This is a genomic window from Pannonibacter phragmitetus DSM 14782 (assembly GCF_000382365.1).
GTDB classification, from domain to species: domain Bacteria; phylum Pseudomonadota; class Alphaproteobacteria; order Rhizobiales; family Stappiaceae; genus Pannonibacter; species Pannonibacter phragmitetus.
In genome coordinates, this window is the sequence record NZ_KB908217.1 from 114,465 (window position 1) to 341,030 (window position 226,566).

The following is a 226,566-nucleotide window of genomic DNA, read 5'->3' on the forward strand; positions in this document are numbered from 1 at the left end:
CTGGCTGCGCGGCGCAGCGATCCAGCGTGTCTTCAAGGCCCTGCAGAAAGAGGGCGACGAGGTGCGGGCCGTGGGCGGCGCGGTGCGCAATGCGCTGCTGGGCGAGCCCATCAACGATGTGGACATGTGCACCACGGCGCTGCCGCAGCAGGTGATCGAGCGGGCGGAGGCTGCCGGACTGAAGGCCGTGCCCACCGGGATTGACCATGGCACGGTGACGGTGATCAGTTCCGGGGTGCCCTTCGAGGTGACCAGCCTGCGCGAGGATGTGGAGACCTTCGGCCGCCACGCGGTGGTGCGCTTCGGCCGGGACTGGGCACATGACGCGGCCCGGCGCGACTTCACCATGAATGCGCTCTATTGCGGTGCGGATGGCACGATCCATGATCCGCTGGGCGGGCTGGAGGATTGCCTTGCCCGGAGGGTGCGTTTCATTGGCCGGGCGGAGGACCGTATCCGCGAGGATTATCTGCGCATCCTGCGCTTCTTCCGTTTCCACGCCACCTATGGCGCCGGCCCAACGGATGATGAGGGCCTGTCCGCTTCCGTGCGGCTGCGGGACGGGCTCGGCCAGCTTTCGGCGGAGCGGATCGGCGCGGAGATGAAGAAGATCCTTGCCGTCAGAACCTGCCCGCCGGTGATCGCGGTGATGGAAGGGACGGGCATCCTGCCGCTGCTGACGGGCGGAGTGGCCCGCCTTGCCAGCCTTGCCGCGCTGAAGTCTCTCAGTGATGAACTGCCGGAAGCTCGCTCGCCGATTCTGGCACTTGCCTGCCTCACCGGTTTCGTGGGCGAAGACGCCGGGCGCATCGCCCGCCGCTGGCGCCTGTCCAATCAGGAGCGGAGTGTGATGTTCCGCGCCGTCGAAGGGTACGCTTCCCTGCTGCAGGCGTTAGATCCTGCAGCCTTGCTGAAGGCGCAGATGCTGGCCTGGGGGCGGGAGACGGCGCATGATGCCCTGATTCTTGCACACGCCCGCACCCGTTCGGCTGCCCGCAATGAAGCGGGTTTCGCGGGGCTGCATGGGCTGGCCCGGAGCTGGGACATTCCGGTGTTTCCGGTGACGGGGCATGACCTCATCACCGCAGGGGTGCCGAAGGGCCCGGCGCTGGGCTCTGCGATGGAACACCTGCGCCGCCTCTGGGCCGCCTCGGATTACCGGGCAGCCCGCGAGGAGCTTCTTGCTGCTCTTTCGGGAGAATGAGGCCTCAGGGCCACTTCACCACGGGCGGCATGGAGGACAGGATCGAGGCGACGTTGCCGCCGGTCTTGAGGCCGAAGATCGTGCCGCGGTCGTAGAGAAGATTGTACTCCACATAGCGTCCGCGCCGGATCAGCTGTTCCTCGCGCTCTGCCTCTGACCAGGGCTTTTCGAAGTTCGCCCGCACCAGCTCGGGATAGATGCCGACGAAGGCAAGGCCGACGTCCTTGGTGAAGGCAAAATCCGCGTCCCAGTCGCCGGAGTTCAGATAGTCGTAGAAAATGCCGCCAATGCCGCGCGGCTCGTTGCGGTGCCTGAGGAAGAAATACTCATCGCACCACTCCTTGTATCGGGGGTAGTCAGCGTTCTTGTGCGGGGCACAGGCCTCTTCCATGGCCTTGTGGAAGGCGATGGAGTCCGGGTCCGTCTGGGTGCGGCGGGCATCGAGCACCGGCGTCAAGTCGGCGCCGCCGCCGAACCACTGGCGCGTCGTCACCACCATGCGGGTGTTCATGTGCACCGCCGGAACATGCGGGTTCTGCGGGTGGGCGATCAGGCTGATGCCCGAAGCCCAGAAACGCGGGTCTTCCGAAGCGCCGGGGATCTGGCCCCGGAATTCGGGCGAGAATTCACCATGGACGGTAGAGACATGCACGCCCACCTTCTCGAACACCCGGCCATGCATCATCGACATGACGCCGCCGCCGCCCTTGGCGCCGCTGCTGTCGGTGCGCTCCCACGGGGTGCGGACGAAACGGCCGGCGGGCTGATCCGCCAGCGGTCCGCCTTTCGCGCCGATCTCGTCCTCCAGATCCTCGAACGCCTGGCAGATCCGGTCGCGCAGGCTGGCGAACCACTCGGGCGCAACCGTCTTCTTGGTCTCGATATCTGCGGGCACGGGTCCGCCGCGTGTGGGCTCGGCTGCCTTGGTCATGGGCGCTCCTTCGTCATTTCTGATGCCGCCATGTACTTGAGCAGGCGGCGGCCGAATCTGGCTCTTCTTATCAAGCCCATGCCGTCTTTGGCAAAGCGGTGATGTGTCCTGATCAAGATCAACCTGCCCAGGCTGGAAAGGTTCCTGTCTGGCGCAGGGCTTCGCCCAGCACCATGGCGGCGGAAACCGCGACATTCAGCGAGCGCATGCCCGCAGCCATGGGGATGGTGATCCGCGCATCGGCGCCGTCATGAACGGCATCGGGCACGCCCGCGCTTTCGCGGCCCAGCAGCAGCATGTCGTCCGGCCGGAAGGCGAAATCCGTGTAGGGCAGGGTGCTTTTGGTTGTCAGCAGCACCAGCCGCCGCCCGGCAGCCTTGCGTGCTTCCTCGAAAGCGGCCCAGTCGAGGTGGCGGATGAGGGCGGCCCGCTCCAGATAATCCATCCCGGCCCGCTTGAGGGCACTGCCGGACAGGGGAAAGCCGGCCGGCTCGATCAGGTGCACGCGCACATCAAGGCAGGCGGCCATGCGGATCATGGTGCCGGTGTTCTGCGGGATATCCGGCTGGTAAAGGGCAAGGTCTGGCATGGCCACGCAGTGCCCGGTTTCCCGCCGTTTGTCCAGCGGCTGGAGCGCATCCCTTGCAGCCTGCGGCAAGCCATTACAGCAATTTAAGCCCCTTGCGGCTGGCCATTCCCGGTGCGGGTGCTAAAACCCTGCAAGGGGACACCACGAAACCGGACCAAGCCTTTGAACAGAATTTTACGTTGCCTTGAAGGCTGGATCGACCCCTTCGTTTCTGCGCCCGCCGGAAGACTGCCCGTCACCGCAGGTGCCTATCTCTGGTTCCTCGTGCGCCAGTCGCCCTGGCCCTTCGTGGCCATGCTGCTGCTGGGCGGGGCGACAGCTCTGGTGGAAGCAGGGCTCTACAGTTTCATCGGCATCATCGTCGATCTGCTGCAGACCACGCCGAAGGACGAACTCTTCACGCAGAACTGGCAGCTTTTCGCTGGGATGGCGGCCGTTGTGCTGGTGCTGCGCACGGTGCTGGCCTTCTTCACCGCAGGCGTTGAAGAGCAGACCGTGGTGCCCGGCTTTTATGCCCGCGTGCGCTGGCAGGCGCATCAGCGGATCATGGACCAGAGCATCGCCTTCTTTCACGACGAATTCGCGGGCCGCATTTCGTCCAAGGTCTGGCAGGCCGGGCAGGCGGCGGGCGAGTTCATGGTCACGCTGCTGCAGGTGGTCTGGTACATCGCGGTCTATGCTCTGGCGACGCTTCTGCTGCTGGGTGAACTGAACTGGCGCCTTGGCGCGGCCATCCTTGTCTGGCTGGCGGTCTTCTCGGTGATCGCCCGCTACTATGTGCCGCGCATCCGCAACCATTCCCGCGCCGCTGCCCATGCCGCCTCCGGCGCGACGGGCCGGCTGGTCGACACCTACAGCAACATCCAGACGGTGAAGCTGTTCAGCAGCCGCGAGAGCGAACATGCCAGTGTGCGGGCCATTTTCGAGAGCTACCTTGCGGTGCTCAAACGCTTCACCCGCAACCTGACCGAAGTGCGCTCGCTGATGTCGCTGCTGAGCAGCGTCATGATGGTGAGCATCGGCTGGTTCTCTCTCGTGCTGTGGCAGGGGGACATCCTGACGGCAGGTGATGTGGCGGTGGCGCTGGGGCTGGCCCTCCGGCTCAATCTTCTGCTGGGGCGGATGCTGGGCCAGCTCAACTCCCTGTTCCGCTCCTTCGGCACATTGCAGGACAGTGTCGACATGCTGACGCGTCCCATTGCCGTCACGGACCAGCCTGGCGCTCCGGCGCTGATGGTCAGCGCGGGCGCGATCGTCTTTGACAAGGTCAGCTTCCACTATGGCAAGCGCGGGGGCGTCATCGATGATCTGAGCTTTGCGGTGAAGGGCGGGGAGAAGATCGGCATCGTCGGCCCCTCGGGAGCAGGCAAGTCGACGCTGGCCAGCCTGCTGCTGCGCTTCCATGACGTGGAGAGCGGGCGCATTCTCGTGGACGGTCAGGATATCCGTCAGGTGCCGCAGGCCTCGCTCAGGGCGCAGACCGGCATGGTGGCGCAGGACACCTCGCTGCTGCACCGCTCCATCCGCGAGAACATCGCCTATGGCCGCCCGGATGCCACCATGGCGATGCTTGAGGATGCGGCGCGGCAGGCCCATGCGCTGGAGTTCATCCTGAACCTGAAAGACAGCAAGGGCCGCTCCGGCTTCGAGGCGCAGGTGGGTGAGCGGGGCGTGAAACTCTCCGGCGGCCAGCGCCAGCGCATCGCCATTGCGCGCGTGCTCTTGAAGAATGCGCCCATTCTGGTGCTGGATGAGGCGACCTCTGCCCTGGATTCAGAGATCGAGGCTGCCATTCAGGACAATCTGATCCCGCTGATGAAGGGCAAGACGGTGCTCGCCATCGCCCACCGCCTGTCCACCATTGCGGCCATGGACCGGCTGATCGTCATGGACGGGGGAAAGATCGTCGAGGAGGGCACCCATGACGCGCTTCTGGCGCGCGGCGGGCTCTATGCGGATCTGTGGGAGCGCCAGTCCGGCGGGTTCCTGCCTGCGGGGGAAATGATGGCTGTCGAGGAGGAGTGACTTCCGTCTTGCGTGATCCGGCAGACGTGAAGCCACGTAAGATCTCCCAGAAGGGGGACCTCCGTATGGGCCAGATTATTACCGCCTACCTTGCGACTGCTGCCGTGTTTCTTGCGATTGATGCGGTCTGGCTTGGCAAAGTGGCAACGCGCTTCTATTTCGACCGCATCGGGCATCTGATGATGGACAAGCCCAATCTTGGCGCTGCGGCGATTTTCTATCTTCTTTATGTCGGCGGTCTGGTTTTCTTCGCTGTACTGCCTGCGTTGAAGTCTGAAAGCATCTGGACCGCAGTGATCTGTGGAGCGGTCCTAGGTTTTATTGCGTATGCAACCTACGACATGACCAACTATGCGACCCTCAGGAACTGGCCGCTGGAGGTGGTTTTGGTAGATATCGCTTGGGGCGCCGTCCTCAGTGCCGTGTCTGCGGCGGGAGGATATGCCATCACGCATAAGCTGTTGTCCTGAGCGATTTATCTGATTGCGTGAAGAAAATCTTTACGCTCCCTGACTAGTACTATTCCCCATGGTATCGGACCGAAGAACGTTTCTTCAGACCATCGGGAATGGACATGCACGATAATGTAGGTACGGGCATCCGCCTTTCGATCCTTGGCCGCTTTCTTGTCCTGGTTGTATCGTCGGCCCTGATCATGGTGGCCGGCACGGGATATGCGTTCTATGTCTTCCGCCAGGCGTTGACTTCCGCTCTGGGTGACCCGTCACAGGCGCAGGCCTTTCTTGGCCCGCAGGCCTCCTCCCTTCTGGATGGCCTGATCATCGATCAGATGCTGCAGATCGTTCTTGTCTGCTCGCCCATCGGCATTGCCTTCCTGGCGCTGGCCGTGGTGCTGGCCCTGGGCGTTGCCCGGCCGCTCAACCGGCTGCAGGATGGTCTTGATCTTCTGTCCGAAGGCCAGCTGGATGTCAGTATCGCAGGGGCTCACCGGACCGATGAAATCGGTGCCATTGCGCGCTCGGTTGTCCAGTTCCGTGAAAAGCTCGCTGCCCGTGCCAAGGAGGAAGTTGAACTCCAGGCCGCCCAGCAGACCCAGATCGAACAGGAGCGCCGGGAACTGATGCACGATGTTGCGAGCGACTTCGAGCGCTCGGTCATCAGCGTGGTCGAGGCCCTGACCAGCACGGCAAAGGCTGTGGGCGGCAATGCGATGGACCTGCGCCAGGCGGTGGGCAACTCCTCCCGCGCTGTGGATGAAGTTTCCACCGCAACGGCCGAGGCCGGACAGTCGGTTCGCGTCATGTCCCAGTCGGCGGAAGAACTGGCCGTCTCCATCTCCACCATCGGTACCGATGTGGAAAATGCATCGCAGATCGCCAGCGCAGCCGTGCTTGAAGCACGCCAGACCGATGAAATCGTCGGCCGCCTGTCCGAGACAGGGCGTCAGATTGGCGAAGTCGTCGAACTCATCAGCCAGATTGCCAACCAGACCAACCTTCTCGCCCTGAATGCCACCATCGAAGCTGCCCGTGCGGGTGAAGCGGGCCGTGGCTTTGCAGTGGTGGCAAATGAAGTGAAAGCGCTGGCCGGCCAGACCACCAAGGCAACGGAAGAAATCACCGCGCAGGTGGCCTCCGTGCAGTTCGTCGCTGAGCAGGCCGTGGGTGCGATCCGCTCCATCACTGCGACCATCGAGCAGATCAGCCAGATCTCTGAGGCTGTTCATGGCTCGGTTCAGAGCCAGATGCAGGCGACCGGTGAGATTTCCCGCTCCGTTCACGTGGCCAATGCGAGCACCGAGCGTGTGGGCGGCAACATGAACCGTCTTGCCGACGCAATGCAGGCCAGCACCTCGGCCACGGATGAGATGCACCGTGCAGCGGGTGAACTGAGCAAGCTCTCCAGCAGCCTGCAGACGCAGGTGAGCCAGTTCCTGACCAGTATTCGCGCGGCCTGAGGCTCCCAATCCGAGGGACGAAGACACGCGGCGGATCGATTCTGCCGCGTTTTTTGTCTGCCGGCCTGTGGTATATGCGCCCTGAGGCGGGTCCGGACCCCAAGGTCTTGCTTCCTCAAGGTCAGGTTGCATTGTTGCCTCATGGCAACAGGCGGAAGGCAAAGCATGTTCGAGCCATGCTTGAGGTCTTGCGGTTTCCAGCGAACAGTCTAAGAAAGTCAGGCGCGTTCTGCCGCGCTGTCTTTGCCGTCAACCGAGCTAACAGAGGAGGGGTGTTCATGACCAATATGTCACGTGTCCATATGACCGTAGCCCTTGCTCTCGTGGGCCCGTTTCCCATCTCCTGCCGCCCGGCAGCCTGAGACGGCGTTTCAAACATTCCAGCTGAATAGCGACTGGCTCCAAGCGTAACCGGAACATCCGGTGCTGCGCGTCTTTCATTTGCGCGTTCCGCCAGCCGTGCCTCATCAGTCCGATTCCGTCTGGAGCAGAACCATGTCTGTTCGTTATCCTTTGGATCCTTTCGATCTGCCTTATCCGCCGGACCTGCCGCGTCCGGATGACTTTGGTGCGTCCCTGCCGCGTGTGACGCTGTCCTGGGGCCAGCGCCTGGCCCTTGGCGGGGCGGCTGTTGCCGTCTTTTCCGCCGCAACGGCTGGTGCCGCCGTGCTGATCTTCCTGCCGGTTCTCCTTGCCGACCTCTGGTCGCTGGAGGCTGTGCGGGTTGGCAACGCGGTGCAGAGTGCGGCGCAGTACCGCACGCATCTGATAGAGCTGTTCCTTGGCACGATGGTGCTTGCCGGTGCGCTGGTCAGCTTCGTCTTCTCGCTGGCCTTCGGTGGCCGCCGTCCCTATTGGCAGCGCCTGAAAATCAGGCGGCTGCGCGGTTCTGCCCGGTCCGCGGGTGAGAGCCGTAAGTCTCTGGAGTTGAACAATGTTTTCCAGATTTGAACGTCTGATCGATCCTTTCGCGGACTTTAAGCTGGATGTGCCGCCGAAGGGCTTTGCGGCCTTCTGCTGGTACTACACCAAGCCTCTCTGGCCGCTGCTGGCCGGTGTCGGCGTGCTGGGGGCGATGATCGCGATCTTTCAGGTCGCGGTCTTCGCCTTCCTGGGCGATCTGGTCAACTGGCTGGGCGAGGCCAACCGGGCGACGTTCTGGACCGACAACTGGGTGAAGCTCTCGCTGATGGCCGGTGTCATCCTGCTGTGCCTGCCGCTGACGCAGGCCTTCTGGGAGCTGCTGTTCCATCAGGGCGTGATTGGCACCTATCCCATGTCCGTGCGCTGGCGCGTGCACCGCTATCTGCTGCGCCAGAGCATGACCTTCTACCACAACGACTTTGCCGGCCGCATCGCCAACAAGATGATGCAGACGGCGCTGGCCGTGCGGGAAGTGGTGACGCGGATCGTCGACATGATGGTCTATGTGCTGGTCTATCTGACCAGCGCATTGATCGTCATAGGCGATGCCAATCTCTATCTTGCGGTCCCGCTGGTGGTCTGGACTTTTGCCTATGCCGGCGTGCTGCGCGTCTTCATTCCCCGCCTCAAGGCGATCTCGCAGGAGCAGGCGGATGCCCGCTCGGTGATGACCGGCCATGTGGTGGATGCCTACACCAACATTGCCACGGTCAAGCTCTTCTCCCACGCACGGCGTGAGGAAGAGTATGCCCGCAATTCGATGATGGGCTTCATGAAGACCGTCTTCGGCCAGATGCGCTATGTGACTCTTCTGAACATTTCGCTGAACACGCTGAATACGCTGCTGCTGTTCTCCACGGCCGGCCTGTCCATCTTCCTGTGGCAGCATGAAGTGGTCACCACCGGTGACGTAGCGGTGGCGGTGTCGCTTGTCCTGCGTATCCAGGGCATGTCCCAGTGGATCCTGTGGGAAGTGGCGGGCCTGTTCGAAAACGTCGGCACGGTGCAGGATGGCATCGGCACCATTGCGCGTGAGCGTGAGGTGCAGGATGTGCCGGATGCAGCGCCCCTTACGGTCACCAAGGGCGAGATCGTCTTCGACAAGGCCTCCTTCCACTATGGCAAGGTCAAGGGTGTCATCGATGCGCTGGATCTGACGATCCGTCCGGGCGAAAAGATCGGGCTCATCGGCCGTTCCGGCGCGGGCAAGTCCACCCTCGTCAACCTGCTGCTGCGGTTCTATGACCTTGAAAGCGGTTCGATCCGCATCGACGGGCAGGATATCGCCCGTGTCCGCCAGGATGACCTGCGCGCTCATATCGGTGTTGTTACGCAGGATACTTCGCTGCTGCACCGGTCCATCTATGAGAACGTCGCCTACGGCAAGCCGGAGGCGTCGGAAGCGGAGGTGATCGAGGCTCTGCGCAAGGCCCACGCCCTTGAGTTCGTTCAGGGACTTGAGGACAGGGACGGGCGCAGCGGCCTTCAGGCCCAGGTGGGTGAACGCGGCGTGAAGCTGTCCGGCGGACAGCGCCAGCGGATTGCCATTGCCCGGGTCCTGCTGAAAAATGCTCCCATCCTGCTGCTGGACGAGGCGACATCCGCCCTGGACAGCGAGGTGGAGGCAGCCATTCAGGACAGTCTCTTCGACCTGATGGAAGGCAAGACGGTGATTGCCATCGCGCACCGCCTGTCGACCATCGCGGCCATGGACCGGCTCATCGTCATGGACAAGGGCCGAATCATCGAAGAGGGGCGTCATGAGGAACTGCTGACCCGGGGCGGCCTCTATGCACAGCTGTGGTCGCATCAGTCTGGCGGATTCTTGCAGTCAGCTGCAGAAGTTTGATCCAGATCAAACGATCCGGCTTTTAATTGGGGCCTTTTCAGGGCATCAAAGTGGTGAGGACGGCAACCCAAGCGGTGCGACATATAGCGTTCCGGCGCAAGGTCATCTGGACAATGCGGCGGAACGGTGCAAAAAGACGAGCGCTTGGTATGGTGCGGGCGATTGCCGCACCCGTTTGCCGTTCATGCCCGCGCAGGGCAGCCGACCGTTCCGGAGGGGAGGGCGAGGCTGTCTGTGAGCGGGCATTTGGTATACGTTAAACAGGTTTCGAGAGGACGCGACCTTGGCTCATACGGATTCGGCGGAACCGACCCGCCGTGATTTCCTCTATCTTGCGACCGGCGCCATGGGCGTTGTGGGCGCGGGCGCTGTCGCCTGGCCCTTCATCGACCAGATGAACCCGGACGCTTCGGCTCTTGCTCTGGCCTCCATCGAGGTGGACGTCTCCGCCGTCGAGGTCGGTCAGTCGATCACCGTGAAGTGGCGCGGCAAGCCGGTCTTCATCCGTCAGCGTACGGACAAGGAGATCGAAGAGGCCAAGGCTGTGCCGCTGTCCGAACTGCCGGACAAACTGGCGCGTAACCTCAACCTGTCCGATACCGCCGATGCCTCCGACGCGAATCGCGCGGCCGAAGGCAAAGAAGCCTGGCTCGTCATGGTCGGCATCTGCACCCATCTGGGCTGCGTGCCGCTGGGCAATGCCGGCGACTTCGATGGCTGGTTCTGCCCGTGCCATGGTTCGCACTATGACACCGCAGGGCGTATCCGCCGGGGGCCCGCTCCGGAGAACCTCCTCGTACCGCCGTTTGCGTTTGTTGAAGACGCCAAGATCAAGATCGGTTGACCGGTAGACCCCAGGAGACAGCCATGGCTGGACATTCCAATTACGTTCCGCAGAGCGCGGCGGCGAAGTGGCTTGAGAGCCGTCTGCCGGTCATCTCGCTCGTTCGCGGCTCTTTCGTCGATTTCCCGACCCCGAAGAACCTCAATTACTGGTGGACCTTCGGCGGCATTCTCTTCTTCATGCTGATCTCGCAGATCATCACCGGCATCGTGCTGGTGATGCACTACACCCCCAGCACCACGGCAGCCTTCTACAGCGTCGAGCACATCATGCGTGATGTGAACTTCGGCTGGCTGATCCGCTACCTGCATTCCAATGGCGCGTCGATGTTCTTCATCGCCGTCTACATCCACATCTTCCGCGGCCTCTACTACGGCTCCTACAAGGCCCCGCGCGAAATCTCGTGGATCCTGGGTGTGATCATCTTCCTCATCATGATGGGCACCGCCTTCATGGGCTACGTCCTGCCCTGGGGCCAGATGTCCTTCTGGGGCGCCACCGTGATCACCAACCTGTTCTCGGCGATCCCGATGGTGGGTGAAGCCGTGCGCACCTGGCTGTGGGGCGGCTTTGCCGTCGACAACCCGACGCTGAACCGCTTCTTCTCGCTGCACTACCTGCTGCCGTTCATGATCTTCGGCGTTGTCATCCTGCACGTGTGGGCCTTCCACACCACGGGCAACAACAACCCGACGGGTGTGCAGCCGAAGTCCGGTCAGGACACTGTCCCGTTCCATCCGTACTACACGGTCAAGGACGCCTTCGCGATCGTCGTCTTCATGATCCTCTTCGCCTGGTTCGTCTTCTACGTGCCGAACTACATGGGTCATGCCGACAACTACATCGAAGCAAACCCGCTGGTGACGCCCGCACATATCGTGCCGGAGTGGTACTTCCTGCCGTTCTACGCAATCCTGCGCGCAGTGCCGGACAAGCTTGGCGGCGTTGTGGCCATGTTTGGCGCCATTGCAGTTCTCTTCGTCCTGCCCTGGCTCGACACGTCCAAGGTCCGCTCGGGCGTCTACCGCCCGCTGTTCAAGCAGTTCTTCTGGATCTTCGCAATCAACGCGGTCGCCCTCGGCTACCTCGGTGCGATGCCGGCAGAAGGCATCTACGTGATCCTGTCGCGCATCTGCACGATCTACTACTTCGCCCACTTCCTGATCATCCTGCCGCTGCTGGGCTTCCTTGAGAAGCCGCTGCCGCTGCCGGCCTCGATCTCCGAAGCGGTGCTTGCAAGCGGTTCCGGCAAGCCGGCAGCTGCAGTTGCTGCACCTCAGACGAAGTGACGGAAAGGGTCAGGAGTTTTTGAAATGAGCACCATGATCAAGACCGTCCGCGCCCTTGGCGTTTCGCTGGCCGCAACCCTCGCGGTTGCCATTGCCTCGCCCGCTTTCGCAGCGGGTGAGGGGCCGCACATCCCGCGTGAACAGTGGTCCTTCGCAGGTCCTTTCGGCACCTTTGACCAGGCTCAGCTGCAGCGCGGCTTCAAGGTCTACCGCGAGGTTTGCGCCTCGTGCCACGGCCTGAAGTTTGTGGCCTTCCGCAACCTGGCGCAGCCGGGCGGCCTCGGTTTCACCGAAGACCAGGTCAAGGCCATTGCGGCAGATTACACTGTGGTTGATGGGCCGAATGACGAGGGTGACATGTTCGAGCGTCCGGCTGTTCTGGCCGACCGCTTCCCCTCGCCGTTCCCGAACGAGCAGGCCGCGCGTGCTGCCAATGGCGGCGCCTATCCGCCGGACTTCTCGCTGATCGCCAAGGCCCGTGCTGCCCACCGCGGCTTCCCGTGGTTCATCTTTGACGCTTTCACCCAGTACAACGAGCAGGGCCCGGACTACATCCATGCGCTTCTCGTCAGCTACGACGAGGAAGTGCCGGAAGGTGTGACGGTTCCCGCTGGCCAGCACTACAACCCGGCCTTCATGGCAGGGCACTTCATCGGCATGGCCAAGCCGATCTCCGATGAGCAGGTCGAGTACACCGACGGCACGCCGATGACGGTGGATCAGTATGCCCGTGACATCTCCGCCTTCCTGATGTGGGCTGCCGAGCCGCACATGGAAGAGCGCAAGAAGATGGGCTTCCGGGTCATCATCTTCCTGCTGGTCTTCGCTTCGCTGCTCTACTTCACCAAGAAGAAGCTGTGGCGCAACGTCGAGCACTGATGCCGTTACCCTCCGGGTGACTTCGATCTTGAGGGCCGTCCCATGGGGCGGCCCTTTGTCTTTTCCGGCGCTGCAGCCGGGTTTGACAAGCACCGGCAAACCGGACCTAATCAGGCCGGTCCGATTTGGGGGTGGTGATGACTGAGGCGGTTCTGGGCGTGATTGGCGGATCGGGGATCTATGATCTGCCGGGCCTTGAGGGAGCGGAATGGATCGGGGTTGAAAGCCCTTGGGGCGCCCCCTCCGATGCGGTCCGCATCGGGCATATTGACGGGCTCAAGGTGGTGTTCCTGCCGCGCCACGGCCGTGGACACGTGCACTCGCCGTCGCAGATCAATTACCGCGCCAATATTGATGTCATGAAGCGCTGCGGCGTGACGGATCTCATCTCCGTTTCGGCTTGCGGCTCGCTGAAGGAAGAGCTGGCGCCCGGCACTTTCGTGCTGGTGGAACAGTTCATCGACCGGACTTTCGCGCGGGAGAAGAGCTTCTTCGGCACGGGCTGTGTGGCGCATGTGTCCATGGCCTATCCGGTCAGTCCCCGGCTGGTCGATCACGTGGAAGCGGCTGCGCGGGCGGAGGACCTCAAGTACCGGCGCGGCGGCACCTATCTGGCCATGGAGGGGCCGCAGTTTTCCTCGCTGGCGGAAAGTCACCTCTACCGTGCCTGGGGCTGCGATGTCATCGGCATGACCAACATGCCGGAGGCCAAGCTCGCCCGCGAGGCGGAGATCTGCTACGCAACGGTGGCCATGGTCACAGACTATGACAGCTGGCACCCGGAGCATGGCGAGGTCGATATCCAGCAGATCATCAAGGTGCTGCATGACAATGCCCACCACGCCCAGCAGCTGGTGGCGCGCCTTGCCCGTGATCTGCCGCGCCTGCATGAGCCTTGCCCCATCGGCTCGGACAGGGCCCTCGACTATGCGATCATGACCGCGCCGGACAAGCGCGACCCGGCCTTGCTGGCCAAGCTTGATGCCATTGCGGGCCGGGTGCTTTTCGACAGGGGCTGAGGGCTGCGGCGCATTGGCCGTGGGCAAGGCGGTTATGCCTTTGCCCCCGGCAGCCGCGCCTTGATATAAGATCTGGCAAAGGCCCTGCTGCCGGGGCGCTGCCCTTGGCCTCAATGGCCCCTCAAGACACGACGCGCCCTAAGAGGACAATATGGACATTCCCAGCGTTTCCGACGAGCTGCTGCAGGCCATCCGCACGATCCCGGACTACCCCAAGCCCGGCATTCTGTTCCGCGACATCACCACCCTTCTGGGCAATGCCCGGGCCTTCCGCCGGGCCGTGGATGCGCTGGTGCAGCCCTGGGCGGGGTCCAAGGTGGAGCAGATTGCCGGCATCGAGGCGCGCGGCTTCATCCTGGGCGGCGCCGTAGCGCACCAGCTGTCTGCCGGCTTCGTGCCGATCCGCAAGAAGGGCAAGCTGCCCTGGCAGACGGTGAGCGTTGCCTATTCGCTGGAATATGGCCTTGATGAGATCGAGATGCACAGCGATGCCATCAATCCGGACGACAAGGTGATCGTGGTTGATGACCTGATCGCCACCGGCGGCACTGCTGAAGCTGCCTGCAAACTGCTGCGCGGGCAGGGGGCGGAGATCGTCGCCGCCTGTTTCATCGTTGACCTGCCGGATCTGGGCGGGCGTCAGCGGCTGGAAGCCATGGGTGTGCCGGTGCGCACGCTGCTGTCTTTCCCGGGGCATTGACCATGGCGGGGCAGCACGGGCACGGACCGGATTTTTCCCCTGTGTTCAGGGCTGCCTTTGCCGATCTGCTGCACTGGCGGCGTGATGTGCGCCGCTTCCGCAGGGACAGTCTGCCGGATGGCCTGCTGGATGAGATTCTGGCACTGGCCGACCTTGCGCCGTCCGTCGGTAACAGTCAGCCATGGCGCATCGTCCGGGTGGAGAGCGAAGCCCGGCGGGACGCGGTGACGAGGCTGTTCGAGCAGGAAAACAACCGCGCGCTTGCTGCCTATGAGGGCGAAAAGGCGGAGCTTTACGCAAGGCTCAAGCTGGCTGGCCTGCGCGAAGCGCCGGTTCAGCTGGCGGTGTTCTGCGATCCGGACCCGGAACAGGGCCACGGGCTTGGCCGTGCAACGATGCCGCAGACACTTGCCTTCTCGGCTGTTGGCATGGTCCAGTGCCTGTGGCTTGCCGCGCGCATGCACGGCGTCGGGCTCGGCTGGGTGTCGATCATCGATCCGCAGGCCGTGAAGACAACCCTGGATGTGCCTTCCGGCTGGGAGCTGATCGGTTATCTCTGCCTCGGTTCTCCTGAGGAAGAGCATCTGGTGCCGGAGCTGGAGCGGGAGGGCTGGCAGGCCCGTACACCGCTCGAAGGACGTATTTTCATCCGTTAGGAGGACCCCTTGGCAGTCATCATAAGGCCGATTGAAGACAAGGACCGGGCATCACTTGCACAGCTGCTGGAAGAGCGGTGGGCGGGCGTGGAGATCCTGCTGGATGGCGTCATGGTCGATGCCTCGGCACTGCCGGGCTTTCTGGCTGAGGACGACAGGCAACTCGCCGGGGCAGTCACGGTCATCCGCCGGGAGAGCGAATGGGAGATCCTGACGCTCGATTCCCTCAACCGCTGGGCCGGTACGGGCAGCCAGCTGCTGGATGCCGTGGTCAATGACGCGCGCGGTCATGGCATGACACGCCTCATGGTGCGCACCTCGAATGACAATCTGGACGCCTTCCGCTTCTATCAGCGGCGTGGCTTCCGGCTGGAGCGGATCGTGCAGGGCGTCATCGATGACGAGCGCGAACTCAAGCCGGAGATCCCGCTCATGGGCGAATACGGCATTCCGCTGCATGACGAAGTGGTGCTCGGCCGCAGCCTTTAGGCTTTATACCGAGGCTTTCGATGCTGACGCATCATGCCTTGAAATGGCTCAGGCACCGCACGGGCTTGACCAACTCTTGATGGACCAAGCTCATCGAGAGTTGGTATCAGGCTGCGGCAATACGAGGGTTAAGCCTGCTGCGGCCTGCGCCGGAGGTAGACCTTGCTTTCAAAGCTGAAGACCAGTTCGCCGTTCTGGTTTGTGCCCTCATTGCGGCCGCGCAGCACGCCCCAGTCCGGGCGCTGCGGGATATCGTCCTTGGCAATCACGACGCTGGCGTAGGTGATCGTGTCGCCGGCAAAGACGGGCTTGATCCATTTGAGGTTTTCGAAGCCGGGCGAGGGGCCGCGCTCCACCGGCGTCTCCCCGCGCGCGATTGTGGCAGCGTCCAGTTCCTGCATGGTCAGGATCAGGCGGCGCATGAAGGCGGAAGCCGTATGCCAGCCCGAGGCACAAAGACGCCCGAAATGGGTTGCTGCTGCGCCTTCTTCCGTCAGGTGGAAAGGCTGCGGGTCGAAAGCTGCGGCAAAGCGGACAATGTCTTCTGCTGTGAAATGGTGGGAGCCAAGCTCGACACGCTCGCCCAGCTCCATCTCGTCAAACCAGGTTCTCATGCGCCCGCCTCCGGTGCCGCTTCATGGCAAGTGAAGAGGATCGGGTTCTCCAGCACCATCACGGTGTCCCCGTTCTGGTTTGAGACCGAAAAGGCGAAGGTGACGAGCCCAAGGCCGGGCCGCGAGCGCAAGGGGCGGCTGCTCAGCACCTTGGCCTCTGCTGTCAGCGTGTCGTCCGGATAGACCGGCCGCCGCCATGTGAGGCTGTCGATGCCCGGGGCGCCCTGACCGGCGGACTGCGCCAGTAACCCGTCCACCAGCATCCGCATGAACATGGACGCGGTGTGCCAGCCAGATGCGGCGAGGCCGCCCAGCAGCGAGGCCTTGCCGGCCTCCTCATCAAGGTGAAAGGGCTGGGGGTCGAATTCCGCAGCGAAGGCGAGGATCTCGTCCTTCGTGACGGTCTTCGTGCCGAGGGGAATGATCTCGCCGGGCGAGAAATCTTCGAAGTAGCGGTGGGCGGTCATGGAACTTATTTTATCTTGCCATGACCGCCCGCGCCAGTGGTTGATGGGGCTCATTCCGCTCGCGGCAGATGCTCCTTTTGGCGGAGCTTGCTTGCCTGCAGATCAGATCATGCGCCAGATTTGGGCGGCGGCCGCCCGCTCCGGCGCGCTGGTCTCAGTCGTAATACATCTCGTTGTCGTCCAGATAGACGTTCGAGGCTTCGCAAATGTCGATGGAAACAGGGTCATCCAGCACTTCGCTGCCATCTGCCCCAAGCCAGCCGACCTGGAATGTCTGCTCGCACGGGCCAGTGTTGGCGTGGAACGTGGCACGCACATCGTCGCCCGGAGCCAGACGGTTGCTCAGCCAGTTGTCACTCCAGCCGTCACCGCCATTGGTGTAGAAGCCAACGACCGTGTTTTTGTCCGTGTTGTTGTAGATCTGGAAATAACCTTCCTGCCCGGTCCCAGCCGCCATCAGCGGCGCGGTTGCAGACAGGGTTGCGGCAACTGCCGCTGCAATAAAATTGAAGCTTTTCATCATGCTCCCCACAGAGCCACGGGCAAGTTTCGACTCTTCGCAGCCCGAAGTCTCCAGCAAAAGCAAGACCACTGGTCTGAAAGCGTGTAAAGATGGCGCCAAAAATCGATAATCAATGCATGTTGAGAATATACACTTTTTAAGTGAACATAATAACTTTAATATATCAGGCGTTGCCGATCAGCACACCAGCTGCAAAAACAAGTGATCCGCCAAGGACAACCTGCAGGGCCGCGCGCCAGAACGGCGTGTCCATGTAGCGGTTCTGGATCCAGGCAATGGCCCAGAGCTCAATGAAGACGACGGCTGCAGCGAGGCTGGTCGCCGTCCAGAAATCCGGGATGAGATAGGGCAGGGCGTGGCCAAGTCCGCCCACCGCCGTCATGATACCGGACGAGAGCCCGCGCTTCAGTGGAGAGCCGCGCCCCGACAGCACCCCGTCATCATGCGCGGCTTCCGTGAAGCCCATGGAAATGCCAGCGCCAACGGAGGCGGACAGGCCGACGAGGAAGGTCTGCCAGGTGTCCTGCGTCGCAAAGGCGGCGGCAAAGATCGGGGCCAATGTCGAGACGGAGCCATCCATCAGCCCGGCAAGACCTGGCTGCACATAGGTGAGAATGAACTGGCGGTGGGCCTTCTTGTCTTCCTCGGCCCGCACATCCGTGGGGGTCAGGCTCTCGCTGAGGGCCTCCGCACGGCTCTCGTGGCCGCGTTCGGCCATCGCGAGATCGCCCAGGAGCTTGCGGGTGGCCGCATCGCTGGCGCGCTTTGCAGCTTCCTCATAGAAGCGGGCGGCCTGATCCTCCATCTGCTCCGCCATCGCCCGGACTTTTTCAAGGCCGAGCGGACGCACCAGCCAGTCGGGCTTGCGGGTGTAATATCCGCGCACATGCTCGCGCCGGATCAGCGGTATCGTGTCGCCAAAGCGGTTCTGGAACAGGGCAATCAATTGCTGCCGGTGGCCATTTTCCTCTTGCGCCATGGCATCGAACACGGCGGCAGAGGCCGGAAAATCATCCCGCAGCCCATCGGCATAGGCCCGGTAGATCCGGCTGTCGTCCTCTTCGGACGAGATCGCGAGGGCGAGAATTTCGGCCTCGCTCAGCGATGAAAAGTCGCGGCGGCCAGACGACAGAAACCGGGAGAACATCTGCGCGATCCGATCAGGAAAGGATGAGGGAACTCCCCGCAGTCTAAACCGCAAGATATGTCAAGACCACCCATGATAGGCCTAATGCGTCAAAGTGAGCGAGCAACATGACCTTCCAGCCCCCTTCGGACCTGACCCCTGCCAGAACCTACGAACGGCGCTTTGCCCGCGTCATCGAGCATGTGCATGACCATCTCGACGAGCCGCTTGATCTCGATCAGCTCGCCGATATCGCTGCCATGTCGCGTTGGCACTGGCACCGGGTGTGGCAGGCATGTTTCGGTGAAAGTGTGATTGCCATGGTCCGGCGTCTGCGGATGCAGAGGGCAGCCACGGCGCTCGCCAGAGGCGAGACGGATCTGGAACGGCTGGCACGGGAGGCAGGCTATGGCAGCCTGACCGCCTTCACCCGCGCCTTCCGTCAGTCCTATGGCCTGCCGCCGGCCACATACCGGGACGCGGGTCCGCATCGCCGTTTTGACAAGGACTGGACCCCGCCGGCCCGCAAGCGGCCGTCTGACCTTGGAGCTTCTCCCATGCATGACATCGTCATCCGCCATGAACCGCAGCGCGTGCTGGCCGGCATCGCGCACAAGGGCCCTTACATCGAAATCGGCCGAGCCTTTGAACATCTGGTCGGCAGCCTTGCCAGTCGTGGCCTGATGGACCAGGCAGGCATGTTGATCGGCTTTTACTACAGCGATCCGTCCGTGGTGCCGGAGCAGGAGCTGCGTTCGGCCGCAGCGGTCGAACTGCGGCAGGACATCGCCTTGTCTGCGCCGCTGGAGCGCATCGAGGTTCCGGCTCAGCGCTATGCCGTATTGCGGCACAAGGGCCCGTATGCGGACATGAAGGCCGCCTATGACTGGCTTTACGGCACCTGGCTGCCGGCATCTGGCCATGAGCCGGCGGATGGGCCGGCCATGGAAATCTACCTGAACAACCCCCGTGACACGGCCCCGTCCGATCTTCTGACCGACATCTGCCTGCCGTTGAAATAGGGGTAGATCACCTCGACCAGGCGCGGCGCAAAGCCTTCGCCGCGCGCCGCGATCCGGCCGCCGCAGGCCGCCCGCCCTGGCCATAGGGACCCCCCGAAAGCAACCCCGTCCGGGCGTGGCATTTCGGCCCGGCGGGGGCGCCTATTAGGCTCACACAAGCTCCATTCTCTAGCATTGCGAGAAGAAGCAAACCAATGAGAGTGAAGCAATGAATCGCAAGCAGCGGCGGATTGTGAGCGCACGCAGCAAGAACGATGGGCTCTCTACGCCCAAGGCGCGGTTGCTGGATGCTGCCGTCACAGCGCATCAGGCAGGGCGTCTGGAGGAGGCCGAAACGCTTTACAAGCGAGTCCTGTCGATGGATCCCGCAGACGCCGGTTGCGTTCATCATCTTGGGCTGATTGCGCATCAGCGCCTGAACCATCACGCCGCTATCGAATTGATCCAGAAAGCCATCTCCCTGCGCCCTGACTATGCAGAGGCGCATAGCAATCTGAGCATTGTGCTGGCGGCTGCGGGTGATCTTGCGGCGGCGGTCAGTTCTGCCCGCAAGGCTGTCGCTCTGCGGCCCGGCAACGCTCATTCGCATGCAGCCCTTGGCAGCCTGCTGTTCAAGCAGGGGCATGCTGATGATGCTCTTGGGGCCTATCAGATGGCCCTGCGTCTCGACCCGCAGCGTGCCGAAACACACTTCCTTCTGGGGGAGCTTCTGCGTGATCGTGGAGATGTAAAGTCCTCTGTGGACTCGTATCGGCGGGCGATCCAGTTTGACCGCTCGCACCAGAACGCTCACTTGAGTTTGGGTGAAGCCTGCTCGGCAACGGGTCAGTACGAGGAAGCCCTCTCCGCATATGCGATTGCCCGTCAATTAAGCCCAGGTGACAGCGAGGCAATGTTTGCGCAGGCTTACCTCAAGCGGCAAGTGTGCGAATGGCCGGCGCCAGTTCCCGGCATAGCCGATCCTGAGAGAGCTGAGATCAAGCCTGTTCCGCCCTTCAGCATCCTTGCTGCTGGCGGGGACATGCAGGCTCAGCTGGCATGGGCACGAAAATGGTCCCGCGATCTCGAGGCTGCATGTGAAATGCGTTTCAGTCCGGAACTCGCGGCGGACCGGGCAAAGATCAGGGTCGGGTATCTCTCCGCCGACTTTCACGAGCATGCCACCGCTTATCTGGCCTGCGAATTGTTCGAAATGCATGACCGCAACCGTTTTGAGGTGTACGGATACTCGATTGGCCAGGATGATGGCAGCGGGATGCGCGCAAGGCTGGAACGTGCTTTCGACCACTTCACCGACCTGCGTGGAAAGTCTCATCTTGAGGCGGCGCAGCTCATCCACGGCGACTCAATCGACATTCTGATCGACTTGAAGGGCTATACACGTGGCGCAAGGACGCAGATCCTTGCCTACAGGCCTGCTCCCATTCAGGTGAACTATCTTGGCTATCCGGGCACGATGGGGGCAGGGTTCATCGACTACATCGTCGGTGATGAAACCGTCATTCCCGCTTGCCATGAGCCGTTCTACAGCGAGAAAGTGATCAGGCTGCCAGGAAGCTATCAGCCGAACAGCCATCGCCTGATAGACGATCATATCCAATCGCGGAATATGCATGGCCTGCCGGAAGACGCTTTCGTATTTTGCTGCTTCAACAACACCTACAAGATAACGGAACAGGTTTTCGATGTCTGGATGCGTATTTTGAAGGGCGTGGATCGTGCGGTTCTCTGGCTGTTCGACAGCGGAAGTCAGACCCGGGAAAATCTCCGCAAGGCGGCATTGGAGCGTGGGGTGTCACCGGAAAGGCTGGTGTTTGCACCAAAGCTTCCTCTTGCATCTCACCTTGCGCGGCACATCATGGCGGACCTGTTCCTCGATACTGTGCCCGTGAATGCCCACACCACAGCGAGCGATGCCCTCTGGGCGGGCTTGCCAGTTCTGACGTGCCTGGGGGATACGTTTGCAGGGCGTGTCGCGGCGAGCCTCAACAATGCGGTTGGGCTGTATGAATTGGTCGCACATTCTCTTCAAGAATATGAGGCGCTGGCGATTTCCCTGGCTGAAAAGCCGGATCAGATTGCTGCCTTCAAGTTGCGGTTGGTCGAGGGGCGCAGAACTGCCGCTTTGTTCAACATGGACCGGTACGTCCAGGGCCTTGAAGATGCATTTGCAGAGATGGTTCGTGCCCAAAGGATTGCTCGTTAGAGGGAGTGCGATATCCCGCCTCGGCCAGCCAATTCGGCGTTGACGTTGAACATGCACCCGGTCGCTGCCTGTTTTTTGAACAGAAGTATCCGTGCAACCTGTCTTGCTGGCCGCAGGAAAAAACACCGCATCCAGATCTGCCTATTTGTTTTGCTTTTGGCTTGACGTTGGGCAAACCGGTGCAAGTGCCCGCTTCCATTCATGAAATTATTCTGGCAGTGCTCCCGGTTTTCGATTTGTTAGTGATTTTTGACAGTAATATATTCCTGATTTCAGGCTCTCTGGGGCTGCGCTGCAGGTAGATATTTATATGGATCAGTTGATGGCCGATACGGAGCGTGCCCCGGCGCTGTCCGACATCGTGGAGCGGACCTCAGAGGTGCGGGAGCTGACCACAACGAAGGTCGGTCAGATCCGGGACGTAACGGGGCGGCTGCGGATGCTGGCGCTCAATGCCATGATCGAGAGCGCCCGCGCGGGCGATCAGGGCCGCGGCTTTCTGGTGGTGGCGCAGGAGGTGCGCGAGATTTCCACCGCCGTCGAGGGCATTTCCGGCGCGCTGGCCAAGGAACTTGCGGGCGAAATCGAGGCGCTGGAAACGCTGACGCGCCAGATGGCGCTGCAGGCGCAGGGCTCGCGCCTGACGGATCTGGCGCTCAACGCCATCGAACTGATCGACCGCAACCTCTATGAGCGCACTTGTGACGTGCGCTGGTGGGCGACGGATTCGGCCGTGGCCGGCTGCGCAGAGAACTCCACGCCGGAGGCGGTTGCCTATGCCAGCGAGCGGCTGGGCGTCATTCTCGGGGCCTATACGGTCTATACGGATCTGTGGCTGTGTGATCTCAACGGCCGGGTGATCGCCAATGGCCGCCCGGACCGCTTCAAGGTTGGCGGCGCGGATGTGTCCTCCCGCAGCTGGTTCGGCCGTGGCCGGTCCCTGCGCTCCGGCGACGACTATGTGGCCGACGAAATCTCCCGGGAGCCGCTGCTCGGCAATGGGCAGGTGGCGACCTATCTTGCCAGCGTGCGGGAGGGGGGGCGCAGCAATGGCCGTCCGATCGGTATGCTCGCTGTCCACTTCGACTGGGAGCCGCAGGCGAAGGCGATTGTCGATGGCGTGCGCCTGACACCGCAGGAACGGGAGCGCTCGCGCGTGATGCTGGTCAGCGGCAATGGCCGTGTGCTGGCCTCATCGGATGGCAAGGGCGTGCTGAGCGAGCAGTTTCAGCTCCAGACCGGCGGCCAGGAGCATGGCTTCTATGTGGACCGGGACGGCGCCACCGTCGCCTTTCACAGGACGCCGGGCTATGAGACCTATGCCGGCCTTGGCTGGTACGGTGTCATTCGCCAGATGCTGTGACGGGCCCGCAGGTTGATCACACGACGTCGGCAGTCAGCGGTGCAAAGCCCTCGACGCTGGCCTCCAGCCTGTCGCCGCGCACAACCGGACCGACGCCCGAGGGCGTGCCGGTCAGGATCACGTCACCGGCGGCCAGCGTGAAATAGTCCGACAGATAGGCGATCATTTCCGGGATCTTCCAGATCATCTGGTTGAGATCGCCGCTCTGGCGCAGGGTGCCATTGACGGAGAGCGTGATGGCACCAGCCTGCGGGTGGCCGCAGACGCTTGCCGGGACCACCGGACCGATGGGCGCAGAATGCTCAAAGGCCTTGGCCGTGTCCCAGGGGCGGCCCATGTCCTTGGCGGCGGCCTGCAGGTCGCGGCGTGTCATGTCGAGGGCCACCGCATAGCCATAGACGTGGGAGAGGGCGTCTGCCACCGCAATGCCGCTGCCGCCGGACTTCAGCACCACCGCCAGTTCCACCTCGTGATGCACATCCTGCGTCTTGCCCGGATAGGGGAAGGTGCAGGAGGCGTCGAGATTGTCCGGGTTCTTCTGGAAGAAGAACGGCGGCTCCTTGCTGGGATCGTGCCCCATCTCTACCGCATGGGCCGCATAGTTGCGGCCGATGCAGTAGACCCGCCGTACCGGAAACAGCGCATCAATGCCTGCCACCGGCAGGGCGGGGATCTTCGGAACGTCAATCACAAAGCTGGCCATGGTGTGCTCCGGATGGGGAGTAGGTGACATTCAGACGTGCCGGGCAAGAGGTGGGTTCACCGCCTTGCGTCCGGCCCCTGCGCCCCTCTCCCCCCTTGAGGGGGAGATGCCCCCGGCAGGGGGCAGAGGGGGGTGACAGACTGTCCGTTCATACGTGAGGTGGTGTTATGTCGAAGCGCCGCCACCCCCCTCTGTCTGCTGACGCAGACATCTCCCCCTCAAGGGGGGAGAGGAGTTGGTGCCAGACCGCCCGCCCGGCTTCTCTGTCCTGGATCTCAGGTGTTGAACTTGAACAGCATCACATCGCCGTCCTTGACGATGTATTCCTTGCCTTCGTCACGCGCCTTGCCGGCTTCCTTGGCACCCACTTCGCCGCCGAGGGTGACATAGTCGTCAAAGGCGATGGTCTGGGCGCGGATGAAGCCGCGTTCAAAGTCCGAGTGGATGACGCCGGCCGCCTGCGGTGCCTTGGTGCCGCGGGTGATGGTCCAGGCGCGGGTTTCCTTCGGGCCTGCGGTGAAATAGGTGATGAGGCCCAGGAGGTCGTAACCGGCGCGGATCAGGCGGTCGAGGCCCGGCTCTTCAAGGCCGAGCGTGTCGAGGAATTCCTTTTGCTCTTCATTGTCGAGCTGGGAGATTTCCGCCTCGATGGCCGCGGAAATGACCACGGAACCTGCGCCCTGCGCCTTTGCCATTTCGGCAACCTTGGCCGACAGCTCGTTGCCGGTGCCGGCCGAGCCTTCTTCCACGTTGCAAACATAGAGAACGGGCTTGGAGGTCAGCAGGTTGAGGCCTTGCAGGATCTTTTCTTCCTCGGCATCGGCGAGCTTCAGCGTGCGCACCGGCTTGCCGTCCTGCAGCAGGGCGAGGGCAGCTTCCATGATCGGGGCGATGGCCTTGGCTTCCTTGTCGCCAACCTGCGCCTTCTTCTTCATCGGGGCAAGGCGGCGCTCAAGGCTTTCCATGTCGGAGACCATCAGCTCGGTCTCGACGGTCTCGGCGTCGGAGATCGGGTCGATCTTGCCTTCCACGTGGGTGATGTCGTCATCAACGAAGCAGCGCAGCACGTGGACGATGGCATCCACCTCGCGGATGTTGGCGAGGAACTGGTTGCCAAGGCCTTCGCCCTTGGAAGCGCCGCGCACCAGGCCGGCGATGTCCACGAAGGTGATGCGGGTCGGGATGATCTCCTTGCTGCCGGCAACCTTGGCAATCGCGCTCATGCGCGGGTCCGGCACCGCCACTTCGCCGGTGTTCGGCTCAATGGTGCAGAACGGATAGTTGGCGGCCTGAGCCGCAGCCGTGCGTGTGAGCGCATTGAAGAGCGTGGACTTGCCGACGTTGGGCAGGCCGACGATGCCGCACTGGAAACCCATGGGAGATCGCTTTCGGTTTGATCGAAGATTTGAGCCGCTTCTTGCCCGAGGGGGCGGGCAAGGTCAAGCATTGCGAGGAAAAGACGGGTCAGTCCTGCCTGCCACTCTTGCCCAGCAGCTTCTTCAGCATCTCGGCCATGGGGCCGGAGGCGGGCAGGGCAGGGGCTTTCGGCTGGCGGGCCTGGCGGATGTGGCTCTGCCCCTTGGCGGCTGGGCGCGGTGCGGGCCGGGTGGCTGCGGTGTCCTCTCCGGCTTCGGCGGCCTTGCGCTTTTCCGGGCGCTGCGCCTTTTCCGGCTCCAGCTGCAGGGTCAGCCTGTTGGCGAAGGTGCTGTCCTGACGCTTTGCCAGCAGTTCGGCATGATCGGCAATGCCGCCGAACAGCAGCTCCAGCCACTCGCCATCCACCTTGGCAAAGTCGCCCAGCACATAGTTGGAGACCAGCTTCTTGTCGCCCGGGTGACCGATGCCGAGCCTGAGGCGCCGGTAGGCGTCGCCGATATGGGCGGTGATGGAGCGCAAGCCGTTGTGGCCGCCATGGCCGCCGCCGGTTTTCATGCGGAATTTGGCGGGCGGCAGATCCAGCTCGTCATAGATGACGAGAATATCCGCCGGTTCGAGCTTGTAGAAGCGCATGGCCTCGCCGACGGAGCGGCCGGACTCGTTCATGTAGGTCATGGGCTTCAGCAGCATGACCTTTTCGCCGCCGATGCTGCCTTCGCTCACTTCGCCCTGAAAGCGGGCGCGCCAGGGGGAGAAGCCGGAGTAGCGGCGATGGATCTCGTCCACTGCCATGAAGCCGATGTTGTGCCGGTTGCGGGCATATTGTCCGCCCGGGTTGCCGAGGCCTGCGATGATCTGCATGGCATGTCCGTAGCTGCGCGAACGGGAAATCGGCGCTGGCCTTTGGGCCGCGCGGTGTCTTCGTCCGCTTACAGCAATGGGCCGCCCCTGTCGAGACGGCCCATCGGACTGCTGCGTTCGTATGCCGCTGTGGTTTCAGTCCGTGCCCGGGGGAAGCACGGCCGCTGCCGCGTCAGGTCTTCTCCTCTGTAAGGGCTGTGCGGATGCGGGCCTGTTCGGCGGCCACATGTGGCAGCAGCTCGCTACCGCCCGAGCCCTGCTTTTCCGTCAGGAACTCGGACATGCGGCGGTCCAGTTCGGTCAGTCTCTCATTGCGGCGGTTCGCTGAGCTCTTTGTCCCGAAGCCGCGCATGGCGAACCAGAAGGTTGGCGAACCGGTGCTCATGCGCTTGCCATCCCGGTTCCCCGCGTTTGCTTGTGGAAGAACTCCCGTTCCACCTGCGTGATCTGCTCCTTGAGGCGAAGGCGCAGTTTCTTGAGCGCAGTAAGCCTGATCGCGTCGGTGTGAGGGCGGCGGGCCTCCCGCTCGATCTTGGCATCAAGAATGGCATGGCGGACGCGCAAGGCGACCAGCTTCCGGTGCATGTCTTCCTCCTTTCATTTCCCAGCCACCTTGATATGGGTGATCCATTCGATTGTAAAAATACATAGACTGTATGGCATCAATAGATATTATCTATCTCATGCCTTACCGTCCTTCGCACCGTCAGCTCGAGTATCTTGTCGCCGTTGCCGAGCATGGCCACTTCGGCCGCGCCGCGCGGGCATGCCATGTCTCCCAACCCACCCTGTCGGCGCAGCTGAAGCTGCTTGAGGACCGGTTGGGTGTGGTGCTGATCGACCGGGGCGGGGCCATCGTGCAGCCGACGCCGGCGGGGCATGCGCTGCTGCCCCATGCCAGAACCGTGCTGGAAACGCTGGATGAATTCGTCCGCGAGGCTCAGGCGGCAGACAAGGGGCTGGGTGGGCTGATCCGTCTGGGTGTTGCGCCAACGGCAGGTCCTTATCTTCTGACCGGTGTGATCGAGCTCTTGCAGGAGCGTGTGCCGGGCCTGCAACTCTACATCCGGGAGGAGAGGCCATCGCTTCTGGAAACAGCAGTGCGCGAGGGCACTGTCGACTGCATCCTGACGCCCCTGCCGGTCCGGGAGAGCCGTCTCATCAGTGAGGATCTGTGCGTGGAACAGATTTATCTGGGGCTGCCGCAGCGCCACCCTCTTGCTGCCAAAACCAGCCTGTCCGTGCCGGATCTGCTGGCCGAGCGGATGCTGACCCTCGGGCGCGGGCACCGGCTCTATGATCAGGTGCAGTCCTTGTGTGCAGCTTCTGGCGCCGTGATGAGCGAGGATTATGAGGGGACCAGCCTTGATGCCCTGCGCCAGATGGTCTCCATCGGCATGGGCCTGTCGCTGTTTCCAGCTGCTTATGTGGCTTCCGAATTTGCACGGGAAAGGCAAGTGGTGCTGAGGGAACTGTCCGGCTGGCCCATGCAGCGGCTAATCGTGCTGGCCTGGCGTGAGGGTTCGCCGCGTCAGGCCCATTTCCTGCGGCTGGCGAAACTGGCGCGTGAAGGCATCGCCGCGTCAGGCCTTGAGGGCGTCAGCCTGACGGAGGCTTGAAGCAAAAAAGGGGACGCGATGCGCCCCCTTTCGCAGAGAATTCCGGCGAACCTGAAATCAGGCTTCAGCCGAAGCCTCTTCCTCGTCCTTCGCACCACCGGGAGCGGCGATCGTGGCGATGGTGAAATCGCGGTCGGTGATCGTCGGATGGCAGTTGGCCGGAACCTTGACGGCGGAGATGTGGAGCGACTCGCCGAGCTTGGCTTCAGCCAGATCGATCTCGAGGAACTCCGGAATGGCGTTCGCCGGAACGGTCATTTCAACCGTGTGACGGACGATGTTCAGCATACCGCCGCGCTTGATGCCCGGGCAGGTTTCCTGGTTCAGGAAGTGAACCGGAACGTTGACCACGAGGGTGGTGTTGCCGGACACGCGCAGGAAGTCAACGTGGGTCAGGTCGTCACGGACCGGATGACGCTGGAAGTCCTTGGCGATGACCTGATGCTTCTCGCCGTCCACATCGATGATGGCGATGTGCGTCAGGAAGCCGCCCTTGTGCAGGGCCAGAGTGGTTTCCTTGAGCGGAATCGAAATCGGCAGCGCGGCCTTCTTGTCACCATAGATGACGGCGGGGATGAGACCTTCGCGACGCAATGCACGAGCGGCCCCCTTGCCCACCCGGTTCCGCACAGATGCCTTCAGCTCGTAGCTGGCAGCCATGACAGTACTCCTTCGGATGTAAAAATGGACCGGCGCAACCTCAACCCAGTGGCCGGGGCAGCGGAATCGGTCCCTGCGCCGCCTCCAGGGGTGCGGGCGCGAGCGGGTCTATAGCCGAAAGGCTGGGAAAGCGCAAGCAATGCGCCCCGGATTGCGGGCGTTTTCAGCCCTTCAGGCGCCGGTCGGTGTTTTCCACGAAGGCCGGATCACTCTTGCGGGCAAAGGCATTGCGCCAGCCTTCCGCCAGAACCTCCATGGCTGCCAGTTCTGCGGCCTCTGCCGCATCAAGGCGGGGATTGAAACGGGCCGCAATCAGCCGGCTGAGCGGCCAGTCTGGATGCAGCCGTTCGATGAGGCGGATGGTGCCACCCGCCGTGACGCTGCCTTCCTCCAGAACCCGGTAGTACCAGCCTGTGAAGCCGGTTTTCTGGAAAGCAGGCGCCATGCCGGGCAGGCCGGTGTGCATGTTCAGTTTCCAGCAGGGCTGGCGGCCCTGGCAGATCTGCACCGTGGCGCCATCCATCTTCAGGATGTCACCAAGGTAGAGGTTCGCCTCGGTCAGTCCGTGGCTGGAGATGTTCTCGCCAAAGCAGCCGGGCTGGAAGAACTCCGCCTGCTCCGGCCATGCGGCGGTCCAGTGGGGCATGTGATCGGCAGCATAGTGATGCAGTGCCTTTTCCAGCCCGCCATGAACGGCTGTGTCTGCCTGCTCGTCGCCGGAGAGCCCGGTCTTCGACAGCCAGAGGGTATCCTGGGTGGCCTGCTTGGCAATGGCACTCGGGGCCTTGTCCTCCCAGCGGTCCTGTGCCTTGCCGGTGAAGACGCCAAGGATGGATGCTTCCAGATGCTGGGTCATGTGCTGTTCCTTTCCGGCGAATTGGCGGACAGCCTACTGGCCGTCAGGTCTGGGTGGAAATGAAAAAAAAAGGCACCCGTTTCCGGATGCCTCTTCACGTTGGCCAGAGCTTTTGTCCCGGTCAGTTGAACAGGCTCGACACCGATTCTTCCAGCGCCGTGCGGTTGATCGCCTCGCCCATCAGCGGGGCAATCGAGACGGCACGGATGTTGGCGGCAGCCTTGATGGCGGCGGTCGGCTCGATGGAGTTGGTGATCACCAGTTCCTTGAGCTTGGACGCAGAGACGCGGGCAACTGCGCCGCCGGACAGAACGCCGTGGGTGATGTAGGCCGTCACCGACTTGGCGCCCTTGTTCAGCAGGGCCTCTGCCGCGTTGCACAGGGTGCCGCCGCTGTCGACAATGTCATCGACGAGGATGCAGTCCATGCCATCGACGGTGCCGATGATGTTCATGACTTCCGACTCGCCCGGACGGTCACGGCGCTTGTCGACGATGGCGAGCGGCGCATCGATGCGCTTGGCCAGCGCACGGGCGCGCACCACGCCGCCGACGTCCGGCGATACGACCATCACGTTGTCCGTGGCGTAGCGCTCCTTGATGTCGCGTGTCATGACCGGCGCTGCAAACAGGTTGTCGGTGGGAATGTCGAAGAAGCCCTGGATCTGTCCGGCGTGCAGGTCGAGGGTGAGAATGCGGTCGGCGCCAGCTTCGGTGATCAGGTTGGCCACCAGCTTGGCGGAGATCGGCGTGCGGCCCGAGGCGCGGCGGTCCTGACGGGCGTAGCCAAAGTAGGGGATCACCGCGGTGATGCGGCGCGCCGAGGAACGGCGCAGGGCATCGATGATGATCAGCAGTTCCATCAGGTGGTCATTGGCGGGGTAGCTTGTGGACTGAACCACGAAGACATCCTCGCCACGGACGTTTTCCTGAAGCTCGACGAAAATCTCCTGGTCAGCGAAACGCCGCACCTGGCAGGCAGCCAGAGGAACATCCAGATATTTGGAAATTTCTTCGGCAAGCGCGCGATTGGAGTTGCCCGCGACAATTTTCATGGGCGACTGGTCCTTTTGTGCGACGCGGCAACGCCGGACCCTGAAGGCCCCTGCCTCACGTCTTCAGTTACGCGTCCATGTCACGCACCAGTGCGGTGCGCGGCACCCCGAGTTTTGCTTGTCTCAGGCGGCGGCGTTGTAACAACCCCGCTGCCATACGACAACACCACAAAAGGCTGTGGCAGCGCTTTTTTCTGCTGCGGTGCACCTAAGGCAAATACTTAGGCGTGCAATTGATCCCTTGAGGGCTCAATACGTGTTCACCCAGGCCTTGAGTTCGAGCACCGCGCGTGAAGCAATCTGCTGGAGCGAGGAGGTGCTGACCGACATCCAGGGGTCGCCGCTCACGCCGCCGATGGCCTCTGTTCCCGAGATTCGGGTCAGCCGGACACCATTGGCATCGAAAACGTCAAAGACGAAGAAGACCGATCCGCCCGCAGGCGTGCCGGTGGCGGTCAGGTAGCCCTTCACACGGTAGGTCGGCTTGGCGTCGATGCGGCGAACAAGCTTCAAGCGCTCGATGCTTGCCCGTGTGCCGATCTCCTGGGCCAGTTCGTCTGCCGTGTTTCCCGGAGCGCCGGTGAAGGGCTCGAAAGCAAAGCTTGCCTGATCTGCCGGCACCTTCGGCGCCGGGGTCAGCGTGTGGTTGCCCGGAACGGACGGCGCGACAGTCCTTGGGGTCGGGGCTGTCTGGTTGCAGGCCGCAACGGCGAGAAGAAGGGTTGCGGCGCAAAGCCTCTTGGCCGTGGAGGACATGAGTGTCGTCATCTGTTCCCGAATACCGTTTCTGGTGGCGGCGGCCGCAGTCGCCTGAGCGCCGGAAATCCTGTGTGTGGACAGGTTTAGCTTGCCTTGACCGGAAGGTCGAGAGGCAGTTCCGAAAGAGAAACAGGTCCATCCACGCCAGTGAGATAGGTCCGCCCCAGCGACATGGCCGTTTCCGTACCCGAATCGGCCAGAATCATGTGCATGAAGATGACCATGTTCGGCTCAACTACGGCATCATTGCCGCTGTAGGCCATGGGCCAGTCCATCCAGCTGGGCGTGAAGCGGGCGCCGAGCGAGTAGCCGCAGGCATTGAGCCGGTGCGGCAGCATGTTGCGCGCATCCATGGCGCCGGCATGGGCATCGAAGATCTCGCCAAAGGTGCAGCCGGTCTGAAGCTTGCTCTCAACGGCGGCGAGCGCCTCGCAGCAGGCTTCGTGCATGACCATGTGGCGGGGAGTTGCGGCGCCAACCGCCACTGTGCGCATCAGCGCCACGTGATAGTGCCGGTAGGTGCCGGCCAGTTCCAGCGTGATCTGGTCCTGCGCCGAAAGCTGGCGGCGGCCTGACTTGTAGCGGCACAGCAGGGCATCACGGCCCGAGCCGATGATGAACTCGTTGCCCGGATAATCCCCGCCACCCTCGAAAATGGCCGTATGCATGGCTGCCAGAATGCGCCCCTCATCCGCGCCGGGGCGGATTTCGTCGAGGCCGGCCAGGTAGGCGGCATCTGCGAGTTTTGCGGCCTGCCGCACATAGACCAGTTCTTCGGCGCTCTTGATCGCCCTGAGGCGCGGGATGATGTGCGAGGCATCCGACAGTTCGGCAAAGCTGCGCAGGGCTTCGTCCAGCTCGCGGCCGAGCTTTGCGGTCAGCCCGTGGGTGTCATATTCGATGCCGAGCCGGGCGCCGAGCAGATCCATGTCGAAAAGCATGTCCTTCAGCTGCCCCACCGGGCTGGCGCCGCCCCGGTCGACCCAGATGCGGATGTCGGAGATGTTGGACGTGTGCTTGGCCTGCCGCTCGTCGGCCGAGCGTGTCAGCAGCACCTTGCGTCCGTCAGCGGTAACGACCAGGCACTGGAAGAAGCAGAAGCCGAAGGTGTCATAGCCCGTCAGCCAGTAGGAGCTTTCCTGCGCGAACAGGAGCAAGGCATCCAGCTTCTCCTCAGCCATTCGCGTCTTCAGCCGTTCGAACCGGCTCTCGAATTCCGCATCGGTGAAATGCAGCGCCATCGGGTCAGTCTCCTGTCAGCACGAGTGCGGAAATCTGGCGGCCATAGTCCGGCTCCTTGCGGTGCGTGGTGCGCCGGTAGGAGAAGAAACGGGCCTCATCGGCATAGGTGCACAGACCAAGACTTTCGGCCCGGCCTGTGCCTGCCGCCTGCAGGCGGGCGATGATGAAGGCCTGCAGATCGAACATGAAGTGGTTTTCGCGCCCCGACGTGCCGAAGAAGCGGCCGCAGCCGGGCGCTTCCGCCTCGAAACGCTCGCGGAACTCCGGCCCCACTTCATAGGCGGCGGCCGAAATGCAGGGGCCGAGCACGGCGATGATGTTCTCCCGCCTTGCGCCGAGCTTTTCCATGGCCGCCAGCGTGTTGTCGAGAACGCCGGTCAGCGCGCCGCGCCAGCCTGCATGAGCCGCGCCGATGACACGGGCCTGAGGATCGGCAAACAGCACCGGGCCGCAGTCGGCGGTGGACACGCCGATGACAAGGCCGGGGGTGGCCGTGACCAGCGCATCCGCCGTCCGGTCGTCGCCTTCGCCAAATGGCTTGCTGACGGTGATGACATCGGGTGAATGCACCTGATAGGGCGAGACGAGCTGTTCCGGTCCCGCACCCAGCATGCCGGCAACGCGGGCGCGGTTTTCCAGCACATGCGCCCTGTCGTCATCGGAGCCAAGGCCAATGTTGAGGCTGCTGTAGATGCCGGTGGAAACGCCGCCCTGCCGGGTGAAAAAGCCGTGGCGGATGACGCCGGGCAGGGTCAGAAGGTCAGCGGTAATCATCAAGCCTCTCCGGAATTTGCGCCAGCGTGCGGCGGAAGAGCCTCACTGTCAAACGGGGCCGGAACAAGGCCCGGTTGCGCAATGCACAGCACCTTGAAAAGGCCGCCCATTTCCTGCGGCCCAGCCAGCCGCTCCACTTCGCTGCGGATGCGCTCCTGCGTGGCGGTGTCCTTGCCTGCGCCCAGTTGCCCGGCCCGCTCAAGCAGCCCCATGCGCAGCAGGAATTCGCCTTGTGTCAGCGGCGAGGCTACGGTTGCCCCGCTGCGCCGGGCGGCAGCGGCCAGCACCTCGAAATCCACATGCGCCGTCAGATCGGCAAGGCCGGGTTCGGCCAGCACGTCCTGATAGGCATGGCGGCGCAGCGCCTGCAGCGTGTCGCCGGGCGCAGAGCGCAGGTAGCCGTAGTCGATGAACAGCGCTGCTCCGCCATGCGCCGTGATTCTGGCGGCGGCGTCCTGCGCAACGGCGGCGGAGAGCGGCGAGGTTTCGAGGATGGCGCCAAGCGGTGCGTTTGCAGCGGTGTCAGGAATGGCGGCCAATGGCAGGCGGCCGGGACCCGTGCCAAAGGCAAGGTTTCCGGCTTCATCCAGCCCCACCATCCGCTCGCGCCAGCCCTCTGGCGTCTTCACGTATTGATGGATGGGCAGGGCATCGAAAAACTCGTTGGCGATGAGGATCACCGGCCCTTCCGGGACCTCGCGCAGGCTGGAGTGCCATTGCGGCGCGAGCGGTGCAGTGGCGAGCGCTTCTGCCTGCCGCGCCTTCAGCCGGGGACTGATTTCGACGAGATGCAGGCTGGCAGCGCGCAGGAAGGCCGGGCGCAGGCTTGCCATGCGCAACAGATCCGCCATCAGCGTGCCGCGTCCGGGGCCGGTTTCCACCAGCCGCACGGTCTGTGGCGCGCCCATCGCCTCCCAGGCGGAGAGGACGAAGGCGCCGATGAGCTCGCCGAACATCTGGCTCACTTCCGGCGCGGTGATGAAGTCGCCCTTCGCGCCAAAGGGCTCTGCGGCGGTGGTATAGTAGCCATGCTGCGGATCGGCGAGGCAGGCGGCCATATAGGCTGCCACCGTCATCGGCCCTTCCGCCGCGATCTGGCGGATGAGCTTTTCCTTCAGCGGCGAGGCGGGCAGGGCATCTCTCCTCATGCGGCCCTGGCTCTGCGCCAGCTCCAGACCATCAGGGCGATGCCGGCGATGATCATCGGGCCGGACAGCAGCATGCCCATGGTGAAGCCGCCGGGCAGGAAGCCGATCTGGGCGTCGGGCATGCGGAACTCTTCGGCGATGGAGCGGGTGATTCCATATCCGGCGGCAAAGGCTCCGGCGAGGAAGCCCGGCTTCTGCAGCAGGCCAAAGCGGTGCGACATGAGGCGCAGGACGAGGAACAGCAGCACGCCTTCCAGCGCTGCCTCATAGAGCTGGCTCGGATGGCGCGGGATGTAGCCGCCGGAGGGGAACTCTACCGCCCAGGGCACATCCGTGGGGCGGCCCCACAATTCGTCATTGATGAAGTTGGCGAGCCGCCCGAAGAAAAGCCCGATGGGCGCGGCAATGCCAGCAAGGTCAAACAGCGTCAGTAGCGGGATGCCGCGGGCACGGGCAAACAGCACCATGGCCAGCACGGTTCCGGCAAAGCCGCCGTGGAAGGACATGCCGCCATTCCAGACGGCGAAAATCTCCACCGGATTGGCAAGATAGGTCAGCGGGTCATAGACCAGCACATAGCCCAAGCGCCCGCCCACGATGATGCCGACGGTGCCCCAGGTGACGAAATCGTCAATATCCACAAGGCCGGGCCGGGGAACGGCCTGCCACAGCCTGTCCTTCTGCACAGCAAGGCGCATGTAGCGCCAGGCCAGCAGGATGCCCACGATGTAGGACAGCGCGTACCAGCGCAGTGCGAAGGGGCCAACCTCGAAGATGACCGGGTCAACGGCGGGGAAGGGCAAAGCGAGAACGGGCATGCAGGGTCCAGTGCTGTTGATCCGGGGCGATTTGCCAGCGGCACCAGACCTTGCGCATTCCCCCCGGTGCGTCAAGTCGCTGCATTGCCGCCTTGAACTTGGAGCAAAAGGTCAATACCTGTGTGACACGGCCCGCAGTGCCTCGCCGGATTGGTCCGGAGAGCAAGCGCAAGGGTGGGCCGTCACCATCTTCAGGAGTGCGTCATGACCCAGGGCCCGAACAGGATTTTCGACGATTTCGCCAAGCTCATGACTGACGCCGCCGGTGTGGCGCAGGGAGCCCGCCGTGAGGTGGAGACCGCTTTCCGCGCTCAGGCCGAGCGTTTCCTGGCCGATATGGATCTGGTGAAGCGTGAGGACTTTGACGTCGCCCGCGACATGGCGGTGCGTGCGCTGGACCAGATCGAGGCTCTGGAGGCCCGGATCGCGGCGCTTGAGGCAAAGCTGGCTGAAACCGAGGCAAAGCCTGCCCGTAAGGCCAAGACCGAGGGCTGATCAAGCCCTTGCGGCTGCAATGCAGCGGCGGCGGGAGGCGTTTCCGCCGTCACAATGCCGTGAAACGGCCTGCGCCGGCGCGCAGGAAACAATCGTCCACAGGATTTGATCAAAACCTCAGGGCGGTTTCCTGCTGCATTTGCGAAGGAAGTTTATATACTGATTCCAAACAGGGATTCGCACGCGCCCCGAAATGGGTCCTGTTTTGACCCTGCCGCCACCGGCGGTTTGGCGCGGCCTCTGTTCAGGGGAAGACGCTGGATTTGCGGAAATCCGCCCCTTATCCGGCTCCCGTAAACGGGGAGGATCGCCATGAGCCTCATCGAAATCGACTTTGAACGCCCCGACAATCCCGTCGATCTGATCGAACACGTGGCTGCGCTCAACGAGTGGGCTTTCGAGCGTTCGGATGATGACGAGATCACCATTTCCATCGGCGGATACTGGTGCGACTATCACGTCTCCTTCTCCTGGATGGAGGAGTTGGAGGCCCTGCACCTGGCCTGTGCCTTCGATCTGAAGGTAACCGAGCCGCGCAAGACCGAGGTGATGCGCCTCCTCTCGCTCGTCAACGAGCAGATGTGGATGGGTCACTTCGACCTGTGGAGCAAGGAAAACGTCATCATGTTCCGCCAGTCCCTGCTGCTGGCAGGCGGTGCGGAAGCTTCCGGTGCGCAGATCGAAGGGCTGCTGGCCAATGCGCTGGAAGCCTGCGAGCGCTATTATCAGTCCTTCCAGTTTGTTGTCTGGGCTGGCAAGACAGCTCAGGAGGCGCTGGAGTGCGCCTTGTTCGAGACCGCAGGAGAAGCATGAGTTTTTCAGCTGAGCGCCCGTTCGCCGTTGTCGGCGCGGGCAAGATGGGCGGCGCAATGATCGCCGGATGGATGGCCCGCGGCGTCGATGCCGCCAGCCTTCTGGTCGTTGACCCCGCGCCGTCCGCCGCTCTCGTGGCCCAGCTGGACAGCCACGGCATTGTCCATGCGCCGAAGGTGCCGGAAGGCGTCAAGGCGGGTATGGTGCTGCTGGCCGTTAAGCCGCAGATCATGGGCGATGTGCTGCCGGGGCTGAAGCCTGCGGTGGCTGACGATACGCTGGTGCTGTCGGTTGCCGCCGGCACGCCGGTGCGCACCTTCGAAGCGGCATTCGGAGATATTGCTGTCATTCGCGCCATGCCCAACACGCCCGCCATGGTGGGAAGGGGCATCACCGCGCTTTATCCCAACGCCCGCGTCACGGCAGCACAGCGCGAGACCGCCGGGCAGCTTCTGTCGGCGATCGGTGCCGTCGAGTGGCTGACCTCGGAAGGGCAGATCGATCTTGTTACCGCCGTCTCCGGCTCGGGCCCTGCCTATGTGTTCCTGCTGGCAGAGTGCCTGGCGGAAGCCGGGCGGCGCGCCGGTCTTCCGGCGGATCTCGCTGCACGGCTTGCCGAAGCAACGGTGAGCGGGGCAGGGGAACTGATGCATCAGTCTGACGACACGCCCGCAACCCTGCGGCAGAACGTCACTTCGCCCAATGGCACGACGGCGGCGGCTCTTTCCGTGCTGATGGCTGAAAACGGCCTGCAGCCGCTGATGGACACTGCGGTCGAAGCTGCTGCCCGCCGCGCCCGGGAACTCGCCGGTGCCTGACGGGGCTGCCGCATTGCTTGCCTTTGCCTCTTCCATGCGGACAGGATGTGCCTACCTATAAGGGGAACACATCCTGCCAAGGCATCCAAGAAGGAGGCGGACATGGCACCGGAAGCAGAAGGCACCGCAGGCAAGACCGGGAAGAGCGGACGCAAAGCTGCGCCACGTCCCGATGACAGGACGACGGCTGTCGAGGCTTTTCTCGGGCTGCTCGCCACCCGGTCGTATGCTGAGATTTCCCTGACTGATATCGCCGAAGCCGCCGGGCTGAAGCCCTCTGCTCTCCGGCAGGCTGTTTCCGGCAAGAGCGAGCTTCTGGCTGCCTTCGCCGGGCAGGTGGATGCCGCCGTGCTGGATGGCCGCGATGACAGCATGTTTGACCAGCCGCCGCGTGACCGGCTGTTCGATGTGCTGATGACACGCCTGGATGCGCTGGCCCCCCACAAATCTGCGCTGACCCAGCTGCGTAAGGATGCCATGCGTGATCCGGCGCTGGCCATGTGCCTGAACGGTATCGCCGTGCGCTCGCAAGGCTGGATGCTGGCGGCTGCCGGTGTTTCCATTCCCGGCATCAAGGGCCGTCTGGTGCAGCAGGGGCTCGCGGTTTCCTTCGCCCGTGTGCTCGAAACCTTCCTTGAGGAGGAAGACGAAAGCCTGCCGCGCACCATGGCCGCCCTCGACAAGGAACTGGACCGGGGCGAGGATTGGCTGCGGCGGTTGGGAGCGGTGGAACGGGTGACGCGCCCCGTGGCCTGCGGCCTGATCAAACTCGCCGGAAAGGCGATGTCCCGCCGCAAGTCCCGGCGCAGCGAAGCAGCCCCAAGCGTTGCATCTGAGGCTGGCGGAGAGGCTGCGGCTCAGCCGGTCTAACCGTTATCTGCCTGTCTGCAAGGGCTTGCGCGGTTGCGCCGGGCGCGGCACTGTGAAGATCCTTTCGCATGGATTTTCCGGAGACCTGCCATGACCCCGAGCGCTTCCGCGCAGCCGATCAGTTTTGACGATTTCCTGAAGGTGGATATCCGCGTCGGGCAGATCATCGAGGCTGCGCCCTTTCCCGAGGCGCGGAAACCGGCGATCAAGCTGGTGATCGACTTCGGCCCGGACATCGGCATCAAGAAAAGCTCCGCCCAGATCACCAGACACTACACCCCGGAAGGCCTCGTTGGCCGCCGGGTGCTGGCAGTGGTCAACTTTCCTCCGCGCCAGATCGGCCCGATGCGCTCCGAAGTCCTGACGCTCGGCGTGCCGGATGCAGACGGCGAAGTCGTCCTCATCACCCCCGATCAGGACACCCCGCTGGGCGGACGTTTGTTCTGAGCTTTACCCCGGAATGCGGAAGCGGGCCCTGAGGCCGCCAAGGGCGCTTTCTTCCAGCTGGATGTCGCCGCCATGGCTGCGGGCTATGTCGCGGGCGATGGCAAGGCCAAGGCCGCTGCCGGAGGCGTCCTGATTGCGGGCTTCGTCCAGCCGGTAGAAGGGGCGGAACACGTTTTCCCGCTCTTCCTCCGGAATGCCGGGTCCATCGTCGTCGATGATCACGGTCAGCCAGCCGTCCACATGGCGGCCCTGGATATCGACGCGGCTGGCGTGTCTTGCGGCATTCATGACCAGATTCATGAGGCTGCGTTTCACGGCATTGCGCCGCATTTCCACTTCCGGCTCGCCGGTGAAACTGGAGGAAACGCTGGCGCCGGAAATCTCGGCGGCCTCCTCCAGTTCCTCCAGCATCAGGGTGATGTCCGCCGTCTCCACCGCCTCGCCATTGTCGCCGCGCGTGAAGGCGAGATAGTCCTCCAGCATGTTGCTCATCTCGTCCACGTCACGCTTGAGGCCTTCGGTCTCCGGTGTTTCGGGGATGAGGGCAAGCTGCAGGCGGAAGCGGGTGAGGATTGTGCGCAGGTCATGGCTGACACCGGCCAGCATGGTGGTGCGCTGGTCGATCTGCCGCTCGATGCGCCGGCGCATTTCGATGAAAGCCTGTGCGGCCCTGCGCACCTCGCGTGCCCCGCTGGGGCGGAAATCATCCACCGGCCGTCCCTTGCCGAAGCCTTCCGCCGCATTGGCCAGCCGCTCGATGGGCCGGATCTGATTGCGCAGGAACAGCATGGCAATGGAGATCAGCACCAGCGAGCTGCCGACCATCCAGACCAGAAAGATATGCGAGTTGGAGGCATAGGTCTGGCTATGGCGGGCCACCACGCGCAGCACCTTGTCCTTGAGCTGAATGCGGATCTCGACGAAGCGGGACCGGCCGATGGTGTCCACCCAGAAGGGCTTGCCAATGCGCTGGGAAATCTCGCGGCTGAGATTTTCTGCGACCAGATCGAAGAAGGCCCTGGGCCGGGGAGAGGGCAAGGGCTCGGGCGGCAGGATTGACACGGACATGTCCAGCGTCCGGCTGCCCATTTCCTCGATCAGCCGGTAATCGGCGTCCTGGGGGTAGTTCTCCAGCGTATAGACCAGCGCCGCGATTTCGCGCACCACCGCCTGTGACAGGCGGAAGGTGACCTGCTGGTAGTGCTGTTCCATGATCACGAAAGCGAGCACAGACTGCAGCAGCACCATGGGCGTGACGATGATGAGCAGCGCGCGGGTGAAAAGCCCCTTGGGCATATGTCGGTAGATCCGCCCGGCCACCCGGCCGTAGATGAAGGCGAAGGGGACCAGCAGCGAATGCAGCAGCTTTCCCGCCAGTTTCGCAGCCGGGGCCAGAAATGCGCCAAAGCCTGCGAAAAGGCTGCGGAGGCGGGCGCGCGCTTCAGTCACAGGCCAGCCTGTAGCCGATGCCGCGCACCGTCTGCAGATAGACAGGGTTTGCCGGATCATCCTCGATCTTGCGGCGCAGCCGGTTGATCTGCACATCCACCGTGCGCTCGCCAAGGCCGCTGTCATCACCGACGATCTTGTGGCGCGGCACGGTGGCGCCGGGTTGTTCGGCGAAAATGGTCAGGATCTGGCGCTCGCGGTCGGTCAGGCGGATCTGGCTGTCGCCCCGGCGCAGCTCGCCCCGCTCCGTGACGAAAACGAAGGGGCCAAAGCGGATTTCCGGCTGGCGGTCTATCCGGCGGGTGGCACCGCGCCGCAGGATGGCGGCGATGCGCAGCATCAGTTCACGCGGGTCGAAGGGCTTGGGCAGATAGTCATCCACCCCGGCCTCAAGCCCGGCGATACGGTCTTCCGCCTCGGCGCGGGCCGTCAGCATCAGGATGGGCACAGGGCTGTCCGCCCGCAGCGAGGCGGCAAGATCCAGCCCGTTCTCGCCCGGCATCATGATGTCGAGGATCAGGAGATCAAAGGCGAGGCCAGACAGGCAGCGCCGGGCCTCGGCGGCATTGGCGGCAGTTGTCACCCGGTAGCCGTTTTCCTGCAGCACCCTGCCCAGCAGATCGCGGATGCGGCTGTCGTCGTCAACCAGCAGGATGTGGATGGCGTTGTCGTCCGGCACCCGTGTCATTGCGTCAAGCCTCCGTACCGGCCAGCTCGGGCGCTGGGCCGCTGCTGCCGCTTTGGGGAATGTTGGAGAGCATGCGGGCCACCTCGGGCCGCCGCTCCGGATCAATCATCTGGAACAGGAATTGGCGCACGATGGCCGCATCCTGTCCGGGCAGGGCATCCACCGCTGCATTGATGCGCACTGCCTGCAGGGCATCCAGCTTGCGTGACAGCTTGTGGCCCTTGTCCGTGGTGTGCAGCAGGCGCTGGCGCCGGTCTGTTTCTCCGGGGCGCTGGTCGATGAAGCCCTCATCCACCAGTTGCTTCAGCACCCGGCCAAGGCTCTGCTTGGTGATGCGCAGGATGGCGAGCAGATCCGACACGCGGATGCCCGGATTTCTGTCGACAAAGTGCAGCACCCGGTGGTGCGCACGGCCAAACTCGAGCCCGGAGAGCAGCTGATCGGGGTCTGCGGTGAAATCCCGGTAGGCGAAGAACAGCAGTTCGATCAGGTCATAAGGCGTGGACCCGGTGGTCCCGCTGCCTGAAACGGGGGGGCTGTCTTGGGCCATCTGGGGCGCTGCAGGTGCTGTCTTGAAATTTATGTCAGCCATATTGACTTATTTCTGATCGATTGTTACCTGTAGCGGCACATTGACGAAATGTTCGGTCGCATGCGCCCCCGTGCCGGGTGTTTGTCCGGATCGTACATGGCCCTCATTCCCTTAAGAGAATCCGGGCTGGCAGTCTCCTCAAATGAGGATACTGTTTGTTACGGGTGCATGCAAAACCCCAGTATCAGGCCAAAGGCTGTTCTGGGTGTGCATCCAGAAAAATGGATACAAGAAGCAGATTGCGCCGGGCGACAAGGCGCGGGAGACAAGAACAATGGCTGGTATTCCCTTTGATCAACGCGATGGTGAAATCTGGTTCGACGGGAAGTTCATTCCCTGGGCTGATGCCAAGGTGCATGTGCTGACGCATGGCCTGCACTATGCCAGCGCGGTATTCGAAGGGGAGCGGGCCTATAACGGCCGGATCTTCAAGAGCGCCGAGCACACCGGGCGCCTGCATGCTTCCGCTGAGGTGCTTGGCTTCGAAATTCCCTTCTCTTCCGAGGTCATCAATGCCGCCAAGGAAGAACTGCTGAAGCGGATGAACCTCGTTGATGCCTACCTGCGCCCGATTGCCTGGCGCGGCAGCGAGATGATGGGCGTGTCGGCCCAGCATAACACCATTCACCTGGCCATCGCTGCCTGGGAATGGCCGAGCTACTTCAAGCCGGAAGAGCGGCTGAAGGGCATCCGCCTCGACATGGCAAAGTACCGCCGCCCGGACCCGGCCACGGCGCCGTTCAAGTCCAAGGCGGCCGGCCTTTACATGATCTGCACCCTGTCCAAGCATGAAGCCGAGCGCAAGGGCTATGCCGATGCGCTGATGCTGGACTGGCGCGGACAGGTGGCCGAGGCGACCGGCGCCAATGTCTTCTTCGTCAAGGACGGCAAGATCCACACGCCGAAGCCGGACTGCTTCCTCAATGGCATCACCCGCCGCACGGTGATCGACCTTGCCAAGGCGCGCGGTTTCGAGGTGATCGAGCGGGTGATCATGCCGGAGGAGCTGGACGGTTTCGAGCAGTGCTTCCTCACCGGCACGGCTGCCGAGGTGACGCCAGTGTCCGAGATCGGGCCCCACAGTTTCACGGTGGGCGAGATCACCAAGTCGCTGATGCTGGACTATGACGCGCTGGTGCGCGCGGACCCGGCAGGGCTGAAAGCGGCGGAGTGACGCCTCAACCTGTTTGGTAAGTCATAAAGGGCGGCTGCATCCGGTGCAGCCGCCCTTTTTGATTCTGCCGCCTGTGCTTACCGCCTCAGTGAGGCTTGGCGCCTGACGGATGCTGGGCGTGGAAGAGTTTGCCCTTTTCGGCCAAGAGCACCCAGCCGATGGCAATGACGCCATAGATGGCGCAGGCCAGCGCCATCGGCAGCAGGGTTCCGTCGAAATTCTGGCCGATGATGAAGCCGAGCACGGCGCCGCCCAGCGTGGTGGTGAAGCCGATGGCGGAGGAGGCGGTTCCGGCGATGGCGCCCAGCGGCTCCATGGACATGGCGTTGAAATTCGCGCCCATGAAGCCGAAGCTGGCCATGTTGATGGCCATGCACACGGTGAAGATGGCAAGGTTCTCGACACCCGCCAGCGCCAGGGCGACCTGCAGCAGGCCCATGGCGGTGAAGACCAGCACCGCACCGTGCGACAGGCGCCGCATGCCGATGATCGTGACCAGCCGCGAATTCAGGAACGAAGCCACGGCCATGGTAATGGCGACGGCGGCAAACACGAGCGGGAACCAGACGCCGAGATCGAAGATATCGACATAGATCTGCTGCGCCATGGAGATGAAGGCAAACAGACCGCCGAAAATGAAGGTCGTCGCCATGGTGTAGCCGACGCTGATGCGGGTCGTCGCCACCTTGAGATAGGCCAGGGAGATAGAGCCCGGCGAAAACGACTGACGGGCATCCTCAGGCAGTGTTTCCGGCAGGCGGAAAGCGGTCCAGACCAGCATGAGGATGCCTGCGCCCATGAGCGTGCTGAAGATCCAGTGCCATTCGGCCACCAGAAGAATCAGTTGCCCGATGGAGGGTGCCACGATGGGCACGGCCATGAAGATCATCATCACCAGCGACATGACCTGCCCCATGCGCCGTCCGGAATAGCAGTCGCGCACGATGGAAACCGCGATGACGCGTGTGCCGGCGCAGCCGATGCCCTGCAGAACACGGGCAATCAGCAGCTGGTCCAGATTTGTGCTGAACAGGGCAAAGACGCTGGCTGCGGCATAGAGCGCCAGACCGCCGATGAGAATGGTTCTGCGGCCAAAGGAGTCCGACAGCGGCCCGAAGATGAGCTGCGCACCGCCGAAGCCGATCAGATAGAAGATCAGGATCTGCTGGCGGTCATTCTCATTGGCAATGCCGAGCGCGTTGCCGATGTCGGGCAGGGCGGGCAGCATGATGTCCATCGCCAGCGCATTCAGTGCCATCAGAGCGGCAACCATGGTGACGAATTCGGCGAAGGACAGCCCAGGATGGGGCGTCTGGCTCGCGCCAGTGTTCCGGGCAAGATCGGACATAAACAAACCTTAGGTATGGTGCACAGCAGCCTGAAACGCGGCCCGCAGCCTGCGTTCCAACGTGCAAAAATATCAGTGTTGCCTATCAGTGGTCCAAATTGACCGGTCGGTCAACCCAGGGGCTCCGGGAAATTTCACGCTTTTGGCTGAACGCCGTTCCAGCGATCCAGCGCGGTCTCATCTTCGGCCTTGGCCGCAACCCAGCCGCCTGGTCCACCTTCGCGCAGGATTTCCTTCTTCCAGAACGGGGCTCTGGATTTGAGGAAATCCATCAGGAAATCAGCGGCTTCGAACGCGGCCCGGCGGTGGCGCGAGGCGGCGGTGACGAGCACGATCTGCTCGCCCGGCAGAATGCGGCCATGGCGGTGAATGACGGTGAGGCCGGTCAGCGGCCAGCGAGTCAGCGCTTCGCGGGCGATGCGCTCCAGCTCCTTCTCCGCCATGCCGGGGAAGTGCTCCAGCACCAGCGCTTCCAGCCGCCCGTCCTCGTCACGGCACAGGCCCGTGAAGCTGACGATGGCGCCCACATCGGCGCGGCCTGCGGACAGCTGCCGGGATTCGGCCTCCGCATCGAAGGGGCCGGGCTGGACGATGACGCGCAGGACCGGGCTCATCTTCAGCCCCCGGTCATGGGCGGGAAAAAGGCAATCTCGCGCGCGCCCGCGATCGGAGCGTCATGTTCGGCATGGGTCTGGTCGATGGCGGCACGGATCAGTTCCGGCTCGGCAAAGGCATGGCCATGGGCATCGTCGATGGTCTGCAGCCAGTTGATCAGGCCGCCCACGGTGGTCACGCTGTCCGGAAGGGTGATCTCTTCCTGCTCCACGCCGGTCCGCTCGCGCACCCAGGCAAAGTAACGGATGATCATGTGCCTCTCCTTCTTCGGCAGTCCTTGAGAGACTACTCCTCGATCAGATGGCCGATGCCAGCCCGGAAATAGTCGTAGCCGGTGTAGAGCGTCAGGACAGCCGCAATCCAGAGGGCGACAAGGCCGGACAATTCGGTTCCCGGCAGCACCTCTTCCCCGGCGGGGCCAGCAAGCAGCAGGGCAAGGGCCACGAGCTGCACCGTGGTCTTCCATTTGGCCAGCTTCGTCACCGGCACGCTGACGCGCAGCTCGGCCAGAAACTCGCGCAGGCCGGAGACCAGAATTTCGCGGCACAGGATGATGATGGCAGCGATCAGCGACCAGCCGCCGATATCCCCCTTTGCGACCAGCAGCAGCAGACAGACGGACACAAGCAGCTTGTCGGCAATCGGGTCCAGCATCCGGCCGAGCGCGGACTGCTGCTGCCAGGCGCGGGCCAGATAGCCGTCGAAGAAATCGGTCACGGCGGCGGCGATGAAGATGGTCAGCGCAATCCAGCGCGCCGTGTTGCCCTCGAAATAGAAGCAACCCACCACCGCAGGCACCGCAAGAATGCGGGCGTAGGTCAGGAGATTGGGCAGGGTCAGGGCGACGTGTCTGGCCATGTGAAGTATCTGCTTCGCGTCTCGGGCGGCGGGTCAGCCGGACACAAGCATGAGGGCGCGCGGGTGTCAACGCATCTGGCGGATGAGTGACTTTGACAATGGGGCAGACGGCGCAAACCACCCTGAGTGCCGTCTTTGAACTGGTGCCGGCAAGGATGGAGCGGTAAGCCTGTCACAGCAAGTTGAAGCTGGGAGACCTGAGCGCATGCGCCTGAACGAATTGGGACAGCCGATTGGAGAGCCGGTGAGTGGATGGGCGGGTGCGGCAGCGCCGGTGGCTCAGGTGCTGCAGGGGCGCTGGTGCCGGCTTGAGCCGCTGAGCGCGGAACGCCACGGTGCAGAGCTTCATGCCGCATGGTCCGCTGACGCAGAGAACCGGGTCTGGACCTATCTGGCCTATGGACCTTTCGCCGGAGAGGCGGAGTGCATCGCCTTTCTGAAGACGATGGAAGGCAAGGCGGACCCGATGATGTTCGCCATCATCGATGAGGCCAGCGGCAAGGCCATGGGTGTTGGCAGCTATCTGCGGGTGGAGCCTGCGACAGGCTGCATCGAGGTGGGGCATCTGAACTTCGCCCCGGCCCTGCAGCGCACGCCGCTGGCGACCGAGGCCATGTATCTGATGATGCGCAATGCCTTCGAGGGGCTGGGCTTCCGCCGCTACGAATGGAAATGCGACGATCTCAACGCTCCCTCGCGTGCGGCTGCCGCACGGCTCGGCTTCACCTTCGAGGGGATCTTCCGGCAGGCCACCGTCTACAAGGGCCGCAACCGCGATACGGCGTGGTTCTCCATTCTCGACAAGGAATGGCCGCGGCTGAAAGCCGGTTTCGAGGCCTGGCTCTCACCGGACAATTTCGATGCCGATGGCCGGCAGAAGCGCAGTCTGGCGGAGTGCCGGGGGGACTGAGGGGTTAGGCGGAGCAGACCCAAACTCCGCGCCGCCCCGGCCTTGTGCCGGGGCCTGGTCCATTTCGCGCCGGGTAGAGTTCAGCGGCCTTGCGCCCCTGACAGGTCCCGGATCTTCGCTCCGCTCACGTCCGGGACGGCGCGGAGCCTGTGGGGCGCAAGAGAGAGGTTGTCCCTCTCCCTCAGCTCTTGAAAATCAGATCGCCCTGCTGGTCGATCAGGAGCTTGGCCTTGCGGATGGTGAATTCGGCAGCCTCGTCGCGGGTGGGCAGCTGGTCGGCGCGGATGAAGCGGTGCTCGCGGTCCTCGCCGTCAATTTCCTTCAGGATACGGCCTGCGATCTGCCACTGGCTGCCGGCCTGGCGCGGTTCGGCGATGATGCGGCAGCTCTTGTAGTCTTCGGTGGCCGCTGCGGCCGGGGCGGCTTCAGCGGCTGAACCGCCCTTGAAAAGTGATCCGAACAGTTTTCCCAGCATCTGCCTGTCCCGTCCTTGCGGTTTGATATGGTCTGCGCCCCGTCATGCCAAGGCTTGCGATGCTGAGGCATCGCGCCTTGAAATTGCTCAGTCGCAGCGCGGCCCAAGGTCACGGTCGACCCAATGGCGGCGGCAAAGGGAAACATAGGACTCTTCGCCGCCAATCACCACCTGTTCGCCTTCCTCGACGATCCGCCCGCTGCCGTCAAGCCGTGCAACCATGGTTGCCTTGCGGCCGCACCAGCAGATGGTCTTGATTTCCTTCAGGCTGTCGGCCAGCGCCAGCAGGGCCTTGCTGCCCGGGAAGAGCTTGCCCTGAAAATCGGTGCGCAGGCCGAAGCACATCACCGGCATGCCCAGCCGGTCGGAGGCGTGGGCCAGCTGCCACACCTGTTCCTCGGTGAGGAACTGCGCCTCATCGACAAACACAGCGTCAATGGGGGCGGCTTCATGGGCCTTGCGGATATGGTCCAGCAGGTCATCCCCGGAAAGGAAGATATCCGCCTCCGCCGACAGCCCTATGCGGGAGGAGATGCGGCCGACGCCTGCCCGGTCATCTACGGCGGCCGTCAGCAGCAGGGTGCGCATGCCCCGTTCCACATAGTTGTAGGAGGCCTGGAGCAGTACCGTCGACTTGCCGGCATTCATGGAGGAGTAGTTGAAATAGAGCTTGGCCATCGGTCCCGCGCCGGTCTGTTCGCTTCGGCGGGAATCGGTTCCGCCCTTTGTCACACTCTTGCCATGCAGCCGGTCAGACACAAACGGCAGGCGGCAGGCTGCGGGCATAAACTGTGGAAGGCAGACCCTGACGGGCTTTCTCAGGGAATGGCGATGTCCACGATCAGCGGCACATGGTCCGAGCCCACGTCCCCGCCGATGGCGACATTGCGGATTGTCACCTTGTCCGAGACGGCGGCATGGTCCACCGCCGAGCCCAGGATCCAGCGGAAGCGGTAGTCATAGAAATAGCGTGTGATCACGGGCACAACGGCCGGGAAGCGCACACGCATGCCAGCCTGTTGAAGCAGGTTCTCGAAGTGGTTCGAGAGGGGGGAGGTGTTCCAGTCACCGATCATGATGGCCGGCTCGGAGGCGGGCAGTGCATCAATCACACCGGCGAGTGCAGCAAAATAGTCTTGCCGGGACTGCCAGCGGCAGGGTGAGCGCGGGCTGTCCGGATGCACAGCAATGAAGTTGAGCGGCGAACCATCCACATCGATGATGGCGGAGAAGATTTCCCTGTTGCCATAGCGTCTGGGGCCGCAGGCACCCTCAACCGGTATGACCGTGCTGGATTTGACCGGGTACCGGGAGAAGGCGATCATGCTGCCAAGATCGCCGATTAGGAAATTCTCGAAATAGGGGCCGAGGCCGATCAGGGGCGTGTCGTCGCCCTGCCGCTTCCGGTGGCGCATCTGATAGGGCCATTCGGTTTCCTGAAACACGAGAATATCGGGCTTCAGGCTCTCAAGATAAGCCATGAAGTCCGGATCGCCGAGATAGCGCGTCTCCAGATTGATCGAGACGATCCGCAGATTTTTCGTGGCCGGAACACTCGCGCCGGCCAGACCGGGAGCGACGACCCTGTAGGTATGATAAAGTGCAAGGCCGAGCGCCACGGACAGAACAAGGCCCGTGAACAGAAAAAGCCGCCGCAGTTGCTTGCCTGGACGGGGCCGTCCGGCGAGACGGATGCAGATGGCGGCGAGAAACACGGCTGCAAACCCGCCGCCAATCAGCTGCGGCAGGAAGAAGCTCATGTTGTCGGCAACCCAGATGTCCGGCGCGACGAAGGGCCCGAAGGACAGAAGGCCGAACAGCAGGGCCACCAGCAGGCCCATGACGGAGGCAAGGCGCAGAAGCCGGGAGAAAATCGAGACTTTACCGCCGGTTTGGTCTGTCATCGGGTCTGCCGTCTCCTGTTGCACTGCAGCGCGGGCAGGCCCGTCCTAGCACGGACGGTTATTCGTGGAAATGATCGTAGACCAGCTTTGCGACGGATTCCGAAATACCGGGCACCGCCATCAGATCGTCAATGCCCGCCTTTGAAACGGCCTTTGCCGTGCCGAAGTGGCGCAGCAGGGCGCGCTTGCGGGCGGGGCCAATGCCGGAGATGTCATCCAGCGGGTTGCGGGCGATGTCCTTCTTGCGCTTGGCCCGGTGGGTGCCGATGGCAAAACGGTGCGCCTCGTCGCGCAGGCGCTGCACGAAATAGAGCACGGGATCGCGCTCCGGCAGCATGAAGGACGGGCGGCCTTCCATGAAGAACTTCTCCCGCCCCGCATCCCGGTCCGGCCCCTTGGCGATGCCGACCAGCGGCACATCGGTGACGCCCAGTTCCGTCAGCATCTCCCGCACCGCATTGAGCTGGCCCTGACCGCCGTCGATGAAGACGAGATCCGGCCATGCGGGCATGTCGGCGTTGCCGGCCTGCACGCCATCGTCTTCCTCGTCGTCCTCAAGGCCGGTTTCTCCGTCGCTCTCCGGTGCCGGATCATCTGCTGCGGTCAGCGGCGTGCGCGCGTGTTCCTTCAACAAACGGGAGAAGCGGCGGGTCAGCACCTCGCGCATCATGCCGTAGTCATCGCCGGGGGTGATGTCCTGCGACTTGATGTTGAACTTGCGGTACTGGCCCTTGGCGAAGCCCTCCGGTCCGGCGACGATCATGCCGCCGACCGCATTGGTGCCCATGATGTGCGAGTTGTCGTAGACCTCGATGCGGCGCGGGGCGGCGGGCAGGCCGAACACCTCGGCCACGCCCTGCAGCAGGCGGCCCTGGCTGGAGGTTTCCGCCAGCCGCCGGCCAAGCGCCTCGCGGGCGTTGGTGAGCGCGTGGTCCACCAGTTCCTTCTTTTCGCCGCGCTTGGGAACAGCGATTTCCACCTTGCGCTCAGCCCGCTCGGAAAGAGCCTGCGACAGCAGGTCCATTTCCTCGATCTCATGCGACAGCAGGATCAGGCGCGGGGCGGGCTTGTCGTCATAGAACTGGGCGAGGAAGCTCTCCAGAATGGCCGCTTCCTCGAAAGACTTGTCGGCCTTGGGGAAATAGGCGCGGTTGCCCCAATTCTGGCCGGTGCGGAAGAAGAACACCTGCACGCAGGTCTGCCCGCCCTCCTGATGGATCGCGACCACATCCGCCTCATCGACGGTCTGCGGGTTGATGCCCTGATGCGATTGCACATGCGACAGGGCCGCCAGCCGGTCGCGGTAGACGGCGGCATGCTCGAAGTCGAGCTGCTGGGAGGCCGCCTCCATCTGGGTGGCCAGCTCCTTCTTCACCGCCTGGCTGCGGCCGGAGAGAAAGCCGCGCGCCTCTGCCACAAGCCGGGCGTAATCCTCGTTCGAGCTCTCGCCCGTGCAGGGGCCTGCACAGCGTTTGATCTGGAACAGAAGGCAGGGCCGGGAGCGGTTCTCGAAATAGCTGTCCGTGCAGTTGCGGATGAGAAAGGCCTTCTGCAGCGCATTGATCGTGCGGTTAACTGCGCCAGCCGAGGCAAAGGGGCCGAAATAATCCCCCTTGCGCCGCCTCGCGCCGCGGTGCTTGACGATGGCGGGGGCTGCATGGTCGCCTGTCAGCAGGATGTAGGGGAAGGACTTGTCGTCGCGCAGCAGCACGTTGAAGCGCGGCCGCAGGCGCTTGATCAGGTTCGCTTCCAGCAGCAGGGCTTCGGTTTCCGTGCGGGTGAGCACGAACTCCATGGCGGCGGTGGCCATGATCATCCGCATGATGCGGTTCGACTGCCCTTGCAGGCGGGTGTAGCTGGTGACGCGCTTCTTCAGGCTGCGGGCCTTGCCCACATAGAGCACGTCGCCATTCTCATCCAGCATGCGGTAGACGCCCGGCCCCATGGGCAGGCGGCGCACCACATCGGCAATCACTTCGACACCTTTCTTGCCGCTGGTGTTCTCGTCCTGCGCGGAGGTGAAGGTAACCTCCGGGGCCGCATGGGCCTCAACGGTCTCTTCTGCCTCTTCCGGGCGGTCCATGGCTGAGGGGCGGGATGTCATGATTTCACTATACCTCGGCCAGGCACAAAGGCCCGGCGAATCTGCTCCAACGTGGCGCCATTCTAGACGGCTTGAGCCGTGACGCTAATATGGGTGCGCCCGCTGCCGGTAGAATGGGGGTAAGTTACTCGCCGACGCCGATCACATCGGCGGTTTCCCAGGCCAGATGCTGCCCGCCATCCAGCGCCAGCATTTGCCCGGTGATCGAGCGCATGGCCCAGAAGTGGCGGACAGTCGCGCCAAATTCGTCCGGAGCCGGGCCGCGTTGCAGCAGAACGGCGCGCTGCTGGCGGGCAAAGTCCTCTTCTGTCTGGCGCTCATTGCGGAAGCTGGGGCCGGGGCCGATGGCGTTGACGCGGATGCGCGGGGCCAGCGCCTGCGCCATCATGCGGGTCTGCTCCCACAGGGCCGCCTTGGAGAGCGAGTAGCTGACAAAGCGCGGCGTCGTTTTCCACACGCGCTGGTCGATGATGTTGACCACCAGCCCCTCTTTTCCGGCGGGGAGGGCGCCGGCAAAGGCATCCGTGAGGAACAGCGGGGCCTTCACGTGAATGGCAAAATGTGCATCGAAAAGGGCCGGGTCGAGAGCACCAGCCTCATCGGGCTGGAATATCGAGGCATTGTTGACGAGAAGGTCCAGCTGACCGGCGGACTTTATGGCAGCAGGAATCAGCCCTGCAAGGTCTTCCGCCTGCGTCAGATCCGCCTTCAGGACATGGGCCTTTCCACCATCCGACAGGATCGACTGCTTCAGGGCTTCTGCCCGTTCCAGCCCGTGATGGACATGCAGCACCACCGTCCAGCCATGCGCTGCCAGATCGCGGGCAATCGCTCCGCCAATGCGGCTGGATCCGCCGGTGATGAGTGCCGTTCCGGCCGCCTGTGTCATTTGTGCTTGTCTCTTGTTCGATCAGGTGCTTTGAATACGGCGCATTGCTCAACGCGGATCAACTTTCCGGAGCCGCTGAGTGCCTTGGGTTTCTTGCATTTTGCAACGGCGGGCAGCTTCTGCCGGGTGATTTTACCGGATGCTTACCATCCCGAAAGAACCTCGGGCTTGCCACGGTTTTTCCATATTCTGCCAAATTTTCCGACACAAACGGGGGGCATACCTCAGAGCGGGTGAGGATGGGGATAGCCGCCACGACAATCGGCTGTCTTGCCCTTGAGGCATTGGTCCTCAACTTTGAACCTGTATTGCGTGGAGCAAAAACATGAAGAGTCTCGCAGTTGCTGGTGTGTCCCTGGTTGCGTTCGCCGCAGCGGCTCCGGCATTCGCTGCCGACCTCCCTGCGCCGGCCGCACCGGTGATGTATGATCAGGCTCCGGTTTCGGATGCCCGCTTTGACTGGTCCGGCTTCTACTTCGGTGCGAACGCAGGCTGGGCTTGGGGCGAGTTCAAGAATTCGTCGGCTCTGACGGGTAACGTCAAGAGCAACGTCAATGGCCCGGCCATCGGTATCCATGGCGGCTATAACTACCAGATCACGCCGAACTTCCTGGCGGGTGCTGAAGCTGACTTCCAGTACCGTGATCTTGACAAGCGCAGCTCCGGCAATGGCGTTTCGATCAAGAACTCGTCCAACTGGAACGGCTCGCTGCGCGCCCGTGCCGGTGTCGTGTTCGACCGTCTGATGGTCTACAGCACCGGTGGTCTGGCGATCGCCAACATCGAAACCAATGTTGCCGGTACCAAGCGCGATGAAACGAAGACCGGCTGGGTCCTCGGCGCCGGTGTTGAAGGCGCTCTGACCAACAACATCACCGCCCGCGTCGAGTATCTGCACTCCGACTACGGCCGTGACAACTTCACCGTTGGCGGCGTAAACCAGCGCGTGGAGCTGCAGGACAACGTCACGCGCGTTGGTCTGAGCTACAAGTTCTGATCCCGGTCACTCCGGACGATCAAGATGAAGGCCCGGCGGACATTCTGCCGGGCCTTTTTCATTGCAGTGGCGCCGTCTTGTCAGGCCGGCTGAACCCGCGTTTTGGCGAACATCGGCACATGCGCCTCGAAGCCATCCAGCCAGGTGACGAGATGCGGCGCCTGCTTGCGCCAGGCGCCTTCAAAGCGCAGGTCCAGATAGCCGAGCGCGCAGGCAAGGGCGATCTGGCCGGTATCTACCCCGTTGGTCACCTTGACCGGAGCGGGAGGGGCAGCCTCCAGAGAGGACAGGGCACGGGAGACTTTCTCCGCCTGATAGCTCAGCCAGTCAGCCGAGCGTTTTTCCTCCGCGCGGAAGCGGGTTTCATAAACCTGCAGGATGCTGGCATCCTGCAGGCCGTCCGCCAGCGCCTGCAGGCGCAGAACCTCGAACCGGCCTTCGCCTGCCGGGATAATGCGGCCGCCACCGGCGAAAAAGTCCAGATATTCAACGATCACGCGGCTGTCATAGAGCACTGTGCCGTCTTCCAGGATCAGCGCCGGGATCTTGCCGAGCGGGTTCTGCAGGCGAATCGTGTCCGCCGGATTCGTCGTATCGGTGGCCTGTATCTCGATCTTGTCGAAGATGCCGAGAACGCTTGCGGCAATCTTGCACTTGCGGCCGAAGGGGGAGGCAGGCGAGGAGCGCAGAATGAGCATCGGGCTGAAATCTCCTTTGTGGGGAGAACAGTTGTGCATGCCCTTCGCGCAGGCGCAAGGCCACTGTGCATGCCTTCTGCCGGCCAGGCTCAGCAGCGTTTTTTCCTCTCAGGGAGCCGGAACGTCGAGGCTGGAGGCGCGGCAGCCGCTGCGGTCAACGGAGGGACAGGCCCGGAATTCGAGGTCCTTCGTCAGGCAGATGCGGACTTCCGTCAGGACGCCCCGGTTGCAGGACACTGCCATCCCTTCCCGGGTGAGGCCGGGGTTTGCCGCTGCAAAGGCGGCCTCGGCGCCGTCGGGACTGATCCTGCCGCGGCGTGTCAGACGGGTGAAGGTTTCGGGAATGCGGACCTTTTCGAAGGCCTGGCGGGTCTTGGAAAAATAATCTGACGGCGGCAGGCCGGAGCAGGTGCCATGCTTGCGCCACTGGTGCTGGATGAGGCCCCGGCTGGGCATGATGTCCAGCATGGACCGGATGTCACCAGCCGAGGGCGGAAGGTCACGCGGCAGCGCACAATAATCAGGCCAATCCCGCTCGCGCTGTGGCCAGAGGCCATGGACGATGAAGCGATAGCTCTTGTCATCACCGCATTGCTGCTGGCCGGCGCGCTGCCGGTTCAGTTCGCAATAGGCGGGTGACCATGACAGGGCGAGGACATAGAAATCGAAGGGCTCGGGCGCGCCCCTGTTCTGTGCTGCAGCCGGGGACGGCAGCAGCAGCGCAGGCAACAGGGCGAGCACAAGACAAGCCCGCCGTATCAAGGCGCCGGCCTTTGCCGGAGATGTCTCATGATCGATGGTCAGGGCCGGATTGCCTTGCACTTGCCGTCATATACATGCCACTTGTCCAGCTTGGGCAAGCAGGCCTGCACGCCCCAGGTCTGGCCGAGAAAGCCACGGTCTTCCACGATACGGAAGTAGACCGTCTGCTGCGTGCCATTGGATAAGGCTGCCAGGCCTGAGCAATAGCGCTGGGCGAGGGGGCTGCCGAGCGGCTCGCGGTAAGCGGTCTGCGAAATGCGGTCGATGGCGTGAATGGTGATGCCGTCCCTATAGTCCTTGTCCGCTGCGGCGATACTGGCCATCGCGGCGTTGAGGACGGACGGCGTCTCACAGGCAGGGAGACGGCTTGGCGCGGGGTCCGATAGCGCGGGGGAAGATGCACCCAGCGCTGCAACAAGGCCTGCGGCTGCCAGTATGATGGAACCTGATTTCAGAAATGCGCGCATTTCGCAGAACCTTCCCTTGCAAAACATGCTTAGAAAATCCGCGAAACCTTGCGGGAAGCCTGCGTCTCCGTCAAGCGGTGTCTCTCATCCCGGCTCTTGGTGAACCTGCCGCACGGGGGGCAGCTCAAGCCGGTGCGGCGCAAGTGCAAGACAGTCTGCGCCGGCCGGAAACGTCCTGCTGTCATTCGTCCAAAAGCTGGAAGATCCGGGCAGATGCTCCCGGCCCTTGCGCCAGAACCTCTGCCAGCCAGGGCAGGGTGTTGCGCATTTCGTCCGTCAGTGTGAAGGGCGGATTGATGATGGTCATGCCTGACCCCTTCATCGGACGGTCGGGTGAGCTGTAACCGGCGTTGAGTTCCAGAACCAGCACATCGCGCAGCTCCGCCTCTTCCAGCGTCCGGTGGAAGCGTTCCACACTCTTGCGGTCCTTGAGCGGATACCACGCCAGATACATGCCGCTGCGCCAGCGCTTCCAGGCCTTGATCAGCCCGTCCGCCATGAGTTCGAACTCATTGGTGACTTCGAAGGCCGGATCAATCAGCACAAGGCCGCGCTTCTCCTTGGGCGGTACGAAACTGCCGAGCGCCAGCCAGCCGTCCAGATGGATGGTCTTTACCTGCCAGTCGCCTTCAAACCGGGTGGCGAGTGTTTCGAAATCGGCGGGATGCAGCTCTGTCAGCGTCAGCCGGTCCTGCGGGCGCATAAGGGCACGGGCCAGGGCAGGGGAGCCGGGATACTGGGTGAGTTCGGTGCCCGGATTGAGGCCCTTCACCACATTGAGCCAGTCCGCCAGCACGGGCGCTGCCTTGGCGGGAACGTCAGCCGTCAGCACCTTGGCGATGCCCTGCTGCCATTCGCCGGTTTTCTGCGTCTCTTCGGCGCGCAGATCATAACCGCCAATGCCCGCATGGGTGTCGATGATGCGGAAGGCAGCATCCTTGCGCTGCATGTAGGAGATGCAGCGGGCAAGAACGAGATGCTTGAGGACATCGCCGATGTTGCCGGCGTGGTAGGCGTGCCGGTAATTCATGTGGTGGTCCTCATGTCAAAAAGATGCGGCGCTCGGATGGGCTTTATGGGGAAGAGGCGTGTCTGGCAAGGGGAGCTTCGCGGCCCCTGAGGCTGTAACAGGGGCACAAGGCAGGGCGCTGCTGGCTGCATGGCGCGGCTTGGCACCTCCGGCTCGTCACAACAGCCTGTGCTGGAGCGGCTGTCAGCACAGCAAGACTGCCGCTGAAAAGAAAAACGGTGGCCCTCCGGGGAAGGCCACCGCAATCTCACCGGGCCATAGGTCCGGTATCAGGCCAGATCAGTCGTCGTAGCCTGCGTCGTCGTCCTGGCCGTCCTGCTCGCTGGAGGTGGCTTCACCTTCCAGAGCCTGCAGGTTCACAGCCTTCGGGCCCTTGCCGCGGCGATCGGGCTCGGTCTCGAAAGAGACGCGCTGACCGCTGTCCAGAGCCTGGAAGCCCGAACGCTCCACAGCCGAGATGTGGACGAAGACATCGGCGTCGCCGTTGTCCGGGGTGATGAAGCCAAAGCCCTTGTCGGCCTTGAAGAACTTCACAGTGCCCATCTGGCGCGGGCCACGCTCGACCGGACCGTCGAACTCGGGACGCGGACGGCGCGGGCCGCCATCACCGTCACCGCCGCCACCGAAGCCGCCACGGCCACCGCCGCCGCCGCCATAACCGCCGCCACCGCTGCGTCCGCCGCCGTAGCCGCCGCCGCCGCCATCACGGCCGCCGCCGTAACCGCCGCCGCCGCTGCGTCCGCCGCCGTAGCCACCGCCGCCGCCTTCACGGCCGCCGCCATAACCGCCGCCGCCGCTGCGTCCACCGCCGTAGCCGCCGCCGCCTTCACGGCCGCCGCCGTAGCCGCCACCGCCGCCTTCACGGCCACCGCCGTAACCGCCGCCGCTGCGTCCACCGCCGTAGCCGCCACCGCCATCACGGCCGCCGCCGGCAGAAGCGTATTCCTCGCCACCGCCGTAACCGCCGCCAAATCCGCCACTACGGCGGGGGGCGCTATAGTCACCACCGCCGAATTCACTGCCGCCGCCGCCGAAATCGCTGCCGAAGTCCTGCGGACCGCCGAACTCACGCTTGCCGCCGCGCCGTCCGCGCGAACGCCGGTCCGAATCGCCATCGTGCATTGCTGAAACACCCTATTTGCGTGCCGTCTTCACGGCTCCGACCCATTCCTATCTCTCCCGCACCGAAGTGCGGACGTTCCATGCAGCCTGCTGACCCCGCAAGGCCAACGGACTTGCCACTGCCAACAACATGGTATTGGGAAGAAACAACGCTGCCGCAACCCGATCCAATCCGCCGCAGAATTATCATAGCTGTGAAAAACGGCTCCCGGCAAGCGAATCCTTACCGGACGATGGTCTAAAGGTCACAAATGCCGCAACGTGATTTGGGCGTCGGGGTTCTTGCTGTCAGATTTGCCGGTAAGCGGTTGGCTTCTGCCTTACAATCAGGCATTTCAGGCTGCCTTCTGCCAATCCGGAGGTGCGCCTTCCGGCCTTCCATCTGATCTGCGGCTTGCGGGGCCGGGGGCTGCAGGCTACTGACACTGCAGATGCCAGCTTTCAGGAGCCCGAAATGACTTCAACCGACGGTGAAGCGATGCAGGATGGCCTGCCGCCCGTGCAGATTGCCGTGATCCCGGTGACGCCCTTCCGCCAGAATTGCTCCCTCATCTGGAACCCGCGCAGCATGAAGGGCGTGGTGGTGGATCCGGGCGGCGACGTCGAGATCATTCTGGAGACTGTTGCAGCTTACAAGGTCGAGGTGGAACGCATCCTCATCACGCACGGCCATATCGATCACATCGCCGGCGCTGCGGATCTTGCCGATGCGCTCAAGGTTTCGATCGAGGGTCCGCATCTGGCGGATCAGATGCTGATAGACCGGTCGGAAGGTCAGGCGCAGCAGTTCAACATGCCGCCGTTCCGGAAGATCGAGCCGGCCCGCTGGCTGGACGAGGGGGACACGGTGGATATCGGCGGTCTGGTGTTTCAGGTGCTGCATTGCCCCGGCCATGCGCCCGGTCATGTGGTGTTCTTCAATGCGGATCTGAAGTTTGCGGTGTCCGGGGATGTGCTGTTTGCCGGATCTGTCGGCCGCACCGATCTGCCTGGCGGTGATCATGCCACCCTGATCCGTTCCATCCGCGAAAAGCTGCTGCCGCTGGGCGATGACGTTACGTTCCTGCCCGGACACGGCGACCCGTCTACCTTCGGCCACGAGCGCCTGACCAATCCGTTCCTGCGCTGACATCAGTCAGATATGAAAGAAGGGGCCTTTCGGCCCCTTCGTCATGATCAGAGAAGCGATTTCAGCTTCTCGAGCTTCTCGTTCACGAGCCAGCCGTAGTAGTTTTCCTGGGGCCAGGTGTTGCCGCTGCGGCGGAACTGGGCCGCGCGGCCCCACGGGTCACCGAGATTGTAGAGCGTCGCCGTGATCCCGGGATTGTTGGAAATATCGACATCGCCGACGATCCGGTAGGCCTCGATGGCGTCCTGTATGATCGCTGCCATGTAATGGAGCGAGATGTTCGGATCCATCGTCGCCTGGTAGACGTCGCGGGCATTGTCGGCAGTCAGGCGCTGAAGGCGGCTCTGGCGGGCGACCCGGTCCGTCATCTTCAGCACCGTGAGCGGGCTGAGCTGGCCGAGGCCGAAGCTCTGGCCCGAGAAGAGCGGCTGGAAGAAGGTCTCGTTGAAGTTCGTGCGGGGGTAGCGTGTGCCGTCCACACTCTTGCCGCGGAAGTCGCTGTCCCAAACCCGCTCGTAGCAGGTCCACAGCTTGTGGTTGTTGTTCTGGTAGGCCTCGGTGTTGCAGGCGCTGAACTGCGGCTTCTGGACGAAATCCGTCACGTTGACGCCGCCATGGGCGAAATTCAGGCTGACACCGGCATAGGACAGGGCCTTGACGTAATAGCTCTGGGCGCTGTCGAGGCTGTCATAATTATAAGTGTGTTCGCCGACGATTGCGCCGATCATGTGGACCGGATCAATGTCATACCGGGCGGCAACACGCTTGATGTCGGAGATCAGGGCGGTGTCGCGGCGCAGCACGCCCAGAACGCGCTCGAACTTGGCATCATAGGTCGAGCGCATGGCCGCCGTGCGCCGTGCCGAGGCAAAGGGTATCGCGGGCTGTTCCGCATTGCGGTTGCCCGGAGGCACGCTGCGCGGCGCAGCAGACGCCTCTGCAAATGCACCGAGGAGAACCGATGCCGAAAGGCCAGCCGCTGCGAGCTGACGCGCGGCGAATTTCACGCTGCGTCCCGCCAGACGCAATCCATTAAACATGCTCATGCCTGACTCCAGGCCCCCGCCGGGAGGAATAGACGGGGCTCTCCGCAAGATACAAGTCCAAAACAAGGAAACTCACCGGAGCACACGCGTAACTGGAAGAGTGTTGTTTCCAGTCCACAATACGGTACTCTCAGGCATGCGAACCCATACGCGAGGCCAGCGCCCGAATCAATGTCCACGGGCGTTTATACCGCATCATCCAGAGCTTTGGCGGCAACGTTTCCGGCAGGTGTGGCGGTTTTATATCACGTCCCCTTGAGCCGTAGCGTCTGCCCAGTCTGGGCCTGCATGATACTGCGGGGAATGGATGGGCGGAGACTGCGGTCACCGGCGCGTCTGCCTTGGTCCCATGCGCAGGCGGACTGGTGCCGGCACCTGCAGCAGGTCCAGAAACTCCCGGTGCTGACGCAGGCCGCAGAGCTCACGCTGGATCACCACATGCCAGAGTGCTTCGGCAGCCTCCTCCAGCCGCTCCTGATGACGCGATCGAAGCCTTTCGTCCTCCGGGGCTTCGGCCAGACGCCGGGCGGCTCCCTCCAGCCGGGCCAGAGCCTCGTCCAGCTTGCGGGTCAGGCGGGCGAGTGTTCCGGCCTTCTCTGCCATCACCTCTTGCGCAAGGGCGGCGGCGAGCGGGTCCTTGTCTTCCATTCTGTACTGGCTGGGCGGGCGTACGCTCATGGCTGCCTGTCTCCCGGCAGGTTCATTCTCTATGCCCGGGCAGGGGCGTGACCTGCTGTTTCGCCGTGGGCCAGCAGGGCCGACTTGCGCCAGAGCCATGCCATTGTAGCCAGTTTCAGCAGGCAGGGAACCGCGGCATAGGCAATGCTGAGCGCGACGGCGGTCTGTGCTGTCATCTGTTCTCCCGGCTGGTAGCCGGCCAGACCGAGTGCAGGAAGGGTGAGGCCCGTTGCCAGCGCCAATGCGCCCTTGGTGAACAGCGCCATCACGGCATAAAGACGGCTTGCGGCGCCTTCGCTGCGGCTGCGGGCAATGTGGTCGGCAAGGATCGAGGCCGGCAGCGCCAGATCCGCCCCGAGCGCCAGGCCCGAGAGCAGGCAGATCGCCGTATAGGCTGCGATATCGCCCTCACCGATGAAGATGGCCCAGACGAAGGTGAAGACGCTCAGCCCCATGGAGGCGGCCCAGGCCTGCAGCTTGCCCATCCGCCGGGACAGCACCTGCCACAGCAGCATGGATGCGGCGCCGGACAGGAAATAGGCCAGCAGAAAGAGGCCTGTCAGATCTTCCGCGCCCAGACGGTCGCGGATGAAGAAGATGACCAGTACCGCCGGAATGGCGCTGGCGAACGTGTTGGCCAGATAGATGGCGAAGAAGCTCCGCCGCCACCGGTCACCCGTCACATCCTGCCATCGGAACGCAGGGCTTGTTCCGTCTGCCTCCTGCGCCAGCGGCGCCCGGCGCAGCCAGCGCAGCAGCAGCACCAGAGCAAGTGCCAGAAGCGGCAGATAGAGCCAGGCGAGGCGGGAGAACGCAACTTCCTGGCCTGCCCCCTGATCCAGCACCGTTGGGGCAATGGAGGCCAGCAGCAGGCCGATCAGCCCCAGCGCCTCGCGCCATCCGGCGATCCGGGTGCGCTCGTGTTCTGCGGCAATCCACAACCCGCCGAGGGCCTGCAGGTTGATGGCGACAATGGAATAACCGGTGGTGCAAAGCAGGATGGACAGGGCGAACCAGCCGAGTGCTCCCTCTCCTGCAGGCGGTGTGAACACCATGAAGAAACCGCCGCCCAGCAGCAGGCTGCCCAGCATCAGCACCAGCCAGCGCAGGTGGGAGAAGCGGTCGCTGAGGCTGCCGATCAGCGGATCCTGGACGGCATCCACCAGCCGCAGCAACAGAAGCACCCCGCCGAGACTGGCGAGAGGAACGCCCAGCGTTGCGGCATAGAAATCCGGTGCATGCAGATAGACGGGCAGCCCGGCAAAGGCGAGCGGCAGCGCCATGAAGCCGTAGGCCAGGAGAGCCCCCCTGCCTTTGTGCAGGTCCGCTGACGGCGCCGCAGGCAAGGGGGCGCTCATCAGCGGGCAGATCCGGTCAGGCTGGCCTGCAGGCTCGGGTTTGCCGTGTTGTCACCCAGCCAGATGGCAAAGAAGCGGCGGGAAAAGTCGGCATCATTGATTGTGCCGATCTGCCGGCCATCCTTGTAGAAGACTGCTTTGCCGGAGGCATCGCGGACGCCGGTGATGGACGCACCCTGGGCGACATCCGGGAAAATGGCGCGCATCTGGTCGCCCCATTGCTTCAGCTTGGCCTCGTCCCGCAGGCCCTGACGGCGCATTTCATCGACGGAGCGCTTGGCAATGTCGGAGCCCTTGAAATTGCGCAGATACGTCAGCTTCAGGGCGAAGGGCTTCGACGGTGAATAGCGGCCCTGCGGCGCGTAGAGTTCTGCGTCAAAGACGCGGAAGCCGAAATAGGTCATGCGGCCCTGGCCGACGAGTTCAGCGGACGGAACAAGACGGGCTGCCGGACCGGCGTCGGCTGCTGCCGTGCGGGGCATGGCCGTGACGGCCAGCGCCAGCAGCAGCCCCATGACGAATGCGATGACCACACGGCGGGACTGGGTGCCGGTGAAGCCGCCTGCGATGGCGTGGGACATGCTCCGCGACCGTGCAGCGCGGATGGCGCGCTGCTGATCTTGCGGCGGGGTGATGGGCATGAATTCATCCTCCTGTCTGCCATTCCGTTTCAAGCCTTTACGCAATGCAGCGCGGGCCGGATTGTTCCTTGTTTGAACAAGAGGGCAGATGGAGTTTCACGGCAGCGTGATGCCGGCTCTGCTGCAGCCGGAGCATCGCAGCTCGAAACGGGTCAGATGCCGCACGTGTTTGGCTAGAGACCCTTCTCGAAAATCTCGCGCGCCCTCTGGCCTTCGGATGAGTTCTGAAAGCAGATATGGAAGTCTGGAGTTTCAAGGAGCCGGCTGTTGAACTGCAAGCTCCCGGCTGCGTCCTTCAGATCCTGCGAGTTTGCAGTCAGGTGCTCGAACACCTGAAGGTCAATCACGGCGGCGGCAATCTTGCCCTCGACGAGATTGCGCAGGTTCTGCTCGTCGTTCGTTGTCTCGATTGCGTGGATCTTGCCCGTTGCCACGAGCAGATCAAACATGTCCGAATTGTTGTAGCCGCGCACAGTTCCGATCCGCAGATCTGCGAGATCGCCGACTTTCTCCCAGGTCACCGGCCTGCTGCGGTGCTCGGCGAGACCCAGCGGGCTTGTGCCGAAAGGCTGCGAGAACACGCAACGCTGGCCGCCCGCTTCTGCATCCGCCTTGAGCGAATAATATTCGGGAAAGACGCCCGCATAGGCCTCGTTCTCCGCTGCCAGCGACACCGCCCGGTGCCAAGGGTGGACCTCTATGATCACAGCCCAGCCTGTCCGGCTGAAGGCCTGCCTGACCGCATCTGCCACGGGACCGGAACCATCCGCGAAAATATGGGGTGGCCATTCCAGTGTTGTCAGGCGCAAGGCCGGTCTTGCCTCTGCACCGGCATAGCCCTTGGCCAGCAGTGCAATCAGCACTGCCAAGATGGCGGAGTATCTGAAATACCGCCGTCCCTTGCCCGCCAGACACCCCACCATGTCCCCTCCCACAGTGCCAGATCGCTCGTGCAGCTTGCTCTGTTCCGATTAAGGCCCGGTAACCGGACGATCTACTTTCTCCGGATCTACGGAACTTCCGCTCGCGGCGTCTTTCCAAGTAACTGCAGTGACTGCGAATTCACGAAGATATGAAATCAGCGCATTCAGTAATTTTGACGAGGTGGTCAGAACGCTGAGGCGTAGACCGGAATTCCCGGATGCTGACAATTTATGCAGGGACTGATGGAATGCATCAGCGTCACCTGCAGCAGCTTCAAGGCTCAAATAAAAACGGCGTTAAGTCAACTAGCGCTGCGGAGCAGGCGGGCAGGCCACATCACCCGCTCTTGGCGCCATGCCGCCCCCTGCAATCACGTTGGATGAGCCGCTGGCGATACAGCCTTCCTTTGGCGCCGACAGCCGCACGGCAGGCTGTCCCTCGATGAAAAGTCCCGGCACGGTCTCGAACATGCCCGGCGGGCATCCCGCCACATCTGCCAGCCGCAGCGCCGGCCGGCCGTTGATGAACACCGACCGCGCCCCCGTCACCGCACAGGCGGGCAGTTCCGCCCCTGCTGCCAGAACCGGGGCAGGGATGAGAGAGGGCAGGGCGAGGGCCGCGGCGAGGAGGAGAAGGGATGATGTGTGGTGCATCGGTGGAGGATGGCACGGGGAAGGGGGGAGGGGCAATGGTGGTGAGCTTCAAAGAGAAAGGCTGAAGTGCCCTGAATGCGCGTAGATATGTAGTCACTTACCAGATAAAATGCATGCGCATGCAAATTTGTTGACCTGCTTGCTGGATTGAAATATGTATGCACATGCAATTTAGTGAAGCTGACTTCTGGCGCCCTGATCAGTCTGGACTGCCTGTCCGGGATATTGCTGTTGGGGTGGATTACCTCAGCAGTCTCCAGAACCCGCCAGAGTTTGCAGAAAGAGAGAGATGATGCATTGGATATATCTGGGTGTCGCAGTTGTATTTGAAATCGCGGTTGCGATGTCTGCTGGAAAAGCAAAAGGTTTCACTCACGTGTGGTGGACGGCAGCCACCCTCATAAGCGGGGGAGTTGCAACAGTTTTTCTGAGCTTTGCTCTTCTGACATTTGATGTTGGTGCAGGCTATGCAATGTGGACGTCAATTTCGGGCGTCGGGATCGTCATCCTGGGTGCTGCTTTCTTTGGGCAGCGTTTGAATCTGAACAAGGTAGCCGGGATTGCGCTGGTTATCGGCGGTGTTGCCGGATTGCGAATGAGCGGTGTGGCCTGAGTGCCCATGCCTTCCCGCAAGTTTCCCCAAGAGGATGATGAAATGAAAACTCTTCAAGACAATCAGAGCCAGGGCCGTTCCTGGATCATGCTTTTGCTGGCAGGTCTTTTCGAGATCGGCTACGCGCTTAGCGTTGGTGGGAGTCAGGCCTTTACAGTGCCCGGCTGGTCAGCCGCAGCGGTGATCTTCTTCCTGCTCACTCTGTATTTTCTCAGTGCGGCTCTGAAGGTGATCGATGTTGGCATCGGTTATGCAGTCTGGGCCGGAATTGGCTCCGTAGGGGCTGTCCTTCTGGGCAGCCTTCTGCTGGCTCAGCCGGTTGCAGCTGTTCAGGCATTCTGGCTCTCGGTTATCATTGCCGGTGTGGTCTGGCTGAAGCTGGCTGATAGTCCCCGGTTGCAGGCATAGGCGGAACAGAGGCCTGGCTGTCCTGCATTTGATTGATGCACCTGCCCTCGGCAGCGGCGCTCCCGTTGAGCTCGCCGCTGCCGTTTGCTGCAGGGCGTGGGGCTTGGCCATGGCTTGCTGTCAAAGCCTCCCCGGTTGCAAAGGTTCTTGCATGGGCATACATCCGGAGCACCTGCGGCCCTCAGTCCATTCCGGAGCCTGACCGATCATGTCCAGACGAAGCGATGCCTGGTTGCGTCTCATTTATGATGTTGGCTCTGTTGAAGGGGCTCTCGGCAAGGCCATGCAGGCCCAGTATGGCATCGGGCTGTCCGAGTTCCGGGCGCTGGAGATACTCTCGCAATCCAGCAACAGCGAACTGCGCATGCAGGAGCTTGCCGCCCGTCTGGGGCTCAACCAGAGTTCTGTTTCCCGCATGATCGAGCGGCTGGAGAGGAGCGAGCTTGCTGCACGGGATGTCTGTTCCGATGACAAGCGCGGCGTCTATGCCGTGCTCACGGAAAAGGGGCGGCTGTTTCTGCAGAACGCGAGGTCATCCTATGAGGCTTCGCTGGATGCCGCCATCCGCAGTCATGCCGCGTCACTTTCAGATATAATCCAATTGCTTGGTGAGTGATAGCTCCGGGGCGTGAGTGTGCCTCACTGTCCCGGCCTTCCGGTCTTGCGGGAGCGCCCTTTGCGGCGTTTTTCGTCTGCCGGGTCTTCGTAGGAGCCGATGCCGGTCTTGCCGCGCGGGGTAAGATGCGGGGCGTCCTCTGCCTGGATGACGGGCTTCTTCGGCAGCGGGCCTGCATGGGCCGGCACTTCCGTGCGGCCGACGGTCATTTCGTCCAGCGAGTTCTTGCGCACCTTTGAACTGGGCGCTGGCATGCTTGAGGACTTGGCCGCCCTGGCGCGGTCTGCTGCCGTTTCCTTCTTCTTGCCGCTGGCGCCTTCCTTGGTGCCGCCTGCGCCATAGAGCCGTTCGCCCCGATAGCTGCCGCCTTGCTCTTCCACGTCGGACTGGCGGGCGAGGGGATCGCTGCTGAGGGCAAGTTCGGTTGCCTGCAGGCGGCGGATTTCGTCGCGCAGCCGGGCGGCGGTTTCGAAGTCGAGGTCTGCGGCGGCTTCGCGCATCTGCTTTTCGAGGCTTTCCAGATGGGCCTTGAAATTGTGCCCGACCAGATTGCCGTCCTCGGCAAAGCCCGCATCCACGGTGACGTGGTCCTGCTCGTAGACGCTTTCCAGAATGTCGCCGATGGAGCGCTTCACGCTTTCCGGCGTGATGCCATGCTCGGTGTTGTATGCCACCTGCTTCTCGCGGCGGCGGGTGGTTTCCGCCATCGCCCGCTCCATGGAGCCGGTGATGTTGTCCGCATAGAGGATGACCTTGCCATCCACGTTACGCGCCGCACGGCCGATGGTCTGCACCAGCGAGGTTTCCGAGCGCAGGAAGCCTTCCTTGTCTGCGTCCAGAATGGCGACAAGGGCGCATTCGGGAATGTCGAGGCCTTCGCGCAGCAGGTTGATGCCGACCAGCACGTCAAAGGCGCCAAGGCGCAGGTCACGGATGATCTCGATGCGCTCCAGCGTGTCGATGTCCGAGTGCATGTAGCGCACCCGCACGCCGTTTTCGTGCAGATACTCGGTCAGATCCTCGGCCATGCGCTTGGTCAGGGTGGTGACCAGCGTGCGGTAACCCTTGGCAGATGTTTCGCGCACCTCGCCCAGCAGGTCGTCCACCTGCGAGGAAGCGGGGCGCACCAGAACCGGCGGGTCGATGAGGCCGGTGGGGCGGATCACCTGTTCGGCGAAGACGCCGCCGGATTCATCCAGCTCCCACTTGCCGGGGGTGGCCGACACAGCGATGGACTGGGGCCGCATGGCGTTCCATTCCTCGAAGCGCAGCGGCCGGTTGTCCATGCAGGAGGGCAGGCGGAAGCCGTATTCCGCCAGCGTCGCCTTGCGCCGGAAGTCGCCCCGGTACATGGCGCCGATCTGCGGCACGGTGACATGGCTTTCGTCGAGGAAGACCAGTGCGTTGTCCGGCAGGTATTCAAACAGGGTCGGGGGCGGCTCGCCCGGCTTGCGGCCCGTCAGATAGCGCGAATAGTTCTCGATGCCGGCGCAGGAGCCGGTGGCCTCCAGCATCTCCAGATCATACATGGTGCGCTGTTCCAGCCGCTGGGCTTCTAGCAGGCGGCCATGGGCATGCAGCTCTTCCAGCCGCTGCTTCAGCTCGGCCTTGATGGAGCGGGTTGCCTGCTGCAGCGTCGGCTTGGGCGTCACATAGTGCGAGTTGGCGTAGATCTTGACGCTCTTCATCCCGCCGGACTTCTTGCCGGTGAGCGGGTCAAATTCGGTGATCGACTCCACCTCGTCGCCAAACAGCGTAATGCGCCAGGCCCGGTCCTCAAGGTGGGCCGGGAACAGTTCCACCGTGTCGCCGCGCACCCGGAAGGCGCCGCGCTGGAAGGCCGCGTCGTTGCGCTTGTATTGCAGCGCCACCAGATCGGCCAGCAGCTGGCGCTGGTCGATGCGCTCGCCCACCTCCAGTGCGAAGGTCATGGCCGTGTAGGTCTCGACCGAGCCGATACCGTAGATGCACGAGACGGAGGCGACGATGATCACGTCATCGCGCTCGATCAGGGCGCGGGTGGCCGCGTGGCGCATCCGGTCGATCTGCTCGTTGATCGAGGATTCCTTCTCGATATAGGTGTCCGTCCGCGGCACATAGGCCTCGGGCTGGTAATAGTCGTAGTAGGACACGAAATATTCGACGGCATTGTCCGGGAAGAAGCTCTTGAACTCGCCGTAAAGCTGCGCCGCCAGCGTCTTGTTCGGCGCCAGGATCAGCGCCGGGCGCTGGGTGCGGGCGATGACCTGCGCCATGGTGTAGGTCTTGCCCGAGCCGGTGACGCCCAGTAGAACCTGCGTCTGCTCGCCGCTTTCGAGGCCGGAAACCAGCTCCGCAATGGCCGTGGGCTGGTCGCCGCGCGGCTCATAGGCGGATTTCAGCACGATCGGCACGCCGCCTTCGGATTTCTCCGGCCTTTCGGGCCGGTGCGGCACCCACAGTTCGCCATTCTTGTGCAGCGGATTGCCGCTTTCGATCAGCGCCGAAAGCGCCTGCACGGTGGCCGTGGCGCCCTGATTGCCGGACAGTTCCGGCAGCGCGTTACGGCCCTTCTTCTTGCGGTTGTCCTTGAGATGCTGCTCAAGCTTCTCCGCCTCTTCCAGCGAAATATCGAGGCCTGCCACCGGGTTGAGCCCGCCTGCTGCCCGCTCGCGGGCGCTTTCCGCCTTGCCGATGGAGGTACCGCGCGACGAGCGGCTGCCGGTTTCCGCCTTGCCCTTGCCGCGTGCGGCCTTGCGTGGAGCCGCACCTGCCGCCGCTGCTGCGGGTGGTTCAGCCGGAAGCTTCTCCGCGGCCCCGGCGATCTCTTCCGCCCAGTCGGCAATCGATCCGGACAGGCTGACGCCCGGCAGCGGCGCTCCCTCAAACGCCGTCTGAGGCGCTTCGCCAAAGCCTTCCGGCAGGTTGGAGGAATCCGGAGTGGTGGGGGAGGCAGGCTTCTTGCTCATGCCGTGCAATATGGGCCGAAACCGCAGCCGGGGAAAGGGGTGTTGCGGGTTTGTTCCGAAGATCTGCTGTCCTCCCGGCCCGGATCTGGTGCGCTAGGCGGCGCGAACTGGGGAAAAGAAAACTGTTCATATTTTGTTCTTTTCCTGCTATCCAGCGGCCATGTATGCTTGCGCCAGTGCGGCGCCATGCCGTCTTGAGGATACCGCATGAGGAATCAACTGACATCTCTTGAACTCTGCGCCGGCGGCGGCGGGCAGGCGCTTGGCCTGGAGATGGCGGGTTTCGATCATGCTGCCCTGTTCGAGAATGACCCGCACGCCTGCCAGACGCTGCGGCTCAACCGTCCGGAATGGACGGTTCATGAGCATGACCTGTTTCAGGATTTCGCATTCGAACAGTTCCGGGGCGTGGATCTTCTGGCGGGCGGCTTGCCCTGTCCGCCGTTCTCTGTGGCCGGCAAGCAGCTGGGCGAGAAGGACGAGCGCAATCTCTTCACGCGGGGCGTCGAGATTGCCGAGCGGGTGAAGCCGCGTGCCATCATGTTCGAGAATGTGCGCGGCATGCTGGACCCTTCGTTCCAGTCCTACCGCGAGTTTATCGAGCTGCGTCTGCGCAAGATTGGCTTCAAGGTGTTCTGGAAGCTGCTGCAGGCCTCCGATTTCGGCGTGCCGCAGCTCCGGCCCCGTGTGGTTATGGTGGCGCTGCAGCGTGAATATGCGGATCAGTTTGTCTGGCCAGAGACAAGAGTTGCTGCGGCCACCGTGGGCGAAACGCTGCATGATCTGATGGCCGCAGGCGGCTGGGCAGGGGCTGCGGCCTGGAAGGAGCAGGCCTGCCGCATCGCGCCGACGGTGGTTGGCGGCTCCAAGAAGCACGGCGGGCCGGATCTTGGCCCGACACGCGCCCGCAAGGCTTGGGCGGAGCTTGGGGTTGAAGGACGAACGATTGCCGATGAGTGCCCCGCGCCGGACCACGAGGGCATGCCCCGGCTCACTGTGCGCATGGTCGCCCGGATTCAGGGCTTCCCGGACAGCTGGGAATTTTCGGGCCGCAAGACGGCTGCCTACCGGCAGGTCGGCAATGCCTTCCCGCCGCCGGTCGCCGCTGCTGTTGCCCGCTGCATAGCCGTGGCTCTGGGCATGCCCGCGCTGGAAGCGCTGGCAGGGCGTGAAGCGGCGGAATGACGAGCGATGGCTCCCCGGCGGATCTGCGGCAGCAGGATCAGCAGAAGCTGAAACTGATCGCGGATGAGGTTTTCCGGCTGGCTGGCGGCGAGGCGCAGTTCATCCGGACCTTCCCCGAGCTGATCCGCGAAGCCGTGGAACATGTCATCGATCCTGTGCGCACGGCACGCACGCGGGTCTCGGACCTCGACAACGTGGAAAAGACCTTCATTGGCCTGAAGGTGGAGCATTTCCTGCGCGATTTTCTCGGGGTTCCGAAAGGCTTGCGCGACTTCCGCCTGCTGGGTGAGGACGTGGACGTGAAGAACACCGTCCGCGAAACCTGGATGATCCCGCCCGAGACCTTCCGCAATGCCGAGCCCTGCCTGCTGGTTATGGTGGCAACGGAAGAGCGCCGCTGCTCCATCGGCATCATGATTGCCCGCGAGGACTATCTGAACCAGCCGAACCGGGATGGAAAGCGCAGTGTCCGGCGGTCCAGCTTCGAGCATATTCACTGGATGATCCGCGATGGGCAATTGCCGGACAGCCGCTTTGAAGGGCTGGACATGGAGCGCTTCCGCGCGTTGCGGGCCGTGAATGGCGGCACGAAGCGGGTGGTGCAGTTCTTTCGGGAGAACGCCGGCAAGGTGATCCACCGCACGGTGCTGCAGGCGCTTTTGTTTGACCAGAAGGATTACATGAAACGTGTTCGCGGCAATGGCGGCGCGCGTGATATTCTGATGGCGGAGCGGACGGCGCTGTTTTCAGGCCTGTATCACAGTGCACTCATCGCGGCTCTCGGGCTTCCCGCCTGCGACAGGGAGGAGTTTATTGCGCGCCGCTGCGATGAGGCCGAGTGGGACATGGTGCTTGCAGGCGGATATCTGGCGGCAAAAGATTGAAGTCACGCCAGTTCATGATGAGCCTGGCTCATCGTGAACTGATCAAGCCCGTGCGGCGCATGAGCCTTGGCATCAATGGCAGACAAGCTTTCACCCGAACGGCGGTCGCGCAACATGGCGGCCATCCGGTCGAAGAACACGAAGCCGGAGATGATTGTCCGGTCACTGGCGCACGGGCTGGGCTTCCGCTACCGGCTGCACCGCAAGGATCTGCCGGGCAAGCCGGATCTGGTGTTCGGCCCGCGCCGCAAGGTGATTTTCGTGCACGGCTGCTTCTGGCATCTGCATCCGGACCCGGACTGCAAGGATGCCCGCATTCCCCAGTCCCGCCGCGACTACTGGCTACCCAAGCTGACCCGGAACACCGAACGGGACCGGGAACATGTGCAGCAACTGGAGGCGATGGGCTGGCAGGTTCTGATCATCTGGGAATGCGAGGTCCGCAGGCCGGATGAGCTGAAGGAAAAAATCCTTGCTTTCCTGAGACCGTGAGGACAGCCCGGCGCCGCCCGTCTTATCCCTCGAAGGAGCTTCCACGTATGGGCTTTGGGGGGGGCGGATTTGGTGTCCCGTATGCATCCTGCCGGGGGCGGCCTTGCGTTCTGCTTCTTTTGATTGATGCAATCGTCAATTGCCATTAATACTTGAGGAGGACGGCCGGTTGGCGAGGTAGCTCCTATGGTTTCGCGGCCCCTCTTGTCACTGCAGACCTTTGCCGCCCTTGCCCGCGGCATCGTGGTGCTTGTGGTGTCAGCCACTTTCACCTGGCTGCCCGGGGCGCAGCAGGCTTGGGCGCAAGCGTCTATCGGGGCTGATGAAGGCCAACGGATCGCCGAAATCCGGGTCCGCTTGATGAACCCGTCCCCGGACAAGGCGATCAACGACCGCGCCATAGATCAATTCCGGCGCGGTCTTGCGGTCTATCCAGATGACCATTTCTCCCGGACGCTGGTTGATTTTGCGCTTAACCGGGCCACCCGCGCGGCGGGGCTCGCCAGCGCCAGCTACGACATCGGCTTTGGCTATACCGGCGGCCTGACTCTGACATTCGACCTGACGCTGGGCGATGCCGCCGCCGCAGGGGCGCCGCGCGGCATGCTGGCGACGGGCAAGACATCGGACTTCCCCGTGCTCTATGACAGCGGCGGGACCTACGTGAAGGTGAAAGCCGAGTCCATCGCGCTGCACTATGGCAACGCGGATGCCTGGTACGGCCGGCCCGATCTGATGCTGAATGGCAATCCGATGGTGCAGGGCAAGCCCTCCGGCAAGGGCTATCAGCACTGGGTCGAGGGCATGGTGCACACCGGCCTCTATGGCATCACGCCGCTCAGCGAGCGGTTCTATGTCTTTGGCGGCGCGAGTGTTCTTGCCAGCGGCTCGTATGGCCAGGAGCTGTTCAGCAACCGCACCCGCAGCCATGTGGCGATCGAAGATGCCTTTGCCGGCTTCATCACCGGGGTCACGCGCGAGAACGGGGACCGGCTTCAGCTTGACGCGTCTGCCGGGCGTCAGCGTTTCACGCTGGGCGACGGCTTCCTGATCATCAACACAGCTGCCAATGGCCGGGACCGGGCGGCGCTGCAGGCCAATCCGCGCTGGTCGGCGGACATGGTTGCGCTGGCGCGGCTGCGCTACAACAACACCAAGGTCGAGCTGTTCCGGGTCGATCCGGACGAGCTTCCCATTCTCGACAGCAAGACCGTCATCGATGGTATCAACATCGAGACCCGGCTGAGCAACGGCTTCGAGGCAGCCGCCAGCTTCCTGCGTGTGCCACAGTCCAGCTTCAAGTATTTCACGCCGGCCCAAACCTTTACCCGTGAAGGCCTGCAGGTCTTCGATGCGCGGCTGCGCTGGCAACCCAATCCGGCCGGAACGCCGGGGCCTTTCGTTGCGGCGGAAGCAGCGCTTCAGCGCAATGAAAACTTCGACATGCAGGCCTATGGCTTCTATGGCGAGGCCGGCTGGAGCTTTGCCGGCCTGCCCTGGTCGCCCACCTTCAGCTACCGCTACGCACAGTTCTCGGGCGATGATCCGAACACCTCCACCTTCGAGCGCTGGGATCCGCTGCTGTCGGGCGGCAATGGCGAGCAGTGGGTGCAGGGCATCAATCATTTCAAGGTGGTGCAGGATTCCAACGTCATTGCGCACCGTTTCCAGCTGCGGCTGCGTCCGTCTGCGAAGTTCGAGCTGGTGCCGCAGGTCTGGCTGTTCCGCGCCGACAGCCTGACAAACCTGGGCGGCAATCCGGCCCTGTCGTTCCTGGGATCGAAGGACTACGGTTACGAACTCAACCTGACCGGCAAGTACTTCGCCTCGCGCAATGTCTATGTTCAGGGTCATGTGGCGGCGACGTTCCCGGGGGCTGCCGTCAAGAATGCCTTCAACGCCGATCCCGATCCCTGGCTCAGCACGATGCTCTTCGTGCGCGTGGCCTATTGATACTTTGCGAAAAGGGAGTTTTTGATATGGACCGCAGGGATCTTCTGAAGACGATGGCACTGGCCGCAGCTGCCCCCGCCGCCGCCGGCGCGGTTGCGGGAGCCTCTGCCACGCAGGCTCAGGCCCAGGCTGGAAACCCGATCGCCGCCATGCCGGGACACCATGACGTGACGCCGGTGAGTCCGGACTATTTCATCTCAGACCGCTTTACCGGCAAGACCTGCATCGTGACTGGCAGTGCGCGCGGGATGGGCAAGGTGGCCGCCGAGCGTCTGGCGCGGGAAGGTGCCAATGTCGTGGGCGTGGACTGGATCGCCGACGAGGGCGCCGCTGTCATCGCCGCAATCAAGGCAGCCGGCGGCAAGGCGGAGTTCGTGCCGGGTGACGTCTCCGAGAATGCCATCTGCGATAAGATGGTCGAGGTGGCCGTGTCGGCCTTTGGCGGCCTGGACGGGGCAATCAATAACGCCGGTGTTATGGACGCCATTCCGCCCAGCGAGCCCATCGACTACGACAGGCAGAAGGACCTCGCCTTCAATCCGGTCCATCTCGCCAGCGACGCGTACTGGGACGTGGTCATGCGGGTGAATGCCACCGGTGTGTTCCGCTGCATGCGGGCGCAGCTGCGCCACATGGTCGAGCAGGGGAAGGGCGGCTCGATCGTCAACGTCGCCAGTGTCGCGGGTCTGCGGGGCTTCAGCTCCACGCCGTCCTATGTGGCCAGCAAGCATGCGGTGAATGGCCTGACCAAGAACGCGGCCATCGACTACGCACCCTATGGTATCCGCATCAATTCCGTGAATATGGCCAACACCGACACGCCGATGGTGCAACGGGCCAAGCAACTCGTCGGTGCCCGGATGAAGGCCATGGGCGGGGTGGGCATGGGTACGATCAAGACCCGCAGCCTTCTGCAATATGCCGACACCAGCTACCGCGATGCCACGCCGGAGGAGCAGGTGGCGATCATGCTGTTCCTGCTGTCAGACGAGGGCTCCAACATCACCGGCGCCAATTGGGCGACCGACGGCGGTTTCACCACCTACTGATGGCTGGAGCTGCCCGGACGCTGCGTCCTGTCTGTCCCCGTGCCCCAGGGAGAAAGTTGAGATGACCCTTGATCGTCGTGATGTCCTGAAGGGAATGACCTTGGCCGGTGGCGCCGTTGGCATTAATGCCGCCAGTGGTTTGCAGATGGCACAGGCCCAGACACAGCCTGCCGCTGCTGCCTCACCAGCCGGTGGCGCCGTTGGCATTAATGCCGCCAGTGGTTTGCAGATGGCACAGGCCCAGACACAGCCTGCCGCTGCTGCCTCACCAGCCGGTGGCGGCGGTGGATATGCCGGCGGCCTGGCCATTGCTCCGACTGACCCGGCCTATTTCGTGCCTGACCGTTTCAAGGGCCGCACAGTCATCGTCACCGGTTGTGCGCGCGGCATGGGGCAGGCGGCAGCCGAGCGCCTGGCGCGCGAGGGCGCAAACGTTGTCGGAGTCGACTGGATCGAGGATCAGGGCGCGGCGGTTGCCGACGGGATCCGCAAGGCGGGCGGCAAGGCCGAGTTCGTTCCGGGCGATGTGCGCGATGCCGCCGTCTGCCAAAAGGCGGTCGACGTGGCTGTCACAAGCTTTGGCGGGCTGTCCGGCGCCATCAACAATGCCGGTGTCATGGACGGTGTGTACTCCGGTGACCCGGTCGATTACGCGGCCCAGAAGCCGCGCGTCTTCGCCCCGATCCACGAGGCGACCGACGCGTACTGGGACGCGGTGATGGAGATCAACGCCGGCGGCGTGTTCCGCTCGCTGCGGCCGCAGCTGGTGCAGCTGGTCAAGCAGGGGCAGGGCGGCGCCATCGTCAATGTGGGCTCCATCGCCGGCCTGACGGGTCTTGCCGGCAATCCGGCCTATGTCGCCAGCAAGCATGCGGTGAACGGGCTCACCAAGAACGCGGCCATCGACTATGCCCCCTATGGCATCCGCATCAATTCCGTGAACATGGCTGCTACCGATACGCCGATGGTTGCCCGTGCCGGTGCGCTGGTCGCCGCCAGCATGAAGGACGGCGGCGGCGGCATGGGCCGGATCAAGACCCAGAGCATCCTTGCCTATGCCGATCCGGCGCACCGTCCGGCCACGCCAGCGGAGCAGGTGGCAATCATGCTGTTCCTGCTTTCTGATGAGGCCTCCAACGTCACCGGAGCCAACTGGGCGACGGACGGCGGCTGGACAACCTACTGAGCCGAATTCTACTGCCGGTGCTGCGTGCAGGTTCCTCCCGTCGAAGCGGCAGACATGTCATCGCCCTTCTGAATTTCGCCTCTTGACCTGAAGTGCGCTCCAGCACCTAGGGTCGGTAACTGTTCAGATGGAGACGATGATGACACGGCTTGAACAGTTCTTTTCTTGCCTCGGGTCTGCGGACCTTGAAGGGGCAGGGCGGATGATTGAGGCGGATGCCGAGTTCGTTGCAGTACGGCCCGGCCGCGACGCACGGCTGCCGCTCTATGGCACGTTTCGTGGCGCTGGCGGGTTGGCGGAGTTCTGCCACGGGCTTGCCAGCGCGTTCGAAACACAGGCGTTCGAAATCGGTGACGTGGTCGAGACGCCTTCATTGGCCTATGCCTCGGGGCGGTTTCACCATGTCGTCCGCGCGACGGGATTGCCCTTTGCCAGCGACTTTGCCGTGAGATTGCGGTACCGCGACGGGCTCATCAGGCATTACCAGTTTTACGAGGACACGGCGCGGCTGGAGACGGCATTCCGGTTGGCCGGGCAGGAGTGCGGCCAATGAAGATCGGTGACCTTGCCGCCCGGACCGGGCTGAGCATCGATACGCTGCGCTACTATGAAAAGATCGGGCTGATCCCGGCACCTTTGCGGGATGCTGGCGGCCGGCGTGTCTATGACGCGTCCATCCTGCGCTGGCTGCAGTTTCTGGAGCGGCTGAAGGCAACAGGAATGGGGATCCGCGACCGGCTTGCCTATGCCGAGCTGCGCGTTCGCGGGGCTGAGACAGCGCGGGAGCGGCGCGAAATGCTCGAGCGCCATCGCCAGAAAGTCGCTGCCAGCCTGTGGGAGATGCAGAAGACGCTCGAGCTTCTGGATGAAAAGGTTGAGACCTACCGCAAGATCGAGGCTGGCGAGATCGATGATCCCGGTGCTTTGCCAGCGCCCCGGACCATGCAAGGAGCCCGCGCATGACCTCAGCCCTCGAACGTGGACGCAACATCGTCCTGACGCTGAACTCCGGTCTCGAACAGGTGCTGGCGGAGCGGTACGGCGATCTCGTCGAGGACTTCAGCGAGAGCCTCGTCGAATGGGCCTACGGCCGCCATTACGCACGCCCCGGCCTAGATCTGAAGACGCGGCAGCTCTGCACGGTTGCCGCTCTGACGGTCCTGGGCGGGCAGACCGGGCCGCAGCTCAAGGTGAACATCGCCCATACACTGGCGGCGGGGGCGAGCCGCAAGGAAATCGTCGAGGCGATCTGGCAGATGGCTGTCTACGGCGGTCTTCCAGCCGCGATCAATGGCCTGAATGCGGCCCGGGACGTATTCGCCGAACTCGACCTGGCGGCCTGAGCCAGGTTCCCTGCGGCCAGCACGATGGCCGCAGGGAAAATGCCGGACTCACCGCTTCATCGACACCAGCGAGAACATGGCGCCTTGCGGGTCGAGGGCGTTGACGATCCAGGCGCCGCCGGGGACTTCCTGCGGGCCGTGGATGACCTTGCCGCCGGCCTTGGTGACGCGGGCGACGGCGGCGTCAAGGGCTTCGACGTTGATGTAGTAGGTCCAGAAAGGCTGCGGCATGTCCGGCATTTTGGTCATGATGCCGCCGATGCCCCGGCCGTTCAGGGCGAAGCACTGGTAGGTGCCCATTGGCCCCATGTCGACGGCCATGTCCTTCTCCCAGCCGAACATCTTGCTGTAGAAACTGAAGGCTTCCGCGCCATCTCCGGCATAAAGCTCGTTCCAGCCGAAGGTGCCGGGAAGGCCCATGGCCGGTTCCGGCGGCAGAGGTTCATCCGGCATGTCCGGCTTGAACAGGCTGAGGATGGCGCCGTGCGGATCGGCGACGACGGCAAAGCGGCCCACCTGCGGAATTTCCTCCGCCGGGCGGACAATCCTGCCGCCGCTGGTGGCAAATTCGCTGGCCTTGGCATCCACATCGGCAACGCCCACATAGCCGATCCAATGGGGCGGCACGCCTGAGCCTGCCAGTTCGCCCGGCAGGGCCATCAGGCCTGCGCTGGGCATCGGCTGGCCGGGAATGGTCAGAACCGTGTAGTCGAAGCCCGGCATGCCCGCATCCGAAGCCTGCCACCCCACCACGTCCGAATAGAACGCAGCGGCTGCTTCCGGGTCCGTGGTCATCAGCTCGTACCAGATGAATGTCCCGTTCATGGGAGTCTCCTCATGTCAAAAGGGGGCGGGCCGTCAGGCTGGGGCCAGAATGTGGGTCATGAACTCGCGGAAGGTGCCATCCGGCTGCTGCACGCTGCCGGTAAAGCTGCGTGTGCCGTCCGGCTGGAAGCGGATCACGTCGCGGTAGACGGCGCTTTTGCCCGGCGTGTCGAAATCCGGGCCATCGGCTTCCAGAACCAGCGTTTGTCCCTCGTCTTCCACCCAGCCGCGGTAGACCCAGAGGTAATCCATCATGGAGCCGGTCCAGGTGCCGGTGTAGCGGCCAAGGGCAGGGTCGTAGCCGATGGTCATCAGCATTTCCGCCGGTGCTCCATCGGGCATGGGGCCGCGCGTTTCGATGATGGCCCAGAGATCTCCGAGCATGCGTCCGGTTTCGGTCCAGCGCTTCGCCGGATCCTCCGGATCATAATCCGGGTGACCGGTGGACGAGATCATTCGCCATTCGCCCGCGAGCTTGCGCAGGATCTTGTGATGCTCTGTTGCGGTTGAAGGTTGCATGACGGGCCTCCTCTCCCGGTTGCTGATTGGTATCGTCCGGCATGAGCGCGCTTGCGCGCCGGATCAGGGCGCTCTATCCCCGAAAAGTGCCGATTGACGATATGAGTTGATATCAACATAAATAGACCATGTCAAACACCCCGCCCGTTCCCTATGCCAAGACCCTGCAGGTGAAGGACACCTGCCTGTGCCTTTTCGCCCAGCGTGCCGCCCGTGCACTGGCGCGCCGCTTTGATCTGGCGCTGAAGCCCACCGGGCTGACGAACCAGCAATTCTCCCTGATGATGGCGTTGAACCGGCCGGAGGCTCCGGCGCTGGGGCAGGTGGCCGGGCTTCTGGGCATGGACCGGACAACGCTGACGGCGGCGCTGAAGCCGCTGGCGCGCAAGGGCTGGGTGGAGGTTCTGCCGGATCCGAAGGACAGGCGTGGCAAGCGGCTGCATCTGACGCAAGCCGGGGCGCAGACGCTTGCCGCCGCAGTGCCCATCTGGGATGAGGTACATGGGGCGCTTGAGGCGGGTATGACGGCCGATCCGCAGATCCTGCGGGATGGGCTGGCGGAAATCAGCGGTTAGCCGCCGCTTTTATGCCCATCCGAATGGCCGAGATCCCGATCCGGCCAGACGAGGTTGCGCAGGCGCTGTTTAAGCATCTTGGCCTCGGGGAAGCCGCCGTCCTCCTTGCGCTCCCAGATCTGCGTGCCGTCGCAGGTGATGACGAATACACCGCCGGTGCCGGGGATGAGGGTCACCGAGCCGATTTCCTCGGAGAAGGTGGAGAGCAGTTCCTGGGCCAGCCAGGCGGAACGGAGCATCCAGTTGCACTGGCGGCAGTAGGTGATGGTGATGGCGGGCTTTTCGGTCATGGCGTGAGTATGCGGTGAGTCTGGCACTCCGGGAAGAGGGGCAGGGATACCGTGCTGACGGCTGGCCGCTTGCCGCCGAGCCAAGGATGGAGGAGAAGGGGGGCTCTTTGCTGCCTGCCCCGGTTCCGTGGTTCCTGCTCATGCCTGATCTGTTGCTCCAGCCCTTGCCTGTGCACCTTGCGGCTGCTCTTGCGGCCTGTCCTCCGCTGGGTGATGCGCTGCGCCGGGAGGCGGGAGAACGTCTTCAGGTGACAGCAGTGTCGGGGCTCAGCAATCACGTCTACCGGCTGACGGGGGAGGCGGACAGCTTTGTTCTGCGGGTGGAGCGGGCGGAGAACCGGGGGCTCGTCGACCGCCAGACCGAGGCTGAATTTTCGCGCGTGGCCGAACGGCTGGGATTGGGGCCACGTGTCATTCTGGCGGTGCCGGAGCAGGGCGTGATGCTGATCGAGGCGGTGCCGGATGCCCATCCGCTTGCGGCGGCGGGTGTTGCCGGGGCAGAGCTTCTGGGGGCGCTGCTGGCGCGGCTGCATGGGGCCGCTGCCGCTTTCGGCGGGCTGGCGCGGCCGCCGGTCTTCGTGCCCTCGCAGCGGCTTCAGGAGATGATCCTTGCGGCAGAGGCAGACAGCGCTGCACCGGAAGATCTTGCCTTTCTGCGGGGCGCTGCCGGTGACCTTGCAGCAGTGCCGCAGGTGCTGCCCGCCCCATGTCATTGCGATCTGGTGCCGGGGAATATCCTCGGTGATGGCAAGCGCTTGTGGCTGATCGACTGGGAATATGCGGGCTGGTCCGATCCGGCCTGGGATCTGGCCTATGCGGTGCTGGAATGCGGGCTGGACGCGGCTGCCGAAGCCGCGCTTCTGGCCGCCCATGCCGCTGGCCTTGCCCATGGCGAAGACCCTGACCTGATGCGCCGCCGGGTTGTCGCGATGAAGCCGGTTTGCGATGGCATTTCCGCGCTCTGGGCGCTGGGGCAGGCCGCGCGGGGCAATGATGCGGCGGATTTCAGGGCCTTTGCGGCGGAGCGGCTGGCGCGGGCGCGGCACAGCGCCGGCGCCTGAGCGCTGCGGTTACTGCGGTGGATTGGCCTCGAACTCCTGCTGCACGCAAGCAGCATGGCTGGTGTTCATCTGGCTCAGCAGGCCGGTGTCTTCCGGGTTGGCCAGAAGCGTGTCCCACAGGCCTTCCGATTTCATTGTGCCGAGGGTGCAGGAACAGATGCGCGCACAGGCGGGCTGTTCCACGCCGCCCGCCGTGCAGGTCAGGGTGCAGTTCTCCTGAAAGTCACGGGAGGTTCTGTCCTCGATGACGCCGCTGGCTGCAACGAGCCAGAGGCTGCCGAACAGCACGGGCTGATGGATCAGATAGACCGCCAGCGAGTGGCGTCCGCCCCGGCACAGCAGATGGCTGAATGCGGAGCGCGGCTGCCAGCGGGAGGCCTGTTCCCGAAGGCCGGGCCGCCGCAGCATGTGCCCGGCAGCAACGCCCAGCAGGGTTGCGCCTGCCCAGGGCACCAGCGGCACCCAGTCCACGCTGGAAAAGCCAGGGTCGCCAAGTCCTGTCCAGAGCCACAGCGGCCCATCGAAGGCAGGGCCAGCAACCCAGAAGGGCAGGGAGAAGACCAGCAGTGCAGCTGCGGCTGACACAACGGCCGGCAGGCGGACAAAGGGCAGGGCCAGCAGGCTGGCGGCGGCAATGCAGTGGAGAATGCCGAAGCGCACCATGTTGGCTTCGAGTGCATACCATGTGCCGGCGCTGACAGTGGCTGCTGCCACCAGGATCACGGCTTCCCGCCGCCAGAAGGCGCGCCAGCGGATGCCGCTGCCATGGGCCAGGGTGAGGCTCACACCGGCCAGAAACAGGAAGGTGCCTGCAATCAGCCGGGCATAGGTCTGCCAGCCGCCATCCTCGTTGACGGGCCAGTCCACGATCCCGAACCAGGAAAGATCCCAGGACAGGTGATAGGACACCATGGCCAGCAGCGCGAGGCCACGGGCAAGGTCCAGCCCGTGAAGGCGCAGCGTGGAAGAACCGGTACTTGGGAAACTGGGTGCCGGGCTGGCGGTCATTGCGGAGATCCGTTGAAACTCCACCTGCCGTGCCCGGCGCTTCTGGCAGGCTGCCGGAGCGAGCCGGGCAGGAGCCTGACGGTATGCCTAGCCAAGGAAGGCGGATGCCAGAACGCTGGCAAAGGCTGAAACTGCGATAAAGCCCGCTACATAGGGCCAGGGTGAACGCGGACTGCTGACGAGACCATCGGTATCATAACGATCCTGAATGCTCATCTCAGGGCTCCTCCCGGTTGGGTGTGGTCCATATGTGACGTCCCTAAGAACGTCGCATATGGTTAACGTCTGGTTAAAGCCCTATTTGACCTTCCGGTTCCGTTGTCCTGCATGTTTTTTCTGCGGCTGTGGGCAAGATCCTAAAAGCCCAGTGTTTCCAAGCCATTCTCAAGATAGTCGGCGAGCAGGGGCAGGCCGATCAGATAGCTGGCGGTGCCCTTCATGCCTCTGGCCCGGGCTTCCTCGACGGCCTGTTCGAAGTCGCTGGCATCAAAGTCGCCGCGGCCGACCCAGGCAATGGCGACCAGTTCGGCCGACTCATCCACGTTCAGGTCCGAGATCAGCTCCCGCAGTTCCTCCTCACTGAGGTCGATGGATTCCTCTTCCGCAAGGCCATCGTGCATGTGGAGGTCGGAGAGATGGTCCTCGTCGAAATCGATGCCATTGCCTCGGTCCTCCTCGAAGGCGTCGTTGAGGGCAGCCGACGCGGCACGGGCCTTCTGCACCAGCATGCGGATGGTTTCGGGCGACAGGGTCAGTTCAACGGCCATGGCAGAACTCCATGTGTCTTTCGCAGGCATCATTAAGTCACTGGATGAACAGAGACGCAACGGGGCAGGCCCGGAGGCGGCTGGTGCAATGCGGCACGCGGCCAAGTGTGTGCCGGACATGCGAAAGCCCCGCAGAGCGCGCTCCCGGGGCTTTCGCATGAATACACGACGGATCCAGGCCACGATTCACCCGGAGCGCAGAGCCTGAAGGTGGCGCAGGTCCTTGCCGGCCTGAGCGGGGTGCTGCATGTCTTGCCGGGCGGCGTTGTCCTGTCCGGGCTCATGTGCCGAAGGCGAAGAGCCGAGGAAGGCAACAGCTGCGGCGAGCATGACGCCGAACACAATCGCCATGCCGAGGGGGCGCAGGCTCGCCTCGTCCTCGGGGCGCGTCTTGCGCCCAGTCCTGATGGTGGCCATCGGCGGGGCATCCATCCGGGTATTCCCCGCTTGTGCCTGCCGTTCGGGTTCCGGCGCAGAGGAGCCTGTGGCTGTACGGTCAGCTCCGGTCATCGCAGGTCCTCTCCGTCATGGGGAATGCCTGCCGCAGCGGGCGCGCCTCCAGATCCTGCAGCAGCTTCATGCCGAGGCTGAGGGTCAGGGAGAGCATGCCGGCGAAGGCCGCTGCCAGCGTCAGCATCAGGCCATCTTCTGAGGGGGACGCGGTCACCGCATAAATCGCAACGGCTGCAACGCCAGCACCGCCGGCGGCGGTGAAGGGGGTGAGCCGGAAAATCTCCTTGAAGGAGTTCTGTGGGTCGAGCATCGTCTGATCTACCATTCCAAGGCCCTTTCATCAGCGCCCAGACGGGCTGAAACTGGCCTGAAAATGCGACGGCCTGCGGCCCGGAAACAGGCGGGTTGCAGCATTTTTCATGGCCATTTCGTGGCGGGAAAGTTTCGGTTTGTAACGATCATCTTCACTGGATTTTTGCCCTTGCAGGCGATACCGGAACGTACTGGATGTTTCGGAGCGGGGATGGGCCCGCCGCCGGGGACGGGCAAGAGGCATGAGCGGATCAAGCGAGGCGGCTGCGGCAGTGATGCCCGAGCCGGACCAGAAGCTTTTGCAGACTGCGGCTTCCGCGGTGCCGGATGCTCACGCCGGACCCCATCTCAGTCTCTCCGGTCTTTGGTTTCTGATCGCTGATCCATCCGCCAAGCGGCTGATGTGGCTTGAGACGGCGACCGCCCAGATCGAGGGCAAGGGTGCCGGACTGAAACAGGCCGCCCTGTCCGAGGCGCTTTCTGCGCTTGCACCGCAGACGCAGAAAAACCTTCTCAACCTGTTCAACACAGTCATCCGGAAGGGCAAGTGCGGCCCCATCGATGTGGGCACGGATGCGGAGAGTGGCATTGCCGGCATCAGCCTGACCGGCTGGCGTTACGACGCCGGTGATGGGCGCCAGTTTGTCATCTGCCACCCGTCGACGGTGGCAGCTGGCGGAGAAGGCGGGCATGTGGTGCGCGGCCTTGCGCCGATCCTGAAGCACTTCGTGGAGAATTCAGGCAAGATCGTCATGACGGCGGATAATTTCGGCTATGTCCGCTATGCCAGCCCCGGCTTCTTTCACGCCTTCGGCATTGACGATCCGGCGCTTTGCATCGGCCGCAACATTGCCCACATCCCGAAGCGTGTCGGCAAGACGCTCGCGGCTCTGATCCAGACGGTTCTCGCCCGCTCGTCCAGCGCTTCCGGCAAGGGGCGCTTCAAGATGCCGAATGGCGACACCATGGTGATGCACTATTCGGCCCTGTTCTTCCGTCTTTCAGAGACAGCGGGCGGCGTTGTCTTCACGGCAGAGCCGGATGGCCACAGCGAAGCGGATTTTACCCGGATTTTCGATGTGCTGACGTCGCCGGTGATCGTCGTGGACACGAAGACACGCAAGATGCTGGCCGCCAACAAGGCGGCACGCAAGGCCTTTCAGCTGACCCAGCAGTCGATGGACGAGCATCCCATCACAGAGACCCTGCTGCATCCCAAGAGTTACGGACTGCTGCTCGAAGCCGCAAAGAAGGCTAACAACATTCCCATCGCCGTGGTGGTGAACAGCCTTGACGGTTCGTCCAGAAACAAGCGCATCCGCGCGATCTTCATCGACAACGACGAGGACCCGCCGCATCTGGTGCTGGAAAGCCGGGCCTGAGGGGAAAGGCCCGGCTTTCTCTGCGTCAGCGTGACTTGAGGAAAGCCTCGATCTCGCTGTTGGCCTTCTGCACGCCCTTCACCTTGTCCACCATGCCCATGACGGTCTGGGCCGACATGCGGGTCTTGTTGCTGGCATCCGACACGCTGGAAATGGCGCGGGTCACCTCCTGCGAAGCGGCCTGCTGCTGGGTCATGGCTGCCGCGACCGCGGAAGACAGCGAATCCAGCTCGCGGATCATGTCGATGATCGAGCGAATGGCGGTCATTGCACCGCTTGTCTGGCTCTGCATGGCCTCAATCTGCGCACGGATCTGCTCCGTCTCACGGCTGGTCTGCTCCGACAGCCCCTTCACTTCCGCCGCAACGACGGCGAAGCCCCGGCCAAGCTCACCGGCACGCGCAGCCTCGATGGTGGCATTGAGCGCCAGAAGCTTTGTCTGGTCGGCAATGGACTGAATGGTCCCCATGATGGTGCCGATGGATTCCGACGCATTCTTCAGCGCCTCGATCTGACCGGCGGTGGAATCGGCCTGTTCCGTCGCTGCGCGGGACTTCTGCGCTGCCGTCGTCATGCGGTGCGCAATCTCGGAGAAGGAGGCTGCCATTTCTTCGGCAGCGGAGGACACGGAAGTGGCCTGGCTGCCGGCGGCTTCTGCCGTATGCAGCATGCTGGCGGCGGTGTCGTCCAGCTCGGTGCCGATCTCGTTCATGGTCGTGACAACGCCGCTGATCTGGTCGGTCACATGGGTCTGGTCGGTGATGATCGACCAGCTCAGCATCGGGCCAAGATAGCTTCCGTCCGTGTCCTGAATGGCCGAGACGTCAAGCCGGAGCGTTTCCGGCCCGACCTTGATGTTGGCGCGCCAGGGCAGGTTGGAGGGATCGGACAGGATCTTGCGCTGGTGGCCTGGGTGCTTGTGGAACACGTCAATGGAGCTGCCGAGCAGGTCCTTCACCTTGATGGGCAGGTATTTCTCGACCGTTTCAAGCGTTTTCAGGCTGGTCTGGTTGACGTAATCGATCTCGAAGGTTTTCGGATCACAGGTCATCACGTTGATCGGCATCTTGTCGATCATCTGCAGCAGGCGCTTGGTTTCCCTGTCCGCCCTGTACTGTTCGGTGACAATGCTCCAGACGAGCGAGGCCTTGATATAACGGCCAGCTGCGTCATAGATCGCCGAAATATGCAGGTCGATGACCTCATCGCCGAGCTTGATACGTGCCTTGTGCGGCAGCTTCTTGGGGTCCCCGATGATCCGGCGCTGATGTTCCGGATGCTTGTGGAACACGTCGATGCAGGTGCCGACGATTTTCGAGGGATCCAGATTCAGGATGTGCTTGAGCTTGTCCACCAGGCCGATCGAAGCCTTGTTGGCATAGTCGATGCAGAAGCTCGAAAGATCGCAGGTCATGACGGCAACCGGCAAGTCGTCCAATGCCTGAAGGGCATCCCGGTTTATGCTGCGCTGCATGCTGCCGATGGAGAACAGGCTGGCCATCTGTGGGCACTCCGCTTGGTGTATGTATGCGTTTTTCCACGTACTCATTACTTGAGACTTAAGCTCACTCTGCGGCGTCTTTTCCAAAATGGAAAAATTAAGGTGCTGATACTGATGATTTTTTGATGATCATTGCTATTTGTTTCAGGGGTATTCGCGGTTGCGCCGGTGGGGCCTTGTCGTTTCTGCCGGGTACATGCCTCTGGCCAGATCTGCGAAAAAAAGTTGACGCAAGCCGCCGATCTGCGGGCCTTTGGCCTTGCGGCTGTTCTGTTGTCGGCTTAGGGTCCGCGCGCTCGAAATCACCATGTCTCCTATGGAGGACCCTCATGGGCTTTATTGCCGATGCTCTTTCGCGTGTGAAACCGTCCGCAACGATTGCGGTCACCAACAAGGCGCGTGAGCTGAAAGCCGCCGGCCGGGACGTTATCGGTCTTGGCGCTGGCGAACCGGACTTCGATACCCCGGAAAACATCAAGGCTGCGGCGATCAAGGCCATCAATGAGGGCAAGACCAAATACACCGCCGTGGACGGCATTCCCGAGCTGAAGGAGGCGATCTGCGCCAAGTTCAAGCGCGAGAACGGCCTGACCTACACCCCGGCACAGGTGACGGTCGGCACCGGCGGCAAGCAGGTGCTTTACAATGCCCTCATCGCCACCGTGAACCCCGGCGATGAAGTGCTGATCCCGACGCCGTACTGGGTGAGCTACCCGGACATGGTGGAGCTGGCCGGCGGCACGCCGGTGATCGTGGAGGCCGACAAGAAGACCTTCAAGATCACGGCCGAAGCGCTGGAAGCGGCGATCACGCCGAAGACCAAGTGGTTCATCTTCAACTCGCCGTCGAACCCCTCGGGCGCCGCCTACACGCGCGCCGAGCTGAAGGCGCTCACCGATGTGCTCGTCCGTCATCCGCATGTGTGGGTGATGAGCGACGACATGTACGAGCACCTCGTCTACGACAACTTCGAGTTCACCACCCCGGCGCAGGTCGAGCCGTCGCTCTATGACCGCACGCTGACGGTGAACGGCGTCTCCAAGGCCTATGCCATGACCGGCTGGCGCATCGGCTATGCGGCCGGTCCCGTGCAGCTGATCAAGGCGATGGCGACGGTGCAGTCCCAGTCCACCTCCAACCCAAGCTCCATCGCCCAGTATGCGGCGGTGGAAGCGCTGAACGGCACTCAGGACTTCATCCCGAAGAACAACGAGATCTTCAAGGCCCGCCGCGATCTGGTGGTGTCCATGCTGAACCAGGCCAAGGGTCTCGTTTGCCCGGTGCCGGAAGGCGCGTTCTATGTGTTCCCGTCCTGCGAAGGCTGCATCGGCAAGACCGCGCCGTCCGGCAAGGTCATCGAGACCGACGAGGACTTCGTGACCGAGCTGCTGGAAGCTGAAGGCGTTGCCGTGGTGCAGGGCTCTGCCTTCGGCCTTGGCCCGAACTTCCGCATCTCCTACGCCACCGCAACCGAAGCCCTGGAAGACGCCTGCCAGCGCATCCAGCGCTTCTGCGGCAACCTGCGCTGAGCCGTATCTGACGGTAAGTGATTGAAGAGCCCGCCGGTGAAAGCCGGCGGGTTTTTTGTTTTCGCAGTCGCGCATTTCACCGGGAGCTGCACACAGTGCGGCACCGCTGCGCACATGAAATACTGCCTTGAGCTGGTCAAGCCCGTGCGGCGCCTGAGCAATTTCAAGGCGTGATGCGGCAGTATATCAGCGCCTTGGTATCAGAACCTCCAACGTACAGGCCGCAGGTCCCTAACGGGCCCCGGCACAAGGCCGGGGCGGCGCGGTAATGGTACCTTGGGGGCAGTTGCCCAACTCAGGCAACTGCCGATCATTGATCTCAATCCGTGCTTCCCCACCGCGCCGTCCCGGCCTCCGTGCCGGGACCTGTGAGGAAAGCACTGCCTTCCGCCTCTCTCAGGCCGTCGCCCCGGCCTTTGAGCCGGGACGACGGACAATCAAGGCAAATGGCTCACTTCCCCTTCGGCTTCCCGTAGATATCCCGGTACTCCGGATTGGTGGGGCAGCCGGGCTGGGTGCAGGGCTGGGCCAGTTCCCTGGCCCGTTCGCGGCGGTGTTCGGCTTCGAGCTGCTGGCGCTTGTCGAGGCCTTGCGTCTGCTGCTGCTGGCTTTTGTCCAGAAGCATGCGCCCGGCCTGACCGCGCATGGACGGGGCGGCGGCGGTGCCGTTGTCGCTGGAGCGGCGCAGGGCGGAAGTCTGGGCCTGTGCCTCGGACCATGAGTCAAACGGCAGCAGGGTTGCCGCCAGAAGCAGGGCGGTTGCCACAAGGCCTTTGAGCGTCTGGATCTGCATGCTGACTTCGGCCTTTCGCTGCCTTGTCCGGTTGTCTCTTGCCTTGTTGTGGCCCGCATATGCGGCAGGGGCAAGGCCGTTTGATGCTGCAGTGCCGCACATCTTTTGCTTGCAAATGGCGCCCGCGCGGCGCGACGATGCCTTTAACAGCGACGTGGCGGCGTCAAACGCGCGCGAAGCTGCAATGCTCAAACGCCGCAGGGCCTGGCCCGGCTCCGGAGCGTCCGGACAAGACGGCTCATGTCCCTGCAGCGGGTGGACGGCGCGCAGACGCGGCGTCATCTCCTGCCGCGATCCTCGCGCTGGCAACACAAGCCAACGGGAGACGGCAGCATGAGCGGCATTCAGGAAAGCACCAGCAGCGGCAGACGATCCGGCCCCCGCTGCATCGCGATTGTCGGGCCCTTCGGAAGCGGCAAGACAACCCTGATGGAAGCCATATTGGCGCGCACGGGGGCAATTTCCAGACAAGGCAGCCAGGCAGGCGGCAACATGACGGGCGATGCCTCACCGGAGGCGCGGGCTCACGGCATGAGCATCGAGATGAACATCGCCGGGGCGGAGTATCTGGGGGACCACTATACCTTCCTCGATTGCCCCGGCTCCGTCGAGTTTCTCACCGACACGGAAGGCGCCCTGTGCGGCGCGGATCTGGCGATCGTGGTGGCGGAAGCCGACGAGAAGAAGGTTCCCGCGCTGCAACTGATCCTCAAGATGCTGGAAGAGCGCGGTGTGCCCCGGCTTCTGTTCCTCAACAAGATCGACAAGGCCACCCAGCGGGTGCGCGACGTGCTGCAGATGCTGCAGCCGGCCTCCAGCGTGCCGCTGGTTTTGCGGCAGATCCCCATCTGGAAGAACGGCATCGCCGTGGGCTTCATCGATCTTGCCCTGGAGCGGGCCTTTGTCTACCGCGAGCATGCGGAAAGCCTCGTGATCGACATGCCGGGTGATGAACTTGCCCGCGAGGTGGAAGCGCGCTTCTCCATGCTGGAACGGCTGGCCGACCACGACGATGTGCTGATGGAAACCCTGCTGGAGGACATGGCGCCGGGCCGGGAGCGGGTGTTCACCGATCTCGCCGAAGAAATGCGGCAGGGACTGATCTGCCCGGTCTTCATCGGCTCTGCAGAACACGGCAACGGTATCCAGCGGCTGATGAAGGCCCTGCGCCATGAAGCGCCGGATGTTGGGGCGACGCGTGCTCGGCTGGGCCTGAGCCCCTCCACCGAAGCCGGCGTGGTGGTGAAGACGCTGCACACGCTGCATGGCGGCAAGCTGTCGGTGACGCGGGTGCTGGGCGGCACGGTGGCCGAGGGGCAGGCGCTGTATCTGCCGGAGGGCGGAGCGGAGAAGCCATCCGGCCTGCTTTCGCTGTTTGGCCAGCAGGCGAGCCGCCGGGGCGCGGCAGGAGAGGGGGAAACCGTGGCGCTGGCGAAGCTCGACGGAGCGCAGACCGGCATGCTGCTGGGGCTGAAGGAGCCGATACGCCAGTGGATGCCTTTCCGGCGGCCTGAGCCGGTGATGGGACTGGCCATCTCCACGGCTGACCACAAGGACGACGTGAAGCTCTCCGCTGCCCTGCAAAAATTGACAGAGGAAGACCCCGCTCTGCATGCGCGGCTGAGCGAGGCGACCGGCGAAACCCTGCTGGAAGGACAGGGCGAAATGCACCTGCGTGTCGCACTGGCCCGGCTTAAGGGCAAATATGGCCTGACGGTGGAGGCGCGCGCGCCTCAGATTGCCTATCGTGAAACCATCCGCAAGGGCACCAGCGTGCGCGGGCGGCACAAGAAGCAGTCGGGCGGGCATGGCCAGTTCGGCGATGTGGTGCTGGAAATCCGCCCGCTGGGGCGCGGCGAGGGCTTTGTCTTTGCCGAGAAGATCACCGGCGGCGTGGTGCCGCGCCAGTATATTCCGTCCGTGGAAGAGGGCGTGCGCGATGCGTTGGGCCACGGTGCCCTGGGCTTCCCGCTGGTGGATATCTCGGTCGTGCTGACGGACGGGTCCTATCACTCGGTCGACAGTTCCGATCTGGCCTTCCGCATGGCGGCGATTACGGCGATGCGCGAGGGGCTGCCGGAGTGCAGCCCGGTGCTGCTGGAGCCGATGGACGAGGTGATCGTGGTGTGCCCGTCCGAAGCGACGGCGCGCATAAACGCCATCATCCCGGCCCGGCGCGGCCAGATCCTCGGCTTTGATGCAAGGCCCGCCTGGGCTGGATGGGACGAGGTGCGCTGCCTGATGCCGCAGGCGGAGCTGGACGGTCTGATCGTGGAACTGAGATCCGCAACGGCAGGGGCGGGCAGCTTCCACCGCCGCTTTGACCATCTGGCAGAGGTGACCGGCAAGCTCGCAGATCAGATACTTGCCCGCGAGCGGCAGAAGGCTGCATAAAGGAGGTCTCCATGCAGCCCTTCGGGCTGCTGCCAACAGGAGGGGCGAGGCCGGTGCGGACGGGCGCCGGCCTCATCTTCCTGCCCGAGTTCTTGCCCGAGCTCCTGCCTGATACACGCCTGACGCCCGTCAGATACTCAATCCTGCGTGCGCAGGGGCTCGCCAGACGTCACCAGAGCGTTATTTGCATCTTCAGAATTTCAGGCGTTTGCTGTGGGCGCTGATCAGGAGGACAAGATGCATATCATCCGCAAGCCGGGCTGGGCCCTGCCCGAGCATATGGCAACACCGGAGCACCTGTTCTGGAACCGCCGCGCGGTTCTGGGGGGCATGGCGGGCGCGGGCGCGCTGGCACTGGGGGCGGGGCTGCCATCCGGCGCAAGGGCGCAGGATGGTGCCGCAGACCCGAGCGCCAGCCTCTATCCGGTGAAACGCAACGAGGCCTATACGCTGGACCGTGCGCTCAGCCAGGAAAAGCACGTCACCAGCTTCAACAATTTCTACGAATTCGGCACCAGCAAGAGCATCTCCCGTGCGGCGCAGGCCCTGCCCATCCGCCCGTGGACGGTGACAATCGACGGCATGGTGGACAAGCCGCAGCAGATCGGCATCGATGATCTTCTGAAGGCCATGCCGCTGGAAGAGCGGCTCTACCGCTTCCGCTGCGTCGAGGCCTGGTCCATGGCCGTGCCCTGGTCCGGTTTCGCCCTGTCGGAACTGGTGAAGCTGGCCAGCCCCCAGGCAGGCGCCAAATACCTGCGCTTCGAGACCTTCCAGGACGCGAGCATTGCGCCGGGCCAGAACATGGTCTGGTATCCGTGGCCCTATGTGGAGGGCGTGACCATGGCCGAGGCCACCAACGAGCTGGCCTTCATGGTGACCGGCGTTTATGGCAAGCCGCTGCCCAAGCAGAATGGCGCGCCGCTGCGTCTCGCCCTGCCGTGGAAATACGGCTTCAAGTCGATCAAGAGCATCGTCCGCATCACCTTCACCGATGAGCGGCCAAAGACCATGTGGGAAGCGCTGGGGCCGACCGAATACGGCTTCTGGGCCAATGTGAACCCTGAAGTCGCTCATCCGCGCTGGAGCCAGGCGCAGGAAGACGTGCTGGGCACTGGCGAAACCGTTCCGACGCTGCTCTACAACGGCTATGCCGAGCAGGTGGCTGGCCTTTATAAAGGCATGGAAGGCGAGAAGCTTTTCATGTGAGGCTGTCCGGCTTTAGCGATGCAATGCGGAAGGCTCCGGGGTATCTCCGGGGCCTTCTGCATTCTGGCTGAGGCCTTTCCTGCGCTGCACCGGCCGTAGCGAAGTGGAGAGCCGGGTGACGGAGATTGTGGCAGAACGTCCCTCACAGGTCCCGGCGCAAGGCCGGGACGGCGCGGTGGAGATGCTGTGCGGTGGGCACACAGTTGCCCGTAGCAGGTCCCTGTGCGAACGGAGATCTGTTTTCTACGCCGTCCCGGCCTCCGTGCCGGGACCTGTCATGGGCGCACCGCTTGCCGGAGGTTGCTCTGAAGCCACCCTCTTTTCCAAGCCGCAAGGCAAAAAAAAGCCGGGTCAAAAGACCCGGCAGTTATTTTTGATTTTCCACAGCGTGGAAAATCACCTTCCAGAGGGGAACAGCTGGCTGAATTGGCGTCGCTGGGAGGAGAGTGCGACGCCGCAGAACCAACAGTGATGCTTATATGCAGTGCACAAGCTGATTAAACAAGTGGCACCTGCGCAGGTCAGCCATGCGTTTAAGGAATGACTAATATGTTAGTCCTGCACATTCCCGTCACATTTCGCTCGGGGGAATCATATTTCCTTTTTTGATTCAGAGGCTTGATGTGAGCCTTGTACAGATTTTGACCTAATGGTCAGATTTCGTGCAGTCTCCGAACTTGCCTATTTTCCGTGCAAATTCGTTCTGTTTTGTATTTTGGCGGATAAATGCGCAGGAGCGCACAGCCAGACGCCGGGCGCTGGCCTTCCCGGAAGCGCTAAGAAATCAAAGAGATATGATCTTGGAAGCGTCTTCTGCGGTGCGGCATTCTGTCCAGCGGCGGAACGCCGGTCAGTAGGACCAGCGTTCGGCCTTGGCCAGCAGGAAATCACGGAAAGCGGTGATGCGCGCGGTATTCTTCAGCTCGGACGGATAGACGAAATAGGTGTCGAAGCTGGGGATCTGGTCTTCCAGATGCGTAAGGACCGGCACCACGCCCGTTTCATTCTCGACGATGTAGTCCGGCAGGATGGCGACGCCGATGCCCTGATCCACCGCGCGCTTGATCGCCACCACATTGTTGACGCGCAGCACGATGCGGCGCGGTTCGCCCAGCGGACGGTGCGCCGTTTCCAGCCAGTTCATGTCGCGCAGATAGGCCGGCGCATGCTCGCCAAAGGTGACGATGCGGTGATTGTCCAGATCCTCGATCGTCTTCGGCGTGCCATAGCGCTTCAGATAATGCGGTGAAGCGTAGATGTGAAAGTGCACGGTGAAGAGCTTGCGCTGGATCAGGTCCGGCTGTGTCGGCTGGCGCAGGCGGATGGCCACATCCGCTTCGCGCATGCCAAGGTCCAGCTCCTCGTCATCGAAGATCAGCCGCAGTTCCATATCCGGATAAAGGTCGATGAACTCGTTGATGCGCGCCGTCAGCCAGGTGGAGCCAAGGCCCACCGTGGTGGTGATGCGCAGCACGCCGGAGGGCTTTTCGCGGCTGTCGGTGAGGCGCGTCTGCACGGCCTCCAGCTTCATCAGCACCTCGCGGGCCGTGCGGTAGAGGAGTTCGCCCTGCTCGGTGAGCAGAAGGCCGCGCGCGTGGCGGTGGAACAGCGGGATTCCGAGATCCTGCTCCAGCGCGCTGACCTGACGGCTGACGGCGGACTGGCTCATGTTCAGGCTGTCGCCCGCATGCGTGAAGCTGCCTGCCTGTGCGGCGGCATGGAAAATGCGCAGCTTGTCCCAGTCCATCATGCGCCTGTTTCTCCTCTTCCGCCGCCCGTCCGTGGCGGGTCAGGCCGAATCTGGCCGCTTCAGCCAGCCTTGGCTGCCTCTAGGGCATGTTCAGCCAGAAACTTCTCCGCTTCAAGGGCAGCCATGCAGCCCATGCCGGCGGCGGTCACTGCCTGGCGGTAGATGTCATCCGTTACGTCACCGGCGGCAAAGACGCCCGGCACGGAGGTGCGGGTGCTGTCGGCCTCGGTGAAGATGTAGTCATTCGGCTTCAGCGTCAGCTGGCCGCGGAACAGATCGACCGACGGCGCATGACCGATGGCGATGAAGACGCCGTCGGCCTTGAGTTCGTGCGTTTCGCCGGTCTTGACGTTCTTGAGGAGTGCACCCGTGACGGCCTTGGGCATGCCGCCGCCGAGGATTTCGTCCACAACGCAATCCCAGACCACATTGATCTTCGGATTGGCGAACAGCCGCTCCTGCAGGATGCGCTCGGAGCGGAAGCTGTCGCGGCGGTGCACGACCGTCACCTTGGACGCCAGATTGGCCAGATAAAGCGCTTCCTCGACGGCCGTATTGCCGCCGCCGACCACGATCACTTCCTTGCCGCGGTAGAAGAACCCGTCGCAGGTGGCGCAGGCCGAAACGCCCGCACCCATGAAATCCACTTCCGACGGCAGGCCCAGCCAGCGCGCCTGCGCGCCGGTGGCGATGATCACCGCATCGGCCAGAAACTCGGTGCCGCCATCGGCAACGGCGCGGAACGGGCGCTTCGACAGGTCCACCTCGGTGATGATGTCATGCACGATGCGCGTGCCGACATGCTCGGCCTGAAGCTGCATCTGCTCCATCAGCCAGGGGCCCTGGATCGGCTCGGCAAAGCCGGGGTAGTTCTCCACATCGGTGGTGATGGTCAGCTGGCCGCCCGGCTGGATGCCTGCGACGAGAACCGGCTCCAGCATGGCGCGCGCGGCATAGATGCCGGCGGTGTAGCCAGCCGGGCCCGAGCCAATGATGAGCAGCTTCACGTGTTCCGTCGCCATGTCCAGTTCCTTAAATCTCATGCCTTGCGCGAGGCCAGCTTCGCCCTAATGGCCGCAGCGATCTGCGGGGTGCTGTCCAGCGGCTCACAGGTAGTGGTTTTGAGAGGCCCCGGAAAGGGGTGAATGGCGCCAATCTGGCGCAATCCAGTCAAAAAGAGATCAAGCCGGTGGTGCCCGCCGGATGGCATGAACACATGCACCGGCCGCCCCGCCGCCAGCGCCTCGCCCACCATGTTTGTGCTGTCGCCCGTGACCACGATGGTATCTGCCAGCGCCAGCATTGCCAGCAACGGGTTTTCGCCGCTGCCGTCCCAAAGGAAATGGTTTCCTGTCTCCGCCAGCTGCTCCAGCCGGTGGTTGAGGGCATGGGGCGTACGGCGTGAGGCGGTGATCATCAGGCTGCCGCCCTGCCTTGCCGCATCCGCCAGCCCATCGGCAAAACGGTTGATGTCTTCGGCCGTGAAGGTGTGATGCCGGCTGTTGCCGCCCACAAGCACGGCAATGCGCGGGGAGGGCAGACAGCCAAGGCGCGGGTCCGGCTGCGCTCTTGCTGCTGCCAGCTTTTCCGCCGAATGGCGGTGCGGAGCGGTTGGCGTCACCAGAACATTGGCGCCGCGCAGCCGGTCATGCTCCCCCACCCAGATGAGGTCGGCGGCGCTCGTGCCCGTGCGCGGGTCCTTGAGGAAGACGGTGAAGGTGCGCCCGCCGCTCAGCTTCTTCAGGCGGCGCAGATAGGGCACGGTGCGCCGGCCGGAGGCGATAGCGATATCCGGATAGGGCGGCGCCAGCGGGCTGCCGGGCCGCGTCTCGGCCTCGCGCGGGTCAATCGGCCCCCAGGGCATGGTCCAGACGAAGGGCCTGCGCGGGGCAACGCGGCGGATCTGATAAGGAAGGCCAAGGGCTTCGGCGACGCCCATGCACTGGATTTCGTCGCCCGCCTTGCCATCGGACAGAATCCAGATGCTCCGGTCATCCTCAGCTTTTGCGGTTTCTGGATCTTTCTTGAGCATGGGTGCTTTTGTTATAGTCTTGCGGAAATGAGCAAAAAATCATAAGCCGCAGGGCATTGGGTCTTGCGGCCACACAAGCACGGACAAGCGGCTGGAACAAGGCCGGGGGCGTGCCTGTGAAACGGAACTTTGGGGCAGGCGGCCTTTTTGCCTTGCCCGCCGGGCGCCGCCCGCACTGACTGGAGATTTCCTTGAAAGCACGGCTTGACGCGATCGACTGGCACATTCTGGACGAGCTGCAACAGGATGGCCGGATGACCAATGTGGAACTCGCCCGCCGTGTCGGCATCTCCGCCCCCCCGTGCCTGCGCCGGGTGCGTGCATTGGAAGAGGCTGGCCTCATCCGCGGCTACCGCACGCTGCTGGACGAAAAGCAGCTCGGCTACGAGGTGACGGCCTTTGCCATGGTCGGCCTGCACAGCCAGACGGAAGCAGACCTCAACGGCTTCGAGGAGCGGGTCAACAGCTGGCCCATCGTGCGCGAGTGCTTCATGCTCTCGGGCGAGGTGGACTTCCTGCTGAAATGCGTCGCCCCCGACCTGCAGACCTTCCAGACCTTCATCATCCGCGAACTGACCGCCGCCCCCAACGTCGACAGCGTCCGCACCGCCCTCACCATCCGCCGCACCAAGGATGAACCAACGGTGCCGATCGAACGGTGAGGGGGCGCCCGCTATTGCTGCATCGCTATCGCTGTATGGGGCTGCGGCTCTAGCTTCCGGGTGTTGCGGCTGATCCTGCAAGGATGCCGCCGTCGATCGTCAGCTCTGTGCCGGTCATGTAGGGGGCCTCGTCAGAGGCCAGAAACACGGCCAGCGCCGCAACTTCCTCCGGTCTGCCGAACCGGCGCAGCGGCGTATCGGCCACCATGGCCGCCTCCCGTTTGGCTCTGTCCGGCCCGTTGCCCAGCATTGGCTCCCACATGGGCGTCATGACGGCGGCAGGGTGGATCGAGTTGCAGCGGATCTTCAGGCCTTGGCCTGCACAATAGAGCGCCACGCTCTTTGTGTGGTTGCGTATCGCCGCCTTTGAAGAGGCATAGGCGGCGGCCATCGGAATGCCGACCAGCCCCGAGCGGGAAGAGATGTTGATGATCGACCCGGCGCCCCTCGCCCGCATCGCGCGGATGGCATAGCGGCATCCCAGAAACGTGCCGTCGAGGTTGACGGCATGCACGGCTCTCCAATCGGCAAGCTGTGCGTGTTCAGGATCATGCGCTGGCGGCGCGCCGTTGGTTATGTCCTCAAAGCCGGTGACGCCGGCATTGTTGACGAGAATATCGAGTTCGGGGAACAGGCGCTCCACCCTGTTCCAGTCCGCTTCAGAGGCCACATCCAGATGACAATATGTTCCGCCGATGGCCCCGGCTGTGGCTTCACCGCCTTCGTCGTTGATATCGGTCACAATGACGCTCGCGCCTTCATCGGCAAAGGCCTTGGCAATGGCTGCACCAATACCGCGCGCCGCCCCCGTCACGAGAGCGCGCTTTCCAGAAAGTCTGGGCATGATAAGTCCGTGGATTCCAAAGTGAAGGTGTGTGGCCGCTGGTCATTCCAGCTCTCGGTGAACTGCTTTCATCGAGAGCTGCTCAGGCCCGTGCTGCGCTTGGGCTGCTTCAAGGCTTGATGCGTCAGCATCGACAATCTCGGTCGAAAGCCAAGCCAGTGGCCACGGTTCGGCGAATGTCCGGATTACCGGTTGTGGTTGTCCATGTCCGTCACTCCTCAATCTGAGGTAAAGGGTTACCCGGCAGCAGAGCGGGCGTCAAGGGCGGGACGGTTGGAGGCTTTCAGTGGGGGGTGTTTGTGGCGTTGGTGTGGTGGGGGAGGGCGAGGGGATGGAGTGCTGAGATGCAGGGTGCATGATCTACCAGACCTTCATCATCCACGAACTGACTGCCGTCCCCATCAGGGCCGATAAGCGGACGGACACCCGTCAAGGCCTTCGTCGACGGACTGAAACGCCCCGTAACGCCGCCGGAAAATACGAAAGCAGAGACGCTGACAACTAGACCCAAACAGGCTTCAATGCAGCCAGAGGTCCAAGCCACCTGAACCCGCTTTGAAACGCGGTACTGTCAGGTGAATACCATTTCTGTACACGCTGTACTGTTAGGTAATGCCGTCTTTTTGCAGTATTCGATTAGTATTTTCATGCTCTTACATAAAAAGAAACAAAGAGGCCGCACTTTTTACGTGGGGCGTCACGGCGTTGGAAACGATCGACGGCAGGGTATGCTTGTCCAGCCGGAAAGTCGTGCGTTAATGAGCGTTGAATTTCCGTCTTCTACTTTGAAAAGGCCATCAGTTAGCGGAGAAATCAAGATCGGTTCTCGCTTGGACATTGTTCCAGCTGCGGCGGCTGCCATAAATGAGTTGGCATTGGCGATCCCTTTTGGCCTTGCTCGCGAACTCACAAGCTTTGCAATTGATATTATTTCGAAATTTCCACTTAGGTCGAAATATTTCGTATGATCCTCTGGAAGCAATGTCAATTCGCTGGCGATTTCTGAATCAACGGAGAAGGGCTCCAAGTGTCCGGTTTCGTTAAGCGACAAGAATGAGGTTGACAAAGTGTGATCCTCTCGTGCATTCGAGTGTCAAATGAAGCGCAGTTTAAGTTTTTTTAACTTTTTCGCGCAAGCGTGGTTGTGAAATGTGTGAATCGCCCTAATATCAAAGGGCACGGAGGTAAAAGCATGAGAAGACCAATTTTCCCACCGTTTCATTAATTTTTTGCGGGGCCTAGTGCCCCGCTTCTAGTTTGAGTAAGCGTCTCCACGCCATTCTTGAGTGAAGTTCGAGGAATGCCTCGGCAAGCTCCATGTCATTCTCTTGCACGACTTCAGTGCCTTTTTCGATAAGTTTGATCGCTTTTTTGATCTCCAAAGGATCATTGGAAAAAGCTACAATCATCATTCCTTCAAAGTCGAAAAAGCATGATGGATCAAGAGTCCGCAGAGGTTCGCACTCAGCTACAAGACTCTCAACTTCAGATTTCGTGTCATTGACCGTCGGTGAAATCTCTGGAAGAAAGTATTGTCGTTCCACTATAAAGTTCGCAAGATTCCATTTGACCACTCGATTGCAGTGATCAGATAACATATGAAACCGCTTCAGAATCAATCGACTAATATCTATCGCGCGATCCAAATCTCCGAAGGCGCTGCATGCAAGTGGTGCTGAGAAAATATCATACTGAAGCTGTTCGTCAGCTTCAACGTGTTTGAGGTCAATTTCGCCTAACCAATCATCAATTTTCAAAGCGGCAAAATCGCATACCTGCGAATTACCTGTAATGCTTGCAAGGTAACTAAAAAGAACCCAAAGGTCTCTTGGGAGGTTTTTGCATGCGTTTGCGATAGTTTTTTGCGTATCTCTTAATATCTCACTGCCGCTTGCAGAGCTGACTAGTTCAGTTTTTTTGCTGATCATCATCTCGAGTGCTGCTAAAGCGCCTGGGTCCATCTTTTCTCTAGACGTTACCCAGGCTGGCATCGACTCAAACATCCTGAGCCGAGCAGCCTTGCGCCATAAGGCTTCCGCATGCCAACGTTCAGTGATTAGCTCGCGTAGTGTCTGACTTTGAATCTCGATCGACTCGATGGTGTCCGCAATCACTTGCATCATTCGATCAAGGCGTGGATCAAGTTCACCGCCTGGCTTATAGTTGAGGTCATGCATTTTTGCGGCCCACGCATCATGAAGCATCGTCTTGACCTGCAACTCACAAAACAACCCTAGATGAGGTGGAAAGTCGGAGATTATGTCAACATGCGTTGCATAATAGCCTGGACGCCTAATAAGCTCGCGCTTTGCTATGGAAAATTTGCCTTTCAGATGGTGCTCTAGTTCCGAGAGAAAGATATCTACCTGGTCTGGATATTGCATGACGGCGGTGAGGCCGATGATGTCTGTCACATGCTTTACTGTGTATTCGGAATTTCCTTGTTTGCGTTTTTTAGAAATTTTTTTTGCGATCTTAATGTTTGTCTTGAATAAGTCTCCCTGTTTGGAAGATCGTCCATAGATTGATCGAACTACACTCACGCCAAGCTTTGTTTGAATTTCTTTGCAAATATTCTCGATTGAACTGTGAAGTTCAATATATGCCTTTTTTCGATCTTCTTTCATGTATTCGTTGACTAAAGAGAGAATGCTTGTGTTGCTCATGAACTGCCTCCATTTTTAATCAGATCAGCCGGCTTGACTCTGTCGCTGGACAGCTATGTGGGGGTTAATGCAATTTTTCTACTAAGGGCTGTATTTATTGTCAGTAAATTTTTGCGCGAAAATGGACAATCATGGATCATAGGGAGGTATATACGTCGAAGATAACTCCGGAAAATCAGCAATGACATAAGACAGACAGGTGGGGTTACCTCCTGACCAACTCAGCGCTTTGGCCCGCTTTGCGGGCCGGGAATCCACCCCTTGGATTCACGCGGCAGATTGACCGCTTGGCTAGCAGCTCCGTGCGCTGGCCGTAGGGCCGGTAATGGTTCTCCGCAATGACCGCGCCGCTGCCGTTGGTCATCAGCCGGACCGAGGCGAGGTGATCGCTTTGCAGCCAGTTGAGGGTCCCGGCCATCTGCCAGCCTTTGATGTGTATAGGTCCTCGGCACAAGGCCGGGGATGACGGAGGAGAGGCGGCAGGGGGCCCGAAACAAAAATGCCCGCGTTGTGCGCGGGCATTCTGGGGTTTGGCGGGCGGGAGGGCCCGGGGGTCCATTATCCTGATCAATCTTCTTGATCGGGCCTCTTGATCGGCCCACTTGACCGGTCTCCTGATCAGGCGCGCTGCTCAGAAAGGCCGGTCAGAGACGGATCAGAGGAACTGGACGTTCTCGATCTCGTAGGAGCGGGCGCCGCCGGGGGCGGCGACTTCGACGCTGTCGCCGATCGTCTTGCCGATGAGGGCGCGGGCGATGGGGGAGGAGATGGAGATCCTGCCCTGCTTCACGTCTGCTTCCACGTCGCCGACGATCATGTACTTCTTCTCTTCCTCGGTGTCCTCGTCGATGAGGGTGACCGTGGCACCGAACTTGACGGTGGTGCCGGAGAGCTTGGACACGTCGATGATTTCAGCGCGGCTGAGCTTGTCCTCAAGCTCGGCGATGCGGCCCTCGTTGTGGCTCTGCGCTTCCTTGGCGGCGTGGTACTCGGCGTTTTCCGACAGGTCGCCATGGGCGCGCGCTTCGGAAATGGCCTCGACGATCCGGGGCCGCTCGACCGACGTCCGCTCCTTCAATTCCACCTGCAGCTTTGCGTAGCCGGCGGCGGTCATCGGGATCTTTTCCATTGGCCGTAGACCTTCTGGTTAAGTGGTCCGCTTGCGCGGACGAAACGTCAAAAAAACACAATCCAGCCGGACGTTTCATCGTCTGGCCGGAGTGCGGATGATACAGTTCTGGAGCGTCCTCCGCCCGGGTTCATGATCCGGCCAAGAGAAAACCGCTTCAGATTTAATGCTAAGATCGCATTCTGATCGTGCGGGCCACGAGGGCCCGCACGAGACTATGCTCTAGGCGAAGTAGGACTGCAAGGGCCTGACTTCAAGCCCCCCGCTCTTGTAGGCTTCGATGCCCTTGGAAGCGGCCACGGCGCCGGCCAGCGTCGTGTAATAGGGCACCTTCTGCAAGAGGGCAGCGCGGCGCATGGAGCGGCTGTCCGACATGGCCTGCATGCCGTCCGTGGTGTTGATCACCAGCTGGACCTCGCCGTTCTTGATCACGTCCACGATATGCGGGCGGCCTTCGGAAACCTTGTTGATCTTGGCGCAGGTGACGCCATGCTCCTCAAGGTAACGCTGGGTGCCGCTGGTGGCGATGATGCGGAAGCCGTTGGCGGCAAGGCGCTTGACCGCGTCCAGCACGCCTTCCTTGTCCTGGTCGCGCACGGAGACGAACACCGTTCCGCCCACCGGCACGCCCGTGCCGCCGCCGATCTGCGACTTCGCGAAGGCGGTGCCGAAGTTGGCATCAAGGCCCATGACTTCGCCGGTGGAGCGCATTTCCGGGCCAAGGATGGTGTCCACACCCGGGAAACGGGCGAAGGGGAACACGGCTTCCTTGACGGCCACGTGCTTCAGCGGCTTTTCGCTGAGGTTGAACGAGGCAAGGCTTTCACCGGCCATGACGCGGCTGGCGATCTTGGCCACCGGCACGCCGATGGTCTTGGCAACGAAGGGCACAGTGCGCGAGGCGCGCGGGTTGACTTCGAGCACATAGATCTGGCCGTCGCGGATGGCGTACTGCACGTTCATCAGGCCGCCGACTTCGAGCGACTTGGCCAGCGCGATGGTCTGGCGCTTCAGCTCGGCGATCATTTCGGCCGAGAGCGTGTAGGGCGGCAGGGAGCAGGCGCTGTCACCGGAGTGAATGCCGGCTTCCTCGATATGCTCCATGATGCCGCAGACGAACACGTCCTTGCCATCCGACAGGGCATCCACGTCCACCTCGATGGCGCCATCGAGATAGCGGTCGAACAGCAGCGGGTTGGTGCCGAGCAGGGTGTTGATCTGGCCGGTCTTGTCGTTCGGATACTTGGCGCGGATTTCACCGGGCACCAGCTCCGGCAGGGTGCCGAGCAGGTAGGAGTTCAGCGACTCTTCGTCGCGGATGATCTGCATCGCCCGGCCGCCCAGCACGTAGGACGGGCGCACCACCAGCGGCAGGCCAAGCTGGCTGGCAATGAGGCGGCCCTGCTCGACGGAATAAGCGATGCCGTTCTGCGGCTGCTTCAGGCCGATCTTGGTCAGGAGGCGCTGGAAGCGGTCGCGGTCTTCGGCGAGGTCAATCATGTCCGGCGAGGTGCCGAGGATCGGCACATTGGCCTTGACGAGCGCCTGCGCCAGCTTCAGCGGGGTCTGGCCGCCGAACTGGACGATGACGCCGTGCAGCGTGCCGTTTTCCTGCTCGGTGCGGATGATCTCCAGCACGTCTTCTGCGGTCAGCGGCTCGAAATAGAGCCGGTCGGAGGTGTCGTAGTCGGTGGACACGGTCTCCGGGTTGCAGTTGACCATGATGGTCTCATAGCCCGCTTCCTGCAGCGCAAAGGCAGCATGGCAGCAGCAGTAGTCGAACTCGATGCCCTGGCCGATCCGGTTCGGGCCGCCGCCGAGGATGACCACCTTCTTCTTGTCCGAGGGGCGGGCTTCGCTGGCCAGCTCGCCGGCAAAGGGCGTCTCGTAAGTGGAATACATGTAGGCGGTGGGCGAAGCGAATTCGGCGGCGCAGGTGTCGATGCGCTTGAACACCGGATGGACGTCAAGATCCGCGCGAATCTTGGCGACATCGGCTTCGTCCTTGCCGGTCAGCGAGGCAAGGCGGGCGTCGGAGAAGCCCATGCCCTTCAGCTTGCGCAGCATCACCGCATTGTCCGGCAGGCCGTTGGCGCGGACCTTCTCTTCCATGGCGATGATACCGGAGAGCTGCTCCAGGAACCAGGGATCGATGCCGCAGATGCTGTAGATCTGGTCCAGCGGCGTGCCGAGGCGGATCGCCTGGGCGACGTTGAGCAGGCGCGTCGGCGTCGGCGTCGAGATGGCGGCGCGGATGGCGTTCTTGTCGTCGCCCTGGCCAAGGCCGGGGATTTCCACTTCGTCAAGGCCGGTCAGGCCGGTTTCGAGGCCGCGCAGGGCCTTCTGCAGGCTTTCCGGGAAGGTTCGGCCGATGGCCATGACTTCGCCCACGGACTTCATGGCCGTGGTCAGCACCGGATCGGAGCCCGGGAACTTTTCGAAGGCAAAGCGCGGGATCTTGGTGACGATATAGTCGATGGAGGGCTCGAACGAGGCCGGGGTGGCGCCGCCCGTGATGTCGTTCTCCAGCTCATCCAGCGTGTAGCCGACGGCGAGCTTGGCCGCGATCTTGGCAATCGGGAAGCCGGTGGCCTTGGAGGCCAGAGCCGAAGAGCGCGACACGCGCGGGTTCATCTCGATGACGACGAGGCGGCCGTTCTGCGGGTTCACGGCGAACTGCACGTTGGAGCCGCCGGTCTCAACGCCGATCTCGCGCAGCACCGCAATCGAGGCGTCGCGCATGATCTGGTATTCCTTGTCGGTCAGCGTCAGCGCCGGCGCGACGGTGATCGAGTCACCCGTGTGCACACCCATCGGGTCGATGTTCTCGATGGAGCAGATGATGATGCAGTTGTCCGCCTTGTCGCGGACCACTTCCATCTCATACTCCTTCCAGCCCAACAGGCTCTCGTCGATGAGGATCTGGCCAACCGGCGAGGCGTCGATGCCGGAGCGGGCAATCGTCTCGAATTCCTCACGGTTATAGGCCACGCCGCCGCCGGTGCCGCCAAGGGTGAAGGCCGGGCGGATGATGGCGGGCAGGCCGATCTCGTCCAGCGCCTTCATGGCTTCCATGAAGCCGGCGTTGCGGTCGTAGCCGGTGATCTTGCCGTTGGCATCGCGGATGGCAGGCGACGAGGCAATCGAGGCGCGCGGGTTCTCAAGCCCGATCACATCCATCGCAGCGCGGAACTTCTCGCGGTCTTCGGCCTTCTCGATCACATCGGCACGGGCGCCGATCATTTCCACGCCGAATTTCTCCAGCACGCCGTCGCGCTCAAGGTCAAGCGCGCAGTTGAGCGCGGTCTGGCCGCCCATGGTCGGGAGCAGCGCGTCGGGGCGCTCCTTTTCGATGATGCGGGCAACGACTTCCGGGGTGATGGGCTCGATATAGGTCGCGTCGGCCAGATCCGGGTCGGTCATGATCGTCGCCGGATTGGAGTTCACGAGGATGATTCGATACCCTTCCTCGCGCAAGGCCTTGCAGGCTTGCGTGCCCGAATAATCGAATTCACAGGCCTGACCGATGACAATCGGGCCTGCGCCAATGATCAGGATGGAGGAAATGTCTGTGCGTTTGGGCATCGTGGCTCGCATCGGCCCGCCGCCGCGCTCTGTCGCGCGCGCGCCTAGGCTCGTCCTTGAGGAATGACACTGGTGGCTGAGCGCGCCTTATAGGCAATAAAGGCGAAGGATGAAACCCCGGATCGCCGTCAATCGAGTGCTTTTGCGTTTCCGTCTTCTTCCGGTACGGGAAGCGGCGGCGCAGCGCGGCTGTTCTGGCCATCAAAATCGCCGATTCCCGCCTGCAGGGCATAGCAGGCGAGGCGGACGTATTTGGGGATTTCAACAGGCCGTCCGTCGCGGTTCCCCTTTTCATAATACTGGATCATCCGCTTCTTCAGGCCCAGCCGCTCTGCTGCATCCTTCTGCTTGAGGCCGAGTGCGCGCCGCCAGTCGCGGAACTGCTCCGGTGTCATGCCTGCCGTCTTCTTGCCGCTCATCGCCGCTATCCTGTGAAACCTGTTCGCCTGTCAGGCGGATAGCGCACCTGTTGCGCCCAAGGAAGCCTTCCAGTGCGGCCGCCTGGCAGATTTCTGCTCATCACAGGAGCGCAGGCCGGGTGGAGCACTTGCGTGCCGGTCGTTCACGCATCTTTTGCGCATCATCATGTCTTCACATGCGCGCCATGATTGCGTCTAGCCTTTTTCAGAGATGGTTATCAGGAGGTAAAATACAATTGAGACAAATGACGAAGAAATTTCTTTCGAATTGGTAAGGTTAATATATGACCCAGCGTGATATCTTGTTTTCAAGGTTCTCGTCCGGGTGCGTTGGTGATTATACAGAGGCCCTTCTGGAGCAGATTCCTGCTGGAATTTCATGGATCTGGTCCGGATTTCACTTCTGAAATGTATAGACATGCTGCGCGAGGAAAATTTGGGCTCTTCATCCGGAGTGGCAGAGGTTGCCGGGCAGATCATTGAACCGCTTGTGCGGTACCTGGAACGCAATGGTCTTGCGATTGAAGAGGTGGCGCGCAAGGCTGGCGTCATGCTGCCGCCTGCCGATGGGCGCTATGATCGCTATCTCCCGATGAATGATGTCGCCTGTCTTCTGCAACAGGCGGGCAAGTTGCTGGATGATCCGTTGATCGGCTTGAGATCGTCCGTCATGGAGCCCGTCGTCCCCACGCATGCGCTTGTGCTCGCCTTGCCCTATGCGCCGACATTGCGCCGCCTCTTTGAGGTGCTTGGGGAGGCGCATGCCTCGATTGGTGACCTTGAGGCCTGTGAAGTCCGGGAGGTTCCTGGCCGGATTGAAGTGATCTGGCGCCATGTTCCCCGGGTGGTGCTGCGCGATCAGCTGAATGATTGCATCGCGATGCTGACGTGCATGTTCCTGTCTCTGGCGGCTGGACCTGACTGCTTCAAGAATGTCGCTGTCCGTCTGGAGCGTGGCAAGCCAGAGGACACGCGGCTGCACCGGCAATGTTTCGGGCCAAATGTGCAATTCGACCAGAATCACTCTGCGATCAGCCTGCCTGTGGAACTGGCGGATAAACCGCTGCCTGGGTCATATCCGGTCCTCTTTGATGCCCTGGTGGAACTGGCGATGCGGCGGCTGGCGGATCGTGGGCGCCTGTCAGGGATCACTGCGCTGGTCAGCGAGGAAATCGCCCGGCGTGTCGGAGAGAAAGACCTTTCTCTGGAAAGTGTTGCCCGTGCTGTTGGCGTCAGTGGCCGTGTGCTGCAGCGCCGGCTGAGTGAGCAGGGTGTGACCTTCCACGAACTGCATGACGATGTTCGCCGTGGAATTGCGGCTGACCTGCTGCGCACGACGGGACTGCCTATTTCCGAGGTTTCGTTCCGTCTTGGTTTCTCGGCTGTGGGGAATTTTACCCGCGCTGCCAAACGCTGGTTCGGCGTGACGCCAAGCGAATGGCGCAGGACTGAAGCGCGCCGCTGAAGGCCGGAAGATGGGCGAGTGGGGGCCTCCTGCTGCCCCGGAGCCGCAGCATAAGCGTTACAGGTTTGCCTCGCCGGATTTGACAGGTGCGCCAAGGCGTGTGGCCGGTCAGGCAATGCGGGATGTTCCGCCACGAGCGTGTATGCCTCAGAGACAGATACACGCGCAATTTGTTCTGCCGTCAAACATTCAAGGTCAGGCAAGTAACGAATCGGCCGGGCTTTATTTTTCAGTTCACGCATTGCTGCGTGGTGGCTCGGAACTACTTTCCTGACGCTCTGGCTTCTGAAGCTTCTCGCATTCTGGTTGTGTGATCTTGAGCAAGAGCTGATCGCCTTCTGCAAGGTTTGATGGGCCTCTATCCGTAAGAATTAGATATTTATGTCAATGGGATTGTGGTTTGGCTGTATTGTTTCCGCTTTCAGACTATTGCGTCTTTTGTTATGTATTCTTCATATCTATATATTGATAATTCGTAAATCGCGTTTATTTCTGAGTTGTGTCCTATGTATTATTTGTTATTAGGCTCGGATATGGCCATATATCTGTGTTTTCCGGTGTTTTATATTATTGATTTTTATGTCTCTTTGCGGAATTTAAGTGCTGGCTGATTGAAAAATGGCGTCATATGAGAAGGAGTATACGTGAAATGGGTGGCATATTAGTGCCTGTGACGTAAATGAGCGTTGTGTTTGAAGTGTCTCTTACGGACTGGCTTCTGCACGGTGCGAAATGCGGAAAGTGCTCCAAAAGATCCGGGTTTCCAAGGTGGGAGGTGGCCGGGATCTGCTCTGGCGCATTCATTTGTCACGCCCTGTTCAACCACCAGGCTAGAAAACGATGAACAGCTTAGCACCAAATATGGTCGTCATTCCGGATATCGCAGGTCCGGTCGTGGACGATGGCAGTGAGCCGAAACTCCTCGCGATCTCCGAGATGTCGGAGAACTTCGGCGTGACGCTCCGGACCCTGCGTTTCTATGAGGAAAAGGGCCTCATCAATCCGGTGCGCAAAGGCGCGCGCCGCTTCTATTCCGCCCGTGACGTGGGCCGGATGCGCGTCATCCTCCAGGCCAAGAAGATCGGCCTGACCCTGACCGAAATCCGCCGCGTCCTGAAGCTTGTTGAAAGCAACACACCCCGCCGCAGCCAGCTGGAAGAGCTGCGCGGCATTTGCGCCGGCCAGCAGGACATGCTGCGTGAGCAGCACGCGCTGCTGCAGGAGCAGGTTGCGGAAGTGGATCACGTGATGCAGTCGCTCGACCGGCTGATCGCCGTGTCCTGAGCTGCGGTATTTCCGGATACGAAATGCCGGAGTTGAATGACAACAGGGCCCGGACGGCAAACCGGGCCCTGTTTCTTTTTTGAAAGAGTTCTGTGTGCCGTCGCGGGGCGCCGGATCAAAAAAACGCCCCGGAAGCGCTGCTTGCCGGGGCGTTTTCTTGATCTTCCGTGTGGGCCTGTCAGGCGTTTGCCTGCTTTGCCTCGCGCATCACCTCGGTGAAGCGCTGGAACAGGTAATGGCTGTCACGCGGGCCGGGTGAGGCTTCCGGGTGATACTGCACCGAGAACACGGGCTTGCCCTTGAGGCGGATGCCGCAGTTGGTGCCGTCGAACAGGGAGACGTGGGTCTCTTCAACGTTTTCCGGCAGGCTTTCCTTGTCCACGGCAAAGCCATGGTTCATCGAGGTGATTTCCACCTTGCCCGTGGTGTGGTCGAAGACCGGATGGTTCGCGCCATGATGGCCCTGATGCATCTTCACGGTCTTGCCGCCGAGCGCCAGCGCCAGCATCTGGTGGCCAAGGCAGATGCCGAAGACCGGCAGCCCCTTGTTCACCAGCGCCTGAATGGTGGCGACGGAATAGGTGCCGGTGGCAGCAGGATCGCCGGGGCCGTTGGACAGGAACACCCCGTCCGGGCTCATGGCAAGGATTTCGTCTGCCGGAGTTTCGGCCGGAACAACAGTCACCTTGCAGCCGGCATCGGCCAGCAGCCGCAGGATGTTGCGCTTCACGCCGTAGTCGATGGCGACGACGTTGAATTCCTTGTCCTGCTGCTCGCCGTAGCCTTCGTCCCAGACCCAGGGGGTCTGCGTCCAGTTCTGGCTCTGGCCGCTGGTTACGTCCTTGGCAAGGTCCATGCCTTCGAGGCCCGGCCAGGCGGCGGCCTTGGCCTTCAGCGCATCGATGTCGAACTTGCCATCCGGATGATACGCGATCACCGCGTTCGGCACGCCCAGGTCACGGATGCGGGCGGTCAGGGCGCGGGTGTCGATGCCGCTGATGCCGATAATGCCGCGCGCCTTCAGCCAGTCGTCAAAGCGGCGGGCAGCTCGGTAGTTGGACGGGGAAGTGACATCGGCCTTCAGCACCGTGCCGCGCACACCGGAGGCGGACGCCATGTTCAGCGTCTCGATGTCGTCTTCGTTCGTGCCCACGTTGCCCACATGCGGGAAAGTGAAGGTCACGATCTGGCCGGCGTAGGAGGGGTCGGTCAGGATTTCCTGGTAGCCTGTGATGGCGGTGTTGAAGCAGACTTCTGCAACAGCCTCACCTTCGGCTCCAAGGCCCTGGCCCTCGATCACGGTGCCATCGGACAGCACCAGAAGTGCGGTGGCAGGCGGTATGGCCCACGCGTCTGCAGTCGCGGTCGTCATGTCTTGCAATCTCGGTGTTGTTGATGACATCATGGGCACCGAACGCCCGGATATGCCGAACCCGAGCCAGGCGCTAGCCCCGTGCTTCAAGCGCGGGAATGTAGGGGAAGCGCCCCGGCAGGTCAACATTGGTGTTCGGGAATAAAAAGGCCTTGAATCAAAGGCTTGTTCGCTTGGTACATTGCATGTGGGCAAATGGCCGGGTAAGAGGGCGTCTTTCAGCGGTCATATTCGTGGTTATTAGGGGCAAGACATGCGCGATGACATCAGTGCGTCCTTGAAGGATGCGCTTGAGGCCGGCGACAAGCGCCGCGCTGCCACACTGCGCCTCATCCTGACTGCCATCAAGGACCGTGAGGCCGCTGCCCGGGACAGTGGCCGCGATGGAATCACCGACGAAGAGGTGCATCAGTTCCTCAAGCGCATGCTGGCGCAGCGCGAGGAATCCCGTCAGGCCTATGAAGAGGCCGGACAGGTGGACTTGGCGGTTCAGGAAGAGGAAGAAAGCCAGATCATCCGCGAGTTTCTGCCCCGGCAGATGGGCGAGGATGAAATGCGCCGCATCTGCGCCGAGACCATCGCCGATATCGAGGCGCAGGGCCTGCGTGACATCGGCCGCTGCATGAACTCCCTCAAGGAGCGCTATCCGGGCCAGATGGACTTCGTGCAGGCCTCCTGCCTTGTGAAGGACCTGCTGCGCACCCGGCCCGGGGATAGCTGAAGGGCGCAGGGCCGGACTCCCGGGTTCCTGCCTGGTAAAGACGGCCCGGCCGGCCCGGTTTGCGGGGAGGCCCTTGCAGGCGGCGTCCTCGCACTCTAAGTCACTGCTTCCCTCACAGGGGCGCTCAAGGCTAATGTAATCCACTTGCCGCCATGGCCGGATGCCTCCGGCCCTGCGGGCCATTCCCGGCTTCCGGACAGGTTTCATGCGTTTCGACAACCGGCTACTGGACGAGATCAAGGCACGGCTGAGCCTTTCGGACATCGTGGGCCGGCGCGTGAGCTGGGACCGGCGCAAGACGCAGCCGGGACGGGGGGACTTCTGGGCCTGCTGCCCCTTCCATCAGGAAAAATCCCCGAGCTTCCACGTGGATGACCGGCGCGGGCGCTACAAGTGCTTCGGCTGCGGTGCATCCGGCGATCATTTCCGCTTTCTGACGGATACCGAGGGTCTGAGCTTTCCCGAAGCGGTGGAGCGGCTGGCGGAGCAGGCCGGCGTTGCGCTTCCCGTGGCGGACCCGAAGATTGCCCGGCAGGAGCGCAAGAAGGCCGGTCTTGCGGAGGTCTGCGAGATGGCGGCGCAATTCTTCCAGATGGAGTTCGGCGGCCCGCGCGGCCAGACGGCCCGCGCCTATGTGCAGCGCCGCCAGCTGAGTGCCGAGACCCTGAACGAGTTCCGCTTCGGCTTTGCGCCCGACACACGCGACAGCCTGAAACGCTTTCTGGCGGACAAGGGCGTCGAGGAGCCGGTGATGGTGGAGGCCGGTCTGGTGATCAAGCCGGACGATGGCCGCCCCTCCTATGACCGGTTCCGCGGGCGGCTGATGATCCCCATTCACGACGAGCGCGGCCGGGTCGTTGCTTTCGGCGGGCGCACGCTGGATCCTGACGGTCAGCCGAAGTATCTCAATTCGCCCGAGACGCCGCTCTTCCACAAGGGCGTCATGCTGTTCAACGCCCACCGGGCACGCGAGTCTGCGTTCAAAAGCGGGCAGGCTTTCGTGGTGGAAGGTTATCTCGATGCCATCGCCCTGTGGCAGGCGGGCCTGCGCCATGTGGTGGCGACGCTTGGCACGGCTTTCACCGAAGATCAGGTGCTGCGGCTGTGGAAGCTGGCGGCAGAGCCTGTCGTGTGTTTCGACGGCGATGCAGCGGGTATTTCTGCGGCGCACCGGGCGATTGACCGCATTCTGCCGGTGCTGCGCAGCGGCCATTCCTTCCAGTTCTGCTTCCTGCCGGACGGGCAGGACCCGGATGACCTGATCAAGGCACGCGGGATCGCCGGGTTCCATGAGGAGGCCGCCAAGGCGCAGCCCTTGTTCGAGGCCGTATGGGACCGGGAGATCAGCGCCGCCAATCTGGATACGCCCGAGCGCAAGGCTGCGCTGGAAAAGCGCTTCGAGGATCTGATCGGTAGCATTGCCGACGAGCGGGTGCGCAAGCGCTATCAGCTGGATTTCCGCCTGCGCCTGTCGAACCTCTTCTACGAGCATTCGCGGCGCCAGCGCAGCGCTGCGCAGGGGCAGGGCCAAAGACAGGGCTGGGGGCAGGGCGGAGAACGCGGGCGCGGGCGGCCGGGAGATGCGGCAGTTGCCTTGCAGCTTCTGACGCGCGGGCCGGGCGGTGAGGCCATCACGGCGCCGCAGGGGCCATTGTTCGGCACCGAGCGGCTGGTCTGCGGCATGTGCGTCAAGTTTCCCGATCTGCTCGACAAGCACATCGAACGGGTGGCGAGCCTTCCCTTTGCCGATCCGCTGCATGCGGGCTTCCGCAATGCGCTCTGCCGCGTGGCGCGGGACTTCAACAGCCTGACGGCAGCGCAGCTGGCCGAAGGCGTCGATGACAGCTTCTACAAGATCCTGCATGAGGTGATGACGGCAGATGAAGGCGCGGCGCAGAAGCATGGCGACTTTTCGGGCCTGTTCCAGCGCTTTCCCCTGCTGAAGGTGACGCCGCCGGAGGACTTCATCGAAGCGGCGTTCCTGCATTTCCTCGACCAGATCGAGCTGATGGCGCTGGAGCAGGAACTGAAGCAGGAACTGGCGGCTGCCGAACACGCCTTTGACGAACTGGCCTGGAACCGCATCCGCGGCCTGACGCAGGATCTTTCCCGGCGGCGCGAGGAATGCGCCCGCGAGGAGGGCGAACTGGCTGAACGGGCAAAAAAACTGCGCCATGCGGGCCCGGCGATGGTGCCTGGCCATGGCAATCAGGCGGCCTCATCCCCACATTAACCGGGAGGCAAGCCCTCGGGATGGGCTGGTGAACCCGGCAAAGGACCGCATTCACCGCCCAGACTGCGTTCTGACTGTGGCTATTTCGCGAATCACATTGACGATTCGCGAATCACACTTGCGAATCGGTGGCGTCGAGCTAAATAGGGGAATTCAGGCAGCCCACAGCGTTCATGATGGCAAGTGCCACGAGCGGAACATTCAGTCGCGCTGCATATCCTGAGGAATTGTCTGCCGGTCTGGCTTTTGCCGGAGCGGCGTGGCGTCACTTGTCCGGTTTCCACTCTGCGGCTGCAGGGCTTTCCGGTACGGTTAAGTAGGACTTAAGGGACACCGATTTAAAAGCCGAATCATCGCAAGGTCTTCGAGAGCTGCGCGTTCCCCGCGCGCCGGAAGGCAGTCTGATGGTTCGGATGTGGGCGAACAGCCGGGCACGGCGCCGCAGACATGCGGCGGTTCTGGAGCAGAATATGGTAGCGAAAGCGACGCAGACGGAAGAAACCCAGGAAGCGGCAGCAGAAGGTCAGGATGGCCCGCTGCTCGATCTTTCTGATGCTGCCGTCAAGCGAATGATCAAGGCCGCCAAGAAGCGCGGCTATGTGACCTATGACGAGCTGAATGAGGTGATGCCCTCCGAGCACGTGTCTTCCGAGCAGATCGAAGACACGATGTCCATGCTATCGGATATGGGCATCAACGTGATCGACAGCGACGAGGTGGAAGAGGCGCAGGTCGATGAGGCCGAGGAGGGCGGCGAAATCGCCGTTGCCAGCCCGACGGCGCTTGCCAAGGCCAGCTCCGGCCGCGAGCCGACCGACCGCACCGACGATCCGGTGCGCATGTACCTGCGCGAGATGGGCTCCGTCGAGCTTCTGTCCCGCGAGGGCGAAATCGCCATCGCCAAGCGCATCGAGGCCGGCCGCGAGGCCATGATCGCCGGACTTTGCGAAAGCCCGCTGACCTTCCAGGCCATCATCATCTGGCGCGACGAGCTGAACGAAGGCAAGGTTCTGCTGCGCGACATCATCGACCTTGAAGCCACCTATGCCGGCCCGGATGCCCGTGGCGGCCCGGTGGCGGGCGAGGGCGAAGAGGAAGAGGATGTGGACGGCGAGCCGCGCAGCCCGGCTGCCGGCAGCGCCCCGCGTGAGGACGGCGCGCCTGAGGGTCTGCCCGAGGAAGGCGAGGAGGAAGAGGACGAATTCGAGTCCAACGTCTCCCTGTCCGCCATGGAAGCCGAGCTGAAGCCGAAGGTTCTGGAAACCTTCGACAGCATCGCTGACAGCTACAAGAAGCTGCGCCGCCTGCAGGATCAGCTGGTGGAGAACAAGCTCTCCAACAAGACCCTGTCGCCGAGCCAGGAGCGCCGCTACAAGAAGATCCAGGAAGAGCTGGTCGCCGATGTGAAGAGCCTGTCGCTCAACCAGAACCGCATCGATGCGCTGGTCGAGCAGCTCTATGACATTAACAAGCGCCTGATGGGCTATGAAGGCCGCCTGCTGCGCCTTGCCGACAGCCACGGCGTCGACCGCACGGACTTCCTGCGCCAGTATCAGGGCGCCGAGCTTGATCCGAACTGGCTGCGCAAGGTGGCCAACCTTGCCACGCGCGGCTGGAAGAACTTCGTCGCCAAGGAAAAGGACATGATCCGCGAGCTGCGTCAGGATATCCAGACGCTGGCAACGGAAACGGGCCTCGAAATCACCGAGTTCCGCAAGATCGTGTCCATGGTGCAGAAGGGCGAGCGTGAGGCACGCATCGCCAAGAAGGAGATGGTGGAGGCCAACCTGCGCCTCGTGATCTCCATCGCCAAGAAATACACCAACCGCGGCCTGCAGTTCCTCGACCTCATCCAGGAAGGCAACATCGGCCTGATGAAGGCGGTGGACAAGTTCGAGTACCGGCGCGGCTACAAGTTCTCCACCTATGCGACATGGTGGATCCGGCAGGCAATCACCCGTTCGATCGCCGATCAGGCCCGCACCATCCGTATTCCGGTGCACATGATCGAGACGATCAACAAGATCGTGCGCACCTCGCGCCAGATGCTGCACGAGATCGGCCGCGAGCCGACCCCGGAAGAGCTGGCCGAAAAGCTGCAGATGCCGCTGGAAAAGGTCCGCAAGGTCCTGAAGATCGCCAAGGAGCCGATCTCGCTGGAAACCCCGATCGGCGACGAGGAGGATTCCCACCTCGGCGACTTCATCGAGGACAAGAATGCGGTTCTGCCCATCGATGCGGCCATCCAGTCGAACCTGCGCGAAACCACCACCCGCGTCCTCGCCTCGCTCACCCCGCGTGAAGAGCGCGTGCTGCGCATGCGCTTCGGCATCGGCATGAACACCGACCACACTCTGGAAGAAGTCGGCCAGCAGTTCTCGGTGACGCGCGAGCGTATCCGCCAGATCGAAGCCAAGGCCCTGCGCAAGCTGAAGCACCCGAGCCGCAGCCGCAAACTGCGCTCCTTCCTCGACAGCTGAGGAAACGGCGAGGCAAGACCGTTACAAAAGGCCGGAGCGGCAACGCTCCGGCTTCATTTTTTCATATCTCATCTTCTCTACCCACTATCTCCCATCACCATCGTCATTCCGGCCAAGCGCAGCGCGAGCCGGGACCGGTGAGCCGGGGTGTCTGTTGCTTGCTCTTCGAAAAACCGGTCAGGGGGCACGGATTGTGCGCTGTTGAAAACCTGAGCCGGCAGGCCGTGGCTCGCCTGTCCCGGATCTCCGCTCCGCTCTCGTCCGGGACGACGATGGAGAGGCAGAGGCAGAGGAGCCGCTGCATTTGCCGTGGCAGTTGCTGCATGCAAGCATCCCCACCGCGCGGTCCCGGCCTCCGTGCCGGGACCTGTAAGGGATTTTCTGCCTTGGTGCTTTGGGCGTTTTGCGACGCTCTGGAAGTTCGGCTGGCAGAAGAGGCTAAACGCCCCGCGTCCATAACAGGTCCCGGCCCAGATCCGGATATGGGGGCCGGGACGGCGCGAGGGGTTGGTTTTGTTCGTATCCTTATCCTGATGCGGACACCCACTTCTTCTTCCCAAAAAGATGATCCATCCCCGCACGCCATGCCTCCCTTTTGCCTGCGGGAGCGGGTAGGAAGGGGGCATGGAGCAAGAGGTCAGGGCAGACAAGCTCGCGGCAGACAAGGTCAGGGCCGGCAGAGGCACGGAGCGCAGGGCGGGCGGGCGTGAGGACCGGGATGGTCCGGCGCTGGCGCTGATGCTGTCGCTTGCCCTGCACGGGCTGCTGGCGCTGGTGCTTTTCACCAATGTCAGCGAGCCGTTTCCGGACATGACGCCTGAGCCCGAGGTGGTGGAGGTGGCGCTGGTGCCCCCGCCGCAGGAGGAGGTGCAGCCCGAGCCGGAAGCAACGCCAGAGCCCGAACCTGAGGCAGCGCCCGAACCAGAGGCAGCTCCGGAGCCTGAGCCCGCCCCTGAGCCGGAAGCGGTTGAGCCCGAGCCTGAACCGGAACCTGAAGCCGTGCCGGAGCCTGCGCCGGAAGAGGCCGCTGAAGAGGCCCCTGAGCCTGCCTCTGAAGCAGAGCAGGCGCAGCCCGAACCCGAACCGGAGCCTGAACAGCCGCAGGTGGCCGGGGCGCCTTTGCCCGTGGTGCCGCAGCAGCCCTATCCGGTCTTGCAGCCGGTGACGGAGTTCGGAGAGGAGGATACCGGCCCCGAAGTGTCGCTGGATGGTTCTGCTGCCGAGGCGCCCGAAACCGAGCCGGAGAGGCAGGGTGAGGCTGAGCCGCAGGACGTGCCAGAGTCTGGGCCAGAGTCTGGGCCAGAGTCCGGGCCTGAGGCTGAAAACCAGAGGACCGAAGAAGCCACGGAAGAGGCAGAGGCGGCGCCGGAAGCAGAGACTCAGGCGGCAGAGGCTGATGCGCTGGCAGAGCTGGCCGTGCTGGCGGAAGCCGCGGCCGATGAAGCGGGGCTGGAGCCAGGCCCTGCCGTGGAGGCGCCGGTGGCTGCCGATGGGGAACTGGCTTCCCCTGCGCCAGGTGAGGCAGAAGCTGCACCGGAGGATTTCGGCACCGTTGGCCCGATCGTGGCGCTTGCCGCGCCCCAGCCCAAGCCGCCCGTTGGGGCAGGCAGGGGCGCGGGGCAGGTGGTGGCGGGCGGTGTGCCGCTCAACATGGCGCGCCAGCTTTTTTCGACGCGCAGCAATGGCGGTGTCCGGGCCCAGACGGCCATGCGCGGCATGCCGCGGGAGGAGCGGGCGGATGTGCTGTGCATGACCGAATTGCGCGCCCAGCTGCTGTTTTCCAATCCGCCGCGGGTGCCGGAGCTGCTGCCGTCGTTCCGGCTGGCCACGGGCACTGTGCTGCAGACCCCGCAGACGGCCTTCCGCGAGCGCGGGCAGTGGTACAATCTCGCCCTGCGCTGCGAGCTGGATGCCGGCATCACGCGGGTCGTCAGCTTTGCCTTTGAGGTGGGCGGCCCGGTTCCGCGCGCCGACTGGGCCAAGCGCCGCCTGCCGGTCAATTGAGGCGGGGAAACTGAGGCGGGGCGTGTCCGTTCACACCACCAGCTTCACCGCCAGCCCGGTCATCACCATGGCGATCAGCCCGTCCAGCACCTGCCAGGAGGCAGGCTTGGCAAAGAGCGGCCGCAGCAGCCTTGCGCCATAGCCCAGCGTAAAGAAGAACACGGCGGAGCCAAGGCTTGCCCCGGCGGCAAAGGCCATTTCATGGCCGGGGTAGTTGGTGGCGATGGAGCCGATCAGGATCACCGTGTCCAGATAGACATGCGGGTTGAGGAAGGTGATGGCGAGCAGCGTGGCAAGCGTCGCTCTTAGTGAGGCGCCTTGCCCGATGCCTGCATCCAGCGCATTGCCGCCGCGCCAGGCCGAGCGCATGGACCGCAGCCCATAGGCCAGCAGAAACGCCGCCCCGCCATACCGCAGCACCGGCTCGATGCCCGGCAGCACGGCCGAGATGGCCTTGAGGCTGGTGACGCCCAGCGTGATCAGAAAGGCATCGCAGATGGCGCAGGTGAGGCACACCCAGAACACATGCTCCCCCCTCAGCCCCTGCCGCAGGATGAAGGCATTCTGCGCGCCAATGGCGACGATGAGGCCAAGGCAGAGAAATAAACCGGCAAGGGCAGCAGTCAACAAGGAAGGCTCCGGGATGCAAGGGCGTGTGCTGTTGTTTGACTAGCGGTTTGCGCAGGATTAGAAAATTTAAAGTTTCTGATCCTGATGAAGAGCTTCTAATGCGCCTTGAGGCAAGCCATCTGCAGGCGCTGGCCGCCGTGTTGCGGCTCGGCAGTTTTGAAAAGGCGGCACGTCAGCTCAATCTGACGCCTTCCGCCGTGTCGCAGCGCATCCGCGCGCTGGAAGAGCGGCTGGGCACGGTGCTGGTGGTGCGCGGCCAGCCCTGCCTGCCGACGCCCGCCGGCCAGCGCCTTGCCCGCCATGCGGAGGACGTGGCGCTGCTGGAGCAGGACCTGTGGCAGGACATCGGCAGCAGCCTGCCGGATGCGGGCGGTGGCTCCATGCCGGGCGTGCGGGTAGCCATCAACGCCGACAGCCTTGCCACATGGTTCGTGGCGGCCATGCAGGGCGCCGGGGATCTGCTGTTCGATCTGCAGATCGATGATCAGGACCACAGCGCAGGCTGGCTGCGCCGGGGCGAGGTGCGGGCCGCTGTGAGTGCCGATCCGGCACCGGTGCAGGGCTGCGATGTGGTGCCGCTGGGCGCGCTGGCCTACCGGGCAACCGCAAGCCCGGCCTTCATGGGGCGCTGGTTTGCCGGAGGTGTGGACGTTGAGAGCCTCGCCCGCGCCCCTGCCATGATCTACAATCTGAAGGACGGGCTGCAGGCCGCATGGGTGCGCCAGACCTTCGGTCAGGATGTGGTGCTGCCCGCCCACTACATCGCCTCCACCCATGCCTTTGTCGATGCTGCGGCGGCTGGCATTGGCTGGGGCATGAACCCGGAACCTCTGGTCAGGGCGCATCTCATGGACGGACGCCTTGAGGAACTGGTGCCCGGCACGCCGCTCACCGTGCCGCTCTACTGGCACATCAGCCGCTCCGCCGCGCCGGGCTTGCAGCGGCTGACGCAAGCCGTTCGTGCCGCTGCGGCAGATCATCTGCTTGCACCTGCCAAATGAAACATCTCGATAACGTGAACAGAATGCCGTTCAGGAATGCAATTGCATGCCGAATATGAAACGGTTATGCGTGATTCCAGAGGAATGGCAGGAAGCCATTCGTCAGATACATGCGAGGCACCCATGCGTTTTCTCACCAGCTTTTCGCCTGACCTTCTGAGCGCCTTGCGCATCATGTCCGGTCTTCTTTTCTTGCAGCACGGCACCACCAAATTTCTTAGCATTCCGGCCACGCAGATGAGCGGCGTTTCCGTCACCACCTTGCCGGGAATGGCCGGCGTGATCGAGCTGGTGGGCGGCGCCTTGCTGGTGCTTGGCCTCTTCACCCGCCCGGTTGCCTTCATCGCCTCCGGCACCATGGCGGTTGCCTATTTCCTCGTGCATCACCCCAAGGGCTTCTATCCGATCGTCAATGGCGGTGAACTCGCCGCGCTTTACTGCTTCGTCTTCCTCTATCTGGCTGCGGCCGGTGGCGGGCGCTGGAGCATCGACGCCATGCGCGGCGCGCGCTGAGCCTTTCGCGCCATCCGGATTTTGCAACGCCGCAGCCCCGTGCTGCGGCGTTTGCGTTTGTGCCCATCTTGCGCAACTCCGGCCGATGCGCTCAGATGCGTCAGTCGAATCCTGTCCTCGTGAGTTTTGCCATGACCTCTGCCCGCGTCCAGACCGAAGCCCTGATCAACGCCTATTACGCCGCCTTCAACCGGGGAGAGACGGATGCCATGCTGGCGATGGTGAGCGAGGATGTGGCCCATGACGTGAACCAGGGCTCGCGCCGCACGGGCAAGAAACTCTTTGCCGAGTTCAACGCCCACATGACCCGCTGCTACAGGGAAGAGCTGACGGACATCGTCATCTTCGCCAGCGAGGACGGCACGCGTGCCGCGGCCGAATTCATCGTCAACGGCACCTATCTCAGCACCGATGAGGGCCTGCCGGAAGCTGCCGGTCAGACCTACCGCCTGCCGGCCGGCACCTTCTTCGATGTGAAGGGCGGCAAGATCGCCCGCATCACCACCTATTACAATCTGGAAGACTGGATCGCCCAGGTCGGCGCCTGATCCGCGCCGGAGCCTCATCCCACACACAGACGTGCGGGCAGGGGCCCGCAGGAGAGCGGGACCATGCATGTCATCATCGTTGGCGCCGGTGTCACCGGTCTTTCCACCGCCTGGGCGCTGGTCAAACGCGGTGTGGAGGTGACGCTGATCGAGCAGGGGCCGATCCCCAATCCGCTGTCTGCCTCCGGCGATCAGCACCGCATCATCCGCCGCGCCTATGGCGGGCAGGGCGGCTATCAGCGCCGCATCAGCGATGCCTATGCCGCCTGGGACGAGATGTGGGGCGACTTCGGCGCCCGTCATCTCGTGGACACCGGCTTCATGGTCATCTCGCAGGAAGAGGGCGACGAGGGAGAAGACTACTGGCGCGGCATGGTGGAGGCCGGTTACAGCCTCGACCAGATGAGCCCTGCCGAGGCTTGCGCCCGCTATCCCTTCCTGTCGCCCGAGGGTCTGCGTTTTGTGGCCGTGCATCCGGAAGGCGGCGTTCTGCTGTGCCAGAAGATCGCCGCAGACATGCGGGCCTTCCTGCTGGCAAAGGGCGCAAGACTGCTGGAAAACACGAAGGTGGTGGCCGTTGACCGGGCCGCTGGGCGCGTCACGCTGGAAAGCGGCGAAGACCTGACGGGCGACCGGGTGGTGATCAGTGCCGGAGCCTGGGTGCTGAAGCTCGCTCCGGAGCTTGCGGTTGATCTTGCTCCCTACAGGACGGCGGTCGTCTATCTTGAACCTCCCGCAGACCTGAAGGCTGCCTGGGAAGCTGCACCGGTCATTCTCGATGTTGGCGGCAAGGTGGATGGCTATGTGCTGCCGCCGGTGCCGGGCACGGGGCTGAAGTTTGGTGCCGGCGTCCACAAGGTAAAGAACCCGGATGCGGACCAGAACCGGGGCATCGTGCCGGGCGAGGGCGAGCGCCTGCGCAATCACTTCTCCCCGCCCTTCGGCCGCATATCCGAATATCAGGTGACTGACACCGTAACCTGCGCCTACACCTTCACGGCGGACAATCATTTCTTCGCCCGGGAGGAGGGGCGTGCGGTCATCGTTTCCGCCTGTTCCGGCCACGGCTACAAGTTCGGCGCCGTGGCAGGGCAGAAGATCGCCGAAGGGCTGATTGCGGGGGATGTGGAGACGGCGCGCATCTGGCTGGAAGCGCGCGACTGACGCTGCCAGTCAGGGCGGGCTCATCCGGGCCGGGCTTCTGGCGGGGAAAGCCCTGCACCGGCCGCATGGCAGCTCTGCAAGGCAGATTTCATGCGGGCGGGGGCTTGATTTTGCCGTCCGCGCCCGCATCGTGTGGCCACAAGAACAGACATAAATCATATGGGAGAGAATATGCCGGTCACCGTGAAGAGCCTGACTGGAGGAGAACTTCAGGACGCATTGGACGATCTGGCGCGGCTTCGCATCGAAGTGTTCCGCGACTGGCCCTATCTCTACGACGGGTCCATGGACTATGAGCGCAGTTACATCAGCCGCTATGCCGGCACGCCCGGCGCCCTGATTGTTGCCGCCTTCGACGGAGACCGCATCATCGGCGCGGCGACGGGCGAACCGCTGGCGCAGGAGGTGATCCAGTTCCGCCAGCCTTTCGAGGACCGGGGCCTCAACCTCAAGGAAATCTTCTATCTGGCCGAATCCGTCCTCTTGCCGCAGTACCGGGGCCAGGGCATCGGCCACCGCTTCTTCGACGAGCGCGAGGCCCACGCCCGCAAGCTCGGCTTTGCCAAGGCCAGCTTCTGCACCGTGGTGCGCCCGGCAGATCATCCGGCCCGCCCGGCAGACTACCGCCCGCTCGACGGCTTCTGGAGCAAGCGCGGCTACAAGCCGCTGGAAGGCGCCACCGTCTATTTCCCCTGGAAGGACATGGGCGGCACGGAAGAAACCGAAAAGCCGATGCAGGTGTGGCTGCGCTATCTTTGAGGCTGGCTCATTCCGCTTGAGAGCGGCAGCCGGGACGGCTTGACGCTGTTTCAACAAGCCGAGGCTCCGGCCGTGACCGGAGCCTCACTGTCTTTCAGTCCACCAGTTCGTAAACGATGGTGACGCTCGCATAGAGCGTTTCCTCGCCTGCCATCACCGGCGCCGGTGCCCGGGCATCTTCCATGGCCATGGCCGCCATGCGGTACATCGGGCGCACGCCGCCATCGCCGCCTTCGGAAACGGACATCACCCGGCCGAGCTTTGCGCCGGAGGCCTTGGCGAAGAGTTCCGCCTTGCGGCGGGCATCGGCAACGGCCGCTTCACGGGCAGCATCGCGTTTTTCATTGGCGCCGGTGACTTCGAAGCTGATGCCATTGATGGTGTTGGCGCCGGAGGTGACCATGGTGTCGAGCAGCGGCCCGAGGCGCGTCAGATCATTCACCCGCACGCTGACCGTGTTGGACACCTGATAACCCTCGATCTTCGGCAGGCCGGAAGGGCCCGACTTGGAATAGTCGCCGTAGCGGGGCTGGACCGAGAAGTTGCTGGTCTGAATGTCCTTGGCCTCGACGCCCGCTTCCTTCAGCGCCGCCAGAACCGCATTGAGCGCGGCGGAGTTGCTGGCCAGCGCATCGGCTGCCGTTCCGGCGTCGGTGGTCACACCGCCCGAAAGCGTGGCCTTGTCCGGCACGGCGCTGATCGAGCCAAAGCCCTGGATCGTGATGAAGCGCTCGGTCTTCGCAGCAGCTTCCTGGGCAAAGGCAGGTGCGAGCGGGGCACTGAAAGCGGCAAGGCCCAGGGGCAGCACCAGCGCCAGTGCGGCAGCACGGGAGACGGCGAGCGGGCGGGAAAGCGCTGAACGAAGGGGGCGCGAATGCAAGGTCATGGGTGAAAAAATCCCTTGAGAACCAAAAGGCAGGCCGACATTTGCCCGGAAATAAGGCAGGCACAAGGCGTGAGAAGTCTTCAGAAACAAATCCGGTCTCAGAACCGGTCCGCTCGTGCCATGCCGTAAAGCCATCCGGACAGCACCATGCAAGGCCCTGCTGAAATCCCGGCATGCCTAGCCGCAGGGCTGCGGTGAAGCCTGTCCCTGACCTGATCGCATGCAAGGTTTGAGCAAGGGCAGGGTTTGAGGCGCCTGCATCCCGGGGGCTTGGGCACGAGGCATCAAGCTGCTGACCGGCCCCGCCGGACCTGCCCGCGCTGGTATTTCACAGCTGCTGCGTTAGTAGTTCATATGGACTACAAAAAAATTTGCAGCCCCCGCCTGAGTTGGTATACCACACTCCAGCCCGCACCACGGGCAAGGGCCTGTAGCTCAATGGTTAGAGCCGTCCGCTCATAACGGATTGGTTGGGGGTTCGAGTCCCTCCGGGCCCACCATACCTTACAAGTCATTGATTTTATTTAATAAAATTTTTCAAATCGCTGAAGCGTACACCGGAGCGTACACTGAAACGTACACCGGAATCTGAGCATGTATCTCTGGCGTCGTACTAACGGATACTGTTTTCAACTGAGAGTTCCGAAAAAATACCAGGTTTACCTGAGATCAACACCTTTACGTGTATTTCTCGGCTCGATCGACAAGCGAAGCGCAGCACGAATAGCAACTATCCTTGCTGCTCACGCATTTAAAAGTATGAGTGCGGCTGAGGACATGGACCGTAAGGCTTTGGAAAGCAGCTTAAAAGCTTTAAGTGCAGAGCTTCAGCTTCTTGAGAAGAAAAGACGTATATCTGCTCTGAAAGCACTTCAGCTTCAGACTGATGTTGAGCAATCTCTTATTGATAAGTCGGATTCTAAAACGCACGATTTGTCTGAGTGGAGTCTCAGCGAAGAATCTAAATACGCTCTTCAGTCTGCTGACAAAGAAACAGCACTCAAAAATGCATACGCGGCAACTTTAGAGCGCCTGAATTTCCTGAAAGGCGTTCTGGAAAAAGATCAAATCGCTGCTGAGTCCGAGAAAATCGGCTTGCACAGCGCGCTGCGTACTGTCGCGTCATTGCACACGATGTCGCCAGCCACCACACAGTTGCCGCAGAACGTCCCTCAAGCCGCTGCTGAGGCGCTTTCGGTGACTGAGGATGTGGACGACGGGGAGATAACCGCGAACACGCGCTTAAGCATTGCCGCCGAGGTCGTGTTGTCCGCCCGCCGCCGAGCGAAGGGAGACGGCTCCGCTCCGGATAGGTACCAGGAGCGACTGGAAACGGCCGTTGCAGCATTCATCGACGTTATCGGCGACCTTCCGCTTCGGAAATACCTCCCGATCCACATGCAGGATTTTGCAACGGTAATGGCCGAGATTCCCAGGAATCGCTCCAAGTATCCCGAGTTTAAAGGTGTGCCGCTCCGAAAGATTGCGGAAAAGAATCGGAAGAGGAAACCGTCCCTCCCATGCCTTGGGGTCACGACGATCCAAGGTACGGTTTCGGAAGTCTTGAACCTTTGGGGGAGGGTAACCGCAGGCATCGACGGCGTGAAAGACCTGAAGTCATATCGCATCGTCATGCCGTCAGCTGCGACGAAACGAACCGTGCGCGAGGGACTACCTACAGTGCACCTGAACAAATGGATTACGGCGGCAGCCGCGCAGAAGCCGCGTGACGCGCACAAGAGGTGGTTGCCGATGGTCGGTATGCTAACCGGAATGCGGCTCGGTGAAATCGTATGGCTTCAAGTTTCCGATTTGGCCGAGCTAGACGGACACACCGTCATTGATTTGCGGCGCCCGCTGGTGATCGACCGAAAAGAAGTTGATCGTCGCTTGAAGACTGAGACCAGCCCTAGGATCGTAGGTTTGCCGTCATTTCTTATTGAGGCGGGTTTCGTCGACTACGCTCGGAACGTCCGCAAGCGTGGATTTGTGTTTTCCGCTTTTCACACGGCGGACGACCCAGCTGATGCGGCGTCGAAGCAAATGACGAATTGGATGAAAAAACTCGGGATTCACGAACGGCAACGCCAGACGTTTCACTCTCTCCGACATAACGCTAAGCATTGGTACGCGAACGAGTTCGGTGAGCGGACCGCCGACCGCCAGCTCGGTCACGCCCCGGCGAACGTCAGTCGGAGTTACGGATTCCCGGTCCTTCAGTCAGAAGAAATTGAGAAAATCGCTGCAATGCCTATCCCCCGAGGCTTGGATCTGTCTCCGTTTGGGTCTTGAAGCGGGTGAAGCTGAAGTATGCGATTGATTTAGTGGAATATGGCCAGCATCCCGATTTACTCTTGGTTGATAGAATGTGAATATTAACGCGTTTAGGGTAGGCATTTTGGTGGCCCAAACTCCGGAGGAGTTCGTCTGTACCCCAGTACGTCGTTGTCCTTTTGATGCCGAGGGCTCAGCTAAAAGGTTTGAATTACTGAAGATGTATTTGGAACGACCAAATCAGGGCGAAAAGCTTGAAGCGATCCAAGTGCAAGTAAGCTTGGATGCCACTGCTCACCGAACTGAATTTCCGCCAATTTTCGTATACGACTTTTTCTCGGGCTGTGGCGGGACCAGTGCGGGATTCCGCGCCGCAGGAATGAAACCGATACTTGCTTTGGACATCGATCTGGAGGCACTTTCCACATTTTCGGAGAACTTCAAAGATGCCGCCGTCATCGCGCGGGACGTCCGTAAGCTTTCGACCGCCGATCTGGAGCATCTGTTCGAAAGGGAACGCACGAGTCCGATCCTGTTCAGTGCCTGTGCCCCGTGCCAACCATTCTCAAAACAAAACCGTCAGAAAAAGAGCAATGACGATCGTGCATCCCTCCTGAATGAACTCGGCCGCTTCGTGCGTCGCTTTCGTCCAGAGTTCGTGGTCGTTGAAAATGTTCCGGGGTTGCAGAACATCTCGGAAGATGAGGATGGTCCTCTTCACCAACTGGTAGAGTTACTCGATGAGCTGGGATACTGGCACACGACAAAAATCGTTCAAGCGCTGGACTATGGCGTCCCGCAAAACCGCCGAAGGCTGGTGATGCTGGCGAGCATTTTCGGACCAATTGGCTTTCCGAAGCCAAGGTATGGTGAAGGTCGCAAGCCGATGAAGACAGTTAGGCAGGCAATCGGCCATCTTCCACCAATCGAAGCAGGGACGTCGGATGACACGGTTCCGAACCACTATGCATGTTCGCTCGCTCCTCAGAACCTTGAACGGATCAGGGCGGTCAAGGAAGGCGGCGGGCGTCGTTCTTGGGCCGATCATCTCAAGTTGGAATGCCACAGGGAAGTAAGAGGGTATACGGACGTCTATGGCCGCATGAGCTGGGATAGTCCTTCGCCCGCTCTTACCACCCGGTGCATCAGTCTTTCCAATGGTCGTTTCGGGCATCCAGAGCAGGACAGGGCGATCAGCATTCGCGAAGCCGCATGTATTCAGACCTTTCCAGACGACTTCCTGTTCAAGGGATCAGTAAATGGAATGGCGCGCCAGATAGGAAACGCCGTCCCGCCGAGGCTGGCGGAGGAGATCGGCCGTTACCTGATCGAACACTTTAAAACTTGGAGCGACTCCGATGGCTAAATTCGGGGTTGGTGCGAGAGTAATTGACCTTCTCGGAAAACAGCAGGTCGCGGGGACGCCCACCGCCATATCCGAGTTGTTCAAGAACGCCCACGATGCTTATGCTCGAAACGCCGAGGTGGATTTCTACCGGGTTCGCAATCTCCTCATTTTGCGTGACGACGGTGTCGGCATGTCACGAGAGGATTTCGAAACACGTTGGCTTACGGCTGCGACAGACAGCAAACGCAAGACCGGATACATCCAGCCTCCTGAAACTGATCCAGATCAGGATCCGCGTCCCGTCATGGGCGAAAAGGGTATCGGGCGTTTGGCAATTGCCGTTCTGGGGAAACAGGTCCTCGTTCTCACCCGGAAGAAAACCAAGGACAATTCAGCGCCCGTGATTGCGGCCTTGGTCCATTGGGACCTGTTCAATCTTCCAAACATTCACCTTGGAGATTTGGACATACCACTTCGCGAGTTGCCGCCGGGAAATCTTCCGGACCAATCGGTCGTTAATGAAATGATCGGGGAGGCAAAGGCGAACCTCGCGGAACTTCGATCGAAGACCGATGCCGCGCTAGTTGATGAAATCGAAGCGGATCTTTCCGCATTTGCCGTTGATCCTGCGAAGCTTGCGGACGCAATCGTGCGTGGTCCAGATCTACGAGGAGAAGGTCACGGCACCCATTTCTATATCGCGCCGACGAACGAGACACTTGGGCTCGACATTGACGAGGGCGATGACGACAAGGCGACGCCAATGCAGAAGGCTTTGCTGGGGTTCTGCAATACGATGGCCCCAGGGCACATTCCGCCGCCCATGAGAACCAGCTTTCGCGATCACAAGGGCGAGGGGCTCTGGGAAGATATCATCGGCGAGAACCAGTTCTTCTCACCTGAGGAATTCGAAAAAGCCGATCACCAGGTTTTCGGATCATTTGATGAATACGGACAGTTCTCAGGAACCGTCCAGATTTTTGGCAGTGATCCTAAAGCAATTAGGATTCATTGGCCAAATGAGAGAGGGCAGATTACTCGTTGTGGCCCGTTCAAGATCTCTTTTGCATATGTTCAGGGAACTCGAAGAGAGACGAAACTGCCAAGTGATCTTTGGCAGGATATGAGCGTTAAGCTTAATCGTATTGGTGGTCTCTATTTGTACAGGGATGGAATCCGGATCTTACCTTACGGCGATTCAGACTATGATTTTCTCGAAATCGAACGTCGTCGGACCAAAAGTGCGGGCTACTATTTTTTCTCCTATCGGCGCTTGTTCGGGGTGATTGAAACGACACGCGCTGAAAACGAGAAGCTCGTCGAAAAGGCCGGTCGAGAAGGCTTTCAGGCAAATGCTGCCTACAAGGAATTCAAGCACATATTAGAGAATTTCTTTATTCAACTTGCCGCTGAGTTCTTCAGAGAAGGCGGTACGTCCAGCGACGAGTTCATCGCTATAAAGGAAGAAAATACAAGGAATTTTGAGATTCTTCGGAGGCGTGAACGACAAGTTTCGTCGCAACGCAGAAAACTTTCGGCCGATCTTGATGATTTTTTCTCGAAGTTCAATGAGAGAGCTTATGAGACTTCAGTTCAAGAGTTAATTGAAAGCTTCGACCATAGCCTCTCGGCCCTTTCTGCGAATGCCGCGGATGCTGATGCGTTGATAAAGTTGGAGCGGGATGCGGTCGAAGCGATTGATCGGCTACAGAAAGACTCGCGAGTTGTCCGTCCCCGAGGGGTCGGGCTCACCAAAGAGCAGTCCAGACATTGGGCAAGGTATGAAGTTGAGCGTCAACGTCTGGATAATAACGTGTTCGCGCCTGCCATGGATCGGGTTCGCGCACTCGTTTCCAGCACGCTCGAACGTTTGGGCCTAGCTATTCATGCTCGCAAGATTGCGTACGAAGCAATAACTTCATTTACGAATGATAGCGAGCGGCGGGTGAGGCGTCTCTCCTCCGAAGTCCGGTCTGGTGCGGACGAGTTTCGAGAGCAGGCCGTTCAGCGAACCAAAGACAGCATCCGCACGGTGAAGGAGATCATCGAGGCTAAGCTGATTGAATTCGAGCGGACTGTCGGGTCCGACATGCCTCTGGACGAAGTCGCTCGTGTTCAGTTTGAAATTGAGCGGGAAATCCAATCCACGACCGAAAAGCAATCTGGAGTTCTTCAACGACTTGTCGACCAATTACGTCAATTGTCCGCTGAAGAGGATTGGGACACAAGTGAAATTCTGGCGGCTATGGAAACGGATCTTGAGGACCGGCGGGCGCGCGAGGAGGAAAATCTACAACTGGCGCAAATGGGCCAGGCAATTGGGATTGTGCACCACGAGTTCAATTCGGTGATCCGCTCCGTCCGGAGAAACGTTCGTCGCCTCGAGCCTTGGGCTGAGCGAAATGAGAAGTTGCGCAAGCTCTACAACGAGATCAGTGACAGCTACGCGCATCTGGACAGCTACCTTTCCTTGTTCGCGCCGCTGAGCAGACGGCTTTCTCAGACCAAACGGGTAATCTCAGGAGGTGAGATCGCCAATTATCTTCAGGAACTCCTTGGCGATCGGATGCATCGTCACGAGATTGAGTTTGTCGCGACAGAAGCGTTCAAAGCCGCTGAAGTTGAAGCTTACGTCTCGACGCTGTATCCGGCATTCGTGAATATCGTCGATAATGCCTTGTTTTGGGTTACCCATGGCGAGCATGTCCGGACGACCTCAAGTCCGTTAGGACGGGAGAAAAGAGTCTTTCTCGATTACTCAGATGGTGAGTTCGTTATTTCCGATACGGGGCCCGGTGTGTTGCCCGTTGACGAATTGGCGATCTTCGAAACCGGCTTTTCCCGAAAGCCCAAGGGAAGCGGCCTAGGTTTGAGCATCACACGGGAACTCCTCGACCGCCAAGGGTACCATCTTTCGCTCGATTCCTATCGGGAAGGCCAGGGAGCAACTTTCCGTATCCGCTTGCCCGAAAATGCATTTTGGGATGATGAGAAATGACGTTTCAGGAACAGTGCCGAGAAGCGGCTCGTAAATTTTTACAGACGGTCGTGCTTGTTGATGACCAAGCTGACTACTCTGGCGAGGCAGAAAAAGCAGACAATAATTTCTCTTCTAAACAAGCGCGCGGCGATGTTTCTGAGACAAATTCGGCGATTGATGCGGCCGCAGTGAAGGCCGTTGAAACCGAAGAGGATGCAGATAACGCCAAAGCAGCAGGAGAAACTGCCGTTTCCGTCGTAGAAGACACTGCCGCCTATGAAGTTGAAAATGACATTTCGGAGCCGGACGAGTTCGATTCTGTACAGGAGCGTGACGTAAGGGAAGCTGTCGGGCTTCGCCCAAAAGAGGATTTGGATGCGGGCGCTATAACCAGAGGATTTGCGGAAAGTGGGTTGATTTGCTCAATCCTAAAACCATCAGCATCTGAGCCAATCGAAGACGAGGTTTCGAAGGTCGCTCCCAAAAGTGACGTGATCGTTCTCGACTGGGAAATGGGTGGCGGAGACAGTGGCGACACCACGATCAAAATCATCCAGAAGGTTTTCGATTGCGATAAGAAATCTGGAGAGCGGCTTCGGCTCATAGCTATCTACACAGGTATCCGCGACCTACACTCGATTTCTGAGAGGCTTGATAAGGAATTTGCCGAGTTGCAGATCGGCGCACAAAGTCTTGAGCTCCACAATCAAGCAGGAACCATCAAGGTCGTCGTCTTAGGCAAAGGGTTGGCCGCTGATCATGAAAAAGGCCAGGAAAGACATTGTGTGGAGGAAGACGGCCTAGCCGAGCGCCTTGTAGAAGAGTTCGCTCATTTCTCCGGAGGGCTTCTTCGCAATGCGACGCTTGCGTCTATGGGGCATCTCCGAAGCAATACTCATCGGCTTTTGGCGCGCTTCAACAATCGCCTTGATGGTCCTTTGGTAACTCACTACGCACTATTGGGTTCGCCAGAGGATGCGCAACAATACGTTGCTGATCTGATCCTCCAAGAGATCGAAGCACAGATACCGCTCAGCCGAGTATCCCGCACTTTTGCCGGGTACGAGAGTGTCAAGGCGCTCATGGACGAGAAATTCAGCGAAGAGTTGGAACCACAAATCATTATTGACAAGAAAGGGGACAAGACATTTCCGATCACGACTGCCAACGCAAAGTCTCTGGCGGAAGTCGGCGCTAAGGCCCTCAAGGATCGTCACGAAGATATCGCGAAAGCTCGCCTGGAGGGGGAAGATTTTGAAACGCTAGCTGACGAGGCAAAGGCTGAGAAAATCAAAACGGAAAAGGAACGGGTCGCCAGAGATCTGAATGGTGAAGGCTTGGCTGAGCGTCTGTATTGCCTGTTCGGGGATGAATATTCCGACGGTGTGAAGAACCATGAGGAATTTTCCATCGCGTCCGGGATCAAACGGTCAAACAATCATCTGGACGGATTTGAACAAGAGAACCTCCCTTCGGTGAAACTTGGGACAATCATTCACGATGGGGGGCATTACTATGTTTGCTTGACGCCCGTTTGTGACAGCGTCCGGAGAAAAGATCCTGCGAATTTTCTGTTCGGGCGACTTTTCGAAGACAAGAAGAAGTTCAATGTCGTTCTCGATGACAAGGGGACGAGAAAACGACTCTTCTTAAATCGTAAGGATGCATATCTCAAGACGTTCGAATTGCGTCCATCAGCAGACGGCACTGTCAGAGCTGAGATGAAAGATGGGGATGCCTTTGTCACGTTGGCCTCGGTTGGAAAAGCCGCACCTGCTGAGAAAGGTGAAGACAAACAGCAAGTGGCCGCCGCTGCTGAAGTGGAAACCGTTAGGTGGGTGGCAGAAATGAAACCCATGCAGGCTCAGCGGCTTGTTGGCGCGGTAACCTCCAATCTCTCAAGGATTGGCCTGGACGAGTTTGAATGGCTCCGGATGCTTGCTGATAATTGGTCCGGTTAAACCACTTCAGGCTTGAGCATCTTTTTCAGGGGCATTTCGATTTCGAAGGGGGGGGCGTTTCGCATTCCCATATCACTTGGACCCGCCAGCCCAAGGTTTCCAGTTCTTTCTAGACTCGTTTGTCGCGGTCAATGTTAGCGTTGAACTTGGCTTCCCATAAGTCCGTTCTTGTTGCCGGGATGTCGCATTTTTTGCACCCGCGGTGCCGATGCCAAAAGCATCCATGAACGAACAGCGCCACGTGATATTTGGGGAAGACGAGATCCAGACGGCCGATAAGATCTTTTCTGTGTAGGCGGAACCTGTATCCCATCGCATGGGCCGCCCTATGGACGATGAGTTCAGGTTTCGTGTTCTTCCCGCCGATCTTTGCCATCAACGCGCTTCGCGTTTCAGGCAAATATAGATCCATCGTACCGTCAAGAGATGCTACCGGTCTGAAACGGCATACCGACTCCAGCCCGAAAAATGCAGGGCAATAACTGTCCCAGAACACCATGCCAAGCTCGTGGAAGGCATCCTATGAAAAACCCCCGCCTGAGCGGGGGGCTTCCGTTTGGCACGGTCATCGGCGTCCCCGCCTGTACCGTAAAAAAATTATGCCGCGCCGGCGATGGAAGAACAAGCCCCTTCCGGTTGGCATTAAATATCCCGGGGACCGGGGCAGAGCCCCGGCGGACCGCAGGTCCGAGAGCTGAGCTGGCTGTTGCTTTCATTTTATCCGTACCGTGCGGTACGCATTGACGGCCGGACTGCCGACAAGCAGCGTATAAAGATAGCCCCCGGTCAACGCGGCTGGAACCGCTCGCGGGGGCATCATTGGACGGATTTTATGATCGCATCACGGATCTATTCCGTCAACCAGATTCTGGTTGACGATTGAGCGGGCGGCTCGGCATAGCACCGAGCCAACCGACGCCCCATCAGATCCAAAAAACTTCTTTGTTTTTTGCAATAAACAAAAAACAAGAAACTGCCGACTTTCAAAAAATCTTCGACGCCGCCGCCGCGCCGCAACTCGCTGCGGATCATGTCCGCGCGCTCGCCGCAGGCGCCCCGGCCGCAGGCCGTGGGCTGCTTGGGAATGGAGGAGCTACGTTTCCGCAGAGCGGAAGACCCGCGACAGCGGCCAACGCGTCAGAGAACAAAACATCAAAAAAACAAAGAGATTTTTCTTCAGCCCCAGGGCGTTGGGGGCTATTGCACAAAATCCAAAAGCTGTGCGCTCCTGCGGACATCCTTGGTCGCGGACCGTCGGTCTGCGGTTGCGGCGTCCCGGCCGACGGACCGGCAGCGACTGGCAGCGTCAGTATACATAAGCGGCCGCTGGCCGACGGCCGCACTCAAGCCAGCGCGTCCGGCTTGTACCGCTGTCAATCGCCGTGGCTCTGTCCGGTCTGCGCCCCGCGGAAAGCGCTTGAGCGGCAGGAAAAGATCGCGCGGGCCGTCGCGGCCGCGCAAGACAAGGGGATGCTCGTTGTAGCAATTGCGCTCACAGCGCATCACACCGCTCACGATTCTCTCAGTGATGTGAAGACCCTTATCGACGGAGCCTCACACTCTGCGCGCGGCGGGCGGGAGTGGAAAGACATTCAGCGAGATCACGGTATTCAGGGCGTGATCGTCGGGAAGGAATCGACAATTTCGCGACGTCACGGCTGGCATTACCATCAACATCTACTCGTCATCGTCGATCCGCCGGAAGCAGTTGTTGATGCTGTTGTGCAGTCGGACGGAGACGAGAACGCAGCGCTTTGGAAAGTCGCTCACGACGCCGGGCAAGCGGTTGCAGACCGTTACGCCGCCGCGATCCGAAATGCAGGCGGCTGGCTCTCGAAAGAGCACGGTACGAAGATCCGTGTGTGCGACAATCCGACGATTGCCGGCGAATATGCGGCGAAGGGGTCTGCCGCGTGGGAAACGGCTGGCGGTCCGACAAAAGCAAAGACTCGCAACGACGCTGGGCAGAGCTTGACGCCGTGGGATCTTGCAGAGCTTGCCTATGCGGGCGACCCGTGGGCGAAGCAAAAATGGGCGGAGTATGTGGAGGAAATGCCCGGCACAGTGTCGTGCCGGGTGTCGTGGCAGCTCGCGAAAAAGCTCGGTATCGAGCCCGAACCTGATACCGAAGGCGGCGGCGAGGAGGTGACGGCGGAAGCCGATTATGTCGTCGGATACGTCGAGGTGCCGACGTGGAAAAAATGGCTGCATCGTAATCTTGTCTCTACATTTCTACAGCGCGTCGAGCTTTACGACGCAGCGGATTTTGATCGAGCTGTCTTCGAAACAAGTGCAGACGCCGATCGTATTGACACCTGGCGCGCGCGCCGGGCGGAGGAGGCCCGCTACGCACGCGAGACGGCACGGACTGCACAAGAAGCGGCTGACGCCGAACTGGCGGTGAAATCCCGCTCGCTCTGGGCGTATCGGATCGCTCGCGAACTCGCGGATTCCGGCTCCGGCGGGCGACGTCAGATCGCTGAAGCGATTTCTCGACTTCCAGACTACGCCGTGCCGCCCGATCCCGAAGATGTCGTTGCCGCGCTCGCGAAAATCAGCCGATTGCTCGATCCGGCGAACGACGATCCGCAGCCGCTGGGCAAATTTGACAATGCTGCTAGACACGCAGTCGTGCGGTAAACCGCCGATCATCTGTCATCAGAAAATCACCGGCGAAATCCCTGATTTTTGCCCTTTTCAGGCTCCCGCGGCATGATTTTTGGGGAAGCCAGGCGCGGGCGGCAACTCCGTTGCCCCCCCGATCTGGCAAGGGGGAGGGCTTCGCCCTGCCCCCGTTGACCCCCACCTGCGCCGTGACGGGCGCTGAAAAAAGGAGACGCCGTGACCGAGCCCGACGACACATCCGCCGAGACTGCCGCTCCCCGTCACCGTCGGTCTGAGACCCGACAGCGGACGGCCTCTGTCTCCACTCGTCTCCTGCCCGCCGAGCGCGCCGCGATCGAGCGTGCCGCCGAGGCGGACGGCGCCGCCTTGGCGACGTGGGCGCGTGAAGCGCTTCTCCACGTTGCCGGAGCCCCCGTTCCGCCTCGGCGCGCAACGCGCACCGATCTCGCCCGCGCGGTTGGTCGATGGACCGGACAGGCCGGGCAACTCGGGAACAACCTGAATCAGCTTGCCCGTCATGCGAACTCCGGCGGCCGCGTTGACCCGGATGCACTCGACCGTCTCGCGGCCGAGGTTCGATCCCTTCATACCGCCGTTACTTCGTATGAAAGCGACGGAGGCGGTGAAGCGAGCTCGGCATGATCGCCGGCGCCGGGCGGCACGCAAGGACTCAGCGCGAATCCCGCGCGCTTGTCGCTCATCTCCTGAAAGATGAGAATTTCCCACGCGTGCGCGTCCTCGGCGGCACGCTTGCAACGGATCTTCCCGGCGTCGTCCGGGATATGGAACGCCTGCGGGATGCGTCGAAAGCTGATGCCGCTGCTTTGCATATCTTTCTGTCGCCGTCGCGAGCGATGTCTGACGACGAGCTTGCTCGTGCTGCTGAGATCGTAATCGGCCACTTCGGCGCCGAGGGGCATCCGGCCGGGCTCGTGTTCCATGATAAAAAGCGCCGCGACGGAGACGGTCATTCCCACGCACACCTCGTCCTTGGCCGCGTCTCCCCGTCCGGAACGGTGCTTGAATCCGGATTCGAGAGAATCAAGATTGAGACGGCCGCCCGGATCATTGAGCACGAGCTTGGCGAGGAACCCACCCTCGGCCGGCATCACAAATCCGCCGTGAAATGGCTTCGCCAGCACGGCAGATCGGACGTCGCCGACTGGCTCGAAGCAGCTCACGGTCCCGACCCCGACAAGCCGCGGTCCGCAGCCTCCCCCGAAAAACGGCAGGCTCTCGCCCGGCAGGGTATAGACCTGTCTGAAACCCGCGCCGAGATCCGGGCCGCCTGGAAGGACGGAAGAGCCGAGGCCGTCCGACAAGCCGGATACGACATCGGGCCCGGCCGGAAATCGGGGGTTTGGATTGTGTCCCGTGACGGTTCGGAAATCGGCTCCCTGGACCGGATCGTCGGTGAGAATCGCGCCGCGATCCGGAGTGCGATGGAAGCCACTCCGGATCAGATTTCGCGCAATGAGAGCAAGTCTTGCGCCGCTCAACGCATTAGAAAGCCCGCTGAGAGCGGTTCTCAACCCGCCGTGGGTGATCCTTTATCGGAAAAATCAGAAAGATTCCGTCCTGAGCGATCCGGAGCAATGCGACCGCGCGACGCCCTGGCCGGCCGGAAAAAGTCGGGCGCCGAGCTTGTTTCGCTCGAGATCGGCGAGCAGGCGCTCCAGTTCGCTCAGGGTTTTCGAGATCGCCTGGACGACCGCCTTGCCGTCGCCTCCGCGCACCGCTGGGTAGAAACTCAGCGAGCGGCCTTGAAAAGCCAGATTCTTGAATCCTCGAAGTCTCCCGCTGATGCCGAAGCGAGGCGCGACGTCGCCCAAGTCCGTCGCGAGCTTGCAGTTCTTGACGCCGCCGAAGCGGCTCTTGGGTCAGACCCCAGCCTTGCTTCCGGGGGAGAAAAGGCGCTGATGGGCGCCGCGCGACGACTGCATGCAGAGCAGACGGCAGCGACCCGCAACGAGATCCGGGACGCCTGGACGGCAGGAGGCATCGCCGGCGTCCGGGCTGCTGGCTACGAAATCGCACCCGGCCGGGTCGGAAATTGGCGAGTTTATCGAGGCGACGCGCCAATCGGCCGACTGCACACTCTGATCGAAGTAGACCGCTCCGACATTCAGCGTCTAATGACGGATGAGATAAGTCCCGCCCCCGCGACGGCAGCAAAAGCCGCAGCGGCAGCTGATTTTCTCAATCAGCGTGAACCGGATCTGAGATCGCGCATCGCAGATCTTGCAAAGCCGGACAAGCTCGCAGATCCCGCCGAGCTCATCGCTACGCGCAAGCACCTGGCCGCCAGCGCGCGGACGCTGGCAGCTTGGAACGCGCAGCACGAAAAACAGATATCAGTTTTGCGTGACGTGACGTCCGCTGGTCGTCCGGAAAGCCTTCTCGCGCTTCTGACCGGTCGCACGTCGCGGCACGACGCTGCCGCCCGGGAGTTGTCGAAACTCTACGCTGAGCGCGAGCCGCTGCTTAAGCCGGTCGCGAAAATGCGAAGAGAAATCAAAATTCTAGAGACGGCACAGGAGACCCGGCAAGCAGCACATGACACAGCCCGCCGGACCGAGCTTGTCCGTCTGCAAGGCGAGCTCGCCTTGCTGCGCGACGCCCGCGCGGCTCTGGCCGCTGACCCGGCGATTGCCCAGGGCGGCGGAAAAGCCCTAGCAGATGCCGCGCGGCGTCACCAGCGGGAACGTGAGCTTGAGCAGCAGCGCGATGCAGATCGCCAGTCCTTCCGAAGCCCGACCCTTCGGAGGTGAATCTCCTGATGGCGCTTCCGCCGAAGCGCCGGCCGGCACATCCTGAGATCAGCTTAAGGAGTGCTCAGGATGTCATATTACGACGATGATGAGTTGGTGACTTGCTCAATCTGCGACAATGACCTGCGTCCGCAGGCAGGGAACTGCAATGCGTGGGGGGACTACATCTGCGACAGCTGCGATTTTCAGGATCGCATCGATAGCAATCCGAATGACGACAATGGACCGCTTCCGGATCGAGGGAGCTTCTTTGATCGTTGAACAGAGAGGGAGTGACTTATGCCAGACGAGCGCGGTGAAGAGATCCGGACAAGATCCGTCGACGCCGCTCGACGCCGGATAAGACGGCGCCGCTCATGCCGTGACCGCGCCCGGATGGCCGTCCTCATCCGCCGCCGGCGCGACCCAGGACGCAAACTTTGGGCGATCATATTGAGCGTAGTGCTCAGTCTTGCGCTCAGCACCACGCCCCCGCCACCGCTAATTTTTGCAAGGAGAAAAGAGGATGGCAAAAGATTACAGCCGAGCGTCGATGTCGAGGCTCGTGAAAGACTGCACGTCCGCGAGAAACAGCCGGAGAGGCTATCTGGAACATCCGTCGACCGCCGAGATCTTCCGTCGTTTGCCGATCGACTTGCGGCTCTGGTACGCGAAAATTATGTACGAGATCAGCGACCCTCTTGCACTTCGCGGAGGCCCGATCAACGCCCGCGAAGACGACTATTTTGAGCTCTGGCGCGCAAAAAGGGATCGCTATCATCCGGAGACACACCCGAACTATCGACCGGACAACCGGAAGCGCGATGAAGACGACGATGACGAAGGCGACGGTGGCTCTCCGGTATCTCCTCCTGGTCCGTGAAGTCTGCAAGGAGATTTTGATTTCATTTCGCGACTCACGAAACCGCCACCCGGCCGGAGGTCAGGGGGAGTTCGCTACAGCGCTTGATGGGGAGCGCGCTTCACTCCCCCTTGACCTTCGGCCTACCCAATTGTTCCTTGACCGCACGACAGACAAACGACGCTAGATTGCGCTGGAGGCTTTTCATTATCAGCGGCATCAAGCCTATCCGCTGCTTCAAGATGAGCATACGTGATGTCAATATTTTGCTGATCAAGATCACCAACAGAATTATCAGAGAATCCGTAAACTTCATCCAACTCTTGAATGGCATGTATGAGAGCAGTCTCTTGGCGCTCTAAATCCTCGATTTTATCGAGAGAATCAAAGTAATCACTGATTACAAAGTAGGCAAGTCCGTACTCGTCTTTTGACAAAGACTCGCGCTTAACATTCGTTACATCGATCCTAGCGAGTAGCGTGAGAGCGCTCCTGAGTGAATTTGCAGTACCGCGAACAGCATATGCTTCACGCTGAAGGTACTGAAGTTCAACTCTGAATTCGGTTTTATATGCATCATAGCTCATTCGACACATCTCTTTAGCTTTTCATCTCTTTTATTTCTTCTTCGGGATGCAGACCCGCTTTCCCAGCCTCGGCGAGGACGGACCATTGATCGATCATCGCTTGAACCTCTTCTGGGGTCGGCCTTAGTGCCTCGAAATAGGCGTTTATCACGTCGTCTACTGTCGGCTTTTTCATGTCGATCTCCCGCAAATCGTGACGTCCGACGTCACACCATGTTGCCTGAGGTGAACCGCGCTTTCCGCAGCCCGGCGGGCATCGTCGGCACTGTCCTCAATGCCGACCGCAAGGGTCTTCACGAACCCGTCTTCACCGGGGCCGTCGAGCATCCAGATCCATCTCCGGCCACCTGGATAATCTCGAAGTCGCTCGACCCAGAGCTCGTAGATTCCAGAATCGGCGGAATAGAAATCTGGGCCACCAGGACCGGAGAGAGCTGCCGGGCGGGGAACACCCGGCGTCCAACTGGGTTTCATCGATCGTCTGCCTCACTGCTCTCTGGAGGCCTTCTGAACGTTCGATCAATTAGCACTGAAAGTTCGAGGCTTTTTTTGCGCAAATAGCGGTAGTTAGTTCTGCCGTGCCAATCTGCGAACTTCCGACCTTCCGGAAGAAACTTGGCAATTAAGGGGCCATCCCAGTTTTCCCGCATTCCGTCATAGTTGAGTTCGCTATGATTTATTTCGGAACTCAGTTTGAGTTTTTGCCCCGGATTTGGGAGTCGGCCTTCAATACGCTCGAATATACGGATGAACTCGGCGGGAAGATCCTCGTTGAGGTTTTGAAGATTGTTGATCGCCTGCCTAATTTGATTGAGTAGTTCTACTATCTCTTCGTCCATGGGACATTCACTCCAGTGTCCTGAGGGAGCTGGAAACCCGACTCCCAGCTGTCGAGGGATCAAGCAACGTCTTGGACGTTCGCGAGGCCTGCCTCGCTGTAGATCAATTTCGCGAGCCATTCTTGACCGAAGAACTCAATGACCCCGGCCGCGTCACTTACAACGGCGGCTTGCCGGGTGTTGCGTTCCCCCGCCCAGGCCGTGCAATTTTCGATCACACAAACGAAGTTTCCGGCGGCAGTTCGGTATAGCTCGAGCTCATCCCAGTTGCCGGTCTGACCGCTGTAGAGCCTGCTCTGGCGGTCTTGGCTGGATTCAACGGACGCAATCAACTCTCCCTGAAACCGCAAGTCCGGTCCGTCGTCCCGCTTGATGAGATATTCCCTAAAATCTGCACTCATGAAGCCTCCTGTGCTTTCGAGTTCGTGTATTCGTCGATAAATTCGACCTTCTTATGGTTTTTCGACCAGATCAAAATGTCAATCAAAAAATAATTGTTGACATAAATTTTTTTTAGAAAGGCATTTTAATAAAATTTCTTCTCTGCGAATCCTTTGGAACTACATGAAGGATTCAAGGATTCTGCCTTTAAGGATTCGAATACATTTAAAGGATTCGATTTAACTTCACGAAGGACTCGGTGCGCGGCTTGCGCCCGCTAAGGGCATGGCGCAAGGACTCGTTCAAGGACTCGAGCGCTCGCGAACCCGCCGACAGGGATTCAGAAAGTTGACAAAATGGGGTGGAGCGTACACACAAAGGTGCACGTCGGATCATCCGGCGCCGTTCCGGGTTTCGGGCCGTTCTGAAAAAATAAATGAAATCAATTTATTGCGGGAAGAGGCCCTAGAACTCCCTCCGGGCCCACCATTTTCAAATTCCATGACTGACCAGCCAGCTTTTCTGATGAAGCCTCTTGGATGAGCGCTGGCTTGCCCATGTTGCCAATCCTTGAAGCCGCTATGCGGCGGGTTCGTGGCTGTCTTCATGGATCACAGCCCTATTGGCGTTTATATAACCCATTATGATGGGTTGAATAAACTCAAATAATGCATTATTTGAACCATTGAAGGGGTCAATTAATGCAGCTGACGCTCCAAACTCATTTTGATGGCGGGTGGCATGGCGCCGCCATGCTGGAACTCAAGGACGGCGAGGGCGGTTTCCTGGGGGCGTCGATCGTCGATTACGATCTCGACTATTTCGTCACCGTCGCATCCGCGGACTTTTCTGCTGGAAAAACGGTCCGGGACCATCGCGCCTTATCAGTCCGTTACCCCGTCGATCTCGAAAATCGATACAGCCGCAGCTGGCCGCCCTTCCTCTTGGATCTTATGCCCCAGGGGCATGCACGGCGACAGCTTGCTGGCCATCTCGGTCTTCCTGAGGGCTCGCGGGCTTCCGATTTGCCGCTGCTTCTGCGATCGGCAACGGGCGGCATAGGCAATATCCGGATCAGGGAAGCGGCGGACGCAGAAACGGAACGGCTACGCGGTGTAGAGCGCCAAGGTGTAACAGAGGCGGAAATCCTTGAGCGCTCGGATCGTTTCATGGAAGTTGCCGATCGCTTCGGAATGCTCGCCTCCGGCTCAAGCGGCCTGCAAGGCGAATGGCCGAAGGTTGCGATGACGCAGGCGAATGATGGCCTCTACTATCCTGACAGCTTCGTGGGGGATGATGAGGCCGTACGCCATGTCATCGTCAAGCTGGTTCGCAGCAACGAGCCTGCGGACCGCCTCATTCTTGAAGGCGAAGCCCTCTATTCGCGGATCGCTCAAGCGATTGGCCTGACTGTCAGCGAACCTTCGACCTATTCTGAAGGCGTCCTGATCATTCCCCGTTTCGACCGGAAGAAGAAAGAAGGCGGCGGCACTGTCCGGCTAGGGCAAGAAAGCCTCGTATCTGCGATCGGCGTTGCCGATTTCGGTCATGTCGGCACGCACGAGACCTATATCGGTGTTCTGCGCCAATTTTCGGCCGATCCCTTCGCGGACATTGTTGAATACCTGAAGCGCGATATCGCCAATCTGGCGCTCGGCAATCCCGACAATCATGGCCGGAACTCGGCTCTCAGCAAGCATCAGGACGGCACGATCCGCCTGTCTCCGCTGTTTGACTTCGCACCCATGCGGCTCGCAAAGGAGGGGATCGTTCGCTCCACCCGCTGGGCCATGATGCGGGACGTTGGCCGCGATCATCTTCCCGACTGGAAGCGCATTTGCGCTGAACTGATGCCAGATTCTGCTGAGCAGAAAGCGCTGGCAGCTATGCTTGCCGAGTTTGCCGAACTCCTGCGGCAGGCTCCCGCCATGGCGAAAGAGCTGGGGGCGGCTTCGGACATTCTGGACCGTGCGATGGGGCGCTGTATCGAAATCACCGATAGCGTGCTGGTGGCGTGTCAGTGATGGCGAAGGACTGATAGATGGCTAGATGGAAGAAGCCCACGAAAGAACAAGTCCTCGAGAACCGGCGCATATTGGCAGAACGCGCCCGAACCGGGGAGTTGAGGCTGCCCGGCGCTGTGGCCGAAATCCGCAAGGGCTTTGGTTTTACTCAAGAGGAGTTTGCCAGGATGCTTGGTTTGACCAGACGCCAGATCGCTGAAATAGAAGCTGGCACAGCAAACCCGACGCTGGAGACACTGGAAAAGATCGGGCGCCTGTTTGGGTTCGAGGTTGGTTTCGTGCCGAAGAATGCCCATGTGGAGCGGGCACCTAAACACCTAGATCCTTTGCACCCTGAATGATCTCTCGATACACTGAACTGCGATAATAAAATGTGCCGCCAATTTGGCTCGGCCTATCGGATGACGTGAGAATGCCGCGGCAACCCAGCTCATGGAGCCATTCTTGACATTGGATTGCCTTCACATCTACACCGACTTCTGCGAAGCTGGCGATAAGTTCGGGTGCGTCGATACAGATCCAATATCCATCGCATTCATCTGTAGTCTCGTAGATTTCGAATGCTCGCTCGCAGCGTGAGAGGGCGATCAATACTTCCTTTGGTAACATCTCAAGCTTTGATGCTGCTCGCCCAATCTTGCCAATATCAGGGAGGGTGTCTGTTGCCCGCAGATCGCCTGCTATAAGTTTGGCCAAGACGGATAGATTGTGTTCATATTCACCAAGGCGCACCTGCTCGAAGAAACGGTATGCCGATGGCAAATAATAGTCCCACTTCTCATTGGATAAGGCGTCTACCCCGCTGCTTCTGATCTCTTCCATTAAAAGTGCCTGTCCGGCCTCCAGTCGCTTTCTTATCAAGACATCTGCGCCAGCCTTGAAGGCTGCCAGCGGTGGCACAAGCGTGGTAACAACCGCAGCGGAAATTTCGTATATATCTCTGGCGGACTTGGACGGTTGTGGCAGTTCGGTCAAACGGGTCTCCATTGATTGTATTCCAGCATGGATCATACACTTGTCGTTTGACTTCTAGCCCACCATTTTCCATCAGAAACCAATTCTCGATGAGGCTGGCCCACCGAGAATTGGCATAAGCCCTTGCAGTTCAGGGCTCAAGGCGCAAGCTCCCCGCGTCACTTCTTGCCGAAGTTCGCTCCGAGGCGCATCTGGATGTAGTCGTGGGCGGTCATCGGTTCGTATTTGCCTTCCGGCCCGGCCAGCACGGTGTCCATGTTGGCCTGTGCGAAATAGGCCATGGAGTAGCGCGGGCCCAGATATTCGCCGGGCTTGGGCATGCGCACCCGGTGCAGGTTGGACAGGAGCTTGTCGTCTGACCAGCGCATCAGCATGTCGCCGATGTTGCAGGTGATCACCCCTTCCAGTGGCGGCACGTCGGTCCAGGCGATGGCGCGGCCCATGCTGTCCTTGCCGGGGCAGACCTGCAGGCCGCCTTGACCAGCCTTCTGGTGCAGCAGGGTGAGGCAGTCGAAGTCCGTATGGGCGCCTGCCCGCCAGAACTTGAAGTCCTCCGGTTTGGCGCCTTCCATGCCGAGATAATGGATCAGGCGCAGGGTGGACTGGTATTCGGCCCGGTCGGGATCATGACCATCCGTGAAGAAGCCCGGGCGGAAGTTCAGGCGGCCTGCAAAACAGTCCAGCACCTTCATGGCCAGCGACCAGTTGTGGCGCTCGAAGGCGAGCATGATTTCCTTGAAGCCGTTCAGCTCCTCTCCGGTGGGCCAGAGCTCGCGCATGCGCGGCAGGGTGATCTGGTAGCTTTCCTTGTGGTCCGGAGTGCCGGTGGAGGGGCGTACCTGCGCCTTGTATTCCCAGCCGGAGTTGGTGCCGGGCCGGAGCGGATACTTTCCCTTCACCTCTGCCGGGAGATCGAAAAAGGCTTCGGAAAGGGTGAAGGCCTCGTCAATAAGCGCCTGCGGAATGCCATGCCCCGTCAGCTGGAAGAAACCGATGCCGGTGGCTGCATCCCACAAGGCATCTGCTATCTCTTCCTTGCGGTTGAAGTAGTCCGACATGTCCACGCGGGGAATGTCGCGCTCCACTTCCTCGCCATAGCCGCCGAAACCGGTTTCCTTGTTCAGTTCGGCAAGGCCGTAAGTTTGTGCCGTTGTCATGCTGTAGTCTCCTTTGAGATTGAGGAGCAATGACCCACGCCGGGATGGCGCTGACAGCTTCTACTCCGGGGTAATCCTGTTCTCTCTCCCGGCGGGAGAGGGATCAGGCGGAAAGAGCCTCCTTCTGATTGGCAAGCCGGGCGGTTGCTTCCGCAGCGGCGAGGCCAAGATCCGGAAGGCTGATGCCGGGCAGGCGCCCGTCCTGCACCACCGGCCTGCCGGCAACAAGGCTGTGGCGCACCTGCAAGGGGCCGCAGATCATTGGGGCAAGGGCCGGATCATGCATGCCGAAACAGGCAGGACTGCCCAGATCGAACAGGGTGATGTCCGCCGCCATGCCCGGTGCCAGCAGCCCCGTGCCGCCGAGCCCAAGCGTGCGCGCGCCGCCCTGCGTTGCCCAGTGCAGCACGGCTTCCGGCACAAGCGCCTGCACGCCATGGGCAGCCCGGTGCAGCGCGAAGGCCGTGTACATGGCCATGCCCATGCCGGCGGCCTCGTTGGCGCCGGCCCCGTCCACGGCGAGCGATACGGTGCCTCCGGCTGCATGAAGGGCTGCTGCCGGGGCTATGCCGGAGCCGAGCCTTGCATTGGCCTGCGGGCAGTGGGCCATGGCTGTGCCTGTCTCGGCCAGAAGCGCGACTTCATAAGGGCTAAGGTCAACGAGATGGGCAAACCAGACGTCATCGCCCAGCCAGTCCTTCTTGGCGAGCCAGGGTACAGGCCTCTGCCCGAAATCCCGTAATGTCTGGCTGGCATAGGCTTCATTTTCCGAAAGATGCGCATGCAGCCTCAGGCCAAGGCGCCGGGCCTCCTGGGCAATTTCGGGCAGGGCCTGCGCATCGAAATTGAAATTCGGCGTGGCCGGGGCGCAGGCAACCCGCCTCATCGCCACGTCTGATGGATCATGCCACTGGCTTGCTGCACGGCTGATGCCGTCGAGAAATCCGGTCAGGGTTTCCATGGGGGCGGGCGGTGTGCCGGGCGTGGTGAAGCTGCGCCCGCGTGTCATGCCGCCGCGTGCCAGCACGAAGCGCAGGCCAAACCTTGCCGCTTCCTCGAAGAGAACGGCAGCCGGATCATAGTCATACTGGCTGGAGAAGATGTAGTGATGGTCGCAGACGGTGGTGGTGCCGCTGAGGGCGAGTTCGGCAAGGCCAATGCGCACCGAGATCCGGAAAGTGTCTTCATCCAGCAGTGGCCAGAGCCGGTAGGGCACCAGCGCCAGCCAGTCGTCCAGCGGCACGTTGAGGCCGGCCGGCACGCCCTTCATGACCGACTGGAACAGATGGTGATGGGTGTTGACGAGGCCTGGTGTCACCACGCAGCCGCTGGCATCAATCACCTGTTCGCCCGGCAAGGGGGAAAGATCACCGATGCTGGCAATCTTCTGGCCTTCGATGCGGATGGCGCCGGAGAAGCGGGTTCCGGCGGCGTCGCCGGTCCAGCCATGGGCGATGTTTGTGATCAGCCGGCTCATCTGTCTGCCTTTGCCATGGACCAGGGGAAGAAAAGCCGCTGGACCAGGCTGACCGCCTGAAACAGCAGCAGCGACATGGCAACCAGAACCGCGAGCCCGGCCCAGGCCTGCGGCAGCTTGAACATGGAGGTGGAGAACTGGATGAAGAAGCCAAGCCCCTTTTCGGCCGCGACAAACTCTCCCACGACGGCGCCGATCACGGCCAGTGTGATGGAGATTTTCAGCCCGGCGAAAATATGCGGCGTGGCATAGGGCATGCGGATTTGCAGGATTTCCCTGTGCCGGGGGGCCCGCAGGCTGCGCGACAGCTCGATCAGCTCCGGCGGCGTTGCCATCAGGCCGGTGGTCATGGAAACGACCAGCGGGAAGAAGGTGATCATGAAGGTGATGACCACACGCGGGGCATCGCCCGTGCCCAGAACCACGATGATGATGGGCGCCACGGCGACGACCGGCACCGACTGGATGACCACCAGAAGCGGGTAGAAGGCGCGGGAGGCAAGGCGCGAGCGTGACAGGCTGATGGCAATGGGCAGCGAAATAACGATGGAAGCCGCATAGCCCAGCAGCGCCACCCGCAAGGTGGCCCAGACATGGCCGATCCAGCGCCCGGCATCCAGCGCGGCAAAGCCACCGGCAATGCGGCTGGGCGCAGGCAGGATGTAGCTTGGCACGGCACAGAGCCAGGTTCCCGCCTCCCACAGCGCCAGCAGGGCCGCAAAGGTGATCAGCGGCAGCACGAAAGGCATCTGCACTAGTCTTTCGCGCAGGTGCAGGGCCTGCCGGGCTTGCTGCGCCTCGTGGCGGGCGGCAGGCGCTCTGTCTGCAAGGCTCGTCGTTTCTGCGCTCATGTCAGGCGGCCTCCCGGTGGATCAGCAAGTTGCGCAGATGGGCCATGTAGTCATGCATCTCCGCTGTCCTGAGCGCGTTCTCGTCTCTCGGGCGGCCCATGGGCACGGGCAGATCCGCGATGATGCGGCCGGGGCGGCGGCTCATCACGACCACCCTGTCGGCCAGAAGCACGGCTTCGGGGATGGAATGGGTGATGAAGAGCACCGTCTTCGGGCTCGCCTGCCAGAGGCGCAGCAACTCGTAGCCCATGGCGTCACGCGTCAGGGCATCGAGGGCCGAGAACGGCTCGTCCATCAGCAGGATGTCCGGATTGAGAAACAGGGCGCGGGCGATACCCACCCTCTGCTGCATGCCGCCGGACAGTTCGCCCGGCAGGCGCTTTTCAAACCCTTCCAGCCCTACGGCGGCAATGATGCGCCGTGCCTGCTCGCGGTCCTGCGCATCCACCCGGCCGCGCATGTGCCGGGCGGGAAAGACCACGTTGTCCTCGACATTCGCCCAGGGCAGCAGTGTTGCGTTCTGGAAGACGATGCCGATGTCTTCACGCGGGCCGGTTACTTCCAGCCCGAAAACCGACACGTGTCCGCTTGCAGGCTTCATCAGACCGGCCGTGAGCCGCAGCAGCGTGGACTTGCCGCAGCCTGAGGGGCCAAGAACGGCCACGAACTCATGCTGGTCGATCCTGAGGTTGACATCCTCAAGCGCAACCAGAGGGCCGGAGCCGGTCAGAAAGGTCTGACCGGCCCGCTCGAAGCAGATGGCATCCTTGACGAGGGCCACAGGCGTTACTCCGGCAGGAAGGAGCGGTCTACGACGGTTTCCGGATCAAGGGACGCTGGGTCGAGCCCCTGCGCTTCGGCCACCCGGCTCCAGGTTGCGGCCAGCCTGTCCTTGTCGAAGGTGCCCAGGCCGTATTTCTCCGTGATGCTGTTGAAGGCAAGCTTGGAGGCATCGAGCCAGGAGCCCTTGACGTCCTCAGCCGTCAGTTCCGGCACTACGGCTGCAACGGCTTCTGCCGCCTTGTCCGGGTTGTCATGGGCAAAGATCAGCGACTTCTGGAAGGCTGCCAGGAACCGCTTCGCCACATCGGGCCGTTCGGCAAGGAAGGTATCGGAGGCCACGAGTGAGGCGGAGTAGAGTTCAAGCCCGGCATCGGCCCAGGGCAGAATGACAAGCTCCTTGCCCGCTTCCTTCGCCTGTCCGGTGTAGCGCGACACATCCGTCAGCCAGGCGATGATGGCATCGGCCTGTCCGGTCATCAGCAGCGGGCCAAGGGCGCCGGGGTCGGCCTTGGTCAGGGTGATATCATCTTCCGACATGCCGTTTTCCTTCAGCACCAGCGGCAGGAACACGTTGGAAGAGGTGAAGGGCGAAGTGGCGACCGATTTGCCTTTTACATCCATGATCGAGGTGATGCCGGAGCCTTGCAGCGTGTAGAAGGCATGGGGGCCGGTGTTGAACACATTCATCACCGCCGTCACTGGCACCTTTTCCGTGGCCCGTGCGGCCATCAGGGCTTCGATGCCGGCGCTGCCGATGTCGGAAGTGCCGGTCGCCAGCTTGGTGATGGCTTCGGACGAGCCGCGTCCCGGCTCAAGGGTGACTTCCAGGCCTGCGTCCTTGCAGAAGCCTTCATGGATGCAGACGTAGATGGGGGCCTTGTCGCCGCCCGGCAGCCAGTCCAGCTGATAGGTCACCTTGTCGAGCGCCAGTGCCGCGCCGGACAGGCTGATGCCGGCGAGGAAGGTGCCTGTCAGCATGGCGGAGGCCTTAAGGCCGCGGGCGATGGAAAGGCGGGAAAGTCCTGTCTTGCGCTGTGTCATCGTTCCGTCCTTTGTTGCGCCCAGGGAGGCTGGCGCGTCTTGCCTTTTCACCGGTAGGTCTCGTGTCACCAGAAGCCCTTGTGGGCCTCGGCGATTTCGTCTTCGAGTTCTGGAAAGGGCCCTTCCACCTTCACCTGCCTTTGCCCGGCGGCCAGAACCTGCCGGCAGGGCAGGGACATGGTGAGGTTCTCGGGGTTGCTGCCGGTCAGTTCGCCAAGGCGGGCCTCCGGCATGCCATAGACAAGCCGTCCGATACCTGCCCAGTAGACGCTGCCTGCGCACATGCTGCAGGGCTCGACCGAGGTGTACAGCGTACAGGTTGCCAGAAATTCCGGTTCATAGGCGCGGGCGGCAGCACGGGCGACATTCAGCTCCGCATGGCCGGTTCCCCGGTCCTCCAGATAGGTGTTGCCGCTCGTCAGCAGCACCGAACCATCAGCCGAGGCCAGCAGCGCGCCAAAGGGATGATTGCCTGCCTCGCGCGCCTCGCTGGCGATCCTGATCGTTTCCCGGAGCAGGAGAAGGTCATCGTCAGCCACTGTCATCCGCCTTGCCATCCGTGCTTTCCTTGATGATGGAGGAAGCGTAGCGGCTTGACCGGCGTTAAAAAAAGAACAAAGAATTTTGCATCGTGGAACAAAAAACTTTCCACGCGTCCCTCAGGCAGGCGCCATGTCCGCATTCTCGCGTGAAATCAGATCCTTCATCGTGGTGTCCCAGTCGGATTCCATCCGCGCGGCTGCCGAGCGGCTGAATATTTCTGCGCCCGCGCTGGGCCGGCAGATGCTGATCCTTGAACGCAGCTATGGCGCGCCGCTGCTGGTGCGCAGCACGAGCGGGGTTGCGCTCACGGCCGCAGGCGAGGAACTGCGCAATCAGGCACTGCGCTGGATGGAAGCGGACACCAAGTTCAGTCAGCACCTTCAGCAGTCGAAGCGGGCGATGGATCTGCGCCTGCGCATGGGGGTGATGGAGGGGCTGGTGCCAACACTCGTGCATCCGCTGATGGACCGTCTGGAGGCGATCTTCGGCGCGGTCGAGCTGGAACTGACGGTCGGCACCACGCGGGACATCATAGACAGAGCCGAGGCGCTGGATCTGGATCTGATCGTCGCCTTCAACATGCCCCGGCTGTCCCGCCTCGCCGTGGTGCAGAGCGAGGAATATCATCTGGGCGTCGCCTATGCCCCCGGTTCCGGCCCGGCAGGGGAGGGGCCGGTTTCCCTGTCCGAGGCGCTGCAATGGCCGCTGTGCCTGCCCAGTGCCGCGCTGTCCATGCATACCCGGCTCTTGGCCGAAATCCTGAGCGTGCGCGTCAATCCGCGTGTCAGGTTCAACAGCAATTCCATCGGAGCATTGCTGAACATGCTCCGGCGCGGCAAAGGGATCGGCTTTCTCACCTGGATCGACGTCTGCGCCGATGTCGAAGCCGGCAACCTTGTCTTCCGCCCGCTTGCCAGCCGAAGGCTGACCGAAACCCTCAGCGTCACCATCTGCCGTGGCAACAGCCTTGGCGATGCGACCGGTCCCGTGCTCGCCGAAATCAGCAGTTTGCTGGCCGGGTTGGGGAAGTGATGCCCATCAGCTCCGATGAGCTGGACACATCGGGAGCAGGCCAAGCCTGTACGGCGTCTGAACTGCTTCAAGGCGTGATGCATCAGCACTGGAAGCCTTGGCATGACTGACTGTGTGCTGAACCTCAGCGCGGAAAGTCGTTGGTGTCAAACCTGGGCAGCAGCAGAGGGTCATGACGGCCAATTTCCGCCGTACTGACTTCTGTTGTCAGGCCCAGTGTGCAATTACGGCTTCTGAGGACGTCGAGCAGGCCTTCGTTCCAGCCGCCATAGGGGTAGCACATCACCCAATGGTCATCGACTGGTGAGCCTATGCGGCGCAGAAATGCGAGGCTGCGGTCCACTTCAGCCTCCTGGGTCTCGCGCGGAACGTGGTTGAGCCAGTGATGCGAAGCCCCGTGCGAGCCGAAATACATGCCGCAACTCTGCATCAAACGGGCCTGCTGTTCGCTCATGTAGAGTTCGCCCGCGAAGGCCTTTTCATCCACCGATACGAAATGGGAGAACAGATCGGCGGCAATCCTGTGGCGAAGCGCCTCGGGCAGGGCGGTTTGCAGCATCCGCTTGATGTAGATCGTCTCGGCATCATCGAACCGGCTTGAATGGGCCCATTGCGCGCGGTAGGCCTCGACAGTTTCCAGCTTCCATTCGGCTTGCGCCTCTCGCAGGGCTGCATCCAGTTGCGCCGATATCACTGCCGGATCCCCGCCCTGTGCGGCATTTGCTGCGAGAATGAAATGGATCCGGTTCACATCCAGCAGTTTTCCGTGACAGACCGGATCGACAGGCGCGAAGAACGCGCCTTCCAGCTTGCGTTCGTAAAGCTCGGGAAAGACCAGCGCGTAATGCTCTGCGTAGGCATCGTCAAAAGTCAGGAGCGCCGCATCAGCCGGCAAGCTGCTTTCGCCGCGCTGAGCCGCGACTACATCGCGCACCCGGACGATGGTGTGGCGTGATTGAAGATAGTCCAGCTGACGCCGGAATCCTGCCAGATCCAGCCCTTTTATCCCTGGATAACGGGTCCGCGTGAAATCGCGGATGTAATGGTACATGACAATCGTGAGTGGCTGCACATGAGGCATCATCAAATGGCCTTGTCAAAAGGACTGCTCCATCTGTGCGCGAGTCCGTAAGGATAGACAAGAGCCGGGCAATCGCGAGGCTGGATTTCCAAATGGGGTTTGCTGCTCCGGTCCCCGTTACACTTTTTCTTCCCCCATGCCGTAATGGCAAGCTTCACAAGGGCTTCGGCCTGTCTTACGGTTGCGTGGCACCTTCGAGGGCAGGAGGGGTGCGGATGTGCCAACCGGGGTCTTCAGTTTGCCGCAGCTTGATCTTCTGACCGCCAATGACCGTCCGGGGCATCACCCCTCGTCCTGGTATGCCGCAACCGCGAGCCGGCGGAGTGATCATCCGGTGCTGCAAGGCGCCGTTCAGGCCGATGTGGTGGTGATTGGCGCAGGCTTTACCGGGCTTTCGGCGGCGCTGTCGCTGGCGCAGTCCGGCCATTCGGTGGTGGTGCTGGAGGCCAACCGCATCGGCTGGGGCGCTTCGGGGCGCAATGGCGGGCAGGTGGGCTCGGGCCAGCGGCTCGATCAGATCACGCTGGAGGACATGCTCGGCAAGTCCGATGCCCGGCTGCTGTGGGATCTGGCCGAAGAATCCAAGGCCGTGGTGCAGGACCTGATCCGCGACCATGCGATTGACTGCGACTACCGGCCGGGCATCCTCTATGTGGATCACCGCCCTGACATTGCCCGTGACCACGCGGACTATGCCCGGCATCTGGAACAGGTCTACGGCTATGAGGGCAACGAGGTGCTGGGGCGCGATGCGGTGCGCCAGCGGCTGGCGAGCCCGCTCTATCACGGCGGCATCCTTGATCGCGGCGCAGGGCACCTGCATCCGCTGAATTTTGCGCTGGGCATCGGCGCGGCGGCGGTGGCCGCCGGGGCGCAGATCTTCGAGCGCACCCGGGTGACCGGTTACACGGCCAGCCCGTCCCGCGTTGTGGTGAAGACGGATGCGGGCGAGGTGACGGCCAGCCACATGGTGCTCGCCTGCAACGGCTATCTCGGCCGGCTGGAGCCCAAGGTGTCGGCCCGTGTCATGCCGATCAACAATTACATCATCGCCACGGAGCCGCTGGGGGCGGAGCGGGCGCAATCGCTGATCCGGGACGGTGTTGCGGTGGCGGACAGCAAGTTCGTCATCAATTATTTCCGCATGAGCGGCGATCACCGGCTGCTGTTCGGCGGCGGCGAGAATTACGGCTACCGCTTTCCCTCGGACATTGCCGCCTTCGTGCGCAAGCCCATGGCCAAGGTGTTCCCGCAGCTGGCGGACATCGGCATCGACTATGGCTGGGGCGGCACGCTGGCCATTACGCCCAAGCGGATGCCCTTCTTCGCAAGGCTTTCACCCAACGTGATCACCGCCTCGGGCTATTCCGGCCACGGGGTGGCGATGGCCTGCCTCGCGGGGCGGCTGATCGGCGAGGCCATCAGCGGGCAGACCGGGCGTTTCGAGGTGTTCGAGCGGATCAAGGTGCCATCGTTCCCTGGCGGCTCGCGCTTCCGCTTCCCGCTGCTGGTGCTGGCGATGACCTGGTTCTCCCTGCGCGACCGGCTGGGGTTCTGAACCATGCAGACAGACGGCGGCGGACCCACCGGCAGTTACTGGGAAGACAGCGCTGCCGGTGCCGCCCCGTATGACCATGCAGATCCGGAGCTGGAGGAGGCGCTGGCGGTGGATGTGGCCGTCATCGGTGCGGGCTTTACTGGCCTCAACGCCGCCTTGCGGGCGCAGGCGCTGGGCGCTTCCACCGTGGTGCTGGACCGGCACCATGTGGGCTTTGGCGCCTCGGGGCGCAACGGCGGATTCTGTTGCCTTGGCGGCTCAAAGCTCTCTCCCGAAGACATGGTTCAACGCTATGGCGCAAGGGAGGCCGAGCGCTTCTCCCACATGCAGCGCGAGGCGATTGATCATGTTGCCGCGCTTCTGGACACCCATTCCATTCATGCGGACCGTTCCGGCAGCGGCGAGGTGGTGCTGGCGCACAAGCGCTCTGCCCTGAAGGGGCTGGAAGAGGAAGGTGCCTTCGTCAATGCCCGCTTCGGCCTCGGCACGCAGATGCTGGATGAAACGGCACTGGAGGCGAGGGGGCTGAGGGCGGCGGGCACATATGGCGGGCTGTTCTATCCTCACGGCTTCGGCCTTCATCCGCTGAAATATGTGCGCGGCCTTGCAAGGGCGCTGCGGGAGGCTGGGCAACCGATCTTTGCCCGCTCGCCGGTGACGCATATCCGGCCGGAGCTGGGCCGCTGGCGGCTGGATACGCTGAAGGGCACCGTCCATGCCCGCCGCGTGATCCTTGCCAGCAATGGCTATACGGATGAAAGCCTGCTGCCCTGGCTGGAAGGGCGTCTGCTGCCGGTGCTGTCCAATGTCATGGTCACCCGGCCGCTGACGGGCGTAGAGATGGTGACACAGGGCTGGACCAGCCCGGTGATGGCCTCCGATGCCCGCACGCTGCTGCATTACTTCCGCCTGCTGCCGGACGGGCGGATGCTGTTCGGCATGCGCGGCGGCATTTTCGGCACGGCTGGGGAAGAAGCGCGGCTGCGCCTTGCCATCCGTGAGGGCTTCGACCGGCTGTTCCCGGCGCTTGCCCATGTGGAGGCGACGCATCACTGGTCCGGGCGGGTGTGCCTGGCGCTGGATCTCAATCCCTATATCGGCCCCATACCGGCGTGGCCCGGCGTCTTTGCAGCGCTTGCCTATCACGGCAACGGGGTGGCCATGGGCTCCTATGCCGGGGCGATGGCGGCGGAACTGGCGCTGGAGGCCCGCTCCCCCTGGCAGCTGCCGCTGCCGGTTCACACCCCCTTGCGCCGTTTCCCGCTGCCCGCCCTGCGCCGCCACTACCTGCAGATGGCCTACTGGTGGTACGGGCTGAAGGACCGCTGGGGGTGAGGGGCTGAAAGGCTGTGCCCGGCCTGCTTCCTGTGGGTTGGCTGGCGTGCGCGGCGCAAACCGCGGCCATCCCCGCTTCAAACACCGCCCGGAATCCGGATATCCTTGGTTGTGGATTTATGGGGGCAGGCATGAAGGATGGTGGTTTTGGGGCGGGCTGGCATGCCGGGTCGGCGCTGATTTATTTTCGATTATGGTGATTCTTTTTTAGACGTCTTGCTCATCAATTCATTCAGCTGCCGAGTTATTTCTTCTTTTTCTGAGTCAATTTCCTCCTCCGAAGCGCTTAGACTTGCCTCAATTGAAGAGGCGCCAGAGCCGATACTTATCATTAGATCGTTCGTTAATAAACTGTTTTCAGACTTGGAATTTAGAGCGTTTTCGAGATCTGCTCTCGCTTTGTTGGTTTCTCGTATCGTTTTTGCAGCTTTCGAAATTGTGGCTGCTGCTTTGGAGTAACTTATTGTTGCTGCATAAAAATCTAGGATGTCTGGGTCTGGTCTGTATGCTTCTTCAGCATATTGATTGTTAATAAAATAATTTATTTGAGGGATATCTGTAGTGAATTCTGAAGATGATTTCCTTTGAATTCTGATAAGATTTTGATTCCATTCTCTAAATAACATAATTTTAAGTGAAATTGCCTCAAACTTAGATATTTCTTTCTTGCAATCATTGATGTGTGGTATCAATGAGACGTCGTAATTTGCTTGGATCTGCTCTTGAACTCCTGAATAGGCCTTGTTTGCGGCCCAGATGGCTGCCGCAACCGCTATGATGCCTGTAATGAGCGTTTCCCACTGCCGTACGCACTCGATCAATTTTGGTCCCGCCTCGCTGTGAATGAGCAGAACCAGGGCGAGGCCAGCCGTCATGGCGACGCAATAGGCGATTGCGAAGTGGGAGTTATTGTCCGAATCTTTCATGCCAGTTGTGCCCCTCGTTTAAGACACGCCAGCCTGAATGCTTTCTGTTGTCAACACGCATTGGGGGCATTCCCTCAGTCCCCCATCCCCCCTGCGTCACCCCGGACGAAGCGGAGCGGAGATCCGGGGGCTACTCGCTTGCAGAGCGGTGAGGACGGGCCCCAGCGTGAAGGCTTGCGCAGGTCATGCTGCCTCGCCGCCTCCCACAATCGCGCTTCTTTGCAAACGAGTGGACCCCGGCGCGAAGGCCGGGGTGACGGCCGAGGGTGCCGCAAGGCCTTGCGTTCCTGACAGGTCCCCGCTCAAGGCGGGGACGGCGCGGAGTTGGTGGATGGCTCTTCACCTCCGCCATCCCCTCCGCGTCGCCCCGGACGAAGCGGAGCGGAGATCCGGGGGCTACTCGCTTGCAGAGCGGTGAGGGCAGGCCCCAGCGTGAAGGCTTGCGCGGGTCATGGGGCCTAAATGCCTTCCGCAATCGCGCTGCTCTGCAAACGAGTGGACCCCGGCGCGAGGGCCGGGGTGACGGCTGAGGGGGCGGCATGGCCTTGCGTTCCTGACAGGTCCCCGCTCAAGGCGGGGACAGCGCGGAGGTAGTGGATGCGTCTTGGCTGCCGCCATTTCCTCCGCCTGTGCATCCCCTCCGTACCGTCCCGGCCTTGTGCCGGGACCTGTTAGGGTTTGCCTGCTTGTGACCTTGCGAGCGTGATCAGATGCCCTGTCGCGCTGTGGTGCTCTCCGGATTTTCGGAGGTTCCGTGGCGTCCGGGAGAACTCCGGCTCGCGTTTCGCGCCGCGGGCTTGATTGCCTGCCCCATCGGGTTCACCAACCGCCATTGCCCCGGCCCGCTGCATGGCGTAAAAGGGCGGCCAGTTTCGATCAATTGTCGATCAGATTCCCGGCACAATTCCAAAACGGAGATGCGAGGCCCCATGGCGCGCCAGTTCATCTATCACATGCATGGCCTCAACAAGGCCTATAACGGCAAGAAGGTGCTCGACAACATTCACCTGTCGTTCTACCCGGATGCCAAGATCGGTATTCTCGGCCCCAACGGTGCCGGTAAGTCGACCCTGCTCAAGATCATGGCCGGGATCGACAAGGAGTATACCGGTGAGGCCTGGGCGGCGGAAGGTGCCAAGGTCGGCTATCTGCCGCAGGAGCCCAAGCTCGACGAGGGCAAGACCGTTCTGGAAAACGTGCTCGAAGGTGTCGCCCACAAGCAGGCGATCGTCGACCGTTACAACGAGCTGATGATGAACTACTCGGACGAGACCGCCGAGGAAGGCTCGAAGTTGCAGGACGTCATCGACGCGGAAGACCTGTGGAACCTTGAGAGCAAGGTCGAGATGGCGATGGAAGCCCTGCGCTGCCCGCCCTCCGACAGCCCGGTGGACAACCTCTCGGGCGGTGAGCGCCGCCGCGTGGCGCTGTGCAAGCTGCTGCTGAGCGAGCCGGACCTGCTGCTGCTGGACGAACCGACCAACCATCTGGACGCCGAAACCGTCCACTGGCTGGAGCGGCACCTGCGCGAGTTCAAGGGCTCCGTCCTGATCATCACCCACGACCGCTACTTCCTCGACAACGTGACGGGCTGGATCCTGGAGCTGGACCGCGGCCAGGGCATCCCCTACGAGGGCAACTACTCCGCCTATCTGGAGAAGAAGACCAAGCGCATGGAGCAGGAAGGCCGCGAGAACATGGCCCGCTCCAAGGCCATTGCCCGTGAGCGCGAGTGGATGGGCATGTCGCCGAAGGGCCGCCAGACCAAGTCCAAGGCGCGTATCCGCGCTTATGAGGATCTGGTGGCGGCACAGGAAGGCCGTATGCCGACCATCGAGCAGATCCTCATTCCGGTGGGCGAGCGCCTTGGCGCCAACGTCATCGAGGTGAAGAACGTCTCCAAGGGCTTCGGCGACCGCCTGCTCATCGAAGACCTGTCGTTCAAGCTGCCGCGCGGCGGCATCGTCGGCATCATCGGTCCGAACGGTGCGGGCAAGACCACCCTGTTCAAGATGCTCACCGGCCAGGAAACCCCGGACAGCGGCGAGGTCATCATCGGCGAGACGGTGCATCTGGGCTATGTGGACCAGTCGCGCGACAAGCTGGACCCGAACAAGACCGTGTGGGAAGAAATCTCCGACGGCAACGAGATCATTTATCTCGATGGCAAGGAAATCAACTCCCGCGCCTATTGCTCGTCCTTCAACTTCAAGGGCCCGGCCCAGCAGGCCAAGGTGGGCGACCTCTCCGGCGGCCAGCGCAACCGCGTGCATCTCGCCAAGGTGCTGAAGAAGGGCGCCAACGTGCTGCTGCTTGACGAGCCGACCAACGACCTCGACACCGAGACGCTGGCCGCCCTCGAAGACGCGCTGGAAAACTACGCCGGTTGCGCCGTGGTCATCTCGCACGACCGCATGTTCCTCGACCGCCTCGCCACCCACATGCTCGCCTTTGAAGGCAACAGCCATGTGGAATGGTTCGAGGGCAACTTCGAGGACTACGAGAAGGACAAGGTCCGCCGCCTCGGCGCCCATGCCGCCGACCCGAGCCGCATCAAGTACAAGCCGCTGACGCGCTGATATCTCTGCGTTTCAAACTGCGGTTTTGCAAAAAGAAAGACCCCGGGCCGATGGTCCGGGGATTTTTGTTTTGGGGCGTTGAGTGTGAAACGTGTCCAAAATTATGGACGTGAGAAGCTCTTGCGGCCAGAATTTTGGACGTGGCTTGATGTAGCTCGAAAGATCGGGCAGAGTGTCCATAATTATGAACGCAAAGCCCTTTGTGTTCATTCAAATGAACAAACAGGCGATCTCCATGCCGCGCCAGAGAAGCTATTCAAGGGGTACGCGCCAGGCGCTTGCGATGCTGGGCAAGCTGATCCGTGCCGGGCGCATCGAGCGTGGCATGACGGCGCGGGAGCTGGCGGAACGGGCCGGTATCAGCCGCACGACGCTTTCCAGCATCGAAAAGGGCGCAGCGGGCCCCGAGATAGGCATTGTCTTTGAAGTTGCAGCTCTCGCCGGGGTGCGCTTGTTTGACCCTGATGAGCGTAGTCTGCAGATGGAAAATGCCCGTCTTGACGAGAAGCTGACCCTTCTGCCCAAGAGTGTCCGGCCCAAGGTGAAGGAGCCCGATGATGACTTCTAGGGCAGCAGCGGGCCAAGCCTTTGTCTGGATCTGGCTGCGGGGAGCAACGGAGCCGGTGGTGGCCGGCCGTGTCGATCAGGACGGCGGGCGTCTGTTCTTTACCTATGGCGCCAGCTACCGTGCCCGCAAGAATGCCATTGCCATTTACGAACCGGAGTTGCCGCTTCGGGAAGGGGTGATTGCGCCTGCGGCCGGTCTGCAAATGGCCAGCTGCATTCGCGATGGTTCACCCGATGCCTGGGGCCGCAGGGTTATCATCAACAGGCTGACAGGCATGAAGCCTGACGCGGACGGGGTGCCTGAACTCGGAGAGCTGACCTTCCTTCTTCAGTCAGGATCAGACCGGATTGGTGCTCTGGACTTTCAGGCATCGGCCACGGAGTTTGTTCCAAGGCTTTCTGCCGGGGCTTCGCTCGATGAGCTGATGGAGGCGGCAGTCCTCGTTGAAAAAGGCCGGCCACTGCCTCCTGCGCTTGATCAGGCGCTCCGGCATGGCACGTCGATCGGCGGGGCACGGCCCAAGGCGATGATTGATGACGGGGCGCAGAAGTTCATCGCCAAATTTTCAGCCAGCAATGACACCTACAGCGTGGTGAAAGGCGAATTCATTGCGATGACCCTCGCAAGCGCCTGCGGCCTTAATGCTGCTCCGGTTTCGCTGGCCCGCGCCGCACACAAGGACGTGCTGCTGATCGAACGCTTTGACAGGACTTTCACGAAGGATGGCTGGACGAGACATGCCATGGTCTCGGCTCTGACGATGCTGGGCCTTGATGAGATGATGGCCCGCTATGCGTCCTATGAAGACCTTGCCGAACTGATCCGTCATCGCTTTACAGATCCAAAAGCCACGCTTCGGGAACTCTACGGGCGGATGTGCTTCAATGTGCTGTGCGGCAACACGGACGATCACGCCCGCAATCATGCGGCCTTCTGGGATGGCCGGATGCTGACCCTGACACCGGCCTATGACATTTGCCCGCAGGGGCGCACGGGCAACGAAGCCTCGCAGGCCATGCTGATCAAGGGCGATTCCCGCTCCAGCACGCTGGCCACAGTGCTTGCTGCCGCACCGGATTACCACCTAAGGGAAGCGGAGGCGGTGGCGCTGATCGAACATCAGATCAAGACCATGGCGGCGCGGTGGCATGAGGTCTGCTGCGCAGCAGATCTCAGCCCGGTTGATCGCAAGCTGTTTGCCGGGCGCCAGTTTCTCAACAGCTATGCGCTGGACGGGCTTGAGGGGCACAAGGCCTTGCGGGAGGAGTTCCTGGCCGCAAGGAATGCGCTGCTCGCAAGCGGGCGTTCGTGAAAGCCATCTGATGATCCCCGGGCCGATGGTCCGGGGATTTTTTGTTTGTGTGCCTTAAGGCTCGCTTCAGTTGCCGCTGCTGATGTGCAGGTCCAGCTTGTTGGCAGCGGACCAGACGTTCGGGGAAATGTCGCAGCTGAGGCCCTTCAGATCGCTGAAGTTCATCCCGACCTGATAGTCGCCCTCGACTATGGGGCAACTGCAACTGGTCAGGCCATTCTCGTCCGTCTTGCAAGGGGCTGTCATGCAGCCGGCATAGAGCCCCGAGCAGGACTCGCCGTCTCCCGTCAGCGGATGCTGCGTGGCGTGGGCGAGGCTGAAGGTGGAGACCATGTCCACATCCGGATTGTCCGGGTACAGCGTCGGCTTGGTGCCGTCCGCGATGCTGCCCAGATAGCCGCAGACAGGGGCAGTCTGACAGAAGCCGGCCTTGATGCCTGACATGCAGGTTTTCAGGTTGTCGCCATTCAGGCAGTTTTCCCCGGTTTCGCCGCAGGCCGCGACCGTCTCTTCATGCACCTTCGGATTGAGGATCGAGGTGATCAGCACGAAGTTGTATTGCGGTGTCCCCTTGGCCTCTTCCGTTACGGCGTAGCAGGTGCAGGTGGAGTTGCCCTTTCGGTCTCCCGGCGTCGTGCAGGGCAGGGCCGGGACGCTCTGGGAGGGATCACTGGGGGTAGGCGCATCCGGTCCGGAGTAGAAGCACATGGCATAGGGGTTGCCGGTACAGGCCAGGAATTGGGAGTTCGTGAACCAGCTGTCCGATCTTGGCGGCAGATCCTGCGCCAGAAGCGGGTTCGCCGCCGTCAAGATCATCAGCATTGCAAGCCAGAGTATGCCAGTCAGTCGCAGAGGTTTCATGTGGGCCTCCCATCCAAGGTGGAGGTTCATGGTACGCTAAGTTTGTACTCTCAATAAGGGTGAAAATTGCGAGCGCTCGCGGATTAATTTGACTTCAGGTTGCCTTTTCCTCTTCCATGCCAGCTTGTGCCGCGATCAGCCCTGCATGCGCGCCGGCGGCGGCAGTGGCGGTCTGGGCCGGGGTGGGATTGGGCAGGAGGTTTCCGCTCGCATCGGCGACGCGGACGGTGACTTCCCGGTGGGCGAAACGGATGCCGTTTTTCTCGAACAGGTCCTGCAGCCCGGCATAGACCACCTTGCGCAGCTCGAATTGTTTGCCGGGTTTTGACATGAACTTCACCCGCGCAATCATGGCGCTGTCTTCCATGGAGAGGATGCCCTGCGATTTCAGCGGATCAAGGAACATCGGCCCGTAATAGGGATCATCCAGCAGTTCCTGGCCGAATTTCTTGATGATCTTGCGCATCTTCTCGGTGTCCGTGTCATAGGTGACGCGGAAGGCAAGCTTCATGATGGCCCAGTCGCGCGAGTAGTTCTGCACGTGCTTGATCTCGCCGAAGGGCACAGTCGTCAGCGCGCCGCGATGGTGGCGCAGTTGCATGGAGCGGATGGAGATCTTCTCCACCGTGCCCTTGGCGCTGCCGATGTCGATGTACTCGCCTTTGCGGAAGGCGTCGTCGATGAGATAGAAGGCGCCGGAGAAGATGTCCCGGATCAGCGTCTGCGCGCCAAAGCCGATGGCAAGGCCGACGACACCGGCACCGGCAAAGAGCGGGGCAATGTCGATGCCGATCTGCGAGAGGATCAACATGCCGGAAATCACCACGATGGTGATCAGCAGGAAATTGCGGAAGATCGGCAGGAGGGTGGAGAGGCGGCTGTCGCCGGTGCCGCCAATCTCGATCTCTCCCGCCTCATGGGCATTGCCGCCAAGGCGTTGCATGTCGCGCCGCACGGCTTGGGCCACGGCAATCTCCACCGCCTGATAGGCCATGTAGCCGAGGAAGCCGACGATGGCGACTTCCACCAGATTGCCTAGGATGGAGTTTTGATCATGGATCGATATGCCCCAGACCTTGAGCAGCAGCCAGGCGGAAAAGACGAGGGTGAGGATGGCCGCGCCATGGTCGAAAAGCGCGCGGTAGGGTGCGCGGGCGGCCTCTGCCTCCAGTGCTTCGGCTTCGGCCTGCGAGGCATTGGCGGTGGTGTCGGGTGCTTCTCCGGCGGCTGTCTCGGCGCGGGCAAGGTCATCCATCAGCACGGCCTTGGCCCTGCGCGTGTCGAGGCGCGGCAGCAGCCGGTCGATCAGCAGCATCAGCACCGCTTGCAGCAGCAGCGCCGCCACCAGCACCAGCACAGGCGCGCTGACAAGGCCGGAGGCAAAAGGCCTGTCGAGGAGGATGCGGAAGCTGGCCGTGCCGAAGGCAAAGAGAAAATACAGGATCGCTGCCACGTGCCAGATGGTAGCGATGAAGTGGAGGGCAGGGTGCACCGTGCTTTCGTCTTCTGCGCCCCCCATGATGGCATTGGCGACGCTCTTGCGCCAGACAATGGCAATGGTGGATAGAATGCAGGTCGACAGGGCGGCGGAAAAGACAAGCGCCACCTTGTGCGCGCTGGCCTCCAGCCCGAGGGCGCGCATCCAGATGGAGAGCGAGATGACGATGGCCGACAGGCCGAGCCCGGTGACCAGCGCCGTATTGAGCCTTGCTGCGGATTGATCGTCAAAGGCCAGCATGCGGCAGGAGGGCGTGTCCGGCGCAATGATGTTGAACAGCACCAGCCGGATCAGGCTCCAGGCGGAGAAGCCCAGAATGCCGGTCTGCACGGTCATCCGGGAGGCATGCAGATCCTCATGCAGCAGCACGGCGACCAGCCAGGCGGTGATCAGGAAGACGGCCAGTTCCAGCAGCATCACCGTGCCGCGCCCGAGCAGGAAGGCGACCTTGCCCGCACGGGTTTCGGGTGCCGGGGGAAAGCGGTGCAGATAGACCGCCTCTGCCCAGCGGCGGAACAGGGCCTGCACGGCTGTGCCCGCAACCAGCGCGGCCGCGAGCACGGCAAGGGCGGACCACAGCCAGTCCAGCGAGCCATCCGGCGACATGGCGCGGAGCGTTGCCGCCATTTTCTCTGGCAGGGTGGGCAGTTCTGCGGCCAGTTGCTGCAGCGCGCCGCGCAGCTGGAAGCTCTCCTGCATCGCGTCGGTCATGGCCATGGCAGCGGCGTTGCTGCCTGTTGACGTGTCTTGCGCCGAGGCTGGGTCATAAGCTGCGGCACCAGTGAGGGCGGCGGCCAGCGTCAGGCCGGGGATCATGCCGCAGATACGGCGCGCAGCTGCTGTCAAACCCTGCCCGATTGTGCCTGCAAACGCCATCATTCCACGCCCCTAAGTCCCCACAGGCTGCCTCAGCATGCCGTTGGGGAGTCATGGTAATGCCAGAGTGTTTACGTCTGCTGTCTTTTTGACGGCCTGCCGCAGCACAGGGCAATTGCGGCGGCAGGCGCTGTCTCAACTCGTGGGTTGGGCAGGAGCTGTGGCGCCCGGCACCCATTGCAGGTTCGCAGGCCAGCTGTAGACAGTCTGTCCTTCGTTCCAGCTGCCGGTGGCGTTCAGGCAGTTTCCTGCGGAGATCTGGCCGTTCTTCACCCAGATGTAAGCGCCGGGGCCGGCGCCGGTAAACTGCATCTGAGTCCAGTCTGACAGATCCGGCAAGTAGCCGCCGAAGGCGCCGCCCGGGCTTCCGTCCGTGTTGGGCGATGCCTCATAGACCCAGTTTCCGATGCGTATCGGTCCCAGTGCGCCACTGCCTGCACCGATGCCGAATTGATAGGTGCCGGTCGAGGGCTGGTTGCTGCCTCCGCCCGGATTGTCCGTGTAGCCATAGGCCATGCTGTCGGCGAGGATGGAGACCGTCACCGGCTGGGCCGGATCTGCCTGGATGAGCACCTTCAGATTGCTGTCTGCGTAGGGAAAACCGTAGGAATTGGTGCCGTTGTGGATCGCCTGCGCATAGAGGTTGCCATTCCCGCCGGCGAAAGGCGTCTGGCCCGGAAACTGGCTGGAGTTGTTGGGCCCGGCGGCGGTGAAATAGCCCTCGTTGAAGCCGATCATCAGGTTGCGGAACACCGAGTTGCTGATGATCTGGGAGGCTGGCTGGCCCGATGGATCATTCGTTGAGGTACGGTTCTGCGGCACGACGCGGCCGTTGAATATGACCGTGCCACCATCGCAGCGGTAAATGATCGAGCTGCTGAGATTGATCGCCGTCAACTCGAATGTGTCACCCTGGTCACCCTTCAGGGAGAGGATCACGCCCGTTTTCGGATCGGCTGTCTGGAAGTTGCCGGTAAAGGTCTCGGGAGACCCGCCGGGCGGGGTGTCGGAAACGATGGTGACGGGGGCTTTTGCCTGCACGAGACTCATCACGTAGGGCGTCATGTCGGGATATGCTGACGGCATGATGGTGGGCCCGATCACCAGCTGCTGGCCTGAAAAGGTTGTCACCACTGCCCCCTGACCTGACTTGGTCAGCACCGAATTCTTCATGGTGTTGAGAAGGGTGGGGGTCATCGGGCTCTTGTAGCCGAGCGAAAAGCTGCTTCCCCCTGCTTCCGTGCCCGAGATGCTGAGCGGCAGGCCGAGCAGATCCACATTCGACATGTTGATCCAGAGGTTGTCTACCGCCGTCAGGCAGCTGAACTCGATCCATCCGTAATAGATGCCACCGGTCGGGGTGGGCGGATTGGGAAACTGCCCAAGCCCCGCATAAAGCCTGCCGGAATTGATGGTGGTGAAGCTGATGGCGGCGTTCGTGATCTGCGACAGCGGCGTGACCGTGCCAAGCGTAATGCCGCTGAGCCCGGTCACGTCTTTGCCGGTCAGCAGGATATAGATGTCCTCGTCTGCGGCCGTTGGCGCACCGCGCAGGTTGACGAGATTCATTGTGATGCTGCTGGTGCTCATTCGGATCTCCTTGGAGAGGCCATTCCTCTTCCGGCAGGACGCAGGGCGGCCGTGATTGTGCGCCTTCGGCGTGCAATTTGCGTGATACTCCCTTCAAGCCAATTCATTGGCCGCTCCTACCTGCATGCGCTAAGTATCCCAGCCTTGGGCAAGGTCAGGAAAAGCCGGGAGGCAAGGCGTCATGGATGTGGAAACGGGTGAGGCAGGGCAGGCGGCGCTTGAGGACAGGCTGGCGCGGCTGCAACGGGTGCCCGCGCGCAAGATTTCCGGCAAAGTGGCGGACGTGCTGCGGACGGGGAAGAAGTCAGACTTCGCCACGGTCCCCTGCGCGGCGCTGGATCTTGGCTTCGACGGTATCGAGGGCGACCGGCATGGCGGACGCACCCGGCGGTCGGGCGGGCGCGAGCCCTGGTATCCGCGCGGCACGGTGATGGTGAACGAGCGTCAGCTCTCCATCCTGTCGGTGGAGGAACTGGCACTGATTGCCTCGCGGATGGAACTGGATGCGCTGCCCGCCGGCTGGATCGGCGGCAATGTGGTGACGCAAGGCATCCCCAGCCTCAGCCTGCTGCCGCCGCGCACGCGGCTCGTGTTTGAGAGTGGGGCCGTGCTGCGTGTGGATGGCTACAATTCACCCTGCCGGGCTGCTGGCCGGAAAATCGCGGAGCACGTGCCGGAGCGCGAAGGGCTCGATCTGCTGTTCCCGAAGACCGCGCAATATCTGCGCGGCCTTGTCGCTTTCGTCGAACTGCCGGGGCGCATCCTGCCGGGCGATGCCATTACAGCGCATCTGCCGGAGCACTGGATCTACCCGGGCTGAAGAGGGCAGAAGGGGTCACTTCCCCTTCTCCAGATGCTCGAAGCGCAGGCCGATGGCACTGCCTTGCGGGAAGCCTTCCCAGTAGGTGTGGTCCGCGTTGGGCTTGCCATCCGCATTCATCGACCAGACCCCATCCTCGGCATAGGGCAGGAGCTTGAGGTACTTGCCCTCGTCCGTCTTGCTCTTGAGGTTGATGCTGAGGAAGGCCGTGGTGAAGTGCTGGAGGATGTTGTTCATCCGCACGCTGTCCCACACCGGATCGGCATAATGCTGGAACGGCGGGAAGCCGATGGCCTCGCTGTAGGCGTAGCTTTCGGCTGGCGCGGGCATGGGGGCGGCTGCGTTGTGTCCGGCGTTGACGAAGGTCAGTAGATAGCGGTCGGTGCCCTTGGCCTCTTGCCAGATCTTGCGGATGCCGTCGCTGTAGCCGGAAATCTCGTCCTGATTGCCACCCACGATCAGCGCCGGAACGCGCAGGCCCGCAAGACCGTCCGCATTCATGGCATTGGATTTGCGCGCCCAGGGCCCGACAGACACGATGGCCTTGAGGCGCGGATCGACCAGCGCTTCATGGCTCTCGCTTCCGGCGAGATGGCGCTCAAGGAACGCGCCCTTGCCATCAGCCCATGAAGCCTCGCGGGCAAAATCGGCAAGGCCTGCACCGCCCGAAATCAGCGTGCCGTAACCGCCCATGGAATAGCCGATGAGGCCGGTCCGCTCTGTGGACAGAAGCCCCTCCAGCGGGCCGCCCGGCGTCTTGCCCTGCTCTTCCATGGCGTTGAGCACGAACATCTGGTCCAGCGGCCGGTTGACCAGTGTCGAGATGAAAGCGGCCCTGTTGTCATAGGTGGATTCGGTGTGGTCGATCGAGGCGACGACATAGCCCTTGCTGGCAAGGTTCTCCGCCAGCGGGCTCATCAGGAAGCGGTTGCCCGGATAGCCGTGGGAGATGATGACCAGAGGGTAGGGGGCGCCGCTTCTGTCAGGCTCGGCAGCGCGTGATGAACGGCCATTGAGCTCGATCATCGTGCTGCCGTCCCGCATCATCGCCTCGAGCGGCACGGGCTTCGCGCCGGCGGCGGCCGGATAGAACACCTCGACCGTCAGAGGCCTGTCATAGAGGACAGGCTCCTTGCCAGGCTCCGATTTCAGCACATCGATCTGGCCCGGATTGGTCAGTTCAACCGTGGTCACACCGACCCCATAGCTTCCATAGGCCGCAAGCACGGGCGCATCGGGGCGGATGGTGTCTATTCTGTTGTCGGCCATTGCAGTTCCAGGGGGGACAGCGAGGGAGAGAAGCAGCGGGGCCACTGCCAGCAAGTGCCTGATTTTCATGATGACCTCGAAGGAAATGCAAGCGTGAAAGTGTTCCGGATGCAACTTGTGCAGGGATAGTGCGGCCTCAATGTGCCCGTCCTGTGGCAATGAAAAGGCCGGGCCAAGGAGGCCCGGCCTTTTCAGCCAGAACAGTTGTTCCTGCCCGTCAGGCGGCGCGGACACCGCTGAGGAAGCTTTCCACCTCGGTGCGAAGCGCCAGCGCGTCGCGCGTCACCGCTGCTGCGGCCTGTTCCACACTGTTGGCAGCGCCGCGGGTTTCGCTGGCCGCGTGGGAGACTTCGAGGATGTTGTCCGTCACATCCTGCGTGCCGCGCGAGGCCTGCTCGACGTTGCGGGCGATTTCGCTGGTGGCAGCACCCTGTTCCTCGACGGATGCCGAGATGGCGGCCGCAATGTGGTTCATCTCTTCCACCGTCTTGCCGATGGATTGCACCGCGTCCACGGCCACCCGCGTTTCCGACTGGATGGCCGAAATCTGCGTGGTGATTTCCTCGGTTGCCTTGGAGGTCTGCGAGGCCAGTTCCTTCACCTCGGCGGCCACGACCGCGAAGCCCCGGCCTGCTTCACCGGCTCGCGCCGCCTCGATGGTGGCGTTGAGGGCAAGGAGGTTGGTCTGCTCGGCGATGGCGCGGATGAGGTCGACCACTTCGCCGATCTTGTTGGCGGCGTTGGCAAGGCCCTGGATCTGGCCGTCCGTGCGCCGGGCTTCATCCACCGCCTGCATGGCAATCTGCGACGAACGGGAAACCTGGGACGCAATCTCGGAGATGGAAGAACTCAGCTCTTCCGTGGCGGAGGCAACCGTCTGCACATTGGCAGCAGCCTGCTGGGCAGCCGAGGCAACGGCGGTCGAGCTGGAGTTGGTGCCTTCGGCAATGCGGGCCATGTTGCGGGCGCTGCCCTCCATGCCGGAGGCGGACTGGGTGACCGCCTGCAACAGAGCCGCGGCACTTGCATCGAAGCTGCGGGTCAGCTCCTCGATATGCAGGGCACGCGCCTCGCGCTGGCTCTGTTCGGCCGCCTGCGACTGAGCCAGATCACGGGCGCGGATCATGGTGTCACGGAAGATTTCCGTGGCCTCCGCCATATGGCCGATCTCGTCCTTGCGGCCGGTGCCGGGGATGGTGACGGTCATGTTGCCGTCGGCCAGCTGACGCGTCACGCTGGTGATGGCCTCCAGCGGGCGGGTGATGCTGTTGGAGAGCACGAATGTGCCTGCGGCAATCGCAAGGATCAGCGGCACCATCCACATCAGCATCGTGAAGAGTTCCGAATAGAAGGCAGCGCTGATGTCGTCGATGTAGAGCGCGGATGTGATGGCCCACTGCCACGGGTCATAATTCATGGTGTAGGCAAGCTTGGGAGCTGCCACCGTCTCATTCAGGCGCGGAAACAGGAACTCGGAGAAGCCGCCGCCCTTGCGCCCTGCTTCGATCTCGCCCTGAACAAAGAGATTGCCCGCAGGGTCCTTGGAGTTCCAAAGGTTCTTGCCTTCGACGGCTGCGCTCGGATGCGCCAGAATGAGGCCCTGATTGGCTGGGCTCGCATCAATGGCGAGGAAATAGTCATTGCCGTTGAAGCGCATGGTGCGCAGCACGGCCTTTGCGTTGGCCTGGGCCGTCTCAAGCGGCACACCGGCTGCCTTGGCTTCCTCGGCAATGGCCTTCACGACGCTCTGTGCCGTCTCCACCTGTGAGCGGATCAGATCGCGCCGGTCTTCGAGCATGGTGCTGCGCAGTGAAAAAATCTGTATTAGCCCGGTCAGCAAAACGGCACTGAGTGCCATCAGCGACAAAACGAGCATCTTCTGCTTGATCGTCATTCTTTCGCCCCTCGCGTGAAAGTGTTTCGGATCAAAACATCAGAATCTTTACGTGAAATTAATTGGACGAATTTCCGGTTGTTCGAATTTTGTCTGTAAAATTTGAAAAATACGCAGGGTAATTTTTGAATTCGGCGTGCCATATGAAGTATTTGATTTGGTGAGAAAGAGGGTCGGGCTGCATTCTTTTTGTTTGTGTGCAAACGAAAAAGATCTCTGTCAGTCCTGTTGACGCGTGTCATCCTCTGCAGGCCGGACGGGGGCGGCTGTGTCTGGGAAAATACCGATGATCGCTGCTTCTGGCGGTTCCGTGTCTTGAAGCTGTGCTTGCCGTCCGGGTTCTGCGAAAGTTGTTCCGATGATCCCCGACGCTCCCGTCGCTGGCACGGAGAGAAGAATTCCTGTTAGATCGGCTTGCGGAATGTGTCAGCGGGCATGCCGGACTGTCCGAATGCTGCCGGCGCGGCGGAGAAGATAAGAGACAAAGGACAAGGGGAACTGACTTGCTTCCAATCCATCACATGATTTCCGGCGGGCCGCGGCCCGTGGCGCCGTTCTCCCACGCGGTCGAGGCCGATGGCTGGGTGTTCATCACCGGGCAGATGCCGACGGATCCGGCTGCCCCGGACGCGCCGCTGCCGGAGGGGATTGCCGCCCAGACGGCACGGGTGGTGGAAAACCTGAAGCTGGTGCTGGCGGGCGTTGGGCTCGGGCTGGAGCATGTGACCATGGCCCGTGTCTATCTGACGGACTTCCACCGCGATTATGCGCTGATGAACGAGACCTACAGCAGCTACTTTGAACCGGGCAAACTTCCCGCCCGCACCTGCATCGGCGTGACCGGTCTTGCCGTTCATGCGCTTGTGGAGATCGATCTCGTCGCGCGGCGGCCGTGAAGCGTCAGTGCCCGGGCATCTGATATGAGGCGGGGGCTAGTCCGCGTCTGCTTCGGCGATGCGCAGGCCGGAGCCCCAGTCTGCGAGCTGGTCATTGAGATCCTCCAGCACGAAATGCCGGGCCGAGTCCCGGTCGTAGCCTTCGGCAAGCAGCGCGTCATATTCGGTGGCGGTGTGGCGGATGTGGGAGGTCAGGGCCTGCTGCACGGCAATGGACGGCGGCAGGTGGCGCAGATGCCCGGCCATGGCGCTGGACAAAACGGCCTGCGCATCAAACAAGGGAATGCGCGGGGCCAGCTGGCGCAGCGCCTTGCGCATGTCTTTCTGCCGGCGTGTGCCCCCGGTCTTGGGCACCGCAAGTTCGGTTTCATCCGGCACCGGCCGTCTCTCCTGATCCTCAGTTCAGAGGCAGGGGTACCACACCTGCCGCCGCTACAGGCTGATGATAGTCCGAGTGCTCCAGCCATGAAGCCGCATCCTTGGCGGGCATCGGGCGGGCGATCAGGTAGCCCTGGATATAGCGGCAGCCCAGGCTTTGCAGCCGGTCGCGCTGTGTGTCCGTCTCGATGCCTTCCACCACGCAGTCGAGGGACATGGAGCGGCACAGGGCAATGATCGAAGAGACGATGCCGTGTCCACTCGGGTCATCGATCCCTGACACGAAACTCTTGTCGATCTTCACCCGGTCTATCGGCAAGCGGTGCAGGTAGCCAAGGCTTGAGTATCCTGTGCCGAAATCATCGAGAGCCAGCCTTGCGCCTGTCTGGCGCAGCAGGCGCATGGACTGCTCGGCGCCTTCATAGCTGCGCATGACCGCCGTTTCCGTGATCTCGAATATCACCCGGTGTGCGGGAATGCGGCTGCGTCCAAGCTGTGTCAGCAGGGCGAGCACGGTCTCCTTGCACGTGATGTCATGAGTGGAGAGGTTGAAGGACAGAGACAGATGCGGCGGCAACTGGCTGATCGCCGTCAGTGCTTTGGCAAAAAGGCAAACGGTGAGCCGCCGCATCAGGCCGGAGCGCTCGGCCTGCGGAATGAACTGGTCGGGCGGAACCTGACCGAGCAGGGGGCTGTTCCAGCGGGCAAGAGCCTCGAAGCCTGTCACCCGGCACTTTTGCAGATCAAGAATCGGCTGCAGATAGATCTCGAATTCCTTTTCGAGGTCTGCTCCCTGCAATGCGCTTTCGATGGCCCGGTCGGAGCGGATCTGCCTTTCGTGTTCCACGGAATAAAGCGTCGCCTGACCGCGCCGTCCGGTCTTGGAGTTGTAAAGCGCGTAGTCAGAACGATCGAACAGTTCGTGGACTGTGCGCCCGGCATCCGGGAAAACCGCGAGGCCGCAGGAGCAGCCAATCCGGACAAAAATTCCCTCAATTTCATAAGGGGTTGCGATGATGTCACAGATCGACTGGCCAAGCGCCTCCAGATCCTCAGCCGAAGCCTCGATGATCATGCCGAACTCGTCGCCGCCGAGGCGGCTGATCTGAAGCCTGGTGCTGCTGCTGACGAGTCCCTTCAGCCGGTCACCCGCTTCTGCCAGCAGAAGGTCGCCAAAATGGTGGCCATAGGTGTCGTTCACCGGCTTGAACCGGTCAAGGTCAAGGACGCCGACAGCAAAACTGGTGCGCGTTATGGAGGCGTCCTGGATGCGCTTTTGCAGGGCAGAAAAGAAATGGCGGCGGTTTGGCAGGCCGGTGAGCACATCCGTATGGGCGAGGATGGCATTTTCCTCACTCAGCCGCTCGGTCTCCTGCTGCTTCTGCGCCAGTGCCCGCTGCGCCTGGATCACGTTGGTGAAGGCCTTGTGGCCATTGAACAGCACCTGGATCAGCACAAGGCTGACGAGGAAAATATTCATCGAGATGGCGTGAAAGACCGTCAGATCAAGGCGGCTGTAGTAGACAATGTAGGGCACTGTCACCAGCGCCATCACCAGAAGCGCAGCCTGAGGCAGATTCATCAGGCAGAAGATGCAGCCGACCACCGTGATGGCGATGAAGAGAGCGACATGCCCGCGCTCCAGCGGTCCGCCATAGCTGTCGAGGGCCAGCGACCAGGTCACATATGCAAGCGCCAGAACGCCACTCAGAAAGAGGGTCCGGCGCAGCTGGTAAAGGGCTTCCTCTGGAGACACGGCATCGGCAGACCGGCGCAGCCAGGCCACGGCCCGCACCGAACAGATGATGAAAAGCGGCAGGAGCAGCCAGATCGTCAGATAGTCCGGGGCCAGACCGTAATGTGTAAAAGACACGGCGCCCGCGTTGACCATCAGCAAGGCATAGAGAAGCGGCACCTGCCGGCGCAGTTCCCTGAACTGTGCCAGAAGGATTTCCGGTTGCTGGCCTGACAAAGTCATCCAGTCAAGAAATCGGCGCATCGTTGTCACTCTTCGAACTCTCCTCTGCTGTGGAGTATGAGGTCAAAGTAATAACCTGCATTTAACATGCCCAAGCGTTTTTTGCGATGATGCCGCAAGGGTATATTCATTTTTTGTGGTGGCATTTCTTTGGGTATGCTGAGTGCCGCTGCGCGCTTTTCATCTCCGGAAGAGAAGCGGGAGGCCGCGTTGCTGCTGGATTTCCTCGCGCTGCAGCAATTCACGCATGTCCTGAGGAAGTGCAATGTCGTCAATGAGTTCGGGCGGCAGGTCGCGCAGTTGCCTGTGGCGCCTCAGCCTGCCGGCCGGCCGCAGGATGTGCCTTGCAGCGAAAGCCGCAAGGCTGCAGGCAAACTGGAAAGTACGGCTGGAAAGCATGATGACCTCTAATAAAGAAAGTTTTTTATTTCTAAATTAGATTCCAGAATATGAAAAGTGAAATCTTTTTATATGGCCGGTCCCGTGCTATGTTCAGCCCATGTCAGACAGAACCCGCACCCGTATTCTCAATGCCCTGAAGGCTGGCGGCCCGCAGACTGCGGCCGAGCTTGCTGCATCGCTTGCTGTCACTCCCGTTGCCGTGCGCCAGCATCTGGACGGCCTGCTGCAGGAGGATCTTGTCGCCTTCGAGGACATGAAGGGGGCCGTGGGCCGTCCGCGCCGTGTCTGGGCGCTGAGTGCTGCCGGCCATGCCCGTTTTCCGGACAACCATTCGGCCCTGATCCTGTCGCTGCTGTCCGGATTGCGGGAACTTCACGGGGAGCAAGGCGTGGAGGATCTGATCGCCTTCCGCGAGAAAGAAATGCAGGCGAGTTACGAAAAGGAACTGGCCGGCGCTTCAGCGCTGCCGGACCGGCTGTCCTGTCTTGCGGACCTGCGCAACCGCGAAGGCTACATGGCCGAAGTGGAGCAGGAGACGGACGGGAGCTGGCTCTTCATCGAGAACCACTGTTCCATCTGCGCGGCGGCGTCTGTTTGTCAGGGCCTTTGCCGGTCGGAACTATCGCTTTTTGCCAGTGTCCTCGGGCCGCAGGCCGAAATCGAGCGCTGCGAGCATCTGCTGTCCGGCGGACGGCGTTGTGTCTACCGCATTCGTGAGCGGGCTGCCGCCTGAGAGAGCGCCCTAGTTGTCTTCCAGCGGCGTTGCGGCCACGCCAAGCCCGCTGAGTGTGGCCGCCAGCGTGTCGCGCAGGATCTCGAAGTCCTTGCGGCGTGGGGATGTGCGCCGCCATGCGAGGCCCACCATGCGGGCAGGCTGGGGGTCCTGAAAACGCAGCAGGGCAACGCGGTCGTCGCGCACCTCTACATCGGCGCAGATTTCCGGCAGCAGGGTGACGCCATAACCGGCGGCGACCATCTGCATCACCGTGGCAAGGCTGGTCGCACCCAGCGAGGACCGGCGGCCGGAGGTGACGATCTGGCAGTAGTTGAGCGCCTGATCGCGCAGGCAATGCCCTTCCTCCAGCAGCAGCAGTTCCTCCTGGCGGATCTCGTCAATCCCGATCCGCCGCCGCTCGTCGAGATCGGGCGTGTTGTGGACCGCCAGAAGGAAGCGGTCTTCGAAAAGGGGCAGGGTGGTCAGTTCCGGCTGGCCGAGGGGCAGTGCAGCGATGATGGCGTCAAGCTCTCCGGCCATCAATTCCTGCACCAGCACGTCCGTCAGGGTTTCGCGCAAGGTCAGCCGCAGATCCGGATGGCCGCTTTGCAGTTTCGGCAGGACGCGGGGCAGAAGATAAGGCGCAATCGAGGGGATGATGCCAAGACGCAGAGGCCCGGTGAGCGGCTGGCCCCGGTGGCGCGCATAATCCATCAGATCGCGCACATCGGCCAGGATCCGCCTCCCGCGCCGTACCACTTCCTCGCCTTCCTGCGTCAGCCGCGCAAGGCCGGAGCGCCGTTCGACCAGCATGACGCCCAGGCTTTCCTCCAGCTCCTTGATCTGCATGGACAGGGCAGGCTGTGTGACGGCAACGGCCTCCGCCGCCTTGCGGAAGTGGAGGTGGGTGGCGAGGGCGTCGAGATAGCGAAGCTGGCGAAGCGAGATCATTTGATCAGCTTATCTTATTCGAGGAGCGAATCAATCCTATTAGACCTTATCAACCTGCTTCGGCATCATGGGCAAATGAGTAGTTTCCAGCTACTGGTGCCAGACTGGGCGGTCCTGCGGGCCGCCCTTTTTTATATTTGGTCAATAAATTACGCTACGTAATTTTCCTCTGAGGCGTGTTTTCGCAAGCTTCGCACAAGCTTCAGGGGAGGGAATTTTGCCCGAATTCGCGGTTATATCCAGTCCAAGCTCTTGAACTCACAATCAAATTCGAGTTGATTAAAATTTTACACGATAGTTGGTAAAACAAACTTAGAGAATACGTTTTGCCGTTACTCTTATCTTCAAGAATCGCTATTAGGGTGCTGGCGTGTCCTCGAATGTGGGTTGAGAGATGACAGAAGCGTTGCAGACGGAGCTTGTGAATTTTGGCGGACTATCGTCCGAAGCCAGCGCAGACCGGAAGGCGGAACTCGCCCGTCACGTTGCCGTTCTCTTTTCTCTGACCTCAGACAAGTGCTCCGACGAACAGATCGGCATATATGACGCGGTCCTGTTGCGGCTGGTCAATATGGTGGAAGTGGAAGTCCGGCGCTTCGTTGCCGAGCGGCTGGCCGAACTTCGCAGGGGCCCCGAGCGCACCATCCGCCAGCTGGCGGGCGACGAGATCGAAGTCGCTGAAACTCTCCTGCGCCGTTCCTCCGTGCTGAAGGATCCCGAACTCGCCGGAATTGCCGATGTAAACAGCAACGCCCACCGCCTTGCCATCGCCCAGCGTGAAGTTCTGTCCGAGGAAGTCACTGACGTTCTGGTCCGCCGCGGCGACATCCGCGTCAAGCGCCGCGTGGCCTCCAACCCAGGTGCTGCGTTCTCTCTGGAAGGGTTCGAAGGGCTGCTGGATGCTGCGGCTGAGGACCATGCCTTGCAGCTGGCGCTGAGCGAGCGCCGCGATCTTGCCGACGCGCACATCGCCCAGCTGGTGGAAGTGGCCACCGAGTCCGTCCGGCAGAAGCTGGTGATTGCCGGTGCGCTGGCCGATGCGGAGCAGCTGCCGCAGGCCGCCCGGATTGCCGAACAGCGCATGTCGAATGACTACTGGCTGAGCCGTTACGACTTTGAAGCGGCTCGCACCCGGGTGCTGACCCTGATGCGCGACGGGCGTCTCAACGAAAGCAGCCTGCGCTGGCTGGCGGCCGATGACCGGTTTGCAGAAGCGGTGGTGGCTTTCGCCTCCCTGACCAAGGTCAGCGTCACTGAGGCCAGCAACTGGATGGTCCGCCTTGACGTGGAGCCTTTCCTCGTCGTGGCCAAGGCCAACAATCTGTCGTCACTGACGGTGGCGACCCTGCTGAAGGTCGGCCCCTGGCGCCACCGGCTCACGGTTCAGGCCCGTGCGCAGGCACTGGCGCGCTTCGATGCCATGCGTGTTGACGATGCCCGCCAGCGCTTCGCCCTGCGGTCCGATCTTCCCGCAGACTGAGCTTCTACAGCGCCTCAAGCTGATCTGGCCCGGCTCGCAAGAGATCCGGGCCTTTTTTCAAGGGTTTGGTGGCTGCCGCAGCTTTTCACGCTGTTATGATCCAGGCGCAGTGGCCTTACCAGGCAATGATGCCACGGTGTCATGGTTTCAACGGGCGGCGAATATGTCCCGGGAAAGCCAGTGATGGACCGGAGCTGTTCCAGCCAGAATGGATCCATCCTGCGGAGTGCTGCCCGAAAGTGAGGTCACCAAAGCGCCTGCTTCCTGCGCCAGCAGCTTGCCGGCTGCATAGTCGTAATAGCTCAGGCTATCCTCGAAGTAGCCGTCGAGCCGGCCTGCTGCGATATAGGCAAGGTCGAGTGCAGCCGAACCAAGGCGCCTGACGCCTGCGGCCGTGCTGGTAACCGTATCCACGCCCCGGAAAAATACGTCGCGGCCGACCGCTTTCAGCTGACCCTGAACCGGCATGGAGAGCGAGATGATGGCATCCTCCGGCTGTTTGCCGGTCAGCGCGGGCAGGGCATCGCCGTTCAAACGCGCGCCCTGGCCCCGGATGGCCGTGAACATTTCCTCGCGCAAGGGATCGTAGACCACGCCCAGCAACTCCCCCTGCTTGCCGCAAAGGGCGATGCTGACGGCGAAATAGGGGATGCCCCAGATGAAGTTGGTGGTTCCGTCGAGCGGATCGACGACCCATTGCGTCCCGGCTCCGGCCCGGCTGATGCCCGTCTCCTCTCCCAGGAAGCCGTAACTGTCACCTGCGGTGGCAAGGACTGCGGCGATGGCCTGCTCGGCAGAAAGGTCTGCCTGTGAGGCATAGTCGCCATGCGCCTTCTTCTCGATGGTGTCACGGGATGTGCGGCCGAAGCGGGACGTCAGTTCCTTGCCGCCGACGCGCGCTGCCGCGCAGGCGATGCTCATGAGGCTGTCGAGCGGAAGATCAGTCATGGTCAGGCTCCTGCCGGAAGAAAGGTGTAGCCCTCGAAGCTGAGGCCGGCACGCGCGCCAATTTCGAGCGCGCTGCGGGTCTCTGCCTTGATGATCTGGCCGCTTTCACTGCGCAGGCTTTGCACCCAGGCTTTGCCGACGAACCGCCGGTCCTCGACGGTTGCATCGAGCAGGCCTTCACCGCAGTTCTTGACCAGTACCTGTTCCGGGCGGATCATGAGGGTGGCAGGGCCCGGCTCGCCAGTGCTGCCGAGTGGAAGCATGGGGCCGTCTGCAAGCCGGAACCCCCCATCCTCGTGATGGCCATCGAGGAAGTTGGCACTGCCGACGAATTCGGCAACAAAGCGGTTGGCCGGCCGGGAGTAGATCGTCACGGGATCAGCCAGATGCTGAACGATACCTCCCTGCATGACGGCAATCCGGTCGGACATCTCAAGCGCTTCCTCCTGATCATGCGTGACATAGATCGCCGTGAGGCCGAGGCGCTTCTGCAGGTCGCGCAGTTCGTGCCGCAGCGCGACGCGCAGACGGGCATCGAGATTGGACATGGGCTCATCAAGCAGCAGCAGCGGCGGGTCGATGACCAGGGCGCGGGCGAGGGCGATACGCTGTTGCATGCCGCCGCTCATCTCTGCTGGATAGCGGCCGCCCACTCCATGCAGTTCCACCTGAGCCAGAGCTGCATTGACCCGGCCGGTGATCTCCCTGACCGGCACCTTCCGCAGCTTCAGCCCATAGGCGACGTTGTCGAAGACCGTCTTGTTGGGCCAGAGCGCATAGTTCTGGAAGACGAAACCGATGTTGCGCTCCCATGCGGGGATTGCCGTCACATCGGTGCCGTTGAACAGGATGCGGCCGCTGTTGATGGGGTGAAACCCGGCAATGGCCCGCAGCAGGGTGGTCTTCCCGCAGCCGGAGGGGCCAAGCAGGGTGAAAAACTCGCCCGGCTTGATTGTGAAGTTGATGTCCTTGAGAACGGTTGTGGGTCCGAACGCCTTTGAAACGGCATCGATGACAACGTCACAGCCGCGCGCCGCGGTCTTGGAAGAGGTATCAGACACCTGATTTTCCTTCGGTTTGGCCATACCGTACAATGAAATAGAGCGGGACGTAGATGATCAGCATGAGCAGGATGGTCTGGGCGGCGGAAACGCCGAAGTCGGCATCGACAAGCGTGTTCTCGAAGATGACTGCGGTCATGGGCTTCCACGGCGGACGGTAGAGCACGATGGTGGAAGACAGCTCCGTGACGATGTGGAGGAAGGTAAGCGTTGCGCCGGTGATGGCTCCGGCCAGTACAAGCGGCGCCGTGATCGTTGCGAACACCCGGAAGGGTCTTGCGCCGAGGCTGAGCGCGGCTTCCTCCAGTGCCGGGTGAACGCGGCGCAGGGCCGCTTCCGAGGCCTTGACCGTGAAGGGCAGGTTGCGGATCAGATAGGCCAGCGCAAGGATGAACCACGTGCCGGTCAGTTGCAGCGGCGCCTGATTGAACATCATGATGAGGCCGATGCCGAGCACGGTTCCGGGGATCACGTAGGGCATCATCACGGTCAGCCCGAGAACAGGTGCCACCAAGGCGTAGCGCTTGCGGATCAGCACAAAGGCAATGCCGAGGCCAAGGCCTGTGGCGGCCAGCGTGCCGGCAATGCCCAGTGACAGGGTGACCCAGGCCGGGCCGAGACCCGTGCGCATCATCGTCTCGTAATTTACGAGGGTGAAGCTTGCCCTTGGCAGGCCGACGCGCCACTCCATGAAACTGGAGACAAGCACGGTCAGATGCGGAGTGAAGGCCATCAGCAGGGCGAGCGCGGCGCAGCACAGGGCCAGGGCATGGGCGAAGGGCGACAGGTGCTTGCGCTGCAGCGGGCGGGAGGCAACAACAGCAAAACCCCGCCGCGCCAGATAGATCTGTTGCGCCATCAGGAACAGGCTGGAGATGACGATCAGCACCACTGACCCCGTCGCAGCAAGAGCCGGATTGCGGCCTGCCTCGCTGAGGAAGGACGTATAGATCAGCACTGGCAGGACATTCACATCCAGCCCGATGATGCGCGGTGTTCCGAAGTCGGAGAGGGCGGCCATGGTCGCAAGATAGAGCCCCGTGATGATGCCGGGCAGCGCGAGGGGAATTTCGACCGAAAACCGCACGCGGGAGGGCGCAGCCCCAAGGCTTTCGGCGGCTTCAATGTGACCTGCATCCAGGCTGCGGAATGAGCCGTAGCTGAGCAGGAAGATGATCGGGAACACCAGCCAGGTGATCACCCAGATGACGCCGTGCATGCCCACGATCGACATGTCATAGCCCAGATAGGAGGTTATGACGCCGTTCCGCCCCAAAAGCAGCCGCCAGGCATAGGCGCCAAGGAAGGGCGGCGAGACGGAGGCCATGGTGACAAGGAAGACGATGGCCGTACTTCCGGCAATCTCGTAACGGGCCAGGATGTAGGCGAGGGAAATACCGGCAACCGCTGCCAGTGCCGTCGAAATGAGGGCGATCAGCAGGCTGTTGACCGTCGCTGTCACGGTTGGAGACTGGGTGAAGAAGTCGAAGTAATGCCGCGCCGACAGGGACAGCGCCTTGTTCTCAAAGGTAATGTAGGCATTGGCCGCATGGCTGAGGCGGATGGATGTGGCGGATTGGGGCTCAAGGACCAGCGGTGCCGGTGCCGCCGTTGCAAAAAGACCGCGCGGCGCCTGCTGGGAGAGGCTGAGACTCGTGCCGTCATAGTCGAGCGCTGGTCTGCCCTCCGCATCCTCGCCTGGTGCGAGTGGCTGGCTGCTGGTGATGAGAAGCGACTGTCCGCCCTCAACCGCGACTGTCAGGGCAGCGCCGGAACCCATTGCAATGACGAGGCCATTGGCCTGTGGCGTCACCGCGTAGCCGCCGGTCATCTCCGGCACCACCTGCAGTCCATCCCGGTTATGCAGGAGAGTGAACTGCCCCCCTTCTTCAAGAAGGGAGGCAGCCATCAGGCGGATTTGCGGAATGATGATCGTCAGGCCGCAGAGCATGAGCGCGACGATGGAGAAGAGGAACCAGGTGTCGCGCAGCAGCTTCATTTGCCGCGAGCCTCATGGAAGCGGGCGGTGACGACAGGGCGGGGCTCAACCGCCGAAATGATGTTGAGCGAGCCCAGGTCCGGCAGCACTGAAGGCGGGGTGATGTCCTGGCGGGCCGAGCGGCGCACCGTGGCATCGCGGACGATCTCATGAGCGGCCTTTGTGCCCAGGAAGTCGATGAAGCTCTTTGCGTCTTCCAGATTGGGCGCGCCCTTGACGATTGCCTGCGCGTCGATCTGGCCGGTCACGGCGTCGGTGGGGTAGATGATTTCGATAGGCAGGCCTTCGGCCCTCCACTTGGCGCCCAGATCCTCGTTGATCCAGCCGGCTGCGGCTTCACCATCGCGGACGGCGTTGAAGGCGTCGTCGGAGCCGGGCGCAAGACGTGCGGTCTTGGCAAGCTTGCCTGTGAAGTCCCAGCCAAAGTTGCCTGCGAGTGCCGAAATGATGGTGTAGCCGGTGCCGGACTTCGCTGGATCCGGAATAATCACGCCGCCTGCGGATTCAAAATCTGCGGACAGCATGTCCTCCTGGGTCTTCGGCATCTTGCCGGCCTCAACCCGCTTGGTGCTGATGATCAGGGGCTGAAGCAGCACGGTGAAAGGGTGCCAGATATGATTGGGATCGCTGGTCACCATATCAGCGTCAGAGGGGCTCTGATACGGCTGGAACAGGGCGGCGTTCTCATCAAATGTCTGGGTCGGGCCGCCCCACATGACATCGGCAGACGGGTTTGCCGCTTCTGCGCGCAGGCGTTCGACAATCTCGCCGGTGCCGCCGCGCACCACGGTAACCTTCACATCCGGATGGGCCTGTGCGAAGGCGTCCAGAATGGGTGTGGAGGTTGTTTCGCCATGGGCAGTGTAGATGACGAGTTCGCTCGCCTGCACACTTCCCATAATGGATGCTGATGCCAAGGCTCCTGCCAGAAGCTGCTTTAAGGTCCAAGTCAACATGCCATTCCCTTTCGTTAGCAGAGGAGATGCCGCATTAATTCCATTAAAAGGAATAAATTGACGCGGTCAAGGTGCTGAATAGAGGTATTTTATTGCAGGCTTGTGACGCAATCTCGGGCTGTTTGCGGGAAACTTCTCGCTTCTTGACAAGGTGTATGGCCTTTGTTTATTCTTTTTAATGGATAAAATGGATCGCCATGATGACTCTCGCTGGCAGCAATCACACCTTCTCCGGCCGGTATAACCGGCGGCTTGTATTCGACCTCATTCGAGCTGGGGCGGGGGCGAGCCGGCGGAGCCTTGTCGAGCTGACGGGGTTGAAGCCCCAGACAATGTCCAACATCTGCAAGGAGTTGATCGACCGGAGTCTCGTACTTGAGGCCGTCCGTCAGGAAGGCGCGCGCGGAGCGCCGCTGAAGGAGTTGCGAATCCGGCCGGAGGCAGGGTGCGGCATTGGTGTCCATATTGATCATCATGGCCTGACTGCGATCCTCTGCGACCTGACCGGCAGGGAGCTGGCCCGGGAGGCGGCTGATGTGCGGCTTGATGATCCGGCGGAGACTGCCAGCGTGGTTGCTGCCATCGTGCAGCGGCTGCGCTCTGTGGTGCCTGAGGTTCCTGCCTGGGGGGTGGGTGTTGCCATGCCAACCCTGCAAGAGGCTGAATTCGAGCATTCTGTCGGTCCGCAGGGCTGGGGTGCATGGACTGGTGTTCCCGTTGCGGAGACAATCGAAGCAGCTTGCGGCCTGCCTGTGATCATCGAGAATGATGCAACAGCTGCCGCCTTGGCCGAATTGGGGGCAGGGCGTGGCGCGGGCCTCAGTCACTACGTCCATATTTTCGCAGGTCACGGCCTGGGCGCGGGCATTATCAGCGAAGGAATGCCTTTTCAGGGCTTCATGAACAATGCAGGCGAAATCGGGCTTCTGACCTGGCCAGCAGATCTTGTGAACCCTGAAGCTGAAGGTCTGACCCCTTTCTCGATCGATGAACTGGCGGCCATGCTCGGCCGTGATGCCCGGCACATTGCCGCTCCCGGAGTGCTGGAGCAGCTCTACAGTCAGCGAAACAGTGCGCTGATGCGCTGGCTTGACGTCAACTCCCGGCGGTTGCGGCTGCTGGTGTCCCTGCTTGAAAACATCCTTGATCCGCAGACCATCATCGTTGGCGGGCATTTTCCCTCCATCGTGATCCATTCCCTGATCGACCGGGCCTATCCTCTGCTGCCTTCCGTCAGTGCGCGGGGGCAGCGGGAGATCCCGCGACTGTGTGCGGGGGCGCTCGGACAGGAAGCTGCTGCGGCAGGGGCGGCAATGCTGCCCGTCATTGCCCACGGCAGCCCCAGCTTCCGGCGGCTTTCCCTGATGCGTGGGCGCAGCCGGGAGATCGATTTTGAAAGTTGCTTTGACCGCGTCGCCGGTGCGCCTTCTGAAAAAGACGCTGCGCTCTGAACCGGCCTTTCCGTGAACAGGATACCAGTATGAGAATCGCCGTTGCCGGTCTTGGTTTCCGGCTCGCCAATGTGATCGCGTCTTTCCGCAAGGCGCATGCAGGGCTTGAGCTTGTTGGAGTGGCTGACCCGGCGCCCGCCGGTTTGCCGCAGCTGCTGTCGGCAGGCATGCGCGCCCCGAAAAGTTTCGACTGCGTGCGGGGAATGCTGGCGGAAACGAAGCCGGACCTGCTGATGGTTGGTTCTCCCAATGTGTTCCATCTGGAGCATGTGCGGGAGGGGCTGCGCGCAGGTGTCCGGGTGTTTACAGAAAAGCCCGTGGTAACCGATGAGGCGCAGACGCTGGAAATGGCCCGTCTGCTGGCCGAATATGGCACGCAGAGCGTGCTTGTCGGGCTGGTTCTGCGCTACTCGGACCTCTACCGGGATCTGCGGGCCGCTCAGTCAGCCGGGTATCTGGGGGAAATCACCTCCATCGAGGCCTCGGAACATATCGCCCCCTATCATGGTGCTTTCTTCATGCGCGACTGGCGCAGGCATACGCGCTATGCGGGGCCTTTCATCCTCGAAAAGTGCTGCCATGACATCGACCTCTACGGCAGCATCGCCGGGCGGCGGGTCTCTGCGGTGGCAAGTTTCGGAGGGCGGAAATCCTTTGTGCCTGAAAACCGGCCGGATGAACTGTCCGCCTATCAGGCCGCGCAATACTACATGAAGCCGAGCGGCTGGGAGCGGGCAGAGGCCGTATTCGAGAGCGACGGCGACATCATCGACTACCAGACGGCGCTCGTTGAATATGAGGGTGGCGCCACGATGGCTTTTCACACCAACCTCAATGTGCCGGATCAGTTCCGCCGCTTCTGCATCATCGGCACGAAGGGCATGGCGGAAGGGGATTTCATCCGCAATTATTTCAGCGTTCACTCTGCCGTGTCGGGTGAGAAACTGGCCGGGCGCAGCTATGACGGTCATGAGAGTGATCACTATGGCGCCGACGACCAGATGGCTGCCGACATCTTCCAGCATCTGACGGCAGGAGCCGCTCTTCCGGTCAATATTGTTGCGGCGCTGGAGGCAGGGCTTGTCGCGATCAAGATTGACGAGGCGCGCCGGTCCCGGCGGACGATTGAGCTTGATGAAACCTGGCAGCAGTTTGATGACGCGCTGGGCGCGTGGCACCGTCCGGTTTGAGGAATTGGTAAAAGTGAGTGTAATTCCGGGCTCTTCTGCGTCCTCTGTTTCCATCCGTGCTGTGGCAGTTGCCGATGAAGCCGCGATCCTTGGTATCTGCCTCAAAACATCGGACTGTGGGCGTGACGGGGCGCGGCTCTTCAATGACGGGCGGCTTCCCGGGCTCGTCTGGGCGCTGCCCTATGCAAGGCTGTATCCGTCTCATGCTTTCGTGCTCATGCAAGACGGCGAGGTGATGGGCTACTGCGTGGCAACTCCCGATACGGCTGCCTATGAAGCGCGTCTTGAAGCGGAGTGGTGGCCGGAACTGCGGGCAGAGTTCTGCGGGCGCCGGCCTGCAACGCTGGCGGAAGAGGGCTTGCTCGCCTATATCAAGGCTCCGCAACGGACGGCGGCAGAGATCACAGATGCCTTCCCGGCGCATCTGCATATCAACATACTGCCCCAGATGCAGAAGGGCGGGCATGGCTCGCGTCTGCTGCGACATCAGCTTGAGGCACTGCGGGCTGCTGGCGTGGGTGGTGTTCACCTTGGCATCGATCCCCGCAACGAAAGCGTGACAGCATTCTACCGCAGGTTCGGCTTTACCGGGCTTGTCAGGACGCCTTCCATCATCATGGGCATGAAGCTTGAAACCGTCTGAACTGGCGCGGAATTGCGAGTCGCCAGAGTCACTTGGCCTGGGTGGCTGATGCTCTGAGTCCGCTGCTTCACCTTGCCGCTCACATGAAGCCTTTCTTCACCTTGTGCCGGAACATGAGGCACCTCAGGGCTTGCACGTACGCTGAGCGTGGTATAAAGATATCTTTATATCAAGAAGCGCCGGTTGCGGCGGTATGGTGTGGGCGGCATGAGCGGCGATCAGCATCTCTCCATTGATGACCTGTTGTCGGGCCTGCGGGCTGCCGGCGAGCCGAGCCGTCTGCGGCTTCTGGCGCTGCTTGCCCGCAGCGAGCTGACGGTGAAGGATGCCACCGCAATCCTCGGACAGAGTCAGCCCCGTATTTCCCGGCATCTGAAGCTGCTGGCCGAAGCTGGTCTGGTGCGCCGCTATCCGGAAGGCTCCTGGGTGTTCTACCGGCTGGCGGAAGATGCTGCCGGGGATCTGGCCCGGGATCTCGTTGCCCGCCTCACGCCTTCCGATGATGTTCTGGAAGCCGATGCGGCCCGCTTCGATGCGTTGCGCAAGGCCAAGGCCGAAGAGGCGGCTGCCTATTTCGCCGCCAAGGCGCAGGTGTGGGATCAGGAGCGCTCGCTGCATGTGGCCGAGCGCGATGTGGAAGCGGCCATGCTGCGGGCGCTTGGCAACAAGCCGTTCCAGTCTTTCCTGGATCTTGGCACCGGCACGGGCCGCCTGCTCGAACTGTTTGCCCCGCTTTACACCTCTGCGCTGGGCGTGGATGCCTCGCATGACATGCTGGCCGTTGCCCGTGCCAATCTGGCGGGGCAGGGGCTGACGCAGGCGCAGGTGCGCCATGGCGATATCTATGCCCTCAATGTGCCGCCGGCTTCCTTTGATCTGGTGGCGGTGCATCAGGTGCTCCACTTCCTCGATGATCCGGCCCGTGCCCTTGCCGAGGCCGCCCGGGCGCTGCGCCCCGGCGGGCGGCTGATGATCGTCGACTTTGCCCCGCATGAGCTTGAGTTCCTGCGCGAGGAGCATGCCCACCGCCGTCTTGGCTTCTCCCGCGAGCAGATGGGCCGCTGGCTGCAGGGGCTGGGGCTCGACGTGGAAGACGTCACCGATCTTGTGCCTGCAGCCGCAGGCAATCATTCAGCTCTGACTGTCACCCTGTGGCTGGCGCGCGACCCGAGGGTCGTGACGGACCTGCCGCTGGCTGATCTAACCCGCGAGGTTGCGTAACATGTCCACTTCCTCCGACGCCCGCCGTTCGCGCGGCAGCGAGAGCGCACCGGTCCAGGTGTCCTTCGAGTTCTTCCCGCCGAAGACGGACAAGATGGAAGCGGCCCTGTGGTCCACCATCCAGCGCCTGGAGACGCTGTCTCCGTCCTTCGTGTCGGTTACCTATGGCGCGGGCGGCTCCACCCGCGAGCGGACGCACCGCACGGTCGAGCGCATCCTCAAGGAAACGCCGATGCTGCCGGCCGCCCATCTCACCTGCGTCGGGGCATCCCGCGCGGATGTGGACGCGGTGGTGCAGGATTACTGGGATCTCGGCGTGCGCCACATCGTGGCCTTGCGCGGCGACCCGCAGGAGGGCATCGGCACGGCTTATGTGCCGCGTGAAGACGGCTATGCCTATGCCAGCGATCTGGTTGCCGGGATCAAGGCCATCGGCGATTTCGAGATTTCCGTCTCGGGCTATCCGGAACGCCATCCCGAAAGCACGGATTGGCAGATCGAGATCGACAACCTGAAGCGCAAGATCGATGCTGGCGCGAGCCGCGTCATCACCCAGTATTTCTTCGACAACAATCTGTTCGAAGCCTATCTGGAGCGCATCGCCAAAGCGGGTCTCTCCATTCCGGTGGTGCCGGGCATCCTGCCGATCCTGAACTTTGATCAGGTGGTGAAGTTCTCGTCGGGCTGCGGAACCACCATTCCGGACTGGCTTTCCCGGCGCTTTGCCGGCCTTGATGATGACGCTGAAACCCGCAAGCTCGTCGGCGCCGCCGTTGCCTATGAGCAGGTGATGGATCTTGTCGACCGCGGCATCAGCGACTTCCACTTCTACACCATGAACCGCGCTGAACTGACCTTCGCTCTCTGCCATATGCTGGGGCTGGGGCAGGGCGAGACGGCACGTCAGGTGGCGTGAGGGGTTCATTCTCTGCTTACATCTCTCCCTTCACTATGGAGGTGAGATGAAAAGGGACGGTTATCCGCTGCCGGGCACGAGGGACGAAGGCACTGGAATGTAGCTGCAGCGTCGCTTTTCTTACGACGGTCTGCCTGTCAGGCACCAACTCCTCTCCCCCCTTGAGGGGGAGATGCCCCCGGAGGGGGCAGAGGGGGGTATCTGACCGTCAGCTCATGTGAGAAGTGGTGCTGTGCCGGAACGCTGGCACCCCCCTCTGTCTGCTGGCGCAGACATCTCCCCCTCAAGGGGGGAGAGGGGTGCTGCGGCAAAAGGAGAGTGCGCTGCTCCTCCTTGAGCCCGGTGTAGAAACCCTCCCAAGGCGGACAGGAACATGTGCCTGACCTCTTGCCGGGAAGGACGCTTTGGAACACATCCGGCGCGGAGCATCAGGCCTGCGCCGGACAGGAATGATCTTCAGGTCCGCGTGGCGGACCTTTTGTGTGACAGGAACCGGATCACATCCATGCTGAAGAAGTCTGACGTTTTCGACCGCCTCCACGCTGCCGCCGCCAAGCGCATTCTTGTGCTGGATGGCGCCATGGGTACGGAGATCCAGACGCTGAAGCTGGATGAGGAGGCTTTCCGGGGCAGCCGCTTTGCCGATTGGCCGCAGGACCTCAAGGGCAACAACGATCTTCTGAGCCTGACGCGCCCGGATGACATCCGCGCCATTCATGTGGCCTATCTTGAGGCCGGGGCGGACATCGTTGAAACCAACACCTTCTCCTCCACCACCATCGCCCAGGCCGATTACGGCATGGAGGCGCTGGCCTATGAGCTGAATTTCGAGAGCGCCCGCCTTGCCCGTGAGGCCTGCGATCTGGTGGGCGCGAAAGACCCGTCGCGCCCGCGCTTCGTCGCCGGTGCCATCGGTCCGACCAACCGCACCGCTTCCATCTCGCCGGATGTGAATAATCCCGGCTACCGTGCCGTGAGCTTCGACGATCTTCGCAAGGCCTATGCGGAGGCCGCACGCGGTCTGATCGACGGCGGTGCTGACATCATGCTGGTCGAAACCATCTTCGACACACTCAATGCCAAGGCCGCGCTCTTTGCCATTGACGAGGTGTTCGAGGAAAAGGGCGTCCGCCTGCCGGTGATGATTTCCGGCACGATTACCGACCTTTCCGGCCGCACCCTGTCGGGCCAGACGGCGGAAGCCTTCTGGTATTCCGTCCGGCATTCGCAGCCCTTCTCCATCGGCCTCAACTGCGCGCTGGGAGCCAAGGAGATGCGCGCCCATGTGGCTGATCTTGCCCGTATTTCCGATACGCTGGTCTGCGCCTATCCGAACGCGGGCCTGCCGAATGAGTTCGGCGAATATGACGAGAGCCCGGAGCATATGGCGGGGCTCGTGGGCGAGTTTGCCGCTTCCGGCCTCGTCAATATCGTCGGCGGCTGTTGCGGCACCACGCCGGCCCATATCCGCGCCATTGCTGAAGCCGTGGCGGACAAGGCACCGCGTGTGCTGCCCGATGTACCGCGCCTGATGCGCCTGTCCGGTCTGGAGCCCTTCGTGCTGACGCCGGAGATCAACTTCGTCAACGTCGGCGAGCGCACCAACGTCACCGGCTCCGCCCGCTTCCGCAAGCTGGTGAAGGAAGGCGACTATTCGGCAGCGCTGGATGTCGCCCGCCAGCAGGTGGAAAGCGGTGCGCAGATCATCGACGTCAACATGGACGAAGGGCTTCTGGACTCGGAAGCCGCCATGGTCACCTTCCTCAACCTCATCGCCGCCGAGCCGGATATCGCCCGGGTGCCGGTGATGATCGACAGCTCCAAGTGGACCGTTATCGAGGCAGGCCTCAAATGCGTGCAGGGCAAGCCCATCGTCAATTCCATCTCGCTGAAGGAAGGCGAGGAGGCGTTTCTGGCGCAGGCCAAGCTCGTGCGCCGTTATGGCGCGGCTGTGGTGGTGATGGCCTTTGACGAGAAGGGACAGGCCGACACCTTCGAGCGCAAGACCGAAATCTGTGCCCGCTCCTACAAGGTGCTGACGGAAAAGGCCGGTTTTGCGCCGGAAGACATCATCTTCGATCCGAACATCTTCGCGGTGGCCACCGGCATCGAGGAGCACAACAACTACGGCGTCGATTTCATCGAGGCGACGGGCTGGATCCGCGAGAACCTGCCGCATGCTCATGTGTCGGGCGGCGTATCGAACCTCTCCTTCTCCTTCCGCGGCAACGAGGGTGTGCGCGAGGCGATGCATTCGGTGTTCCTCTACCACGCCATCAAGCGCGGCATGGACATGGGCATCGTCAACGCCGGTCAGCTCGCCATCTATGACGACCTCGACAAGGAACTGCGGGACCTGTGCGAGGACGTGGTGCTCAACCGCTCGCCGGATGCAACCGACCGTATGCTGGAAGCGGCGGAGCGCTGGAAAGGCGAGGGCGGCAAGAAGAAGGAAGCCGATCTCAGCTGGCGTGAATGGCCTGTGGCCAAGCGGCTGGAGCATGCGCTCGTCAACGGCATCGACGATTACGTAGTTGAGGATACCGAAGCTGCCCGCCAGACAGTGGAGCGTCCGCTGCACGTGATCGAAGGGCCGCTGATGGACGGCATGAACGTGGTGGGTGATCTCTTCGGCGCGGGCAAGATGTTCCTGCCGCAGGTGGTGAAGTCCGCCCGCGTGATGAAGAAGGCGGTGGCCTATCTGATGCCCTTCATGGAAGAGGAAAAGCGCCTGACGGGTGCCGAAGGCTCTTCCTCTGCGGGCAAGATCCTGATGGCGACGGTGAAGGGCGATGTGCATGACATCGGCAAGAACATCGTCGGCGTCGTGCTCCAGTGCAACAATTTCGAGGTGATCGACCTCGGCGTCATGGTGCCCGCTGCGAAGATCCTGGAGACGGCCAAGGCGGAGAAGGTGGACATCATCGGCCTGTCCGGCCTCATCACCCCGTCCCTTGACGAGATGTGCCATGTGGCGGCGGAACTGGAGCGCGAGGGGCTGGATGTGCCGCTGCTGATCGGCGGGGCCACCACCAGCCGCATCCATACGGCGGTCAAGATCCACCCGAACTATGCCCGGGGGCAGGCGATCTACGTGACCGATGCGGGCCGCGCCGTGGGCGTTGCCTCGCGGCTGATGAGCGAGGGCCAGCGCGATCCCTACTATGCCGAAATCCGCACCGAATATGCGGAGATTGCGGAAGCGCATGCCAATGCCCGTGGTTCCGGAGCGCGCGTGTCCATCGTTGATGCCCGTGCCAACGCCTTCACCTGCGACTTTACCCGCAAGCCGCAGGCACCGCGCAAGCCCGGCATCACCCGCTTCGACAACTTCCCGCTGGAAGAACTGGTGCCCTTGATCGACTGGACACCCTTCTTCTCCACTTGGGAGATCAAGGGCCGCTATCCGGCGGTGCTGACCGACAACCGCTATGGTCCCGCGGCCAAGGCGCTTTACGATGATGCCCGGCGCATGCTGGACGAGATCGTGGCAGGGAAGCTGCTGACGGCGCGGGGCGTTGCGGGCCTGTGGCCTGCGCAGGCGCGGGGCGACGACATCCTGCTCTTCGGCAGCGAGGCGCGCACCAGCCCGGTCGCCACCTTCTACACCCTGCGCCAGCAGATGGCCCGGACGGCAGGCGGACGCGCCAATGTGGCCCTGTCCGACTTCGTGGCGCCGGAAGGCTCCGGCATTGCCGACTGGGTGGGCGGCTTTGCCGTCACCACCGGTCACGGCGAGGATGACCTTGCCGCCCGCTATGCCAAGGCGGGCGATGACTACAACAAGATCCTCAGCCAGGCGCTGGCCGACCGCCTTGCGGAAGCCTTTGCCGAGAAGCTTCACCAGATCGTCCGCAAGGAGCTGTGGGGCTATGCGGCGGATGAGACCCTCAGCAACGAGGAACTGATCGAGGAGAAGTATCAGGGCATCCGCCCGGCGCCGGGCTATCCGGCCCAGCCGGACCACACCGAAAAGCGGACGCTGTTCGATCTGCTCGGCGCGGAAGAGGCGACCGGCATCAACCTGACGGAAAGCTACGCCATGTGGCCGGGCTCGTCGGTTTCCGGCCTCTATTTCAGCCACCCGGACAGCCACTATTTCGGCGTCGGCAAGATCGAGCACGATCAGGTGGAAGACTACGCACAGCGCAAGGGCTGGGACCTCGCCTATGCGGAGCGCTGGCTCGCCCCGATCCTCAACTACGCCCCCCGCCGCCGCGCTGCGGCTGAGTGAGGCACGGCATCTGAGAGGCAGGCGGCACGGCGGTGCTGTCTGGCCCTTATACCAACTCTCGATGAGCTTGGCTCATCGAGAGTTGGTCAAGCCCGTGCAGCGCTTGAGCATTTTCACGGCGTGATGCGTCAGCATCGAAAGCCTTGGTATTATGCGGTTCAGCGGCCGGTGGAAGACTCGCCCACTGCAATGAACGAGAAGGAACGGTTCTGCTGGGAGCCGTTCGAGGCGCCGGTGATGGCGGTTGCGCTGGCGGCCGTGAGGTAGGGGAAGACCACGTTGTCGAGCGGGCTTTCGCTCAGGGTACCCCACAGCACCTGCGAGCCGGTGATGGCCGGCAGGCCGGCGAAGTTGCCGTTGAACGAGATCTGGTAGACCCCCGGCCCTTCGTTGATGACAGCAAAATCATAGTCTCCTTCACCGCCACTGCCAGAGGCGATCGTTCCGTTGGCGTTCACAACGCCCCAAATCGTAGTCATGGAATTGCTCCTTGTCAGAGGTGACTGGCAAGAAGGAGGACGCAGCGCGGACGGCGGTGTGAACCTGTCAGAACCAACTTTGAGCGGGGCGGCTTCAGGGCGGGGTTTCATGATGATCCGAACAGACTGTTCACCAGCCGTGACCTAGTTATCCGCCGGACGGGAGGTTATCTCTACCGCGACGAATAACCGGCACTTCACCTCCCCGGTGTTTCATCTCCAAGGAGAGCTTTGATGTCCAAGACCATCCTCAAGATTGATGCTTCTGCCCGCAAGGCAGGCTCTGCGACCCGTGACCTCACCGAAAAGCTGGTGAACGGCCTCGCTGCCAAGACCGCTGGCGCCACCGTCGTGACCCGTGACGTTGCCGCCGGCTTCCCGCTGGTTGACGAAGAGTGGATCGGCGCCAACTTCACCGACCCGGCAGCCCGCACCGATGCGCAGAAGGCGAAGCTTGCCCTTTCCGACAGCCTCGTTGCCGAGCTGAAGGCTGCTGACGTGATCGTCATCGCCGCTCCGGTTTACAACTTCGGCATTCCGGCTGCGCTCAAGTCCTGGATCGATCTGGTGGCCCGCGCCCGCGAAACCTTCCAGTACACCGAAGCCGGTCCGGAAGGCCTGCTGAAGGGCAAGAAGGCCTATATTGTTGCAGCTTCTGGCGGCACCCCGGTCGGCTCGTCCTATGACTATGCCACCACCTACCTGCGTCACGTCTTCGGCTTCCTCGGCATCACCGATGTGGAAGTCGTGGCTGCCGACAAGCTGGCCATGGACGCTGAAGGCAGCATCAAGGCTGCGAACGAAGCCATCGACACTCTCGTCGCCAAGGCCGCCTGAGTTCAGGTAAAACTGGTTCAGGCAAAACCGGTTCAGGACCGAGTTCCGCATTCCGCAGCCGCCCGAAAGGGCGGCTGTGCTGTTTCTGTGCCGCGCCTGTGGCCCTGACGAAAACCGTCTGCCCTTCCGGCCTCCTGAGGCCTTTGGATAATGTCCATTCCTGATGGGTTTCGTCACCGGCAGTTGCTCATGTCCTTGCCGTGCCTGGGCAATTCAGGGCTTGATGCGCCGGTATCGAGCGATCTGACGTAAAACGCCCGCCGGACGATCATCCTGCGGGCGCTCCAACTGGATCCCTGATTTTTTGCTGCGCATTTTCTGCGCGGCTGCCGGTCCTTCCGGCCAGCCAGATTTTCATCTGATGCCTATCTTCCACCCAGCTAGCATCAGATCTGCAGTCCTCCAGGTCTCCTACAGCGCACCGATCACAATGGCACCGAGAAAGACGAAAGCTGCACAGACTGCTATCACGTCAAGATTGCGGACAATCGACATTGTTTTGCCTCCCGATGTCCTTTCCTGCACGTCTATCAATGTAGGCAAGGCTGCAGCCCGCGCAAAGCAGAAAATGTGCTGCACTGCGAAAGCAGCCGCATAAACTACCTGCCTTGAAGCAGTAAGGCTTTGATTGTGTGTGTGAATGCCAGTCGTTGTCTGACAACGGCTGGCTGCTATAACCGTATTCTTGCATATAGGTTGTACGCGGCCCTCGACAGCGCTGGCGCTATGTTTGGCGAAGGCGCGGGGCGGATTTATCGAAACGCAGGTGTGGCAAGATAAATATTTAAGGTTGAAAATCCATTTGTAATAATTATCATCAGCTTAATAAAAAAGTAATAAGTTCTGCAAAGTGTAGGTTCTTGATCTGGCGCATGTGTTGGGCGGGGGAAAATGCAAAATCTCGGCAGGCTGGCTGAACTTGCGAGGGATAATACCCCGGCAGGCCGGCGTGCGCTCGTCGATGCGGTCACGGACATGTTCATGACCGCCGCACCTGATCAGGTTGATCACATAAGCCTGCTGTTCGGCGATATCGTCCTCAAGGTGATCGGCAAGCTTGAGGAAGAAGCCCGCATGGCGCTCGCTGTGCGCATCAGCGAAGCGGATGTCGCACCGCGCGACCTGATCATGTCGCTTGCTGCAGATCAGATCAATGTGGCAGCTCCCATTCTTGCCGGGTCACCAGTTCTGACCACCGGTGATCTTGTATCCCTTGCCGAAACTGGCAGCATGGATCATCTCGGCGTCATCGCAGACCGGCGGCCCCTGAACGAGGCTGTGACGAGTGTCATTGTCAACCGGGGAAACACCGAGGTGCTGGCGACCGTTGCCGGCAACGAACAGGCCCGGTTCACGGCCAATGCCTTTGATATGCTGCTGGAAAAGGCCCGCCATCATCCGATGATCCAGGAGGCGCTGATCGGCCGGGAGGATCTTCCTGCCGAGGGGGCCCGTAATCTCGTTCCCTATCTCTCGGAGGAGCTGAAGAAGCGTATCCTCGATCTGGGCGGAGATGGAACGCTGGTGCAGATCCTGGCGGAGCGGGCCGCGCAGGAGGTACAGGCTCAGGTGCGTGATCTGGGCAGTGCGCAATCGCGTGCGAAGATGCTGATTGACGACGTGAAGGCCCGCCGCCGTCCGATTGACGATGCAGTCAACCAGTTTTCCAAGACAGACCGCCCGGTGGACCTTGCCCATCTGCTGGCGGAGGTGAGCGAACTGCCAACAGCCATGGTGGCCCGGGTTTTCTTCAATCCCGATGACGCGCCGCTGATCATTCTGTGCCGTGCCAATGGTGTGACGGACAACGCTTACAAGAACATCGTCAAGCTGCGGGCCCAGCGGCTGAAGATGAACGGCCAGGACATCAACGAGGCATTTCTCCGGTATGGCCGCATGCAAAGGGCCGAGGCCATGCGCGCGCTCGCCGTGATCCGGGAGCGCGCGAAAAAGGCGTCCTGACGAGGGGCGCGGCGCCTCAGATCAGGCTGCAGCCCGGCGCAGCGCGGCTGTCATGGCCGCAGCGCCAATCAGCAGCGAGCCGCCAAGCCGGTTAAGGGTCCTCATCAGCGAGGGCTTGCGGATCTGCTTGCGCAGGGCAGAGGCGGCCAGCGCATAGACGCCCGCGTTCAAGGCACCCAGCACCACGAAGGTCACGCCCATCAGCACCAGCTGCGGCGCTACGGGTGCGGCCGGGGCGATGAAGTGGGGCAGGAAGGCTATGAAGAAGGCGATTCCCTTCGGATTGAGGCTCGTCACCACATAGGTGTTCCAGAAGATCTTGCGCGGCTCCATGGCTGGGGCTGCCGTATCAACCTGGTCCGCTGCAGGAATGAAAGGCGGCTGCCGCCACATCTTGATGCCGAGCCACAGCAGATAGAGCGCGCCGGCCCATTTCAGCACGGTGAAGGCCGTTGCCGATGCTGCCAGAACAGCGCCGAGGCCAAGCAGCGAGGCGGTGGCCGCTGTTGCGTCACCCAAAGCGACACCCAGCACGCAGGCTCCGGCCGATTTGCGGCCATGCGACAGCGCATAGCTGATCACCAGCAGGATGGTTGGCCCGGGAATGGCGAGCACAACGAGAGTGGCCGCCACATAGGCGATGTAGAGTTCCAGTGTCATTCCAAAATCCTTCCGCAACATGCCCAGTTTCCGCCAACAGGCAAAGCGAGCCACGGCGCAGACCGCGTTGCAAGTGGAATTGTGCAGCTGACACAGTTTGACAGAAAGAAAAAGGGAGCCCGCAGTGTGGGCTCCCTCTGGGGATTGGACTAACGGTCCGTGTTACTGGCAGAAGCGCTGCTCGCCGCCATGGGTCGTGAAGGTGCCCGTGCGCGGGTTGAAGCTGCGGTAGCGCGAGCTGCAGTAGTCGTACCAGGCCGGGCTCCACGGCAGGTAGCCGGGCGATGCCTGTGGTGTGCCATAGACCGGGGCGCCATACACCGGGCCGGGGGCCGGAATGGGAGCATGAGCCGGCGGGTAATAGGCCGGGGGAGGCGTGGAGGCGCTGGCGCCGCCGCTCATGGTGCCCAGAAGAATGGCACCGGCGGCAAGGCCGATCACACCGGCGGCAATGGCTGCATCCGTGTTGTTGCGCTTGCCTCCGCGCTCCTCGTGCCGGTCCCTGCGCCGTTCGATCCGGTTGCGGTCTTCCCAGCCGCTGTCGTAACCCCGGTCATAGCCGCGCTCGAAGCCGCGGCCATGGCCCCAGCCGCCGTGCCGGTCACCCCAGCCGCCCGCTTGCGCGCCGGTTGCCAGCGGCGCCAGCAGACTGGCCGAAAGGGCGGCAGTCAGAATGCGCTTGGTCAGGGTGTTCATCTTCCGTCTCCTTCGCGTGAGGGGGCTCGATCCGTGTGGCCCGTTCCTCTGTGTTCCGATGGTGCCAATTTGCCATGGGGGGACTGAATGCACTCTGAGATGCCCGTTCATCTGCCGTTCATGTTGGCAACTGCCTTGGCAGGGCCTTTGCTGGCGGGCCGGGGCTGTCTTTTAGCCGCTGCACGGATAGAATGGCGGCGAGGGAGATTGCTGTTCGGAGAACTCTGGTGACTGAAGCCGGAAAGGAAAAAGCTCTTCTTCAAGAGGTGGACGGTGAGGTACGCCGTCAGGCCAGGTCGCTGCTGCGCCTCGCACGCCATGCTGCCCTCGGTGTTCTGGAGGTGGAGACCGGCCATCCGCTGGTCTCGCGGGTCACACCTGTTGCAGCCATGGATGGAACGCCGGTCGTGCTGGCCTCAAAGCTCGCGGCTCACAAACCGGCCATGCAGGCAGACAGCCGCTGCTCGCTGCTTGTGGGAGAGCCCGGCAAGGGCGATCCGCTGGCTCATCCGCGCATGACGGTGATGGCCGTGGCACGGGAGATAGAACGCGGCTCGCCGGATCATGACGAGGCCCGCCGCCGCCATCTCGCCCGCCATCCGAAGGCCGAGCTTTATGTGGACTTCCCGGACATGAGCTTCTTCCGGCTGGAAGTGGCACGGGCCAGCCTCAATGGCGGTTTCGGCAAGGCCTATGCGCTGAGTGCAGCAGACCTCGTGCTGCCGGCGGATCTCTGTGCGCCGCTGTCCGGATGGGAGGCTGGCGCTGTCGCCCACATGAATGAGGACCACGCGGATGCGCTTGCCCTCTATGCGCAGGTTCTGTGCGGCCAGCCCAAGGCGAAATGGCGCCTGACGGGCCTTGATCCCGAGGGGCTGGATCTTGCCGCCGGCGATCTTGCCTGCCGGTTGTGGTTCGACACACCGCTGACGGAGCCAAAGGCCCTGCGCGAGAAACTGGTGGAGCTTGCCAAGGCGGCAAGAGCGAGAGAGCAGGCCTGACAGACTGCCGGGGCACTGCGGTGTTCTGAAGCCTGAGATAAGTGTTGCGTGAGTGTTGCAATTCCCGTCTAAATTGCTTTCCGTAAGGGCAAGGGAGGGGGTTATGACAGACACCATGATCCAGAGTTTCAAGGTGACGTGCTGGAACATCGAGCATGCGGACAAGCTGCTGGATGATCTGGAGGCCGCCGCAAACGGTGTCCGGGAGAAGGCCGAAGCCCGCCTTGCCGCGGTGCGCGACGAGATCACCGCCCTTGCAGCAGATGTGCTGATGATCAGCGAGGGGCCGAATGGAGAGGACCGGGCGCAGCGCTTTTTCGAGAGGGCGGCGCCCGGTTACAAGCTTGTGACGCGTGGCTCGGATGACCGCAAGGCCTATGGCATGCAGGGCACGGATGCGGTGACTGGCCGGCAGTGGATCTGGTTCCTGTTACGGGACATTCCTGCCCTTTCCGGCTCGCTGCTGCATCTGGACCAGTGGAAGCGTCTGACGGAGGCCAGTTCCGGCGGCGAACACAGGGCTGGCACCTGGGATGTCGCCTTTCCGGAATTCCGGGATGGCCAGCTCCTGTTTCGTATCACCCGCAACCACAGCCACTGGCGCCACCCGCAGGTGTTGCTGGCCAACGTGGATGGAGTGAGCATCGAGTTCATCGGCTGTCATCTCAAGAGCAAGATCACCCGCACCTCCGGCAAGGGGGACGTGTCGGATGCCGCCTTCTTCGACAACAATCCGGGGCTTGTGGCTGACCTGATCAATTCCCGCGTCAAGATCACGACCGAGTGCAATGATATCCGGCACTATATCGATGCCCGCTTTGCTGCCGATGCAAGTGCGCCGCTGATCGTGCTGGGGGATCTGAATGATGGGCCGGGCAAGGAGCGGATCGAGCGGCGGTTCCTCTATCACGACCTGATCAGTACGCTGCAGGGCGAAATCTTCTTTGCCCGCCGGTTCCTCAATCACGCCCTGTTTGACGCGCCGGAAGAGGAGCGCTGGTCGGTTTTCTTCCGCGACAGGCTGGACCCCGGCCGCAGTCCCCGGATCCTGCTGGACCACATCCTGTTCAGTCAGACCTTTACCGGCAACCGGCAGGTAACGGGAAACAGCTTCCGGGCGCGACAGGGGGGAGGGCTGGTGGAGCATGACGTCCATCACGCCATTACGGGAACGCGGCCAGCCTTTGCCATGACAAGCGATCACAAGCCGGTCTCAATGCATTTCGACCGGCGGGCTCCAGCCTGAAACTTGACGGGGCAGCCCAATGGCTGCCCCGCTTGTCACACAGGCCTTGCCGGCCTCCGTCAGGCCGCCCGGATGTTCCGCAGGAAGGTGCCGAGCTCGTTCTGCAGGTTCCGGGACTGTTCGGAGAGTACTCCCACGGTGGAGAGAACCTGGCGGGCGCCGGAGCTTGAATCCATGGCGCTTTCCCGGACGGCGCTGATGCTGCGGGTGATCTCGTCGCTGCCCTGTGCCACCTCGTGGACATTGCGGGCGATTTCCGAAGTCACCGCATTCTGTTGCTCGATGGCCGATGCGATGGCCGAAATCTGGCCGTTGATCTGGCTGATGGCGATGACCACGGCTTCGATGGCGGAGGAGGTGAGGGAGGCGCCTGATTGCATTTCGCCGACCTGGCGGCTGATGTCTTCGGTCGCCTGTCCGGTCTGCGTGGCGAGCGCCTTCACTTCGCCGGCAACCACGGCAAAGCCCTTGCCTGCTTCTCCGGCCCGCGCAGCTTCAATGGTGGCATTGAGAGCGAGAAGATTAGTCTGGGCGGCGATGTCGTTGATGAGCTTCACCACATCGTCGATCCTGCGGGCCGAGGCGGCCAGAACGCCAACCGTTTCGCTTGAACTGCGCGCGTTCTCGGAGGTGGTGCCTGCGGCGCCCAGAGCAGCGGTGACCTGCCGGCTGATTTCGCCGATGGAGGCTGAAAGCTCTTCGGCGGCGGAAGCGACCGTCTGCACGCCGCGGCTCGATTCTTCTGCTGCTGCCGCCACCGTATTGGCCGTGGAAGAAGTGTCGTTGGCGTTCCTGGCCATCATCTGTGCTGTGGCTTCCAGTTCCTTCACGGCAGTGGCGATGCTGTCCGATACGCCCTTGACCGTGGATTCGAGGCTGTCGGCGAGGCGAAGCGTCGCGTCGCGCTTTTCCTGCTCGATGCGCTCCTCCTCCTCCTTCGCCTGGGCCTGCAGCCGCTTGATCTCGATGGTCTTTTCGCGGAAGGCTTCGAAGGCAACGGCCAGCGCGCCGATTTCGTCGCGGCTGCGCACGTTGAGCTGTACTGTTGTGTCATCCTGTGCCAGACGGTTAAGGGCATGGACGACATTGCGCAGCGGGCGGCTGATGCACATGACTGAGAGCATCAGTGCGATGGCCGCGCCCGCAACTATGGCGATGGCGGACACAATCGTCATGAGTTTCAGCCCGTGCAGTTCATGCTCCTTGGCTTCGCGCACGGATGCTTCTGTGAAACTGTTGAGGTCTGCCGTCAGCGCAGTCAGTTCTGCGTTTAGTGCCTGCTGTTCCCGCTCAATCGCCACGGCCAATGCCGAGGCCTTGCCGATGTCTCCGGCGTTGATCCGGGTGACCACTTCACTTATGTGATCGTCATAAGTCTTATGTTCCTTTTCGATGCGCTTCAGCTGTTCGAGAACGGTTTCGTATTTGCGCCGGTTCTCAGCTGTCGTTGCGAGCTTTATGCCATGCTGAGCCAGATCTTCTGCCTCAAGGATCTCTTTCTGAACGGTTTCAGCCAGTTTCGTCAGGCTGGCCGTGAGACTTGAAACCGTGCCGGTGGCTTCGGAGGCCGTCAGGCCGGCCGCTCTGAGAAGCCGCTCGAGCAGCAGTGCCTGCTCCATCTGATGCATAGTTACATTCGTGACGTTCGCTGTGAGCGGAACAGTCTCATCGGCAATCTCAGTCAGTTCACCGCCGATTTTCTGCATTTGCAAAATGCCTGTCGCGGCAATGAGGACCATCATTGCACCGAGGAATGCGACGAGGCACAAGATTTTCGCTGCGATTGAACGGGAACGGCTGATTTGAGAACGCGAGGATGTCATCTTAGAACCCTGTGTTGCGAAACGGCTTCAGTTCGTCAATCGGTCAGGTTGCGTGTCTGACTCTGCGTTATTATTTGGTGTGCCCTGATAATTCGAGTGGTGAGTTAACAAAAATATAAAAATAACCCTAGGTCAGACTGGGGTGTTGAAATATTTCTGCAGGTTCTTGGGTTACATTGTTATAAATAACGTTGGGTAATATCGATTTTTGCCGCAGGTTCGTAATTTTGCTGATGAAAAATTCAGATCAGCGCTATGGTGATGAAGTGTAGTGGGGCCGGTAGACGTTCCCGGAGAGTGCGTGGCAAAAAAAAAAGCCGCCCGGTGCGGGGCGGCTTCTTCCAGGCAGTTGTGTCAGCTGCGGGGTGCTACTCGGTTCCCTGGATGCCTGCCAGCACCCATTCCCCGCCCTTCTGGCGGCGGAAGGTCCACAGTTCGGTGCTTTCCTGCGGCTCTTCCAGGCTGCCGGAGAGCACATTGCCGGACTTGCGGTCGAGGATGGCGTCGAGAGCCGAGAAGCGCATTGCGACCGTTGCATAGTCATCGTTGCCCTCGCTCCAGGCTTCCGAGAGGTCGCCCTGCAGCAGCTTCACATCCGAAACGCTGTTGCGCTTGCCGGAGGAGGCGAGTTCACCCAGTTCTTCGGCGAGGAAGGACATGGCCTCCGGCGTAGCGAGACGGCGCAGGGCGGTGTAGTCCTCGCGGCCATAGGCTTCCTGAACTTCTGCCAGCATCTGCTCGAAGCGGTCAAAATCGGCAGGTTCCAGCTCCAGCGGCGTGTCCATGACGGCCGCCTGCACCGGTGCGGATGCTGCCGGTGCGGCGCTGCCGCCGCCGTTACTGCCAAAGCCAAACGAACTGCCTGTGTTGCCGCCGTTGCTGGTGCGGAAATCAGGGCGTGCGCCACCGGCTGCGGCTGCTGCAGGCTGTTGACGGCGCGCTGCCAGGAAACGCATCACGAGCATTGCGATGCCGGCGATCAGGGCCACCTGCAGGATCAGGCCGAGGAAACCGGCAAAGCCGCCGAGGCCGCCGCCCATCAGCATGCCGAACAGGCCACCCATGAGCAGGCCACCCATCAGGGCGCCGCCCATGCCGCCGAAGAAACCGCGTGAAGGCTGGGCTGCCTGCTGCGCGGCCGCACCCGGTGCTGCCTGCTGCCCCTGTGCGGGCTGCGGCGTCATGGTGCGCTGCATCGGTGCGGCGGTGCCGGGGGCCGTGTTGGTCGGCGCCGGGGCGGAAAAGGTGCGGTTGCCACGGCTGCCAAAGCCGCTGCTGCCGGCCTTGCGGGCTTCGGCGAAGTCAACGGCGGCAAAAAGGGTGGCAAATCCGAGAACGAAAGCGGCTGTCGTCTTGCTCATCCGGCGGGCGGCAGCAGGCATCAGGGTTTCCTCCAATAGGGCCCATTTCGGGCGTAACCTGGCTGATATGGGATGCCCTCAGCCGCTTTACCAGAGCCCTGCCAGCGCGGTTTAAGTGTTTTTCCGAGTGAAAAAGGGCGGAACCGCAGCTCCGCCCCTTGTTCGTCTCAGGTTTTGACGTCAGTCCGTCCGGCCCCAGCCACCGGCTGTCGGGGTGATCATGGTCACCGCCTCGCCGGGCTCCAGGACGGTCTGGTCGCAGCCTTTCAGCACCTCGATCCGCCCGTCGAGACGGCGCACTTCCGTGCGGCCAAGCTGCCCGTCCTCGCCGCCTTCCATGCCCTTCGGGGTGATGTTCCGGTGGGAGCCGAGGATGGCGAGATCCATCTTCTCCAGGAAGCGCAGGGTGCGGAGCGTGCCGCCGCCGGCGGACCATTTGCCCTTGCCGCCCGAGCCCTTGCGGATGTGGAAATCTTCCAGCAGCACGGGGAAGCGGAATTCCAGCACTTCCGGATCGGTGAGGCGCGAGTTGGTCATGTGCACATGCACCCCGTCCGTGCCGTTGAAGCCGGGACCGGCGGGCGAGCCGGAGCAGATGGTCTCATAATACTGGTAGGTGTTGTTGCCGAAGGTCAGGTTGTTCATGGACCCCTGACTGTTGGCCATTGCCCCCAGTGCCGCGAACAATGCGTTGGTGACGTGCTGGGAGGTCTCCACATTGCCTGCCACAACGGCCGCCGGATACTCCGGCTTCAGCATGCAGCCATCCGGCAGGATGATGCGGATGGGTCTGAGGCAGCCCGCATTCATCGGGATGTGGCCATCCACCATGACGCGGAAGCAATAGAGCACGGCTGCACGGGTCACCGGCTCCGGTGCGTTGAAGTTGTTGGCCGCCACCGGGCTGGTGCCGGTGAAGTCAACGGTTGCCTCGCGCTTTTCCTTGTCGACTGTGATCTTCACCTTGATCACCGAGCCCTGATCGGTTGGATAGTCGCAAGCGCTGTTCTTCAGGGCCGAGATCACCCGGCGCACGCTTTCCTCGGCATTGTCCTGCACATGGCCCATATAGGCCTGCACCACGTCGAGGCCGAAGTGGGCGACCATCTTGCGCAGTTCCTGAATGCCCTTCTCGTTGGCCGCGATCTGCGCCTTCAGGTCGGCGACGTTCTGGTGGACGTTGCGCACCGGATAGGGATGACTGGTCAGCAGCTCGATCAGCTCCGCCTCGCGGAACCGGCCCTGATCAACAAGCTTGAAGTTGTCGATGAGCACGCCTTCCTCGTCCACCGTGGTGGCGAGCGGGGTCATGGAGCCGGGGGCCGAGCCGCCCACATCCGCATGGTGGCCGCGGCTGGCGGACCAGAACAGGATCTCCTTGCCTGCATCGTCAAACACCGGCGAGACGACGGTGATGTCGGGCAGGTGCGTGCCGCCGTTGTAGGGGGCATTGAGGGCGAAGACATCACCGGGGCGGATCTTGCCTTCGTTGAGCTTGATCACCGTTTCGACGGACCGGTCCATGGAGCCCAGATGCACCGGCATGTGCGGCGCATTGGCCACCAGCGCGCCGTTGCGGTCGAAGACGGCGCAGGAGAAGTCCAGCCGCTCTTTGATGTTCACCGAATAGGCGGTGTTCTGCAGGGTCAGGCCCATCTGCTCGGCGATGGACATGAACAGGTTGTTGAACACCTCCAGCATCACCGGGTCTGCATGGGTGCCGATGGCGGCAGAGCGCTCCAGCGGCACGACGCGGCGCAGGATTACGTGGTCCTTGACGTTGATTTCTGCCTGCCAGCCCGGTTCCACGACGATTGTGGCATGCGGCTCGATGACGAGGGCAGGGCCGGGCACCTTCATGCCGGGCTTGAGGCCTGCGCGTAGGTAAACGCCGGCCTCATGCCACTGTCCTGCGGCGTAGAAGCGGGTGGTGCGGGCAGGTTCCGGCGTGCCTTCGGTCAGCGGATGATCCGCCTCGATGATGCCGGCGCCACCGCCGGAGCTTTCCACCTCAAGGGCTTCCACCACCACAGGCTTGTTCTCATAGGCAAAGCCAAACTGCTTGCGGTGCGCATCCTCGAAGGCCGCCATCATTTCTGCCGGGCTGGCCAGCAGCACGGGCAGCGGGGTGTCGGTGCCCTCATAGCGCAGATGGGCGCGGGTCAGGGTCTCGCAGTCATCGCCCGTGACGCCTTGCGCCTTCAGTTCGGCTTCTGTCTGGGCGGCAAGTTCGGCGCGCAAGGTGTCGAGCGCGGGCATCAGCGCGTCTTCCAGCCGCTTGATCACCGCCTGCTGGCGGCTGGCGCGGATGTCGGCAAGACCCATGCCGTAAGCCGAGAGAATGCCGGAGAAGGGATGCAGGATCACCGTTTCCATGCCGAGGCTGTCAGCCACCATGCAGCCAGACTGACCGCCCGCGCCGCCAAAGCAGGTGAGGGCATAGCCCGTCACGTCATAGCCGCGCTGCACGGAAATCTTCTTGATGGCATTGGCCATGTTCTCGACGGCAATGCGCAGGAAACCGTCCGCCACTTCCTCCGGCTTGCGCCCGCCGCCGATCTTGTCCGCCAGCTCCGCAAAGGCCGTCTTCACGGCCTCTGCGTCCAGCGCCTCGTCCCGGTTGGGACCGAAGATCTTCGGGAAGAAATCCGGGATCAGCTTGCCGGTCATGACATTGGCATCGGTCACGGCCAGCGGGCCGCCGCGCCGGTAGCACTTCGGGCCGGGATTGGCGCCAGCCGAATCCGGGCCGACCTGGAAGCGCCCGTCGCGGTAATGCAGGATCGAGCCACCACCAGCGGCCACCGTGTGGATCATCATCATCGGGGCGCGCATGCGCACACCGGCCACTTCCGTTTCGAAGGCGCGCTCATAGGTGCCATCAAAATGGCAGACATCCGTCGAGGTGCCGCCCATGTCGAAGCCGATGACCTTTTCAAAGCCAGCAAGCCGCGAAGTCTCGACCGCGCCGACAACGCCGCCTGCCGGGCCGGAGAGGATCGCGTCCTTGCCCTGGAACAGGTCTGCGGCGGTCAGGCCGCCGGAGGACTGCATGAACATCAGGCGCGGGCCTTCGCCCAGCTCTTCCTGCACCTGCCGCACATAGCGGCGCAGGATCGGCGAGAGATAGGCGTCCACCACCGTTGTGTCGCCGCGGCCCACCAGCTTCATCAGCGGCGAGACTTCATGGCTGACGGAGATCTGCGGGAAACCCGCCTCGCGGGCGATGGCCGCAACGCGCTTCTCGTGGTCCGGATAGGCATAGGCGTGCATGAAGACGATGGCGACGGAGCGGATGCCAGCGTTCCACGCTGCTTCCAGCGCTGCGCGCGCTTCCGCCTCGTCCAGCGGCGTTTCCAGCGTGCCATCGGCGCGCAGACGCTCGCTCACCTCGTGGACGCTCTCATAGAGCAGTTCCGGCTTGATGATTTCCTTGGCGAAAATGTCCGGCCGGGCCTGGTAGCCGATGGCCAGCGCATCGCGGAAGCCCTTGGTGGTGATCAGTGCGGTACGCTCGCCCTTGCGCTCCAACAGGGCATTGGTGGCGACCGTCGTGCCCATCTTCACCGTGGCGATGGCGCCGGAGGGGATCGGGTCACCTGTGGCAAGGCCCATCAACTCGCGGATGCCTTGCACGGCGGCGTCCCGGTAGGCTTCCGGGTTTTCCGACAGCACCTTGTGCGCGCGGATTGTCCCCTCGGGTGTACGGCCGACGATGTCGGTGAAGGTGCCGCCGCGATCAATCCAGAAATCCCACTGACCGTTCATTTTCGTCCCTCTGGGTACGGTTCTTCCATGGCTGGATTTCAAGCTATGTTTTTATCGACATTTTGTCGATAAATTATTTTTTGAAATCAGCTTGCCGTTTGTCCTTTGCCCCGGCCTCTCCAGCGCTGACGCATTGCGGCCCGAAGGGCTCACCCCATGTTCGCCATATTCATGGGCAGCCAGGTGGCCAGTTCGGGGAACACGATCAGCAGCATCACCATCACCACCATGATGAAGAACATCGGCAGCGCAGCACGGGCGATGTAGGACATGGGGTGATTGGTCATGCCCTGTAAGACGAACAGGTTGAAGCCAATAGGCGGCGTAATCTGTGCCATTTCGACCACCACGACGATGAAGATGCCGAACCAGAGCACGTCGATGCCTGCCTGACGGATCATCGGTTCCACCACGGCCATGGTCAGCACCACGGAGGAAATGCCATCCAGGAAGCAGCCGATGACGATGTAGAACACCAGTAGCGCCAGCAGCAGCTGGAACTTGGAAAGCTCCATGCCGCCGATCCACCCTGCGAGCGCACGCGGCAGGCCGGTGAAGCCCATGGAGAGCGACAGGAACGCAGCGCCCGCCAGAATGAGCGCCACCATGGCGGACGTTCGCGTCGCGCCCATCAGGCTTTCGCCGAAGGATTTCCACGTCAGCGAGCCCTGTGCCAATGCCAGAAGTAGCGAGCCTATGACGCCGAGGGCGGCGGCTTCCGTTGCCGTGGCTAGGCCAGCGTACATGGAGCCGATCACCACCACGATGAGAGCAAGGACGGGGAGCAGGAAGCGGGAATTCTTCAGCTTCTCAGCCAGAGACATCACGGGTTCCGGCTTTGGATTATAGTCCTTCGAAACCTTTGAATAGACGGCGATATAGCCCATGAACAGGGCGGCCAGAACGAGACCGGGAATGACACCGGCCATGAACAGGCGGGTGATGGATTCATTCGTCGTCACGCCATAGACGATCAGCGTCAGCGATGGCGGGATCATCAGGCCGAGCGTGGCCGAGCCTGCCAGCGTGCCGATGATCGTCTTTTCCGGATAGCCGCGCTTGCGCAGCTCCGGAATGGTCATCTTGCCGACGGTCGTCAGTGTAGCGGCAGAGGAGCCGGAGACGGCGGCAAAGACGGTGCAGCCCGCGACATTGGTATGCATCAGCCCGCCGGGCAGACCGCCCATCCAGGGGGCAAGGCCGCGGAACATGTCCTGCGACAGACGGGTGCGGTAGAGGATCTCACCCATCCAGATGAACAGCGGCAGGGCCGTCAGCGTCCAGGAGGATGACGCCGCCCAGATGACGGTGATCATCGCGTCACCGGCCGGGCGCGACGTGAAGAGTTCCATGCCGACGAAGGCGACGCCCAGCAGGGCAAGGCCCACCCACACGCCGGTGCCCAGCAGCAGGAACAGGACGAAGAGAAAAATGACAATCGGAGCAATGGCTTCCATCGGGCTTACTCCGCGTGGGACTGTTCGCCGGTCCCGGCAGCAATGCCGGTCCGGCCGGTGACGAGCACCCGGAAGAAGCTTTCGGTGAGGGCGATGGCAAGCAGGGCAGCGCCTGCGGCCATAGCCGACTGAGGGATCCAGAGCGGCGTCTGATCCTGCCCCTGACTGATGTCATGCAGCTTGCGGGACCAGTAGACGGCTTTCACCGCATACCAGGTCAGATACCAGCCAAGCGCCGAGCCGATGGCAAGGCACCAGGCCTCAACCCAGCGCACATGCCGCCCGGCAAGGTTCAGCAGCAGCCCGACACGGATATGCGTGCCGCTTTTCAACGCGTGGGCAAAGGCAAGGAAAGACGCGGAGGCCATGGCGTAGCCGGCATAATTGGCTGCCCCCGGAAAGGTGATGCCGAGCCAGCGGGCGCACATCTGTGCAACGATGATCACAAGGATCATCACCAGGCTGACTGCCGCAAGCACGGCTCCGGCCCGGTACAGGCCATCAAGGACGCGCAGCAGCGCGTGTCCGGATCTTTCAAGCATCAGGTTCCCCTCTTCGCCATGGTGCCTGCCCTTTCTTTCTGAAAGGGTCCGGCTTTCCGGCGCCTTGCAGCACCAGCCTTTTTGCCCCTTCAGGCACCATGCCGGAAACCTTGCGCGGGAACCTGCCGTCCGCAAGACTTCGGGAATGGGCCTGTCCGGAGTTCTCCGGACAGGCGGGTGGGAATGGGCCTATCAGTGCATCTCCGGACAGGCGTGGTTCAGGGATTACTTGGCCTTGTAGGCGTCGATGACGGCCTTGCCCTTGTCACCGGCGGCGGCCAGCCAGTCGCTGGTCATGGTTTTGCCCACGGCCTGCAGGTCTGCCTTCAGCTGATCGGAGGGCGGTGCCACCTTCACGCCGTTGGCAGCAAGGCCTTCCAGCGTCTTGGTGGTGTAGGCAATGGCCTTTTCGAGGCCAGCAGCTTCAGCCTTGGCACCGCAATCGGTGAAGGCGGCCTTCTGGGCATCGGTCAGGGCGGCGTAGCTGTCCTTGTTGACGAGGACCGCGTTGCGCGGCAGCCAGGCGTTCACTTCGTAGAAGTTGGTGACACCGCTCTCCCAGAGCTTGCTGTCAAAGCCGGTGGCGCCGGAGGACATCATGGATTCGGTCACGCCCGTGGCAAAGGCCTGCGGCACTTCAGCCGCCTCAATCTGCACGGCCGCCATGCCGGTCAGTTCGGCGATCTTGGAGGTGGCGGCGTTGTAGGCGCGGAACTTCGTGCCCTTCATGTCGGCAACAGAGTTCACTTCCTTCTTGAAATAGAGGCCCTGCGGCGGCCACGGCACGGTGTAGATCAGGACGAGGTTCTGTTCGTCCAGCGCTTCGGCAACGGCCGGACCAGCCGCGTCCCACAGCTTGCCGCTTTCTTCAAAGGAAGTTGCGAGGAAGGGAATGCTGTCCACGCCGAACAGCGGGTTCTCGTTGGCATGGGCGGAAAGCAGGCGCTCGCCGATCGGCACCTGACCGGTCTGGACAGCACGCTTGATATCTGCGCCGCCGAAGAGCGAACCATTCGGATGGGCGACGATGTCGATCTCGCCGCCGGTGGATTCCTTCACGCAGGCGGCGAAGGTGACGACGTTTTCGGTGTGGTAGTTGCTGGCCGGATAGGCCAGCGGCATGTCCCACTTCTCAGCCATGGCGGCCTGAGCCAAAGCTGCGCTGCAGACACTGGCCAGAATGGCGGTCTTCATCATGCGTGTCATCCTTACTTCCCCTCAGGTTCTGGCCTCAGGATGCGTTGCCCGGGCCGGTTGGTTTTTATTGCGTCTTGCGCCTCTTCCCTTCAGGCAAAGCGTGAAGGATCGAATGCTGAAAGATCGGAGTTGGTCTTCTGGCCCGTCAGCATGCCAGACACGAAGCGCCCCGTCTTGGGGCCCGCCGTCAGGCCGATGTGATGATGGCCAAAGGCGGCGATCACATCACGGCAGCCGGGTACTTCGCCGATCAGCGGCAGGCTGTCGGAAGGGGCGGGACGGTGGCCCATCCAGCGGCTGGTCTCGCGCCAGGTGAGGCCTGGCATGGCAGCACGGGCCTGCCGCTCCAGCAGCGCGAATGGCGCTTCGCTGGGGCCTGCGTCCAGCCCGCCGAACTCGACAATGCCCGCCAGCCGGATGCGGCCTTCCATCGGTGTGACCACGAACTTGCCCGCCGTCATCATGGTGGGGGCGGCCGGCATGGCGCTGGGCTCGATGAGTTCGAGATGATAGCCGCGTTCGCTTTCCAGCGGTACGGAAAGGCCCAGCTTTGCCATCAGCGGCTTCGACCAGACACCGGTCGCCAGAACCGCCTTGCCGCAGGCGATGAAACCATCGCTTGTCTCAAGGCCCTCCAGACCGTCCGGACCGATACGGAAATCGAATATCTCCGCACGCCGGAACGTTCCGCCAAGCGAGAGAAAATGCCCTGCAAGAGCCTTTACATAGCGGCCGGGATCGCTGATCCGGCCATGGTTCTTCAGCCGCACCGCAAAGCTGTTCTTCGGGCTGAACAGAGGATCGTAGTCTGCAAGGGCCTGACCTTCGATCTCGTCCCACTCGAAACCGGCCTGACGGCGCAGGCCCCAGCCGAAGCTGTCACCTTCAAAGGTGGCGCGGTCCGGATAGCGGAAAACATAATCGGAAGGCACCAGCCAGCGCTCGGCTTCCGTGCCGCCTGCCAGTGCCTGATGCTGGGCGAGGCTGTCGGCATTGAGCAGGGCCAGCCCGCGCGAAATCGCCTCCACCCGGTCAGCCCGGCAGTTGGAAAGATATTTTGTGAGGAAGGGCAGCAGCTTCGGCAGATAGGGCCAGCGCAGGAACAGGGGGCTGTCCGGGTCCATCAGCATGCCGGGCGCCTTGCGCATGAGGCCCGGCACCGTCACCGGCACAATGGCGCAGGCGGCCAGCACGCCGCCATTGCCGAAGGAGGTGGCATCACCCGGCTCCTGCCGGTCGATCAGGATCACATTGGCGCCTGAGCGCGCCAGCCAGACGGCGGTGGATACACCGGCAATGCCTGCCCCGATGACGGCAATGGGGCCGGAAACACTCATGCCGCACCGGCCTCAGATGGCCTGCTTGATCTTCCTGTCATGCTGCAAAGCCTCCCAACTCACAGTCCCTGCCGGGACGTTAATTGACGCCTATAAAATGTCAATAAATCATCGCCGTTTCGGCTGGTGCTGTCCTGACGAATTTGCGTGCATAATATCTGCGGTTAAGCCGCCGGAATGCGCGGTCTTTTCACGCCGGTGCATTACCGGGACGGCAAACTGCCCGGTAAAACAGCAGGTGCATGTCGTATCTGTGCAAGCGGCTGGCTTTGGGTCTGTTGCTGGGGCACTTATCAGTCGGGTAGTTTGCAACGGCGTTTGATTTTGGGATTTCGCAGCGGGGAGACGTGCAGGACCAATGAGCGAAAACGAAGAACCGCAGGAACTGGCTCCGATTGGTCCGGTCGTGTCCGCCGCCCATCTGGCTTCCGGCGCCATGCCGTCGCTGTCGGAGGTGGAATTCGGCGTGACGATGATGATCAACGCCTATTACCGCTGGATGGTCCGCTGCATGGCTGCGGCCGGGGTGCCGGGCATGAGCCCGCTGGACGTCCAGGTGCTGCACTCGATCAATCACCGGGGGAGGGCCAAGACGCTGGCCGATCTCTGCCTCGTGCTGAATATCGAGGATACCTACACCGTGTCCTATGCACTGAAGAAGCTGGAGGCCGCAAAGCTGATCGTCTCCGGCCGGCGGGGCAAGGAGAAGACGGTGGCGATCACGCCTGAAGGCGAAAAGGCCTGTCTCGAATACCGCCGCCTGCGCGAGGCGCTGCTGGTGCAGCCGGTCAAGGCCATCGGCTTTGACGAGAAGGAGCTGTCGCGCCTTGCGGCCATCCTGCGCTCTGTCTCCGGCTCCTACGATCAGGCGGCACGGGCAGCAGCGGCCATGTAATGAATGCAAGAGGCGGCCGGAGGGAGCTTTGGGTCTCCATCCGGCCGCCTGTTTCTCTGCCTATCCGGTTACAGCGAGGCGATGATCTGCTTCACCTGGCCGCAATACTGGCGGCTGCGGGCGTTCATCCGGGTGGCGAAATGGCCGGCGTTGTAGCGCAGGATCGTCCCGCAGGTGTCGCCGCCAGCGCGGGTCTGGGCTCCGGCCAGATAGCGCATGCCCCATTCCAGATTGGTTGCCGGATCATAGAGCGCCGACGCCTTGCCCCGGAAGCCGAGGCCACGCGCGGTGGCAGGCTTGATCTGCATGAGGCCGATTTCCCCGTGGCGGCCCCTTGCCCGGGCGTTGTAGTTGCTTTCCACGCGGATGACGGCATGGGCCAGTTCCACGGAAACCCCATGACGCTTGGCGGCAGCGGCAATCAGGTGATCATAGGCACTGTGACCGGCAACACTGCCGTCCTCATCCGCAGCGCTGGCAGCGGCTGCCTTGCCGCTTTCGCTGGTGCCCTGTGTTCCGGCTTCGGTTGCAGCGGTCTTGCTCCGCTTGACGACCAGTCCACCGGGCGTTTCATCCGTGACCGGACGGAGGGCAGGCGTCAGACGTCCCCCGACCATGACCAGAACCTCACGCATTTCGGGCTTCGCGTTTTCGCTGCCTGCTTCGCTGGCTTCAGGGGATGGAGCGGCTGCACGGCTTTTGGCAAGGCTTTCGCCGGGCATCATGGTCAGGGTAAGCGCGACGGAAAAAAGGCAATAGAAAGCCCGGCGCAGGGAGGTGCGCGTCTGGGTCATGTGATGTGGCTCCGTGAATGTCTTCCGGGTGCTGCCCGCGGCTGAGGTCAATGCGGCTTGCCGCGGTTCGATGGGGGAGAAATGACCGCCAGCTTGGGCCAAAATCGGCCCGGTATCATCACGAAATGTTACGGAAATTAAGGGTAGCCCGTTAAATATTTAAGCGTTTTGTAGGTAAATCATGCAGATCTGGGCAAAAGCGGGGCGCTTGTTTGGTGAGAAGCGTTCAGCCATCAAAGCGCCCGTCTTTATCTCAGCATTTGCCCCGTATGTTGCCATGCACAATGGCGCTCGTTAACGGCGGCGGCCGGGTGTTCGCGGGCGGTGCCGCCGCCCGCAGGTCAGAGCTCGGGCAGGGCCGTGAGCAGCTTGTGCAGCGTTGCGATCGTCGAGGCATCGGCGATGCCGTCCACCCTCTCGGGACGGAAATGGCGCTGGAAGGCGGTCACGGCTGCCTTGGTGCGGGCATCGAACTCTCCCTGCACCGGTACGTCATAGCCGTAGATTGCCAGCATTGACTGCAGCGCCTCGATGGGCTGGCCGCTTTCGCCCTCCTGGAAGAACCGGCCGCTGGTCACGGGAACCGGGTCCACATGATGGGCAACGCCGCCGGCGGCCAGAACGTTCCATGGAAACAGCTCGCCCGGATCTTCCTTGCGGCCGGGGGCGACATCGGAATGAGCGAGCACGCGCCAGGGCTTCATCTGGTGGCGCAGCATGATGTCCTGGCACAGGTGCAGAACCGCTTCGACCTGAGCCTCGGGAAAGGGCCGGTAGCCCCACTCATGGCCGGGGTTGACGATCTCGATGCCGATGGAGCGGGAGTTGATGTCCGTTTCGCCCTTCCAGAAGGACTTGCCCGCATGCCAGGCGCGGCGGGCTTCCGGCACGCATTGCAGGATCCGGCCATCCTCATGGACGAAATAATGGGCGGAGACTTCCGCCCGCGTGTCGCACAGGCGCTGCAGGGCCTCATCGGCGGTCTGCATGCCGGTGTAATGCAGGATGATCATGTCAACCGCTGCGCCGTCCCGGCGTTCATTGTGATTGGGGGAGGGGTGCACTCTGGCGGGCACGCCGCAATCAGGCTTCACACTCACAGGCCACGCTCCGAACTGATCTTGGCATAGGCCGCATTGAGGGCGGCCATACGGTCATTGGCGATACGGACGAATTCCTGGGGCACACCGCGGGCAATCAGCACGTCGGGGTGGGTTTCCCGCACCTCGCGGCGGTAATGCGCCTTCACGTCCTCGTTTGATGCATCCGGATGGATGCCCAGAACTGCATAGGGGTCGTTGCGGCCGCGCACATGGCGGGCAACCACCTTGTTGAACTCTCGCTCATCGAGGCCGAAAATCCGTGCCACCTCGCGCAGAAACTCAAGCTCCTGCGTGTGGATCAGACCGTCGGCCTTGGCAATGAAGAACAGGCCGTCGAGAATGTCGAAGAGGGTCTTGCGGTCATAGGGAAAGAGATCCGCCAGCTTCTTGGCATAGGTATCGAAGCCGGCAATGTCCTGTTTGGCGAGATCAAACAGGCGTGCGACGTTGCGTTCCTCACCTTCGGGAACCTCGAACAGCTTGCGGAAGGCAAGGACTTCGTCGGTCGTCACCACGCCGTCTGCCTTGGCCATTTTCGCCGACAGGGCAATCATGGCGACGGTGAAACCGACCGTGCATGTTCCCTCTGGCCGGGCAAGGACAAGCTGCACCAGCCTGTCGATCAGCTGCGCGCCGCCTGAGCCAATGGCCGAGCCGATGGCTGTGACGATGGCGCCAATGCTCGACCAGATGTTCACCGCGACAGGCTCCGGGATCGGGGTGTCCGCCTGGCCAGAGGCGGGCACCGCTGCTTCTTACCCACCCGAGTACAGGCACCGGCACCGGGGGCGCAAGCCCCTACCGGGGCGCTGTTCGCAAAATAACGTAAGGGCAGATTTTCATTCACCTGGGCTAAACCATCATCTGCGTATGGTGCTGCCGGGACATTGGTAAACAGGGTAGTCCGGACAGCTATGAAACGCACGATCAGCCGCCAGGAACTGATGGCCGCAGCAACCATGCTTGCTGTCGTGTTTGCGCTGTCTTTGGGCATTTTCGTCAGCAACCGGCTGTTGTCCAGCTGGCTCGTGGGCGATGCGCTGGAATCCTCCCTGCGCAACTGGACCGAATCGGACCTGCGCCTTGATGCGAGGCAGGGGCGTGAAACGGAGGATCTGTCCAGCGCGCTGCTGCGGCTGCGCAGCTTCAGCCAGAGCTTCGTGCCGCATATTGCCGGGATTGATGACGGCACCCTGCATATTTTCGAGCTGACGCGCTTTGCAGATGCCGTGACGGCGGATCTGGGTTCGTCTGCCAGGCGCGCCCATGCAAGGGTGCCGCTGGTGGATGAGAGTGGCAGCATCCTGCCGCAGGAGGTGCCTGCCGCCCTTGTTGAGGCTGGTATCGGCAGCGGGGCGGTCCGCCGCGCGCTGGAACTGGCCCAGGACGGCGGTCTGCCGCGTGTCACCATATTCTACAGCTGGTGGGGCGCTGCGAAGGATGTGGCGCTGGTGACTGTTCCGGTTGCCGATGGCAGCACAGTGACCTCCGCTGATCTGCTGGCGCTCGACATTGCCCCTGTTCTGGCGGGGGCGAACCGGACGGTTCTTCTGGCAACGGTCCTTCTTGCCGTTCTCACCGTCAGTTCCGCTCTTGCGGTGGGCTTGCTGCTCTGGTTCCGCTACCGGGATGTGGTGCGCATCAGCCGCAACATGGAATTTCTCGCCCATCATGATCCGCTGACGTCGCTGCCGAACCGGGCGCTGTTCAGCGCCAAGCTGACGGAAGCCCTGCGCGTGACGCACGCCAAGGCCAGCAACATGGCGGTGATCCTGATCGATGTGGACAAGTTCAAGTCGGTCAACGACACCTATGGCCACGGCACGGGGGACATCTTCCTGCAGGTGATTGCCGACCGGCTGCGTGCTGTCTTCGGGGAACATCTGGTGGCGCGCCTCTCGGGTGACGAATTTGCGGTGATGGTGACGTCGGTTTCCGATGTGGCGCGGATTACCAAACTCGCCAGCGACATGATTGCGGCCACCAAACCGCCCTGCGTCATCGACGGCATCGAGCTGCAAATCTCCCTGTCCATGGGTATTGCCCGGGCCAATGACGGCAACTGGCGCTCCTCGCGCATGCTGCATTGCGCCGATCTGGCGCTGTACCGGGCCAAGCACTCCGGCCGTTCCACCTTCTTCTGGTATCAGCCGGAAATGGATGCGGAAGCGCAGCGCCGCAAGGAAGTGGAAGCCGGGCTGATCAAGGCGCTGAAATACGATCAGTTCGACCTTCTCTATCAGCCGCAGTTCTCGCTGCATGACAACACGCTGAAAGGCTATGAGGCGCTGATCCGCTGGGAGCACCCGACCAAGGGCACCATCGCCCCGGACGTGTTCATCTCGGTGGCTGAGGACACCGGCCTTATCGAGGACATTGGCGACTGGGTGCTGCGCCGGGCCTGCCGTGAGGCGGCCGAATGGCATGACAAGACATTGCGTGTGGCCGTCAACTTCTCTCCGGCCCAGTTCAAGGCAGGCGAAACCCAGCGCAAGGTGGCCAGAGCGCTGGAGGAATCCGGCCTTGATCCGAAGCGGCTCGAGATCGAGATCACGGAAAGCCTGCTGATCGCAGACACGGATGCTGTGGTCGAGACGCTGGAGGCCATCAGCAGCATGGGCGTGACCATCGCCATGGATGACTTCGGTACGGGCTATTCCTCGCTGAGCTACCTGAACCGTTTCCCCTTCAACAAGATCAAGATCGACCGCAGCTTCATCAAGAACCTCGGCAAGGATGCGGGCACCGATGCCGTCGTCACGTCGATCATCGGCCTTGGCCGGTCACTGGACGTGCTGATCACGGCGGAGGGCGTCGAGAACCAGGACCAGGTGGTGCTGCTGCGCGCAGCCGGCTGCGATCTCGTCCAGGGCTATCTCTTTGGCCGTCCCGGCGCAGTAAAAGGCCCGGAAGTCATCGACGAACGCACCCTTCCGGCAGGTTCCGGGGAAGAGGCCGAGGTCCGCGAGCCTGCAGAGCAGACGGCTTGAGAGCAGCCATTTTCCTCTGAAAGCTTCATGCTGTGGCGCAAGTCACAGGTCAGCCTTGCACATGAGACTAGGTAATCTGATCAGCCTGCTTCAGGATGCAGGCTGATTTTGTGCATCTGCATCTGCATGTCTGCGGAGACGAACCTTGGATATGGAATTCACTCTTCTGATCGGCTTCGCGCTGGTCTTCCTGTTCGTCAGCTTCATTCTGCCGCTCATCCTCTATGGCACGACGGGCGGCCTGCAGCGGCAGATTGACCTGCAGAAGCGCGAGATTTCAGCCCTGCAGCAGATCGTCACCGGCCTGCAACGGCGGCTGGAGCTGAATGAGGCTGCCGCAAAAGCTGCACCGGAGACGGATGCCAGGTCCGCCGCGCGCGAACAGCCGGAAGCCTCCCCGCAACAGCCTTCCGCTGATGATTTCTTTGTAGAAGCGGATGAGCCGGAAACTTCTGGTCCGCTGGAGGAAAGCGCCTCCGCAGATGTGCCTGCAAGCGGGGAAGCTGCACGCCCCGCAGGCCCGTTTGCGGCTGCCGCGCGCGCATCCTCCGCCCGCCGCAGCTCTGCCGCCGTTCCGGATGACGCAAAGGAGGCGCAGGACGCCAGAGACGCCGCCGCCGCCCGTGAACAGCAGATCGGCGGGAAGTGGACCATCTGGACCGGTGGGATTGCCCTGGCCGCCGGTGCCGTGTTCCTCGTGCGCTTTGCTGTCGAGAACGATCTTCTCGGCCCGCTCGCCCGCATTCTGGCCGGTGCTGCGCTGGGCCTGATCCTGCTGGGGCTTGGCGAGTGGACCCGCCGCCGGCCGGGCACCTTCTCCCTGCCGGGCTTTGCCACGGCCAATATTCCTGCCGTGCTGACCGCATCAGGCACGCTGGCGCTGTTTGCGGATGTTTACGCTGCCTATGCGCTTTACGATCTGATCGGCCCGGCCGGCGCCTTCGTGCTGCTGGGAGCTGTCTCGCTGCTCACCATGTTTGCCGCCCTTCTGCACGGGCCCGCGCTCGCCGCGCTGGGGCTTGCGGGCAGCTATGCGGTGCCCGTGCTGGTCTCTTCCGGCAGTTCACAGATCCTTCCGGCGGTTCTCTATGTGCTGGCCGTCTCGGCTGCTGCGGTGGCTGTCGGGCGCATCCGGCGGTGGCTTTGGCTCGCAGGTCTTGCCGTGGCAGGGCTGTTCGGCTGGGCGCTGCTCTTCGAAATGGCGGCCGGTGCCGGAGACAGGCTGTTGCTCGATCTTTATCTGGCAGGCGCCTATGTCATCACGGCTGCGGGTTTTGTCTGGCGCTTCCATGACTTTGCACCGGACAGAGCCGAAAAGCCGGACTGGTACGCCACGGCCGCGCTCAGCGCGCTGGCGCTGCCCTTCCTGGCCCATGTCAGCCTGTCGGACAGTGCTTTGCTCTTCGTTCTGGAGACGCTGCTTCTTGCCGCCGTGCCGCTGGCGCTCGCCTATGGCTGCAGCGCCTTGCGCTATGCCGCCGTGGTGCCGCTGCTGGTGCAGGTGATTGCCTATGCCAGCCTTGATCTGCCGCTCAGGGATCTTGGCGCTTATGCGGGCGTGGATGGCCCTTACGGCCCGGTGATCTCGCCGGTGCCGTCGGAGACGCAGGCCATGCTGTCCCGCTTCGGCATGCAGGGGCTGGTGACCGGGGCCATTCTGCTCGCTACTGGCATTGCAGGCAGCCTGAAATCCGCCTCCCGTGCCGTCCTCGCCTCGCTGGCGGCTTCCGGCAGCCTTGCACTGCTCGCCGCTGCCTGGTGGCGGGTGGAAGGCCTTGCAGCGTCACCGCTGTTTGCCGTGACCGGACTTGCCCTGTCCGCTGCCTTCCTGCTCCTTGGCGACCGGCTGGCCGTGCTCTTTGCCGTGCGCGGGCCGAAGGCTGGCGGTGAGGTGGCGGACACGCATCCGGGCAGCGCCGGAGCGGTGGCGGCCTGGTTCACCGGAACACTCTGCGGCCTTGCCCTGTCCATCGCCATCGTTCTGGAGGGAAGCTTCCTGACCACGGCGCTGGGGCTCCTGGTGCCTGCCTTTGTGTTCGTCTATCTGCGCTACCCGGTGAATGGCCTGCGTGTTCTCGCACCCGTCGCCATCCTGCCCTATGTCTGCCGCCTGCTGTGGGATCCGTTCATTGCGGGCGGCCAGCTCAGCATCACGCCGGTGTTCAACCAGCTTCTCTACGGCTACGGCATTCCGGCATTGGGGCTGGTCTTTGCTGCCTGGGCGCTGACCCGCACCCGTGATGACCTGTGGGCCCGCATCCTGCAGGCGATGGCCATCGCCGGTGTCAGCATCACGCTGGCCATGCTCGCGCTGCATGCGATTGACCCAACCTTCATGTTCTATTCCGACGGCAGCCGGTTCAAGGCAGCGGCGATGATGCTCATCACCGGCGGCTCCGTGTCTCTGGGCCTGACCCGCATTCTTCCGGGCACGGATGGGGCAAGGGGCAACCTGGTGTTCTCGGGCGGAGCCATGGCCATCAGCGTGTTCGGCATTTTTGCGGGCGGGCTGGTGCTCGTGAGCGAAAACCCGCTCTGGACCGGCGCTCCGGTCGGCTACACGCCGGTGCTGAACTGGGTCACGCTCGGTTACGGCGCTCCCTTCCTGATCTACGCCTTGCTGGCCTATGCAGCGCGCCCCGTGCGCCCGGCCGGCTATGTCGTGCTGGTGGGCGCGTTTGCAGGCCTTCTGGGCTTCTGCTTCGTCAATCTCACGATCCGCCATGCCTTCAGCCCGCTGATCCTCACAACCGAACCCGTGAGCGAACTGGAAAACTACGTCTATTCCATCGTCTGGCTGGTGCTGGGTGTGGCTGGCGTGGTGGCGGGGCTCTGGCGCGACAGCCTGCGCCTGCGGCAGGTGGCGGGCGCCATTGTTGCGCTGGTGGCCGTCAAGGTTTTCCTGTTCGACATGTCCTCGCTGCAGGGCGTGCTGAGGGCCTTGTCCTTCCTGGGGCTGGGCGCGGTTCTGATCGCCATCGGCTACCTCTATCAGCGCATGATTGCCCGCAAGCCGCCTTCTGCATGAGAGGGACATGCAAGAAGCGTCCTTGACCGGCTGCCGTTTCCTCCGTAAGGGGAGCCGGTCAGCTGGCCGGACGGTCGCTGCCGCAAGTGCCGAAAGGCCGCGGGGGAGGAAAGTCCGGGCTCCATGGAAACACGGTGCCGGGTAACGCCCGGCGAGGGCGACCTCAGGGAAAGTGCCACAGAAAGCAAACCGCCCCGGCCTTCGGGCAAGGGGTAAGGGTGAAAGGGTGGGGTAAGAGCCCACCGCGCGGACGGTAACGGACGCGGCACGGTAAACCCCACCGGGAGCAAAACCGAATAGGGATGGCACAGGGCCTTCGGGTCCGAGTTGGTTTCCTGGCCAGCCATCCGGGTAGGTTGCGTGAGGCGTCTGGCAACAGGCGTCCCAGATGAATGACCGTCGCGTATGGAAGCTTGCTTCCGTGCCTTACAGAACCCGGCTTACAGGCCGGCTGACACTTTTCTCCCCGCCCTGCAACAGAGATGACCGCCTGCGCGGAACCCCCGGCATTTCTGCCGCGGGAAGCATTTTATTAACCATGTTGATGTTTGTGGAGAGCGGGCGATTGCACGGGCTGCAAGCCATGGAATCCGCCTGATTCCATTGACGCCCATGCCGTCCCATGCTATCCCATAATAATCCATGAAGGTGCCATGAAGTTCCATTCGAGGCGGCCGTTTTCAGGATCTGCCCCGTGAGTGCCGGGGCGCCCGGTTTCGTTTTGCAAGTTCCAGACTTTGCCAGTGCAGCAGGCGCCAGGATGGCGCGTTGAAAGGGGATCATGGCCGGCTTCGTGTCGCATTTTACCAACCGGCTGGATGCGAAGGGGCGTGTTTCGATCCCTGCGCCGTTCCGGGCCGTGCTGGCGCGCGACGGATTTGAAGGCCTTTACTGCATTGCCTCTCCCCATGCGCCTGCGGTTGATGCGGGAGGCAATGAGCTGGTGAATGAGATCGAGGGGCGTCTTGCCGCCTTTGCCAAGCTGTCGCCGGATCATGATGCGCTCGCCATTGCGCTCTTCGGTGCCAGTGAAACGCCGAAGATCGACTCCGATGGCCGCATCGTTCTGAGCGACATGATCCGCGAGCAGACGGGTGTAACCGATCAGATCACCTTCGCGGGTCTGGGCTACAAGTTTCAGCTCTGGGAGCCGGAGCGTTTTCGTGAGCATCGCGCAGAGGCCCAGAAGCGCGCGCTTGCGATGCTGTCGGGCATGAGCCCGGCTGCTGCGTCAGGAGGACCGGCATGACGGCGGGTCGCGCAGAAGGTCACGAGACTGAAGGCGCTGGCGGACTGGTCCGCCACGTGCCCGTCCTCCTTGACGGGGTTCTTTCGGCGCTGTCCGTGAAACCGGGTGAAGTTGTCGTGGATGGCACCTTCGGGGCTGGCGGTTATTCCCGCGCCTTTCTGGCTGCGGGTGCGAAGGTCATTGGTGTGGACCGGGATCCGGATGCCATCGCAGGCGGGCAGCCGCTGGTGGAAGCCTCGAATGGTGCGCTGACGCTGGTGCCGGGGCGCTTTGCCGATATCGAGGCGCATCTGGCTTCGCTCGGTGTCGAGGCCGTGGATGGCGTCGTGCTGGATCTGGGCGTTTCCTCCATGCAGCTGGATGAGGCTGATCGCGGCTTCTCCTTCATGCGTGACGGGCCGCTCGACATGCGCATGGAGCAGGCCGGGCCGTCGGCTGCCGATGTGGTGAATACGCTTCCTGCCAGGGATCTGACCCGGATCATCGGTCTTCTGGGTGAAGAAAAGCGGGCAGGGCAGGTGGCGCGCGCCATTGAGCAGCGGAGCAAGGAGCAGCCCTTCACCCGCACCGGTGATCTTGCCGCGCTGATCGAGAAGGTCGTGGGGCGCTCGCCGAAGAAGATGCACATCCATCCTGCGACGCGCACGTTTCAGGCGCTGCGCATCTATGTGAACGGCGAGCTGCATCAGGCGGCGTCCGTGCTGGGGGCGGCGGAAAAGGTTTTGCGTCCCGGCGGACGGCTGGTGGTCGTCAGCTTCCACAGCCTCGAAGACCGGATCGTGAAGAAGTTCTTTGCCGACCGCACGCGCACGCGCGGCGGCGGCTCCCGGCATATGCCGGAAGAGGATGTGCCGCCGGCGACCTTCGAACTGGTGGTCAAGGGCGGTCAGGAGCCGGACGAGAGCGAGACGCAGGCCAACCCGCGTGCCCGTTCGGCCCGCCTCAGGGCCGGGCGGCGGACGGAAGCTCCGGCGCGCGATCTGGATATTCACGCCATTGGCGTTCCGCATCTGGCGGAATTCAAGGGACTTGGAGGCTGAGCGATGGTGAGCCGTTATCTCAATATCGTCTGTGTCCTTGCTGTGCTGACGGGCGCAGGTGTCGTTTACGACATGAAGATGGAGGCCGAGCACACGTCCGAATATGTGGCGTCGCTCAAGGTCAAGATCGACGAGGAGCATGAAGCCATCCGGGTGCTGCGCGCCGAGTGGAGCGTTCTCAATCAGCCTGCCCGCCTGCAGGGGCTGACCGAGCGCTATGATGAGTTTCTGAAGCTCCAGGAAATGGATCCGGGCAAGCAGATCGTGCAACTGCAGGATCTGCCGATGCGTCCGGTCATGCTGCCCCCTGTTGGTGGTGAGGCTCCGCTTGATGGCTTTGCGGCCCTGCGGGAACCTGCCTCCACCTCGTCCATCCGATAGGAGCGCTGCAATGACAATGGCAAGCGAGCCCGCCTCCTTCCTGCAGTTCCAGCGCAGCCAGCCCCGTGCGGCGGCCCGCCCGGCCTATGGCTCGGTGTCCACCAGCACCGTCAGAACCCGTATCTATTTTGCGATGGCGGCCTTCGCTCTGCTTTATACGGTTATTGGTGTCCGGCTCGTGCATCTCGCGCAGATGGAAGAGGCGCCCAACGCTGCTTTCATCTCGGCGCAGGATTCCATTGCAGCTTCCCGTCCCGACCTCGTCGACCGCAACGGCGAAATTCTTGCGACCGATATCAAGACGGCCTCCATTTATGCCGAACCGCGCAAGATCATCGACGTGGATGAGGCGCTGGAAGGCATCGGTAGCGTGTTCCCGGAGCTGAACAACGAGAGCATGCGAAAGCGGCTCGACAGCCGCGCAGGCTTCATCTGGCTGAAGCGTGAGGTTTCTCCTGCCCAGCAGCAGGCCATTCACCGGCTTGGCATTCCGGGCATCGGCTTCCTTTGGGAAAAGCAGCGCTTCTATCCGGGCGGGCCGCTGGCCTCGCATATCATCGGATCGGTCAACATCGACAATCAGGGCATTGCTGGCCTCGAGAAGCATCTCGATGATTCCTGGCTGTCCGAACTGCAGAAGCTTGGCTTTGCGACGGACCGTTCGCTGGAACCTGTGAAACTGGCGCTCGATTCCCGTGTGCAGTTCGTTGTGCGGGATGAGCTTGTCAAAGGTGTCGAGCGCTACCATGCCATTGCAGGTGTCGGTATTGTTCTGGACGTGCATACGGGCGAAGTCGTCGCCATGTCGTCCTATCCGGACTATGATTCGAACGACCGCGCCCAGGCCCTCGACAAGGACCGGCTGAACCGTGCCACGGGCGGTGTGTTCGAGATGGGCTCCGTCTTCAAGACCTTCACCTTCGCCAGCGCCTTCGATTCGGGCAAGGTCGGCATGAACGACAGCTTCGATGCGAGCCGTCCTATCCGCGCCGGCGGGCGCACGATCAACGATTTCCACGGAAAAAGACGCATCCTCTCGGTGCCGGAAGTCTTCATCTATTCGTCCAATATCGGCACGGCCAAGATGATGCTGACGACCGGCGTCGACTATCAGCGCGAGTTCTATGCACGCCTCGGTCTGACCGAGCGCCAGTCCAACGAACTGCCGGAAAATGCGGCCCCGCTGCTGCCCCGCCGCTGGGGTGAACTGGCGGCCATCACCGCGTCCTTCGGTCACGGCATTTCGGTGACGCCGATGCAGACGGCAACGGCCGCAGCTGCCCTCGTCAATGGCGGTTATCTCATTCCGCCAACTTTCCTGCCGCGGGATGAGATCGCAGCCAAATCACTGGGCAAGCAGGTGATTTCCGAAGAGACCAGCCGCAAGATGCGTTACCTGTTCCGCCTCAACGTTGTACAACCGGGTGGGTCCGGCAAGCGTGCCGAGGTGCCAGGATATATTGTCGGGGGCAAGACGGGAACGGCTGAAAAAGTCGAGAACGGCCGCTATACGCCCAACAAGCGCCGCAACTCGTTCCTGTCGGCCTTCCCGATGGATGATCCCAAGTATGTGGTGCTGGTCGTGCTCGATGAGCCGAAGCCGGAGAAGCCGGGCCTGCCTGCAACCGCTGGCATGAACACCGCCCCGATGGTGAGCAACATCATCCGCCGCGCGGCACCCATGCTGGGCGTCATGCCGAAACAGACTGATGGGACAAAGGCAATCGAAGTATCTTATTGAGACGTGATCGAAGCGCCGGAGCGGGACATCAGGGTCGCAGCTGAAAAAGGGTTCCGCACCGGCTTGTGACGGCGCACTACCGGATTTGGCAGACAATGCAGCTAGGAACACTTGCGGCGGGCACAGGCATCGCCGTTCCTGATGATACCCTCGTGATCGGGGGATTGACCTCGGACAGCCGGGCGGCTGGGCCGGGCTTTTTGTTTTTTGCCCTTGGCGGCGTACAGGCCCATGGCGCACGCTTTGCCGCAAAGGCGGTGGAGCAGGGCGCGGCCGCTGTTCTGACCGATGCGGAGGGCGCAGCGCTGATCGAAGCCGGAGGCGGTGTGCCGGCAGCGGTAATCGTTGCCGCAAACCCGCGTCTGGCGCTGGCGAAGATGGCCGCCCGCTTCCATGGCCGCCAGCCGGAAACCATGGTGGCCGTCACTGGCACCAGCGGCAAGACCTCCGTTGCTTATTTCGTTCGCCAGATCTTCCAGCGCTGCGGCCACAATGCGGCCAGCCTGGGCACGCTTGGCACTGTGACAGCCTCCGGCACCAGCTATGGCGGCCTGACGACGCCGGACCCGGTCTCCCTGCATGCGGAACTGGCGAAGCTGGCCGATGCCGGTGTCACCCATGCCGCGATGGAAGCCTCCAGCCACGGGCTTGATCAGTACCGGCTGGACGGGGTGGAACTGGTGGCCGCCGGTTTCACCAACCTTGGCCGTGATCACATGGACTATCACGCCACCGAAGAGGAATATCTGCAGGCCAAGCTGCGCCTGTTCCGCGAGCTTCTGCCCAGTGGCGGCACGGTGATCGTGGACCCGGCGCAGAACAAGGCAGACCGTGTGCTGGCGGTTGCCGGAGAACGCGGCCAGCAGGTGCTGACCGTGGGCGAGCGGGGCAGGGACCTGCACCTGCGCAATGTCCAGTTCAGCGGTTTCAGCCAGGTTCTGACGATTGATACACCGCGCGGGGAATACAAGGTGTCCCTGCCGCTCGCCGGGCATTTTCAGGTGTCCAATGCGCTTGTTGCCGCCGGTCTTGCCATTGCTGCAGGCGAGGCTCCGGGGGCCGTCATGCGGGCTCTGGAAACGCTGGAAGGCGCACCGGGGCGTCTGGAGCTGGTGGGCCGCAAGGACAATGGCGCGCTCTGCTTCGTTGACTATGCGCACAAGCCTGACGCCGTGGACAATGCGCTCGCCGCGCTGCGCCCCTTCACCACCGGCCGCCTCATCGTGGTCGTCGGGGCCGGTGGCGACCGGGATGCAGGCAAGCGCCCGCTGATGGGGGAAGCTGCCAGCCGCCGCGCCGATGTGGTCATCGTCACAGACGACAACCCCCGGACGGAAGATCCTGCACTCATCCGCAAGGCCGTCATGGCAGGCGCTCCGGGAGCGCTGGAGATCGGCGACCGGGCTGAGGCCATCGCAACGGCTGTTTCCATGCTGGAAAGCGGGGATGTCCTGTGTGTGGCAGGAAAGGGTCATGAAACGGGCCAAATCGTCGGGAAGACGGTGCTCCCGTTCTCGGATCATGATGCGGTTCGCACCGCGCTTGCACAAGGAGCCCGGTCATGAGCGCACCGCTCTGGACCCTCGATGCCTTTCTGGCCGCAACGCGCGGCGAGGCCCGCGGAGAGCCGCAGGCTGAAATCACCGGCATCTCCATCGACACCCGCACCATCGCGCCGGGCGAGGCTTTCGTCGCCATCGTCGGTGACCGGCTGGACGGGCATGATTATGTGGCCAAGGCCCTCGAAGCCGGCGCCTCGCTGGCGCTGGTTGCCCGGCACAAGCTGGTCGATCTGCCCAGGGATGGCCGCTACGTGGTGGTGGATGATCCGCTGGAGGCTCTGCGCAATCTTGGACGTGCCGCCCGCGCGCGCACCAGCGCCCGGATTGTGGCGGTCACCGGCTCGGTCGGCAAGACCGGCACCAAGGAGGCGCTGCGCCTCGCGCTTGGCCGTTCCGGCAAGGTCCATGCCTCGGCTGCGTCCTTCAACAATCACTGGGGTGTGCCGCTGACGCTGGCGCGCATGCCCGAAGATACCGAATTCGGTGTCTTCGAAATCGGCATGAACCATGCCGGCGAAATCACGCCTCTGGTGCAGATGGTCCGCCCGCATGCGGCGATCATCACCACCGTGCAGGCGGTGCATCTTGAGTTTTTCGGCTCGGTCGAGAAAATCGCGCAGGCCAAGGCCGAGATCTTCCTCGGGCTGGAGCCGGGCGGCCTTGCCATTCTCAATCAGGACAATGACCAGTTCGACCTGCTGACCTTCCTTGCCAAGACGGCTGGTGTCGAGCGTATCCAGACCTTCGGCGAAGCTGAAGGCAGTGATGCGCTGCTTGAGAACTATGCGGTGCAGACCGGGTCCTCCTCCATTCAGGCGCGGGTGCTGGGGCAGGAGATCACCTACAAGATCGGCGCGCCGGGCAAGCACCTTGTCCGCAACAGTCTCGCCGTGCTGCTGGCTGTCTGCGAACTCGGCGGCGATCTGGCGCTGGCCGGTCTGGCTCTGGCCGGGCTTTCGGCCCCCAAGGGGCGCGGCGCCCAGACCCGGCTGAAGCTGCCGGGCGGCGAGGCCGTTCTGGTCGATGAAAGCTACAACGCCAATCCGGCCTCAATGCGCGCGGCCCTCAGCGTGCTTGGCGGCATGCAGGCCGCAGCGCCAGGCCGCAAGATTGCAGTCCTTGGCGACATGCTGGAACTGGGTGATGCAGCCGGGCAGTTGCATGCAGATCTGATTGGCCCTGTCGAAGACTGCGGCGCAGATCTGGTCTATTGCTCCGGCCCGCTGATGCGCGCCTTGTGGGAGCGGCTGCCGCGCGAGAAGCGCGCCGTCTATGCCGAGCATTCCGAAGCGCTGACCGAGCGCCTCAAGGATGAGCTGCGCCCTGGCGACATCATCATGATCAAGGGGTCTCTCGGGAGCCGTATGGGCCCCCTTGTGGAGGCGCTCAAGCAGGAATATCCCGCAGCGGATGAAATGGCTTCGGCCTGAGGAATCCAAATGTTCTATCTTCTCGGTGAACTGTCCGGCCAGGTTTCTGCGCTGAACGTCTTCAAGTACATCACGTTCCGCACGGGCGGTGCCATCATGACGGCGCTGTTCTTCGTGTTCCTGTTCGGGCCGCGCATCATTGCGGGCCTCCGCCTGCGTCAGGGCAAGGGCCAGCCCATCCGTGAAGACGGGCCGCAGAGCCACCTTCTGACCAAGAAGGGCACGCCGACAATGGGCGGGCTGATGATCCTGTCCGGCCTCATCGTCTCCACCCTGCTGTGGGCAGATCTGCGCAATCCATATGTCTGGATCGTGCTGTGGGTCACCGTCGGCTTCGGTGCCATCGGATTTTATGATGACTATCTGAAGGTGACGAAGGCCACTCACAAGGGCTTCAGCGGTAAGGCGCGCCTCGGTATCGAGTTCCTGATTGCCGGTCTGGCGGCGCTGGCCGTGACCATGCTGGACAAGGGCACCTTCGCCACGTCCATCTCTTTCCCCTTCGTGAAGGACCTGCTGCTCAACCTCGGCATTTTCTTCATTCCCTTCGCTGCCTTCGTTATTGTCGGCGCAGGCAATGCGGTAAACCTGACGGACGGCCTGGACGGGCTGGCCATCGTGCCGGTGATGATTGCTTCGGCCACTTTCGCCCTCATCGCCTATCTGTCGGGCAACGCGGTCTTTGCCGAGTATCTGCAGATCCACCACGTGCCCGGCACGGGTGAGCTTGCGGTGCTTTGCGGCGCCGTGATGGGCGCGGGGCTTGGCTTCCTCTGGTTCAACGCGCCTCCGGCCGCCATCTTCATGGGCGACACGGGCTCGCTCTCCCTTGGCGGGATGATTGGTGCAATTGCAGTCGTTACCAAGCACGAGATCGTGCTGGCCATCGTTGGCGGGCTGTTCGTGCTGGAGGCGGTGTCCGTCATCGTGCAGGTGGCCTCCTTCAAGCTGACCGGCAAGCGTGTGTTCCGCATGGCGCCGATCCATCATCATTTCGAGCAGCTGGGCTGGACCGAGTCCCAGGTGGTGATCCGCTTCTGGATCATCGCCGTGGTTCTCGCCCTCGTCGGCCTTGCCACCCTGAAGCTGAGGTGAGGCGGTCATGATCCCGGTCACCTGCTTCAAGGGAAAAAAGGTAGCGCTCTTCGGGCTTGGCGGCTCGGGCCTTTCCAGTGCGCTGGCGCTGAAGGATGGCGGGGCGCATGTCATCGTCTGGGACGATGCGCCTGCGCGCAATGATCTTGCCCGTTCCAAAGGCCTTGAGGCCCGCGATCTGGCCGAACTCGACTGGAAGGGCCTGACGGCGCTGGTGCTGTCTCCCGGTGTGCCGCTGACCCACCCCGAGCCGCACTGGACGGTGGAGCTCGCGCGTGACGCGGGCGTCGAAGTCATTGGCGACATCGAGCTGTTTTCGCGCGAAAGGGCGCTCCTGTGCCCGGATGCCCCGCTGATCTGCATCACCGGCACCAATGGCAAGTCCACCACAACGGCGCTGACCACGCATCTGCTGAAGTCGCTGGGCCGGGACGTGCAGATGGGCGGCAACATCGGCACGCCGGTGTTCGACCTCGCCCCTCTGGCGCCGCACCGGCATTATGTCATCGAGTGCTCGTCCTATCAGATCGACCTTGCTCCCGGCCTCGCCCCCACGGCCGGCATTCACATGAACCTGTCGCCGGATCATCTCGACCGGCACGGGACCATGGAGAACTATGCCGGCATCAAGGAGCGGCTCGTTGCTGCGGCCCGCACCGCCATCGTCGGCGTGGATGACGAGATGAGTGCAGCCATTGCAGACCGGCTGGAAGCGGCCGGGCACGATGTGCGCCGCATCTCCGGCCATCAGACGCAAACTCATGGCGTCTTTGCCCGTGATGGCCTGCTGATCTGCGCGGACAAGGGCGTAGAGACGGTCATTGCCGATCTGTCGCGCGCGCCGTCGCTTCGCGGCCAGCACAATGCCCAGAACGCGGCGGCCGCCTGTGCTGCACTGCTGGCGCTTGGAGTGGCACCGCAGGAGCTTGCTGCAGGGCTCGAGAGCTTCCCCGGCCTTAAGCACCGGATGCAGATCATCGCCCGGCATGAGGGCACGCTGTTCATCAATGACAGCAAGGCGACCAACGCGGATGCCACGGCCTGGGCGCTGGCGAGCTATCCCCGGCTTTACTGGATCGCGGGCGGCAAGCCGAAGTCGGGCGGCATCGAGCCGCTGGGCGAGTTCTTTCCGCGCATTGTCCGGGCCTATCTGATCGGCGAGGCGGCCGAGGAGTTTGCCCGCACGCTGGACGGCAAGGTGCCCTACGAGATCAGCGGTACGCTGGACGTGGCGGTGCAGCGGGCGGCAGCGGATGCGGCGCTCGACCCGCAGGCCGAGAAGGTGATCATGCTGTCGCCGGCCTGTGCCTCGTTCGACCAGTATCCGAATTTTGAAGTGCGTGGTGATGCGTTTGCCGAAAGCGTCCGGGCCCTGCTGGCGGTGCCGGAAAAGACGGAGGATGCCTGATGGTTTCTCGCGCTGATCGTGGTGTGCTGGCCGAGTGGCTGTGGACGGTTGACCACATCCTTCTCGCGCTGTTCGTCCTGCTCATGATCGGCGGCGTCGTGCTGTCCTTTGCGGCCAGTCCCCCGGTGGCCGAGCGCATCGGTGTGGAAAGCTATTACTTCGTCAAGCGGCAGGCCATGTTCCTGCCGCTGGCGGTCGTCGTGCTGTTCGGCGTCTCGCTGATGTCGCCGCGAATGGTGCGCCGGGGGGCCTTGCTGCTCTTTTGCGTGTCGCTTGCGCTTCTGGTTGCGACGCTCTTCGTCGGCGCCGAAGTGAAGGGCGCCCGCCGCTGGATCAACATTGCCGGTTTCTCGGTGCAGCCCTCCGAATTCCTCAAGCCTGCCTTCGTCGTGCTGGTCGCCTTTCTGCTGTCGGAAAGCGGACGCCGCCGCGAAGTGCCGGGCATGGTTCTGTCCGCCCTGCTCTTCGCCATGTGCGCGGCGCTGCTGGTGGCGCAGCCCGACTTCGGCCAGACTATGTTGATCGGTCTCGTCTGGGGCGGTTTGTTCTTCATGAACGGCCTGCCGTGGATCGCCATCATCGGATTGGGCGGGGTGGGCGTTGCCGGTCTTGCCTCGGCCTATTTCCTGCTGCCGCACGTGACCACGCGCGTGAACAGATTCCTCGATCCCGAGTCGGGCGATACCTATCAGATCGACCGCGCCCGTGAGGCGTTCCTGTCGGGCGGCTGGTTCGGCAAGGGGCCGGGTGAGGGCATCGTCAAGCGCGGATTGCCGGACAGCCACACCGACTTCATCTTTGCCGTGGTGGCCGAGGAGTTCGGCATCATCGTCTGCATGCTGCTGGTGTCGCTCTTCGCCTTCATCATCCTGCGTGGCCTGCGCAATGCGGGGCGGGACCAGGATGCCTTCTCGCGGCTGGCGACGGCCGGGCTTACGATCATGTTCGGCCTGCAGGCGACGATCAACCTGATGGTGAACCTCAACCTCATGCCTGCCAAGGGCATGACGCTGCCTTTCATTTCCTACGGCGGTTCCTCGCTGCTTTCGACGGCGCTGACGGCGGGCTTCATTCTGGCCCTGTCGCGCCGCAAGCCGCGGCCGCTGCACAGTGACAGCGTGACGGTGGCCCGTGTGCCGGCGTCGCAGCTCATTCAGCCGGGTATTCAATGAGCAAGACCATTCTCCTGACGGCCGGTGGCACCGGCGGTCACCTGTTCCCTGCCGAAGCGCTGGCGCATGAGCTGGTGCGGCGGGGCTGGACCGTGGATCTGGCGACGGACGAGCGCGCCGACCGCTACGGCACCAGCTTTCCAGCGCGCGAGGTGCATATCATCGCCTCCGAAACCCTGCGCTCGAAGTCGCCCGTTGCCCTGATCAAGACGGTTCTGAGCCTTGCGCGCGGCACGCTGCAGGCCCGCCGTGTCATCCGGCAGATCAGGCCTGCCGTTGTCGTCGGCTTTGGCGGCTATCCCACCTTTCCGCCGATGATGGCAGCACGGCTGACGGGCGTGCCGTCGATCCTGCACGAGGCCAATGCCGTGATGGGCCGGGCCAACCGGATGCTGGCCAAGGGCGTCACCCGTGTCGCCACCAGCCTGACGCTGGTCAATCCGGATGCAGCGCTCGCCCCGAAGATCCGCGAGACCGGCAATCCGGTGCGCCCGCCGGTGGTGGAAGCCGCCAGCGTGCCCTATGCGGTGCCACAGGCAGGCGGCGTGTTTCATCTGCTGGTGTTCGGCGGCTCGCAAGGCGCACGGTTCTTCTCGGACGTGATGCCGGAAGCGGTGAAGCTTCTGTCCCCGGAACACCGCGCCCGGCTGAAGCTGGTGCAGCAGTGCCGTCCGGAAGACATGGAGCGGGTGAAGAGCGCCTTCGAAGCGCTTGGGCTTTCGGCGGAGCTTGCGCCCTTCTTCCGCGACATGCCGGCGAGGATTGCCGCTTCGCACCTTGTCATCTGCCGTTCCGGCGCGTCCTCCGTCAGCGAGTTGTCCGTCATCGGCCGGCCGTCGATCCTGGTGCCGCTGCCCAATGCGCTGGATCAGGACCAGAGCAACAATGCCCGCGTGCTGGAAGCCGTGGGCGGGGCCTGGCCGGTGGCGCAGAAGGATCTGACGCCGCAGCGCCTTGCCGCAGAACTCACCCGGCTCATGGATGAGCCATCCACCCTTCAAGCCGCCGCCGCTGCCGCGCGCGGGCAGGGCAAACCCGATGCGGTTGCCCGCCTTGCCGATCTGGTGGAAGAGACCGCTGGCGCAACCACAACAGACAAAGGAGACCGCGCATGAAGATGCCGCGTGAATTGGGGCCGGTGCATTTCGTCGGCATCGGGGGCATCGGGATGAGCGGCATTGCCGAAGTGCTGCACACGCTCGGCTACACCGTTCAGGGCTCGGACATGTCCGAGAGCGCCAATGTGCTGCGCCTGCGCGAGAAGGGCATTCCGGTCTTCATCGGCCACAAGGCGGAAAACCTTGGCGGTGCTGAAGTTCTGGTCGTCTCCTCCGCCATCAAGCGCGACAATCCGGAACTGATCGCCGCCCGCGAGAAGCTGATCCCGGTTGTCCGCCGTGCCGAAATGCTGGCTGAGCTGATGCGCTTCAAGCAGGCCATTGCCATCGGCGGCACCCACGGCAAGACGACGACCACCTCGCTGGTGGCGGCGCTGCTGGAGGCTGGCGGCATGGACCCGACCGTGATCAACGGCGGCATCATCAACGCCTATGGCACCAACGCCCGCATGGGTGATGGCGAATGGATGGTGGTGGAAGCGGACGAAAGCGACGGCACCTTCGTCAAGCTGCCCGCCGATATCGCCATTGTCACCAACATCGATCCGGAGCACCTCGACCACTACGGCGACTTTGCCGGGGTGCGCGCGGCTTTCCGGCATTTCGTCGAGAACGTGCCCTTCTACGGCTTTGCCGTGATGTGCCTCGACCACCCGGAAGTGCAGACGCTCGTCGGCCAGATCGAGGACAAGCGCATCGTCACCTATGGTGCCAATCCGCAGGCGGATGTGCGCTTTGCCGATGTGTCGATGGCCGGCGGAAAGTCGAGCTTCCGCGTGATCCTGCAGAACCGGAGATCCGGCACGAGCGAGGTCATGGACAATCTGGTGCTGCCCATGCCGGGGCTGCACAATGTTTCCAACGCAACGGCTGCCATTGCGGTGGCGAACCGTCTGGGCATTTCCGCCGATGCCATCCGCAAGGGGCTGGCCGGGTTCGGCGGCGTCAAGCGCCGCTTCACCCACACGGGAACCTGGAACGGCGCCGAGTTCTTCGATGACTATGGCCACCACCCGGTGGAAATCCGCGCCGTGCTGAGGGCCGCGCGTGAATCGGCGAAGGGCAGGGTGATCGCCGTGGTGCAGCCGCACCGCTACTCCCGCCTCGCCAGCCTGTTCGAGGACTTCTCCACCTGCTTCAACGACGCGGACACGGTGATCGTGGCTCCGGTCTATGCGGCCGGTGAGCAGCCGATTGAAGGCATCGATCGTGAC

General features: G+C 62.2%; 206 protein-coding genes, 1 tRNA gene and 1 other RNA gene (2 of these 208 running past the window's edge). 105 read left to right on the plus strand and 103 right to left on the minus strand.

Annotated elements, in window-relative coordinates; translation table 11 throughout:
* Positions 1-1,204 carry the 3' portion of a CCA tRNA nucleotidyltransferase gene (locus tag H163_RS0107350; protein ID WP_019963917.1) on the plus strand. The gene continues 38 nt to the left of window position 1, outside the view, so 1,204 of the gene's 1,242 nt are visible here — the last part of the coding sequence; its start codon lies beyond the left edge, outside the window; it ends in the stop codon at positions 1,202-1,204.
* A gap of 4 nt (positions 1,205-1,208) precedes the next feature.
* Here the strand turns inward: H163_RS0107350 and hemF are convergent, their stop codons facing one another.
* Both hemF and H163_RS0107360 read right to left on the minus strand, forming a co-directional pair.
* A complete protein-coding gene (gene hemF, locus H163_RS0107355) occupies positions 1,209-2,135 on the minus strand; it encodes an oxygen-dependent coproporphyrinogen oxidase (RefSeq protein WP_019963918.1) in 927 nt (308 codons plus the stop codon).
* Between the two features lie 118 nt (positions 2,136-2,253).
* Positions 2,254-2,724, minus strand: a complete 471-nt coding sequence (locus tag H163_RS0107360) for a tRNA (cytidine(34)-2'-O)-methyltransferase (protein WP_026355567.1) — start codon at positions 2,722-2,724, stop codon at positions 2,254-2,256.
* A gap of 162 nt (positions 2,725-2,886) precedes the next feature.
* Here H163_RS0107360 and H163_RS0107365 point away from each other — a divergent pair, with 162 nt between their 5' ends.
* From H163_RS0107365 to H163_RS0107420, 12 genes are all read left to right on the plus strand, one after another.
* Positions 2,887-4,749, plus strand: a complete 1,863-nt coding sequence (locus H163_RS0107365; protein WP_019963920.1) for an ABC transporter ATP-binding protein — start codon at positions 2,887-2,889, stop codon at positions 4,747-4,749.
* 65 nt (positions 4,750-4,814) lie between these two features.
* Positions 4,815-5,219 carry a DUF2177 family protein gene (locus H163_RS0107370; protein ID WP_019963921.1) on the plus strand — a complete coding sequence of 135 codons (405 nt, stop codon included), beginning with the start codon at positions 4,815-4,817 and terminating at the stop codon, positions 5,217-5,219.
* A 104-nt stretch (positions 5,220-5,323) separates the two neighbouring features.
* Positions 5,324-6,667, plus strand: a complete 1,344-nt coding sequence (locus tag H163_RS0107375; RefSeq protein ID WP_051105344.1) for a methyl-accepting chemotaxis protein — start codon at positions 5,324-5,326, stop codon at positions 6,665-6,667.
* 495 nt (positions 6,668-7,162) lie between these two features.
* Positions 7,163-7,618: a hypothetical protein gene (locus H163_RS0107380; protein ID WP_147290446.1), complete on the plus strand. Its 456-nt coding sequence runs from the start codon at positions 7,163-7,165 to the stop codon at positions 7,616-7,618.
* Positions 7,602-9,440, plus strand: a complete 1,839-nt coding sequence (locus H163_RS0107385) for an ABC transporter ATP-binding protein (RefSeq protein WP_019963924.1) — start codon at positions 7,602-7,604, stop codon at positions 9,438-9,440. Before H163_RS0107380 ends, H163_RS0107385 begins: the two co-directional genes overlap by 17 nt.
* Before the next feature lie 283 nt (positions 9,441-9,723).
* Positions 9,724-10,284 (plus strand): ubiquinol-cytochrome c reductase iron-sulfur subunit, encoded by a 561-nt coding sequence (petA, locus tag H163_RS0107390; protein ID WP_019963925.1) that lies wholly within the window; start codon positions 9,724-9,726, stop codon positions 10,282-10,284.
* A gap of 23 nt (positions 10,285-10,307) precedes the next feature.
* Positions 10,308-11,573, plus strand: coding sequence for a cytochrome b (locus H163_RS0107395; protein WP_019963926.1), 1,266 nt, complete (start codon positions 10,308-10,310; stop codon positions 11,571-11,573).
* Positions 11,574-11,597: 24 nt separating this feature from the next.
* Positions 11,598-12,452, plus strand: coding sequence for a cytochrome c1 (locus H163_RS0107400; RefSeq protein WP_019963927.1), 855 nt, complete (start codon positions 11,598-11,600; stop codon positions 12,450-12,452).
* A 137-nt stretch (positions 12,453-12,589) separates the two neighbouring features.
* The gene (locus H163_RS0107405; RefSeq protein ID WP_019963928.1) at positions 12,590-13,471 is read left to right on the plus strand and encodes an S-methyl-5'-thioadenosine phosphorylase; all 882 of its coding nucleotides are present in this window, start codon (positions 12,590-12,592) and stop codon (positions 13,469-13,471) included.
* 151 nt (positions 13,472-13,622) lie between these two features.
* Positions 13,623-14,171 (plus strand): adenine phosphoribosyltransferase, encoded by a 549-nt coding sequence (locus H163_RS0107410; RefSeq protein ID WP_019963929.1) that lies wholly within the window; start codon positions 13,623-13,625, stop codon positions 14,169-14,171.
* Positions 14,172-14,173: 2 nt separating this feature from the next.
* On the plus strand, positions 14,174-14,827 hold the full coding sequence (gene bluB, locus H163_RS0107415) for a 5,6-dimethylbenzimidazole synthase (protein ID WP_026355569.1): 654 nt from the start codon (positions 14,174-14,176) through the stop codon (positions 14,825-14,827).
* 9 nt (positions 14,828-14,836) lie between these two features.
* Positions 14,837-15,316 (plus strand): GNAT family N-acetyltransferase, encoded by a 480-nt coding sequence (locus H163_RS0107420; RefSeq protein WP_019963931.1) that lies wholly within the window; start codon positions 14,837-14,839, stop codon positions 15,314-15,316.
* 128 nt (positions 15,317-15,444) lie between these two features.
* Here the strand turns inward: H163_RS0107420 and H163_RS0107425 are convergent, their stop codons facing one another.
* The 4 genes from H163_RS0107425 to mbfA form a co-directional block, all read right to left on the minus strand.
* Positions 15,445-15,930 (minus strand): MaoC family dehydratase, encoded by a 486-nt coding sequence (locus H163_RS0107425; RefSeq protein ID WP_019963932.1) that lies wholly within the window; start codon positions 15,928-15,930, stop codon positions 15,445-15,447.
* Complete coding sequence (locus H163_RS0107430; protein WP_019963933.1) at positions 15,927-16,397, minus strand: MaoC family dehydratase; 471 nt, start codon at positions 16,395-16,397, stop codon at positions 15,927-15,929. Before H163_RS0107430 ends, H163_RS0107425 begins: the two co-directional genes overlap by 4 nt.
* 154 nt (positions 16,398-16,551) lie before the next feature.
* A complete protein-coding gene (locus H163_RS0107435) occupies positions 16,552-16,917 on the minus strand; it encodes a hypothetical protein (protein ID WP_115336606.1) in 366 nt (121 codons plus the stop codon).
* Between the two features lie 166 nt (positions 16,918-17,083).
* A complete protein-coding gene (gene mbfA, locus H163_RS0107440; protein WP_019963935.1) occupies positions 17,084-18,067 on the minus strand; it encodes an iron exporter MbfA in 984 nt (327 codons plus the stop codon).
* 107 nt (positions 18,068-18,174) lie between these two features.
* Between mbfA and H163_RS0107445 the strand changes: the two genes are divergently transcribed.
* The 3 genes from H163_RS0107445 to H163_RS0107455 all read left to right on the plus strand — a co-directional run bounded on the left by H163_RS0107445 (position 18,175) and on the right by H163_RS0107455 (position 22,637).
* On the plus strand, positions 18,175-19,068 hold the full coding sequence (locus tag H163_RS0107445) for an AraC family transcriptional regulator (RefSeq protein WP_019963936.1): 894 nt from the start codon (positions 18,175-18,177) through the stop codon (positions 19,066-19,068).
* A 208-nt stretch (positions 19,069-19,276) separates the two neighbouring features.
* Positions 19,277-21,274 (plus strand): O-linked N-acetylglucosamine transferase, SPINDLY family protein, encoded by a 1,998-nt coding sequence (locus tag H163_RS22395; RefSeq protein ID WP_019963937.1) that lies wholly within the window; start codon positions 19,277-19,279, stop codon positions 21,272-21,274.
* Between the two features lie 322 nt (positions 21,275-21,596).
* Entirely contained in the window at positions 21,597-22,637 is a 1,041-nt protein-coding gene (locus H163_RS0107455) for a methyl-accepting chemotaxis protein (protein ID WP_026355570.1), read from the plus strand.
* A gap of 16 nt (positions 22,638-22,653) precedes the next feature.
* On the opposite strand, the gene H163_RS0107460 is transcribed toward H163_RS0107455, so the two are convergent.
* From H163_RS0107460 to H163_RS22400, 5 genes are all read right to left on the minus strand, one after another.
* Positions 22,654-23,340, minus strand: a complete 687-nt coding sequence (locus tag H163_RS0107460; RefSeq protein WP_019963939.1) for a fumarylacetoacetate hydrolase family protein — start codon at positions 23,338-23,340, stop codon at positions 22,654-22,656.
* A gap of 275 nt (positions 23,341-23,615) precedes the next feature.
* Entirely contained in the window at positions 23,616-24,716 is a 1,101-nt protein-coding gene (gene ychF, locus H163_RS0107465; protein WP_019963940.1) for a redox-regulated ATPase YchF, read from the minus strand.
* Between the two features lie 88 nt (positions 24,717-24,804).
* On the minus strand, positions 24,805-25,578 hold the full coding sequence (gene pth, locus H163_RS0107470; RefSeq protein WP_019963941.1) for an aminoacyl-tRNA hydrolase: 774 nt from the start codon (positions 25,576-25,578) through the stop codon (positions 24,805-24,807).
* Positions 25,579-25,750: 172 nt separating this feature from the next.
* A complete protein-coding gene (locus H163_RS0107475) occupies positions 25,751-25,963 on the minus strand; it encodes a hypothetical protein (RefSeq protein ID WP_019963942.1) in 213 nt (70 codons plus the stop codon).
* Positions 25,960-26,163 (minus strand): YdcH family protein, encoded by a 204-nt coding sequence (locus H163_RS22400; RefSeq protein WP_019963943.1) that lies wholly within the window; start codon positions 26,161-26,163, stop codon positions 25,960-25,962. Before H163_RS22400 ends, H163_RS0107475 begins: the two co-directional genes overlap by 4 nt.
* Positions 26,164-26,261: 98 nt before the next feature.
* Between H163_RS22400 and H163_RS0107485 the strand changes: the two genes are divergently transcribed.
* Positions 26,262-27,197, plus strand: a complete 936-nt coding sequence (locus tag H163_RS0107485) for a LysR substrate-binding domain-containing protein (protein WP_019963944.1) — start codon at positions 26,262-26,264, stop codon at positions 27,195-27,197.
* A 57-nt stretch (positions 27,198-27,254) separates the two neighbouring features.
* Here the strand turns inward: H163_RS0107485 and H163_RS0107490 are convergent, their stop codons facing one another.
* From H163_RS0107490 to lgt, 8 genes are all read right to left on the minus strand, one after another.
* Positions 27,255-27,857, minus strand: coding sequence for a 50S ribosomal protein L25/general stress protein Ctc (locus H163_RS0107490; RefSeq protein WP_019963945.1), 603 nt, complete (start codon positions 27,855-27,857; stop codon positions 27,255-27,257).
* Positions 27,858-28,020: 163 nt separating this feature from the next.
* The gene (locus H163_RS0107495) at positions 28,021-28,713 is read right to left on the minus strand and encodes an MOSC domain-containing protein (RefSeq protein ID WP_019963946.1); all 693 of its coding nucleotides are present in this window, start codon (positions 28,711-28,713) and stop codon (positions 28,021-28,023) included.
* Between the two features lie 121 nt (positions 28,714-28,834).
* Positions 28,835-29,767: a ribose-phosphate pyrophosphokinase gene (locus H163_RS0107500; protein WP_019963947.1), complete on the minus strand. Its 933-nt coding sequence runs from the start codon at positions 29,765-29,767 to the stop codon at positions 28,835-28,837.
* Positions 29,768-30,016: 249 nt separating this feature from the next.
* Positions 30,017-30,535: a hypothetical protein gene (locus tag H163_RS0107505; protein WP_040678249.1), complete on the minus strand. Its 519-nt coding sequence runs from the start codon at positions 30,533-30,535 to the stop codon at positions 30,017-30,019.
* Between the two features lie 74 nt (positions 30,536-30,609).
* On the minus strand, positions 30,610-31,767 hold the full coding sequence (locus H163_RS0107510; protein WP_019963949.1) for a M24 family metallopeptidase: 1,158 nt from the start codon (positions 31,765-31,767) through the stop codon (positions 30,610-30,612).
* A 4-nt stretch (positions 31,768-31,771) separates the two neighbouring features.
* Positions 31,772-32,545, minus strand: coding sequence for a peptidoglycan editing factor PgeF (pgeF, locus tag H163_RS0107515; RefSeq protein ID WP_425298537.1), 774 nt, complete (start codon positions 32,543-32,545; stop codon positions 31,772-31,774).
* On the minus strand, positions 32,542-33,690 hold the full coding sequence (locus tag H163_RS0107520) for a class I SAM-dependent methyltransferase (protein ID WP_019963951.1): 1,149 nt from the start codon (positions 33,688-33,690) through the stop codon (positions 32,542-32,544). Before H163_RS0107520 ends, pgeF begins: the two co-directional genes overlap by 4 nt.
* On the minus strand, positions 33,687-34,508 hold the full coding sequence (gene lgt, locus H163_RS0107525; RefSeq protein WP_019963952.1) for a prolipoprotein diacylglyceryl transferase: 822 nt from the start codon (positions 34,506-34,508) through the stop codon (positions 33,687-33,689). The genes H163_RS0107520 and lgt overlap by 4 nt, the downstream gene beginning before the upstream one ends.
* 204 nt (positions 34,509-34,712) lie before the next feature.
* On the opposite strand from lgt, the gene H163_RS0107530 reads away from it, so the two are divergent.
* From H163_RS0107530 to H163_RS0107550, 5 genes are all read left to right on the plus strand, one after another.
* Positions 34,713-35,003 (plus strand): accessory factor UbiK family protein, encoded by a 291-nt coding sequence (locus H163_RS0107530; protein WP_019963953.1) that lies wholly within the window; start codon positions 34,713-34,715, stop codon positions 35,001-35,003.
* A gap of 312 nt (positions 35,004-35,315) precedes the next feature.
* Positions 35,316-35,816 carry a type III secretion system chaperone family protein gene (locus H163_RS0107535; protein WP_019963954.1) on the plus strand — a complete coding sequence of 167 codons (501 nt, stop codon included), beginning with the start codon at positions 35,316-35,318 and terminating at the stop codon, positions 35,814-35,816.
* Positions 35,813-36,634, plus strand: a complete 822-nt coding sequence (gene proC, locus H163_RS0107540; protein WP_019963955.1) for a pyrroline-5-carboxylate reductase — start codon at positions 35,813-35,815, stop codon at positions 36,632-36,634. Before H163_RS0107535 ends, proC begins: the two co-directional genes overlap by 4 nt.
* 102 nt (positions 36,635-36,736) lie before the next feature.
* A complete protein-coding gene (locus H163_RS22405) occupies positions 36,737-37,504 on the plus strand; it encodes a hypothetical protein (protein WP_019963956.1) in 768 nt (255 codons plus the stop codon).
* A gap of 90 nt (positions 37,505-37,594) precedes the next feature.
* Positions 37,595-37,951: a tRNA-binding protein gene (locus H163_RS0107550; protein WP_019963957.1), complete on the plus strand. Its 357-nt coding sequence runs from the start codon at positions 37,595-37,597 to the stop codon at positions 37,949-37,951.
* A 3-nt stretch (positions 37,952-37,954) separates the two neighbouring features.
* Here H163_RS0107550 and H163_RS0107555 read toward each other — a convergent pair whose 3' ends face one another.
* The 3 genes from H163_RS0107555 to H163_RS0107565 form a co-directional block, all read right to left on the minus strand.
* On the minus strand, positions 37,955-39,247 hold the full coding sequence (locus H163_RS0107555) for an ATP-binding protein (protein WP_081625986.1): 1,293 nt from the start codon (positions 39,245-39,247) through the stop codon (positions 37,955-37,957).
* A gap of 145 nt (positions 39,248-39,392) precedes the next feature.
* Positions 39,393-40,088 carry a response regulator gene (locus H163_RS0107560; RefSeq protein ID WP_019963959.1) on the minus strand — a complete coding sequence of 232 codons (696 nt, stop codon included), beginning with the start codon at positions 40,086-40,088 and terminating at the stop codon, positions 39,393-39,395.
* A 4-nt stretch (positions 40,089-40,092) separates the two neighbouring features.
* On the minus strand, positions 40,093-40,638 hold the full coding sequence (locus H163_RS0107565) for a MarR family winged helix-turn-helix transcriptional regulator (RefSeq protein WP_019963960.1): 546 nt from the start codon (positions 40,636-40,638) through the stop codon (positions 40,093-40,095).
* A gap of 316 nt (positions 40,639-40,954) precedes the next feature.
* Between H163_RS0107565 and H163_RS0107570 the strand changes: the two genes are divergently transcribed.
* Positions 40,955-41,854, plus strand: a complete 900-nt coding sequence (locus tag H163_RS0107570) for a branched-chain amino acid aminotransferase (protein ID WP_026355573.1) — start codon at positions 40,955-40,957, stop codon at positions 41,852-41,854.
* An 85-nt stretch (positions 41,855-41,939) separates the two neighbouring features.
* On the opposite strand, the gene H163_RS0107575 is transcribed toward H163_RS0107570, so the two are convergent.
* The 4 genes from H163_RS0107575 to pgsA form a co-directional block, all read right to left on the minus strand.
* A complete protein-coding gene (locus H163_RS0107575; protein ID WP_019963962.1) occupies positions 41,940-43,202 on the minus strand; it encodes a multidrug effflux MFS transporter in 1,263 nt (420 codons plus the stop codon).
* A gap of 134 nt (positions 43,203-43,336) precedes the next feature.
* Entirely contained in the window at positions 43,337-43,816 is a 480-nt protein-coding gene (locus H163_RS0107580) for a molybdenum cofactor biosynthesis protein MoaE (RefSeq protein WP_019963963.1), read from the minus strand.
* A 2-nt stretch (positions 43,817-43,818) separates the two neighbouring features.
* Positions 43,819-44,070, minus strand: coding sequence for a molybdopterin converting factor subunit 1 (gene moaD / locus H163_RS0107585; protein WP_019963964.1), 252 nt, complete (start codon positions 44,068-44,070; stop codon positions 43,819-43,821).
* Positions 44,071-44,102: 32 nt separating this feature from the next.
* Positions 44,103-44,675, minus strand: coding sequence for a CDP-diacylglycerol--glycerol-3-phosphate 3-phosphatidyltransferase (pgsA, locus tag H163_RS0107590; protein ID WP_019963965.1), 573 nt, complete (start codon positions 44,673-44,675; stop codon positions 44,103-44,105).
* Positions 44,676-44,880: 205 nt separating this feature from the next.
* On the opposite strand from pgsA, the gene H163_RS0107595 reads away from it, so the two are divergent.
* Positions 44,881-45,585, plus strand: coding sequence for a GNAT family N-acetyltransferase (locus H163_RS0107595; protein WP_019963966.1), 705 nt, complete (start codon positions 44,881-44,883; stop codon positions 45,583-45,585).
* Between the two features lie 181 nt (positions 45,586-45,766).
* On the opposite strand, the gene H163_RS0107600 is transcribed toward H163_RS0107595, so the two are convergent.
* The 5 genes from H163_RS0107600 to H163_RS0107620 form a co-directional block, all read right to left on the minus strand.
* Positions 45,767-46,060 (minus strand): HlyU family transcriptional regulator, encoded by a 294-nt coding sequence (locus H163_RS0107600; RefSeq protein ID WP_019963967.1) that lies wholly within the window; start codon positions 46,058-46,060, stop codon positions 45,767-45,769.
* An 87-nt stretch (positions 46,061-46,147) separates the two neighbouring features.
* On the minus strand, positions 46,148-46,738 hold the full coding sequence (locus H163_RS0107605) for a thymidine kinase (RefSeq protein ID WP_026355574.1): 591 nt from the start codon (positions 46,736-46,738) through the stop codon (positions 46,148-46,150).
* A 140-nt stretch (positions 46,739-46,878) separates the two neighbouring features.
* Positions 46,879-47,964 (minus strand): endonuclease/exonuclease/phosphatase family protein, encoded by a 1,086-nt coding sequence (locus H163_RS0107610; RefSeq protein ID WP_019963969.1) that lies wholly within the window; start codon positions 47,962-47,964, stop codon positions 46,879-46,881.
* A gap of 58 nt (positions 47,965-48,022) precedes the next feature.
* Positions 48,023-50,068, minus strand: a complete 2,046-nt coding sequence (gene uvrC / locus H163_RS0107615) for an excinuclease ABC subunit UvrC (RefSeq protein ID WP_026355575.1) — start codon at positions 50,066-50,068, stop codon at positions 48,023-48,025.
* Positions 50,069-50,192: 124 nt separating this feature from the next.
* Positions 50,193-50,957 (minus strand): SDR family oxidoreductase, encoded by a 765-nt coding sequence (locus H163_RS0107620; RefSeq protein ID WP_019963971.1) that lies wholly within the window; start codon positions 50,955-50,957, stop codon positions 50,193-50,195.
* Between the two features lie 325 nt (positions 50,958-51,282).
* On the opposite strand from H163_RS0107620, the gene H163_RS0107625 reads away from it, so the two are divergent.
* A complete protein-coding gene (locus H163_RS0107625) occupies positions 51,283-51,954 on the plus strand; it encodes an outer membrane protein (protein WP_019963972.1) in 672 nt (223 codons plus the stop codon).
* A gap of 80 nt (positions 51,955-52,034) precedes the next feature.
* Here H163_RS0107625 and H163_RS0107630 read toward each other — a convergent pair whose 3' ends face one another.
* The 5 genes from H163_RS0107630 to H163_RS24900 all read right to left on the minus strand — a co-directional run bounded on the left by H163_RS0107630 (position 52,035) and on the right by H163_RS24900 (position 56,033).
* Positions 52,035-52,652: a glutathione S-transferase family protein gene (locus tag H163_RS0107630; RefSeq protein ID WP_019963973.1), complete on the minus strand. Its 618-nt coding sequence runs from the start codon at positions 52,650-52,652 to the stop codon at positions 52,035-52,037.
* A 108-nt stretch (positions 52,653-52,760) separates the two neighbouring features.
* Positions 52,761-53,393 carry a ribonuclease T2 family protein gene (locus tag H163_RS0107635; protein ID WP_247643338.1) on the minus strand — a complete coding sequence of 211 codons (633 nt, stop codon included), beginning with the start codon at positions 53,391-53,393 and terminating at the stop codon, positions 52,761-52,763.
* A 59-nt stretch (positions 53,394-53,452) separates the two neighbouring features.
* The gene (locus H163_RS22410; RefSeq protein WP_147290445.1) at positions 53,453-53,881 is read right to left on the minus strand and encodes a cytoplasmic protein; all 429 of its coding nucleotides are present in this window, start codon (positions 53,879-53,881) and stop codon (positions 53,453-53,455) included.
* A gap of 181 nt (positions 53,882-54,062) precedes the next feature.
* On the minus strand, positions 54,063-54,911 hold the full coding sequence (locus H163_RS0107645; RefSeq protein WP_019963976.1) for a 23S rRNA (adenine(2030)-N(6))-methyltransferase RlmJ: 849 nt from the start codon (positions 54,909-54,911) through the stop codon (positions 54,063-54,065).
* A gap of 279 nt (positions 54,912-55,190) precedes the next feature.
* Entirely contained in the window at positions 55,191-56,033 is an 843-nt protein-coding gene (locus H163_RS24900) for a cold-shock protein (RefSeq protein ID WP_019963977.1), read from the minus strand.
* Between the two features lie 454 nt (positions 56,034-56,487).
* On the opposite strand from H163_RS24900, the gene H163_RS0107655 reads away from it, so the two are divergent.
* Positions 56,488-57,162: an MBL fold metallo-hydrolase gene (locus H163_RS0107655; protein WP_040678321.1), complete on the plus strand. Its 675-nt coding sequence runs from the start codon at positions 56,488-56,490 to the stop codon at positions 57,160-57,162.
* Between the two features lie 47 nt (positions 57,163-57,209).
* On the opposite strand, the gene H163_RS0107660 is transcribed toward H163_RS0107655, so the two are convergent.
* The 6 genes from H163_RS0107660 to H163_RS24320 all read right to left on the minus strand — a co-directional run bounded on the left by H163_RS0107660 (position 57,210) and on the right by H163_RS24320 (position 62,462).
* Positions 57,210-58,208 (minus strand): DUF1402 family protein, encoded by a 999-nt coding sequence (locus tag H163_RS0107660; RefSeq protein ID WP_244296147.1) that lies wholly within the window; start codon positions 58,206-58,208, stop codon positions 57,210-57,212.
* Positions 58,209-58,532: 324 nt separating this feature from the next.
* Positions 58,533-58,886 carry a DUF6665 family protein gene (locus H163_RS0107665; protein WP_026355579.1) on the minus strand — a complete coding sequence of 118 codons (354 nt, stop codon included), beginning with the start codon at positions 58,884-58,886 and terminating at the stop codon, positions 58,533-58,535.
* A gap of 29 nt (positions 58,887-58,915) precedes the next feature.
* Positions 58,916-60,244: an MFS transporter gene (locus tag H163_RS0107670; protein ID WP_019963981.1), complete on the minus strand. Its 1,329-nt coding sequence runs from the start codon at positions 60,242-60,244 to the stop codon at positions 58,916-58,918.
* Entirely contained in the window at positions 60,244-60,885 is a 642-nt protein-coding gene (locus tag H163_RS0107675; RefSeq protein ID WP_019963982.1) for a chalcone isomerase family protein, read from the minus strand. The genes H163_RS0107670 and H163_RS0107675 overlap by 1 nt, the downstream gene beginning before the upstream one ends.
* A 173-nt stretch (positions 60,886-61,058) precedes the next feature.
* Positions 61,059-61,808, minus strand: coding sequence for a substrate-binding periplasmic protein (locus H163_RS0107680; protein WP_115336472.1), 750 nt, complete (start codon positions 61,806-61,808; stop codon positions 61,059-61,061).
* Between the two features lie 306 nt (positions 61,809-62,114).
* On the minus strand, positions 62,115-62,462 hold the full coding sequence (locus H163_RS24320; protein ID WP_019963984.1) for a PAAR domain-containing protein: 348 nt from the start codon (positions 62,460-62,462) through the stop codon (positions 62,115-62,117).
* A 289-nt stretch (positions 62,463-62,751) separates the two neighbouring features.
* Here H163_RS24320 and H163_RS0107690 point away from each other — a divergent pair, with 289 nt between their 5' ends.
* From H163_RS0107690 to H163_RS22415, 3 genes are all read left to right on the plus strand, one after another.
* A complete protein-coding gene (locus tag H163_RS0107690) occupies positions 62,752-63,075 on the plus strand; it encodes a DMT family transporter (RefSeq protein WP_019963985.1) in 324 nt (107 codons plus the stop codon).
* 42 nt (positions 63,076-63,117) lie between these two features.
* Complete coding sequence (locus H163_RS0107695) at positions 63,118-63,483, plus strand: DMT family transporter (RefSeq protein ID WP_026355582.1); 366 nt, start codon at positions 63,118-63,120, stop codon at positions 63,481-63,483.
* Between the two features lie 208 nt (positions 63,484-63,691).
* The gene (locus H163_RS22415) at positions 63,692-64,099 is read left to right on the plus strand and encodes a MarR family winged helix-turn-helix transcriptional regulator (RefSeq protein ID WP_174234535.1); all 408 of its coding nucleotides are present in this window, start codon (positions 63,692-63,694) and stop codon (positions 64,097-64,099) included.
* Positions 64,100-64,122: 23 nt separating this feature from the next.
* Here the strand turns inward: H163_RS22415 and uvrB are convergent, their stop codons facing one another.
* Positions 64,123-67,047: an excinuclease ABC subunit UvrB gene (gene uvrB, locus H163_RS0107705; RefSeq protein WP_019963988.1), complete on the minus strand. Its 2,925-nt coding sequence runs from the start codon at positions 67,045-67,047 to the stop codon at positions 64,123-64,125.
* A gap of 207 nt (positions 67,048-67,254) precedes the next feature.
* Here uvrB and H163_RS0107710 point away from each other — a divergent pair, with 207 nt between their 5' ends.
* The 9 genes from H163_RS0107710 to H163_RS0107750 all read left to right on the plus strand — a co-directional run bounded on the left by H163_RS0107710 (position 67,255) and on the right by H163_RS0107750 (position 75,139).
* Positions 67,255-68,232, plus strand: coding sequence for a DNA cytosine methyltransferase (locus H163_RS0107710; protein WP_019963989.1), 978 nt, complete (start codon positions 67,255-67,257; stop codon positions 68,230-68,232).
* A complete protein-coding gene (locus H163_RS23630; RefSeq protein WP_019963990.1) occupies positions 68,229-69,116 on the plus strand; it encodes a NaeI family type II restriction endonuclease in 888 nt (295 codons plus the stop codon). Before H163_RS0107710 ends, H163_RS23630 begins: the two co-directional genes overlap by 4 nt.
* A 75-nt stretch (positions 69,117-69,191) precedes the next feature.
* The gene (locus H163_RS0107720) at positions 69,192-69,608 is read left to right on the plus strand and encodes a very short patch repair endonuclease (protein ID WP_026355583.1); all 417 of its coding nucleotides are present in this window, start codon (positions 69,192-69,194) and stop codon (positions 69,606-69,608) included.
* Between the two features lie 186 nt (positions 69,609-69,794).
* The gene (locus H163_RS0107725; RefSeq protein ID WP_019963993.1) at positions 69,795-71,561 is read left to right on the plus strand and encodes an alginate export family protein; all 1,767 of its coding nucleotides are present in this window, start codon (positions 69,795-69,797) and stop codon (positions 71,559-71,561) included.
* A gap of 26 nt (positions 71,562-71,587) precedes the next feature.
* Positions 71,588-72,610 (plus strand): SDR family NAD(P)-dependent oxidoreductase, encoded by a 1,023-nt coding sequence (locus H163_RS0107730; RefSeq protein ID WP_019963994.1) that lies wholly within the window; start codon positions 71,588-71,590, stop codon positions 72,608-72,610.
* Positions 72,611-72,671: 61 nt separating this feature from the next.
* Positions 72,672-73,796, plus strand: coding sequence for an SDR family NAD(P)-dependent oxidoreductase (locus H163_RS0107735; protein WP_244296145.1), 1,125 nt, complete (start codon positions 72,672-72,674; stop codon positions 73,794-73,796).
* A 139-nt stretch (positions 73,797-73,935) separates the two neighbouring features.
* A complete protein-coding gene (locus H163_RS22425; protein WP_160118271.1) occupies positions 73,936-74,349 on the plus strand; it encodes a nuclear transport factor 2 family protein in 414 nt (137 codons plus the stop codon).
* Positions 74,346-74,759, plus strand: coding sequence for a MerR family transcriptional regulator (locus H163_RS0107745; RefSeq protein WP_019963997.1), 414 nt, complete (start codon positions 74,346-74,348; stop codon positions 74,757-74,759). Before H163_RS22425 ends, H163_RS0107745 begins: the two co-directional genes overlap by 4 nt.
* Positions 74,756-75,139, plus strand: a complete 384-nt coding sequence (locus tag H163_RS0107750) for a carboxymuconolactone decarboxylase family protein (RefSeq protein ID WP_019963998.1) — start codon at positions 74,756-74,758, stop codon at positions 75,137-75,139. The genes H163_RS0107745 and H163_RS0107750 overlap by 4 nt, the downstream gene beginning before the upstream one ends.
* A gap of 48 nt (positions 75,140-75,187) precedes the next feature.
* Here the strand turns inward: H163_RS0107750 and H163_RS0107755 are convergent, their stop codons facing one another.
* Both H163_RS0107755 and H163_RS0107760 read right to left on the minus strand, forming a co-directional pair.
* Positions 75,188-75,964 (minus strand): VOC family protein, encoded by a 777-nt coding sequence (locus tag H163_RS0107755; RefSeq protein ID WP_019963999.1) that lies wholly within the window; start codon positions 75,962-75,964, stop codon positions 75,188-75,190.
* A 33-nt stretch (positions 75,965-75,997) separates the two neighbouring features.
* Positions 75,998-76,483 carry a DUF1579 domain-containing protein gene (locus H163_RS0107760; protein WP_026355587.1) on the minus strand — a complete coding sequence of 162 codons (486 nt, stop codon included), beginning with the start codon at positions 76,481-76,483 and terminating at the stop codon, positions 75,998-76,000.
* Positions 76,484-76,611: 128 nt separating this feature from the next.
* Here H163_RS0107760 and H163_RS0107765 point away from each other — a divergent pair, with 128 nt between their 5' ends.
* Entirely contained in the window at positions 76,612-77,058 is a 447-nt protein-coding gene (locus H163_RS0107765; protein WP_019964001.1) for a MarR family winged helix-turn-helix transcriptional regulator, read from the plus strand.
* Here H163_RS0107765 and H163_RS0107770 read toward each other — a convergent pair.
* Complete coding sequence (locus H163_RS0107770) at positions 77,055-77,348, minus strand: Rdx family protein (RefSeq protein WP_019964002.1); 294 nt, start codon at positions 77,346-77,348, stop codon at positions 77,055-77,057. The two genes, H163_RS0107765 and H163_RS0107770, sit on opposite strands and share 4 nt — an antisense overlap.
* Before the next feature lie 248 nt (positions 77,349-77,596).
* Here H163_RS0107770 and H163_RS23635 point away from each other — a divergent pair, with 248 nt between their 5' ends.
* Complete coding sequence (locus tag H163_RS23635; protein WP_160118270.1) at positions 77,597-78,409, plus strand: choline/ethanolamine kinase family protein; 813 nt, start codon at positions 77,597-77,599, stop codon at positions 78,407-78,409.
* 9 nt (positions 78,410-78,418) lie between these two features.
* Here H163_RS23635 and H163_RS0107780 read toward each other — a convergent pair whose 3' ends face one another.
* From H163_RS0107780 to H163_RS0107795, 5 genes are all read right to left on the minus strand, one after another.
* Positions 78,419-79,417, minus strand: a complete 999-nt coding sequence (locus H163_RS0107780; protein ID WP_019964004.1) for an acetyltransferase domain-containing protein — start codon at positions 79,415-79,417, stop codon at positions 78,419-78,421.
* A gap of 87 nt (positions 79,418-79,504) precedes the next feature.
* A complete protein-coding gene (locus tag H163_RS24905) occupies positions 79,505-79,633 on the minus strand; it encodes a hypothetical protein (RefSeq protein ID WP_256387629.1) in 129 nt (42 codons plus the stop codon).
* 140 nt (positions 79,634-79,773) lie between these two features.
* Complete coding sequence (locus H163_RS0107785) at positions 79,774-80,184, minus strand: DUF3775 domain-containing protein (RefSeq protein WP_019964005.1); 411 nt, start codon at positions 80,182-80,184, stop codon at positions 79,774-79,776.
* Between the two features lie 186 nt (positions 80,185-80,370).
* On the minus strand, positions 80,371-80,616 hold the full coding sequence (locus tag H163_RS0107790; RefSeq protein ID WP_019964006.1) for a hypothetical protein: 246 nt from the start codon (positions 80,614-80,616) through the stop codon (positions 80,371-80,373).
* 64 nt (positions 80,617-80,680) lie between these two features.
* Positions 80,681-80,962: a hypothetical protein gene (locus tag H163_RS0107795; RefSeq protein WP_019964007.1), complete on the minus strand. Its 282-nt coding sequence runs from the start codon at positions 80,960-80,962 to the stop codon at positions 80,681-80,683.
* 229 nt (positions 80,963-81,191) lie between these two features.
* Here H163_RS0107795 and H163_RS0107800 point away from each other — a divergent pair, with 229 nt between their 5' ends.
* Positions 81,192-82,331 (plus strand): PAS domain-containing protein, encoded by a 1,140-nt coding sequence (locus tag H163_RS0107800; protein WP_147290443.1) that lies wholly within the window; start codon positions 81,192-81,194, stop codon positions 82,329-82,331.
* 25 nt (positions 82,332-82,356) lie between these two features.
* Here H163_RS0107800 and H163_RS0107805 read toward each other — a convergent pair whose 3' ends face one another.
* Positions 82,357-83,832 (minus strand): methyl-accepting chemotaxis protein, encoded by a 1,476-nt coding sequence (locus tag H163_RS0107805; protein WP_019964009.1) that lies wholly within the window; start codon positions 83,830-83,832, stop codon positions 82,357-82,359.
* Positions 83,833-84,161: 329 nt separating this feature from the next.
* Here H163_RS0107805 and H163_RS0107810 point away from each other — a divergent pair, with 329 nt between their 5' ends.
* Positions 84,162-85,361: a pyridoxal phosphate-dependent aminotransferase gene (locus H163_RS0107810; RefSeq protein WP_019964010.1), complete on the plus strand. Its 1,200-nt coding sequence runs from the start codon at positions 84,162-84,164 to the stop codon at positions 85,359-85,361.
* Between the two features lie 451 nt (positions 85,362-85,812).
* Here H163_RS0107810 and H163_RS0107820 read toward each other — a convergent pair whose 3' ends face one another.
* The gene (locus H163_RS0107820) at positions 85,813-86,154 is read right to left on the minus strand and encodes a hypothetical protein (RefSeq protein WP_147290442.1); all 342 of its coding nucleotides are present in this window, start codon (positions 86,152-86,154) and stop codon (positions 85,813-85,815) included.
* Positions 86,155-86,487: 333 nt separating this feature from the next.
* Between H163_RS0107820 and H163_RS0107825 the strand changes: the two genes are divergently transcribed.
* The 3 genes from H163_RS0107825 to H163_RS24325 all read left to right on the plus strand — a co-directional run bounded on the left by H163_RS0107825 (position 86,488) and on the right by H163_RS24325 (position 90,229).
* Positions 86,488-88,548, plus strand: a complete 2,061-nt coding sequence (locus tag H163_RS0107825) for an elongation factor G (protein WP_026355588.1) — start codon at positions 86,488-86,490, stop codon at positions 88,546-88,548.
* 237 nt (positions 88,549-88,785) lie between these two features.
* Positions 88,786-89,757: a protein-methionine-sulfoxide reductase catalytic subunit MsrP gene (msrP, locus tag H163_RS0107835; protein ID WP_026355590.1), complete on the plus strand. Its 972-nt coding sequence runs from the start codon at positions 88,786-88,788 to the stop codon at positions 89,755-89,757.
* 277 nt (positions 89,758-90,034) lie between these two features.
* The gene (locus H163_RS24325; RefSeq protein ID WP_147290441.1) at positions 90,035-90,229 is read left to right on the plus strand and encodes a hypothetical protein; all 195 of its coding nucleotides are present in this window, start codon (positions 90,035-90,037) and stop codon (positions 90,227-90,229) included.
* 378 nt (positions 90,230-90,607) lie between these two features.
* Here H163_RS24325 and H163_RS0107840 read toward each other — a convergent pair whose 3' ends face one another.
* The 3 genes from H163_RS0107840 to H163_RS0107850 all read right to left on the minus strand — a co-directional run bounded on the left by H163_RS0107840 (position 90,608) and on the right by H163_RS0107850 (position 93,539).
* Entirely contained in the window at positions 90,608-91,504 is an 897-nt protein-coding gene (locus tag H163_RS0107840; protein ID WP_026355591.1) for a LysR family transcriptional regulator, read from the minus strand.
* Positions 91,505-91,566: 62 nt separating this feature from the next.
* Positions 91,567-92,529, minus strand: coding sequence for a thioredoxin-disulfide reductase (gene trxB / locus H163_RS0107845; protein WP_019964016.1), 963 nt, complete (start codon positions 92,527-92,529; stop codon positions 91,567-91,569).
* A 17-nt stretch (positions 92,530-92,546) separates the two neighbouring features.
* A complete protein-coding gene (locus H163_RS0107850) occupies positions 92,547-93,539 on the minus strand; it encodes a mitochondrial fission ELM1 family protein (protein WP_019964017.1) in 993 nt (330 codons plus the stop codon).
* 191 nt (positions 93,540-93,730) lie between these two features.
* On the opposite strand from H163_RS0107850, the gene H163_RS0107855 reads away from it, so the two are divergent.
* The gene (locus H163_RS0107855; RefSeq protein ID WP_019964018.1) at positions 93,731-94,201 is read left to right on the plus strand and encodes an Lrp/AsnC family transcriptional regulator; all 471 of its coding nucleotides are present in this window, start codon (positions 93,731-93,733) and stop codon (positions 94,199-94,201) included.
* Between the two features lie 49 nt (positions 94,202-94,250).
* Here the strand turns inward: H163_RS0107855 and H163_RS0107860 are convergent, their stop codons facing one another.
* The gene (locus H163_RS0107860; protein WP_026355593.1) at positions 94,251-95,045 is read right to left on the minus strand and encodes an SDR family oxidoreductase; all 795 of its coding nucleotides are present in this window, start codon (positions 95,043-95,045) and stop codon (positions 94,251-94,253) included.
* Between the two features lie 575 nt (positions 95,046-95,620).
* Between H163_RS0107860 and H163_RS24330 the strand changes: the two genes are divergently transcribed.
* Positions 95,621-96,013 (plus strand): hypothetical protein, encoded by a 393-nt coding sequence (locus H163_RS24330; RefSeq protein ID WP_147290440.1) that lies wholly within the window; start codon positions 95,621-95,623, stop codon positions 96,011-96,013.
* Positions 96,014-96,283: 270 nt separating this feature from the next.
* On the opposite strand, the gene H163_RS0107865 is transcribed toward H163_RS24330, so the two are convergent.
* The 4 genes from H163_RS0107865 to H163_RS22435 form a co-directional block, all read right to left on the minus strand.
* Positions 96,284-97,711 (minus strand): hypothetical protein, encoded by a 1,428-nt coding sequence (locus H163_RS0107865; RefSeq protein ID WP_081625980.1) that lies wholly within the window; start codon positions 97,709-97,711, stop codon positions 96,284-96,286.
* A 655-nt stretch (positions 97,712-98,366) separates the two neighbouring features.
* Entirely contained in the window at positions 98,367-98,840 is a 474-nt protein-coding gene (greA, locus tag H163_RS0107875) for a transcription elongation factor GreA (protein ID WP_019964022.1), read from the minus strand.
* 222 nt (positions 98,841-99,062) lie between these two features.
* Positions 99,063-102,425, minus strand: coding sequence for a carbamoyl-phosphate synthase large subunit (gene carB, locus H163_RS0107880; RefSeq protein ID WP_019964023.1), 3,363 nt, complete (start codon positions 102,423-102,425; stop codon positions 99,063-99,065).
* Between the two features lie 128 nt (positions 102,426-102,553).
* The gene (locus H163_RS22435; RefSeq protein ID WP_019964024.1) at positions 102,554-102,844 is read right to left on the minus strand and encodes a helix-turn-helix domain-containing protein; all 291 of its coding nucleotides are present in this window, start codon (positions 102,842-102,844) and stop codon (positions 102,554-102,556) included.
* Positions 102,845-103,223: 379 nt separating this feature from the next.
* Between H163_RS22435 and H163_RS0107890 the strand changes: the two genes are divergently transcribed.
* Both H163_RS0107890 and H163_RS0107895 read left to right on the plus strand, forming a co-directional pair.
* On the plus strand, positions 103,224-104,309 hold the full coding sequence (locus tag H163_RS0107890) for a helix-turn-helix transcriptional regulator (protein WP_081625981.1): 1,086 nt from the start codon (positions 103,224-103,226) through the stop codon (positions 104,307-104,309).
* An 840-nt stretch (positions 104,310-105,149) separates the two neighbouring features.
* Positions 105,150-105,593, plus strand: a complete 444-nt coding sequence (locus H163_RS0107895; RefSeq protein WP_040678255.1) for a MerR family transcriptional regulator — start codon at positions 105,150-105,152, stop codon at positions 105,591-105,593.
* Positions 105,594-105,771: 178 nt separating this feature from the next.
* Here H163_RS0107895 and carA read toward each other — a convergent pair whose 3' ends face one another.
* Positions 105,772-106,965: a glutamine-hydrolyzing carbamoyl-phosphate synthase small subunit gene (carA, locus tag H163_RS0107900; protein ID WP_019964027.1), complete on the minus strand. Its 1,194-nt coding sequence runs from the start codon at positions 106,963-106,965 to the stop codon at positions 105,772-105,774.
* Between the two features lie 253 nt (positions 106,966-107,218).
* Between carA and H163_RS0107905 the strand changes: the two genes are divergently transcribed.
* The 4 genes from H163_RS0107905 (at position 107,219) to H163_RS22445 (ending at position 114,403) form a co-directional block, all read left to right on the plus strand.
* The gene (locus H163_RS0107905; RefSeq protein WP_019964028.1) at positions 107,219-107,686 is read left to right on the plus strand and encodes a GatB/YqeY domain-containing protein; all 468 of its coding nucleotides are present in this window, start codon (positions 107,219-107,221) and stop codon (positions 107,684-107,686) included.
* 205 nt (positions 107,687-107,891) lie between these two features.
* Positions 107,892-109,919 carry a DNA primase gene (gene dnaG, locus H163_RS22440; RefSeq protein WP_051105346.1) on the plus strand — a complete coding sequence of 676 codons (2,028 nt, stop codon included), beginning with the start codon at positions 107,892-107,894 and terminating at the stop codon, positions 109,917-109,919.
* Positions 109,920-110,389: 470 nt separating this feature from the next.
* The gene (gene rpoD, locus H163_RS0107915; protein ID WP_026355595.1) at positions 110,390-112,399 is read left to right on the plus strand and encodes an RNA polymerase sigma factor RpoD; all 2,010 of its coding nucleotides are present in this window, start codon (positions 110,390-110,392) and stop codon (positions 112,397-112,399) included.
* A gap of 624 nt (positions 112,400-113,023) precedes the next feature.
* Positions 113,024-114,403 carry a DUF930 domain-containing protein gene (locus H163_RS22445; protein WP_019964031.1) on the plus strand — a complete coding sequence of 460 codons (1,380 nt, stop codon included), beginning with the start codon at positions 113,024-113,026 and terminating at the stop codon, positions 114,401-114,403.
* A gap of 30 nt (positions 114,404-114,433) precedes the next feature.
* Here the strand turns inward: H163_RS22445 and H163_RS0107925 are convergent, their stop codons facing one another.
* Positions 114,434-115,030 (minus strand): LysE/ArgO family amino acid transporter, encoded by a 597-nt coding sequence (locus tag H163_RS0107925; RefSeq protein WP_019964032.1) that lies wholly within the window; start codon positions 115,028-115,030, stop codon positions 114,434-114,436.
* A 101-nt stretch (positions 115,031-115,131) separates the two neighbouring features.
* Here H163_RS0107925 and H163_RS0107930 point away from each other — a divergent pair, with 101 nt between their 5' ends.
* The 5 genes from H163_RS0107930 to H163_RS0107950 all read left to right on the plus strand — a co-directional run bounded on the left by H163_RS0107930 (position 115,132) and on the right by H163_RS0107950 (position 119,018).
* Positions 115,132-116,034, plus strand: coding sequence for a LysR family transcriptional regulator ArgP (locus H163_RS0107930; protein ID WP_019964033.1), 903 nt, complete (start codon positions 115,132-115,134; stop codon positions 116,032-116,034).
* Positions 116,035-116,157: 123 nt separating this feature from the next.
* Positions 116,158-116,547: a DoxX family protein gene (locus H163_RS0107935; RefSeq protein WP_019964034.1), complete on the plus strand. Its 390-nt coding sequence runs from the start codon at positions 116,158-116,160 to the stop codon at positions 116,545-116,547.
* Between the two features lie 131 nt (positions 116,548-116,678).
* Complete coding sequence (locus tag H163_RS0107940) at positions 116,679-117,095, plus strand: ketosteroid isomerase-related protein (protein ID WP_040678340.1); 417 nt, start codon at positions 116,679-116,681, stop codon at positions 117,093-117,095.
* Between the two features lie 63 nt (positions 117,096-117,158).
* On the plus strand, positions 117,159-118,259 hold the full coding sequence (locus H163_RS0107945; RefSeq protein WP_019964036.1) for an NAD(P)/FAD-dependent oxidoreductase: 1,101 nt from the start codon (positions 117,159-117,161) through the stop codon (positions 118,257-118,259).
* A 171-nt stretch (positions 118,260-118,430) separates the two neighbouring features.
* A complete protein-coding gene (locus H163_RS0107950; RefSeq protein WP_026355597.1) occupies positions 118,431-119,018 on the plus strand; it encodes a GNAT family N-acetyltransferase in 588 nt (195 codons plus the stop codon).
* Positions 119,019-119,112: 94 nt separating this feature from the next.
* Here H163_RS0107950 and H163_RS0107955 read toward each other — a convergent pair whose 3' ends face one another.
* Positions 119,113-119,904, minus strand: coding sequence for an SIMPL domain-containing protein (locus H163_RS0107955; RefSeq protein ID WP_019964038.1), 792 nt, complete (start codon positions 119,902-119,904; stop codon positions 119,113-119,115).
* A gap of 424 nt (positions 119,905-120,328) precedes the next feature.
* On the opposite strand from H163_RS0107955, the gene H163_RS0107960 reads away from it, so the two are divergent.
* From H163_RS0107960 to H163_RS0107980, 5 genes are all read left to right on the plus strand, one after another.
* Positions 120,329-120,404: transfer RNA gene (locus H163_RS0107960), tRNA-Ile, on the plus strand.
* A 94-nt stretch (positions 120,405-120,498) separates the two neighbouring features.
* Positions 120,499-122,196 (plus strand): tyrosine-type recombinase/integrase, encoded by a 1,698-nt coding sequence (locus H163_RS0107965; protein ID WP_081625983.1) that lies wholly within the window; start codon positions 120,499-120,501, stop codon positions 122,194-122,196.
* A 109-nt stretch (positions 122,197-122,305) separates the two neighbouring features.
* Positions 122,306-123,544: a DNA cytosine methyltransferase gene (locus H163_RS0107970; RefSeq protein ID WP_208975348.1), complete on the plus strand. Its 1,239-nt coding sequence runs from the start codon at positions 122,306-122,308 to the stop codon at positions 123,542-123,544.
* Complete coding sequence (locus tag H163_RS22450; RefSeq protein ID WP_019964041.1) at positions 123,537-126,524, plus strand: ATP-binding protein; 2,988 nt, start codon at positions 123,537-123,539, stop codon at positions 126,522-126,524. Before H163_RS0107970 ends, H163_RS22450 begins: the two co-directional genes overlap by 8 nt.
* Entirely contained in the window at positions 126,521-128,467 is a 1,947-nt protein-coding gene (locus H163_RS0107980) for a response regulator receiver domain (protein ID WP_019964042.1), read from the plus strand. The genes H163_RS22450 and H163_RS0107980 overlap by 4 nt, the downstream gene beginning before the upstream one ends.
* A 109-nt stretch (positions 128,468-128,576) precedes the next feature.
* Here the strand turns inward: H163_RS0107980 and H163_RS22455 are convergent, their stop codons facing one another.
* Positions 128,577-128,966, minus strand: a complete 390-nt coding sequence (locus H163_RS22455; RefSeq protein WP_345702298.1) for a very short patch repair endonuclease — start codon at positions 128,964-128,966, stop codon at positions 128,577-128,579.
* A 380-nt stretch (positions 128,967-129,346) separates the two neighbouring features.
* Here H163_RS22455 and H163_RS0107990 point away from each other — a divergent pair, with 380 nt between their 5' ends.
* The 4 genes from H163_RS0107990 to H163_RS0108005 all read left to right on the plus strand — a co-directional run bounded on the left by H163_RS0107990 (position 129,347) and on the right by H163_RS0108005 (position 134,725).
* Positions 129,347-131,107 carry a hypothetical protein gene (locus H163_RS0107990; RefSeq protein ID WP_147290439.1) on the plus strand — a complete coding sequence of 587 codons (1,761 nt, stop codon included), beginning with the start codon at positions 129,347-129,349 and terminating at the stop codon, positions 131,105-131,107.
* A gap of 201 nt (positions 131,108-131,308) precedes the next feature.
* Entirely contained in the window at positions 131,309-131,734 is a 426-nt protein-coding gene (locus H163_RS24960; protein ID WP_160118269.1) for a MobC family plasmid mobilization relaxosome protein, read from the plus strand.
* Positions 131,731-133,863: a relaxase/mobilization nuclease domain-containing protein gene (locus H163_RS0107995; RefSeq protein WP_019964046.1), complete on the plus strand. Its 2,133-nt coding sequence runs from the start codon at positions 131,731-131,733 to the stop codon at positions 133,861-133,863. The genes H163_RS24960 and H163_RS0107995 overlap by 4 nt, the downstream gene beginning before the upstream one ends.
* Before the next feature lie 505 nt (positions 133,864-134,368).
* Complete coding sequence (locus tag H163_RS0108005; protein ID WP_019964047.1) at positions 134,369-134,725, plus strand: hypothetical protein; 357 nt, start codon at positions 134,369-134,371, stop codon at positions 134,723-134,725.
* A gap of 122 nt (positions 134,726-134,847) precedes the next feature.
* On the opposite strand, the gene H163_RS24335 is transcribed toward H163_RS0108005, so the two are convergent.
* From H163_RS24335 to H163_RS22460, 4 genes are all read right to left on the minus strand, one after another.
* Positions 134,848-135,291 (minus strand): hypothetical protein, encoded by a 444-nt coding sequence (locus H163_RS24335; RefSeq protein WP_147290438.1) that lies wholly within the window; start codon positions 135,289-135,291, stop codon positions 134,848-134,850.
* A 13-nt stretch (positions 135,292-135,304) separates the two neighbouring features.
* Positions 135,305-135,466, minus strand: coding sequence for a hypothetical protein (locus H163_RS24575; protein WP_019964050.1), 162 nt, complete (start codon positions 135,464-135,466; stop codon positions 135,305-135,307).
* A gap of 295 nt (positions 135,467-135,761) precedes the next feature.
* Positions 135,762-136,130, minus strand: a complete 369-nt coding sequence (locus H163_RS0108025; RefSeq protein ID WP_026355603.1) for a hypothetical protein — start codon at positions 136,128-136,130, stop codon at positions 135,762-135,764.
* 59 nt (positions 136,131-136,189) lie between these two features.
* Positions 136,190-136,531 carry a hypothetical protein gene (locus H163_RS22460; protein WP_019964053.1) on the minus strand — a complete coding sequence of 114 codons (342 nt, stop codon included), beginning with the start codon at positions 136,529-136,531 and terminating at the stop codon, positions 136,190-136,192.
* A gap of 681 nt (positions 136,532-137,212) precedes the next feature.
* Here H163_RS22460 and H163_RS0108035 point away from each other — a divergent pair.
* Both H163_RS0108035 and H163_RS0108040 read left to right on the plus strand, forming a co-directional pair.
* The gene (locus tag H163_RS0108035) at positions 137,213-138,535 is read left to right on the plus strand and encodes a type II toxin-antitoxin system HipA family toxin (protein WP_026355604.1); all 1,323 of its coding nucleotides are present in this window, start codon (positions 137,213-137,215) and stop codon (positions 138,533-138,535) included.
* Between the two features lie 17 nt (positions 138,536-138,552).
* On the plus strand, positions 138,553-138,876 hold the full coding sequence (locus tag H163_RS0108040; RefSeq protein WP_026355605.1) for a helix-turn-helix domain-containing protein: 324 nt from the start codon (positions 138,553-138,555) through the stop codon (positions 138,874-138,876).
* On the opposite strand, the gene H163_RS24340 is transcribed toward H163_RS0108040, so the two are convergent.
* The 7 genes from H163_RS24340 to H163_RS0108070 form a co-directional block, all read right to left on the minus strand.
* Positions 138,845-139,510 carry a hypothetical protein gene (locus H163_RS24340; protein ID WP_147290437.1) on the minus strand — a complete coding sequence of 222 codons (666 nt, stop codon included), beginning with the start codon at positions 139,508-139,510 and terminating at the stop codon, positions 138,845-138,847. The two genes, H163_RS0108040 and H163_RS24340, sit on opposite strands and share 32 nt — an antisense overlap.
* A 158-nt stretch (positions 139,511-139,668) precedes the next feature.
* Positions 139,669-140,667 (minus strand): isopenicillin N synthase family dioxygenase, encoded by a 999-nt coding sequence (locus H163_RS0108045; protein ID WP_019964057.1) that lies wholly within the window; start codon positions 140,665-140,667, stop codon positions 139,669-139,671.
* Between the two features lie 103 nt (positions 140,668-140,770).
* Positions 140,771-142,144, minus strand: coding sequence for an amidohydrolase family protein (locus H163_RS0108050; RefSeq protein WP_019964058.1), 1,374 nt, complete (start codon positions 142,142-142,144; stop codon positions 140,771-140,773).
* Entirely contained in the window at positions 142,141-142,995 is an 855-nt protein-coding gene (locus tag H163_RS0108055) for an ABC transporter permease (RefSeq protein WP_019964059.1), read from the minus strand. Before H163_RS0108055 ends, H163_RS0108050 begins: the two co-directional genes overlap by 4 nt.
* Position 142,996: 1 nt before the next feature.
* Positions 142,997-143,776: an ABC transporter ATP-binding protein gene (locus H163_RS0108060; RefSeq protein WP_019964060.1), complete on the minus strand. Its 780-nt coding sequence runs from the start codon at positions 143,774-143,776 to the stop codon at positions 142,997-142,999.
* Between the two features lie 5 nt (positions 143,777-143,781).
* Positions 143,782-144,756, minus strand: coding sequence for an ABC transporter substrate-binding protein (locus tag H163_RS0108065; RefSeq protein WP_051105347.1), 975 nt, complete (start codon positions 144,754-144,756; stop codon positions 143,782-143,784).
* Positions 144,757-144,884: 128 nt separating this feature from the next.
* Entirely contained in the window at positions 144,885-145,364 is a 480-nt protein-coding gene (locus H163_RS0108070; RefSeq protein WP_019964062.1) for a nucleoside deaminase, read from the minus strand.
* Positions 145,365-145,491: 127 nt separating this feature from the next.
* Between H163_RS0108070 and H163_RS0108075 the strand changes: the two genes are divergently transcribed.
* The gene (locus tag H163_RS0108075; protein WP_019964063.1) at positions 145,492-146,394 is read left to right on the plus strand and encodes a LysR family transcriptional regulator; all 903 of its coding nucleotides are present in this window, start codon (positions 145,492-145,494) and stop codon (positions 146,392-146,394) included.
* 124 nt (positions 146,395-146,518) lie between these two features.
* Here the strand turns inward: H163_RS0108075 and H163_RS0108080 are convergent, their stop codons facing one another.
* A complete protein-coding gene (locus H163_RS0108080) occupies positions 146,519-147,466 on the minus strand; it encodes a polysaccharide deacetylase family protein (RefSeq protein ID WP_160118268.1) in 948 nt (315 codons plus the stop codon).
* Positions 147,467-147,713: 247 nt separating this feature from the next.
* Between H163_RS0108080 and H163_RS0108085 the strand changes: the two genes are divergently transcribed.
* Entirely contained in the window at positions 147,714-149,033 is a 1,320-nt protein-coding gene (locus tag H163_RS0108085) for an NAD(P)/FAD-dependent oxidoreductase (protein ID WP_019964065.1), read from the plus strand.
* A 3-nt stretch (positions 149,034-149,036) separates the two neighbouring features.
* On the plus strand, positions 149,037-150,368 hold the full coding sequence (locus H163_RS0108090) for an NAD(P)/FAD-dependent oxidoreductase (protein ID WP_019964066.1): 1,332 nt from the start codon (positions 149,037-149,039) through the stop codon (positions 150,366-150,368).
* A gap of 191 nt (positions 150,369-150,559) precedes the next feature.
* On the opposite strand, the gene H163_RS24345 is transcribed toward H163_RS0108090, so the two are convergent.
* Positions 150,560-151,294, minus strand: coding sequence for a hypothetical protein (locus tag H163_RS24345; RefSeq protein ID WP_147290436.1), 735 nt, complete (start codon positions 151,292-151,294; stop codon positions 150,560-150,562).
* 929 nt (positions 151,295-152,223) lie between these two features.
* Between H163_RS24345 and ettA the strand changes: the two genes are divergently transcribed.
* The 3 genes from ettA (at position 152,224) to H163_RS0108105 (ending at position 155,753) form a co-directional block, all read left to right on the plus strand.
* A complete protein-coding gene (ettA, locus tag H163_RS0108095; protein WP_019964067.1) occupies positions 152,224-153,873 on the plus strand; it encodes an energy-dependent translational throttle protein EttA in 1,650 nt (549 codons plus the stop codon).
* Positions 153,874-154,156: 283 nt separating this feature from the next.
* Positions 154,157-154,441, plus strand: coding sequence for a helix-turn-helix domain-containing protein (locus H163_RS0108100; protein ID WP_040678356.1), 285 nt, complete (start codon positions 154,157-154,159; stop codon positions 154,439-154,441).
* On the plus strand, positions 154,431-155,753 hold the full coding sequence (locus tag H163_RS0108105) for a type II toxin-antitoxin system HipA family toxin (RefSeq protein WP_026355609.1): 1,323 nt from the start codon (positions 154,431-154,433) through the stop codon (positions 155,751-155,753). Before H163_RS0108100 ends, H163_RS0108105 begins: the two co-directional genes overlap by 11 nt.
* 66 nt (positions 155,754-155,819) lie before the next feature.
* On the opposite strand, the gene H163_RS22465 is transcribed toward H163_RS0108105, so the two are convergent.
* The 3 genes from H163_RS22465 to H163_RS0108120 form a co-directional block, all read right to left on the minus strand.
* The gene (locus H163_RS22465) at positions 155,820-156,614 is read right to left on the minus strand and encodes a hypothetical protein (RefSeq protein WP_147290435.1); all 795 of its coding nucleotides are present in this window, start codon (positions 156,612-156,614) and stop codon (positions 155,820-155,822) included.
* A 94-nt stretch (positions 156,615-156,708) separates the two neighbouring features.
* Complete coding sequence (locus H163_RS22470) at positions 156,709-158,991, minus strand: mechanosensitive ion channel family protein (protein WP_019964071.1); 2,283 nt, start codon at positions 158,989-158,991, stop codon at positions 156,709-156,711.
* A gap of 132 nt (positions 158,992-159,123) precedes the next feature.
* Positions 159,124-160,578: a beta-1,3-glucanase family protein gene (locus H163_RS0108120; protein ID WP_019964072.1), complete on the minus strand. Its 1,455-nt coding sequence runs from the start codon at positions 160,576-160,578 to the stop codon at positions 159,124-159,126.
* Between the two features lie 181 nt (positions 160,579-160,759).
* Here H163_RS0108120 and H163_RS0108125 point away from each other — a divergent pair, with 181 nt between their 5' ends.
* Positions 160,760-161,398: an MOSC domain-containing protein gene (locus H163_RS0108125; RefSeq protein WP_019964073.1), complete on the plus strand. Its 639-nt coding sequence runs from the start codon at positions 160,760-160,762 to the stop codon at positions 161,396-161,398.
* Positions 161,399-161,413: 15 nt separating this feature from the next.
* Here the strand turns inward: H163_RS0108125 and H163_RS0108130 are convergent, their stop codons facing one another.
* Both H163_RS0108130 and H163_RS0108135 read right to left on the minus strand, forming a co-directional pair.
* Positions 161,414-162,667, minus strand: coding sequence for an alpha/beta hydrolase family protein (locus H163_RS0108130; protein ID WP_019964074.1), 1,254 nt, complete (start codon positions 162,665-162,667; stop codon positions 161,414-161,416).
* Between the two features lie 217 nt (positions 162,668-162,884).
* The gene (locus tag H163_RS0108135) at positions 162,885-164,561 is read right to left on the minus strand and encodes a methyl-accepting chemotaxis protein (RefSeq protein WP_019964075.1); all 1,677 of its coding nucleotides are present in this window, start codon (positions 164,559-164,561) and stop codon (positions 162,885-162,887) included.
* A 521-nt stretch (positions 164,562-165,082) separates the two neighbouring features.
* On the opposite strand from H163_RS0108135, the gene H163_RS0108140 reads away from it, so the two are divergent.
* On the plus strand, positions 165,083-165,457 hold the full coding sequence (locus tag H163_RS0108140) for a RidA family protein (RefSeq protein WP_019964076.1): 375 nt from the start codon (positions 165,083-165,085) through the stop codon (positions 165,455-165,457).
* A gap of 36 nt (positions 165,458-165,493) precedes the next feature.
* Here the strand turns inward: H163_RS0108140 and H163_RS0108145 are convergent, their stop codons facing one another.
* Together H163_RS0108145 and H163_RS0108150 are read right to left on the minus strand one after the other, a co-directional pair.
* Complete coding sequence (locus H163_RS0108145; RefSeq protein ID WP_019964077.1) at positions 165,494-165,835, minus strand: DUF2293 domain-containing protein; 342 nt, start codon at positions 165,833-165,835, stop codon at positions 165,494-165,496.
* A 19-nt stretch (positions 165,836-165,854) separates the two neighbouring features.
* Positions 165,855-167,834 (minus strand): putative bifunctional diguanylate cyclase/phosphodiesterase, encoded by a 1,980-nt coding sequence (locus H163_RS0108150; RefSeq protein WP_115336468.1) that lies wholly within the window; start codon positions 167,832-167,834, stop codon positions 165,855-165,857.
* A gap of 135 nt (positions 167,835-167,969) precedes the next feature.
* Between H163_RS0108150 and H163_RS0108155 the strand changes: the two genes are divergently transcribed.
* Together H163_RS0108155 and H163_RS0108160 are read left to right on the plus strand one after the other, a co-directional pair.
* Positions 167,970-168,224, plus strand: coding sequence for a hypothetical protein (locus H163_RS0108155; protein ID WP_019964079.1), 255 nt, complete (start codon positions 167,970-167,972; stop codon positions 168,222-168,224).
* Between the two features lie 88 nt (positions 168,225-168,312).
* Positions 168,313-168,948, plus strand: a complete 636-nt coding sequence (locus H163_RS0108160; RefSeq protein WP_019964080.1) for a helix-turn-helix transcriptional regulator — start codon at positions 168,313-168,315, stop codon at positions 168,946-168,948.
* Positions 168,949-168,957: 9 nt separating this feature from the next.
* Here H163_RS0108160 and H163_RS0108165 read toward each other — a convergent pair whose 3' ends face one another.
* On the minus strand, positions 168,958-169,881 hold the full coding sequence (locus tag H163_RS0108165) for a LysR substrate-binding domain-containing protein (RefSeq protein WP_019964081.1): 924 nt from the start codon (positions 169,879-169,881) through the stop codon (positions 168,958-168,960).
* 394 nt (positions 169,882-170,275) lie between these two features.
* Here H163_RS0108165 and H163_RS0108170 point away from each other — a divergent pair, with 394 nt between their 5' ends.
* Entirely contained in the window at positions 170,276-171,361 is a 1,086-nt protein-coding gene (locus H163_RS0108170) for a DUF2336 domain-containing protein (RefSeq protein ID WP_019964082.1), read from the plus strand.
* A gap of 147 nt (positions 171,362-171,508) precedes the next feature.
* Here H163_RS0108170 and H163_RS0108175 read toward each other — a convergent pair whose 3' ends face one another.
* Genes H163_RS0108175 through H163_RS0108190 form a run of 4 tightly spaced genes read right to left on the minus strand, consistent with a single transcriptional unit; the run spans position 171,509 to position 176,268 of the window.
* Positions 171,509-172,309, minus strand: a complete 801-nt coding sequence (locus H163_RS0108175; RefSeq protein WP_019964083.1) for an inositol monophosphatase family protein — start codon at positions 172,307-172,309, stop codon at positions 171,509-171,511.
* Between the two features lie 2 nt (positions 172,310-172,311).
* Positions 172,312-173,370, minus strand: a complete 1,059-nt coding sequence (locus tag H163_RS0108180; protein WP_026355615.1) for an ABC transporter ATP-binding protein — start codon at positions 173,368-173,370, stop codon at positions 172,312-172,314.
* The gene (locus tag H163_RS0108185; protein WP_019964085.1) at positions 173,363-175,369 is read right to left on the minus strand and encodes an ABC transporter permease; all 2,007 of its coding nucleotides are present in this window, start codon (positions 175,367-175,369) and stop codon (positions 173,363-173,365) included. Before H163_RS0108185 ends, H163_RS0108180 begins: the two co-directional genes overlap by 8 nt.
* Complete coding sequence (locus H163_RS0108190; RefSeq protein ID WP_019964086.1) at positions 175,366-176,268, minus strand: extracellular solute-binding protein; 903 nt, start codon at positions 176,266-176,268, stop codon at positions 175,366-175,368. The genes H163_RS0108185 and H163_RS0108190 overlap by 4 nt, the downstream gene beginning before the upstream one ends.
* A 254-nt stretch (positions 176,269-176,522) precedes the next feature.
* Between H163_RS0108190 and H163_RS0108195 the strand changes: the two genes are divergently transcribed.
* The 6 genes from H163_RS0108195 to metH all read left to right on the plus strand — a co-directional run bounded on the left by H163_RS0108195 (position 176,523) and on the right by metH (position 185,980).
* Entirely contained in the window at positions 176,523-177,776 is a 1,254-nt protein-coding gene (locus H163_RS0108195; protein WP_244296141.1) for an ROK family protein, read from the plus strand.
* A gap of 29 nt (positions 177,777-177,805) precedes the next feature.
* A complete protein-coding gene (locus tag H163_RS0108200) occupies positions 177,806-178,966 on the plus strand; it encodes a Gfo/Idh/MocA family protein (protein WP_019964088.1) in 1,161 nt (386 codons plus the stop codon).
* Positions 178,967-178,979: 13 nt separating this feature from the next.
* The gene (locus H163_RS0108205) at positions 178,980-179,609 is read left to right on the plus strand and encodes a GNAT family N-acetyltransferase (protein ID WP_244296140.1); all 630 of its coding nucleotides are present in this window, start codon (positions 178,980-178,982) and stop codon (positions 179,607-179,609) included.
* A 207-nt stretch (positions 179,610-179,816) separates the two neighbouring features.
* Positions 179,817-180,830 (plus strand): ArsR/SmtB family transcription factor, encoded by a 1,014-nt coding sequence (locus H163_RS0108210; RefSeq protein WP_026355618.1) that lies wholly within the window; start codon positions 179,817-179,819, stop codon positions 180,828-180,830.
* 1 nt (position 180,831) lies between these two features.
* Complete coding sequence (metF, locus tag H163_RS0108215) at positions 180,832-181,746, plus strand: methylenetetrahydrofolate reductase [NAD(P)H] (protein WP_019964091.1); 915 nt, start codon at positions 180,832-180,834, stop codon at positions 181,744-181,746.
* Positions 181,747-182,251: 505 nt separating this feature from the next.
* Positions 182,252-185,980, plus strand: coding sequence for a methionine synthase (metH, locus tag H163_RS0108220; RefSeq protein WP_019964092.1), 3,729 nt, complete (start codon positions 182,252-182,254; stop codon positions 185,978-185,980).
* 158 nt (positions 185,981-186,138) lie between these two features.
* Here metH and H163_RS22475 read toward each other — a convergent pair whose 3' ends face one another.
* Entirely contained in the window at positions 186,139-186,459 is a 321-nt protein-coding gene (locus H163_RS22475) for a hypothetical protein (RefSeq protein WP_019964093.1), read from the minus strand.
* Positions 186,460-186,693: 234 nt separating this feature from the next.
* Here H163_RS22475 and H163_RS0108230 point away from each other — a divergent pair, with 234 nt between their 5' ends.
* On the plus strand, positions 186,694-187,296 hold the full coding sequence (locus tag H163_RS0108230) for an FMN-dependent NADH-azoreductase (RefSeq protein WP_019964094.1): 603 nt from the start codon (positions 186,694-186,696) through the stop codon (positions 187,294-187,296).
* A 981-nt stretch (positions 187,297-188,277) separates the two neighbouring features.
* Positions 188,278-189,258, plus strand: coding sequence for a DUF2336 domain-containing protein (locus H163_RS0108240; RefSeq protein ID WP_208975349.1), 981 nt, complete (start codon positions 188,278-188,280; stop codon positions 189,256-189,258).
* Positions 189,259-189,279: 21 nt separating this feature from the next.
* Here the strand turns inward: H163_RS0108240 and H163_RS0108245 are convergent, their stop codons facing one another.
* Both H163_RS0108245 and H163_RS0108250 read right to left on the minus strand, forming a co-directional pair.
* A complete protein-coding gene (locus H163_RS0108245) occupies positions 189,280-189,918 on the minus strand; it encodes a LysE family translocator (protein ID WP_026355620.1) in 639 nt (212 codons plus the stop codon).
* 162 nt (positions 189,919-190,080) lie between these two features.
* Complete coding sequence (locus tag H163_RS0108250; RefSeq protein ID WP_019964097.1) at positions 190,081-190,614, minus strand: BA14K family protein; 534 nt, start codon at positions 190,612-190,614, stop codon at positions 190,081-190,083.
* 227 nt (positions 190,615-190,841) lie between these two features.
* Here H163_RS0108250 and H163_RS0108255 point away from each other — a divergent pair, with 227 nt between their 5' ends.
* Complete coding sequence (locus tag H163_RS0108255; protein WP_019964098.1) at positions 190,842-191,615, plus strand: HugZ family pyridoxamine 5'-phosphate oxidase; 774 nt, start codon at positions 190,842-190,844, stop codon at positions 191,613-191,615.
* A 103-nt stretch (positions 191,616-191,718) separates the two neighbouring features.
* Entirely contained in the window at positions 191,719-192,861 is a 1,143-nt protein-coding gene (locus H163_RS0108260) for an endonuclease/exonuclease/phosphatase family protein (protein WP_019964099.1), read from the plus strand.
* A 59-nt stretch (positions 192,862-192,920) separates the two neighbouring features.
* Here the strand turns inward: H163_RS0108260 and H163_RS0108265 are convergent, their stop codons facing one another.
* The 7 genes from H163_RS0108265 to H163_RS0108295 all read right to left on the minus strand — a co-directional run bounded on the left by H163_RS0108265 (position 192,921) and on the right by H163_RS0108295 (position 204,346).
* On the minus strand, positions 192,921-194,567 hold the full coding sequence (locus tag H163_RS0108265; protein ID WP_208975350.1) for a methyl-accepting chemotaxis protein: 1,647 nt from the start codon (positions 194,565-194,567) through the stop codon (positions 192,921-192,923).
* Between the two features lie 485 nt (positions 194,568-195,052).
* Positions 195,053-196,066, minus strand: coding sequence for a TIM44-like domain-containing protein (locus tag H163_RS0108270; RefSeq protein WP_026355621.1), 1,014 nt, complete (start codon positions 196,064-196,066; stop codon positions 195,053-195,055).
* Positions 196,067-196,225: 159 nt separating this feature from the next.
* Positions 196,226-199,813, minus strand: coding sequence for a hydantoinase B/oxoprolinase family protein (locus H163_RS0108275; RefSeq protein WP_019964102.1), 3,588 nt, complete (start codon positions 199,811-199,813; stop codon positions 196,226-196,228).
* Positions 199,814-199,962: 149 nt separating this feature from the next.
* The gene (locus H163_RS0108280; protein ID WP_019964103.1) at positions 199,963-201,270 is read right to left on the minus strand and encodes a TRAP transporter large permease; all 1,308 of its coding nucleotides are present in this window, start codon (positions 201,268-201,270) and stop codon (positions 199,963-199,965) included.
* 5 nt (positions 201,271-201,275) lie between these two features.
* Entirely contained in the window at positions 201,276-201,812 is a 537-nt protein-coding gene (locus tag H163_RS0108285) for a TRAP transporter small permease (RefSeq protein ID WP_019964104.1), read from the minus strand.
* Positions 201,813-202,037: 225 nt separating this feature from the next.
* Positions 202,038-203,018, minus strand: coding sequence for a TRAP transporter substrate-binding protein (locus H163_RS0108290; protein WP_019964105.1), 981 nt, complete (start codon positions 203,016-203,018; stop codon positions 202,038-202,040).
* A gap of 80 nt (positions 203,019-203,098) precedes the next feature.
* The gene (locus H163_RS0108295) at positions 203,099-204,346 is read right to left on the minus strand and encodes an NAD(P)/FAD-dependent oxidoreductase (protein ID WP_019964106.1); all 1,248 of its coding nucleotides are present in this window, start codon (positions 204,344-204,346) and stop codon (positions 203,099-203,101) included.
* A 358-nt stretch (positions 204,347-204,704) separates the two neighbouring features.
* Between H163_RS0108295 and H163_RS0108300 the strand changes: the two genes are divergently transcribed.
* Entirely contained in the window at positions 204,705-205,241 is a 537-nt protein-coding gene (locus tag H163_RS0108300; protein ID WP_019964107.1) for a winged helix DNA-binding protein, read from the plus strand.
* Positions 205,242-205,309: 68 nt separating this feature from the next.
* Here the strand turns inward: H163_RS0108300 and H163_RS24965 are convergent, their stop codons facing one another.
* The 3 genes from H163_RS24965 to H163_RS0108315 form a co-directional block, all read right to left on the minus strand.
* Positions 205,310-205,876: a lytic transglycosylase domain-containing protein gene (locus tag H163_RS24965; RefSeq protein WP_425298542.1), complete on the minus strand. Its 567-nt coding sequence runs from the start codon at positions 205,874-205,876 to the stop codon at positions 205,310-205,312.
* Positions 205,877-206,376: 500 nt separating this feature from the next.
* Entirely contained in the window at positions 206,377-207,135 is a 759-nt protein-coding gene (locus tag H163_RS0108310; RefSeq protein ID WP_026355622.1) for an N-acetylmuramoyl-L-alanine amidase, read from the minus strand.
* Positions 207,132-207,884 (minus strand): TerB family tellurite resistance protein, encoded by a 753-nt coding sequence (locus tag H163_RS0108315; RefSeq protein ID WP_019964110.1) that lies wholly within the window; start codon positions 207,882-207,884, stop codon positions 207,132-207,134. Before H163_RS0108315 ends, H163_RS0108310 begins: the two co-directional genes overlap by 4 nt.
* 168 nt (positions 207,885-208,052) lie before the next feature.
* On the opposite strand from H163_RS0108315, the gene H163_RS23640 reads away from it, so the two are divergent.
* The 14 genes from H163_RS23640 to murC form a co-directional block, all read left to right on the plus strand.
* A complete protein-coding gene (locus H163_RS23640) occupies positions 208,053-210,128 on the plus strand; it encodes a putative bifunctional diguanylate cyclase/phosphodiesterase (protein ID WP_019964111.1) in 2,076 nt (691 codons plus the stop codon).
* 151 nt (positions 210,129-210,279) lie between these two features.
* Positions 210,280-213,156 carry a DUF2339 domain-containing protein gene (locus H163_RS0108325; RefSeq protein ID WP_019964112.1) on the plus strand — a complete coding sequence of 959 codons (2,877 nt, stop codon included), beginning with the start codon at positions 210,280-210,282 and terminating at the stop codon, positions 213,154-213,156.
* A 58-nt stretch (positions 213,157-213,214) separates the two neighbouring features.
* Positions 213,215-213,615, plus strand: an RNA gene (rnpB, locus tag H163_RS23645) — RNase P RNA component class A.
* A 322-nt stretch (positions 213,616-213,937) separates the two neighbouring features.
* Entirely contained in the window at positions 213,938-214,405 is a 468-nt protein-coding gene (locus H163_RS0108330) for a division/cell wall cluster transcriptional repressor MraZ (RefSeq protein ID WP_019964113.1), read from the plus strand.
* Positions 214,402-215,445 carry a 16S rRNA (cytosine(1402)-N(4))-methyltransferase RsmH gene (gene rsmH, locus H163_RS0108335; protein WP_019964114.1) on the plus strand — a complete coding sequence of 348 codons (1,044 nt, stop codon included), beginning with the start codon at positions 214,402-214,404 and terminating at the stop codon, positions 215,443-215,445. Before H163_RS0108330 ends, rsmH begins: the two co-directional genes overlap by 4 nt.
* A 3-nt stretch (positions 215,446-215,448) precedes the next feature.
* On the plus strand, positions 215,449-215,826 hold the full coding sequence (ftsL, locus tag H163_RS0108340) for a cell division protein FtsL (protein WP_019964115.1): 378 nt from the start codon (positions 215,449-215,451) through the stop codon (positions 215,824-215,826).
* Positions 215,827-215,836: 10 nt separating this feature from the next.
* The gene (locus H163_RS0108345) at positions 215,837-217,567 is read left to right on the plus strand and encodes a peptidoglycan D,D-transpeptidase FtsI family protein (protein WP_019964116.1); all 1,731 of its coding nucleotides are present in this window, start codon (positions 215,837-215,839) and stop codon (positions 217,565-217,567) included.
* A gap of 95 nt (positions 217,568-217,662) precedes the next feature.
* Positions 217,663-219,132 carry a UDP-N-acetylmuramoyl-L-alanyl-D-glutamate--2,6-diaminopimelate ligase gene (locus H163_RS0108350; RefSeq protein ID WP_019964117.1) on the plus strand — a complete coding sequence of 490 codons (1,470 nt, stop codon included), beginning with the start codon at positions 217,663-217,665 and terminating at the stop codon, positions 219,130-219,132.
* Positions 219,129-220,559, plus strand: a complete 1,431-nt coding sequence (locus tag H163_RS0108355) for a UDP-N-acetylmuramoylalanyl-D-glutamyl-2,6-diaminopimelate--D-alanyl-D-alanine ligase (protein ID WP_019964118.1) — start codon at positions 219,129-219,131, stop codon at positions 220,557-220,559. Before H163_RS0108350 ends, H163_RS0108355 begins: the two co-directional genes overlap by 4 nt.
* A 9-nt stretch (positions 220,560-220,568) precedes the next feature.
* Positions 220,569-221,654 carry a phospho-N-acetylmuramoyl-pentapeptide-transferase gene (gene mraY, locus H163_RS0108360; protein WP_019964119.1) on the plus strand — a complete coding sequence of 362 codons (1,086 nt, stop codon included), beginning with the start codon at positions 220,569-220,571 and terminating at the stop codon, positions 221,652-221,654.
* A 7-nt stretch (positions 221,655-221,661) separates the two neighbouring features.
* Complete coding sequence (gene murD / locus H163_RS0108365) at positions 221,662-223,062, plus strand: UDP-N-acetylmuramoyl-L-alanine--D-glutamate ligase (protein WP_019964120.1); 1,401 nt, start codon at positions 221,662-221,664, stop codon at positions 223,060-223,062.
* On the plus strand, positions 223,062-224,234 hold the full coding sequence (ftsW, locus tag H163_RS0108370) for a putative lipid II flippase FtsW (RefSeq protein ID WP_026355625.1): 1,173 nt from the start codon (positions 223,062-223,064) through the stop codon (positions 224,232-224,234). Before murD ends, ftsW begins: the two co-directional genes overlap by 1 nt.
* The gene (murG, locus tag H163_RS0108375) at positions 224,231-225,349 is read left to right on the plus strand and encodes an undecaprenyldiphospho-muramoylpentapeptide beta-N-acetylglucosaminyltransferase (protein ID WP_019964122.1); all 1,119 of its coding nucleotides are present in this window, start codon (positions 224,231-224,233) and stop codon (positions 225,347-225,349) included. Before ftsW ends, murG begins: the two co-directional genes overlap by 4 nt.
* Positions 225,346-226,566: the 5' portion of a UDP-N-acetylmuramate--L-alanine ligase gene (gene murC / locus H163_RS0108380; protein ID WP_019964123.1), read on the plus strand. 198 nt of this gene lie beyond the right edge of the window; the window shows 1,221 of its 1,419 coding nt (coding positions 1-1,221); the start codon lies at positions 225,346-225,348; its stop codon lies beyond the right edge, outside the window. The genes murG and murC overlap by 4 nt, the downstream gene beginning before the upstream one ends.

What these genes read in the sequence shown, in the direction of transcription:
- hemF (WP_019963918.1), bottom strand. Translation starts at nt 2,135, where the DNA reads ATGACCAAGGCAGCCGAGCCCACACGCGGCGGACCCGTGCCCGCAGAT.
- H163_RS0107360 (WP_026355567.1), bottom strand. Translation starts at nt 2,724, where the DNA reads ATGCCAGACCTTGCCCTTTACCAGCCGGATATCCCGCAGAACACCGGC.
- H163_RS0107370 (WP_019963921.1), top strand. Translation starts at nt 4,815, where the DNA reads ATGGGCCAGATTATTACCGCCTACCTTGCGACTGCTGCCGTGTTTCTT.
- H163_RS0107375 (WP_051105344.1), top strand. Translation starts at nt 5,324, where the DNA reads ATGCACGATAATGTAGGTACGGGCATCCGCCTTTCGATCCTTGGCCGC.
- H163_RS0107380 (WP_147290446.1), top strand. Translation starts at nt 7,163, where the DNA reads ATGTCTGTTCGTTATCCTTTGGATCCTTTCGATCTGCCTTATCCGCCG.
- H163_RS0107385 (WP_019963924.1), top strand. Translation starts at nt 7,602, where the DNA reads ATGTTTTCCAGATTTGAACGTCTGATCGATCCTTTCGCGGACTTTAAG.
- H163_RS0107395 (WP_019963926.1), top strand. Translation starts at nt 10,308, where the DNA reads ATGGCTGGACATTCCAATTACGTTCCGCAGAGCGCGGCGGCGAAGTGG.
- H163_RS0107400 (WP_019963927.1), top strand. Translation starts at nt 11,598, where the DNA reads ATGAGCACCATGATCAAGACCGTCCGCGCCCTTGGCGTTTCGCTGGCC.
- H163_RS0107405 (WP_019963928.1), top strand. Translation starts at nt 12,590, where the DNA reads ATGACTGAGGCGGTTCTGGGCGTGATTGGCGGATCGGGGATCTATGAT.
- H163_RS0107410 (WP_019963929.1), top strand. Translation starts at nt 13,623, where the DNA reads ATGGACATTCCCAGCGTTTCCGACGAGCTGCTGCAGGCCATCCGCACG.
- bluB (WP_026355569.1), top strand. Translation starts at nt 14,174, where the DNA reads ATGGCGGGGCAGCACGGGCACGGACCGGATTTTTCCCCTGTGTTCAGG.
- H163_RS0107425 (WP_019963932.1), bottom strand. Translation starts at nt 15,930, where the DNA reads ATGAGAACCTGGTTTGACGAGATGGAGCTGGGCGAGCGTGTCGAGCTT.
- H163_RS0107430 (WP_019963933.1), bottom strand. Translation starts at nt 16,397, where the DNA reads ATGACCGCCCACCGCTACTTCGAAGATTTCTCGCCCGGCGAGATCATT.
- H163_RS0107435 (WP_115336606.1), bottom strand. Translation starts at nt 16,917, where the DNA reads ATGAAAAGCTTCAATTTTATTGCAGCGGCAGTTGCCGCAACCCTGTCT.
- mbfA (WP_019963935.1), bottom strand. Translation starts at nt 18,067, where the DNA reads ATGTTCTCCCGGTTTCTGTCGTCTGGCCGCCGCGACTTTTCATCGCTG.
- H163_RS0107445 (WP_019963936.1), top strand. Translation starts at nt 18,175, where the DNA reads ATGACCTTCCAGCCCCCTTCGGACCTGACCCCTGCCAGAACCTACGAA.
- H163_RS22395 (WP_019963937.1), top strand. Translation starts at nt 19,277, where the DNA reads ATGAATCGCAAGCAGCGGCGGATTGTGAGCGCACGCAGCAAGAACGAT.
- H163_RS0107455 (WP_026355570.1), top strand. Translation starts at nt 21,597, where the DNA reads ATGGCCGATACGGAGCGTGCCCCGGCGCTGTCCGACATCGTGGAGCGG.
- H163_RS0107460 (WP_019963939.1), bottom strand. Translation starts at nt 23,340, where the DNA reads ATGGCCAGCTTTGTGATTGACGTTCCGAAGATCCCCGCCCTGCCGGTG.
- ychF (WP_019963940.1), bottom strand. Translation starts at nt 24,716, where the DNA reads ATGGGTTTCCAGTGCGGCATCGTCGGCCTGCCCAACGTCGGCAAGTCC.
- pth (WP_019963941.1), bottom strand. Translation starts at nt 25,578, where the DNA reads ATGCAGATCATCGCAGGCCTCGGCAACCCGGGCGGACAATATGCCCGC.
- H163_RS0107475 (WP_019963942.1), bottom strand. Translation starts at nt 25,963, where the DNA reads ATGAGCACCGGTTCGCCAACCTTCTGGTTCGCCATGCGCGGCTTCGGG.
- H163_RS22400 (WP_019963943.1), bottom strand. Translation starts at nt 26,163, where the DNA reads ATGCACCGGAAGCTGGTCGCCTTGCGCGTCCGCCATGCCATTCTTGAT.
- H163_RS0107485 (WP_019963944.1), top strand. Translation starts at nt 26,262, where the DNA reads ATGCCTTACCGTCCTTCGCACCGTCAGCTCGAGTATCTTGTCGCCGTT.
- H163_RS0107490 (WP_019963945.1), bottom strand. Translation starts at nt 27,857, where the DNA reads ATGGCTGCCAGCTACGAGCTGAAGGCATCTGTGCGGAACCGGGTGGGC.
- H163_RS0107495 (WP_019963946.1), bottom strand. Translation starts at nt 28,713, where the DNA reads ATGACCCAGCATCTGGAAGCATCCATCCTTGGCGTCTTCACCGGCAAG.
- H163_RS0107500 (WP_019963947.1), bottom strand. Translation starts at nt 29,767, where the DNA reads ATGAAAATTGTCGCGGGCAACTCCAATCGCGCGCTTGCCGAAGAAATT.
- H163_RS0107505 (WP_040678249.1), bottom strand. Translation starts at nt 30,535, where the DNA reads ATGACGACACTCATGTCCTCCACGGCCAAGAGGCTTTGCGCCGCAACC.
- H163_RS0107510 (WP_019963949.1), bottom strand. Translation starts at nt 31,767, where the DNA reads ATGGCGCTGCATTTCACCGATGCGGAATTCGAGAGCCGGTTCGAACGG.
- H163_RS0107520 (WP_019963951.1), bottom strand. Translation starts at nt 33,690, where the DNA reads ATGAGGAGAGATGCCCTGCCCGCCTCGCCGCTGAAGGAAAAGCTCATC.
- lgt (WP_019963952.1), bottom strand. Translation starts at nt 34,508, where the DNA reads ATGCCCGTTCTCGCTTTGCCCTTCCCCGCCGTTGACCCGGTCATCTTC.
- H163_RS0107530 (WP_019963953.1), top strand. Translation starts at nt 34,713, where the DNA reads ATGACCCAGGGCCCGAACAGGATTTTCGACGATTTCGCCAAGCTCATG.
- H163_RS0107535 (WP_019963954.1), top strand. Translation starts at nt 35,316, where the DNA reads ATGAGCCTCATCGAAATCGACTTTGAACGCCCCGACAATCCCGTCGAT.
- proC (WP_019963955.1), top strand. Translation starts at nt 35,813, where the DNA reads ATGAGTTTTTCAGCTGAGCGCCCGTTCGCCGTTGTCGGCGCGGGCAAG.
- H163_RS22405 (WP_019963956.1), top strand. Translation starts at nt 36,737, where the DNA reads ATGGCACCGGAAGCAGAAGGCACCGCAGGCAAGACCGGGAAGAGCGGA.
- H163_RS0107550 (WP_019963957.1), top strand. Translation starts at nt 37,595, where the DNA reads ATGACCCCGAGCGCTTCCGCGCAGCCGATCAGTTTTGACGATTTCCTG.
- H163_RS0107555 (WP_081625986.1), bottom strand. Translation starts at nt 39,247, where the DNA reads ATGCCCAAGGGGCTTTTCACCCGCGCGCTGCTCATCATCGTCACGCCC.
- H163_RS0107560 (WP_019963959.1), bottom strand. Translation starts at nt 40,088, where the DNA reads ATGACACGGGTGCCGGACGACAACGCCATCCACATCCTGCTGGTTGAC.
- H163_RS0107565 (WP_019963960.1), bottom strand. Translation starts at nt 40,638, where the DNA reads ATGGCCCAAGACAGCCCCCCCGTTTCAGGCAGCGGGACCACCGGGTCC.
- H163_RS0107570 (WP_026355573.1), top strand. Translation starts at nt 40,955, where the DNA reads ATGGCTGGTATTCCCTTTGATCAACGCGATGGTGAAATCTGGTTCGAC.
- H163_RS0107575 (WP_019963962.1), bottom strand. Translation starts at nt 43,202, where the DNA reads ATGTCCGATCTTGCCCGGAACACTGGCGCGAGCCAGACGCCCCATCCT.
- H163_RS0107580 (WP_019963963.1), bottom strand. Translation starts at nt 43,816, where the DNA reads ATGAGCCCGGTCCTGCGCGTCATCGTCCAGCCCGGCCCCTTCGATGCG.
- moaD (WP_019963964.1), bottom strand. Translation starts at nt 44,070, where the DNA reads ATGATCATCCGTTACTTTGCCTGGGTGCGCGAGCGGACCGGCGTGGAG.
- pgsA (WP_019963965.1), bottom strand. Translation starts at nt 44,675, where the DNA reads ATGGCCAGACACGTCGCCCTGACCCTGCCCAATCTCCTGACCTACGCC.
- H163_RS0107595 (WP_019963966.1), top strand. Translation starts at nt 44,881, where the DNA reads ATGCGCCTGAACGAATTGGGACAGCCGATTGGAGAGCCGGTGAGTGGA.
- H163_RS0107600 (WP_019963967.1), bottom strand. Translation starts at nt 46,060, where the DNA reads ATGCTGGGAAAACTGTTCGGATCACTTTTCAAGGGCGGTTCAGCCGCT.
- H163_RS0107605 (WP_026355574.1), bottom strand. Translation starts at nt 46,738, where the DNA reads ATGGCCAAGCTCTATTTCAACTACTCCTCCATGAATGCCGGCAAGTCG.
- H163_RS0107610 (WP_019963969.1), bottom strand. Translation starts at nt 47,964, where the DNA reads ATGACAGACCAAACCGGCGGTAAAGTCTCGATTTTCTCCCGGCTTCTG.
- uvrC (WP_026355575.1), bottom strand. Translation starts at nt 50,068, where the DNA reads ATGACATCCCGCCCCTCAGCCATGGACCGCCCGGAAGAGGCAGAAGAG.
- H163_RS0107620 (WP_019963971.1), bottom strand. Translation starts at nt 50,957, where the DNA reads ATGACACAGGCGGCCGGAACGGCACTCATCACCGGCGGATCCAGCCGC.
- H163_RS0107625 (WP_019963972.1), top strand. Translation starts at nt 51,283, where the DNA reads ATGAAGAGTCTCGCAGTTGCTGGTGTGTCCCTGGTTGCGTTCGCCGCA.
- H163_RS0107630 (WP_019963973.1), bottom strand. Translation starts at nt 52,652, where the DNA reads ATGCTCATTCTGCGCTCCTCGCCTGCCTCCCCCTTCGGCCGCAAGTGC.
- H163_RS22410 (WP_147290445.1), bottom strand. Translation starts at nt 53,881, where the DNA reads ATGCGCGCATTTCTGAAATCAGGTTCCATCATACTGGCAGCCGCAGGC.
- H163_RS0107645 (WP_019963976.1), bottom strand. Translation starts at nt 54,911, where the DNA reads ATGAATTACCGGCACGCCTACCACGCCGGCAACATCGGCGATGTCCTC.
- H163_RS24900 (WP_019963977.1), bottom strand. Translation starts at nt 56,033, where the DNA reads ATGCACGATGGCGATTCGGACCGGCGTTCGCGCGGACGGCGCGGCGGC.
- H163_RS0107655 (WP_040678321.1), top strand. Translation starts at nt 56,488, where the DNA reads ATGACTTCAACCGACGGTGAAGCGATGCAGGATGGCCTGCCGCCCGTG.
- H163_RS0107660 (WP_244296147.1), bottom strand. Translation starts at nt 58,208, where the DNA reads ATGAGCATGTTTAATGGATTGCGTCTGGCGGGACGCAGCGTGAAATTC.
- H163_RS0107665 (WP_026355579.1), bottom strand. Translation starts at nt 58,886, where the DNA reads ATGAGCGTACGCCCGCCCAGCCAGTACAGAATGGAAGACAAGGACCCG.
- H163_RS0107670 (WP_019963981.1), bottom strand. Translation starts at nt 60,244, where the DNA reads ATGAGCGCCCCCTTGCCTGCGGCGCCGTCAGCGGACCTGCACAAAGGC.
- H163_RS0107675 (WP_019963982.1), bottom strand. Translation starts at nt 60,885, where the DNA reads ATGCCCATCACCCCGCCGCAAGATCAGCAGCGCGCCATCCGCGCTGCA.
- H163_RS0107680 (WP_115336472.1), bottom strand. Translation starts at nt 61,808, where the DNA reads ATGGTGGGGTGTCTGGCGGGCAAGGGACGGCGGTATTTCAGATACTCC.
- H163_RS24320 (WP_019963984.1), bottom strand. Translation starts at nt 62,462, where the DNA reads ATGCACCACACATCATCCCTTCTCCTCCTCGCCGCGGCCCTCGCCCTG.
- H163_RS0107690 (WP_019963985.1), top strand. Translation starts at nt 62,752, where the DNA reads ATGATGCATTGGATATATCTGGGTGTCGCAGTTGTATTTGAAATCGCG.
- H163_RS0107695 (WP_026355582.1), top strand. Translation starts at nt 63,118, where the DNA reads ATGAAAACTCTTCAAGACAATCAGAGCCAGGGCCGTTCCTGGATCATG.
- H163_RS22415 (WP_174234535.1), top strand. Translation starts at nt 63,692, where the DNA reads ATGTCCAGACGAAGCGATGCCTGGTTGCGTCTCATTTATGATGTTGGC.
- uvrB (WP_019963988.1), bottom strand. Translation starts at nt 67,047, where the DNA reads ATGAGCAAGAAGCCTGCCTCCCCCACCACTCCGGATTCCTCCAACCTG.
- H163_RS0107710 (WP_019963989.1), top strand. Translation starts at nt 67,255, where the DNA reads ATGAGGAATCAACTGACATCTCTTGAACTCTGCGCCGGCGGCGGCGGG.
- H163_RS23630 (WP_019963990.1), top strand. Translation starts at nt 68,229, where the DNA reads ATGACGAGCGATGGCTCCCCGGCGGATCTGCGGCAGCAGGATCAGCAG.
- H163_RS0107720 (WP_026355583.1), top strand. Translation starts at nt 69,192, where the DNA reads ATGGCAGACAAGCTTTCACCCGAACGGCGGTCGCGCAACATGGCGGCC.
- H163_RS0107725 (WP_019963993.1), top strand. Translation starts at nt 69,795, where the DNA reads ATGGTTTCGCGGCCCCTCTTGTCACTGCAGACCTTTGCCGCCCTTGCC.
- H163_RS0107730 (WP_019963994.1), top strand. Translation starts at nt 71,588, where the DNA reads ATGGACCGCAGGGATCTTCTGAAGACGATGGCACTGGCCGCAGCTGCC.
- H163_RS0107735 (WP_244296145.1), top strand. Translation starts at nt 72,672, where the DNA reads ATGACCCTTGATCGTCGTGATGTCCTGAAGGGAATGACCTTGGCCGGT.
- H163_RS22425 (WP_160118271.1), top strand. Translation starts at nt 73,936, where the DNA reads ATGACACGGCTTGAACAGTTCTTTTCTTGCCTCGGGTCTGCGGACCTT.
- H163_RS0107745 (WP_019963997.1), top strand. Translation starts at nt 74,346, where the DNA reads ATGAAGATCGGTGACCTTGCCGCCCGGACCGGGCTGAGCATCGATACG.
- H163_RS0107750 (WP_019963998.1), top strand. Translation starts at nt 74,756, where the DNA reads ATGACCTCAGCCCTCGAACGTGGACGCAACATCGTCCTGACGCTGAAC.
- H163_RS0107755 (WP_019963999.1), bottom strand. Translation starts at nt 75,964, where the DNA reads ATGAACGGGACATTCATCTGGTACGAGCTGATGACCACGGACCCGGAA.
- H163_RS0107760 (WP_026355587.1), bottom strand. Translation starts at nt 76,483, where the DNA reads ATGCAACCTTCAACCGCAACAGAGCATCACAAGATCCTGCGCAAGCTC.
- H163_RS0107765 (WP_019964001.1), top strand. Translation starts at nt 76,612, where the DNA reads ATGTCAAACACCCCGCCCGTTCCCTATGCCAAGACCCTGCAGGTGAAG.
- H163_RS0107770 (WP_019964002.1), bottom strand. Translation starts at nt 77,348, where the DNA reads ATGACCGAAAAGCCCGCCATCACCATCACCTACTGCCGCCAGTGCAAC.
- H163_RS0107780 (WP_019964004.1), bottom strand. Translation starts at nt 79,417, where the DNA reads ATGACCGCCAGCCCGGCACCCAGTTTCCCAAGTACCGGTTCTTCCACG.
- H163_RS24905 (WP_256387629.1), bottom strand. Translation starts at nt 79,633, where the DNA reads ATGAGCATTCAGGATCGTTATGATACCGATGGTCTCGTCAGCAGTCCG.
- H163_RS0107785 (WP_019964005.1), bottom strand. Translation starts at nt 80,184, where the DNA reads ATGGCCGTTGAACTGACCCTGTCGCCCGAAACCATCCGCATGCTGGTG.
- H163_RS0107790 (WP_019964006.1), bottom strand. Translation starts at nt 80,616, where the DNA reads ATGGATGCCCCGCCGATGGCCACCATCAGGACTGGGCGCAAGACGCGC.
- H163_RS0107795 (WP_019964007.1), bottom strand. Translation starts at nt 80,962, where the DNA reads ATGGTAGATCAGACGATGCTCGACCCACAGAACTCCTTCAAGGAGATT.
- H163_RS0107800 (WP_147290443.1), top strand. Translation starts at nt 81,192, where the DNA reads ATGAGCGGATCAAGCGAGGCGGCTGCGGCAGTGATGCCCGAGCCGGAC.
- H163_RS0107805 (WP_019964009.1), bottom strand. Translation starts at nt 83,832, where the DNA reads ATGGCCAGCCTGTTCTCCATCGGCAGCATGCAGCGCAGCATAAACCGG.
- H163_RS0107810 (WP_019964010.1), top strand. Translation starts at nt 84,162, where the DNA reads ATGGGCTTTATTGCCGATGCTCTTTCGCGTGTGAAACCGTCCGCAACG.
- H163_RS0107820 (WP_147290442.1), bottom strand. Translation starts at nt 86,154, where the DNA reads ATGCAGATCCAGACGCTCAAAGGCCTTGTGGCAACCGCCCTGCTTCTG.
- H163_RS0107825 (WP_026355588.1), top strand. Translation starts at nt 86,488, where the DNA reads ATGAGCGGCATTCAGGAAAGCACCAGCAGCGGCAGACGATCCGGCCCC.
- msrP (WP_026355590.1), top strand. Translation starts at nt 88,786, where the DNA reads ATGCATATCATCCGCAAGCCGGGCTGGGCCCTGCCCGAGCATATGGCA.
- H163_RS24325 (WP_147290441.1), top strand. Translation starts at nt 90,035, where the DNA reads ATGGGCGCACCGCTTGCCGGAGGTTGCTCTGAAGCCACCCTCTTTTCC.
- H163_RS0107840 (WP_026355591.1), bottom strand. Translation starts at nt 91,504, where the DNA reads ATGGACTGGGACAAGCTGCGCATTTTCCATGCCGCCGCACAGGCAGGC.
- trxB (WP_019964016.1), bottom strand. Translation starts at nt 92,529, where the DNA reads ATGGCGACGGAACACGTGAAGCTGCTCATCATTGGCTCGGGCCCGGCT.
- H163_RS0107850 (WP_019964017.1), bottom strand. Translation starts at nt 93,539, where the DNA reads ATGCTCAAGAAAGATCCAGAAACCGCAAAAGCTGAGGATGACCGGAGC.
- H163_RS0107860 (WP_026355593.1), bottom strand. Translation starts at nt 95,045, where the DNA reads ATGCCCAGACTTTCTGGAAAGCGCGCTCTCGTGACGGGGGCGGCGCGC.
- H163_RS0107865 (WP_081625980.1), bottom strand. Translation starts at nt 97,711, where the DNA reads ATGAGCAACACAAGCATTCTCTCTTTAGTCAACGAATACATGAAAGAA.
- greA (WP_019964022.1), bottom strand. Translation starts at nt 98,840, where the DNA reads ATGGAAAAGATCCCGATGACCGCCGCCGGCTACGCAAAGCTGCAGGTG.
- carB (WP_019964023.1), bottom strand. Translation starts at nt 102,425, where the DNA reads ATGCCCAAACGCACAGACATTTCCTCCATCCTGATCATTGGCGCAGGC.
- H163_RS22435 (WP_019964024.1), bottom strand. Translation starts at nt 102,844, where the DNA reads ATGAGCGGCAAGAAGACGGCAGGCATGACACCGGAGCAGTTCCGCGAC.
- H163_RS0107890 (WP_081625981.1), top strand. Translation starts at nt 103,224, where the DNA reads ATGGATCTGGTCCGGATTTCACTTCTGAAATGTATAGACATGCTGCGC.
- H163_RS0107895 (WP_040678255.1), top strand. Translation starts at nt 105,150, where the DNA reads ATGAACAGCTTAGCACCAAATATGGTCGTCATTCCGGATATCGCAGGT.
- carA (WP_019964027.1), bottom strand. Translation starts at nt 106,965, where the DNA reads ATGACGACCGCGACTGCAGACGCGTGGGCCATACCGCCTGCCACCGCA.
- H163_RS0107905 (WP_019964028.1), top strand. Translation starts at nt 107,219, where the DNA reads ATGCGCGATGACATCAGTGCGTCCTTGAAGGATGCGCTTGAGGCCGGC.
- dnaG (WP_051105346.1), top strand. Translation starts at nt 107,892, where the DNA reads ATGCGTTTCGACAACCGGCTACTGGACGAGATCAAGGCACGGCTGAGC.
- rpoD (WP_026355595.1), top strand. Translation starts at nt 110,390, where the DNA reads ATGGTAGCGAAAGCGACGCAGACGGAAGAAACCCAGGAAGCGGCAGCA.
- H163_RS22445 (WP_019964031.1), top strand. Translation starts at nt 113,024, where the DNA reads ATGGAGCAAGAGGTCAGGGCAGACAAGCTCGCGGCAGACAAGGTCAGG.
- H163_RS0107930 (WP_019964033.1), top strand. Translation starts at nt 115,132, where the DNA reads ATGCGCCTTGAGGCAAGCCATCTGCAGGCGCTGGCCGCCGTGTTGCGG.
- H163_RS0107935 (WP_019964034.1), top strand. Translation starts at nt 116,158, where the DNA reads ATGCGTTTTCTCACCAGCTTTTCGCCTGACCTTCTGAGCGCCTTGCGC.
- H163_RS0107940 (WP_040678340.1), top strand. Translation starts at nt 116,679, where the DNA reads ATGACCTCTGCCCGCGTCCAGACCGAAGCCCTGATCAACGCCTATTAC.
- H163_RS0107945 (WP_019964036.1), top strand. Translation starts at nt 117,159, where the DNA reads ATGCATGTCATCATCGTTGGCGCCGGTGTCACCGGTCTTTCCACCGCC.
- H163_RS0107950 (WP_026355597.1), top strand. Translation starts at nt 118,431, where the DNA reads ATGCCGGTCACCGTGAAGAGCCTGACTGGAGGAGAACTTCAGGACGCA.
- H163_RS0107955 (WP_019964038.1), bottom strand. Translation starts at nt 119,904, where the DNA reads ATGACCTTGCATTCGCGCCCCCTTCGTTCAGCGCTTTCCCGCCCGCTC.
- H163_RS0107965 (WP_081625983.1), top strand. Translation starts at nt 120,499, where the DNA reads ATGTATCTCTGGCGTCGTACTAACGGATACTGTTTTCAACTGAGAGTT.
- H163_RS22450 (WP_019964041.1), top strand. Translation starts at nt 123,537, where the DNA reads ATGGCTAAATTCGGGGTTGGTGCGAGAGTAATTGACCTTCTCGGAAAA.
- H163_RS0107980 (WP_019964042.1), top strand. Translation starts at nt 126,521, where the DNA reads ATGACGTTTCAGGAACAGTGCCGAGAAGCGGCTCGTAAATTTTTACAG.
- H163_RS22455 (WP_345702298.1), bottom strand. Translation starts at nt 128,966, where the DNA reads ATGGTGTTCTGGGACAGTTATTGCCCTGCATTTTTCGGGCTGGAGTCG.
- H163_RS0107995 (WP_019964046.1), top strand. Translation starts at nt 131,731, where the DNA reads ATGATCGCCGGCGCCGGGCGGCACGCAAGGACTCAGCGCGAATCCCGC.
- H163_RS0108005 (WP_019964047.1), top strand. Translation starts at nt 134,369, where the DNA reads ATGGCAAAAGATTACAGCCGAGCGTCGATGTCGAGGCTCGTGAAAGAC.
- H163_RS24335 (WP_147290438.1), bottom strand. Translation starts at nt 135,291, where the DNA reads ATGAGCTATGATGCATATAAAACCGAATTCAGAGTTGAACTTCAGTAC.
- H163_RS24575 (WP_019964050.1), bottom strand. Translation starts at nt 135,466, where the DNA reads ATGAAAAAGCCGACAGTAGACGACGTGATAAACGCCTATTTCGAGGCA.
- H163_RS0108025 (WP_026355603.1), bottom strand. Translation starts at nt 136,130, where the DNA reads ATGGACGAAGAGATAGTAGAACTACTCAATCAAATTAGGCAGGCGATC.
- H163_RS22460 (WP_019964053.1), bottom strand. Translation starts at nt 136,531, where the DNA reads ATGAGTGCAGATTTTAGGGAATATCTCATCAAGCGGGACGACGGACCG.
- H163_RS0108035 (WP_026355604.1), top strand. Translation starts at nt 137,213, where the DNA reads ATGCAGCTGACGCTCCAAACTCATTTTGATGGCGGGTGGCATGGCGCC.
- H163_RS0108040 (WP_026355605.1), top strand. Translation starts at nt 138,553, where the DNA reads ATGGCTAGATGGAAGAAGCCCACGAAAGAACAAGTCCTCGAGAACCGG.
- H163_RS0108045 (WP_019964057.1), bottom strand. Translation starts at nt 140,667, where the DNA reads ATGACAACGGCACAAACTTACGGCCTTGCCGAACTGAACAAGGAAACC.
- H163_RS0108050 (WP_019964058.1), bottom strand. Translation starts at nt 142,144, where the DNA reads ATGAGCCGGCTGATCACAAACATCGCCCATGGCTGGACCGGCGACGCC.
- H163_RS0108055 (WP_019964059.1), bottom strand. Translation starts at nt 142,995, where the DNA reads ATGAGCGCAGAAACGACGAGCCTTGCAGACAGAGCGCCTGCCGCCCGC.
- H163_RS0108065 (WP_051105347.1), bottom strand. Translation starts at nt 144,756, where the DNA reads ATGCTGACAGGCACCTTCCTCGCCGGCATCAGCCTGTCCGGCGCGGCA.
- H163_RS0108070 (WP_019964062.1), bottom strand. Translation starts at nt 145,364, where the DNA reads ATGACAGTGGCTGACGATGACCTTCTCCTGCTCCGGGAAACGATCAGG.
- H163_RS0108075 (WP_019964063.1), top strand. Translation starts at nt 145,492, where the DNA reads ATGTCCGCATTCTCGCGTGAAATCAGATCCTTCATCGTGGTGTCCCAG.
- H163_RS0108090 (WP_019964066.1), top strand. Translation starts at nt 149,037, where the DNA reads ATGCAGACAGACGGCGGCGGACCCACCGGCAGTTACTGGGAAGACAGC.
- H163_RS24345 (WP_147290436.1), bottom strand. Translation starts at nt 151,294, where the DNA reads ATGAAAGATTCGGACAATAACTCCCACTTCGCAATCGCCTATTGCGTC.
- ettA (WP_019964067.1), top strand. Translation starts at nt 152,224, where the DNA reads ATGGCGCGCCAGTTCATCTATCACATGCATGGCCTCAACAAGGCCTAT.
- H163_RS0108100 (WP_040678356.1), top strand. Translation starts at nt 154,157, where the DNA reads ATGCTGGGCAAGCTGATCCGTGCCGGGCGCATCGAGCGTGGCATGACG.
- H163_RS0108105 (WP_026355609.1), top strand. Translation starts at nt 154,431, where the DNA reads ATGACTTCTAGGGCAGCAGCGGGCCAAGCCTTTGTCTGGATCTGGCTG.
- H163_RS22465 (WP_147290435.1), bottom strand. Translation starts at nt 156,614, where the DNA reads ATGAAACCTCTGCGACTGACTGGCATACTCTGGCTTGCAATGCTGATG.
- H163_RS22470 (WP_019964071.1), bottom strand. Translation starts at nt 158,991, where the DNA reads ATGATGGCGTTTGCAGGCACAATCGGGCAGGGTTTGACAGCAGCTGCG.
- H163_RS0108120 (WP_019964072.1), bottom strand. Translation starts at nt 160,578, where the DNA reads ATGAGCACCAGCAGCATCACAATGAATCTCGTCAACCTGCGCGGTGCG.
- H163_RS0108125 (WP_019964073.1), top strand. Translation starts at nt 160,760, where the DNA reads ATGGATGTGGAAACGGGTGAGGCAGGGCAGGCGGCGCTTGAGGACAGG.
- H163_RS0108130 (WP_019964074.1), bottom strand. Translation starts at nt 162,667, where the DNA reads ATGGCCGACAACAGAATAGACACCATCCGCCCCGATGCGCCCGTGCTT.
- H163_RS0108135 (WP_019964075.1), bottom strand. Translation starts at nt 164,561, where the DNA reads ATGACGATCAAGCAGAAGATGCTCGTTTTGTCGCTGATGGCACTCAGT.
- H163_RS0108140 (WP_019964076.1), top strand. Translation starts at nt 165,083, where the DNA reads ATGATTTCCGGCGGGCCGCGGCCCGTGGCGCCGTTCTCCCACGCGGTC.
- H163_RS0108150 (WP_115336468.1), bottom strand. Translation starts at nt 167,834, where the DNA reads ATGCGCCGATTTCTTGACTGGATGACTTTGTCAGGCCAGCAACCGGAA.
- H163_RS0108155 (WP_019964079.1), top strand. Translation starts at nt 167,970, where the DNA reads ATGCTGAGTGCCGCTGCGCGCTTTTCATCTCCGGAAGAGAAGCGGGAG.
- H163_RS0108160 (WP_019964080.1), top strand. Translation starts at nt 168,313, where the DNA reads ATGTCAGACAGAACCCGCACCCGTATTCTCAATGCCCTGAAGGCTGGC.
- H163_RS0108165 (WP_019964081.1), bottom strand. Translation starts at nt 169,881, where the DNA reads ATGATCTCGCTTCGCCAGCTTCGCTATCTCGACGCCCTCGCCACCCAC.
- H163_RS0108170 (WP_019964082.1), top strand. Translation starts at nt 170,276, where the DNA reads ATGACAGAAGCGTTGCAGACGGAGCTTGTGAATTTTGGCGGACTATCG.
- H163_RS0108175 (WP_019964083.1), bottom strand. Translation starts at nt 172,309, where the DNA reads ATGACTGATCTTCCGCTCGACAGCCTCATGAGCATCGCCTGCGCGGCA.
- H163_RS0108185 (WP_019964085.1), bottom strand. Translation starts at nt 175,369, where the DNA reads ATGAAGCTGCTGCGCGACACCTGGTTCCTCTTCTCCATCGTCGCGCTC.
- H163_RS0108190 (WP_019964086.1), bottom strand. Translation starts at nt 176,268, where the DNA reads ATGGGAAGTGTGCAGGCGAGCGAACTCGTCATCTACACTGCCCATGGC.
- H163_RS0108195 (WP_244296141.1), top strand. Translation starts at nt 176,523, where the DNA reads ATGATGACTCTCGCTGGCAGCAATCACACCTTCTCCGGCCGGTATAAC.
- H163_RS0108200 (WP_019964088.1), top strand. Translation starts at nt 177,806, where the DNA reads ATGAGAATCGCCGTTGCCGGTCTTGGTTTCCGGCTCGCCAATGTGATC.
- H163_RS0108210 (WP_026355618.1), top strand. Translation starts at nt 179,817, where the DNA reads ATGAGCGGCGATCAGCATCTCTCCATTGATGACCTGTTGTCGGGCCTG.
- metF (WP_019964091.1), top strand. Translation starts at nt 180,832, where the DNA reads ATGTCCACTTCCTCCGACGCCCGCCGTTCGCGCGGCAGCGAGAGCGCA.
- metH (WP_019964092.1), top strand. Translation starts at nt 182,252, where the DNA reads ATGCTGAAGAAGTCTGACGTTTTCGACCGCCTCCACGCTGCCGCCGCC.
- H163_RS22475 (WP_019964093.1), bottom strand. Translation starts at nt 186,459, where the DNA reads ATGACTACGATTTGGGGCGTTGTGAACGCCAACGGAACGATCGCCTCT.
- H163_RS0108230 (WP_019964094.1), top strand. Translation starts at nt 186,694, where the DNA reads ATGTCCAAGACCATCCTCAAGATTGATGCTTCTGCCCGCAAGGCAGGC.
- H163_RS0108240 (WP_208975349.1), top strand. Translation starts at nt 188,278, where the DNA reads ATGACCGCCGCACCTGATCAGGTTGATCACATAAGCCTGCTGTTCGGC.
- H163_RS0108245 (WP_026355620.1), bottom strand. Translation starts at nt 189,918, where the DNA reads ATGACACTGGAACTCTACATCGCCTATGTGGCGGCCACTCTCGTTGTG.
- H163_RS0108250 (WP_019964097.1), bottom strand. Translation starts at nt 190,614, where the DNA reads ATGAACACCCTGACCAAGCGCATTCTGACTGCCGCCCTTTCGGCCAGT.
- H163_RS0108260 (WP_019964099.1), top strand. Translation starts at nt 191,719, where the DNA reads ATGACAGACACCATGATCCAGAGTTTCAAGGTGACGTGCTGGAACATC.
- H163_RS0108265 (WP_208975350.1), bottom strand. Translation starts at nt 194,567, where the DNA reads ATGCAGAAAATCGGCGGTGAACTGACTGAGATTGCCGATGAGACTGTT.
- H163_RS0108270 (WP_026355621.1), bottom strand. Translation starts at nt 196,066, where the DNA reads ATGCCTGCTGCCGCCCGCCGGATGAGCAAGACGACAGCCGCTTTCGTT.
- H163_RS0108275 (WP_019964102.1), bottom strand. Translation starts at nt 199,813, where the DNA reads ATGAACGGTCAGTGGGATTTCTGGATTGATCGCGGCGGCACCTTCACC.
- H163_RS0108280 (WP_019964103.1), bottom strand. Translation starts at nt 201,270, where the DNA reads ATGGAAGCCATTGCTCCGATTGTCATTTTTCTCTTCGTCCTGTTCCTG.
- H163_RS0108285 (WP_019964104.1), bottom strand. Translation starts at nt 201,812, where the DNA reads ATGCTTGAAAGATCCGGACACGCGCTGCTGCGCGTCCTTGATGGCCTG.
- H163_RS0108290 (WP_019964105.1), bottom strand. Translation starts at nt 203,018, where the DNA reads ATGACACGCATGATGAAGACCGCCATTCTGGCCAGTGTCTGCAGCGCA.
- H163_RS0108295 (WP_019964106.1), bottom strand. Translation starts at nt 204,346, where the DNA reads ATGAGTGTTTCCGGCCCCATTGCCGTCATCGGGGCAGGCATTGCCGGT.
- H163_RS0108300 (WP_019964107.1), top strand. Translation starts at nt 204,705, where the DNA reads ATGAGCGAAAACGAAGAACCGCAGGAACTGGCTCCGATTGGTCCGGTC.
- H163_RS24965 (WP_425298542.1), bottom strand. Translation starts at nt 205,876, where the DNA reads ATGCGTGAGGTTCTGGTCATGGTCGGGGGACGTCTGACGCCTGCCCTC.
- H163_RS23640 (WP_019964111.1), top strand. Translation starts at nt 208,053, where the DNA reads ATGAAACGCACGATCAGCCGCCAGGAACTGATGGCCGCAGCAACCATG.
- H163_RS0108325 (WP_019964112.1), top strand. Translation starts at nt 210,280, where the DNA reads ATGGAATTCACTCTTCTGATCGGCTTCGCGCTGGTCTTCCTGTTCGTC.
- H163_RS0108330 (WP_019964113.1), top strand. Translation starts at nt 213,938, where the DNA reads ATGGCCGGCTTCGTGTCGCATTTTACCAACCGGCTGGATGCGAAGGGG.
- rsmH (WP_019964114.1), top strand. Translation starts at nt 214,402, where the DNA reads ATGACGGCGGGTCGCGCAGAAGGTCACGAGACTGAAGGCGCTGGCGGA.
- ftsL (WP_019964115.1), top strand. Translation starts at nt 215,449, where the DNA reads ATGGTGAGCCGTTATCTCAATATCGTCTGTGTCCTTGCTGTGCTGACG.
- H163_RS0108345 (WP_019964116.1), top strand. Translation starts at nt 215,837, where the DNA reads ATGACAATGGCAAGCGAGCCCGCCTCCTTCCTGCAGTTCCAGCGCAGC.
- H163_RS0108350 (WP_019964117.1), top strand. Translation starts at nt 217,663, where the DNA reads ATGCAGCTAGGAACACTTGCGGCGGGCACAGGCATCGCCGTTCCTGAT.
- H163_RS0108355 (WP_019964118.1), top strand. Translation starts at nt 219,129, where the DNA reads ATGAGCGCACCGCTCTGGACCCTCGATGCCTTTCTGGCCGCAACGCGC.
- mraY (WP_019964119.1), top strand. Translation starts at nt 220,569, where the DNA reads ATGTTCTATCTTCTCGGTGAACTGTCCGGCCAGGTTTCTGCGCTGAAC.
- murD (WP_019964120.1), top strand. Translation starts at nt 221,662, where the DNA reads ATGATCCCGGTCACCTGCTTCAAGGGAAAAAAGGTAGCGCTCTTCGGG.
- ftsW (WP_026355625.1), top strand. Translation starts at nt 223,062, where the DNA reads ATGGTTTCTCGCGCTGATCGTGGTGTGCTGGCCGAGTGGCTGTGGACG.
- murG (WP_019964122.1), top strand. Translation starts at nt 224,231, where the DNA reads ATGAGCAAGACCATTCTCCTGACGGCCGGTGGCACCGGCGGTCACCTG.